The sequence below is a fragment of the Anaerotruncus sp. genome (genome assembly GCF_057433415.1).
This window is the reverse complement of the sequence record NZ_DBMDHH010000001.1, coordinates 1-183,976: the sequence shown is the minus strand read 5'-3', so window position 1 is coordinate 183,976 and position 183,976 is coordinate 1. Positions and strand designations below refer to the sequence as shown.

The window sequence follows — 183,976 nt, the reverse complement described above, 5'->3', positions numbered from 1 at the left end:
TAGCCCTGTCCCGCAGTCGCGGTAATCGTGATCTGAGTCCCATCGTCAACCATATCGCCCGACGAGACGTTCCCGCCGTTTGTCTTGGCAACGCTGATCGTACCGCCTGTCGGGGCGGCGTCGTAGGTCACCTTATACTGGGTGACAGACGGAGATACCGCCTTAAACTTAGCAGAAATTTGAACAGCCGCACCATTCACAGTGTAGGTCGCCGGACTGCTGGTAAAAGTCTGGTTTCCTGCATCACTGTTTACGGTAATTTCTTCCAACTCATAATCATCGGCAGGCGTCGCGGTAATCGTGAGAGATGTTGAGTCAGGAACCGTCCCAGTGCCAGTAATCGTCTGGTCACCACCATAGGTCACCGTTAACGTGCCATTTGACGGCTGACCAACCGTAACCGTCTGATCGCCTTCGGCGGCCAGCGCGTAGACGGGCATCAGGCCCACTACGACCAGCACCGCGAGGCAGATGCTCAGTAGCTTCTTCATGTAGGGTACCTCCTTGAAAAAATCAGTTTCTCTGTCGTGCGGCGGGTCGCCGCCCTTCTCTGTCCGTGTTCCAATGATACCCGATTTTCCTGTGGCAAAAATGTTATTCTTATGACCGAATTGTGAACAATCCCAAAACGGCAGACAACATCTGGCAACATCGGAACCACCTAATATTACAAACCATCCCGGCCCCCAAAAAGGGACACCGCCCGCAGAAAATTTTTTGCCCGTCCGTTTCCTCGCGGGCCGGCCGTTTTCCATCTCCGCCGCGCCGGCGGGGCGGGTCAGCCGAGGGATTTGAGCGCCGCCTTCATCTCGCGGACGTACCGCTCCACATGGGGCACGCAGTCCGCGCCGTATTTCGCGGCGAGCTTCACGATCGCGCTGCCGACGATCGCGCCGTCGGCATGCTTCGCCATTTCGGCGGCCTGCTCCGGGGTCGAGATGCCGAAGCCCACCGCGCAGGGGACGTCGGACGCCCGCTTCGCCTCGGCGACCATGCCGCCGATATCGGTGGTGATCCGGCTGCGCACCCCCGTCACCCCCATCGAGGAGACGCAGTAGAGAAAGCCCTCCGCCTCCGCCGCGATCATGCGGATGCGCTCTCTGGAGGTGGGCGCGATGAGCGACACGAGGTCCACGCCGTACCGCCTGCAGCAGGGGGCGAGCTCCCCCTTCTCTTCAAAGGGCATGTCGGGGACGATCAGCGCGTCGACGCCCGTCTCCCCACAGGCTTTGAGGAACCGTTCGGCCCCGTAGGTGAAGACAGGGTTCAGATAGGTCATGAAGGCGAGCGGGACGTCCGTCTCCCGGCGGATCTGCCGCACAAGCTCGAAGATGCGGTCGGTGGTCGCGCCCGCCGCGAGCGCGCGCTCGTCGGCCTGCTGGATGACCGGGCCCTCCGCCACCGGATCGGAAAAGGGAATCCCCAGTTCGATGAGGTCGGCCCCGGCCGCCGCCATCGCGGGCACCAGCCGCGCGGTGACCTCGAGCGACGGGTCGCCCGCCGTTACGAACGGAATGAACGCCTTGCCGTGGGAGAACGCCTCCCGAATCCGCTTACTCATAGAGCGCTACCCCCCTGTACCGGGCGATGGCGGCGACATCCTTGTCGCCCCTGCCCGAAAGATTGACGACCACGATTTGGTCCTTCCCCATCCGCGGCGCGAGCTTCCTGGCGTAGGCCACCGCGTGGGCGCTTTCGATCGCCGGAATGATCCCCTCGGTGCGGGAGAGGTATTCAAACGCGTCCACCGCCTCGTCGTCGGTGATCGAGACGTATTCCGCCCGCTTTGTATCGTGCAGCCAGGCGTGCTCGGGGCCGATGCCCGGGTAGTCGAGCCCCGCCGAGATCGAGTAGACCGGCGCGATCTGCCCGTACTCGTCCTGGCAGAAATAGCTCTTCATGCCGTGGAAGATCCCCGGCGTGCCCACCGCGATCGTCGCGGCGGTCTCGCCCGTCTCCACCCCGCGCCCGGCCGCCTCGCAGCCGATCAGCCGCACCTGGGGGTCGCCGATAAAGTCGTAAAAGAGCCCCATCGCGTTGCTGCCGCCGCCCACGCAGGCGAGCAGCGCGTCGGGCAGGCGGCCCTCCTTCTCGAGCAGCTGCGCCCGGACCTCCCGGCCGATCACGCTCTGAAAATCCCGCACGATCGTCGGGAAGGGATGCGGCCCCATCACCGAGCCGAGCACGTAATGGGTGTCCGACACCCGCGCCGTCCACTCGCGCAGCGTCTCGTTGACCGCGTCCTTGAGGGTGCGGGTGCCCGTTTTGACGGGGTGCACCTTCGCGCCGAGCAGCTCCATCCGGTAGACGTTGAGCGCCTGGCGGACGGTGTCCTCCTCGCCCATGTAGATTTCACATTCCATCCCCATCAGCGCCGCCGCGGTCGCCGTGGCGACCCCGTGCTGTCCCGCGCCCGTCTCGGCGATCACGCGGGTCTTGCCCATCCGCTTGGCGAGCAGCACCTGCCCGAGGACGTTGTTGAGCTTGTGGGAGCCGGTGTGGTTGAGGTCCTCCCGCTTGAGGTAGACCTTCGCGCCCCCCAGGTCTTTCGTCATCTTTTCCGCGTAATAGAGCAGCGACGGCCGCCCCGCGTAATCCTTGAGCAGGCCCTCCAGCTCGGATACGAAGCCCGGGTCGTCCTTCCAGCGGGCGTAGGCCTCCTCCAGCTCGATCACAGCGTTCATCAGCGTCTCGGGGATATACTGTCCCCCGTGGACGCCGAACCGTCCCTTTGACATCTCTATCGACTCCCTTCGGCAAAATTGCGTCAAAAAAGGCTTCTGTCCCAAAACAGGGACAAAAGCCTTTGCTTCTGCGGTACCACCCAGATTGGCGGCCGAAACCGCCCACTCGTTCTGCGCGCAGGCACGCGCACCCCCCTGGTAACGGACGGGATCCCCGTCGGCGCCTACTCCCTCCCGGTTTCGGGCCGCCCTCGCGAGTCCATTCAAAATCGCCTGTGCTGCCGAACTCCCACCCGCGTCGGCTCTCTGGACACACCCGGCGGTCCCTACTACTCTCGCTCATCGGTTTCTGGATTTTTCCATAGTATAGCACCGGCGCTTTTCCGTGTCAACCGCCGAAGGCAAATTTCACCCGGCCCCGCGCCCCGCGCGCAGGCTCGCCGCGACGAACTCCCGGAAGAGCGGGTGCGCCCGGTTGGGGCGGGATTTGAACTCGGGGTGGTACTGCACCCCGACAAAAAAGGGGTGGCCGGGCAGTTCGACCGCCTCGACGAGCCGCCCGTCGGGCGAAAGGCCCGACAGCCGGACCCCGGCCGATACAAGCCGCTCCCGGTAGTCGTTGTTGACCTCGTAGCGGTGGCGGTGGCGTTCGCGGATCTCCCGCGCACCGTACGCCTCTTCCAGCAGGCTGCCCGGCGCGACGGCGCAGGGATAGGCGCCCAGCCGCATGGTGCCGCCCTTGGGCACGACGCCCCGCTGGTCGGGCATGAGGTCGATCACGCAGTGCTCCGCCCCGGGGGAGAATTCGCGGGAGTCGGCCCCCGCGAGGCCCGCCAGCGAGCGCGCCGCCTCGATCACGGCGACCTGCATCCCGAGGCAGATGCCGAAATAGGGGATCCGGGCCTCCCGCGCACGGCGCACCGCGCGGATCATCCCCTCGACGCCGCGGCCGCCGAAGCCGCCCGGCACGATGATCCCCCCGCAGCCCGCGAGGCGCTCGGCGACGTTGCGGTCGGTGAGCGTCTCGGAGTCGACCCAGCGGATGACGACGCGCGCGCCGCACTCGTACCCGCCGTGGCGCAGCGCCTCGGCGACCGAAAGGTAGGCGTCGTGCAGCTCGACGTATTTGCCGACGAGCGCGATCTCCACCGGCTCGGTCGCGCGCGCGATCCGCCCGCACATGGCGGTCCACTCGCCGAGGCCGTCCCCATGCGCCTCGAGCCCGAGCCTGCGGCAGACAATGTCGTCGAGCCCCGCCCCGCGCAGCATAAGCGGCGCCTCGTAGAGGACGGGAAGGGTGCGGTTTTCGACGACGCAGTCGGGCTCGACGTTGCAGAAGAGGGCGATCTTCTGCCGCAGGCCCTCCTCGAGCGGCTCGTCGCAGCGCGCCACGATGATGTCGGGCATGATGCCCATGCCCTGCAGCTCGCGCACCGAATGCTGGGTGGGCTTGGATTTGTGCTCCCCCGAGCTCTTGAGGTAGGGGACGAGCGTCACATGCAGGAAGAGGCACCGCCCCCGCGGGAGCTCGCGGGAGATCTGGCGGATCGCCTCGAGGAAGGGCTGGCTTTCGATGTCGCCGATCGTGCCGCCGATCTCGGTGATGACCACGTCAGCCTCCGTCTCGCGGCCGACCGAATAGATGAACGACTTGATCTCGTTGGTGACGTGGGGGATCACCTGCACCGTCTCGCCGAGGTATTCCCCCGCGCGCTCCTTGTTGAGCACATTCCAGTAGACCCGCCCCGAGGTAAGGTTGGAAAACCGGTTGAGGTCCTCGTCGATGAACCGCTCGTAATGGCCGAGGTCGAGGTCGGTTTCCGCCCCGTCCTCGGTCACGAAGACCTCCCCGTGCTGGTAGGGGCTCATCGTGCCCGGGTCGACGTTGATGTAGGGGTCGAGCTTCTGCGCCGCCACGGTGAGCCCGCGCGCCTTGAGCAGCCGCCCGAGCGCCGCCGCCGTAATGCCCTTGCCGAGCCCCGAAACGACGCCCCCCGTCACAAAGATATAGCTGGTCTCCTGTTTGCCCATCGGTTTTTCCGCCTTCCCTTCCCGTTCGGTCATTCTAGCTTTCCCGCGCGCGGCGGGGATATGTCTATTCGTCGCAGGCGCCGAGGATCCTCCGCGCGACCTCCCGCCGCGTGGCGCGCAGGTCCATCGCCTGTTTCTCGATGTAGTGGTGCGCCTGCGGCTCGGTCATCCCCAGCACCCGCATGAGCGCCCCCTTTGCGCGGCTGACCAGCCGCAGCTCCTCGAGCTTTTCGTTGAGGCGGACATTCTCCCGCTGGAGGCCGAGCATCCGGCGGCGGGAGGCGAGCACCAGCCGCAGCGACTGGAAGAGCATCGGCCGGGAAAACGGCTTTTCCACGACGAAGACGCCGAAGTCCTCCACCTCGGCGGAAACCGCGTCCGCCTGCGGGGCGTTCACGAGCAGCGCGACGCCCGCGTCGCTTTCGCGCGCGGTTTCGAGCGCCAGGGCGCTCCCGAACTCGTCGGGCAGCGGCGTGTTGACGAGCACCAGCTCAAAGCCGCCCTCCGCGAGCAGCCTGCGCGCCTCGCCGCCGCTTCCGGCGGCGCGCACGGCCGAAAAGCCGCATTCGCGCATGAGCCCCTCGAGCGCGGCGCGGCCCCGCTCCCCTGAAACCAAGAGCATCCGCTCCTCCAAACCCGACACCCCCTTCCGTCAAAACGGCCCGCCCCTTCAGGTGCGCCCGAAATACCGCTCAAGCTCGAAGCCGAATTTGTCCTCGGCCGCTTCCCATTCCTCAAACTCCCGCCGCTTGTGGGCGAGGAAGTTTTCGACGATCCGCCCGGGCAGCACCCGGCGGATGAAGCCGCTCTCCGACGCGAGTGCGAGCGCCTCGCCGAGCGAGGCGGGCAGGCGCTCGTATCCCGCGAGCGCCGCTGTGTCCGCGCCGTAGAGGTCGAAGTCGGCGGGCGGGCAGAGCTCCAGACCCTCCCGCACCCCCTCGAGCCCCGCCTCCATCAGCAGCGTGAAGGCGAGGTAGGGATTGCAGGCCGGGTCGGGGGAGCGCAGCTCGATGCGGCTCGACTCCCCCTCCGCCGCGGGCACCCGCACGAGCTGGGAGCGGTTCTGCCCCGACCAGCTCACCACGCCCGGCGCCTCGAACGCGCCGAACCGCCGGTAGGAGTTGGCCAGCGGGTTGAGGAAGGCGGTGATCTCCCGCGCGCGGCGCAGAATGCCCGCCGTAAAGCCGAGCGCCTCCGGTTCCGGGCGGACGCCGAAGCGGTCGAAGAGGTTGCGCCCCTCCCGGCAGAGGGAGAGGTTCACATGCAGGCCGCTGCCGCTCGCCCCCTCGAGGGGCTTGGGCAGGAAGGAGGCGTAGAGGCCGTTCTTCGCCGCCACCGCCTTGACGACCATGCGCAGAGCCATCAGGTTGTCGGCCGCCTCCAGCGGGCCCGCGCAGTGGAAGTCCACCTCGTTCTGACCGGGGCCCTGCTCGTGGTGGGACCGCTCGGGCGAAAGCCCCATCTCCTCGAGCGTCAGGCAGATCTCCCGGCGCACGTTCTCCCCCCGGTCGCAGGGCGCGAGGTCGCAGTAGCCCGCGCGGTCGTGCGGGGTGCGGGTGGGGTAGCCCTCCTCGTCGGTCGTGAAGAGATAAAATTCACACTCGGGCCCGAATTTGCAGGTGAAGCCCTCCCGCCCCGCCCGCGCGGCGGCCTCGGCGAGCAGCCCGCGCCCGTCCCCCTCGAACGGCCTGCCGTCCGGGTAGCGGATGCCGCAGAAAAAGCGCACCACCCGTCCCTGCGCCGGCCGCCAGGGCAGCACCGACAGGGTGCCCGGGTCGGGCACCAGGAAGAGGTCGCTCTCCGTCACGTCCAGAAAGCCGCGCACCGCGGACGCGTCGAACGAGACGCCCTGTCCGAAGGCGCGCCTCAGTTGGGAGGGCATGATGGCGATGTTCTTCTGCGCGCCAAAAATATCGCAGAAGACCAGCCGGACGAATTTCACGCCGTTTTCCTCCACGAACCGGAGGACCTCCGATACGGTGGTATCCATTTGACAGTCTCCTTCCGGCCCCCGCGTTCACGGGGGGATTGGTCTATGGGCATGACAGCACGGATCAGACGCTCGTATAAAGCCGCCGGTAGAGATTTTCGCCGTCCGGCGTGAGCACCCAGAACCGTTCGGCGAGCAGCTCCCGCCGGTCCTCGCCGAACGCCGCGCAGAACTCGTCCAGGTACCCGCCGATCTCCGTAAGGTCGGCGGCGGAGGCCTCCGCCGCGCGGATGCGTTCCGGCAGGCCTTCCGGCCTTTCCGGGCAGCGCAGGAACATCTTCCCGCCGTGCATGCCGGTGCCGCAGAAATAGCCGGTGAGCGGCGTCCCGGCGGGCCTGCGCAGGCCGAGCACGACGATCACGCCGCCCGCCTGGTACTCCCCGAGAAAGCTGCCCGCCGTGCCGCCCACGACAAGGACCGGCAGCTTTCCGCGGTAGGCCTTCATGTGGATGCCCGCGCGGTATCCCACGTCCCCGTGGATATAGATTTTCCCGCCGCGCATAGCATAGCCCGCGCCGTCGCCGCAGGAGCCGTGGATGATGATCGCCCCGTCGTTCATCGTGTCGCCCGCCGCGTCCTGCGCGTTGCCCTCCGTCACGATCGTGCCGCCGTCGAGATAGGCGCCCAGCGCGTTGCCCGGGATTCCGCCGACCAGCAGTGTCTTGTCCGCGAGCCCGCTGCCGATATACCGCTGCCCGAGGCAGCCGTCGATCTCAATCTCCGCGTCGGGGCAGGCGCGGATCTGCTCATTGAGCTCCCGGAAATGCATGTTTCCCGCCGTGATCCTCATGTGGATCCCTCCTATTCCCCGGCGTGCCGGATGCCGAGGATCTCAAGCTCCCTGTCGGTCATGCCGATCCCGCGCAGCATCAGCCGGTTGCCGCGCAGCGCCTCGATCGAGTTGATGCCCATGCCGCCCATCATCTCCTCAATCTCGTGCTTCCAGGCGGTGACAAGGTTTACCAGCCGCCGCGCCCCGGCCTCCGGGTCGAGGCGGCGCACCAGCTCGGGGCGCTGGGTTGCAATGCCCCAGTTGCAGCGGCCCTGGTGACAGGAGCGGCAGAGGCGGCAGCCGAGCGCGAGCAGCGCGGCGGTCGCGATATAGACCGCGTCGGCGCCGAGCGCGACGGCCTTGACGATGTCGGCGGAGGACCGGATCGAGCCGCCCGCGACGACCGACACGTTCCCGCGGATACCCTCCTCTCGCAGCCGCTGGTCGACGGCGGCCAGCGCGAGCTCGATGGGGATGCCCACGTTGTCGCGGATGCGGGCGGGCGCCGCGCCGGTGCCGCCCCGGAACCCGTCGACCGCGATGACGTCCGCGCCCGAGCGCGCGACGCCCGAGGCGATCGCCGCGACGTTGTGGACCGCCGCGATCTTGACGATGACCGGCTTTTGATAGCCGGTCGCCTCCTTGAGTGAATAGACGAGCTGGCGCAGGTCCTCGATCGAATAGATGTCGTGGTGGGGCGCCGGGGAGATCGCGTCCGACCCCTCGGGGATCATGCGGGTGCGGGAGACGTCGCCCACGATCTTCCGCCCGGGCAGGTGCCCGCCGATACCCGGCTTGGCCCCCTGCCCCATCTTGATCTCGATCGCCGCGCCCGCGTTCAGATAGTCCTTATGCACCCCGAACCGTCCCGAGGCCACCTGCACGATGGTGTTTTTGCCGTACCGGTAGAAGTCCTCGTGCAGGCCGCCCTCGCCAGTGTTATAATAGGTGCCCAGTTCCTCCGCCGCGCGCGCGAGCGCCGCGTGGGCGTTATAGGAGATCGAGCCGTAGCTCATCGCGGAAAACATAACCGGCACCTCCAGCTCCAACTGGGGGGCGAGGTTGTTTTTGATCCGCCCCTTTTCGTCCCGCTCGATCCTCTGGGGCTTCGCGCCCAGGAAGGTGCGCGTCTCCATCGGCTCGCGCAGCGGGTCGATCGGCGGGTTCGTCACCTGCGAGGCGTTGATCAGCATCCGATCCCAGTAGACGGGATATTTCCCGGGGTTTCCCATCGAGGAGAGCAGTACCCCGCCGCTGCCCGCCTGCCGGCAGACCTCCGAAATGGCCGGGGCGGTCCAATTCTCGTCGCGCCTGAAGGTGTTGCCGCTTTCCACGATCTTGAGCGCCCGCGCCGGGCAGAGGCAGACGCAGCGCTGGCAGTCGACGCATTTCGTCTCGTCGGCCAGCATCACGCCCCGCTCGGGGTCGTAAGTGTGCACCCCGTTGGCGCACTGCCGCTCGCAGACGCGGCAGACGGTGCAGCGGCCGCCGTCGCGGACCACCTCGTATTCCGGATAGAAGAAGCCAAATGCCTCCATCACCGTACGCCTCCCTTCAGGGTCACGACGACCGGTTCGCCGCCGCGCGGCGCCCAAAGCTTGTCGAGCGCGGGCTCGACCGCGCGGATGGCGCATTCCTCGCTGGCAACATAGGTCGTGTCGCCCTTTTCGCCGATGACCATCGACCGCAGCTTGAGGCGGTCGTTGAGCGCCATCATGCCGCCCGTAAAGCCGAGCAGGATGGAAAACGGGCCGGTGATCAGCAGGGAGGAAAAAGCGTTGCGCAGGTAGGTCATGCGCTCCCGCTTTTCGGCGGGAAGACCGTCGATCGTCGACCAGAAGGGCGCGGCGATCACGTTCGCCGCCTCCTCGAGTGAGAGGCCCTGACGGCGGACGAGGTAGTCGATCACATATGTGATGACCTCGGTGTCGGTCAGCAGATTGCACCGGTAGCCGAACATTTCAATATGGCGGCGGTTGGCGTCGTAGGAGCTGATCTCGCCGTTGTGGACGACCGAGTAGTCGAGCAGCGCGAACGGGTGCGCGCCGCCCCACCAGCCGGGCGTGTTGGTCGGGTAGCGGCCGTGCGCCGTCCAGCAGTAGCCGGCATACTCCTCCAAACGGTAAAAGGCCCCCACGTCCTCGGGGTAGCCGACCGCCTTGAAGACGCCCATGTTCTTGCCGCTCGAAAAGATGTACGCCCCGTCGACCGTGCTGTTGACCCGCACGACGCAGCGCGCGGTGAACTCCCGCTCGTCGAGCTGGCTGGCCGCGAGCCTCGTCGGCAGCGGCGCGGCGAAATACCGCCAGATGAGCGGCTCGTCGGTGATCCGGGGCGTCCTGCGCACCGGGATCTTCGAGAGGTTCACGATGTCGAAATGCCGCTCGAGGAACGCTTCGCACTCCTGCCGGGCGGCGGTGGACTCGTAGAACACGTGGAACGCATAGAGGTCCTTGTACTCGGGGTAGATGCCGTACCCGGCGAAGCCGCCGCCCAGCCCGTTGGAGCGGTCGTGCATCACCGAGATCGACTCGACGATCTTTTCCCCGCCGATCCGCCTGCCGTCCCGACGGAAGATCCCCGAGATCGCGCAACCGGACGGAATCCGGACGTCTCCCTCTCGTTTTCTCTCTTTCTGCATCGCTTCCACCACTTCTTTCAAAAATGAAAGAAGACGCCCACCAGAGGACGCGCCGCAGAGCGGGCGCGTCCTTGACGAACGCCTTTGTTCCTATTGATTATACCGGGAAATATGCAGGTGTGTCAAGAGAATCCTGCATATTTGTCATGCAAATCCTGCGATTTTGGCAGATTCACCGAAACTCACAAATGATTCGGCAGGTTAAACGGATAAATCGCACCAACTTTACAAAACCCCATTGACATCGAGATTTCCGCCGCCTATAATAACGACATGCACAGCAAAGGCGCTGCGGGTTCCAGCCCGCGGCGCCTCTTTTTTATTTCTTTTTTGCGCCAGCGAAATGAAAGGAGCATCTGTCATGACTGCAAACTGCGCGAACAAACTCCCCGACATCTTCGGCAGCATGGTGTTCGATGACCGCGCGATGCGGCAGCGCCTGCCCAAGGAGACCTACAGGGCCCTCCGGAACACGATCGAGAACGGCAAGAAGCTCGACGTCAACATCGCCAACGTCGTGGCCAACGCCATGAAGGACTGGGCCGTCGAGCGCGGATGCACCCATTTCACCCACTGGTTCCAGCCGATGACCGGCGTCACCGCCGAAAAGCACGACAGCTTCATCTCCGCCTCCTCCGACGGCAGCGTGATCATGGAATTTTCCGGCAAGGAGCTCGTCAAGGGGGAGCCGGACGCGTCGAGCTTTCCCTCCGGCGGCCTGCGCGCGACCTTCGAGGCGCGCGGCTACACCGCCTGGGACCCCACCTCCTACGCCTTCATCAAGGACCGCACCCTCTGCATCCCCACCGTCTTCTACTCCTATTCGGGCGAGGCGCTCGACAAGAAGACCCCCCTGCTCCGCTCAATGGAGGCGCTTAACCGGCAGGCGCTGCGCATTTTGCGCCTCTTCGGGAACGAAGGGGTCCGGCGGGTGGTCACCACCGTCGGCCCCGAGCAGGAGTATTTCCTCGTCGACAAGGCCCTCTACCGGCAGCGGCGGGATCTGGTGTTCTGCGGGCGCACCCTCTACGGCGCGAAGCCCCCCAAGGGACAGGAGCTGGAGGACCATTATTTCGGCGCGATCAAGCCACGCGTCTCCGCCTATATGAAGGAGCTGGACGAGGAGCTGTGGAAGCTGGGCATCCTCGCCAAGACCGAGCACAACGAGGTCGCGCCCTCCCAGCACGAGTTGGCGTCCATCTACACCTCCACCAACGCGGCGACCGACCACAACCAGCTCGTCATGGAGCTGATGAAGAACGTCGCCGACCGTCACGGGCTGGTCTGCCTGCTGCATGAAAAGCCCTTCGCGGGCGTCAACGGCAGCGGCAAGCACGACAACTGGTCCCTCTCCACCGACGCGGGGCAGAACCTGCTCGAGCCGGGCGATTCCCCGCAGGAGAACGCGCAGTTCCTGCTCTTCCTCGCCGCCGTCATCCAGGCGGTCGACGACTACCAGGATTTGATGCGCGTGTCCGTCGCGAGCGCGGGCAACGACCACCGCCTCGGCGCAAACGAGGCCCCGCCCGCCATCGTGTCGATCTACCTGGGCGACGTGCTGACCGGGATCCTCGACTCGATCGAGAGCGGAACACCCTACGACCCACAGAGCGCCGGGGAGCTGCGCGTGGGCGTGCACGTCCTCCCGCGCTTCCCCAAGGACGCCACCGACCGCAACCGCACCTCCCCCTTCGCCTTCACCGGCAACAAGTTCGAGTTCCGCATGCTCGGCTCCTCCTTCTCGATTTCGGGGCCGAACATCGTCCTCAACACGATCGTGGCCGAATCGCTGGGCCGGTTCGCCGACACGCTGGAAAATGCGGACGACTTTGACGGCGCGCTGCACGACCTCATCAGGCGGGTCATCCGCGAGCACCGCCGCATCATCTTCAACGGCAACAGCTACAGCGACGAGTGGAAGCGGGAGGCCGAAAAGCGCGGCCTGCTCAACCTGCGCACCACCCCCGAGGCGCTCCCCTGTTTTGTGAGCCCGAAGAACATCGCGCTCTTCACCAGGCATCAGATCTTTACCGAGACGGAGATGCGTTCCCGCTACGAAATCCTGCTGGAAAGCTACGCCAAGACCCTCGCGATCGAGGCGCAGACGATGCTGGAGATGTCGCGCAAGGAGATCCTCCCGGCGGTCAACGCCTACGTGAAGGACCTCACCGCCGCCGCCCTGGCCAAGCAGTCGTTCGACCGCGAGCTGGGCTGCGTCATGGAGCGCGAGCTGCTCGGCAGGCTCTCGGAGCTGGAGGGAGGCGTCTACCGCAGGACCGAGCTTCTGGAAGAGCAGCTCCGGCGGCTCGGGGAGCTCCCCTCCGCCAAGGAGCAGGCCGATTTCTGCGCGGGCGCCCTCTTCGCCGCCATGCAGGAGCTGCGCGCCGCCGCAGACGAGCTCGAATCGCTCACCGGCAAGGCATACTGGCCCTTCCCGACCTATGGGGAACTGCTCTTCAATATTTGACCACTTCTATTTCCTTCTTTTTTCTCTGTCCCTTTCTTTTCTCTTTTCGCAGATTGGCGTGCATTCCGGGCCGACGGGCGGCTGCCCTCCGGGATGCGCGCCGCCTTTTTTGCCGATATCCCCCTTCCGCGCCTGCATAACCCGCATAAAAGGAGCGGCCGCCCAAACGGGCGGCCGCCTGACGTTTTTTTGTTCCGCGCTTGACGAAGCGTGGCGCGGGGTACCTTTCAAAGTCCCCGGAAACGGCGCTTAGGGCGAGGCCCCCCTAAGCGATCGTCTCTCCGGCGATCTTCTCATAAAATCCCACCAGCGCGCTGTGGTCGTCTCCGCCGCGGCCGTCGGCGCGCAGCGTCTGCATCATCTCCATGACCGCGGCGGTCAGCGGCAGCGGCGCGCCGACGGCGTGTCCCGTCTCGAGCGCGTTGCCGAGGTCCTTGACGTGCAGGTCGATGCGGAAGCCCGGGGCGAAATTGCGTTCAAGCATCATCGGCGTCTTGGCGTTCAGCACCGCCGAGCCCGCGAGCCCGCCCTTCACCGCGTCGAATACCCGCGCGGGGTCCACCCCCGCGCGGCGGGCGAGCATCATCGCTTCGGAAACCGCCGCGATATTCGCCGCGACGATCACCTGGTTGGCGAGCTTGGTCGTGTTGCCCGCGCCGATCTCACCGCACCAGACGGCGCTCGCGCCCATGCAGAGCAGCACCGGCCTGACCGCGTCGAAAACCGCCCGTTCGCCGCCCGTCATGATCGACAGCGTCCCGTCGACCGCCTTGGGCTCGCCGCCGCTCACCGGCGCGTCGAGCATTTTGACCCCCTTTTCCGCACAGGCCGCCGAAATCTCCTGCGAAGCGCCCGGCGCGATCGAGCTCATGTCCACGAGGACCGTCCCCGGCGCCGCCCCCTCGAGCACGCCCCCCTCCCCGCAGACCGCCTCGCGGACGTTTGGGGAGTTGGGCAGCATGGTGATCACCAGCTCGTTTCCGGCGGCGGCCTCCCGCGGCGTATCCGCCGCGCGCGCGCCCGCCGCGGCGAGCTCTGCCACATGCTCGGGATGGTGGTCGCAGACGGTGAGCGCGTGCCCCGCCCGCAGGAGGTTCTTTGCCATCGGCCTGCCCATGATGCCGAGGCCGATAAATCCGATCTTCATAACAGCGCCTCCTTAAAAGCCGATCCGGCTGAGAAAACGCATGAGGTTGTCGACGGTGAGCGCCATATCGCTTTTGCTGCGCGTCCTGGCGACCGAAAAGTCGACCGCCACGCGGTTGGTGCTGAAGACCGCCGACACCCCCTCCTCATAGGCGTTTTCGATGTTGTCGCCGATGTCCCCGACGAGCGCCACGAGCGGCACGCCGTGCTTTTTGCAGCGGCGGGCCACGCCGATGACCACCTTGCCGCGCAGGCTCTGGGTGTCGATCTTGCCCTCGCCGCTCAGCACAAGGTCCGCGTCGGACACGAGCCGGTCGAAGCCGACGGTGTCGAGCACCGTTTCGATGCCCATCTGCAGCCGGGAGCCGAGGAAGGCGACCATGCCGCCCCCCATGCCGCCCGCCGCGCCCGCGCCCGGCAGGTCCGCCACGCCGCGGCCGAGCTCCCGCTTGACCGTTTCGGCGATCGCCCGGAGCTGCCCGTCGAGGTATTCGACCATCGCGGGGTCCGCGCCCTTCTGCGGGCCGAAGATGTGGGCCGCGCCGTTTTTGCCGCAGAGGGGATTGTCGATGTCGCACATCGTGATGACCTCGATCCCCCGGAGCGCGGGCAGCAGCCCCGACATGTCGATCTTCGCGACGCGCGCGAGGTTTTCGCCCACCGGGACGAATTCCTCCCCCGCCTCGTCGAGAAAGCGCACGCCGAGCGCCGCGGCCGCGCCCGCCCCGAAATCGTTGGTGGCGCTGCCGCCCAGCCCGACGATCATCTTTTTGCAGCCGCGCCCCGCGGCGTGGGCCATGAGCTGGCCGACGCCGTAGGTGGTGGTCTTTTCGGCGTGCCGGTTCTCCCCCACGAGCGGCAGGCCCGCGCAGGCCGCCATCTCGATGACGGCGGTGGAGCCGCCGTCCAGCAGGCCGTAATACCCCTCCATCTCCTCCATGTAGGGCCCCCTCACGGGGACCGTGACCCGCTCGCCGCCGACGGCGGCCAGAAACGCGTCCACGCTTCCCTCCCCGCCGTCCGCGACGGGGATCGGGACGACCTCCGCGTCCGGATAGTAGGCGCGGACCGCCTTTTCCATAATGCCGCAGATCTCCGAGGAACTCATCGTCCCCTTGAAGGAGTCGGGCATCAGGATCACTTTTTTCATGCATATCCCCCTTTGGAGAAAAGCCGGACAGATCCTGTCCGGCTTTCCATCCTTGAAATGTTTGCCCCCGCCCGCGTCAAATGAGGATGAGGGAGAGAATCCAGATGAAGATCATAGCCGCGACGCCCATCAGCAGCGTCAGCATGGTCTGCGTTTTGTAGCCGTCCTGCGCCTTGAGCTCGCCGAAGTTGGTGACGACCCAGAAGTAGGAGTCGTTCGCGTGGGATACGGTCATCGCGCCCGCGCCGATCGCCATGACGGTCAGGGCGGCGGCCACCGGGGAGGTCAGCCCCAGCGCGGCCATCATGCTGCCCGACTCGGAGATCGCGCCCATGATGCCGGCGGTCGTGGTGATCGCGACCGTCGAGGAGCCCTGCGCCGACTTGAGGATGGCGGCGATGAGGAAGGGGAAGAAGATGCCGACGCTCGACAGGAACGCCGCGTTCTCCGACATGTAGTCGACGAAGCCCGCGGTGGAGATGATCTTGCCGAGCACGCCGCCCGCGGCGGTGATGAAGAGGATCGGGCCGACCGTCTTGAGGGTCTCGTCGGTCAGATCGCGGAATTCGCCCATCTTGCCGGTGGTGACCAGCGTCGCGATGCTGCACAGCAGGCCGACCGCCAGCGCGATGATCGGCGCGCCGAGGAAGGCGCAGACGCTCGCGAGCCCGCCCTGCCAACCGAGGATCGAGGAGATCGAGCTCAGCGCCATCAGGATGATCGGCAGAACGATCGGGGCGAAGGAGGCCAGAGTGCTCGGCAGCTTGCCGTACTCCCTGACGAGCTCCTCATAGCTCTTGACGACCTCATTGTCGTCGGGGTTGTCCTCGGAGGGGGATTTGACCCGCTTGCCGATATATTTGGCGAAGAAATACGCCACGACCAGGCAGGGGATCGAGACGAGCGCGCCCATGCCGATGACGAGCAGCAGGTTGTTCCCGATGCCGAGGGTGCCGGCCGCCGCGATCGGGCCGGGTGTCGGCGGAATGAAGACGTGCGAGATGTAAAGGCCGCCCGACAGCGCCACCGTCATCGCGACGGAGGAGCACATCGTCTTTTTGACCATCGCCTTGCGGATGGGGTTGAGGATGACGAACCCGCTGTCGCAGAAGACGGGGATCGAGACGATCCAGCCCATCAGCATGATGGCGATTTCGGGGTGCTTCTTGCCCACGATCTTGACGACCGCGTCGGCAAGGCGGATGGCGCCGCCGGTCTTCTCGAGGAAGAAGCCGATCATCGCGCCGAGGATGATGACGATGCCGATGCTGGAGAAGGTGCCGGAGAAGCCCGCGCCGATCGTGCCGGGGATATCGGCCAGCGGGATGCCGACGATGATCGCCAGCAGCAGCGCCACGCCCATGATGGCGAGGAAGGGGTGCAGTTTCAGCTTGGAAATTGCGAGGATCATCACGACGATCGCGATGACAAATGTGATGAGAAGCGGTACTCCTGTCATAGTCTCTACCTCCATTCAAACATGCCTATGTGATGCGGCTTTCGCCGCCGCCTGCCCCGATTGTCCGCTCTCTTTCTTTAACGAGCCGCCCATCCGGGGCCATCCCGTGAGGCCCGGAGGAGCGGCTTTTACACGATTGGGTGTTTTCCACATTTTGTCCCGCCGATTTTTCCCTTTTTCTGTCATAATTATACTATGCCATTTGTTTGCCGTCTATGTTTTCAGAGACAGATTCTATCAATAGAATCTGTCCCTGAAAACAGAATTATAGAAAGCGCCCCTCCTTTGTTCACATTCTATACAAAATTCAGCTCGTCCCGGTTTTCGTTGTAGAACTGCACCGCCAGATAGAAGAGAGACGAATCCGACAGGCTGCGCGGGTCGTAGCCCGTCTGCTCACAGAGCTTGCGCAGCTTGTACTGAAGGGTGTTCTTGTGGATGAAGAGCTGGGCGGCCGCGTCGGAGAGCGATCCGTCCGCCTCGAAATAGACCTCCAGCAGGTGCACCCAGGAGTCGATCTCCTCGGGGGTGAAGCCGCGGAAGATGCGGCGGATAAATTCCGCCTTGGAGGTCTGGGGAATCTCATCCATGAAGAGCTCGAGGTTGATGTCGTCGTAGAACCGGATCGTGCTCCCGCGGGAGGCGCGGCAGGCCCTGAGCGCCTTGTGGGCGCGCAGGTAGGACTGGTGCAGGAGGCTGCCGTCCCGGCTGTCCGCGCCCACGATCACGCGGATGCTGAACTGCCGCCACACCTGCGCCTGGATCTGCTGCGCGAAGAACCGCAGCTTCGCGTCCTCGCAGTCGGGCATGAGGCAGATCATCTGGGAGGCCGTCTTGGCGAAGACGCCGTTCTTCTCCTCCCCGACCATCCGGCGGACCGTCTTGTTCACCCGGTCGATGATCCGCTGGCCCTCGGGGCTGTCGCTGTAGTCCCGCAGGTTTTCGATCTCCGCCACGAGTACCCGGCGGGGCAGCGTGATGTCGATGCCCAGCCGCGCGCCCCGCTGGATGAACGCCTGTCCCTGGCTGATCGCGTCGCCGTAGAGCCATTCGTCGATGAAGCGGGTGCGGATGCGGTCGTCGATCTTCTTCTGCTCCTTGTCGAAATTCTCGATCAGCAGAATCTCCGTCATCTTTTTGATGATCTGCCCGTATTTGACCACCTCGTCCCGCTCGCCGGTGATCCCCACGACCCCCGCGATCTCCCCGTCGAGCAGGATGGGCAGGTTGATCCCCTTCCGGGTCCCCTCGTATTCGTCGTCGCTCTGGATGATCAGCTCGTCGAGATGCTCCCCGATCACCCGCGCGGCGCCCTCGTGGTAGGTATCCATCCGCTCGGGGTCGGTGCTCGCGATGATCGTGCCGTCCGCGTCCATCATGTTGACGTGCTGGCCGATGATGCCGCTGATCTCGTTGACGATCTGCATGGCGTTCCGCTTGGAAATATCCATATGGCAGCCCTCCCTTCCGGTTCCCATTATACCACATGCAAAGCGCGTGTGGTATCATCGCGCATCTGGGCGGAAGCGTCAGAGGCGCCGCGCAAAGCGCATACCGCCGCCCCCTCCGCACATATAATGGTGGGACGGGGAGGGGTTGCCATGCGGCGCGGAAAAATCGTTCTTGCGGGGATTCTGCTGGCGGCGGCCGCGGGGGCGGCGCTGTTTGCCGCGCGTCCCGCCGCGGCGCCCGCTTCGGAGGCGCTGCCCGCCTCCTCCTATATCAAATGGGTCGATTTCAACGTACCCTCGGCCGCGCTCGACGGGAGCTACCGGGCGGCGGTGACGGCGCACGGGGAGGGGCTTTCCGCGCCGATGCCCGACCTGCTCGCCTGCCTCGCGGCGGGCTACTGGGGCAACTGGAAGTCCTACCGCGCCGCCGACCTCGACCGGCTGATGGACCGGCTTCGCGCCGGGGAGACGCTCGACGGCATCGGCGGGGAATATAAGGACTATCCCTATTATAAAGAGGCCTACGGCGCGGTGCTGGACGGCATGGTCGGGGATTACGCCATCGCGCTGCCCGATGGGGACGGAGAGCCGCGCTGGCAGGTCAAATACGGGCTCAAGGCCTACTGCCCGGTGGCGGAGGGCTTCGGCTTTTCCCACTGCGACGATTTCGGCAACGCCCGTTCCTTCGGCTACCGGCGCAGGCATCTCGGCAACGACCTGATGGGCAACGTCGGCAGCCCTATCGTGGCGGTCGAGTCGGGGGTGGTCGAGGAGCTCGGCTGGAACCAGTACGGAGGCTGGCGGATCGGCATCCGCTCCTTTGATGGCAGGCGCTACTATTATTACGCCCACCTCCGCAAGGGGGGCCCCTACCAGCCGGGGCTCGAAAAGGGGAGCGTCGTGCAGGCGGGCGACGTCATCGGCTATCTCGGCATGACGGGCTACTCCAACACCGAGGACGTCAACGGGATGAAGGTGCCCCACCTGCATTTCGGCATGCAGCTCATCTTCGACGAATCGCAGAAGACCGGCAACGGGGAGATCTGGATCGACGTCTACCAGCTCGTCAATTTCCTTGAGCGCAACCGCAGCACCGTCGACCGGGGCGCCGGCGGATGTTACAGCCGCCGGTATGAATACCTGGACTTTTCCGCCGCGCAGTATCTTACAGACTCGCGCGGAGCATCCTAAAAGAGCGGGGCCGCGCCCCGCTCTTTTCTGTTCCGTTGGAGACCGGCGCGCAGCCGCAAAAATGGCTCTTCCCTTTTCTATACTTGTCTGGTATAATATAAGGCGACCAAGGAGGCGGTAGTTATGATGAACGCATTGCATCCCGTCCTGTCGGCCGCTATCGGCACGGGGTTTACATTTTTGATGACGGCGCTGGGCGCGGCGGTCGTCTTCTTCTTCCGCGGGGAGATCAAGGCGTCCTTCCAGCAGGTCTTTCTGGGGTTCGCGGCGGGCGTCATGATCGCGGCGTCCGTCTGGTCGCTGCTCATCCCCGCCATCGACATGGCGGAGGAGCAGGGGATGATCGGCTGGATCCCCGCGGCGGGCGGCTTTGTGCTCGGCGGGCTCTTCCTCATGCTGCTCGACCGCCTGCTCCCCCACCTGCATCCGGGCAGCGACAGCCCCGAGGGCATGCCCTCCTCCCTGCGGCGCACGACGATGCTCGTCTACGCCGTCACGCTGCACAACATCCCCGAGGGGATGGCGGTCGGGCTCTCCTTCGCGCTGGCCGCCCAGGGCGGCGCGGCGAACACCTTCGCGGCGGCCGTCGCGCTCGCCATTGGCATCGGGCTTCAGAACTTCCCCGAGGGCGCCGCAATCTCCCTCCCCCTCAAGAAGGAGGGGCTCTCCAACACCCGCTCCTTTATTTACGGCGCGCTTTCGGGCATCGTGGAACCGATCGGCGGCATCCTCACCGTGCTGATCGCCGGGTCGGTCTCCCCCGTCATGCCCTGGCTGCTCGCCTTCGCGGCGGGCGCGATGATCTATGTGGTCGTCGAGGAGCTGATCCCCGAGGCGCACCTCGGCGAACACTCCCATGTGGGCACCATCGGCGTCATGTTCGGCTTCCTCGTCATGATGATCCTCGACGTGGCGCTGGGATAACAGAAAAATTGGGACATCAGCAACAGAAACAGGAGTGAAAACATGCTGGAACTGCAAAATATCACCGTGGATGTGGACGACAGCCGCGGCATCCTCCGGGACGTGAGCCTCAAAATCGACGACGGAAAATTCGTCGTGATCACCGGGCCGAACGGCGGCGGAAAATCCACCCTCGCCCGCGTCGTCGCGGGAATCACCCGGCCTGCGGCGGGGCGCATCCTCCTCGACGGGGAGGACGTCACCGGCCTCGGCATCACCGAGCGCGCCAGGCGCGGCGTCGGCTTCGCCTTCCAGCAGCCGGTGCGCTTCAAGGGGCTGACGGTGCGGGACCTCGTCGAGCTGGCCGCCGGGGGTTCCCTGAGCGAGCAGCAGCTCTGCGGCTACCTCAGCGACGTGGGGCTCTGCGCAATGGACTACATCGACCGCGAGGTGAACGCGAGCCTGTCGGGCGGCGAGATCAAGCGGATCGAGATCGCGTCGGTCATGGCGCGCAAAACGCGGCTCACCATCTTCGACGAGCCGGAGGCGGGCATCGACCTGTGGAGCTTCCAGAACCTCATCGGCGTCTTCCAGAAGCTGCGCCGGGAGACGAGCGGCTCGCTCGTCGTCATCTCCCACCAGGAGCGGATCCTGGAGATCGCGGACGAGCTGGTCGTGCTCGCGAGCGGCGTCGTCACGGCGCACGGCCCGCGGGAGGAGATCCTCCCCGGCCTGCTCAAGGGCGACGGGAGCCGCTGCGCCTTCTGCCCGCAGGAAGGGGGAATCTGCCATGAATAAGATCACCGAAATGCTGCTCGAGATGGTGTCCGAGCTCTCCGGCGTGCCGAAGAACGCCGCCTACAACATCCGCGAGGACGGCGGCTGCGCCGGGCGCGCCTCGACCGACAACGTGCGCATCACCTCCAAGACCGACGAACCGGGCATCGACATCAGGGTGCTGCCCGGCACGAAGGGCGAAACCGTCTACATTCCCGCCTGCGTCACCCACACGGGGGTGCGCGACCTCGTCTACAACGACTTCTACATCGGCGACGGCGCGGACGTCACGATCGTGGCGGGCTGCGGCGTGCACAACGAGGGGGAGGAGGAGTCCCAGCACAACGGCGTCCACCGCTTCTTCATCGGCAGGGACGCGCGGGTCCTCTACCTCGAAAAGCACGTCGGCGTCGGCGAGGGGACGGGCAGGCGGATCATCAACCCGCAGACCTGGGTCCGCATCGACGAGGGCGGCTACATGAAGATGGACACCACCCAGATCAAGGGGGTCGACTCGACCAAACGGATCACCCGCGCCGAGCTCATGAAGGACGCCCGGCTGGTCATCCGCGAAAAGCTCATGACCCACGGGGAGCAGACCGCCGAGACCGATTTCTCCGTCGACCTCACGGGGGAGGACTCCGGCTGCGACCTCGTCTCCCGGTCGGTCGCGCGCGGCAGCTCCCACCAGGTGTTCCGCTCGGTCATCAACGGCAATACCCGCTGCACCGGGCATTCCGCCTGCGACGCGATCATCATGGACGAGGGGTCGGTCAGCGCGATCCCCGAACTGACCGCGGCCAGCGTCGACGCCGCCCTCATCCATGAGGCGGCCATCGGCAAGATCGCGGGCGAGCAGCTCACCAAGCTGATGACGCTGGGCCTCACCGAGCAGGAGGCCGAACAGAAGATCATTGAGGGATTCTTAAAATAAACGAAAAACGGGCGGGCCGCGTGAGCGGCCCGCCCGTTTTTATTTGCTATGCCTTCCCGAAGCGGGAACGCGCGAGCCCCGCCAGCCAGAAACAGGCGAAAACCGCGATGTTCGCGACGACGACCGACGCGCCCGCCGGGGTGGAGAAGGCGAACGACCCCACGATCCCCGCGAAGAAGCAGACGACCGACACGGCCGCGGAGGTGACGACGACCCCCTTGAAGCTGCGGCAGACCCGCATCGAGGTGAGCGCCGGGAAGATGATGAGGGAGGAGATGAGCATCGCGCCCATGATGCGCATGCCCACGACGATGGTGATCGCCGTCAAAAAGGCGATGAGCATGTTGTAGAGCTTCGCGTTGGTGCCGGTGGCCTGCGCGAACGCCTCGTCGAAGGTGACGGCGAAGATCTTGTTGTAAAAGCAGACGAAGAGCAGCAGCACGACGGCGGACAGCGCGACGGAGAGCACGACGTCCCCCCCGCTCATCGCGAGGATGCTGCCGAACATATAACCGTAGACGTCGGTGTTCATGCCGGTGGTCAGCGAAGTGACGATGACGCCGATCGCGAGCGCGCTCGACGCGATGAGCGCGATGGCGGCGTCCCCCTTGATCTTGCTGCTTTCGCTGATGCGCAGCAGCAGAAACGCGGCGATCACGACGACGGGCACCGATACGGCCAGCGGCGCGACGTTCATCGCCATCGCGACCGACAGCGCGCCGAACCCGACGTGGGAGAGGCCGTCGCCGATCATCGAATACCGCTTGAGCACGAGGGAGACCCCGAGCAGGGCGGCGCAGAGGGCGACGAGGATGCCCACGACGAGCGCGCGGCTGATAAAGGAATAGGAGAAGAGCTCGCGGAACAGCTCACCCATGCACGTCACCTCCCAGCAGCCTGCGGCAGACGTCGCTTTCCAGATATTTTTCCGACGGCCCGTAGAAGAGCACGCCGGTGTCCATATGCAGGATCTTGCCCGCGTAATGCACCGAGCAGTTGATGTCGTGGCTGACCATGACGATCGTCACGCCCTCCCGGTTGAGCTGCCGGATCAGCGCGTAGAGCTCGCTGGTGACGACCGGGTCGAGCCCCGTCACCGGCTCGTCGAGCAGCAGCAGCTTTTCGGTGGCGCAGAGGGCGCGCGCGAGCAGCACCCGCTGCTGCTGCCCCCCCGACAGGTCGCGGTAGGATTTTTTGACCAGCCCGCCGATGCCCAGCTTTTCGATGTTGGCCGACGCGATCCTCCGTTCGGCGGGCGAATAGAAGGGCCGCATCCCACGGCGGTTGAGGCAGCCCGAGAGCACGACCTCCCACACCGACGCGGGAAAGTCCCGCTGGACGATCGTCTGCTGGGGCAGGTAGCCGATCATATTCTGTTTGAGCCCGTCGCCGAAGGCGATCTCCCCGGCGCGCGGCTTCAGGAGCCCGAGCAGCCCCTTGAGCAGCGTCGACTTGCCCGAGCCGTTTTCTCCGACGATGCAGACGTAGTCGCCGTCCTCAATGTCGAAGCTGACGTCTTCCACGGCCAGCTGGTTCTCGTAGCCCATCGTCACGTTTTTACAGGATATCAGCGCCATCAGTTCAGCCCCTCCCGCAGGTTTTCAACGTTCTGCTCCATCAGCGAGAGGTAGGTCGCGCCGTTTTGCAACTCCTCCCTGGAGACATTGTGGCAGGAGTGGAGCAGCAGCGGCTTCGCGCCCGTCTCCTCCGCGATCGAGCGCGCGACCTTCGGGTCGGTCAGCTCCTCGTAGTAGATGACGGGGACGCCGTCCGTCTCGATCGCGCGGATGATCTGCGCCACCGCGCCCGCGCTCGGCTCGGTCTCGCCCGAGCAGGAGTCGAACGCCGAGATGCAGGTGAGCCCGTACCGCTCGGCGAAATAGTGCAGCGCGAACCGGCCGCCGAAGACGATCTCCCGGCGCTTTCCCGTCTCCACGACCTCGGAGAACCGTTCGTCGAGCGCGTCGAGCCGTTCCTTATATTCCGCCGCGGCCGTCTGGTACTCCCCGGCGTTCCCCGGGTCGGCCGCGCAGAGCGCCGCCGCGATGTCGTCCACCATGATCTTAGCGTTCTGCGGGTCGGTCCAGATGTGCGGGTCGTACCCGCCGTGGTCGTGGCCGTCCCCGTCATCGTCCTTTTCGAGCGTCACATGCGCCGACAGGTCCACCGCCCGCACGCCCTCCCCGGCGCCGGCGAGGATCTTCTCCGCCCACGGCTCCATATATTCGCCCGTATAGAGGAAGAGGTCGGCCTTCCCGATCATGATGATGTCCGCGGGGGTCGGCTCGTAGGAGTGGCTCTCCACCCCCGGCGGCAGCAGCAGCGTCACGTCGGCGTGCTCCCCCGCGATCTGCCGCGCAAAGTCGTACTGGGGAAAGAGGGTCGCCACAACCTTCACCCGGCCGTCCTCCCCGCCGTCTCCGGCCGGGGCCGCGCAGCCCGCCAGCAGGAGGACCGAGAGGAGGGCGGCGGCTATTCTTTGGATCTTTTTCATTTGGGTTCTCCCTGGTTCTTCGCGGCGCAGTCGGCGCAGAGGCCGTAGAGCACCGTCTTGGTGTTGTCGATCGTAAACTGGTGGTGCTCCAGCACATGCTTCGACACCTCGCCGAGATAGTCGCACTCGACGTGGATGAGCCTGCCGCAGCCGGTGCACTTTAAATGAAAGTGCTCATGGCAGTCCTCCCGTCCGGTGAACTGGTAGCAGGCGCCCGCGCCCTCCCCGAGGTAGTAGCGGCGCACCGCGCCCTGCTCGACCAGCCGGTCGAGGGTCCGGTAGACGGTCGTCCGTCCGACGGGGAGCTGCTGGGCGCGCAGATGGGCGGCCACATCCTCCGCGGACAGGTGCCTGTCGCGGTTCTCGGTCAGAAACTGCAGAATCCGCTCCCGCTGGCGCGTCTTGTATCCGTCCGGCATCCCTTCGCCCCCCTGTAATTTGAAAATGAATTCCGATTTCATATTTTACCCCACCCCGCCGCGCTTGTCAAGGAAGACCCGCCCACAATGGAATATTGCACCAAATTTACAGCTCCCATACGCCGCAAAGCGGCTGTTTTCGGGCGTTTCGTCAATATCTGGAAAAGGTGGGAAAACACTCCTTTCCTGTTTAGTTTGGGCAAAAAAATCTCACATTTTTCAATGCTTTCTGTTTGTATTTTACAGTTCATTGTCAAATTAAACAATCAATCGGTGCATTTATCGTCCAAAATGTCATATCTGTGAAGATATTTCATGAAACTGCAAAGAAAATTTGATGGTTTTCGAAGTTACCCCCGTCTATAATGAAAACGGTGGCGTGAGCGTATCGGGAGAATACGTCCATACCGCCGGAAGAAAGAACACAAATGTTTAGGAGGAATTGAATGATGAAAAAAATTCTCGCTCTCGTGTTCGCATCACTCATGATTCTGTCTCTGGCCGCGTGCGGCAGCAAGCCCGCCGCCGAGCCCGCTCCGGTTGAGCCCGCCGCTCCGGCCGAGTCCACTGCTCCCGCCGAAGACGCCGCTCCGTCCGAGGAAGCTCCCGCTGCGGATGCTGCCCCCGCGACCCTGAACGGCGACGGCATCACCGTCGGCGCTTGCATCTACAAATTCGACGATACCTTCATGACCGGCGTCCGCAACAACATGACCGCGCAGGCTGAGTCCCTGGGCGCGACCATCGAGATCGTGGACTCCCAGAACAAGCAGCCGACCCAGAACGAGCAGGTCGACACCTACATCACCAAGGGCGTCAATGCTCTGGCTGTCAACCCGGTCGACCTGACCGCCGCCGGCCCGATCATCGACAAGGCTTCCGCCGCTGGCATCCCGATCGTTCTGCTCAACCGTCAGCCTTCCGAAGAGGACATGGCGAAGTATGACAAGACCTGGTACGTCGGCGCCCGCGCCGAGGAGTCCGGCACGATGTCCGGCCAGATCATTCTCGACTACTTCAAGGCCAATGCAGGCGCCGACAAGAACGGCGACGGCGTGATCCAGTACGTCATGCTCCAGGGCGAGCCCGGACATCAGGACGCGGTTCTCCGCTCCGAGTACTGCATCAAGGCCATCGAGGACGACGGCACCTTCAAGACCGAGGCGCTCGGCCAGGATACCGCCATGTGGGATAAGGTCAAGGCGACCGACCTCATGAAGAGCTTCATCGCTTCCCAGGGTCTTGACAAGATCGAGGCTGTCTTCGCGAACAACGACGACATGGCGCTCGGCGCGATCGAAGCCCTGAAGGCTGAAGGCTACAACACTGGCGACGCTTCCAAGTACATCCCGGTCGTCGGCGTTGACGCGACCGCTCCGGCTCTGGAGTCCATGAGCAAGGGCGAGCTGCTCGGCACCGTCCTGAACGACGCTGAGAACCAGGGCATCGCGACCGTCAACGTGGCCGTCGCGGCTGCGCAGGGTCTCGAGATCACCAAGGATACCGTTGGCTACGACGTCACCGATGGCAAGTACATCTGGGTCCCGTATGTCAAGGTCACTGCCGACAACTATCAGGACTTCATGTAATCTGAATCACTCAGATGCATTTAGTTTGATAAACGGGCATTCCTAGGCACCTTTAGGCGGGGAACGCGAAAGCAAGCGCTTTCCGCGTTCCCCGCCGAATTTTATGTCCGCGGACCGGTCGCCGGGCTGCCGTGCGCTGTTTCCCGCAGCACGGCAAACGCGGGCATCTTATTTCAGGAAAGAAGGAGGACGACTGTATGGGCGAATACGTGCTGGAAATGAACAAGATCACCAAGGTTTTTCCCGGCGTCACCGCCTTGGACGGCGTTACACTAAAAGTCCGTCCGGGCACCGTGCACGCTCTGATGGGTGAGAACGGCGCCGGCAAATCCACCCTGATGAAATGTCTTTTCGGCATCTATCACGAAGATGGCGGCGAGATCATTCTCGACGGGAAAAAGGAAGTCATCAACACTTCCAAGCAGGCGCTTGATCTGGGCGTTTCCATGATCCACCAGGAGCTCCACCCGATCCGGTTCCGGCCGGTCATGGAGAACATCTGGCTGGGCAGGTTCCCCATGAGGGGCATCGCCGTGGACCGCAAGAAAATGATCCAGATGACCAAGGACCTGTTCAAAAAGGTCGATCTGGACATCGACCCCGAAATCCGCGCCGGCGAGCTCTCCGCATCCACCCTGCAGCTGGTGGAGATCGCAAGGGCCGTCAGCTACAACTCGAAGATCATTATCATGGATGAGCCGACTTCGTCGCTGACCGATAATGAGACCGAGCACCTCTTCAAGATCATCAACCAGCTCCGCGACGAAGGACGTTCCATCATCTACATTTCGCACAAGATGGAAGAGATCCTGCGCATCGCGGACGAGGTCACCATCATGCGCGATGGACAGTATGTCGGCACCTGGCCCGCCGCCGAGCTGACCACCGACCTGATCATCAGCCGCATGGTCGGCCGCGACATGACCAACCGCTTCCCGCCCAAGGACTACGAGCCCTTCCCGCGCGAGACGGTGCTCCGTGTCAAGGACCTCTGCTCCCCACTTCCCAAATCATTCCAGGACGTCAGCTTCCACCTGCACCGCGGCGAGATTCTCGGCATCGGCGGACTGGTCGGCGCGCAGCGCACCGAGCTGGTCGAAGCGATCTTTGGTTTGCGGGAGATCGCTTCCGGCATCATCGAGAAGAACGGCAAGGCCTTCCACGTCAAGAACGTGCGTGACGCCAAAGCCGCCAAAATCGCCCTGCTGACCGAGGAACGGCGCGCGACCGGCGTGTTCGGTTCCCTTTCGGTGCTCGACAACACCGTTATTGCAAGCCAGCAGAAATACGCCAGACACGGCGTGCTTCAGGAGAAGAAACGCTACCAGGCCGCGTCGGAAGCCGACAAGCAGCTCAACGTCAAGACCCCGACCCTTGAGACCGCCATGCAGAACCTTTCGGGCGGCAACCAGCAGAAGGTGCTGATCGCCCGCTGGCTGCTCACCGACCCCGACATCCTGATTCTTGACGAGCCGACGCGCGGCATCGACGTCGGCGCCAAATATGAGATCTACACCATTATGCTCGACCTCGTCAAGGCGGGCAAGAGCATCATCATGATCTCCTCCGAGATGCCCGAGCTGCTCGGCATGGCCGACCGCGTCATGGTCATGTGCGAGGGCAGGGTTACCGGCTTCCTCGAGAAGGACCAGTTCGACCAGGTCGAGGTTATGCGCCTGGCAACCCAGTTTATGAAATGATTTAGGAAAGTGAGGTACTAGGAATGCAAGGAAAGATCGTCCCCCGCGCGAAATTCTCCCTTGGCTTCATCATTGGCGGCGGCGTTTTGATCGTCCTCGGTTTGCTCCTGCAATTCGCCGTTGACCTGTCCAAGGTGATTTTTGACCTGCCGGTCATCATGATCGGCCTCGGCATCATCGTCGCCATCTACGGCGGCATCCAGTATTCCCGGCGCGCCACCCTCGGCGACGTCACGTTCTCCAAAAAAGCGGCGAAAGCCTTCCTGACCAACTACGCGATCATCCTCGCGCTGCTCGTGCTCGTTGTGATCATCTGCATCAAGGAGCGCCGGTTCATGCAGGTCCGCGTTATCCTCGATATCCTGTCGATCTCCTCCACGAGGCTGATCATCGCGCTGGGTATCTGCTTCACCCTGCTGATCGCGGGCACCGACCTGTCCGCCGGCCGTATGGTCGGCCTGGCGGCGGTCATCTCCTGCTCGATGCTCCAGACGGCTACATATGCCAACCGCTTCTACCCCGACCTGCCGCAGGTCCCGATCATCCTGCCGATCCTGCTCGCGATCATCGCCTGCATGTTCTTCGGCACCCTGAACGGTTTCCTCGTCGCGAAATACGACATGCACCCGTTCATCGCAACGCTGGCCGTCCAGGTTATCGTCTACGGCGCGACTTCCCTCTACTTCGATCTGCCTCCCAACAACTCGCAGCCTCTGGGCGGCATCCGCTCCGACTTCTCCGCCCTCGGTCTCACCAAGCTCGGTGAAATCAGGAACGCGGCCGGACAGGTCGTCTTCCCCGGCATCTCGATCCTCGTCCCGATCGCCCTCGTCGTACTGGTGATCATCTGGTTCGTGCTCAACAAGACGGTCTTCGGCAAGAACGTCTACGCCATCGGCGGCAACCGTGAAGCGGCGGTCGTTTCGGGCGTCAACGTCTTCAAGACCATCATGGGCATCTTCATCCTCGCCTCCGCCCTCTACGGCGTCGGCGGCGTTCTGGAGGCCGCCCGTACCGCGGGCGCCACCAACAACTACGGCAACGGCTACGAGCTCGACGCAATCGCCGCCTGCGTCGTCGGCGGCGTCTCGCTGAACGGCGGTATCGGTAAGGTCGGCGGCATCGTCTCCGGTGTTCTGATCTTCTCGGTCATCCAGTACGGCCTGCAGTTTATCAACATCTCCCCGATGTGGCAGCAGGTCATCAAGGGCATCATCATCGCCGTCGCGGTCGCGATCGACATGGGCAAATATCGCAAGAAATAATCCTAACCGTTTGGTTTCCCAAAAAAAGGGCCGGCTTTTCAAGTCGGCCCTTTCTTTTTTTGGAAGAAAATGATATAATGCTAGTGATTATCAGGGGAACAATACTGTGTATCCTGCACAGAACCCCTTCCGGCGCGCACGACGCGCCCTGTTTTCCCACTGCAGCGGGGGCCGGCGCGAAGGGCCGCCCGCCTGAAAAGCCCTCCCGCCGGGGAGGTTTTGCGGCCGCGGGCGGGGACCCGCCGGCCGGAAGGAGGATTCCATGTCCCTGTACCGCGTTATGCTTGTCGACGACGAGGAGGAGATCCGCGACGGGATCCGGCGCAAGATCGACTGGAAGGGCAACGGGTTCGAGCTGGTCGCCTCGGCCGAAAACGGCCAGGAGGCGCTCGAGCTGGCCGAGCAGCTCCACCCCGACGTCGTGATGACCGACATCAAGATGCCCTTCATGGACGGGCTCACCCTCGGGAAGCGGCTGTGCGAGCTGATGCCCGACACCAAGCTCGTGATTTTCTCCGGCTTCGACGACTTCGAGTACGCCCAGAAGGCGATCCAGATGGGCGCCGCCGAGTACATCCTAAAACCGATCAACGCCGCCGAACTGACGGCGGTTTTGCAGCGCCTGAAAAGCCAGCTCGACGCGGAGTTCGCCGAAAAGCGAAACATCGCGCTGCTGCGCCAGCGCTACCAGAGCAGCCTGCCGCTGCTGCGCGAGCAGTTCTACGCCCGCCTGCTCGACGGGCGGATTACCGAGCGCCGCGCCGGCGAACAGGCGGAGCAGTACGGCATCGATCTGTCGGGGCGGTACTGGGCGGTCGTGCTCACCCATTTCGACAGCGACACGCCGGAGGACGCGCCCATCCGCCAGAGCGAGCTGCTTCCCCTCTCGGTGCGGCAGATCATCGACGAGAACCTCGGGCGGCGGTGCTGCTTCAAGAGCACCCTCTACAACGACTCGGTCGCGGTCATCGCCAGCTTCGACGAGCGCGGACAGGTGCTCGCCCTCATCGACGGCATGAACCAGGTCTGCAAGCTGGCCAAGCGGTTCCTGCGCCTGACGCTGACCGCGGGGGTCGGGAGCCTGTGCGAGTCGCTCGCCGACCTGCATTTTTCGGCCGAGGGCGCGCGCAGCGCGCTCGACTACCGGGTGCTGATGGGCTCGGGGCGCGCGATCTACATCGACGACGTCGAGCCCGACCCCACCGCGCAGCTCCCCTTCGACGAGCAGGACAAGCGTGACCTGCTCGCTGCCATCAAGCTGGGGACCCCGGAGAATATCCGTCACGCCGTCGACCGCTGCGTCGGGCGGTTCAAGGAGGCGCGCCTGCCGATCGGGCAGTACCAGCTCTGCCTCATGGAGATGATGGCCGAGCTGCTCAAGGTCATCCGCACCTACCAGCTCGACGCCTCCAAGGTGTTCGGGCGGGATTTCGACAACGGCTTCGCCCTCACGAGCTTCGATTCCCTCGACGAGCTGGGCCGCCGCCTGACCGAGATGTGCCTGACGATCTCCACAATGATCCGCCGGGAGCGCACCAACTCCTCCAAGGAGATCGCCGAGAGCGCCAAGCAGTTCATATCGGAAAACTACCAGAGCCCCGACATCTCGGTCGAGATGCTCTGCGACCATTTGCACGTCTCCCCCGCCTACTTCTCCACCCTCTTTAAAAAGGAGACGGGCATGAGCTTTGTGGCCTACCTCACGCAGGTGCGCATGGACGAGGCGGTCAAGCTCCTTTCGACCACCGAGGACAAGACCTACGAGATCTCGCTGAAGGTCGGCTACACCGAGCCGAACTATTTCAGCTACGTCTTTAAAAAGCAGTTCGGCATGTCGCCGACCAAATACCGCAGCAGCCAGGGGGCCGCACATGATTGACGCCATTCGGGAGTGGTTCCGGCGCGTCACCAAGTCCTACCAGAAGCGCAGCATCCAGTACATGATCTCGATCTCCTTTACGATCGTGGCGATGGTGGGGATGATCTTCCTGGGGCTGACCCTCTACCTGCGCTTCGCCACCTCGACCGAGCAGATGGTCAAGGAGGACAACCGGCGCGTCATCGAGCAGGTCAATATGAACCTCGACACCTACCTGCGCAATATGATGCGCGTCTCGGACGCGATGTATTACCGCGTCATCAAGAACGTCGACCTCGCGGACGAGACGATCGACGCGCAGATGAACCTGCTCTATGAGACCAACCGCGACCTGCTCGTCAGCATCGTGGTGGTGGACGACGAGGGCGGGCTCGTGGCCGCGTCCCCGCTCTCGATCCTGAAAAAGACGGTCCAGCCCAACGGGCAGGACTGGTTCGTGCGCGCGATGGGCAAGATTGAAAACCTGCATTTCTCCGCCCCGCACGTGCAGAACCTCTTCGAGGACCCCGATTACCGCTACCGGTGGGTGGTCTCCCTCTCCCGCGCCGTCGAGCTGACCAGCAGCGGAAACGTCCGCCACGGCGTGCTGCTCGTCGACATGAACTTTTCGGGCATCGAGCAGCTCTTCAAAAACGTCCGCCTCGGCGGCAGCGGCTACGTCTACCTCATCGACAGCGAGGGGGAGATCATCTACCACCCCCGTCAGCAGCTGCTCTACTCCAACCTGCTCGAGGAAAACAACCACGCCGCCGTCCACTACGAGGACGGCAACCACGTGGAAACCTTCAACGGCCGGGAACGGGTGGTCACCGTCAAGACGGTCGGCTACACCGGCTGGAAGATCGTCGGCGTGACCCCGATGGCCGACATCACCGCCGACTACTACCACATCCGCACCTTCGCGGTCTTCATCATCTTCTTTACGATGTTTCTGATGGTGTTCGCGAACCTCTTCGTCTCGTCGCGCATCGCCAACCCGATCAAGGCGCTGGAAAACTCGGTCAAAGAGCTGGAAAAGAACAACCTCGACGTCAACATCGCCGTCGGCGGCTCCTACGAGATCCAGCACCTCGGCAAGACGATCCGCCGGATGGTGGGCCAGATGCGCCAGCTGATGGAGGACATCGTCGTCGAGCAGGAGGCCAAGCGCAAGAGCGAGTTCGACGCGCTCCAGAGCCAGATCAACCCCCACTTCCTCTACAATACCCTCGATTCGATCGTCTGGATGATCGAGAACGAGCGGTACGAGGAGGCGGTCACGATGGTCACCGCGCTCGCGCGGCTCTTCCGCATCAGCCTGTCCAAGGGCAAAACGGTCATCCCGGTGAACGACGAGCTCGAGCACGCGCGCAACTACCTGACCATCCAGAAGATGCGCTACAAGAACAAATTCGCCGTCTCGATCGACGCCGCGCCCGAGACGCTGCGCCTCGAGACGATCAAGCTGATCGTCCAGCCGCTGTTGGAAAACGCCATCTACCACGGCATGGAGTTCATGGACGGGGACGGCGAGATCCGGGTCCGCTCCTACGTCGGGGAGGACGGCGACCTCTACATCGACGTCGAGGACAACGGCAGCGGCATCCCCGAGGAGGTCTGCGGGACCCTTCTGACTGACGAGACGCGGGTGCGCTCCAAGGGGTCCGGCATCGGGCTGCGCAACGTCAACCAGCGCATCCAGCTGCGCTATGGGGAGGGCTACGGCCTGACCATCCTCAGCGAGCCGGACGTGGGCACCACCGTGCGCATCCACCTGCCCCGCCACAGCTACGACGAGGCTGTGAAAGGAGGGGATGTGAAATGACGCAGCGAAAGATTCTCGTGTTTGTGCTGCTCCTGTCCGCGTTCGCGATCTCCTTCGCGATCCTCACCTTCGACGTGCTCGGGGAGGAGAAGGTCCCCGAGGTCTACGACGTCTCCCTCATCGTGCGGGGCAAGACGGGCGAGCAGTGGGAGAGCATCAAGCAGGGGGCCGACCAGGCCGCCAGCGAGATGAACGTCGACCTGAGCTTCATCACCCTGTCGGAGGAGAACAACCTCCCCGAGCAGATCTCCCTGATCCAGCGCGAATACGACAGCGGCGTGGACGCGATCGTCCTCGCCGCCGCCGACAGCAACGGCCTGGTCAGCACGGTCGAGCAGGTCTCCGAGAACATTCCGGTGGTCTGCATCGAATCGACCGTCAACAGCGCCGCGGTCAAGTCCTATATCTCGGCGGACAACTACGCCATGGGTGTCCAGCTCGGCCAGGAGATCGTGCGCAGCGGCAACGCCCGCAAGCGGCTGGCCGTCGTGGAATCGAGCGCGCAGTGCAGCAACGTGCAGCAGCGGCGCGCCGGGCTCATGAGCGTGCTCGGCGAGATCGGCGGCGAGGTAATCAGCTGGACGCTCCCCGACGAATCGTCGGAGGCCGCCCGGACGCTGGCCCAGGAGCTGCGGCCCAAGTCGGTCGACGTGGTGGTCACCCTCGACGTCACCGCGCTCGAGGCGGCCGCGCAGGCGGTCATCGACGAGCAGGCCGATTACCTCACCCTCTTCGGCATCGGCTCGACTGGCAAGGTCGCTTCCTATATCGAGCAGGACATTGTCAACGCCACGATCGTGCAGAACGATTTCGGCATCGGATACCTGGGGGTCAAGGCGGCCGTCGATTCCCTCAAGAAGCGGCCGGTCGCGCCGGCCACCGTCGTCGAGCACCGCATGATCAACTGGAAAAACATGTACGACCCGGAAAACCAGCGGCTGCTCTTCCCGTTTATCCGCTGAACCGGCGCCCCGGCGGGGACCCGCAAGAAGGAGGTTTTCGCATGAACACGCTCTGGAAAAGGACGGCGCTCCTGTTGTCCGCCGCGCTCTGCCTGACGCTTTTTTCCGGCGGATGCAGCGATTCGGACGACAGCCAGAACCCCGACCTGCGGCAGATCAAGATCGGCATGACCGTCTACCGGCAGGACGACACCTTTATCTCCACCCTCAGCGGGTATTTCCTCGAGACCGCAAAGGCCCGCGAGTCCCGGGACAAGGTCAAGATCTCCGTCAATGTGATGGACGGCAAGGGCAACCAGGGCATCCAGAACGACCAGGTGGACAAGTTCCTCTCGCAGGGCTACGACGTCATCTGCGTCAACGAGGTCGACCGCACGGCCGCCTCCGTCATTATCGACAAGGCCAAGTCCGCGAACATCCCCATCGTCTTTTTCAACCGCGAGCCGGTCGAGGAGGACATGCAGCGGTGGGACCGCGCCTACTATGTCGGCGCCATCGCCAGCGAATCGGGGGTCCTGCAGGGACGGATCGTCTCCAACCTCTTCAACCAGAACCCCGAGCTGGTCGACCGCAACGGGGACGGCAAGATCCAATACGTCATGCTTGAGGGGGAGCCCGGCCACCAGGACGCCGCCATCCGCACCGAATATTCGATCAAGACGGTGACGGGCGCGGGCATCAGCGTGGAGAAGCTCGCCAACGACACCGCCAACTGGCAGCGCGCGCAGGCCTCCGCCAAGATGGGGCAGTGGCTGAAGGACGAGGAGATCGGCCCCCGTATCGAGGTGGTCTTCAGCAACAACGACGATATGGCGCTCGGCGCGATCGACGCCTACCGCGCGGCGGGCATCGAGGACCTGCCGGTGATCGTCGGCATCGACGCAACGCCCCCCGCCCGCGAAGCGATCAAGGAGGGGACGCTGACCGGAACCGTGCTCAACGACGCCAAGGGACAGGCCGAGGCGATCTTCGAGCTCGCCTACGCGCTTTCCACCGGGCGGGACGTCAAGGAGGCGGTCCCCCGGCTGGAGGGGCAGTATGTCTGGCTTCCCCACCGCACGATCACGATCGGGAACGTCATGCAGGAGTTCGACGACTGAGTGCAAAAAAGGGCTTGCCTTTCCCCGGACGATGTGCTATAATATCACTTGTCTCGGGAGCATAGCTCAGCTGGTTAGAGTGCCTGCATCACACGCAGGAAGTCCAGGGTTCGAGTCCCCGTGTTCCCACCAGATCAAACCGGCCGGTCTTCTGACCGGCCGGTTTTGTTTTGCCGAAAATTTGCCGCACCGGTGAAAAAAGCCTTGCGCGAGGGTTCCGCGCAAGGCTTTTTTCATGCGCCGCGCCGGCGGCAGAGGAGGGCGTACAGCCCGGTCCCGGCCAGCGCGGGAAGCACGAAGAGGCAGAAGAGGGCGAGCGCGCTCCGGATACCGAACCGCGCCTGGAAGAAGGAGAACATGCCCGGGACGCAGACGGCGGCGATCCCCCCAAGGCCGCTGTAGATCGCGACCGCCCCTCCCATCAGCCTCGGCGTCATCCCGTCCATGTTCATCAGGGCGGTCACCGAGACCGTCCCCCAGCCGTTGAAGCAGAACCCCAGCAGCAAGATGCCGCCGTAGATTCCCGCGTGGGACGGAAAGAGCGCGGTCCCCGCGGCGCCCGCCAGCACCAGAAGCTCCAGCGCAAGCAGCGGGATGTGGACGGCGCGCAGCCGCGTGAAGAGGGGACCGCACAGCAGGCATCCGGCCAGCCCCGCCACGGAGATCATGCCGGTCGCCGTCCCGGCGGCCTGCAGGGAGAACCCGCGCGCCTCGGCGAGAAAGGAGGGCAGATAGGAGGAGTAGCCCGTGTACAGGATCGTCAGTCCGCCCATCGCGGCGGCCATGCACCACACCTTCGGGAGGCGCGCCGCCTGCGCAAGGCTGGCGGGCGCCCTGGACGGCGCGCCGGCCGCGGGCGGCGCGTGGGCGGCGTCGAACAGAATGAAGATGCCCATCCAAGCCGCGGACACGAGCGACCAGAAGAGCAGCGTCCCGCGCCAGGAGTGGAAAAAGCGGTAGAGGGGCACGGTGACCGCGTAGGCGGCCGCGATGCTCAGCGCGTTTACGGCGGCGTTGATCGTATTGATCAGCCCGCGCCGGGCGGGCGGGAACCGCTCCGTGACCAGGACGCCCTGCGCCCCGCTGCCCAGCCCGTAACCGATCCCGCTGAACGCGCGCCCCACGAGGACGAGCGGGTAGCTTCTGCAAAAGAAGGCGAAAAGGCCGTCGAGCGCGAGGCAGCCGATCGCGATCGCCATCGCGCGGCTGGCGCCCAGCCGGTCGATGACCCTGCTCCCGACGAAGAGGGAGATCCCCATTAGGACGGTGACAATAAAGAGCAGCTGCCCGCCCTGCCGGTACCCGATGCGCATATCGTCCATGATGACGGTCATCAGGGGGGACGGCGTGAGCCAGAGCTGGTTTCGCAAAAAGCTGGCGCCCGCGAGGAGCAGCAGCAGGCGGGCCTCCCTCCCCGTGAGGAGCCCGGCGCGGAGCTTATCCAATGGCGTTTCCCCCTTCTCACAAAATGGAGGCGGGCGGTCTCCCGCCCGCCTCCATCTCCTGCGGCGGTAGATTAAAGCAGAGCCTTCATTGCCTGGTAGAGCCCGTCGGCGTCCATGCCGTTGCGGGCGTAGAGGAACTCCGGCGTCGCGATCGGGACGAACTCGTCCGGGCATCCGCGGATGGCCAGCTTGCAGGTGATTCCCGCCTCGGCGATCGTGGAGCCGACCAGCTGTCCCAGTCCCCCGTTGATGTTGTGGTCCTGCGCGGCGACCACGCGCCCCGTCTTCGCGGCGGCGATGACCGCGTCGCGGTCGAGGGGCTTGACGGTGTGCATATCCACCACCCGGATCTCCCTGCCGAGCTCCTCACGGATCCGTTTCGCCGCTTCCATGGCGAAGTGGACCATGATACCGGTGCAGACGAACGCCCCGTCGTTCCCCTCGCGGGGGATCAGAGCCTTGCCGATCTCATATTTGACGTCCTCCGCGTACAGGGAGGTGGTGGCCTCGCGGCCCAGCCGGATATAGACCGGCGCGTTCAGCTCCATGGCCGCCTCAAGCACCTTTACCATCTGCGCCGGGTCGCCCGGTTCGATGACGGTCATGTTGTTGCAGGCCACCATCAGCGCCGAATCCTCCAGGCCGCAGTGGGTGCAGCCGGAAGCACCGTTGGAATACCCGGCGCCGTTGCCGATGATGATGACCGGCAGCTTGGTGTAGCAGATGTCGGTGCGGACCTGCTCGTAGCAGCGCATCGAGGCGAAGGGCGCGAAGGCGAAGGTCAGCGGCTTGAAGCCCTCGTGGGCAAGCCCGGCGGCGGTGCTCATCAGGCACTGCTCCGCGATTCCCACATTGTAGCAGCGGTCGGGGAACGCCTCCTTGAACGCCTGAATGCGGGAGGAGGTGTCCACATCCGCCGTCATGACGAGCATGTTGTCGTACTTTTTGCCCAGCTCCGCCAGGCATTTTCCGACGGCGTCCCGCAGGCTGGTCATTACTTCCATATTCAGCGTCATTCCGCTCATACGGCCGCACCCCATTTCTCTTGATAAGCGGCGGTCAGCTCCGCCTTCGCCTTTTCCCAGTCCTCCGTATTGACGCCGCCCGCGTGCCAGGAGGCGTTGTTCTCCATAAAGCTCACGCCGTGTCCCTTGGCGGTCTTGCCGATGACGATGGTCGGCGTGTCGCTGGACACGTCGGGGAGGCGGTCGATCGTGTCGATGATCGCGTCCATGTCGTGGCCGTCGATCTCCACCACATTCCAGCCGAACGCCCGCCATTTGCCGGCAAAGGGCTCGAGCGCCATGTATTCCTCGGTGGGGCCGTCAAAGGAGAAGCCGTTGCGGTCGGCGAACACGACCAGGTTCCCCAGCTGGTACTGGTGGGCGAACATCGCGCCCTCCCAGATGGAGCCCTCCCCGCACTCGCCGTCCCCGATGACGCAGTAGACCCTGCTCTGGGAGCCCTTGCGCCTGAGGGCCGCCGCCATGCCCGCGGCCACGGGCATCCCATGCCCGAGCGAGCCGGTGGAAACGTCGACATAGGGGTTCGCCAGGTTGCAGGAGTGCATGCCGAACCGCCCGAAGTCGGTGGCGTATTCCTTATAGATGTCCTGGACGTCGTAGCAGCCGATGGCCGCCTGGCTGAAGGATGTGACGGCCGCCGCGTGCCCCTTGGAGAGGACGAAACGGTCCCGCCCGTCCCAGTGGGGGTTCTCCACGTCGTAGCGGATGGCATACTGCCAGAGCGCGGTCATCATATCGCAGACCGACAGGTCGCCGCCAATGTGGATCATCGTCTGGTGGCACAGGTCCAGCAGACGCAGCTTGGTGTCCAGAGAGGCCTTTTCCAGCCTCCGGACCAGTGATTTCTCAGCCATAAAAGATTTTACCTCCTAACATGATCCGGCCGCTTCAGGCCGGTTTTCCGCTTTGTCCTGGCCGGTCCACCGGCGCAGGACGGCGGCCTGCCGTTCGTCCGGATGAAAGGCCGCGCAGTAGAGGGTCCCCTCCTGCCGGTAATAGAGCCGGCAGGCGCTCCGGGAGGGAAGGACCGTGAGGCGGTAGGAAGCCGAGGGCTTCCCATACGCCGCGCAGCGCTCATCCGGCGCGGCCAGATAAAGCATTTCACCGCGCAGGACCCGCTCGTAAATCCGCGACTTTTTGCCGCAGAGCCGCTCAAAGGTGAGCGACTCCGCGGGGTAGCCGCTCCCGCCCCGCTCGGCCACCGTATAGCGGAAGAGACGGAAATAGCAGTGGTGGCTGAGCAGGAACGCGGCGGCCAGAAAGACCGCCAGCAGCGCCTGCGCCGCAAAGAGGGCCGCCTCCGGAAGGCCGGTTTTCAGGAGAAAGCCGCGCAGCCCGAACGCCAGGACGAGCGGGAAAAAGGTGACAAACAGGTCGGTGTTCTTGGAGCGTTCAAAGCGCTGCACGTCGGATTGATACATTGGAAATCCTCCTTTTCCTCCGGCCGGACGGGGTCACTTCCCGGCGGCGGCTTTGCGTTCGGCCTCCCAGACCGGGCGCTGTTCGTTGAGGGTGGCGACCAGCTTGTCGAAGTTCGCGTAGTCCAGTTTGTACCAGATCAGCGAGACAAGGGCGATGATGCAGAAGATGGTCGGCAGGATCCACTTCATCAGGTCGAGCGCGAGAATAACGTTGGAGGGCTGGTCCGCCGCGTTCGGCACATAGCCCACCAGGTCCAGGATCCACACGGTCCCCGCGGTGCCAATCGTGATGCCCACCTTGTTCCAGAAGGAGGAGAGGGTGTTGAGGAAACCGTCCATCCGCTCTCCCTTGGTGATGAGCTCGGAATATTCGATCGTATCCGGGACCATGCCGTAGATGAGCGACATGTTGGCGCCCGCGAAGTACTGCACGACAATTCCGAGGAAATACATCACCCCGATGTTGACCGTGTTGCGGAACAGGAAGAACTGCAGGGTGAAGAAGACCGCCTGCGCGACGTAGGTGATGCCGATGGCCTTGCCCTTGTTCCGGAGCTTGTTGCTCCAGAACTGGGAGGTGAAGCAGCCGAGCATCGAGGGCACCAGCGTGATCAGGGAGTAGGTGGCCAGCGGGTTGGTGTCGCCCACCACGTACTTGAACCAGTAGGTGTTGATCGCGCCCACGCCGTAGAGGGAGAAGCCCTGCGCGAGGAACATGATGCAGACCATCATGAAGGGGACGTTTTTAAAGGAGAGCCGCAGCTGCTTGAAGATGGACATCTTGACGCCCGTGTTGGAGGGCGGGATGACCTCCTTCTGCACCTTCGCGCCGAAGATCTGCATGGGGATGCAGAAGACGGCAAAGATGACGGCCAGGTAGAAGTAGCCCATGCCGGGGTTTTTGCTGGAGAGGACGGGCTCCGCGCGCACGACCAGCTGGGTCATCGCCGTGGAGCCTATGTAGGCAAAGAGCAGCCGGTAGGAGGCCAGCGACCCGCGCTCCGCCGGGTCCTGCGTGACGACCGCGTTGAGGGAGCCGTAGGTCAGGTTGACCATCGTGTAGAAGAGCACCACCAGCGCGTAAAGGGCGCAGACGTAGACCATCTTGGTCGGGAGCGCCCAATCGGGGTGCGGCCAGAAGAGCAGCGCCGTCGTGATGAAGAGCGGCGCGGTGCCGAAAAAGATCCACGGCCGGTAGCGGCCCCAGCGGGTGCGGGTGCGGTCGGCCAGATAGCCGACGATGGGGTCGTTGATCGCGTCCCAGAAACGGCACACCAGGAACATGATGGACACATAGCTCGCGGGGATCAGGAAGGTGTCCGTCAGATAGATCGCCAAAAAGGAGCTGATGTAGGACCAGCTGAAGTTGTTGGCCGTGTCGATCGAGCCGAACGCGCATTTTTTCCAGACTGGGAGCTTGACGTAATATTGTTTGTTGTCCATACTTCGCCTCTTTCCTCCTTAACACACACTTGTCACTAGTCGAACTTGATCAGGGATTTGATGGTCCGCCCGTCCATCTGGGCCTCGAACGCCTGCTCGAAATCCTCCGCCTCGAAGACGCATCCGTCCACCAGGATGGGGTCCAGCTCCAGCACGTTGGCCAGCGCCACGCTGCGCGGGAAGGCGTAGGGGGACTGGAACACGCCGCCCACAATCTGGATCTCCTTGAAGAACGCCTGGAAGAGGTTCAGCTTGTAGTCGTAGTCGCTGCGGTAGAGCGCGGCGAAGAATTCCAGGGTGCCGCCCTTGCCCACCAGCTCCTCGATGCCGTCGCACGCACGCCAGCTTCCGGACGCCTCGATGACCACGTCGAATCCGCGTCCGTCGGTGATCTTCAGCGCCTCCTCCTTGCGGTCCTGGCCCACCGGGTCGATCACATATTCCGCGCCCAGCATTTTGGCCATCTCTCGCTTCATGGCGATCGGCTCGATCACCGTCAGCTTGGTGGCGCCGGAGCGTTTGGCCAGCTGGGTCATCAGCATCCCCATGGTGCCGCCGCCCGAGATCGCCACGGTCGAGCCCACCTTGATGCGCGCCAGGTCGATGCCGTGCAGGCAGACCGAGATTGGCTCGATGAGGGCGCCGCGCTTGAGGTCGCAGCCGCCGACCAGCTTGTGGACCGCCTGCTCCCGCACGACGAGATAATCGGACATGGCGGCGGAGGAGCCGGTCATATTCTCGCAGAACTGCTCCTGCCCGTTGCGGCAGTAATAGCAGCTCCCGCAGTGCTCGTTGTAGTAATAGGTCACCTGGTCGCCCACCTTGAGCCCCTTGGCGGTCGCGGCCGGCCCGAGCTCGGTGATGACGCCGGAGGCCTCGTGCCCGATGGGCGTTCCGTTTTCCTTATCGAACAGGAAGTCCAGTTCAGCGCGTTTGAAATGCAGGTCGGAACCGCAGACGCCGCAGTAGGCCACTTTGATTTTAACGTCGTCCGGCCGGGTGATCTGGGGCTCGGGAATGTCGAGCATCTTCAGGGTTCCGTTTCCGAAATAACGAATACTGCGCATAATGCACTCCTCTTTTCTACAATTGATGTGGTGGATGGCTTTTCTAAATCATATTATAATATCAACAAAAAATAGGCGCATTGTGTTTTCCATTTTGGTCGAATTTGTTGTGCAATTTTATGCGGGCGGGCGGTCCGCCGGGGGAAGCCGGTATCTGATTTGGAAAAAGGTTCAATTTTTTTACTTCAAATGGACAGTATCCTTTTGCAGGGTGGCCCGCGGCACGGTCAATATTTTGCGGCGGTCAGAAGACCGGCGGGAAAAAGTCCGCATATTCTACCACTTTCGGGGAATCGCCCAAAAAGGGGAAAAAACATTTGCTTTCGCGCGGAAAGTAGGATATATATTTAATATAACCTTCTGCGCGGGCGCGTGAAAAAGGTTGTTTTTTTGCATCCACAACGGAGAGGGGGCGGCGGAGATCCATACCGTGCTGATGATTTCGACCCAGTATTCCCAAATCCAGTACCTCAGAGGGATCCTCCAGAAATATCCCGACAAGTTCCAGCTCGGCGGGACCGCCGACAACAGCGTCCTCGGCATGAGCTTGATTGAATCGACCCAGCCCGACCTGGTCATCATGCCCGCCTACATGAACTTCTGGAACGCGGAGGACCTCATCAACTACCTGCTCCCCCGCGGCATCTGCCCGACCTTCCTGCTTCTGAACGACGAGCCCGGGCTCTCCCTCGGCGCGCCCGTGAACTCCCGGGTGGCGGCCGTCTTCCCGACCGAGCTCCCGCCGGAGGAGGACCTTTTGCAGGCGCTCTGCGCCGCCGCCGAGCAGCACGGACGGAAGAAGCGGGAGCCGCCGGCGCGCGAGCAGCACGACCAGGCGGTGCAGCACAGCCTGGAGGTCATGGAGCTGCTGATGGGCCTGATCCCGCTGCGCACCGGCGAGGCGCAGGTGGAGTTCGGCCGCCTGCGCGTGGGGCGCAGCGACTGCTGGCAGCTTCTGGGAAGCCCGAAGCCGCGCAACGACGAGCCCTTCAATTTTTTCAGCCAGATCGACAGCCTGGAGGCGGTGCTCCACGATCTCTTCGCCGTTCTGGAGCCGGTCGGCAAATGCGAGCTGTGCGTCTACCGGGAGAGCAACCTCTGCATCCTGTTGGCGGAGGGGCAGGACGAACCCGACTGGGAACGGCTGATCGGAAAGATCAATCTCGCCCTCGCCCCCTACAGCATCCCGCCGCTCGCCTTCGAGATCTCCGACGTGCCGCTCCCCATAGAGCGCTGGCACAGCCAGTGCAAGGACCTATTGCAGCTCCGGCACAAACGGTTCTTCTTCTCCCCGCCCTTCTTGCAGCCCAAAACCGTCCGGGCCTACCAGTCCACGGCCACCCAGGGACAGGTCCGCGACCTGCTGAGCGTTCTCTCCCTCGCGCTGCAAAACCTCGCGCGGCCCCAGCTGGTCTCCTCGCTGGGCTCGCTGGAGGCGCTGGTCTGCCACGACATGTCCACCGACCTCTATTCTTTCGTCACCACGCAGCTGTCAGTCCAGTACAGCCGCCTGCGCTACAACTTCGGGCTGACCGGCTCCGACGACGAGTTCGCCCTGCGCATCCGGCAGTTCTCCAGCGCCCACGAGGCGTTCGAGGCGTTCCGGGAGCTGTTTTTAAAGCTCTACGACCAGCTCTGCAACGAAAACCGGAGCTCCAACCAGCTGATCATCGAGGTCACCAGCTTCATCAACCAAAACCTCGGCGAGGAGATCAGCCTCGAGCGCGCGGCCGGGCACGTCCACATCAACGCCACCTACCTCAGCCGGCTCTTCAAGCGGGAGACCGGCAGCTCGTTCAGCGCCTATGTGAACGAGCGGCGGATCCAGCGGGCGATGCAGCTGCTGGAAACCCCCTACAAGATCATCGATATCGCCGGGATGGTGGGGTTCGACAACGCGAAATACTTCAGCCAGGTATTCAAAAAGCAGGTCGGCAAGACCCCGCAGCAATACCGGACGGAATTACGAAAGGCGGGAGGCATATGAAATCACTTCGGATGCGCCGAAACCGGGAGCTCTATTTCCTGGGCCTGCCCGACCCTCCCGAGCCGGGGCCGGACGAGGTGCTGGTGCGGATGAAATACGCCTCCATCTGCGGATATGACATGATGATGCTGAACGGCAAGGCGGCCTACCCCAAAAACGGCGTTTTGGGGCACGAGGGCTCGGGGATCATCGAGGCGGTCGGCAAGCGGGTCTCCCCGGCGGAGCTCAAGCCCGGGGACCGGGTGGCGATCAATCCGTATACCTTCTGCGGGCAGTGCGACGCCTGCCGCAGCAACCAGCCGAATTTCTGCATCAATCCGGGCGGCCGCACCGACCTGATGACGGAATACATCTCGATCGACGCGAAGCAGGCCTTCCTGCTGCCCGCGGAGGTCTCCCTGCCGGCCGGCAGCCTGATCGAGCCGCTGATGATGGCCATGCACGCCATCTCGAAAGCGCGCCTCGACTGGGGGAAAAACCTCATCATCCTCGGCGGCGGCGCCATGGGGCAGATCATCCTGAAGCTGGCGCGGCAGTATCCCCTGGGGAAGATCGTGGTCGTCGAGCCGGTGGCGGCCAAGCGGGAGATGGCCAAACGGTTCGGCGCGGACGTGGTCCTCGACCCGAGCGGGTGCAACCTGGTGACCGAGGCGCTGCTGCTGAACGGCGGCATGGGGTACGACGCGGTCATCGAGGCCTCTGGCAGCCGCGGCTCCGCCCAGACGGCGCTCAACATCGTCGCCCGGGGCGGTTCGGTCGTCTATTTCGGGCTCTACGGCATGGATTTCAACCTCGAGGTCAACCTCTTCAACCTCTACTGGAAGGACGCGACCATCTCCTGCGTCTGCGTCCCCAGCGGCTACTTCCCCTCCGCCATCGCCATGGCCGGCAGGCTCAGGCTGGAGGAGGTCGTGACCGGGCTGTTCCCCTTTTCACAGGGAATCCAGGCCTTCGCCGAGAAGGCAAGCGGCATCCACGCCAAGGTGATGCTGCAATTCGATGAGGAAGGATGAGTCAAGGATGCTGCACCTCTCCCCTTTTTGGTTCTGTACCAACAGCGTGCCCGGCGACGATCTCATACCGGCGCTGGACGCCGCCAGGGAATTCGGGTTTTCCGACGTGGAGCTCTCCGCCATCGACGGCATCAGCGAGCAGATCGTCGCGGAACGGGTCTGCGACGAGTATGTCGCGTGGGTGCGCGCCCGGCTGGAGGAGCGCGGGCTCCGCTGCGTCGCCGTCTCGGGGCACTGCGACCTGACGAACGACCGCCAGTTCGCCCGGTTTTTGAAGAAGCTGGAGTTCGCCGGGAAGATCGGCGCGACGCGGATCAACACCCGGTGCGGCCCCGTGTGCCGGACCGTCAAGTTCCGCAAAAACCTCTCCCGGGCGGTCGAGGCCGCCGCGCCCTACCGGCTGCGGATCAACCTGGAATCCTACGGGGACATCGTAGGCACCGCCCGGGAATGCGGCCCCATCTTTCGGGAGATCGGCCATCCGTCCGTCCGCTGCAACTACGACCCCGGAAACAACTACCGCTTTGCGCGGGGGGAAATCTCCATCGCAGACGACATCTGCGAAAGCCTCGAGGTCCTCGACTGCCTGCACCTCAAGGACGCCCTGCTGCGGGACGGCTATATCTACAACCCGCCCATCGGCCAGGGGGAGGTGGGGTACGCCGCGGTTTTTTCCGCGCTGGAAAAGAGCCGCCCCTCCATCCCCTGCGGGCTGGAGGTGCCGCAGAGCTTCCGGGTCCGCGCGTCGGATTTCGCGATCGAGCAGTTGACGCCCGCGCCGGAAGAGGTGCGGCGGGCAATCCGCGAGTCGCTGGATTTCATCGCCCAAAACTGCGCGGTCTGACACGGCCGCCCGCGGGCGGCCCGAGAGCGCCGAAGCAGCAAAAAGCCTTACGCAGAAAACCTGCGTAAGGCTTTTTTCATGCGGAAAACCGCGCGAAAGATCACGCGCCGCGGGAATCGTCCAGCCGCTCGCGGCTCAGGAACACGGTTTCGGTCCGCTGTTTATGCAGGCGGACATACTGCTCCACCTGATCGTACTGCCGCTCCTCCAGCAGCCGGATGATCTCCTCGTGTTCCCGGGTGGATTCCTGCATGCGGTTTGGGTCCACGGCGAAGACCGACCGGGTGATGCTCCACTTCCGCCAGAGGTCCTGGATCATATTGTACAGCTCGGTGTAGGGGGTCGCTTCGTAGATGCTCATGTGGAACTTGACGTTGAGCTCCGAATATTTCGGGTAGTTCCCGGCGTCAACCGCCTTTTTCATCTGGCCGTTGAGGCTGCGCAGCTTTTTTAAAAGCGCCGGCGTCACATAATCGATGCTCAGGCGCGTAGCGTAGCCCTCCAGCACGCTTTTGATGCGGATAATCTCCAGCAGCCGGTCGATGCTGAACGCGCACACCGTCGCGCCCTGGTTCGCGCTGATCTTGACATACCCCTCGCTCTCGAGGCGGCGCAGGGCCTCCCGGACCGGGATGTCGCTGACGTTGTTCTGCCGCGCGATCTGGCTGATGACCAGCCGGTCGTCCTGCCGGTAAACGCCCTTGGCGATATCCGTCATCAGAAGATCGTAGATGATGTCGACTTTGCTTTTATATTTTTCCATGAAGGCTTCTCCTACCGCTGTAATGGGGTCCTGTTCTCCACCGCTATTATAGCAGAATTTGCCAAGCTAGTTCAATAGCCTTATTCCCGCGCTCTTACTGATAATTCCTGAGAAGAGCGAGGAACTCCTCGTCGGTGAGGGCGCGCTCCTTTTGGATCCCCAGCGCCTTGACGTCGCCGAGCAGGGCCCGTTTCCGGTCGTCATCCAGCGTGACGCCCAGCAGCTCCAGCTTCTTTCCGATCGAGAGCATGCCGCTCTTTTTCCCGAGGATGAGCCGCGGCTGTTTCCCGAGGAAGGCGGGGTTGAGGGCGAACATCGCGAGCGGCGCGCTGAAAAGCGTATCGGCGCCGATCCCCGACTCGCGCGCGAAGATGTCCTTTCCCACGATGGGCTTGTTGCGCATGACGGGGATCCCGCTCTTCTCCGCCACATAGTCCGAAAGCCCCTGCAGCTTCGAAAGATCGATGCCCAGGTCCTTTCCCAAAAGGATCTGGATGACGCAGACGATCTCCTCCAGGGAGCAGTTCCCGGTGCGCTCGCCCAGCCCGTTGACGCAGCAGTGGACGGTGTCCGCCCCGCACAGCACGGCCTGCAGGGTGCTGGCCACCGCAAGGCCGAAATCGTTGTGGGTATGGATCTCGATGGGAAGGCCGCCGGTCCTCTCCCTGATGTAGCGCATCATGGTGGCGACGGCGCCGGGCAGCGCGCAGCCCATGGTATCCACAAGCCCGATGGCGTCGGGCCGCGCGTCCCCCCGCAGCGAATCCAGCAGCAGGTCGAGGTCGTCCTCGTCGGCGCGGGTGGTGTCGTAAGGGAAATAGATCACCTTGAGGCCCAGCTCCCTGGCCTTGCGGATGGAGGCCACGCTGCTGTCGATGACGCGCCGGATATCCCATTTGAACTGCAGTTCCAGCTTCGGCCGGCCGATCGGCACCTCGAGCACGATGCCGTCCACGCCGCATTCCTTACAGAGGATCAGGTCGGATTCGAGCGCCCGCACGAATCCAAAGATTTCGGCCTTGAGGCCCCGGCGCTTGATCTCGGCGATGGCGAGCTTATCTTCGTCCGAAACGGCGGGCATCCCGGCCTCGATGCGTTGAACGCCGGCTTCGTCCAGCAGTTGGGCGATCCGCACCTTTTCCTCTTTGCGCAGCACGACCCCGGGGGTCTGCTCCCCGTCGCGCAGGGTGGCGTCGTGAATTTTCAGGTTGTCGGATATGTGATGTCCCGCCACCGTCTCCGGATCGAAATTGTAGCCGCTGACCCAATAGTTCTCGTTTTTCCATAAGCGCGTGTCCATATTTACATCATCCCTTTCCTTTTTCTCGAGCATGGACAGGAGGACCGCCAAGCCACCCCTCCCGCGGTTCCCCCGCAGGCGGCCAACGGTTTTCTGTCGTTGATTATTATATATGATATATGATATTTGGTTTATGTGCAACTAAGATTTTGCCTAAATCTTACTCCGTATTCTTGTGAATATCCGATAAACAACCGGGGTTTATCGGCCTTTTCTCACGGAATTCCCGATCATTTTATTCGGAAATCTCTAATTTCCACAAAGATAAAGTCGGATTTTTAGTCAATCGAATCATTGACATAATCATATATAATATATAACATAGAAGCAACGTGAAAATCCCCGGCGAGCAGGCGCCGCGGCGGCGGACGCCGCCCAAACGCTGCGGACCAGGTACCAAAAAAGCGGGAAGGAAGGCAATGCGAAGTGGTGGATTTACGAATAGAAAACGGAACCCTGGTGATCCCCGAGGCGGGTCTGGTGGAGGCGGCCGTGGCGATCGACAACGGTAAAGTCGTGGGGATCGGCGCCCCCGGCTGCCTCCCGGAGGCAAAACGGACCATCGACGCGTCCGGGAAATACGTGATGCCCGGCGTCATCGACCCGCATGTCCATCTGGGGACGAACCCGGAGCAGTTCTCCAGGCTGGCCGTGAGCGAAACGGGGGCCGCCGTGATCGGCGGCGTCACGACGGTCGGCTGCTACCTGCGGGACCAGGGCAGCTATTTAAAGTCGTACAGGGACTATCTGGAGACCATCGACAACGGGATCTACTCCAATATGTGCTTCCACATTCAAATCAGCACCGAAGAGCACCTGAGCGAGCTGCCCGCCTACGCCGCGGAAATCGGGTCCACGACCTTCAAGTTCTACATGTGCGGGAATCCCGGCATTGTCGAAAGCGCCGACGACGGCTTCATTTACGCCGGGTTCCGGAAGGTGGCCGCCCTGGGGAAACGGGCGATGGCGTCCGTCCACGCGGAAAACGAGCGCATCATCGACCGATGGACGCGGGAAGCGATGGCGGTCAAGCAGGACGGGAACCTCCAGGACTGGCAGGACACCCGCCCCGCGATCGCCGAGGAGGAGGCCGTCATCCGCGCCGCGCGCCTCGCGCAGGAGGCCGGGGCGAGGCTGTATGTGGTCCACATCACCTCGCAGGCGGCGATCGAACGGATGCGCCTGCTGAAAAAGGAAAACAAAAACCTGTACGCGGAGGTCACCTCGGCGCATCTGGGGCTGAACACGCAGGACCCCATCGGGATGCTGGCGAAGATGATCCCGCCAATCCGCGAAAAAAAGGATTCGGACGCCCTGTGGAGAGGGGTCCGCGAGGACGTCGTCGACACCTTCGGGACGGACAACGTGACGCGGACCATCGCGGACAAGCGCCTCGACCAGGGGATGTGGGGAAGCCGGACGGGCTACGCGGTCCTCGGCACCCACCTGCCCGTGCTGATCAGCGAGGGATACCACAAGCGCGGCGTGCCGCTGCTCGATATCGTCCGGAAGGCCACGATGTCGCCCGCCAAAATTTTCGGGCTCTATCCGCGCAAGGGGACCATCCGAGTCGGCTCGGACGCCGACATCGTCATCCTGGATTTGGACAAGGAGCAGCAGGTCGATCCCGCGAGGCTCGGGTCCAGCAGCGATTTTTCCATCTTCCAGGGGAAGACTCTCAAGGGATGGCCCGTGATGACCATCGTCAACGGCAGGGTCGCGGCGGAGGACGGCCGCCTGGCGGAGCAAAAAGGAAACGGCAGCTATCTGTTCCGGCATCTGTGATTTGGCTTGGAGGCGCGGTCAATGCAATTAACAAAGAACATTTTTGTGGAAACCAAAATTGGGGGCTGCAACGTGGGCTACGTCCTCACCGGCGGCGGGATCATTCTGATCGACTCGCCGCAGCGCCCCACGGTTGCCTGCGAATGGGCAAGGGAAATCGCGTCCAAGGGGGAGCCAAAATATTTGATCAACACGGAATGCCACCGGGACCACTTCACGGGCAACTGTTTTTTCAAGGTCCCGGTGATCGGGCAGGAGAAAACCCGCGAAGAAATCCTGTCCGTCCCCAAAGAAGATATCCTGAGCCGTGTGGCCGTCATCGACCCGGAGGGGTACCGCCTCGTCGCCGAACGGGAGCCCAATCCGCCGACCATCACCTTTTCCGACCGGCTGACGCTCCATTCCGGGAGCCATACCATCCGGCTGATCCACCACCCGGGCCACACGATGGGACAGACGAGCGTCCTGATTCCGGAGGAGCGCGTGCTCTTTACGGGCGACAATGTGTTTTATAAGACGCAGTCCTTCCTCCATTCGGGGGACATCTACCTCTGGCTGGAGTCGCTGTCGGAGATCGAAAAGCTCGATGTGGATTATATCGTCCCCGGGCACGGGGAGGTGTGCGGCAAATCGTATCTGCGGGAGCAGCGCGCGTTTATCCTGGAGTGGATCGACCGGGTGAAGGAGGCCGTCGAACGGGGCTGGACCAAGGAGGAGGCGATCCGGGGGATCTCCTTTGCCGACCGGTATCCCATGTCCCCGGGGACGGAGGACCTGATGCAGAGGGTGCAGAAAAACAACGTTTCCTACCTATACGACCTGTTAAAGCCGGAACGGGGAAACTCCCCGTCCGTCCCATCATTTTGAATCTCGCGGAGGTGAAAACAAAGTGAAAGAACTGGTGGTCAGCAAAAACGTATTTGTCACCGACGATTTTTCACAGGCAATGAAAGTGGGGGATCTCCTCTACCTTTCGGGTATCACGGCGCGCAATGAAAAGGGAGAGATCCTCGAGAAAGACTTTGAGGCGCAGACGGTCCGGATCTTCAAAAACATCGAAAGCATCCTGAAGGAAGCCGGGGCGGTTCTGGACGACGTCATCAAATTCACCGTGTACCTGAAGGACATCAACAACTTGGGCAAATTCCGGGAGCTCCGGAACCAATTCTTTTCGGCGCCCCGTCCCCCCAGCACGGCGGTCGAGGTGACCGGGCTGGTTTCGGGCGCGATCGTGGAAGTGGAAGTGATCGTGGATTGCGGAAAGCGGTAATGGATTCGCCGCGCACGCGCGCGGTCTGCCGGAGGGAGGAAGCGTATGGCGGATGACATCAGGCTGACTTTGGCCTGCGGCGACTATGACCGCACAAGGCCGCTGTGGGACGGTTCCGTGCATCCGGAAGGGATTACGCTGGACTGCGTCGTGCGGGAGCCGAACGAAATCTTCCGCCGGATGCTGAAGGACGAGGAATTCGACGTCTCGGAGATGTCGCTTTCCAACTACATCATGGAATGCGGCAAAAGCCCCCGCCGGTTCGTGGCCATCCCGGTTTTCCTCTCCCGCGCGTTCCGGCACTCGAACATCTATATTCATAAACCGTCGGGGATCCGGGAGGCCCGGGACCTTCGGGGGAAGCGGATCGGCGTTTCCGAATACCACACCACCCTGGCGCTCTGGCTCCGGGGGATCCTGTGGGAGGAATACCAGGTCTCTCCGGAGGAGGTCGAATGGTTCACCGGCGGCGTCGAGGGTCCCGGCCCCGACGACAGAATGGGGGATTTCGCGCCGCCCCCGGGAGTCAAAATCCACAGGATTCCCCCCGGCAAATGCCTGAGCGGCATGCTGGAGGACGGCGAGATCGACGTCCTGCTGAACCCCCGCAAGCCCGGCTGTTTCGACGGCCGGAAAATCACGCGGCTGTGGGAGAACTACCGGGAGATGGAAACGGATTACTATGCCCGGACCAAAATCTTTCCGATCATGCACGTCGTCGTCATCCGAAGGGACGTTGCCCTGAAGTACCCCTGGGCGGCCCGGAGCCTCTGCAACGCCTTCGCCCGGGCGAAGAAAATCGCGCTGGGGAAATTGACCGGGATGGGTACCCTGCCGGTGACCCTGCCCTGGGCATTTTCCGAGGCGGAAAAGGCCATGGAGCTGATGGGAAGGGACTATTGGCCGTACGGGGTGGAGGCAAACCGGCATGTGCTCGAGACGATGCTGCGGTACGCCAAGGAGCAGGGCCTGTGCCTGCCCCGGATCACGGTGGACAACCTCTTCCCCGCAACGATCGCCGAATGACGCCCGGCGCTCGGATCAAGCGCAAATCAAATCATCCCGCTTTTGAAAGGAGTTATCATCCATGTTGAAAACTGTATGTTCTGTTCTGACGGCCCTCGTTCTGATCCTGTCGCTGGCCGCGTGCGGCGCCGCCCCCGGCGGGCAGCCGGCCGCGCCCGCGCCCGGTGACGCGCCGGCCGCCCCGGCCGACACGGAAGCCCCCGCGCAGTCCGTCCCGGACGGCGCGGTCACGCTGAAATTCGGGCACGTGCTCGCGCCCGGAACCCCGCAGCACCAGGGCATCGCGAAGTTCGAGGAGCTGGTCGAGGAGCGGACCAACGGCGCCGTCCAGATCGAGATCTACCCCTCGTCCCAGCTGGGCGACGAGCGCGAGCTCATCGAGGGGATGCAGATGGGCACCGTGGACGGCTACCTCGGTTCCACCGCCACCATGACCGCCTGGATTCCCGACTTCATGGTGTTCGACATCCCGTTCCTGTTTGACGGCTATGAGCATGAGTACAAGGTCATGGACGGCCAGCTGGGCGATAAGCTGAAGGAGGAGTGCCTCCCGCTGGGGGTCCGCGTACTGACCATCTCCGACGCGGGCTTCTCCAACATCATCAACAACGGGCATCCCATCGAAAAACCCGAGGACGCGAAGGGAATGAACATCCGCGTGATGGAGAGCCCGGGACTCATCGCCTATATGAACGCCCTGGGCGCCAACCCCGTCCCGATGGCCATGAGCGAGGTCTTTACGGCCCTGCAGAACGGCACGCTTGACGGCGGCACCTGGCCGGTCGTCGTCGCCTACTTCAACAAGTTCTACACGGCGACCGACTACATGACGCTGATCGATCCCATCCCGACCTCCATCATGACGGCCATGAGCGAAAGCGCCTGGAACAGCGTCCCGGAAGAATACCACGACATCCTGACGCAGGCCAGCATCGAGGCCACCGCCTACCAGCGGCAGGTTCTTGCCGAGAGCATCGACAGCCTGACCGCCGTGATGGAAGAGGAAGGGGTCACCATCATCCGTCCCGACCGCGACGTCTGGAGGGACGCCCTGCAGCAGAAGTGCCTGGACGCCATGGTGCCCAAGTATGTCCCGCAGGAGCTGATCGACATGGTGAACGCGGACAAATAAAGCGCGGACGCGGGTCCGCAGAAAAGGCCGGGCCGGGGCGGCGTTCCGGAGGATGGCGCCCCGGCCCCGGGCGCGGCGAACTGATCACACTCTGGGAGGTTCCTTATGCAAGTGGAAAACGAGTCCGGGGGAACCGGAATCATCCGATTGATCGACAAATGTCTGGACCTGTTTGAAATGACGGTGTCCGCCCTCGCCCTTTTGGGCATGACCGTTTCGGTCCTGCTGGCCATTGTCCTGCGCTATGTGCTGAAGGTCCCCAACATCGCGGGCGAGGAGATCTCACGCTATCTTCTGGTGACCATCGTCTTCATCGGCATCAGCATGTGTGTGCGCACGCGGAGCCATATGGGCGTCACCATCTTCGTGGACATGCTGCCCGCGTGCCTGCGCCGGGTTGTCATGGTCATCGCGGACATCATCACGACCGTGACGCTCGGTTTCATCAGCGTCTTAAGCTGGCTCTATGTCGCCAGCAGCCTGGCCCGCCCGCAGTTCAGCGTGACGACCGGGATGCCCATGGCCGTCATCTATACGGTCATGGCGCTCGGCCTGACGCTTTCCGCGCTGCGGTCGGCCATGCTCTTCTGGAGCGACTATCTCACGACCACCCATCCGCTGGGTGTCCAGAAAGGCGGCGATGACCAATGATGGTCGCACTCATATTCGGGGTATTCGTCCTGGTCCTGCTCATCGGCTGCCCGATTGCCATCGCCCTGCTGCTCGGGGGCATCGTGCCGATTATGGCCCTGACCGACATCCCCCTCGGGATCGTCGTCCAGCGCCTCTTTTCGTCCGCCAACAGCTATTCGATGATGGCCGTCCCCTTCTTTATCCTGGCCGGCAACCTGATGGACACCGGCGGCGTTTCCAAACGGCTGGTCAATCTGGCGCGCTCCCTGGTGGGCTGGCTGCCCGGCGGTCTGGCCGTGGTCTCCTTTCTCGCCTGCGCGTTCTTCGGGGCCATCTCCGGCTCCGCCCCCGCGACGGTGGCGGCCATCGGGTCGATCATGATCCCCTCGATGAAGGAGGACGGGTACCCGATGCCCTTTATCCTGGCCACCATTGCCAGCGGCGGCTGGCTGGGGGTCATCGTACCGCCCAGCATCCCCATGGTGCTCTACTGCATCTCGGTCGGCAGCGTGGCGATCACCGACGTCTTCCTCGGCGGCTTTATCCCGGGCTTCCTGCTTGCGGGCGGCATGTCGGTGTACGCCGTCCTCTGGGGGAGGAAGCACATGCGGCACGCCACCAGGAAGTTCTCCATTCATGAGGTCGGCCGCTCCTTTGTCGACGCGCTGTGGGCGTTGGGAATGCCCATCATCATCCTGGGCGGCATCTACCTGGGGATCTTTACCCCGACCGAGGCGGCCGTCGTCGCCGTGGCCTACGGACTGCTCGTGAGCACCCTCATCTACCACCAGCTCTCCCTCAAGGGTCTTATGCAGATCATCCGCCGCACGGTCATCACCACCAACATCTGCATGTTCATCGTCCTGTCTTCCACCGTGTTTGCGGCCATCATGACGCGTGAGCAGATTCCCGTCATCGTGGGCAACGCGATCATGAGCGTGGCCTCCAACCGGCTCATGTTCTACCTGCTGGTCACGCTGCTCCTGCTGTTCGTCGGCACCTTCATGGAGACCATCCCGGCCATCATGATCCTGGCGCCCATCCTGACGCCCATGCTCGGCGCCTATGGCATCAACCCGGTCTCCTTCGGCGTCATCATGGTCATCACCCTCGGCATCGGCATGCTCACCCCGCCCGTCGGCATCAACCTGTATACGGCCGTCAGCCTGTGCGGGGAAAAGGTGGAGCGGGTCATCAACCGGCACCTGTTCGCCTATATCGGCTGTGCGCTCGTCGTCCTGGCGCTGCTGATCGGATTCGAGGGCATCATCATGTTCCTGCCGAACCTGCTCAGGTAGACGGCCGCGGGACTTCCGGGACGTCCGCCCCGCAATATAAAAAACGCGCTGCAATCGGATCGATTGCAGCGCGTTTTTTGTATCCTATTTGCCCTTCTTTTCCGCCTCTTTTGCGAGGGAGGCCTCCGCCAGCAGGTACGCCCCCAGCGCGGAAAGCGGCGCGCCGCCCTCCGGCTCATAGCTCCGCACGCTCCGCCAGCAGCCCTCCCGTTCCATCAGGTCGGCAAACGCCTCACGGAAGGGGCTCTTCCCCGCCACGATCACCCGGGCGTCCGGTCCGCAGGCGATCGCTGTGGAATGCCGGAGCGCGTACAGGTCGTTTTGCAGCGCCGCCCCAAGGATGAAGTTTGCGATCAGCGTATGGTCCTTCACCGCGAACTGGTTCAGGATCCGCCCGGAAAAGCAGGCGCGGCTGAGTCCGACCTCCCGCGCGGCCCGGTAGCCGCGCAGGACCATCTCCCGGCGGTAGGTGTCCGCCTCCACAAAGGTGCGCTTCACCGAATCCGCGATGATCGTATCGTGCATGATCGAGGCGAGCAGCTCCCCGGTGATGGTGGTCAGGCAGCCGGCGATCCTCCCGTCCGCCCCGACGGAGACAAATTTGGTGTGGGAACCCGGAAGGACGAGGACCGCCTCCCCCCGCACCCCAAGCCGGTCGATGAGGGCGCAGGCCTCCACCTCCTCCCCGCGCATGATATCCATCGCCTCAAAGGTTTCGAGAGAAACCCCGGAGACGCGGTTTTTGACGCCGGGGATAAAATGGATCGGCAGCGGGCAGACGTCCGGAACAAGGACGGGCGCCAGCGACGCGGACAGCTCCTCCAGCCCGGCGGGGGCCGTCACATGCGGGACTTCCACCAGCCCGACGTCGGCGGTGATCATCCCGCTCGCCATGACGCGCTCCACCTGTTCCCACGAGGCGGCGTTCCGGCGCAGGAGCTCCTCCAGGCATCCCCGGACCGCCTCCTTCAGCCGTCCGTTGTGTCCGTCGGCCGCCGTGCAGCGGACCCCCACGCCGCTTTTTTCCATGTCCACGACATGGCGGTCCAGATCCCACAGGACCGCCCTCGTATTGCTGGTTCCGGAATCGATCGTCAGAATATAGCGTTCCATCGCGTCACCCCCCGTCCGAGGCGTTCGCGCCGGAGACCGCGCGGCACAGCCCGCGGGCGGCGTCGGTCAGCAGCCGGTACTGCCCCGAGCGGATCGCGGGCAGCGAGACCAGCGTCCCGCCGACCCCGAGGCAGCAGGCGCCCGCCTGCAAAAAGGCCGCCGCGTTCTGGGCGTCTATGCCGCCGACGGCGGAAAAGCGGATATGTCCCAGCGGCCCGCGCAGCGCCTTGAGATAATTGACGCCGAGCAGCGCCGCAGGGAACAGCTTGACGATGTCCGCACCGCAGCGGTGCGCCTCCACCGCCTCGGTGGGAGTGAATGCTCCCGGGATCGAGACCTTTCCCAACTCCTTGGTACGGCGGACGACCTGCGGGTTGGTGTCGGGCGAGATCATATATTCGGCGCCCGCCTCTACCGCGAGGTCCACCTCCTCCGGCGTGAGGACGGTCCCCGCCCCCAGCAAAAGTTCCCCGCCCATCCGTTCCTTCAGCAGACGGATGGACTCCAGCGTCCGCGCGGCGCCGTCCGCCCGCGTGTGATCGAAGGTGATCTCCAGCGCGCGGATTCCGCCCGCCGCGAGCGCGCGCGCAGTGTCGACGATTTCCTCCGGGCCGACGCCGCGCACAATGGCGACCAGCCGTCCGGACAGAAGCTCCCACAAGACCTTTTCCATTGTTTCCTCCTAATCCTGCTCCTGCTTGGAGCGCAGCAGATCCAGATAGTTATACAGGGTATAGCGTGAGATCCCCAGGTACTCGCAGACGCGCTCGCTCGATTTCGTAATCAGAAACGCGCCCTTGCTGTCCAGGTACTCCAGAAATTTCAGCTTATCCGCCCGGTCCATATGCTCCGGCGTCTTGTCGATCGGCAGCTGCGCCTCCTGGATCAGGCACTCGAGCAGGCTCTTCACGTCGGTGGTAAAGAATTCCCGCACCTCGACCGCGGGATCGCCCGTCCCATTATAGTTGTGCAGGAACTTTTCAAACGCGAGCGATTCGGTGATATCCATATTGATACAGAGGGACCCGATGATCTTGCCGTCGTCGTCGCGCAGGAACTGCGTGGAGGAGCGCAGGATCTTCCCGGTATCGGTCCGGGTGACGTAATTGTACCGGTTCCCGTTTTTGGCGTTCCCGCTCAGGACCTCCAACCCCAGATTGTTTCCGCAGTCGCCAATCTTGCGGCCGGTGATGTGGCCGTTGCGGATGTCGACGATTGTGTGGTTATAGTCCTTTGTCAGGTCGTGCAGCACAATTTCGCAGTTGCTCCCATACTGGGCCTCCAGCATCGACAGCAGGTCCCGCCAGAAGGATAGCTCCTCGCTGATCAGTCGCAAATCAGTCTCCCCTTTAACTAAATATTACCGCTCAAACATCCGATTGTTATGGAATATTATAGCAAGCCAAAAACAAAATGTAAAGGCTTTCTTACAAATATTCAAAACAAAAAGTTTTTCTCCAATGACAGAAAATAGATAGTTTCCATAAAATAAGTAATTTGTTTTTAATTTTTTTGAATATTATATTGACATATTTGCCCACAGGAACTATAATGGCCCCAAAGAATAAAGATAATTTGTCTGGTGTAAAAGACAAATTGTTTGCAATTTAAGGAGGCCCAACCATGACCAATGTAGAAAAAAGGCTTTCGGAAAACCACATCACGCTGCCCGACTGCCCCGTGCCGGTCGCAAGCTACATTCCGGCCCAGACCGCGGGAAATTTCGTCTTCGCGTCCGGGCAGGCGGCCACCGTCGACGGAAAACTGCTCTATGCCGGGAAGGTCGGCACGGAGATTTCGCTTGAGGACGCCTACCAGTCGGCGCGCATCGCGGCGATCCGCTGCATCAGCGAGCTGCGCTCGGTCGCCGACCTCGACCGGCTGCGCATCGTCCGCGTGACCGGATTCGTCAACGCGGGCCCCGATTTTACCCTACAGCCCCGCGTGGTCAACGGCGCCTCCGAGCTCTTTGAGCTGGCGTTCGGCGAAAGGGGCCGTCATTCCCGCATCGCCATCGGCGCCGGTTCCCTGCCCGACGGGGCGTCGGTCGAGGTCGACGTCGTCGCCTATCTCGAACCGTAAGGGGCCGCCATGTCCCGCTGTACAGACAGTGTGCGGGATGCCATCCACCGCACGGTTTCAAAAAACCGGGTGGCCGAGCTGGCCGGCCGTCTGATCCGGGAGCGCAGTGATCTTTCCGGCGATATGGAGTACGGCGCCGGACAGCTCCTGATGCGGATCGCGGCGGAGATGGGGCTCGAAGCGGAGGAGCAGCCGGTCGAGGGCAGGCGCTCCAACATCCTCATCCGCATGCGGGGCGCCCCCGGCGGCAAGACCCTGCTCTACAGCGGGCACATCGACGTGGTCCCGCCCGGCGCGGAGGAGCTTTGGGACTCCCCGCCCTTTGAGCCGCAGGTCCGCGGGGACCGGCTCTACGGGCGCGGCGCCTGCGACATGAAGGGCAGCATCGCGGCGATGCTCCACGCGCTGGAAGTTCTGCGGCAGTGCGCGGTGCCCCTGCGCGGGGAGGTCCTGCTGGCGCTCGACGTGGACGAGGAGACCAGCAACAAGGGGATGCGCCGCCTGCTGGCGTCGGGCGTCCGGGCGGACGCCTGCATCGTCGGAGAGCCCACGGATTTGGAAATCAACCTGGGGCACAAGGGCGTGATGGGGCTGTGGCTGACCTTCTCAGGACGGCGGGCGCACGCCTCCCGCCCCGAAATGGGTATCAACCCGATCGTATATGCGGCGGAAATGGTTGAAAAGATCCGCGCGTTCCAGTCCGGGACGCTCGACAAAAGGCAGTCCCGCCTGCTCGGGCACTCCACCATGACGGTGACCATGCTCCAGGCGGGAAGAGAGCTCAACTCCATCCCCGACCGGTGCGACATGCGTGTCGACAGGCGCTACCTGCCCGGGGAGACGGCGGAACAGATTCTTGCGGAGACGCAGCGGCTGATCGACGAGGTCTCGTCCGTGGAAGAGGGATGCCGCTGCACCCTGCAGATGACCACCAATTGCCCGCCCGGCGAGATCGAGGCGGAGCACCCGCTGGTCAAGGCCATGATGTCCGCCGTTTCCCCCGGCGAACCTGAGCGGGCGGCGCTGAAGCCCTTTCTGGCGAGCTGCGAGATGGCGATGCTCATGGAGGGTCTGGGGATCCCCGCACTGATCTTCGGGCCGGGCAGTATCCGGCAGGCACACATCACAAACGAGTACGTGGAGCTGGACCAGTTGGCGCGGGGCGCCGAAATCTTCGCCCGGATGGCCATGGAGTATCTGGGCACCGCACAGGAGGATCGTCATGGGTAATTATTCGCTCGTCTGCAGAAGCTGCGGGGAGAGGTGCGAAGGCGACGCCTACCGCTGCCCCTCCTGCGGCGGCATCCTGAACACGGAATATCCGTTCGACCGGCGGGACGCGCTTTGCTCCGCCCTGCGAAACGCCCGGCAGTACTGGGATTACGAGCCCTTCTTCCCCATTGGCCGGGAGTGTGAAAAGGTGACGATGGGCGAGGGCTTCACCCCCCTCGTCCCGGCCCCCGGGATCGCCCGGGCGTTCGGCATCCGGCAGATGTCCATCAAGAACGAGGGGCTGAACCCGACCGGAACCTTCAAGGACCGCTGCATGAGCATCTCCATCAGCAAGGCAAAAGCGCTCGGCGCTTCCGCCGTTGTGATCGGCTCGGCAGGCAACGCGGGCGCCGCCGCCGCGGCCTACGCGGCCCGGGCGGGCATCCCCTGCTATGTCATGGTGCCGGCGTCCACCCCGCCCGAACGGGTCGCGCAGATCCAGCTCTACGGGGCGCGCGTCATCCTCGTGCGCGGCTCGGTGACCGACTGCATCGACCTGATCGCCAGGGTATACCGGGAGCGCGGCTGGCACAACGTGACGACGGCGAGCGCCTACAACCCCTTCCAGGCCGATTCGGAGAAGGCGATCGCCTACGAGATGGCGAAGGCCTCCGGCTGGGAGGTCCCCGATTGGCTCTTCGTCCCGATCGGCGGCGGCGGAATCCTGTCGGGCATCTACAGGGGCTACCTCGATCTCTTCCGGCTGGGACTCGTCAAAAAGCTCCCCCGGATGGTCGGCACACAGGAGGAGGGCTGCTGCGCGGTTGTCAACGCCTTCCGCGCGGGCAGAAAGCCCACGCAGATCGAACGGGTGGAGAACCCCGCCGGCATCGCCGTCGCAATCGCCGACGCCTACCCGCTCGACGGGGAGACCGCCCTGCAGGCGATCTACGACTCCGGCGGCTGCAGCGAATCGGTCTCATCGGCGGAAATTCTGGAGGCCCAGCGGCTTTTGGGGCGCACCGAGGGAATCTTTGCCGAGGCCGCCAGCTCGACGACGCTGGCGGCGGCAAAAAAGCTGCGGGAAAAGGGCGTCGTACAGGCGGGCGATTCGGTCGCCTGCGTCGTCACGGGCAGCGGGCTCAAGGACCTGCAGCTCGCCGCGAGGCACATGCCCCGCCCCGCCGAGGTGGAGATCGACCCGGCGCAGCTGAACCGGGTCGTCGACGGGATGGAAGCAGCCGTTTGACAGGAAGGGAGAACGGAGCATGAAGGTTACACGCAGCATTTCCCTCGCAGCCTCGGGGGACAACGGCCTCGGGCTGACCCACCCGCTCGACTGCAACGCATGGCTGATCGATTCGGGGGAGGGGCTCATCCTGGTGGACGCCGGGGTGAATCTCGACAACCTCCGGATCGAGGAGGAGATCGCCGCGGACGGATACCGGCTTTCCGACATCCGCTATCTGGTCGTCACGCACGCGCACGCCGACCACGCCGCCGGGGTCCCCCACTTTCTCCGGAGGACGGGCGCGCGGCTCGTGGCGGACGCGCACGAGGCGGGCGTCCTCGGGGACCAGTCCCTGCTCGACCGCACGATGGCGGAATACATAGAGGCCGGGCTCTACCCGGAGGGCTTCTCCTTCCCCGGCGCGCCCGCCGGGCAAATCGTCAGGGACGGCGAACGCCTCCGGCTGGGGCGGCTGGAGCTTACCTGCCTGGTCCTGCCCGGGCACACGGGCGGCGGACTCTGCCTCTACGGCAGGGTGGACGGAAAACAGGTCCTGTTCGCCGGGGACGTCCTCTTTTTCGGCGGCAGGATCAACCTGCTCAGCACCTTTGATTCCGACCTGCTGCGCTACCGGGAGAGCATCCTGCGGCTGGAAGGGCTTCCGGTCGACGCGCTCTTCCCCGGGCACTTGCAGCCGGTCCTGAACCGCGCGGACCGTGTGGTCCGGAAAGCCGCCGACGGCTTCCGTTCGTTCAGCATCCCGCCGACGCTTTTGTAACGACAGGGAGGACCGCTATGGAATGGATTAACACGCGCGCCGGGCAGATGCAGAAAAGCCCGATCCGAAAGCTCTTCGACCGTGCGTCCGGGATGCGGGACGTGATCCACCTCGAGATGGGGGAGCCCGACCTGCCGACCCCCGCGGGCGCCGTCGAGGCGGCCGACCGGGCCGCGCGGGACGGCAAAACCCACTACACCGCGAATAACGGCATCCCGAGCCTGCGCCGGGCAATCGCCGCTTCCCCGTTTGCCAACGGGCTCTCCTATGATCCCGAAACGGAGGTCATCGTGACGGTCGGCGCGATCAACGCGCTCGCGCTCGCCCTGATGTGCATCATCGAACCGGGGGAGGGCATCCTCGTCCAGGACCCCGTCTGGCTGGACTACTTTGAGCTGGCAAAATTTGTGGGCGGGGAGGTCCGCCACATCCGCACCGTCCCCGAGGAGGGCTTCCGGGTCAGCGCCGAGCGCGTCCGGCAGGCCCTGACCCCCAACAGCAGGGTCCTGATGCTGAACACGCCCGGCAATCCCACCGGCGTGGTGCTCAGCCGCCCGGAGCTGGAGGAGATCGCCCGGGTGGCGGTCGAACACGACCTGCTGGTCGTCTGCGACGAAGTCTATCGGACGCTTATCTACGACGGCGTCCCCTCCGCCTCCATCGCGGAGTGTCCCGGCATGAAGGAACGCACGCTGGTCGTCAACAGCGTTTCCAAGGCGTTCGCCATGACCGGCTGGCGGGTAGGCTTCGCAATGGGCCCCGCAAAGCTGATCGCCAAGATGACCCAGCTGCAGGAGTACCTGAACGCCTGCGTCGCCACCCCCTGCCAGTACGCCGCGCAGTGGGCGGTCGAGCATTTTGAGGCGGCGGACGCCATGCGTGAAATCTACGACGCCCGCCGGAAGGTTATGGTCGCGGGGCTCCATTCCATCCCCGGGATCCGCTGCGCAATGCCCGCGGGGGCCTTCTACGCCTTTGCGGACGTGCGCGCGTTCGGAATGGAGACCCAGATTCTCTGCGAACGGATTTTGGAGGAGGCCCGTGTCGTATGCACGCCCGGCAGCTGCTTCGGCAGCTGCGGAGAGGGCTTCATCCGTTTCAGCTACGCAAATTCGATTGAAAACATCGAGGAGGCAATCCGCCGGCTGCGCACGTTCGCGGCCCGACTGCCTCACGCGGATTTCTGAGAAGGGAAGGTGGATTCCATGCAAAAGACCGCACTGGTCACCGGTTCCAGCCACGGCATCGGGCGCGCGACCGCCATCCGCCTCGCCGAGGCGGGATATGACGTCGGCGTCACCTACCACAGCCGCGAAGAGGGCGCGCGCGAAGTCGCCGCCGTCATCGAGGGGCTCGGAAGGCGCGCCGTGACGATCCAAGCGGACGTCTCCGACCTTGAAAGCATCCGGCGGATGTACGACGCCTTTCTGGATGCCTTCGGGCGGATCGACCTGCTCGTCAACAACGCGGGCGTGGGGCTCACCGCCCCCTTCCTCAAGACGACGCCCGAGTTGTTTGAAACGGTGATCAACACCGATCTGCGGGGGAACTTCTTCGGCGCGCAGCGCGCGGCGAAGGAGATGATCTCACGCGGCATCAGGGGCGTGATCATCAACATCTCCTCCAACCACGCCGTCGGCTGCTGGCCCGACTGTTCCGTCTACGCGGCGGCCAAGGCAGGGCTTTCCAAGTTCACGAAAAACTGCGCCATGGAGCTTGCCCCCTACGGCATCCGGGTCGTCACCGTACAGCCCGGCTACACCGATATCGGCTGGGACAAACAGAATCCCATCTGGTCCGCGGAGCCGCGCATCCCGCTCAAGCGGTTTGCCGACCCGTCGGAAATCGCGGACGGCATCGTCTTCCTCGCCTCCGACAAGGCCGCCTATATCACCGGCGCGACCATCGATATCGACGGCGGCGCGCTGCTGGCGTGCGTGCCGGAGAACATGTTCGTTTAGCGGTGGCGGTGAAGATCGTCCCCGCCCGCTATAAGCAGGCCCCCTGCCTGCGGCTGGAAAACGAGGCGCTGCGCCTGCTGGTGCTCCCCGGACGGGGCGGGAACATCGCTTCCCTCTTTGATAAGCGCGCGGACCGGGAGCTGCTCTACCAGCGCCCCGGAGACGTCCTCCGCCCGGTCCCCCGCGGGCTGCGCTTTGAAGGCGCGGAGTGCGCCGGGATCGACGACATGTTCCCCAACGCCGCCGCGGCGGCCGTTGAAACGGTGGACGGGCGGCGGGTCCGCCTGCCGGACCACGGGGAGGTCTGGTACCGGACTTTGAGCGCGCGGCGGATGGAGGACGGCGTAAGCCTGCAATACCGCAGCCGCCGGTTCCCCTGCTTCTTTGAAAAGCGTATCCGCCTCAGCGGGCCGGCGGTCCGGATGGACTACCGCGTCCGGCATACCGGAGGGCCGGGGTTCCCCTTTCTCTGGGCCGCCCATCCGCTCTTCCGGGCGGAACCGGGCATGGAGGTTCTTCTGCCCGGCGGGGAGGCAAAAGCGGATATCGCCTGCGCCGAGGGGTTTGTCCCCTCCCGCGTCCGGGAGGCCCCGCTCCGAAATCTTCCGCTGGAGGGCGGAGGAATTCTCGACCTCACCCGGATGCCTCCCGCGGGAATGGGCTGCAAATATGTCCTTTCCCGGCCGGTATCCAAAGGCTGGTGCGCCCTTTGGGCGCCGAAATCCCGCTACGCGGTCGAGATCACCTTCCCGCCCGACCGGCTCCCCTTTCTGGGAATCTGGATGGACGCGCGGGCCGGCGGTCCGGAGGAATGGCAGATCGCGCCCGAGCCCTCCACCCAGAAATCCATCCACCTGGCCGAGCGCAGCGCGGCGGACACCGGCTGGGTGGGAAGCGGGCGGCAGTCCGCCTGGTGGATCGCCTTCCGCGCGGGGCCCGCGCATGGGGCGGAGCCCGGCGGCGGGATCCGGTTTTATTGAAGTATGACAGACAGAATGGAGGGATGAGGAATGAAGGAAGAGGCCCAAAAATCCCCGGCCAAAAACGTCGTGGAGTTCCGGGAGATTTGCAAGTATTTCCCGGGCGTCCGTGCGCTTGACCGGATTTCATTCCGTGCGGAAAGCGGGCAGGTCTACGCGTTCGTCGGAGAGAACGGCGCCGGAAAATCCACGCTCTTAAAAATCCTCAACGGGGACTACACCATGACCTCCGGGAAGGTGCTGCTCAACGGACGGGAGCAGCATTTCACCTGCCCGAAGGACGCGATCGAGGCGGGCATCAGCGTCATCTATCAGGAGCGCCAGGTCATCCTCGATATGACGGTCGCGGAAAACGTCTTTTTGGGGAGCTGGGCGCGCGGAAAGGACCGTTTGATCGATTATAACCGGATGCTCGCGGAGACCCGGAAGGTCATCGAGGAATTCGGCGTCAGCATCGACCCGGCGGCCCGTGTGCGCACCCTCTCCACCGCCCATCAGCAGATGGTCGAAATCATGAAGGCCTACATCCGCAACGCGAAGGTCATCGCGTTCGACGAGCCCACCGCCAGCCTGACCGACAACGAGATCGGCGTGCTCTTCCGCATCATCCGGAAGCTGCGCGCGCAGGGAAAGATCGTATTCTACGTCTCCCACCGGATGAAGGAGCTGGAACAGATCGTCGACAGGGTGATCGTCTTCAAGGACGGGCAGCTGGTCGCGGAGGTCGGCCGGCAGGAATGCACCAACCAGGACCTTATCCGCATGATGGTCGGCCGCGATCTCGGGGACCTGTTCCAGTCTCTCGAGCGCAGCGACTCCATCGGTGAAACCATTCTCGAGGTGCGGGACCTCTGCAACTACTATGTGAAAAACGTCTCCTTCGAGCTGCATCGGGGCGAAATCCTGGGCTTTTCCGGGCTGGTCGGCGCGGGGCGCACCGAGCTCATGCGCTCGATCTACGGTGCCGACCCGACCCTCTCCGGGACCGTCCTGCTGGGCGGGAAGAAGATCGAAAACCGTTCGCCCGCGCAGGCCATCGCGAACGGGATCGCCCTCTGCCCCGAGGACCGCAAGGAGCAGGGGATCATCCCCACCCTTTCGGTCGGCATGAACATCTCCATCAGCGTGCTGAAGCGGCTGCGCAACGCCTGTCTGCTGATCGACGCCAAACGGGAGACGCAGCTGATCGAGGGCGGAATCCGCCAGTTTAAGATCCGGACGCCGAACGCGCAGAAAAAAATTCTCGAGCTCTCCGGCGGCAACCAGCAGAAGGCGGTCGTCGCCCGCGCGCACGAGACCAACCCCGACGTCATCATTCTGGACGAACCCACCAAGGGGATCGACGTGGGGGCCAAATCGGAATTCTACAAGATGATCTGCGAATATGCCCGGATGGGCAAGGGGGTCATCCTGATTTCGTCTGAGCTTCCCGAGATCATCGGGCTGAGCGACCGGATCATCGTCATGCGGGAGGGCCGCGTCACCGGCGAGGTCTCCCGGAAGGACGCCACGGAGGAACTCATTTTGCAGTACGCCATGCTGGGAGGGGACTAAGCGATGGATAAGAGAAAATCGTTTTTGAAAAACAGCGGATTCGTGGAAAAAATCGGCCTGATGGTGGCCCTGTTCGTCATTGTCGTGGTCTTTACCGTGATCAACAAGAACTATTTCAGCACCCAGAACCTACTGAACATTCTCACCTCCGCGTCCCTGACCGGCCTCGTGGCAATCGGCGAGACCTATCTGATCATCGCGGGACTGATCGACCTTTCGCCCGGCTCGATCGCCGCCTTTTCCTCGGTTGTCGCGGGGCTTCTGTTGACAATGGGCGTGCCGAGCATGCTGATCCTCCCGCTGGTCGTTCTGATCGGCCTGCTGATCGGCTTTTTAAACGGGATGGGCGTCAACAAGCTCAAGCTGGAACCGTTCATCGTCACCCTTTCCGCCATGTCGATCTTCCGGGGGCTGGGCTACATCCTCTGCGGCGGAAAACCGGTCTTCATCTCAGACAAATCCTTTACCGACATCGGCTCCAGGCAGGTCCTCGGCATCTTCAATCTGCCGGTGCTGGTACTGATCCTCGCCTTCCTCGTCTCCGCGATCGTCCTGAGCAAAACCTTCTTCGGCCGCAGCGTCTATGTGCTGGGCGGAAACAAATACGCCGCCCGGCTGGCGGGCTTAAATCCCGAAAAGATCTCCACCATCCTCTTTATGATCAGCGCGGGGCTCTCCGCGCTCGGCGGCGGACTGCTCGCCGCGCGCATGCAGTCCAGCCAGCCCTCCTCCTGCAGCGGGCTCGAGTTCGACGCGATCACCGCGTCGGTCCTCGGCGGCGTGGCGATGTCCGGCGGCGTGGGGTCGGTCGGCGGGATGATCCTCGGCGTGCTGATCCTCCAGTGCTTCAACACCGGGCTCATCATGGCGCAGGTCCAGGTCTACTGGCAGACCGTGGCGCGCGGCCTGCTCCTGCTGATCGCGCTTGCCTTCGACTTCTACCGCCGAAACAAGCACCAGAAGAAGATGCTGATGCAGAGCATCGAGGCCGGGCGTTCCGGCGCAAACTAAGTCGTCAGCGCGGCTCTGCCGCGTGGTCATTATCGGTATGAATGAGAGGAGAACTAGTATGAAAAGAACATTGGCCATTCTGCTCGCACTGACAATGGCGGTCACCCTCCTGGCCTCCTGCGCACAGTCCGCCCCCGCGGAGCCCGCGCCCGCTTCCGCATCGGCGGCCGAACCGGCGGCCGCCCCCGAAACGCATCCCGATGCCGCAGAGCCGGCACCCGCCGAAAAGAAGGACGTCGTCATCGCCGGAATCTACAAGTTTGCCGACGCGACCTGGTTTATCAATGAGGGCGTGGCGGCCGGCGAAAAGGTGAAGGAGCTCGGCGCCAAGGACTGGATGTACCTCGACGCCAAGGACGACGGCAACCTCTTCCTCCAGATGGTCGACACCGTCATCGCACAGAAGGTGGACGGCGTCATCTGCTGCCCGCCCGACCAGACGCTTTCGCAGGTCGCGGTGGAGAAGCTCGAAAAGGCCGGCATCCCCGTTTTGGCCGCCGATGACGCGCTGATCGACGACGCGGGCAACAAAATCGCGCCTTGGGTTGGAATCGACGCCTATATGATCGGCCAGGAGAGCGCGAAGTGGCTGGTCAACTACATGCAGGAAAACAACCTGGTCGACGATCCCGAGTGCGGCATCATGATCATGACCACTGACACCGTCACCAGCTGCATCCCCCGTTCGGAGGGCCAGCTCGACATCATCGCCGAAATGCTCCCCGATTTCCCTGCGGACCACATCTTCAAGACCGACTATAAGATGGACCTGAACGTCGCGTTCCAGTCCGCCAACGGCGTGATCGTCGCCAATCCGCAGATCAAAAAGTGGATGGTCCTCACCACCGGGGACGAGGGGACCGTCGGCGCGACCCGCGCGATCGAGCAGGCCGGCCTCGCGGACGGCTCCTGCACCGTCGGGCTCGGCGGCTATCTGGCCCCCGCGGAGTTCGAAAAGGGCTCCTGCTTCAAGGCCGCCGCGTATTTCTCCGCCCTCGAGGTCGGGCGGATCAGCGCGGAGCACATCATGATGATGGTCAACGGCGAGGAGCCCCCCAAGGAGACCGCCGTCAGCTGCATCATGGTCACCAAGGACAACTACAAGGAAGCCATGCCGGAATACCTCCAGTAAGGAGGCCCCGTCAGGGGAGACCTCCTCCACATGACGCAAAAGCGGCCCCGCAAAACTGCGGGGCCGCTTTTTCTTTCGCTTCCGCCGCTCCCGGCGGCAATTTGAACGGTTCGGTTGGGCGCGCCATAGACTGATATGGGAGAATTCCCAATCCATTTTTACGGAGAGATGCCACATGACAATATACCCAAACTCCAGCGCCCCCAACAACTCCGCCCGGTGCTGTCCGGTCCCTCCCCCGCCGCCCTGCTGTCCTCCGCCATGCAGACCCGGACCCACCGGGCCTGCCGGTCCACAGGGACCCGTCGGCCCACAGGGACCCGTCGGCCCGCAGGGCGCGACCGGCGGCACCGGCCCCCAGGGACCGACAGGACCCGCCGGAACCGCCGACAACGGGCTTGCCGCCTACGGCGGTCTCTACAACGCCACCACCCAGCTCCTGTTCTTTACGCAGGCGGACACCTATCTCCCGGTTTCCCTAAACACCCCGATGCCCGCCCGGAATGTCGCTTACCCCGCCGCGAACTCCCTGATGGTGGCCGAGCCGGGGGACTACGAAATCAACTACAACGTCCTGTTGAACGCCAATAAGGCGGTGGACGCCGCGATCGGCGTGCGCAGGAACGGCGCCATCATCCAGCAGACCCGCGGCTCGCAGACCCTATCCGCCGACGGCAGCACCGGACTGACCTTTGACGCGAGGCTCTCCTGCTCGACGATCGTGACGCTGGCCGCCAACGACGTCCTGGACCTGGCGATCGCGATCCTGCGGACGCTTCCCGCCAATCTGGACGCAATCATCAACGGCAACGCGAACGCGACCCTGACGGTCAAAAAGCTGGACCCGATCGCATAAACACGCGGCAGAGGGCCCGCCGGAATTTCCGGCGGGCCCTCTGCCCTTTTGTATCATAATGAGCGGTTACGCGTTGCAGGCGGCGCACAGCCGCTCCCACCTGCGGTCGACCTCCTTCTGGCAGGTCTCGATCATCCACTCGTTTCCCGGTGCGAACATGTGCTTGAACCGGCCCTGCCGCTTGAGGTACTCTTCGACCGGAAGCTTGTTCTTGGGCTGGTAGTTGAGCACCCACCGGCCCTCGATGACCTCAAACAGCGGCCAGACGCAGGTCTCCACCGCCAGCCTGGTGATCTCCATCAGTTCCTCGGAGGGGTAGCGCCAGCCGCGCGGGCAGGGGGCCATGACGTTCAGGAAGGCCGGCCCGGGCGTGTAAATCGCGCGCTCCGCCTTTTCGCTGATGTCCCGGAAGTTTCCGAGGAAGGTCGTCTGGGCGACATAGGGGATGTGGTGCTCCGCGACGATGCGGGTCAAATCCTTTTTCTCCTGCGTTTTCCCGGGGACGACCCGGCCCGCCGGGGAGGTCGTCGCGTCCGCGAAGTGCGGCGTGGAGGAGGACCGCTGGATTCCCGTGTTCATGTAGGCCTCGTTGTCATAGCAGACATAGACCATGTCGTGCCCGCGTTCCAGCGCGCCGGACAGCGACTGGAAGCCGATGTCGTAGGTTCCCCCATCCCCGCCGAACGCAATAAATTTGCAGCTTTCCTTCACCTTGCCCTGCTTTTTGAGGGAGGCGTACGCCGTCTCCACGCCTGAAATGGTCGCGCCCGCGTTTTCAAACGCGCTGTGGATAAAGCTGTCCTTCCAGGCCGTATACGGATATAAAAACGTGGACACCTCGAGACAGCCGGTCGCGCAGCAGACGACCGCCCGGTCCTCCGGTTTGACGGCGCGCAGCACCGTCCTGACCGCGATGGGGGACCCGCATCCCGCGCACATCCGGTGCCCGCCCGAGAGCCGCTCGGGTTTCGCCAGTTCTTCCTTTAAGCTGTATGACATGTTTTCTCCTCCTTATCCCCGCACATCCAGCCAGCGGCAGGGCTCCGCCGCCGCTCCGGACCGGAGCGTCTCCTCGAGCTCTCCAAACACCCGCTCCATGCTGTCCACCGTCACATCCCGCCCGCCGAGGCCGTAGGTATAGCTGACGAGCAGGGGACGCGGCGCGGCGCCGTACAGGGCCGCGCAGACCTCCGCGAACAGCGGGCCGCCCGCCGCGGAGAAGCCCGCGCACTTGTCCATTACCGCGACGGCGCCGCAGTTTTGGAGCGCCGCCGCGAGTTCCTCCGCCGGGAAGGGCCGGAAGGCGCGGATTTTCACGAGCCCGACCCGCTTCCCCGCCGCGCGGAGGCGTTCGACCGCGGCCTTCGCGGTCCCGGCCGACGAACCGATCAGCACCAGCGCACATTCCGCGTCCTCCATCCGATAGGTCTCGATGAGGCCGTACCCACGCCCGGTCATCCGCTCAAACTCGCGCGCGACATCCAGGATGACCCGTTTGGCGTTGATCATCCCCTGCGCCTGGTGGCGCTTGTGCTCCATATAGTAGGCGGGGACGTCATATGGACCGACCGACATCGGTTCCGGCCCGAGCAGGCTGTGCTCCGGACGGTACTGGCCGACAAACGCCCGGACCGCGTCGGTTTCAACCAGCTCGATATTCTCGATCGCGTGGCTGGTGATGAAGCCGTCCTGGCAGACCATGACTGGAAGCTGCACGTCCGGATGCTCGGCGATCCGCATCGCCTGAAGCATGTTGTCGTACGCCTCCTGGTTGGTCTCCGCGTAGAGCTGGAGCCAGCCGCTGTCCCGGGCGCCCATCGAATCGCTGTGGTCGTTGTTGATGTTGATCGGCCCCGAAAGCGCCCGGTTGACGCACGCGAGGGTGATCGGCAGGCGGGAGGACGCCGCCACATACAGCAGCTCCCACATCAGCGCAAGCCCGCAGGAGGAGGTCGCCGTCACCGCGCGCGCGCCCGCGGCCTCCGCGCCGATGCAGGCGGAGAGGGCGCTGTGCTCCGATTCGACCGGGATAAAAGCGGTGTCGACCTCCCCGTTGGCGACATACTGGGAAAAATACTGGGGGATTTCGGTGGAGGGCGTAATGGGGAACGCCCCCATGACGTCCGGGTTTATCTGCTTGAGCGCGTATGCCACCGCCTCGTTCCCCGAGAGCCGTTCACGGATTCCCATCGCCGTTCACCTCCTGATGCGTTTCCTTTTCAAAGCTGATCGCCTGGAAGGGGCAGACCTTGAAGCAGATTCCGCAGCCCTTGCAGTAGAAATAGTCGAAATCCTCCCGTTTACCGTCCTTTACCGGAATAGCCATGTCTGGACAAGTTGGGGTGCAAAGAAGGCACTGCCTGCACCGATCCGCGTGGAAGACCGGGCGCATGACCCTCCAGTCCCCCGTCTTCACCGCCGAAGCGGTTCCGCCCTCATAGACCGCGCCGCCCGGTGTAATCTCCTGCCAGCGGATATCCTCCCGGATTTCCGCCGCTCGTTTGCTATTCACCCGATGAGCACCTCCTGCATCGCTTTGACAAGCGCCCGCATATTTCCCTCGATCATCTGGGGCTTGGTGGCGAACTTGTGCGCGAAGGACTGGCGCATGTCCTTCACGAAGTTTTCTTCCGGGATGACGCCGCTCACCTTCACCACCGCGCCGAGCATCGGCGTGTTCGGGAAGTTCTTTCCAAGCGTCTCCTCCGAGATCCGTCCCGCGTCCACCGTACAGATTTTTCCCTGGTAGCCGTGCAGGCTCCCACGCAGTTCCTCCGGCTTTTTGTCCGAATTGACGATCACCGCGCCCTCTTCGCTGAGCCCCTTCGTCACGTCGACCGCGTAGAGCAGCGTCTCGTCCACCACCACAACGTAGTCGGGTTCATAGATGTTGCTGTGCACCGTGCAGCGCTCCCGGCTGATCCGGTTGTAGGCGGTGATGGGCGCGCCCATCCGCTCGGGCCCGTATTCCGGGAATCCCTGCACATACCTGCCGGTGTTGAAGGCTGCGTCCGCAAGCAGCAGCGACGCCGTCTTTGCGCCCTGGCCGCCGCGGCCGTGCCATCTGATCTCCACAATCTCTTTCATCTTAACCTCCCGTCCGGTACAGGCGCGCGAAGACGGGGACGGATAAAAACTCTTCCATTGTCAGCCCGCATTCCCCGAGGTCGCGCGGATTGTCCTGTCCTTTCTTGTAATCAGCATGATAGTCGGAGCCGCCCGAGACAAACAGCCCCTCCGGCATCCGCGACCGCACCTCCGCCCAGATCGCTTCCGGCGGGCGGCGGTCCTTGCAGGTCGTCTTATCGTAGGTATAGCGCACCTCCATGCCGTCGAGCCCAGCCCCGGCCAGCCGCTCGATCAGCCGCCACCGCCCGATCCGCTCCCCCTGGAAGCGGACCTGCTCGTCAATCAGATAGGGATGCGCGAGGATCGCCGTCCCGCCCGCGCGGTGGATCGCCTCGATGATCCGCAGCGCGCCGGGCTTCTCCCGCTCGACATTGAGGGCGGGGTCCTCCCGGACCAGGAGCTTCGCCTCGCTCCAGGCGGAGACGTACCCCTTTGCCGCCATGTAGTCAAAAATCGCTTTCTTTTGCAGCTCCGCGACGGGGATCTCCCGCCCGCCCGCGGCGAGCAGCTCCGCGAGGTCGATCCGGTAGCCCCGTTCGTTCAGCCTGCGGATGAGCTCGAGGTAGGAGCCCGACTTGCTCTCCGCGATGCGGGCGACCTCCCGGGCCATATCCGGCCCCTCCCAGTCGCAGCCGAGGCCGACGATGTGGACGTCCTGAATCTCCGTTTCGCAGGAAAACTCGATGCCGCGCAGCAGGCAGACGCCCCGCTCCCCGGCATAGGCGTGGATTTCCCGGACGCTCCCGTCGGGGAGGGATACCTCCGCCGGCGGCAGGACGTCGTGGTCGGTGATTGCGAGGACCCTGAGCCCGCGCGCCGCCGCGCGGTCGATCGACTCCCGGGGAGTGTCGTTCCCGTCCGACCGGGTCGTGTGGCTGTGCAGGTCGCATTCGTAAGCTGCCCGGCCGGCCGGGCCTACCGTGACAGGTTTCACAGCTCGACGTCCTCCCCGGCGAACAGCCGAATGAACTTCTCCATCAGCAGGGAGGCCGCGTTCTCGACCGCCTCGTCGAAGGCGACCGGGGCGACGTCCGGGTTCTCAAGCTGTCTGCGGGACTCCCCGAGATAGACCTGCTTGAGCGCGGTGGAAAGATTGATCTTCGCGCCGCCGAGGGCGATCAGCCGGCGGAAATCCGCCGCGGGCAGCCCCGTGCCGCCATGGATGACGATGGGGACCGGCTGCGCGGCGAGCCGCTCCACCAGCCCGAAATTGAGCGCCGGCACGCCGGTATACAGCCCGTGCGCCGTCCCGATGGAGGGCGCGATGGCATCCACGCCCGCCCCTTCGATGAAGGCGAGCGTGTCCTCATAGGACGCGGCGCTGGCGGTCTTGCTCGAGACCTCCTCCTCCACGCCCAAGATGACGCCCACCTCCCCCTCGACCGCAACGCCGCGCGGGTGCGCGTACGCGGCCATTTCACGGGTCTTCCGGATGTTCTCCTCCAGCGGCAGCGCGGAATAGTCCATCATGACCGCGTCCCATCCGGCATCGGCGCAGGCGCGCGCCAGTTCTTCGTCCCTGCAGTGGTCCAAATGCAGCGCGACGGGGACGGACGCCGCCGAACGCAGCCCGTCGATCATCCGGAACATTTCGGAGACCCCATAGCGCCGCACCGTACCGACGGAGGGCTGCAGGATTACCGGGCGCCCCGCCCGTTCGGCCGCGTGGATGACCGCGCGCGCGGTGTTGTAGTTGAGGATGTTGATGGATGCACAGGCGGTCGAGGACTCCCTCGCCCGCCTCAAAACGCGGACAAACAGATTGCCGTTCATAACAGCCTCGCTTTCCGGCAGGCGGAACGCGGCTGTTTCCCGCTCTCCCTGCGGCATACCGCGGCCGAATGCCTGATTATTTGGTTTCGTATTCAAAATGGAGTTTGATCTTATCCCCCCGGAAGAGCACCTTGCTGTATTCAAAGATGCGCCCAGCCGGGGACTTGTTGACGTCCTCAAGCATCAGGAGAGGAAACCTTCGGTCGATCTCCAGCAGCTCCGCCTCCTCCTCGGTGGCCAGCACCGATTCGAGCGATTCGGAAACCGCGGCGGCCTTCAGTCCGAACTGTTTTTCCACGATCACGCAGAGCTGCTCGGTCTCCAGGTACTCCTCCGTGAGGGAGGGGCACATGGCCTTCGGCAGGTAGGAGAGATGCAGGCTGAGCGGGCAGCCCTCGACCAGGCGCACCCGTTCGATGAAGACGACCTCGTCCCCACGGGTGATCCCCAGCTTTCCGGCAATGTGCGCGTTCGCCCTGACCGTTTCGAAGCGGACGAGGCGGGTCGAGGTCTGATAGCCCATCCGTTCCAGCTGCTCGCGCACGCCCATGTAGGCCAGCGATTTCGTGGAGATTTTGGGCTCGGCGACAAACGTGCCCTTCCCCTGCACGCGGTAGAGCATCCCTTCGTTCACCAGCTGGGTAATGACGGCGCGCACCGTCATCCGGCTGATGCTGTACATCCGGCTGAGTTCAATCTCAGACGGGATGGCATGATTCACTTCCCATTCCTTGTTGAGGATCGCGGTGCGCAGGATGTCCTCCAATTGCGCGTACAGCGGCTTCGGGCTGTTTTTGTCCAGTACCATACTTTCCCTCCGGTTTCCGACGCTTTATCAGCAGTTGGAAATTTTTATGTATCCTCCTTCATTATATTACGTGTCTGGACAATGTCAAGCAAGCGGACAGGGTCGTGCCAAACGCCTGTAGACAGGCATTTGGCGTGCAAGCGGGATAGACAGGAACCGTCCCCGGCGCGGCAGCCTCCCTCTCCGCCCTTACTTGAACGTTCCTGTATATACAAATATAGTAGCGTCTGCGGGCCCACTTGTCAAGAGATTTATATGCACAAAATCATACTTGCACAATATATGATCGTATTGGTATAATCATGTCAGGTTGATTTAACAACGGAGGTGCGTTATGAAAGAATTGTATACCATTGGCGAAACCGCGGCCTTGATGGGCATTACAACGCGCACCCTGCGCTACTACAATTCCATGGGGCTGATCTCCCCCTCCTACACCGACCCGGACACCGGGTACCGCTACTATTCCTTCAAGCAGTTCCACTACATCGACCGCATCAAGTACCTGCAGAGCTTCGGCCTGTCGCTCGAGAGCATCAAGGAGGTCATCCTCTCGGGAAGCGTGGAAACGCTGCTCTCCCACCTCAACGAGCAGCGGGAAAAACAGCGGCGCGCCATCGAGGAATCGGAAAAAATCCTGCGGGACATCGAGTGGTATATCGAATACTTCACCTACGGGGCCTCCGGCAGACCGCCCGAGGAGTTTTACCGCGTCCATCTGGAGGAGCGGTATATCCTCAATACCCCCTGTTTCGCGGGGGAGCCCGTCGACGAAAAGGCGGTGCGGCTGGCCGCCCTGAAGAGCCGGAAGCAGGAGGAACGCCTCGCCTACCGCCGCCAATACGGCTTCCTGATGGATTTCGACGCCATGCTCGAGGGCCGCTTTCTGGAGGCTGGCTACTTCGTCTACCTCCGGGAGAAGCCCGCCGTCCTCTCCCCGGGCATCCGCAGCCTGCCCGCCGGGGAGTACCTCTGCTTTCGCTCGCGGATTTTCCTCGACGACATCGACACCCACCGCATCCGGGACTACATTCGGGAGCCGCCCCCGCACACGCTCGTCATCGCCAACGAGTATGAGGACAACCTTAAGGAGTACGAGCGGGCGGAGTACGAAATCCAGATCCTCCTCTGAAAAAACGGGAACCAAAGGTTCCGCGGCCCGCCGGACGGCCGGCCTGACAGGATTGTTGACGTTTGAGACAGCCCTGCCAGGCCGACCGTTTTGTGTTTCCCACACGCGGGTTGTATTGGCTTGTTTGATCAATAATTGGCTAAATCTACAGAATATTTTGTTCGATTCTCCAACAAAACGTGAATAGACCTTTACGTAGCGTCAAGGTCTACAATGAGGTCGTCAAGCGGGCAACTGTTAAAATCCCCTGTACCGTCGGGCCTGGTCGCGACAGGCCCCGGACGGCACGGAACCATTCACCGGACACCGGCGATACCAATTTTTGAGGTGAGTTATGATGAACCAAATGAAAGACGATACCGGGCTTCTTTACGCGGGAGACGAGCTGGACGGGGACGTCCTGCATGCGGACGCGCCCCCGATTTTCCTCGCCAGCGCCTACGCCATGGGCGACCTGCACGAGCTCGTCGAAACGGTGGACGCGGACGGCTACGTCTACAACCGGATCGCAAACCCCGACCGCAACGCGCTGGGCAAGGCGATCTCCTACCTGGAGAACGGGCAGAAGACCTTCGTCTGTTCCTCCGGCATGGCGGCTATCAACCTTGCCCTGCACACCTGCACCAAACAGGGGGATCACATCCTGGCCAACAGCTCGCTCTACGGCGAGACGATCGACCTGATGGACAACATCCTCCCCCGGTACGGGATTGAGACAAGCTATGCCGATTTTACCAACCCGGACGAAATCCGCAAGGCGATCCGGCCCAATACAAAGGTCCTCTACACCGAAGTGATCTCCAATCCGCTCACCACGCTGGTGGACCTGGACGAGGTCGCGGCTGTCGCGCACGGCGCGCGCGCCGTCCTGATGGTGGACAGCACCTTTACCACCCCGTTCGTCATCAAGCCGCTGGAGCACGGCGCGGACCTTGTCATGCACAGCCTCACCAAGTATTTCGGCGGCCACAGCGATCTGACGGCGGGCTCCATCACCTACAACGATCCCGAGATCGGCGCGGAGCTGCGCAACCAGTATATCCTGACCGGCTGCTGCGCGGACCCGGTGTCCTCGTGGCTCTGCCTGCGCAGCGTCCGCACGATGGGCCTGCGCGTCAGAAAGCAGATCGAAAACGCCGAACTGCTCTCCCGGGCGCTGCTTAAAAATCCGCACGTACGGCGCGTCAACCATCCGAGCCTCGACACCCACCCGCAGCGGGAGCTGGCCAAGCGGATGTTCCCCCACGGCTGCGGGGCGATGCTGAGTTTTTCGGTGGCGGACGACCGGGAGAAGATCAACGAATTCCTGCACCGTCTCCAGTTCGTCAAATACCTGACCACGCTGGGCGGCCTGCGCACCAGCATGTCCCATCCGGTTTCCTCCTCCCACTACGGCGTGCCCGAGGAAATCCGCCTCAAGATGGGAATCCACGAGGGGCTGCTGCGCGTCTCGGTGGGAACGGAGGACATTGACGACCTGATTTCCGAATTCAATTCCGCATTGGACGTATTCACCTGACAGATCAGATGAGGAGGAAAGATAATGGATTTCCTGGTTAACGGCATACAGGCGGTCGCCAATTTCCTGTGGGGGACCCCGATGACGATCGCCCTGCTGGGCATCGGTATCTACATGACGATCAAGTTCAAATTCAAATACCAGTTCTCCCTCAAGTTCATGTTCCAGAATTCCATCGGCAAGCTCTTCAAGAAGGGGGAAAAAGGCGAGGGGACCATCTCCAGCTTCGCGGCCGGATGTACGGCGCTCGCCAGCACGGTCGGGGTCGGGAACATCGCCGGCGTCGCGACGGCGGTCACGATGGGCGGCCCCGGCGCCATCGTCTGGATGTGGGTCGCCGGACTGGTGGGCATGTCCACCAAGGCGGCCGAGATTATCCTCGGGCAGCGATACCGCGTCCGGTATAAATCCTCCAACGAGTTCATGTGCGAGCGCGCGTTCGTCGTGCGCGACGCCATGGGCTGGAAGGTCGGCGGCTTCCTGGTCGGCCTGTGGTGCGTCATCTCCGGGCCCTGGTCCAACCTGACCCAGAGCGAGGCGTTCACCAACTCGATCCACGAGGCGTTCGGCATCGACAAGCGCTTCATCCTCGCCTTCCTCGGCATCACGGTGTTCATCACTGTCGCCGGCGGCCTCAAGCGGATCTCCGCCGTTGCGGAAAAGGCCGTCCCCTTCATGGCGATCCTCTATATCGTCGCCTGCGTCGGCATCCTGGTCATTTTCCATGACCGGATCCCCGCGGCCTTCGGCTCGATCTTCTCCCACGCCTTTACCCCGATCGCCGGCATCGGCGGCTTTGCGGGCGCCACCGTCCGCGACGCGGTCCGCTACGGCCTCGCGCGCGGGATGTATTCCAACGACGCCGGCACCGGGCTCGGCATCGTCCTGCACGCCCCGGCCAGGACCGACCATCCGGTCCGCCAGAGCGCGTGGGCATGGGGCGAAATCTTCGTGGACACCATCGTCATCTGCACGATGACCGCGCTCACCCTGATCATCACCAACTCCTACATCGACTACGGCGACATCACCAGCGGCCAGCTCTCCACGATCTCCTTCCGCATGGCTTACGGCGAGTGGGGCGCCTACCTGATGGCGATCATCCTGGGCTTCTTCGTCTGGACGACGATCATCGCGCTCTTCTATTCCTGCGAAAAGTCGCTGAACTTCTGTCTGGGCAAGCGGCGGCTGACGCCCGTGCTCAAATACGCCCACATCTGCTACTACGTCCTGCCGCTGGTCTTCCTCTCCACGCTGGACGTCGCCGCGATCTGGGCCCTGCAGGACCTCATCAGCGCCGTCTTCATCCTGCTGACGGTCACGCTGATCATCGGAAACCGCAAGGAGATCATGCGCCTCTTCCACGACTTCTTTGACAATTACCTGCCCGCGCTCAAGCGCGGCGAAAACCCCGAGCCGGTGATCTACGGCGAGGTGGTCGACGACGAGGCCTCCGCGAAGGCCTAAACGAACCAAAGGACGGGAGCGGCCGGGGAGCCCCGGGTTCCCCGCCGCTTCCGCCATTGAAAGGCAGGGGTCGCATGTTTGATCTGAAACTTGAAAACGGCATCATCGTCACGATGGAGCCCGGCTGCCGGCCGTTCGTCGGCTCCATCGGCGTGACGGACGGACGGTTTGCCGCGGTATGCGAGGGCGCGCTCCCCGGCGAGGCGCGGGAGCGCGTCGACGCGGCGGGCAAAATCATCTTCCCCGGCATGGTCAACGGCCACGTCCACGGCGACATGACCGTCCTGCGTGGGCTTGGGGACGGCCTCACACTGCTGGAGCAGAACGAAATTTACGAGCCGCGCCGCTACTTCCTGGAGGACCTCACGAAGGAGGACCTCTTCTGGTCGCGCCAGCTGACCTATATCGAGGCGATCATGTCCGGCACCACCTTCCTCCTCGAGCACGAGTACACCTCCCTCGGGAAGGACTCGATACGGGCGATGGCCGAAACGGGAATCCGGGGCGGCGTCTCCGACGACATCCAGGACCGTCTCGCCGCCGGCGGGGCAAAAGCCCTGCGGGAGGACTATGCGGCGTTCTTTTCGGAGTGCCGGGAACAGGGCATCCTGCCCGTCGTCAGCAGCCTTTCGGAGGAATTTTTCGACGAGGAGCAACTGCGCCTGATCGAGGAATTCGCGCGCGACAGCGGGGTGCTCATTACCCAGCATTTCGCCGAGACCGACTGGCGATCCCGCCACATCGCCGAGCATTTCCGCACAACCCCCGTGCGCTACCTCCAGGAGCGCGGGCTTCTCGATATCGCCCCCATCATCGGCTCCCATGCGGTGCAGGTGGACCGGGAGGAGGTTGGGATGCTCGGCAGGGCCGATTTCCGCGTCGTCAACACCCCGCTCTGCGAGATGAAGATCGCTGACGGGGTCGCGCCGATCCCCGATTACCTCGCCGCGGGCGTCCCGGTCGGGCTCGGCACCGACGGCGGGCTGTGGAACAACAGCAACGACCTCTTCCGCGAGATCAAGGGGATCCTGCTCCTGCACGCGATCACGGGCGGCGTCCGCGCGGTCAGCGCACGGCAGGCGCTCGAGATGGCCACCATCCAGGGGGCGCGGGTCTTTGGGCTGGAAAAGGAGCTCGGGAGCATTGCAGTCGGCAAGCGCGCCGATTTCATCACGATCGATACCGACGCGCCCCACCTCTGCCCGCTGCGCCTCGGCCACTACGACAACGTCCTCTCCACCCTCGCCTACAGCGTGACGGGGCAGGACGTGCGCGACAGCTATATCGGCGGGCGCGCGGTCATGCGCGACCGCAGCCTCTGCCGCGTGGACCGGAAACGGATCATGGAGGCCGCGCGGGAGGCCGGGGAACGGGTACTCGCGCGGTACGGCCCGCGGGAGCTCCTCCGGCCGGAGGACTGAACCGCGGGGCCGTCCACAAACCAGAGGATGTTTTGCTCGCGCAAACACATCCCAGCTTTAGGAGGAACACCATGGAATTCAATTGGAACACGCCGGTCAGGCTCACCTTTGGCCCCGGGAAAATCAGGGAGGCCGGAGAAGTTGTAAAGCAGTATGGGAAAAAGGCGATGATCGTCACGACTGGGCCCTTCTTCCGGGAAAACGGCCTGCTCGCGCGGCTGGAAAAAATCCTTTCGGACAGCGGTGTCGCGTCGGTGGCGTTCACCGATATCAGCCCCAACCCGCTCTCGGTCGATGTCGACCGGGCCGCGGCGCTTGCCATGGACAGCGGCGTCGACGTCCTGATCGGCCTCGGCGGCGGCAGCGCGATCGACGCCGCCAAGGGGATCGCAATTGCGGCGGGGCACCGGGGAAAGATCTGGGACTTCGCCCCTACCCCGAGCGGCGGACGGCAGGCGATCACGGGCGCGACCTTACCGGTCGTTGCAGTTACCACCACGTCGGGCACCGGCAGCCACGTGACCCAGTATGTGGTCATCACCAACCCCGAAACAAAGGAAAAACCCGGCTTCGGCTGCGACTACACCTGGGCCAGGCACGCGATTATCGACCCCGAGCTCATGCTCAGCCTGCCTCCGAGGATTACGGCGAGCACCGGCTTCGACGTCTTCTGCCACGCGCTTGAGGCCTACACCAGCCGCATGTCCACCCCCATCTCCGACCTCTACGCCGAGCGGGCGATCTCGATAGTCGGCAGATACCTGCGCGAGGCGGTCATACAGGACGGCAGCCTCGAGGCCCGCTCGCAGATGGCGCTGGCGGACACGCTGGCGGGCATCGCCATCTCGATGGGCGGCGTGACCAACTGCCATGCCGTCGCCCATGCCGCTGGCGGCATCGACAACGTCGTGCACGGCGAATTCCTGGCGGCGCTCGCGCCGGTCGTCTACGAGTACGACATGCGCTCCAATCCGGACAAATACAAGGTGGTCGGGAAGCTGCTGAACCCCGCGGCTAAGACGGAGGGCCGCTCCGACGAGGAACTGCTGGCCGGCTCGATCGATGAGATCAGGGCGCTGCTCCGGGATATCGGGCTCGACAAGACGCTGCGCGAGGTCGGGGTGGGCCCGGACGTGCGCGCGATCGCCGAGGCGACGGTCGCCTATATGGGCGTGGGGCTGGATAACGACTATCAGACCCTGGACGCCGCCGACATCACCCGCCTGCTTGAAAAAGCCTACTGATTGCTGGAGGGATTCGGAATGGTTGATCTTGCGCACATCTCCAAAAAGGAACTCGGCAAGCTGTTCGACCACAGCGTGCTCCCCAAAAACGCCTGCGAACGGGAGATCCGGGAGGGCTGCCGCACCGCGCGCGCCTACAACTGCGCGGCGTTCTATTCCGCGACCAGCTACTGGACCCCTGTCGTCCGGGAGGAGCTGGCGGGGAGCGACCTTTTGATCGGAACGGGAATCGACTTTCCGTTCGGGGCCTCCCCCCTGCCCGTAAAGATCGCCCAGATGGAGGAGGCGCTCCGGGCGGGCTGCAACACCCTCGACCTGATCATCAACGTCGGGGCGGTCCGCGACGGCCGCTACGACGTGACGAAGGCGGAGCTGGACGCGTTCAAGCGCATCGCCGGGAAGGACGCGCTGACCAAGGTCATCCTGGAAGTGTGCTTCCTGACGGATGAGGAGATCACGCGGGTATGCGGGCTCATCGCCGAGGCGGGACTGGACTACGCGAAAACCTCCACCGGACAGTACGAGGGCCCCAGCATGGACCAGTTCCTTGTCATGAAAAAGGCGCTCACGGGCACCGGGGTCAGGCTGAAGGTGGCCGGCGTCAAATTCCCGCGTCCCCAGAACGCCTACGCCTTCATCAAGGCCGGGGCGGAACTCATCGGGACGCGGGCGTCCGGCCAGATCATCGACGCGTACGACCAGATGAAGGAAATCGGCCTCCTCTGACGGGCCGGGAAAGGAGAAGCTCTGTTTGGAACATTATATCGCGGCAATCGACGTGGGCACCACCGGCGCGAAAGCGATGATCATCGGGACGGACGGCTCGGTGGCGGGGCAGGGGTACCGGGAATACGGCGCCGCCTATCCCCGCCCCGGATGGGTGGAGCAGGATTCGGAGGAGATCGTCGAAAAGACCTTTGAGGCCTGCCGGCGCGCCGTGGAAGCGGCGGCCGTCGACCCCTCCCAGCTCGCCTGCGCCAGTTTTTCCTGCCAGCGGTCGACGTTCGGCTTCCTGGACGATGAAATGCAGATGATTGACCGCCGTCTCTACGGCTGGCAGGACCAGCGCGCGGCGGAGACGATCGACGAAACGGCCGGACGGATCGATCCCGGCGAACTCTACCGCATCAGCGGGATGCCCGTCTCGCCTCCCTTCGCCATCCATAAGCTCGTCTGGATTTTGAAAAACGACCCGGATACATACCGCCGCGCGAGGTGGATCGTACACCTCGGGGACTATGTGTCCTACCGGTTCGGCGCCGGGGAGCTGCGCGCCGAGCTGACGGCCGCCTGCACGCTGGGGCTGGTGGATTTCGCCGCGCGCGGCTGGTCCGACCGCATCCTGACGGCGACCGGTATCGACCGTGCAAAGCTGCCGCCCCTCGTGGAATCCGGCGCGCGAATCGGCTCGGTCTCAGCCGCGGCCGCCGCCCGCTCCGGGCTTCCGGAGGGGCTGCCGCTGATCGCCGGTTCGGGCGACCAGCAGTGCGCCGCCATCGGCGCGGGCGTTGTGAGCGACGGCATGGCCTCCCTTACTCTCGGCACCTCCGGTTTTCTCGTGGCGGGCGCGCAGTCCCTCGACCTCAGCAAGACCGCCGGCCTGATGGCCCCGCTCTCCCCCGCCTTCGGCATCTGCGAGCTGGAGGCCAACCAGCTCGGGGCGGCGAGCGCCTATCGGTGGGCGCGCGACGTCCTCGCGGAGACGGAATGCGCCCGCGCGGAAGATACCGGCACGGACGCCTACCGGCTGATGGATATCCGCGCCGAACAAAGCCCGCCCGGTTCAAACGGGGTCGTCTTCCTTCCCCACCTGACCGGAAGCGGGTATCCCAACTGGGACCCCGACGCCAGAGGGGTCTTCGCGGGGCTGACCTTCTCGAGCACCAAAAACGACCTGCTCCGCGCCGTCATGGAGGGGATCACCCTCGAGGCGAAGGACATGTACGAGACAATGCGGGAATCCGGCGTCTCCATCCGTTCTCTCGCCATCACGGGGGGCGCCACGAAATCCCGCCTCTGGCGGCAGATCATCGCCGACATGTTCGCCACGGAAGTCAAGGTGCTTGCCGTCGCGGACGCGACGCTGGTCGGCGCGGCGATCATCGGCGCGGTGGGCGCGGGCCTCTTCGCCGACGTGCGGGAGGGTGCGCGCGAAATGGTGCACATCTCGCATACCGTGCTGCCGATCCCGGAAAACGCCGAGACCTACCGCCGACTCCACCGCGTCTACCGGGAGGTGTACGCCTCCCTGCGCGGCGGCGCTTTCCGGCAGCTCTCCTCCCTGTGACGGCGGGCGCTTCCGCCCGCCCCAGGCACCAGGTACCCGGCCGCATAACCACGCGGTAAAAATAAATATAAAGGAGCAATTTTATGAGCGCGGTTGAAAAACTGGACAACATTGAAGCCATCTGTTTTTTCCCGAAGGACTTTGACGGTTCCCGCCGATTCTTTGAGGACAAGTGGGGATTCCAGCCGAAGCGGATCCAGCCGACAGTGGAAAACCCCAACTTTATCGAGTATTCCTTCCGCGGCGCGACGATCGCAATCTGGGCGCGGGACGCCGTCGCCGAGATCATGGGCGAGCAGAACCTCATGGATGAGGCGCACAACTTCATGACCGCGATCAAGGTCCCGCGGGTGGAGGACGTGGACGAAATCTACGAGGATTTCACCTCCAAGGGAGTGGTCTGCATCAGCAAGCCCGAGACCTTCGGATTTGGTTCGCGCGCCGCCTACTTCCTCGACTATGAACGCAATATCTGGGAGATCTTCGCCTGGGTGGAGGGAGGGGACGGGCCCGCGCTCGTCAATCCATAAGGCAACCCATATCAAAAGAGGCCGCTGAACAGGTTCAGCGGCCTCTTTTTGGTATGTGCGCCTATTTCCGCAGGGAAAAATGTCCGCCGGGGCAGAGCGAAACGCAGAGCCCGCAGCCGGAGCACCGCTCCCGGACGACCCGGACGCGGTCTCCCTCCCGGACGACCGCGCCGTCGAGGCAGGCGGTGACGCAGGGACAGCCGCCCTCCCCGCAGCTTTGCCCGCAGGGGGAATCCAGCGAGGCATGCAGACGGCGGGTGAGGATCTCCTCAAAGGGGGAGAGGGAGTCCAGCGCGATCCCGCGCAGCTCCTCGACCGAGCCATACCGGTGCACCCGCATCCACGCCTCCAGATCCTCCACCGTCCGGGTAATCCGCCCGTATCCTCCCAGCAGGACCGCTGAGCCCAGCTGGACCACCGAAGCTCCCAGCATGAGGAATTCCAGCGCGCTGAGCGCGTCCTCCACCCCGCCCATCGATGCGATCTGGCAGTCCGCCAGCTGGCTGAGCATGGCGGTCGCCGCCAGCGAAACCGGACGGATATGCGGGCCGGAATACCCGCCGATCGTGGGCGTCCGGGAGCGGCCGCGCTCGACGTCCACCCCGATGAGCCCGGAGAGGGTTTCGATCGCGCTGACAGCCTTCGCCCCGGCGCGCTCCACCGCCTGGACGAACTCCCGGGAGGACGCCGCGTGGTGGGGCAGCCGCACCATCACGGGGACGGAGACCTTTTGGGTGACCTGCCGGATCATCTCGTAGATCTCATCCGGATGGATCGCGAGGTTCTCCATCTTGGTCCCGATGGGGGTGAAGCAACAGAGCTCCAGCGCGTCCGCGCCGAAGCGCTCCACCGCCGTGGCGGTGTAGGCCAGCTCGGAGGGGGTGCCGCCGCGGATGTTGCAGATCAGAAAGCTGTCCCCCTTCCGGACCTGCGAAAGCTCCCGCTCCAGCTGCTCGAAGGACAGCGTGCTGTAGAGCGTCGTATTGAGTAGCCGCCCCTCCTGCCGGTAGATGCGCGGCCGGAGAAGCTGGCTCTTTTCCAGTGTGATGGTTTCGGTGACGACGGCCGCCGCCCCCGCGTCGATCGCCTTTTGGATCGACGCGGCGTCCCGCGACCAGGGACCGGCCGCCACGATGACCGGGTTTTTCAGGGGCAGGCCCATAAAATCCACCGCTGTGCACATACCGCTTCCCCTCCCCTCACTCGAACTGCTCATAGATATTCTTCTTATTGCCGCAGGATTTGCGGATCTTCAGCTTGGATTTCAGCACGATCTCCTGCGTTTCGATGTCGTAAAGCTCGCTGTTCTCGATAAGGTCGATCAGCCGCCGGGCCGCCACCGTCCCCAGCCGCTCATACGGATGCTCCACCGTGGTGAGCGCCGGGCAGACGACCGTGGCCATCTCGGAGTCCGTGAAGCCGGCGACCGCCAGCTGGCGGGGAACCGCGAGCTTCTCCTCCTGCGCCGCCTTCATGATGCCGACCGCGATGCCGTCATCGGCGGCAAAAAACGCCTGCGGCAGGGCTTCCCCCTCCGCGAGCATCTCCTTTAAAACGATGTACCCGCCCCGGACGCTGTCCTCCGTCTCCAAAATGGGACAGCCGCCCGCGTCCAGGCCGCCCGCCGCGAGCGCTTGCAAAAAGCCCGCCGTGATCTGCGGCTTTTCCGGATAGTCCGCCTCGGTCTGCACCAGCGCGATACGGGTGTATTTCATGTCGATCAGGTGGGCGGTGAGCTTGGCGGCGGCGTCCTGGAAGTTGATGCTGCAGTTGTTCTCGCTCTCCGCGTCCGCGCACTTCCCGACCAGGACGACGGGAATCCCCGCCTGCCGGAGCGGCCCGAGCTCCGGCGGGGCTTCGGAGCCGCGCACCAGGATCACGCCGTCCGGCCGGGAGGCCGCGACCGCGCGGATGCTTCCGTTCTCCCCGCCCCGAAAGCCGCTCGTCTCGCAGATCGTCAGCTGGTAGCCGTTGGCCTGCAGGACCTGGCGGATGCCGGCAAGAATGCCGTAATACCGCGGCAGGACCGGGACGATCAGGACGACGGCGCCGGTTTTTTTCCTGGGCGGCTTGGCGGCCAGCTTGGGCGAATAGTTGCAGGACTCCAAAATCCCCAAAACGCGCTCCCTCGTCTCGGGCGCGACGGTCTCGGGATGGTTGATGACGCGGGAAATGGTGGCGATGGAAAGCCCCGCCTGCCGTGCGATCTCCCGGATATTCAAAAGCCTCACCTGCCGTTTCTGGGACGCATCCTGTCTTTTTTTCCATCTTAGCACAGCAATCCCTTTTCATCAAGTATTCCGCGTGAAGTTTCCGAATAATCAGTGAAACACATCCCGGTAACATCGTTATGTTACATCAGTTCCAGCGCAAGCGACCCCATCCACTCGTTCAGCCGGCGGGTGGTAATTTTAAAAAATTTGCTCCGTTTCAAGCGTTTTACACAACAAATCCCGGTTTATTTCTGTCGATGTAACGATTGACAGCCTTTTGGCAATGTGGTATTTTGTAAATGTAACAAGTGCATTTGTTACATTCCATTTTCATCAGCGGGTCTGCGCGCGAATTCCCGCGGAGGGCACTGGAAAGCTGATTTCTGTGTGTGTCACGAGTTTCTCGTGAGTAAGGAGGAAACAGAATGTTTAAGAAAATTCCAAAAGGCTACGGGCTCAACGAATGTCCCCCCCTGCGGGAAGCGATCGCCCTTGGATTTACGCATCTGCCGGTGCTGCTGCTGAACACGGTCCCGATCCCGCTGCTGATCGGCGGCGGAATCGGCCTGCCGGCCTCGGAGATCACCATTTTGATCGCCGCCTGCCTGTTTGTCGCGGGCATCGCCAGCATCCTCCAATCGATCGGCGCGGGTCCCGTCGGCGCGCGGCTGCCGGTCTTTCTGGGCAACAGCTTCGTCTTCGTGGCGCCGGGCATCGCCATCGCCGCCCAGCACGGGCTCGACACCTTCACGGGCGCCTGCCTGGTCGGCAGCGTCGTCTGCCTGATCGTGTGGGGCGGGCTCTACAAGCAAATTGCAAAGCTGGTAAAGCCCTACATCTCCGGCACGATCGTGGCGATCCTCGGCATCAGCCTGTGCGGCGTGGCGATCGGCTACTGCGCGGGCGGCACCGGGAGCGCCGACTACGGCTCCCTGAGCAACTACCTGCTGGCCGGCGGCACCATCCTGCTGACCCTCTTCCTCCAGCGGTTTACGAAGGGGCTCCTGCAAAAATGCGCCGCGCTCGTCTCGATGGTCGTCATGACGGCGGTCTACGGCTTTATGGGGAAGCTGGATTTTTCCGAAATGATCCAGTCCGCGTGGCTCCGGGTGCCGCAGCCGCTGCACTTCGGCATCCGCTTTGAGCTGGGCACCATCGTGACGGTCAGCTTCCTCTGCCTTGTGGCCCTGCTCGAGCTGCTCGGCGACCAGACCACCGCGGCCAACCTCGCCGAAAACCGGCTGCCCACCGGAAAGGAACAGCACGGCGGCATCCTCGCGCAGGGGATCAGCAGCGTGTTCGGCTCGCTCTTCAATCTCTGCCCGACCATTTCGATCAGCGCCAACCTCGGCCTCTGCGGCCTCACCGGCGTCACCAGCCGCTTTGTGATCGCGATCACCGGCGTGCTGGTCATGCTCTGCGGCATCTGCCCGAAAATCTGCGCCGTCTTCACCCTTGTCCCCAACGCGGTGCTCGGCGGCGTGGCGCTGATGACCTTCGGCGTCATCATCCTCTCGGGCATCAACATCCTCAAGAACTGCGAAATGGGCAACCGCGAAACCACAATCGTGGGAATTTCGCTGGCGGTCGGCATCGGGTTCAGCGCGGTGGCGGACAGCCTCGCGGCCTTCCCCTTCTGGGTCACCTCGATGCTCAGCGGCCTGCCGGGCACCGCCATCACCGCCATCCTGCTCAGCGTCCTGATCCCCGCCGAAAAGAAGGCGAAAGACACCGTATCAGAATAGGGGGCTCCTCATGAAAACCATCCTTTACCAAAACGCCGACTGGATTTTGACGATGGACGGCGACCGCCGCCGCTACCGCCACGGCGACCTGCTGATCAGCGGGAATGAGATCGTGGACGTCGGCGAGCGCCTCGCCGAAAAGCACCGCGCGACCACCCCCATCGACGAGGTGGTCGACGCCTCCGGGCGCGTCATCCTCCCGGGGTTCGTCAACGTCCACCACCACACCTGGCAGTCCCTCATCCGCAACATCAACGTTGCAAACGGGCTGGTGCTCGAGCCGTGGCTCCAGGTGATGTTTGAAATCTTCAAGGACCTGACTCCGGAGGTCGCCCGGGCGGGCGTCTACGCCGGGCTCGGCGACGCGCTCAAAACCGGCTGCACCACCTCCAACGACCTCTTCTATCCCCACCCGGTGGAGGGGCTGGTGGAGGCGACGATCCTGGCGGCGGAGGAGATCGGCATCCGGTTCCATCCCAACCGCGGCTTTGAATCGCTGGCAAGCAACATCGTCCCGCCCGAAATCATCAGCGCGCCGGAGGAGATCATCGCGGACACCGAGCGCCTCGTGAAGCGTTACCACGACCCGTCGCGGTTTTCCATGTGCCGGGTGGGCGTCGCGCCCAGCATGCCGCAGTACGGCACCCTCGAAAGCCTGCGCGCCGCGCTCGACCTCGCGGAAAAATACGACCTGCTCGTGCACGGGCACCTGGCGGAAAGCCGCTATGAGACCGAATTCACCCTCGAAAAATTCGGCTGCCGCCCCTTTGAATGGTTCCGGCGGCACGACCTGCTGGGCGAGCGCTTCTACTACGCGCACTGCGTCCACATCAACGAGGAGGAGGTGCGGCAGATGGCGAAGACGAACACCGGCATCGCGCACTGCCCCATCTCCAACATGTTCCTGAATTCCGGTGTGAGCCCCATCCCGGCCTACCTCAAGGCGGGCGTCAGCCGCATCGGCCTCGGCGTGGACGGCGCGGCCAGCAGCAACTCCTCCAACATGATGGAGGAGATCCGCAGCGCCTATCTCGTCAACCGGCTTACCTGGGGCCGGGACGCCGTCGGCCCGGAGGACATTCTCTACCTCGCCACGGCCGGCGGGGCCAAAACGCTCGGCCGCGACGACATCGGTTTCCTCGCGCCCCATATGGCGGCCGACCTGGTCGTCATGGACTGGAACCAGCTGCAATATGCCGGCGGCTGCAACGACCCCGCGGCCTGCATCGTCATCAGCGGCGACCCCCGCATGGTGAAGGACGTCGTGGTCAACGGGGAAACCGTCGTCAGGGACGGGAAGCTGACCCGTATCGACGAGGCCGAGACGTGCGGGCTCGTCAACCGCGTCGGCAGGGAGCTGCTGACGAAGGCGTCCGTCCGGGAACCCCGGCTGAAGGCCGACCTGGTTTGACCTCCTCTCATTCACGATATCGCACCGCAAAGAAGCACACCCTCCGCACATTCCAAAGAATGTGCGGAGGGTGTGTCTCTCTATTCCGCGGGGTTCGCCCCGGCGCGCAAAAAAAGGACGCAGACGCGTCCTTTTTTATTGTCCTGTTTCACGTCCCTAATCCTCCGCGTAGGCGAGCAGAGTCTCCGCCGTGCGGGAGTCGATCGCGAGGACGTCGACCAGCCCCGCGCGCAGGCTGCCGATGAGCGGGGGCACCTTGTCGTCGCTGGCGATGCAGGCGCAGGAGTGGCGGGCGCTGCGCAGCGCCTCGAGCCCGATGCTGATCGTCCGCTCGTCGAGGGAGGGGTCCACGATCTCCCCCCGCTCGTTGATGAAGCGGCAGCAGATGCAGCCCACCGAACCGCTCCGGTGAAGCTGCTGAAGCTCCTCCGTGGAAATGTATCCGGTGCGCCACAGGCAGTTCTCCTCGCTGAGCACGCCGATGTTCGGGAACGCCACGTCCACGCCGTTGACCTGGTTGATGATGTGGCTGATCTTGGAGTCGTGCAGCAGGAGATCCACAATGATGGAGTTCTCCACCACCACCGGACAGGGCAGCGTGTTGAGCGATTTGACCCCCAGCTTTTGGGAAAAGTGCCGCACGATCTCATTGGCGAAGTTGTTGCTGTCGGCGTTGTCGAGATTCCCGGCGATCTGAAGGATGACCGAGGCGGGCATCGAAACCTCCTGGAGGTGTTCCGCCAGCTTCAGCAGCGTATAGCCCCATGCGATCCCGATTTTGTCCCCGTCCCGCAGGAAGCCCTGGAAAAAGGGCGCGGCCTGCCGCACGGTATCGGCCAGCGCCCGTTTGTCGTCCGCGTAGGGCGATTCGGTCACCAGCACATGCTCGAGCCCGAACCGCGCCCGGATACGCTCCTCCAGCTCGTGCACGTCGCCGCAGGGCGGCGGGCTGATCTGGATATTCACGATCCCGTCCTCGCGCGCCTTGGCGAGCAGGCGGGACACCTTCGGGCGCGACAGCCCCATTTCGGCCGAAATCTCGGCCTGGTTCAGGTTGTCCAGATAGTAGAGCCGCGCGACGGTATAGAGCAGCTGCCCATCTCTGTTCATCATCTTCCCCCCACGGTTGATTCCCATTATTTTGCTTCCTTCTCTTTCTCTAGAATAGAAAAAAATGATTGCTTTGTCAATAGATTTGGACTAAATTTCAAATTTAGTTTTTACTTTTCGAGAATAGTTTCAATTATTTTGTGTTTTATTCGTTTTTCCGGAAATAATCGTGTCCGGTTTTTTTGATCCTCGCCCATATCTGTAATTTCGCAAGCAACAAATTGAACAAATTTTCACTATTTAAGGATAAAACCAATAAATACGCATTCTTATTCTGGTTTTCTTGACAAAATTGATCTAAATTTCAATTATTTGCTTGAAAAACGCTCGGAAATGCCATATAGTAGGAACTGCAACAAGCAATCACCTGCAGAGTGAACGCAATTTCAAATTTCCACACAGGAGGTCAGCAGACCATGCAAAAGGAGCTCTTGTTCCACGGGCCCGCCTCAGAGGTCATCACGCCGTTCACAGCCGACGGGCGGATTGACTTTGCGCTGCTCGAAGAGGAGATCGAATACCTGATCACAAACGGCATCACCGGCGTATTTGTCAACGGCCTCGCGAGCGAGGCGCTCATGTTCCCCACCGAGCAGCGCGTGGAAGCGGTGCGCAGGGCCGTCAAGGCCGCGGACGGCCGGATTCCCGTGCTCGGCAACCTGATCTACAACAGCGTCGACATGGCCGTGGACTGCATGAAGCGGTATGAGGAATGCGGGTGCGGCGCGATCATCATTACGCCGCCCCTCGTCTACAAATACACCGAGGAGGGTCTCTACCGCTACTTCGCGGGGATCGCGGGCCAGACCAAGCTGCCCGTCTATCTCTACAACGCCCCCGAGACGGGCAACAAGCTCTCCCCCGAGCTCATCGGGAGGCTCTTTTCCGAGGTCCCCAACCTGTGGGGCTACAAGGACAGCACGCAGGACATCATCCACCAGCAGACGATGCTGCGCCTCATCGGCAGGGACCGCCACTTTGAACTGATGGCCGGCAGCGACGCGCAAATCCTCACGACGAGCCTGCTGGGCGGCGTGGGCGTCTTCTCCCTGCTGACCTGCATCTTCCCCAAGCTCATCGTCGGCATCTGCGGGGCGATCGACAGGGGCGACTGGGAGACCGCGAGGGCCATGCAGGAAAAGATCCTGCGCGTGCGCCAGGCGATGAAGATCGGGCCCTTTATGGCGGCCTACAAATTCGTCGGCGAACTTGTCGGCGCGCCGCTCGGCCGGATGAAAGCCCCGTTGAGCGAGGTAAGCGAGTCCGACAAACAAAAAATCGTAACCATCCTGAAGGAACAGGAGATGCTTTAACCAAAACAAGGCCAAGGAGGACCGGATATGAACAGAAAACAGTTAGCCAAAATGATGGACCACACGATTCTCAAGGCGACCGCCACCCCCGCGCAGGTCGAGCAGATCTGCCGGGAGGCGCTCGAGATCGGCGCGGCGTCGGTCTGCATCAACCCCTGCAACATCGAACAGGCCAGGCGCCTGTTGGACGGCAGCGGCGTCAGGGTCTGCACCGTCATCGGCTTCCCGCTCGGCGCGAACACCCCCGAGGTGAAGGCGTTCGAGACGCAGGACGCCATCCGGCGCGGTGCCGAGGAGGTGGACATGGTCATCAACGTGGGAGCCCTGCTCGCGGGCGACGACGAGACTGTCTACCGCGACATCAAGGCCGTTGTGGACGCCGCAGCGGGCACCCTCACAAAGGTCATCATCGAGACCTGCTACCTCTCCGACGATCAGAAGAAGACCGCCTGCGAGCTTGCGATGCGCGCGGGAGCGGACTTTGTCAAGACCTCCACCGGCTTCGGCACCGGCGGCGCGACCCCTCACGACGTCGCCCTCATGCGCGGCGTGGTCGGCTCCAAGCTGCAGGTCAAGGCCTCCGGCGGGATCCGCACCTACGAGGACGCGGCGGCCGTGGTGGAAGCGGGCGCCGACCGGCTGGGCGTCTCGGCCAGCCTGACCATTCTGCAGGGGATTCCGGAATAATCCCTGCTTTCTGTGGGAGAGAAGAAGATGTTTGATACCGTGATATCCGGCGGCGTGATCATCTCCGCCCACGACCGCTACAAGCCCCTTTCGGGCAGCGTCGGCATAACGGACGGCCGCATCGCCTATGCGGGGTCCCATCCGCTCACGGCGGCGGACGGGCGCGCCTTTGTGGACGCGCGCGGAAAGATCGTGATGCCCGGGCTCGTGAACGGGCACTGCCACGGCGATATGGGCTTTGCCAAGGGCGGCGCGGACAACACCACGCTGGGCGAGCAGATGGAGCGGTTTGCGGAACACAACTGGTATTACGACCGCGTCACCGACGATGACCGCTACCACGCCCGCCTGCTGACCTATGCCGAGGCGCTGCTCAGCGGCACCACGATGCTGGTGGAGAACATGTACTGGAGCCTCGGGCCCCTCTCGCAGGAGGCGTTTGCGAAGATCGGCCTGCGCGGCGCGCCGGCGGAGGATGTGCGATACGACTTTTACCGTTCGGACGGGTTTTTGACCGACGGGATGCTCGAGGCCTTCCAATCCCGCTGCCGGGAGTACGGCCTCATCCCCCTGCTCGGCACGCTGCCGGAGGAGGAATTCACCCGGGAGCGCCTGCGCCGGGTACGGGAGATCGTCGAAAAGAGCGGCTGCCATTTCACGAGCCACCTCGCGGAGACCCCCTGGCGCCACGCGGCCGCGGTGGAGCGGATGGGCGAAAGCCCCGTCAGGGCGCTCGACCGCTGCGGCCTGCTGACGGAAAAATACATCGGCTCCCACGCGGTCTACCTCGACGGGGAGGAGATCGCGCTGATGGCAAAGCGGGGCGCCAAGGTGGTGAACACCCCCATCTGCGAGATGAAGATCGCCGACGGACTCGCCCCTATCCCCGCGCTTCTGAAGGCGGGGGTAACCGTGGCGCTCGGCACCGACGGCGCCATGTGGAGCAACTCCAACGACCTCTTCCGCGAGATGAAATGCCTGCTGCTCGTCCACAGCCTGCACGGCGGGGTACGCACCCTCACGGCGCACGACGCGCTCGACATGGCCACCGTGAACGGCGCGAAGCTCTTCGGCCTCGAAAACGAGCTCGGCACCATCGAGCAGGGCAAGCTGGCCGACCTCATCCTCGTGGACGCCTCCCGCCCGCACATGACGCCGCTGCGGACGGGGCGCGCCGAAAACGTGAGTTCCAACGTCGTCTACTGCGCCACCGGCGTGGATGTGACCGACGTGTTCGTCGGCGGCCGCCGCCTGGTGCAGGACCGCCGCATCCCCGGACTCGACCTCGGGGAGATTCAGCGGCGGGTCGCCGCCGTCTCCGAAAAAGCCCTCGGGGCGGACTGAACCCCCCGCCCCCATGACAACAGGAACCTTATCAAACGCCTACAAGGAGGAAATTATGAAAAAGCTCATCTCTACCGTTTTAAGCCTCTGCCTCATCCTGACGCTGCTGGCGGCCTGCGGCGGCAAGCCCGCCGGCGAAGCAGCCCCGGCGGATTCCGCCGCTCCCGCGGCGGACGGCGGGGACGCCGTGCGCGTCGTACTCATCGGCAACCAGAAGTTCGGCGACAACGGCCCCATGGACGACATGGCCGCCGCGGGCGAACGCGCCGCCGCCGAGCTGGGCGTGGAGTTCAAAAAGATCGAATCCTCCCCCGCCTCCTTTGAGGAGGACATCCGCAGCATGTCGCAGGAGGGCTACGACCTCGTGATCACCACCTTCGGCTACATGTCCGACGCGACCAAGCTGGTGGCGCAGGAGTTCCCCGACACCAAGTACGCCGCCATCTTCCAGGAGATCAACACCCCCGAGGAGCCGGTCGCCAACCTGTGGGACGCCGTCTTCCGCGGCCAGACCACCTTCTATGTCGACGGCTACATCGCGGGGCTGGCCACCAAGACCAACCGCGTGGGCTTCATCGTCGGCGGCGAGGAGCCCGGCCCGAACGCCGAGGGCAACGGCTTCATGCGCGGCGTGCGCGACGCCAACCCCGACGCGGTGGTGGAATTTGCCTATGCCAGCTATGAGGACAGCGCCAAGGCCAAGGAGGTCGCGCTCGCCATGATCGACAAGGGCTGCGACGTCATCCAGGGCGACTGCGCCGCCCCCGACGCGGGCATCATCGAGGCGGTGAACGAGACCGGCAAGGACGTCTTCGTCATGAGCTGCATCATGGACTACACCGACGCAAGCAAAAACTTCGTCGGCACGATCAAGATGAACTACGGCACCGCCGTCTACGACGCGATTCAGGCGGTCGTCGACGGGAACTTCCCCGGCGGGCAGCAGGGCATCCGCGACATCACCAACGACGGCTACTACCTCTACTGGGAGGCATACGACTCCTTCCCCGAGCGCACCGACAACGCGGAATACGCCGCGGCTTTCAAGGACGCCATCGCCAAGGGCAAGGAGATCGAGGCGAAGATCAAGGCGGGCGAGCTCGTGGTCGAGTTCGACCCCATCGCGCCCGACTGGAACCGCATCGCGGCTGAATAGGCATCCCCCGGCGGGCCCTGCGCCGCGTTCGAGCGCGGCGCAGGGCCGCTTTCAAAAAAACGGGGCGGCCCCGCCGTCCGCATCAAATTTTCCGGGAGGTAAACTGTTATGGCAAATCAGGCTAGCAAGGCAACCGCGCCGACCGTCGACGGAAAGGTCTACCACCTGCGTCTCGCCAAGGGGGACGTCCCCCCTTACGTCGTCCTGCCCGGCGACCAGGCCGCGACCGAACACATCTCCGCCGTCTGGCAGGATACGAAGGAGATCGCTTACAACCGCGAATACCGCACCGTGACGGGCGTTTATGAGGGCTTCGACATGGCGATGACCTCCACCGGCATCGGCTGCCAGCCGGCGGAAATCTGCCTCAACGAGCTCAAGAAGGTGGGCGTGCACACCTGCGTCAAGGTAGGCTGCGCCGAAGCGATCCGCACCGACCTCGACCTCGGCGACATCATCATCCCCGCCGCCTGCATGCGGAAGGGCGGCGCCGTGACCCACTACGTGAAGCCCGAGTTCCCCGCCTTCGCCGACCCCCGCGTCGTAAAGGCCCTCATCGAGGCCTGCCGCCGGCTCGGCTACCGCTACACGATGGGCGTGGTCTGCTCGATCAGCTCCTACTACGTCGGCCAGGGCCGTCCGCTCGACGGGGACGAGGAGAGCTTCTTCCCGCCCGAGGCTGCGAACGTCGTCGACCGTCTGCGCAACGCAAAGGTCGTGGCGATCGACAACGAGACGGCCGGCGAGCTGGTCATGGGCTACCTGCACAAGATGCGCATGGGCGCGGTACTGGCTGTGAACGCGAACCGCGTCACCGGAGCCTGGGGCGACAACGGCGGCGAGGAGAAGGCCTGCCGCATCGCGAGCGAGGCGATCCGCATCCTGCGGGAGACGGACACCGAAAAAACCATCCGCACGCTCTACGCCTGAGGCGGAACCGAGAAACAGGAAAGGGGACCGACTATGAAAAAACTCGATCAGATACTCGACCCGAAGACGGAGGACGGGAGATCCTACTACCTGCACCTGCGGGAGGGCGACATGCCCGGCTATGTGATCATTCCCGGTTCTCCCGAGCGCACCGCAAAGATCGCCGCCAACTGGGAAAACGTGCGGGATGTGGCCCACAGCCGCCACTACATCTCCAAACGCGGCGTCTACCAGGGCATGGAGCAGGGCACCACCTCCACCGGCATCGGCGCGCTCAGCGCGGAGATCTGCTTAAACGAACTGAAAAAATCCGGCGTGCACACCGTTCTGCGCGTGGGCACCACCGGCTGCATCGACCCCAATTTTGAAAACGGCGACCTGCTCATCCCGGTGGCCTGCATCGCCCGGGACGGCTCCTCCGAGTGCTACATCGACCCCGAATTCCCCTCCTTCGCCGATCCCGTCATGGTCATGGCGCTGGCGGAGGCGTGCGAGCGGCTCGGCTTCCGCTACGGGCTCGCGCTCGAATACACCGCGGGCTCCTTCTACCTCGGGCAGGGCCGCCCGCTCGGCGACGAGCCGGACAGTTACTGGCCCTCCTGGGCGAAGGACATCATGCCCGACATCGAGCAGCAGGGCGTCAAGGTGCTCGAGATGGACACGGCCGGCCAGTTTATCATCGGCTATCTGCACGGCATGCGCATCGCGGCGGTCCTTTCGGTGGTCGCGGCGCGCAAGAACAACAATTTTGCCTACAACAACGGCGAGGAAAAAGCCTGCCTGGCTGCATCCGAGGCACTCAAAATCCTGAAGGAGTGGGATGAGCGGGGCGAGTTCGGGAGGTAAGGTCCATGCCCTCTGCAATCGAGCTTCTCCACATCACCAAGCGCTACCCCGGCGTCATCGCCAACGACGACGTCTCCATCCGCATCGGGCAGGGCGAGATCCACGGCCTGATCGGGGAGAACGGCGCAGGCAAATCCACCATCATGAGCATCCTCTACGGCATGGTGAAGCCGGACGAGGGGACCATCAAAATTTTCGGGCAGGAGTGTGAAATCTCCTCCCCGATGGACGCCATCCGCCGCGGCATCGGCATGGTGCACCAGCACTTCATGCTGATGCCCGACGAGACGGTGCTGCGCAACATCATCCTCGGGCGCACCCCGCGCAGGGGGCTTTCGATCGACGAGACGCGCGCCGCCCGGGAGATCACCGAAATTATGGACCGCTACAGCCTCAAGGTGGACCTCGGCGCGAAGATCAGCCAGATCTCGGTGGGCGAAAAGCAGCGGGTCGAAATCCTCAAGGCGCTCTACCGGCAGGTGAAAATCCTCATCCTCGACGAGCCCACCGCAGTGCTGACCCCCGCCGAGACGGACGGGCTTTTGAACATTATGCGCAGGCTCCGGGAGCAGGGCTGCACGATCGTCTTCATCACCCACAAGCTTAAGGAGGTCCTGGCCGTCACCGACCGGGTCACGATCATGCGCAAGGGGGTCGTCACCGGCGCGGGCGAGACCTCCGAAATGAACGTGCGCAGGCTCTCCGAACTGATCGTCGGGCGCGAGGTCGCCACCGAGGTCCCGATGAAGCCCTTTTCGCCCGGTGAAAAGGTGCTCGAGCTCCGGGAGGTGCGCACCGCGCCCCGGCCCGGGCGAATGCCGCTGCACGACGTGTTTCTTTCGGTGCGGCGCGGCGAGATCGTCGGCGTGGCGGGGGTCGAGGGCAACGGCCAGTCCGACCTCGCGGAGGCGATCGCGGGCATGATCCCCCTTGAGGCGGGCAGCGTCCGCCTCTGCGGCCGCGAGATCGGCCGGGACTCCATCCGCCGCAGGCGGCAGAAGGGGATCGGGCACGTGCCGGAGGACCGCCTCAAAACGGGCGTCTCCAAGAGCTGCACGATCAGCGAAAACCTCATCCTCAACCGCTATTACACCCCGCCCTACTCAAAGCGCGGCGTCTTTTCCCACGCGAAGATCTCCCGCTTTTCCGAGGAGCTCTGCAAAAGCTTCCTCGTCAAGACCCCCGACGCGACCTATCCGCTCTCCACCCTGTCGGGCGGCAACATGCAGAAGGTCGTCTTCGCGCGGGAGTTCGAATCGTCGCCCGAGCTGCTGATCGCGGCGCAGCCCACGCGGGGCGTGGACATCGGCGCGATCGAATACATCCACGGCAAGCTGGGCGAGCTGCGCGACGAGGGCAGGGGCATCCTGCTCATCTCCGCCGAACTCGACGAGATTCTCGCCCTCTCCGACCGGATCGTCGTCATGTACGAGGGGGAGCTTGTGGGGCAGTTCCTGCGCGGCGAGGCGGACGAATATGAGATCGGCGAATACATGCTGGGCGCGAAACGCCGGGAGGTGCGCGATGAAGAATAGTCTTTGGGCCAAGCGCATACGCGGCGCGGGCAAAGCGGTCGGCCGCCAGGTGGCGATGATGCTGGTCGCAATCGTGATCGTCATGATCTTCCTCGCCGTCTCCGGCTACGACCCCGCCGCCGTGCTCCAGGGGCTGGGGCGCGCCTTCACCCGCGACCTGGCCGGCACCATCCGCTGGGCCACCCCCCTCATCCTGGCGGGGGTCGCGGTCTGCATCCCCTTCAAGGCCGAGGTCTTCAACCTCGGCGTGGACGGGCAGATCTACCTGGGGGCGATCGCCTCCACCTGGATCGCGCTGGCCCTGCCGGAGACGACCGGCAGGCTGGGGCTTTTGCCCGTCTTTCTCGCCGGGGCGGCGGCGGGCGCGCTCTTCGCGCTCATCCCGGCGCTCATGAAGGTCTATTTCGGCACCGACATGGTCGTCACCACTCTGCTGCTCAACTTCGTCGGCCAGCTGCTGACCGAGTTCATGGCAGCCGAAGTGATGCGCGACCCGGAAAAGATCACCCAGATGAACGCGAGCCGTACCCTCCCCGAGGCTCTCTGGATGCCCAAGCTGGGGGCGTTCGGAGCCTCCTCGGCGAGCGTCGGCATCTACCTGGCGGTCATCGTCGCGCTCATCGCCGCCTTCCTCTTCTTCAAAACCACGCTGGGGTATGAGATCAAGCTCGTGGGCACCAACCAGCAGTTCGCCCGCTACGGCGGTATGAAGCCCAACGGCATCATACTGAAGGTCATGGCACTCAGCGGCGCGGTGGCCGGCGTCATCGGGGCCATGGAGGTCACGGCGGTGCAGCATAAGCTGATCGCCGCCTTCAACCCCGACATCGGGTTCGACGGCATCGTGGTCGCGCTGCTCGCCAACAACAACCCCCTCGGCGTCATCCTGTCGGGCTTCTTCTTCGGCGCGCTCAAGAACGGCGGCAGCATCATGCAGCGGGTCACCAGCGTGCCCCAGATCGTCACCGAGATCATCATGGCCATCATCATCCTCACAATCAGCGCGGACGTCGGCTTCAAATTCATCCGCAGAAGGAAGGAGCGAAAGACCCATGGAAATGCTGTTTAACGCGAGCGTGTGGGCCGCCGCCGTGCGGGTGGCCACTCCCCTTCTGCTGGCGGCGTTCGGCTGCCTGCTCTGCGACAAGGCGGGCATCACCAACCTCGCCATCGACGGCTTCATCACCGTGGGCTGCTTCATCTGCGTGGCCGTGGTGGACCAGTGCGGCGGCAACGTCTGGCTCGGGATGCTGGGCGCCGTCGCCGGCACCGCCCTCTACAGCGCGATCTTCGGACTGGCGGTCGTGCGCTTTCGGGCCAACCACATCATCGCGAGCATCGCGATGAACCTGTTGAGCGGCGGGCTCACCACCTTTTTGATGGCGGCCGTCTTCAATACCCAGGGGCTCTACCGCCTCTCGAACATCCAGAAGCTCCCCCTCTTCCACCTCGATTTCCTCGATGGCATCCCCCTCGTCAACGCGTTCCTCAATAACCAGAGCTACGTCGTCCTGCTCACGATCGCGCTCATCTTCGTCATGCGCTTTCTGCTGCGGCGGACGGAATACGGCCTCAAGGTGACCGCCCTCGGGCAGTCGGAGGGCGCGGCGAAATCCGCCGGCATCTCCCCCGCGCGCATCCGCTGGAGCGTGGTGCTCCTGTCGGGGGCGTTCTGCGGGCTCGCGGGGGCCTACCTCTCCACCACCATCCTCTCGGAGTTCTCGGAGGGCATGGTGGCGGGGCGCGGCTTCACCGCCTATACCGCCGTCGTCTTCGGCGGCTCCAACCCCATCGGCGTGGCGCTCGTCACCCTGCTCTTCGGCTTCGCGGACGCCATCGGCATCCGGGTGGAGCTGCTCGGCACAGGCATCCCCTCGTCGATCATCTCGATGCTGCCCTACGTGCTGGCCCTCGTGGTCCTCACGATCAGCTCCGTCTCCACCAAGCTCCGGCAGGACGGCCGGTTCCATCTGCGCCCCCTCTCGGTTGGGAGCCACAATCTATCATAAAGGAAGGATTTTATGTCCAGGGTTACTTTGATCGTCCTTGACAGCGTGGGCGTGGGCGCCCTGCCCGACGCCGCCGCGTTCGGCGACGAGGGGGTCTTCACCCTCGGCCACGTCAAGGAGTATGCGGAAAAAAACATGGGCGGCTTTCGCGTCCCCAACCTGCGCGCCCTCGGCCTCTATAACATCGACGGCCTCGGGCTTGAGGGGGTGGACGCCCCCCGCGCGAACTACGGCAAGTGCCGGGAGTTCGCCCCCGCCAAGGACACCACCACCGGCCACTTCGAGATGAGCGGCCTGCTCGTGGAAAAGCCGAACAAGATTTTTCTGGACGGCTTCCCCAGGCGGATCACCGACGAATTGGAAAAGCGCATCGGCGTGGGGGTGATCGGCAACTACCTCGCCTCCGGCACCGAGATCATCCAGGTGCTCGGCGAGGAGCATATGCGCACCGGCCGCCCGATCATCTACACCTCGGCGGACAGCCTTATGCAGATCGCCATGCACGAGCAGATTATCCCCCTCGAACGGCAGTACGAGATCTGCCGCATCGCCCGCGAGCTGCTGATGGGGGACGACACCGTTTCCCGCATCATCTGCCGCCCCTTTGTCGGCTCCCCCGAGACCGGCTTCACCCGCACCGAAAACCGCAAGGACTTTTCGATCGACCCGCCGGGCAAAACCGTCCTCGAGTACCTGAAGGACGCCGGGCGCGACGTCATCGCGGTCGGCAAGATCGAGGACATCTTCAATAACGTGGGCATCACCGAGGTCGACCACACCCGCAACAACCGAGAGGGGATCGCGTCGACCCTTAAATACCTCGAACGCGATTTCGACGGGCTGCTCTTCGTGAACCTCGTGGACTTCGACATGCTCTACGGCCACCGCAACAACGCCCGGGGCTATGCCGAGGCGCTCGAATATTTCGATGAAAAGCTCCCCGAAATCCTCGCGCTCCTGAAGGAGGACGACATCCTCCTCATCACCGCCGACCACGGCTGCGACCCCACCACCAAGGGGACCGACCACACCCGCGAATACATCCCCCTGCTCGTGTACGGCCCGCGGCTCAAAAGCGGCGTGAACCTGCACGTGCGCGGCACCTTCGCGGACATCGCCGCGACGGTCGCCGACCGCTTTGACATCCACGATTTCCCGGCCGGGACCTCCTTCCTGCCAGAAGTCACCCCTTAATATCCAGCGAAAGGAGTTTTCACCATGCCCTTTTTGCATTTCAGCACCACCAAGGCGCTTACCCCGCCGCAGAAGGCCGCCCTTTCCGCCGGAATCGCGGACTGCGTGCGGCTCCTGCCCGGCAAGCCCGCCGACCGCGCCATGATCCGCATCGACGCGGGCTGCGAAATCTACCGGGGCGGCGAGCTCGCCGAGTGCGCCTTTCTGGAGACGGTCTTCCAGAAGCCCCTGCCCATCGAAGCGCAGAGGGCGTACATCGAGGCGCTCTACGCCCTGATGAAGGAGCAGCTCGGCTTGGAAATCCCACAGGTCTACTTCGCGATGGTCGATCTCGACACCTGGGGCTCGCGGGGCACCCTCCACTGAACGGACGCGAAAAAGCGGCACGCCTTCGGCGTGCCGCTTTTTTCCTGCGCCGAAACCGGGGATTCCGTCAATTTGATACAAGACAAATTCCGCGCCGGGTGTTATGATAGGGGACAGACCGAAACCGGGAGGGATCGCCATGGCGGAGGAACGCCGCGTCTGTTACGACAGCGACCTGAAGATCGAGGCCTACCAGTTCCAGGGCCTGATGCAGAAATTTCCCAACCACTTCCACGACCACTACGTGGTGGGGTTTATCGAGAGCGGCAAGCGCCACCTCTCCTGCAAAAACCGCGACTACATCCTCGTGTCGGGGGATATGCTGCTTTTAAACCCGCGCGAAAACCATGAGTGCGAGCAGGTGGACGAGCGGGCGCTCGATTTCCGCTGCCTCAACATCCCCGAGGCGGTGATGGAATCGGTCATGGAGGAGATCACCGGCAGCCGCCGGCTGCCCGAATTTTCCGAGCCGGTCGCGCCCCAGGCGGAGGAGGCCCTGCTCCTGCGGGAGGTCCACGAGATGATCATGGAGGGCAGCGCCGACTTTGCCAAGGAGGAGGCATTCCTCTTCCTGATCGAGCGGGTGGTGGGCCGCTACGCCCAGCCGACCGCAGGCCGTCCCGAGGCGGAAAACGCGGGCGTCCAGCGGGTGCGCGCCTTCGTGGACGCGCACTACGCCGAGCCGGTCTCCCTCGATGAGCTGGCAAAGGCGGCGGACATGAATAAATTCGTCCTGCTCCGGGCGTTCACGCGGGAGCGGGGTATCACCCCCTACCAGTACCTGCTGACGGTGCGCATCAACAAGGCGAAGGAACTGCTCGAACGGGGCGCGCAGCCGATCGAAGCCGCCATGTCCAGCGGCTTCACCGACCAGAGCCACTTCACCAACGCCTTCAAGCGCTTCATCGGCCTGACGCCCGGTCAGTACCGGGAGATTTTCCGTGAGAAATGAGGGAACCATCTTGCCAAAGCAAACCGTCCAGGGCCACCTCGCGGCGGCCCTGACCATCCTGATCTGGGGTACCACCTTTATCTCGACCAAGGTACTGCTCCGCGACTTCGCCCCCGTTGAAATCCTCTTCTTTCGCTTCTGCATCGGCTTTCTCGCCCTGCTTGTGATCTGTCCCCGCCGCCTGCGCTCCACCGGCTGGAAGCAGGAACGGTATTTCCTCTTTGCGGGGCTGACGGGCGTCACCCTCTATTTCCTGCTGGAAAACATCGCGCTGACCTACTCCCTCGCCTCCAACGTCGGCGTCATCATTTCGGTCGCGCCCTTCTTCACCGCGTTGCTCGCCCACTTCTTCCTGAACGGCGAGCCGCTGCGGAGCGGCTTTTTCATCGGCTTTGCCGTCGCGCTCGCGGGCATCGCGCTCATCAGCTTTAATGGGGCCGCCGTCCTGCGCCTCAACCCCCTCGGCGATCTGCTCGCCCTGCTCGCGGCCCTCGTGTGGGCGGTCTACGCGGTCCTCACCCGCCGCATCGCCGCGTTCGGCTATCCCACCGTCCAGGCCACCCGCCGCGTCTTCTTCTACGGGCTGCTCTTCATGCTCCCCGCCCTGCTGTTCACCGATTTCCACTGGGGCTTCGCGCGCTTTGCGAATCCCACGCTCCTTTTCAACATCCTCTACCTCGGGCTGGGAGCCTCCGCCCTCTGCTTCGTCACCTGGAACTTCGCGGTCCGGCGGCTCGGCGCGGTCAAGACGAGCGTCTACATCTACTGCGTGCCGGTCATCACCGTCGCGACCTCGGTGATCGTCCTGCGGGAACGGATCACCCCCCTTGCGGCCGGGGGCGTCCTGCTGACGCTGGCGGGGCTGGTCCTCTCGGAACGGAATCCAGGGAAAGGAGATGTGCCGGTATGTTCAAAAGCGGACAAAAGTGCGTCCTGGTGATCGACGGGGCCCTGCCCGCGGGAGTGGCCGCGAATACGGCGGCCATCCTCGGGATCACGCTGGGCAAACGCTTCCCCGAGATCGTCGGACCGGACGTGGCCGACGCGGCCGGCCGGGTCCACACCGGCATCACCGGCTCCCCCATCCCCATCCTGAAGGGGGACCGCGCGCTGCTCCACGACCTGCGCGAGCGGCTTTGCACGGAGGAATTTTCCGGCCTGTTGACCGTCGATTTCTCCGATGTGGCGCAGCGGTGCCGCGTCTACGACGAATACATCAGCGGGGCCGCCGCGGCCTCCCCGGAGAAGTTCACCTACTACGGCCTGGCGATCTGCGGAGACGCCAAAAAGGTCAGCCGCCTCACCGGCAGCCTGCCGCTGCTGCGGTAACGAATAAAAACGCCCCCGTACCCGGCGCGCCGGGTACGGGGGCGTTGTGCATTTGATCCTTAAAAGTCGGGGGTCGTCGGCGGGGATTTGCGCAAAGGCGCGGCCTGCTGGAACCCGTAGGCGATCTCGATGAGGGTGGGCTCGCTCCACGGGCGGCCGATGATCTCCATGCCGACGGGCACGCCGATGGGGGCGTTCTCGTCCGGCGTGCTGTAGCCGGCGGGCACCGCGATCGACGGGAACCCGGTCACCGAACAGAGCACGCCGTTGCGCTGCTGCTGGCTGCCGCCCGTCTTGCAGACGAGCTGCTGCTGGTGCGGGTAGACCATCGCGTCAAGCTCGTAGTCGGCCATCAGCTTCATGACCTTGGTCTGGGTCTGCGCGCGCAGGATCAGCCGCTGGTTGTATTCCGGCGTGCCGGTCGAAAGCTGCATCGCCTTCTCCAGGTTCTCCTTGATGCCGGGATGGAACTTGCCCGACGCCATGACCTCCTCCACCGAATGGACGGGGGCGCGCGGAGGCAGGGCGTTCAGGTAGATGTTGAGGTGGTCCTTGAGGTCGTAGAGATGGACGCTGACGCTCGAGGTGAGCCAGCCGGAGTCGATCTCCTCGGTGATGGGGACGACCTCGGCGCCCTGCTCGCGCAGGACCTCGATCGCCGCGCGCACGACGCGGTTGACCTCCTCGTGCACGTCCTTCTTGCCGAAGAAGCTCTCGAGCACGCCGATCCGCTTGCCGCGGATGCCGTCCTTCTTGAGGTATTCGGCGTAGCTGCCCTGCTGGAGCTTATCGACGCACCAGGCGGTCTCGTCGTCCTTCCTGTCGTAGCCCGCGATCACGTCGAGCACGGCCACGGCGTCCTCCACCGTGCGGCAGATGGGGCCGGCGGTGTCCTGCGTGAAGGAATAGGGCACGACCCCGCTGCGGCTCACCAGCCCGATGGTGGGGCGGATGCCCACGAGGGAGCAGGCGGAGGAGGGGGAGCGGATCGAGTTGATCGTATCGGTGCCGATGCCGAGGATGCCGAAGTCGGAGGCGATCGCCGCGCCCGTGCCGCCCGACGAACCGCCCGGCGTGCGGGTCAGGTCGTAGGGGTTGAGGGTCTGGCCGAGGATCGAGCTGATCGTCTCGCCCCAGATGGCAAACTCGTGCAGGTTGGATTTTGCGAGGATGATCGCGCCCGCTTCCCGCAGGCGCCTGGTGATGAAGGCGTCCTCGTCGGGCGTAAAGCCGCGCAGGCTCTCCGAGCCCGCGGTGGTCGGCATATCCGCCGTGTCGACGTTGTCCTTGAGGATGACCGGGATGCCGTGCAGCGGGCCGGTCAGCCCCTTCTCCTTAAGCGCCGCGTCGAGGCGGTCGGCCTCCTCGAGCGCCTTGGGATTGACGAGGATGATCGCGTTGAGGCAGGGCCCCTTCTGGTCATACGCGTCGATCCGCCCCAGGTAGTACTCCACGAGCTCGCGGCAGGTCACTTCCCCCGCCAGCATCGCGCGGTGCACCTCGGCGACCGTGGTTTCCTTAAAATTAAAAGGCATAACTGCAGGTTCCCCCTTTCAGGTCAGAGGCGTCAAACAGGCAGGAAGAGGACGCCCAGGATGAAGATCAGCCCGCTCATCAGCATGATGGCGGTGGTGTAGCCCATGATGTCCTTCGCCTTCAGGCCGGTGACGCCGAGCAGCGCGATCGCCCAGAACGGCTGGAACATGTTGGTCCAGGTGTTGCCGTAGCCGACCGCCAGCGCGGTCTTGATGATATCGGCGTTCATCATCATCGCCGACTGGACCGCGATCGGGCCCTGAACCGCCCACTGGCCGCCGCCGGAGGGGACGAACAGGTTGACGATCGAGGCGCTGATGAAGGTCCACAGCGGGAAGGTGAAGGGCGTGCTGATCGAGACGAGCCCGGTCGCGAGGATGTCGACGAGGCCGGAGTACTTGATCATGCCCATGATGCCGGCGTAGAGCGGGAACTGGAAGACGATGCCGCTGACGCCGCCGATGCCGTTTTTGACGGCGCGGATGTAGTTTGCGATGTTGCCGTGCATGATGATGCCGGCGAAGAGGAAGATGGCGTTGACCATGTTGATATCGAGGTCAAAGCCCTTGGTCGCGAAGTGGTAGACGATATACACCACGCCCATCAGCGCAAGCGCGTAGGCCAGGATGCGGCTGTGGTTGAGGCGGTCGCCCACGGAGGGGTTCTCGGGCATCTCGTCGACCGATTCGCTCTCCAGCTCGATCATTTCGATCGCGGTCTTTTCGAGCGGGCTCACGTGCTCCTCCTTGGGATGCAGCATGCCGGCGAAGATCGGCGGCAGCACGAGCAACGCGATCGTAATGATGATGTTCATCGGGTTGAACATGTACTGGGAAATCGGGATGACGCCGATCTGGTCCTCGAGGAAGTGGCCCGGCGTCGCGATGAGCAGGCCGATGGAGGAGGAGAGCATCCCCTGCCAGGTCATCTGGCCGACATACGCACCCGCCGCAATCAGGCCGTACTCAAACGGGATCTTTTTGATGCGCAGCTCCTTGGCCAGCTCCTTGGCCAGCAGCGCGCCCACGATGAGGCTGAGGCCCCAGTGCAGGAAGGAGGCCAGGACGGATACGAAGGTGACCAGCCAGGCGGCCTGCTTGCCGCTCTTGGCGATCCCGGCCAGCTTGCGGATGCCCTTCTTCGCGATGGGCGCTTCCGCGACCGCGGAGCCGGTGATGATGATCAGGCACATCTGCATTGCAAAGGCCAGCAGCTCCCACAGACCCTTGTACCAGTTCTGAACCATCTGCATCGGAGTCTGCCGCGCGACCACAATGCCCAGGACAAACGCGATGAGGGTCAGCACGACCGCGAAAATACTCGGGTCGGGCATGTACTTCATCGACCATCTTGTCAGGGAGGCACCTACCCTTGCGATGACATTGCCTTCGTCCCTGCGGACCGGTTTCGACTCACTCGCCATGAAAACATCGCCTCTTTCTCTCTGTTTATTTATCCATCGGGGCGCGTCGTTACGCCCCGTTAGGACCACACACAGACAAGCAATTTCCAGTTTTCGACAATTTATATAATTTTTGATCACAATATTAACCTATTTTGTACAATCATCATACCACATCCGCTCCTCTTTGTACAGCGCGCCAGGAACGACAAAAAAATGGGCATCGTGGAAAAATTTCCACGACACCGTTGTCGTTTACGTAAATAATTATAATTTCGATCTTCCTCCTTGTCAATTCGCGCCATCCACCCCTTCGCAATTTTGGGGAGTCCTCCAAAAATTTTCCCAGAAAAAGTCGGGATTTTGCCTGTTTTTTCAACTCGCAGTTTGTGGAGCTTCCACTATGCAAATCCGCCCATTCGCGGTATAATGGTCTCGGACCGTTGTAAAAAATACCAATTCCCAAAAGGGGCGTGACAGATGCTTTCCGATAAGAAACTCTTCCTCTTCGACATCGACGGGACGGTCGCCATCGACGAAACGCTGATCGACGGAAGCCGCGAGCTCTTCTCCCACATCGATTCGATCGGCGGCAAGTCGATTTTCATCACCAACAATTCCACCAAGGGCGTCCGCGACTACATGGAAAAATTCCGGCGCATGGGGGTCGAGACCGACGAAAGCAATTTCATCACCGCCTCCTACGCGGCGGCCATCCATCTGCGCGCCCACTACCCGGGGAAAAAGGTCTTCCTGCTCGGCACCCGCTCCTTCGCCGGGGAGCTGCGCGCGGCGGGCGTCGACGTGACCGAGACGCTCGAGCCAGGCATCGCCTGCGCCGTCGTCGGCTTTGACAACGAGCTCACCTACCGCAAGGTGGAGCTCCTCTGCGAGCTGCTCCTCACCCGCCCGGTCGACTACCTGGCCACCAACCCCGACCTCTGCTGCCCCGTGGGGTTCGGCGCGGTGCCCGACTGCGGCGCGATCTGCGAAATGATCGGCTGCGCGGTGGGCCGCGAGCCCCTCTTCATCGGCAAGCCCAACCGCGTGATGGTCGACCTCTGCCTGGGGGCCGCCGGCTTCTCCCCCGACGAAACGCTCGTGGTCGGGGACCGGCTCTACACCGACATCGCCTGCGGCGTCAACGCCGGCGTGGACACCGCCGTCGTCTTTACCGGCGAGGCGAAGCCGGAGGACATCCCCGCCTCCCGCTGGCAGCCGACCTGGCAGTTCCCCGATGTGCGCGCGCTGCTGAACGCGCTGCGCGAATAGACCGGAAAAACCATACGGGAACGGAGGAACCGACATGGACTATATCCAGAATAACAAGGCCGCCTGGGAGGAGGCGTTCGAGCACCGGAAGCCCGGCTGGGGCGAGAACAACCACGAACGGCTGCTCGGCGAACATCTTCCCTTCTTCTGCGCGGACGTGGCAAGGGAGCTGGAGGCCGTCGACTGGAGCGGCAGGGCGGTCGCCCAGTTCTGCTGCAACAACGGGCGCGAGCTGCTCTCCCTCCTGCGCCTCGGCGCGGCGAGCGGGACCGGCTTCGACATCGCGGAAAACATCCTCGCTCAGGCGGCCGAAACCGCAAAAAAGGCGGGCGTCGGCAACTGCCGGTTCGTCGCCTGCAACATCCTCGACATCCCGGAAACCTTCCACGGCGGCTTTGACTTCGTCTTCTTCACCATCGGGGCGATCACCTGGTTTCGGGACCTGGGACCGCTCTTCCAAAAGGCGGCGGACTGCCTGAAGCCGGGCGGCCGGTTTCTGCTCCACGATTTCCACCCCTTCATGAACATGCTGCCCATGCCCGGCGAGCCCGCCTTCGACCCGGAGCGCCCCGACCGGGTCGCCTACTCCTATTTCCGCCGGGAGCCCTGGCTCGAAAACGAGGGGATGGGTTACCTGTCGGAGCGGTACGCCTCCAAAACCTTCACCAGCTTTTCGCACACGATGGCCGACATCGTCGGCGCGGTCAGCGCGGCGGGGATGCGCGTCGAAAAGCTGCGGGAGTTCGATTACGACGTCGGGCTGACCGACGCCTACGACGGGAGGGGGCTGCCCCTCTCCTTCCTGCTCACCACCGAAAAGGACCGCGCGAAGTGAGTTTTCCGCGGTGAAAAAGCCCCGCCCCGGTACCCGGGGCGGGGCTTTTTGTCACCTCACCAGTTTGTCGAGCAGCGCGGCGATCTCCTCGATCTTTTCCTCCGCCGCGCCGTTTTCGCACGCGTCCCGCACGCACCCCTCAAGATGCGCGCGAAGCACCTCCCGGTTGGCGCGCCCCAGAATCGACTCGGCCGCCATGATCTGGTTGGACACGTCGATGCAGTAGCGGTCCTCCTCCACCATCTTGAGGATGCCGTCGATCTGCCCGCGCGCCGTGCGCAGCAGGCGGGCGACCTGTTCCCTGTCCGCCCGCATGTCAGCTCAGCGAGACGACGTCGTAGCCCGCGTCGGTGACGGCGGCCTTCAGCTGCTCGTCGGACACCCGGCCCTCCGTCTCAATGGAGGCGGTCTTCGCCTCGAGGTCGACCTTCGCCGTCACGCCGTCGAGCGCGTTCAGCGCCTTTTCCACCCGCGCGGAGCAGTGTCCGCAGCTCATGCCTTCGATCACCATCGTTTTTTTCATGGAAATGATTTCCTCCTTTGGGTTAATTTTTTCTTGCTGATTACTATTTGTATTGGAAGCCGCGGCCCTCCGCGGCTGGAACAGCTTGAGGCGCAGGGCGTTCGAGACGACGCACACCGAGCTTAAACTCATGGCCGCCGCGCCGAACATCGGATTGAGCTTCCAGCCGAGCACCGAGAAGAAGACGCCCGCCGCCAGCGGGATGCCGATCGAGTTATAGAAGAACGCCCAGAAGAGGTTCTGCTTGATGTTGCGGATGACCGCGCGCGACAGGTCGATGGCCGTCACCGCGTCGAGCAGGTCGCTCTTCATGAGCACCACGTCGGCCGATTCGATCGCCACGTCGGTGCCCGCGCCGATCGCGATGCCCACGTCCGCGCGGGTGAGGGCGGGCGCGTCGTTGATGCCGTCGCCCACCATCGCGACCTTGCGGCCCTGCTCCTGCAGCTTGGCGACCTCCCGCTCCTTGTCCTGCGGGAGCACCTCCGCCACCACCCGGCCGATGCCGAGCTGCTTCTGAATGGCGGCCGCGGTGCGCTTGTTGTCGCCGGTGAGCATCACCACGTCGACGCCCATCTGTCCGAACGCCTCGATCGCCGCGCGGCTGGTCGGCTTGACCGTGTCGGCCACCGCGACCACGCCGAGCGCTTTGCCCTCGCCGGCAAAGTAGAGGGGGGTCTTGCCCTCCCCTGACAAGGTCTCACCCTTTTCAGCGAAATCACCGAGCTCGATGCGGTTTTCCTCCATCATCCTGCGGTTGCCCGCGAGATAGCGGACGCCGCCCACCTCGGCCGCGACGCCCTGCCCCGCGACCGCTTCAAACCCCGTCACGGCGCGCAGAGAGAGGTTCCGCCGCGCGGCCTCCTCGACGATCGCGGTGGAGAGCGGGTGCTCCGACGGCTTTTCCACCGAGGCGGCGATCGTCAGCAGCTCCGTCTCGGAGAGGCCGTCCGCCGTCCGGATATCGGTGACGCGCGGTTTGCCCTCGGTGATCGTGCCCGTCTTGTCGAGCACGACGGTGTCGATCGTGTGGGCGGTCTCGAGCGCCTCGGCGGATTTGATGAGGATGCCGTTTTCCGCGCCCTTGCCGGTGCCGACCATGATCGCCACCGGGGTGGCGAGGCCGAGCGCGCAGGGGCAGGAGATGACGAGCACCGCGATGCCGATCGAGAGCGCGAACTCCACCGTATGCCCGAGCAGCAGCCAGGTCACGGCGGCGATCACGGCGATGCAGATGACCACCGGCACGAACACGCCGCTCACCTTGTCGGCGAGCTTGGCGATGGGGGCCTTGGAGTTGGCCGCGTCCTCGACGAGCGCGACGATCTGCGCGAGGGTGGTGTCCGCGCCCACCTTGGTGGCGCGGAATTTAAAGTAACCGGAGCGGTTGATCGTCGCCGCGATCACCCGGTCGCCCGGTCCCTTGTCCACCGGGATGCTCTCCCCGGTGATCGCCGATTCGTCGACCGCCGCGCTGCCCTCGGTGATCTCCCCGTCGACCGGGATGCTCGCGCCCGGCTTGACAATCAGCAGGTCGCCCACCGCGACCTCCTCAACCGGGATTTCCGCTTCGACGCCCTCCCGCTCGACGAGCGCCGTCTTGGGCGCGAGGTCCATCAGCTTGGTGATCGCCTCGCTCGTCTTGCCCTTCGAGCGGGTTTCGAGGAACTTGCCGAGCGTGATGAGCGCCAATATCATGCCCGCCGACTCGAAGTAGAGATCCATCGAATACTGCTCCACCAGGGCGGTGTCGCCGTGCCCGAGCCCCCAGCCGATCATGTAGATCGCCACCACGCCGTAGATCATCGCCGCCGCCGAGCCGATCGCGATCAGCGAATCCATGTTGGGCGCGCCCTTGAAGAGGGTCTTGAAGCCCACCTGGTAGTATTTGCGGTTGACGTAGGCGATCGGAAGCGTCAGCAGCAGCTGGGTGAACGCGAAGACGAGCGCGTTTTCCGTCCCGTGCAGGAAATGGGGCAGCGGCAGGCCCATCATATGCCCCATCGAGATGTAGAAAAGCGGGATCAGGAAAACGAAGGAGACGATCAGCCGCCGCTTCATGTTGGCGATCTCGGCCGCCATCGGATCGGCGGCTGGCGCCGCCTTCGCCTGCGGGCGGGACGAAGCCGCGCCCGCGTGCACCGAGGCTCCGTAGCCGGCTTCCTCGACCGCATGGATGACGGCGGCGTCGCTCGAGGCCGTCTCGTCGTAGTCGACCGCCATATTGTTGGAGAGCAGGTTGACCGTCACCGACCGGACGCCCGGGACCTTCGCCACGCTCTTTTCCACGTGCGCCGAGCAGGCGGAACAGGTCATGCCCGTCACATCGAATTTTTGCTTCATGGCTTTCATCCTTTCGATACCCCCCGGGGGTGGGGGTGGGTCTGCTATTATTCTATACCGATTTTATCCACTTGTCAAGGGGTTTGCGCGCTTTACATCGGTAACGCAATGATGTATAATAAACTCTGCCTTATCTAAGATTCCCGGAACCATCCGGATTTATAGGGGGAAACACCATGCTCATCGACTTTCACACCCACATCTTCCCCGACGCGCTCGCCGCAAAGACGCTGCCGCGCCTCTCGCACATCGCCTATGACAGCCCCTACTACACCGACGGCACCGAGCGCGGCGCGCTCGACGCCATGTCCGCTTGGGGCGTGGACCGCGCCGTCGTGCTGCATATCGCCACCAAACCCGGCCAGCAGAAGACCGTCAACCGCTTCGCCGCCGAGGTGCAGGCGCGCAACCCGAACATGCTCTGCTTCGGCACCGTGCATCCGAAGGACCCCGGCGCGGCCGACGAGATCGCCGAAATCAAGGCCGCCGGCCTCTGCGGCGTCAAGCTGCACCCCGCCTATCAGGCGTGCTATTTCGGGGACGAGGCGTATTTTCCAATCTACGCCGCCATCGAAAAAGCGGGACTGCCGCTCCTGCTGCACGCGGGGCGCGACCCCGTCAGCAGAGAGAATTTCGCGCCCGCCGACCAGATCGCGGCGGTCGCGCGCGCCTTCCCGCGCCTCACCCTCGTCGCCGCGCACATGGGCGCGCTTGGCCAGACGGAACCCGCCGAGCGCTATCTCTGCGATCTGCCCAACGTCTATTTCGACACGGCCATGAGCTCCGTCTACCTCGAGCCGGGCGAGTACCTCCGCCTCATCCGCAAGAAGGGCGCCGACCACGTGCTCTTCGGCACCGACTGCCCCTGGAACACCGTCAAAAACGAGCTCGGTATGCTCGAGCGCCTCGGCCTTACCGGGGAGGAACTCGAGGACATCAAGTGGCGGAACGCTTCGAGGTTACTGCCAGGGGGAATCTTTTGAAAAAGATTCCCCCTGGACCCCTTTGAAAACTTTCAGCAGGCCCGCCTCCCCGCGCCGCCGTCCGCTCGGCCCATGCGGCAGGGCTGAAAAGCAGTCCCCCTGGACCCCTTTGAAAACTTTTAACAGGCCCGCCTCCCTGCGCCGCCGTCCGCTCGGCCCATGCGGCAGAGCTGAAAAACGGTCCCCCGAGCCCTCAAAACCTTTGGCGGGTCCGCCGCGCGGTTTGCCGCAAGCATATCCAGCCCCCGGCCCGCCCTGCGGACGGGGGCTTCGTCTTTTTGCACGGAAAATCCGGCACGTCGCGCGAATTTACAATATTCCATTGTCTTTTGTGCATAATTTGATTATAATATGATTCTGCAATGGTATTTTTATCCGGGTTTATCCGGGCTTCGGAGGATTTTATGCAGCAGCTCACCCAGCAGTTATTTGAGTTCCTGTCAGGCGCGGGCCGCGAGCTTGCCCTCTTCCTCGTGTCGATGGTGCCGCTCATCGAGCTGCGCGGCTCCATTCCGCTCGGCGCGCTCTTTGGGATGGACTGGCCGACCGTCTTTGTCATCTCGGTCGTCGGCAACCTGCTGCCCGTCCCGTTTATCGTGCTTTTCGGCAGGCCGCTCTTCCGCTGGCTCAAGTCCACGCGCCTGCTTTCCGGGCTTTCCACCCGCATCGAAAACCGGCTCATGGCAAAGTCGGACAAGGTCACCCGCTACGAGTCCATCGGGCTCTGCCTCTTCGTGGCCGTGCCCCTGCCGGGCACCGGGGCGTGGTCGGGCGCGGCGATCGCCGCGCTGCTCGGGATGCGTATGCGCCCCGCGCTGCTCTCGATCACGCTGGGCGTGCTGATCGCCGGGGTCATCATGACGGTGGGGTCCTACGGGCTGCTCGGCTTTTTGAATCTCTTCTGACGGCTCGCCAAATGAACGGAAAGGGGACAGCGGTGTGGACAAGTATAAAAAGCTGCTCTCCAACACGCTGATCTTTGCAGTCGGCACCTTCAGCTCGAAGGTGCTTGTTTTTCTGCTCGTTCCCTTCTATACCCGCGTGCTTGCTCCGGGAGAACTCGGCGACGCCAACCTGCTCGCGCAGACCGCCAACCTGATCATCCCGCTCGCGTCGATCGGCATGTCCAACGCCATCATCCGATTCGGCATCGACCGCGCCACCGACAAGCGGGACGTTTTTACCGGCGCGCTCACCGCCATTTTTTCCGGGTATGTGCTCCTGCTCGCCTTCTATCCGCTCCTCTCCCGCGTCGAGATGCTCGAGGGCGGCGCGCCGCTCGTCTACCTCTATGTGCTCACCTCCTGCATGCGCTCCCTCTGCGCCCAGTTCGTGCGCGCCAAGCAGTTCATCAAGCTCTATGCCTTCGACGGGGTGCTCAGCACCATTTTGGTCATCACCTTCAACATCATCTTTCTGGTGGTGTTCCACCTCGGCCTCACAGGGTACCTGCTCGCCACCATCGCCGCCGATTTCCTCTCCTCCGTCTTCCTTTTCACCATCGCGGGCCTGCGCCGGTATATCCGTTTCCGGGGTTGCGACTGGTCGGTGCTCGGCTCGATGCTGCGCTATGCCGTCCCCCTCATCCCCGCGAATATCTTCTGGTGGGTCACCAACGCCTCCGACACCTATTTCATCAAATACTACATCGGTTCGGACGCAAACGGCCTGCTCACCATCGCCTACAAGGTCCCCACGATCATCAACCTGCTCTCCGGCATCTTCACAGACGCCTGGCAGATGTCCGCCTTCACCGAGGACGGCCCCGGGCGCACCCGCTTTTTCAGCAACGTTTTCGCCGCCTATCAGGCGTTTATCTTCTCCGCCGCCTCGGGCCTGCTGCTCTTCAGCAAGTTCGTCATCCACATTCTTGCGCACGGCGAATACCTGGAGTCGTGGAAGTATACCCCCTTCCTGCTGCTGGCCACCTCCTTCTCCTGTTTCGTCACTTTCCTGGGCAGCATCTACATGACCGAGAAGAAGAGCGTCGCCACCCTCGTCACCACCGCGCTCGGCGCGGGCGCGAACGTCATCCTCAACGCCCTGCTCATCCCCCGCTTCGGCATCAACGGCGGCACCTTCGCCACCTTCGCCAGCTACCTCATCGTCTTTGCCGTGCGCATCGTCGACACCCGCCGCTTCATCAAGCTCCACTGGAGCCCCTTCAAGCTGCTGCTCAACCTCGCCATCCTTCTCGGCCAGACGTGGGTGCTCCTCAGCCTTGAGACCGGCTGGATCCTGCCCGAGGCCCTCCTCTGCGCCCTCCTGCTCGCCCTCAATTTCCGCCAGATGCTCGCCAACGCGCAGAAAATTCTGAAGAAGCGGTAGCCAAAGGGAACTTTTGAAAAAGTTCCCTTTGGAAACCCTCAAAACGTTTGGTTCAGGCGGCCTGCGGCAGCTTTCCGCACACGCCGCCCGTGCCGGAGGGAACCCGCATGCCGGTTTCGCGGCCCAACCCGATCTCCGTCTTCTCATCAGCTCTCTTTGGAATCTCTCAAGACGTTTCGTTCGTGTTTTGACCCCGCCACGGCCCCGTCTCACGGGCCGCGAATGCGGGGAGGACGCGCGGCCGGCCTGATCAAAGTCTTTGGGCGCTTTCTTCAGAAAGCGCAAAAACGAACGCCCGGCTTGACGCCGGGCGTTTGGCTTTTCCGTCCTCCCGCGAAAGCGCAAAAAAGGATCCCCCGGCTGACGCCGGGAGATCCTTTTTTTCCGTCCTTCTCAGGCAGCCGCCGAGCTTTTGCCGGCCAGCTTCTGGAAGTCGATAAATTTGACGAGGAGGGCGACGACGACGGAGGTGGTGATCATCTCGCCGATCATGATGGGGCCGTTGACGGTGAGGGAATAGATCCACACGGGGGTACCCTCGGGGGCGTAGCTTCCCCAGACGATGATGCCGGAGAGGAAGCTGCAAAAGAAGCGGCAGAAGACAACGACGATCGAGCCGACCGCCGCGCCGAGGGGCTTCTTTTGAAAGCGGCGGGCGACGGGGCCCGCGAGGCCGAGGACGCCGAAGGCGACCACATAGTCGAGCAGGATGAGGGCGACGAACATGCCGAAGGACTGGACCGGCGGCGGATAGAAGCCCTCGAGCATCTGGAGCAGCGAATAGGCGAAGGAGGTGAAGAGCGCCCACCGGGTATCGTACATGAGCGAAATGATGATAATCGGGGCCATGCTCGCGGCGGTGATCGAGCCGCCGTTCGGGAAGTGGTAGAACTTGATCATCGAAAGCAGCAGCGCGAGCGCCAGCATCAGGGCGCTGTGGGTCAGTTTGCGGGTGGTTGGCTTCATGGTGGTTTCCCCTTTCCACTTGTTTTTTCCAAACAAAAACGCCACAGATAATCCCTGCGGCGTAAAAGGAGAAACGCTCTTCCTACGCTGGCATTACCCAGATCAGGTTTTCGGGTCAGCGCGGCAATACGCGCTATCTCAGCCGGCTTGACGCCAGCCCCCCGTTACGTGGCTTATTCTGTTTGCGGTATTTATTATACACCATCCGGACGGATTTGTAAAGCCCGAGGAAAACAAAACAGACGGGGACGGGCGTACGCCCGTCCCCGTCCGCTCTAATCAGCCTCTTTGTAAAATTACTTGGAGAGCTTCTTGGTGACCATGGTGCCGGCAGCCGCCAGGGAGGCGATCGCAGCCATGACAGCGACATTGATCATGTCGTTGGCACCGGTGGTCGGGTTGTTCTTGTCGGTGTTCTCTTCCTTGTCGGAGCTGGAGGAGTTGTCGTTGTCGACCTCGGTCACGACGGTGCCATCCTTGATGAGCTCGTTGGTGACGAGGAAGTTGTCCAGCTTGTTGGTGCGGAAGGAGAGGGTGTTCTCATCCGCGTCGAAGGTCGCGTTGATGCGGTAGAGCTTGCCATCCGCATAGCGGTAGGTGTACATCTTGTCGAAGTCGTCGACAATGTCGTCAACGTCGAGAGAGAGCTTACCGGTGCCGGAGAAGGTCGGCTTGGCGCCGAAGGTGAAGAATTTGAAATCCTGATCCGGGAACTTCGAGAGAACTTCCTTGATACCCGCGTTGGAGTGGGTCAGGTTCTTGGTGGACTCATCGCTCACGTTGACGGTGAACTCCCAGCCGTTGCCCGCGAGGGTGACGTTCTTGTAGTCGTTGATCTTCGCGATCTTGTTGAACTGGGAAGCGGTGATGACCGGGTTGCTGTTGTCGATTTCGACAGTGTCGCCCTTGTCGAGGCTGTCGATGTAGTCGCCGCCCATTTCTTCATAGCCGTACTGGAATTTGACTTCCTGGCTGAAGACCGGCAGGGTGGTGGACTTCGGGGTCAGCTTGACGTTGTACTTGATATCGACAGGCTTGGTGGTCATGGTGTCGCGGGACTCAACGTACAGGTAGTACTGGCCCTTGTGCTCCTCGATCTCGAAGCGGCTCATACCCTTGGTGGAAACCTTGGAGTAGCGGAACTTGAAATCCTTGATGTTTTCGTCGGTGATCTTGACAGACTTGCCACCAACGATCATGGAAACCGGGAACTTGTACTCGGTGCCGGGCTCGAGGATATCGTCGCCCAGGACAACGCCGTCTTCGTCGGCGCCGATCGCAATGCCGGTCGCATCCTTGAAGTCAACGTCGGTCACGACATCGGAAGAAGTCGCATCAGAGGAAGTCTCGGAAGAGGAAGCCTCGGAAGAGGACGCTTCGGAAGAAGAAGCCTCAGAGGAGCTTTCCTCGGTAGAGGACTCGGACGAGGATTCTTCGGAAGACGAAGAGCTCGTGGGATCCTCCAGGGTGGTGATGTCATCAGCCAGAGCGGTCACGCCGATCGACAGAGTCGTAGCGGCTGCAAGCATCATAGCAAGCACTTTTTTCATGGTATTGGGTTCCTCCTGAAAAATAGTTTCGATCCTCCGGCTCAGCACATCCGAGCCGCTTGGAACGAGACTGAGTATATCCGAGAATCAAGCACTTTTCAAGAGGTTTTTGTTACCAAATTGTAATAATTATCGTGCATATTGCACATCAAACCGCATATAATAATTTTATTTTTTGATTTTTTCAGCAATTTCTAGATATTAGTTATGCAAAATGGAAACGCAAATGCAGGATTTCTGTCAATCCCATGCAACCGTCGCGCATATCCGCCGCGAAAATGGAGATGCGGCAAAATTTGCCGCGTGCAAACGCGCAAAAGCCAATGCGCAATGCCGTTTGGTTCCCGAAAACCGAAAACGCAAATGCCTTTGCCCTCGCGCGGATGAAAAACCGCCGCCGGCCGGAATCGGCCGACGGCGATGCTACAGTCTTTCTTCTATACGCGTACGCGCGCGAATCCTTATCTGCGTTTTCTCGTAAGCGCGAACGCCGTCGCGGAAGCCGCCGCGAGCATGACCGAAACGCCGACGGCGTCGTGGGAGCCGGTCGGCGCGGGCGCGGGTCCCGGCTTGGGCGCGGGGGGAGGGGTCTCCTCCGTCTTCTCGATCGGGGGGGCCTCTTCGATCCCGCCCCAGTCGAGCTCGAGGTCGCGGTCGGAGATCACATAGGTGCCGAGCGAACGCACGCGGATTTTCCATCCGTCGATACCCGCCTCGGTGTCGTCCCCGTCCGCGTAGGTCATCCGGTCGGTCAGATCCTCGAGGTAGCCGTCGCTGTCGACCAGGTAGATGTGCACGTCGCGCGGGCGCACGTCGCGGTAGCGGGAGCCGTACCAGTCGTAGCAGTCGTTCCACGGATTGTAGAGGGTCAGCGTCGCGCGGGAGGTCGAGTCGATCGACGGGCTCCCCACAAAGGTGCGGAAAAAGAGCTCCGCGTTGACCGGGTCGCCGTACTCCTCGTAGATGTCGCGGTCGATCTTCGTGGACAGCTTCGCGTAAAATTTGCGCGAATCGTCGTCCGCCTCAAACTCGAGGCAGGCCACGTCGTCGTCCGCGCCCCACGAGATCGTGTTGCGCTCGTTGGAGACCGGGTTGAAAACGACGTTCTGTCCCGCCTCGATGTCGGCGTAGTCGCCGTCCTCCACGGGGTTGTCCACCCACAGCTCAAACCGCGTGTTCGCGATGTCGCCGCTCTCCCAACGGTCGCCGTCGTCCGCGTGGCGCGCCTTGAAATAGACGTCGAAGGTGACCTTGCGCTCCTCCGTCCTGGTCGTTTCCTTGAGCTTGATCTCAATATAATTTTTCCGTCCGCTGCCGTCGAGGTTCTTGGTCACCAGCTTGACGGAATCGAGCAGGCTGCCGTTTTTGTCGCGGTCAAGGCGGAAATTGAACTCGCCGCTGTCGGCCAGCTCGTCCGCCGAAACCGTCCCCGCGCCACCGTGAAATTCGGTGCCGTCGCCGATTTCGATGTAGATTTTTTTGCCCGCGGGCACAAAGTCGGCCGACACCTTGTCGCCAAAGGCGAAATTGTAGTCGCCCACGACCGAATCGCCGTCCGCGTCATAGGCCTCCCCGGTGAGATGGGTATCCGTCGTGATGCTGTACGCCAGCGCGCACACGCCCGCGAAGCTCCCCGCGAGCACCGCCGCCATCAGCACTGCCAACATCTTTTTCATCGTCCAGTCCTCCCTCGCTGTCACGGATTCCGGGGCCTGTTTTTCTGTCGCCCCTCCGTGCCACCAGTGTACCACACGATAACCGTCTTTGCAAGATTTCGTGCAGAAGAACGGGAAAGCGAACCGCCCGGCACAAAGCCGGGCGTCCGTTTTGCGCTTTCTGAAGAAAGCGCCCAAAGACTTTGATCAGGCGAGCCGCCGCCCGCCCCGCATCCGCGGCCCGTGAGACAGGGTTATGGAGGGGCCGGTGTGAAACACGGGCGGCGTGTGCGGAAAGCCGCCGCGCCCCGCCTGCGCCAAACGTTTTGAAGGATTCCAAAGAGAACTTTTGAAAAAGTTCCCTTTGGTCACAGTTCCATCTTTGCCTTTATCATACACAGTTTCCGTGTATGCAACAACAGACAGATTCTGTGTATGTATAATAAAGGCGGGGGTGATGCGATGCGGTTGAGATTATATGATATCCGCGATGAGCACCATAAGCTGCAAAAAGAGCTTGCGGAGTATCTGCATTGTACACAGCCAAATTATTCGCGGTATGAAATCGGCGAGATTGAGCCTCCCCTGTCCGTAATGGAAGCGCTTGCCTCCTATTATGGGACAAGCGTGGATTATTTGATGGGCCTTACAGACAGGCGCACCCCATATCCCCGCAGCAAATAAAGGAAGGCATGACGGCACGTCATCCCTTCCTTTTTATTTTTTGCTTCTCTTCCGGCACGGGCGGCGCATCCGGCAGCCTGCCGCGCTCCGTCTGCATCAAAAGCTTTGAGGGGGTTCCTGGGGGAACTTTCTCGAAAGTTCCCCCAGGCCGGTGTTCGGGATGGCCTTCCGGTTCGCGTTCACGCTGATCTCGGGCGCTTCGGGCGGCGGGTCGGGGACCACCGAAACGTCCAGCGCCACGTCGGAGATGATATAACAGCCGAGGGTCCGGGTGCGGGTGCGCCAGCCGTTGATCTCGTTGCCGTCCTCGTCACAGTCGAGATAGGTGAAGATGCCGGTGATGTCGCTGAGGGTTCCGTCCGCCTCCAACTGGTAGATATGGCACCCGGCGGGGTCGGGCTGGTGGTCCTCGTCCTCCCACGGATTATAGAGGATCAGCGTGGCGCGGGAGGTGGAGTCGGCCGCGAGCGCGCCGGTGAAGTCTCGGAAATAGAGGTCCGCGTCGGCCGGGTCGCCGTAAAGCCCGTAAATATCGGGATCGATCCGGGTGGAGAGCTTCGCGTAAAACTTGTCCGCGTCGTTGCTCGCGGAAAAGCTCACCGAGGCGATCCCCTCCCACTCGGCGGTGTTTTTGTCATTCGAGACGGGGCGGTAAACGACCCCCTCCCCCGCTTCCAAATCGGCGTCGCCTCCCGACGCCTCCTCGCTCGCGATCCACAGGGTGAGGCGCAGCAGCGCATAGTCGCCCGTGCCGTAGCGGTCTCCGTCCTTGCGCGCGGAAAAGGTGAGGTCGGCCACCGCCTTCTGCTCCTCGACCGCCTCGCTCTCCGCGATCTCGATCCGCAGCCAGGAGCTGCGCGGGCCGTTCCCCAGCGATTTCTCGCCGTACTGTTTGATCTTCAGCAGGCTGCCGCCCGGGCCGCTCTTGTCCGCCTTGAGGCGGAACAGCCCGCTGTCCGCGAGCTCGTCGGCCGTCGCGGCCGCGCCCATCGCCTCCGCGGAAACGTCCCACAGCGCGGTCGTATCCGCCGAGCCGCTTTCGCCCAGGCAGAGGTAGACCGTCTGGCCGGGGGCCACTTCGAAGGTGTAATTGCCCGCGTCGCAACTGGCGGGCCCGCTCGACGCGACCGCGACCCCATCTCCGTCGACAAGCTCCGCCTCGCCGCCGCGATTGAGTTGTACCGCGACCGAACCGTTGCCGGACGACGCGGCGCCGGCGGACGCGGTCCCGGCGGCCAGCGCAGCCAGCAGGGCCAGCAGCAGGCAGAGCAGACGTTTCATGTTGGGCTTCCTTTCCGAAAAATGCTTTCTCAGGCTTCTTTTCCTTATTATATCCCGGACGGGTGGAAAAAGTCAACGGATTTTGTAACCAAATTGTAATCTTTTTCGCAAAATCTGTAACCAATCCGTAACTTTACTTCCATTTTTTAGGATATATTTTCCTGATTTATGAACTTCATGTAAACAAAAACAGGATGCGGCCGAATGGCCGCATCCTGTCCGATCCGCCTTGTTCGTCAGGAGAGCTTGATGTCGAGATAGGATTTTACGAGCGAGACGCACTTGTCCCAGCCGAGCACCGCGCTGTTGATGCACAGATCGTAATTGTCGGCGTTCTTCCAGTCGTTCCCGGTGAAGCAGCGGTAATAATCGCTGCGGCCCTTGTCGGTGCGCTGGATGAAGCGCCGCGCCTCCTCCGCGTCAAAATCGGGGTGGAGCTCGATCGTCTTTTCGATGCAGTAGTCGATCGGCGCGTGCACATAGATGCGCAGGACATTGTCCAGGTCGCGCAGGATGAAGTCCGCGCAGCGCCCGACGATGACGCAGCTCTCCTTCTGCGCGAGGTCGCGGATGACCTTGGCCTGATAGTTCAGGAGGTTCTGCACGGAGGTGAAATCGGGACTCTCCGGCGGGAGCACCTCCCCGGTATAGAGCGGCTTCCCGGGCTTGATCAGCGGTTTCTTTTTGATCTTCTCATCCACCTGCGCAAAGAGCTCGGCGCTGATGCCGCTTTCGACCGACGCGCGGACGAGCAGCTCCTTGTCATGGTAGCCGATGCCCAACTCCCTGGCGAGCATCCTGCCGATCGTCTTGCCTCCGCTGCCGTACTGCCTGGCGATCGTGATGACGTAGTTTTTCAACTTCTCCCTCCGTCCCTCACAAAATTTGGTCGGTTTCCCCGCCTATAGTATAGTCGATTCGCCCGCCGAAATCAAGACGGACCCCCGGCCTCAGAAGTACCGCGCCGCCACCTCTCCGCCGAACCAGAGCGCGGTTTCAATCCGCGCGTTCTCCGCGCTGTCGCTCGCGTGGATGAGGTTCTGGCAGCTGCGGTTTTCACGGTTGCACTTCTCGTAGGAGTCGCACCCCAAATCGCCCCGGATGGTGCCTTTGTCCGCGTTGGCGGGGTTGGTCGCGCCGACAATCCTGCGGATGTCGGCCACGAGGTCGGGGCTTTCGCCGCGTACGACCATCGGCAGCACGTATTTGTCGTTGAAATAGTCGAGCATCTTGCGTTTGAAGTCGGGCCCCAGCTCGGCAAAGACCTGCGCATAGTGCTTGGAGAGCAGCTCCTCGCCCGCCTTGGTGCAGCCGAGCCGCTCGATTTCCACCCCGCCGCTCCGCAGGTAGTCCATGATCTCCTCCACAAGCCCGCGCTCCAGCGCGTCGGGCTTGAGCATGATAAAACTGTAATGCATCTGTCCGGCACTCCTTACTATCGTTATTTTTTTAACGCATATAGCATAGCACCTTTTCCCCCGTTTGGCAACTCCCGGACGCAAAAAAACCGCGCGGCGCCATAGGGCGCCGCGCGGCAGAAAAACGATTTGATTACTCGACAGTCGCGTACATGAAGTAGAAGTAGCCGAGCGGGGAATGCCAGAAGCCCTTGACCTTCGGGTTGAGCAGGTAGAACTCGCTGTAGAACGCGACCGGGATCGCGCCCGCCTCGTCCATGATGATCTGCTCCGCCTGGTGCATCGAATCGAACCGGACGTTCGCGTCACCGGTGGTGCGGGCGGTCTCCATCAGCTTGTCATACTCGGGATTGCTGTATTTGCCGTCGTTGTTGCCGTTGGTGGTGGTGAACAGGTCGAGCATGCTCGACGGATCGTTGTAGTCGAAGACCCAGCCGTTGCGGGCGATATCGTAGTTGCCCTGGCGGCGGTCGGCGGTGACGACCGCCCAGTCGGCGACCTGAACGTTCAGCTTGACGCCCAGCTCGGCCCACATCTGCTGGAGCGCCTCGGCGACCGGCTTGTGATAGCCCTGCTGGTTGGTGAAGTACTCGATCTCGCGCAGGCCCTCGCCGTTCGGATAACCGGCCTCCACCATGAGCTGCTTGGCCTTTTCAAGGTTGCCCTCATAGTCGTTCGGGTCGATGAAGAGCGGGCTGTTGTCGATGAAGGGGGTCTTGCCGTCCGCGTCGAGCAGGCCGGGGCCGACAAACGCGGTCGCCGGGGTGTAGGTGCCCTGCATGACGGTGTTGGCGATATAGTTGCGGTCGATCGCGAGGCTCAGCGCCTGGCGGAGCTTCGCGTTGTCAAACGGCTCGCGCTTGGTGTTGAGGCTGATATAGTAGGTGCCCATGAGGTCGTCGAGGTGGAAGTCCTCGGTCTCGCGCAGGGCGGGGATCTCCTGGGAGGGCAGGTCCTTGGCGCAGACGATCTCGCCGCTCTGGTAGGCGGTGAGCACCGCGTTCGGGTCCTCGATGAGCAGGAACTTGATCGTATCGCTGCCGAGCGCGTCATAGTTCCAGTAGTTCTCGTTCTTCGCGTACTTGATGTACTCGCCGGGGGTCCATTCGATCATCTTGTACGGGCCGTTGCTGATATAGCTGGAGACCTGGGTGGCCCACGCCTCGCCGTTGGCCTCGACCATATCCTTGCGGACGGGAACGTAGGTCGGGAAGGCGAGCAGCTGGGTGAAATAGCCGCAGGGAGCGGCCAGCGTGACGGTGAGGGTCTTGTCGTCGACCGCCTTGACCTGCAGCGCGTCGAAATCGCCGGCGGCGGCAGCGTCGTAGCCCGCGATGACGTTGAAGAACTCACCGTAGGGGGCGGCGGTGTCGGGGGAGACGGCGCGTTTCCACGACCACTCGAAGTCGGCCGCGGTCAGCGGCTGGCCGTCGCTCCATTTGAGGCCGTCGCGCAGGTGGAAGGTCCAGTTGAGGCCGTCGTCGGAGACCTCGTAGGTCTCGGCCTGTCCGGGGACGACCGAGCCGCCCTGGTCGAGCGTCATAAGGCCCTCGAACGCGTGGATGATCAGGCTCGCGCCGTCAACCGCGCTGTTGAGCGCCGGGTCGATCGTCTCGGGGTCGGGTCCGATGCAGACCGCCAGCTCGCTGCCGGCAGGCTGGTTGTCCGTCGACGGGGTGGTGGCATCCGTTCCGGACGGATTCTCCGTCTTGGGTCCGCAGCCGCTGAACGCCAGTGAGAAAATCATCACGACTGCCAAGGCTAGTGCCAGTTTCTTCATGCTTTTTTTCCTCCTCTTCATTTTGCATACCGTGGGCATGCGTACGGAGCCCTCAAGCCGGCGGCGCTGCGGCCGCCCGCGCGGTCTTCCGCGGCGTCCTTCCCGGACGCGCGGCGGTAACAAAAGGAATGATCGCTCGTAAAACGAGCGATCAAAAACAGCGGATATCCGCTGTTTTTGTCCAGGATTCTGTTTCCGCCGGGAGTGCGCGCGGCCCTTCGGCCGGCATGAGATCGCCTTTTATTATACACGCATCCGGCCGGTCATGCAAGGCATGTCTCCGGTTTGTAACCTATTTTTGCCGTTTTTTCCTCTATTTTACCTGCTCCAGGTTGTGGCAGGCCGCGTAATGGCCGGGGGAAACCTCGCGGAAGGCGGGCTCCTCCTGCGCGCACCGTTCGGTCGCGTAGGGGCAGCGGGTGCGGAACCGGCAGCCGCTGGGCGGGTTCACCGGGCTGGGCACGTCCCCCTCGAGCACGATGCGCTGGCGGGTGCGGCTCAGCCTGGGGTCGGCGACGGGGATCGCCGAGATGAGCGAGCGGGTGTAGGGGTGCACGCTGTGGAAGGTCAGCTCGCTGCTGTCCGCCAGCTCGACCAGCTTGCCCAGGTACATGACGCCGATGCGGTTGGAGATGTGCTTGACGACCGACAGGTCGTGCGCGATGAACAGGTAGGTCAGCCCCATCTGCTCCTGGAGCTCCTCGAACATGTTGACGACCTGCGCCTGGATCGAAACGTCGAGCGCGGAAATCGGCTCGTCGCAGACGATGAACTCGGGGTCGACCGCGAGCGCGCGGGCGATGCCGACGCGCTGCCGCTGCCCGCCCGAAAACTCATGCGGATAGCGGTTGGCGTGCTCCGAGTTGAGCCCGACCCGCCGCAGCATCTCGATGATCCGGTCGTGCCGCTCCTGCTTGCTTTTGCAGAGCTTGTGGATGTCGATCGCCTCGCCGATGATGTCCCCGACCGTCATGCGCGGGTCGAGGCTCGCGTAGGGGTCCTGGAAGACGATCTGCATCCTGCGCCGGTAGGGCATCATGTTCACAGCCGTCTTCGGCCCGCAGACCGCCCTGCCGGCGGCGTCCTTTTTGGGCTCGCCGTTTTCATCCGTCAGCGGAACGTCGCCGCTGTCAAAGATCGGCTTTCCGTCGTAGACGATGCGCCCGCTCGTCGGCTCATAGAGCCGCAGCAGGGTGCGCCCGGTGGTCGTCTTGCCGCAGCCCGACTCGCCCACCAGGCCGAGCGTCTCCCCCTTTTCGATGTAGAAGGAGACGTCGTCGACCGCCTTGACCACGCGGTTTTCAAAGAGCTTGCCGCCCGCGACGGGGAAATACTGCTTCAAATGCTCCACCTGGATCAGCTTGCTCATTGTTTCTCCCCTCCCGCCGCTTTTTCAAACTCCCGCTTCTGGATCAGCCAGCAGGCGCTGTAATGGGTGTCGCTCAGGTCGGTGTAGGGGGGCATCTCCCGCAGGCAGATCTTCATGCAGGCGCCGCAGCGGGGCGCGAAGGGGCAGCCCTTCGGCGGGTTGAGCATGTCCACCGGCGTGCCCTCGATGGGCACCAGCTTTTCGTGCGTCTCGCTGGTCAGCTTGGGGATGCTGCGCAGAAGCCCCTTGGTATACTCATGGCTCGTCTCGTAGAAGATCTCGTCCACCGTTCCGTACTCGACGATCTTCCCGGCGTACATGACGGCGATCTTCTCGCACATGCTCGAAACGATGCCCAAATCGTGCGTAATCATGATGATGCTCATGCCGAGCTTCTCCCGCAGCTCGATCATGAGCTCGAGGATCTGCGCCTGGATGGTCACGTCGAGCGCGGTGGTCGGCTCGTCGGCGATGAGCAGCTTGGGCTCGCAGGCGAGCGCGATCGCGATCATGACGCGCTGGCGCATGCCGCCCGAAAGCTCGTGCGGGTACTGCTTGAGGCGCTTTTCCGGCTCGTTGATGCCCACCAGAGTCAGCAGCTCCGTGGCGCGCGCACGCGCCTCGGCTTTGCTCTTTTTGGTGTGCAGGCGGATGACCTCGCAGATCTGGTTGCCGATCGTATAGACCGGGTTGAGGCTCGTCATCGGGTCCTGGAAGATGATCGACACCTCGTTGCCGCGGATCCTGCGCATCTCCTTTTCCGACATCTGGTCGATACGGTGGCCGTTGAACTCGATCGATCCGCCGATGAGGCGTCCCGGATGCGCGGTCAGCCCCATCACCGAATAGGAGGTGACCGACTTGCCCGAGCCCGATTCGCCCACGATGCCCAGCACGTCCCCCTCCTTCATCGAGAAGGAGACGCCGCCCAGGGCCTTGACCTCGCCCGCGGGGGTGAAGAAGGAGAGGCGTTCATCTTTGATATCCAACAGGTTTCCCATAAAAATCCTCTCCTTTCTATTCTTTCATCTTGGGGTCGAAGGCGTCCCGCAGGCCGTCCCCGAGGAGGTTGAAGCTGAGGATGATGATGCTGATGAGCAGCGCCGGCGCGAGCAGCCGGTAGGGGTAGGACTGCAGGCCGTTGAGCGCGTCGTTGGCGAGCGAGCCGAGCGACGGCATCGGCACCGCGACGCCGATGCCGAGGAAGCTCAGAAAGCTCTCGGTAAAGATCGCCGACGGGATCTGAAGGGTGGTGGTGACGATGAGGGTGCCGATGCAGTTGGTGAGCAGGTGCTTGCGGATGATGCGGCCGCTGCTCGCGCCGAGCGCGCGGGCGGCGGTGACGTATTCCTGCTCCTTGAGCTGTAAAATCTGGCTGCGCACGATGCGCGCCATGCCGACCCAGTAGAGCAGCGCGAAGACGATGAAGATGCTCGTCAGGTTGACGCCCACCGCCGCGATCCAGCCGAAGCCCGGCTGCTCGGCGAGGTTTTGCAGCGGATATTTCAGCGTGACCGCCAGCAGGATGATGATCAGGATGTCCGGCACCGTGTAAATGATGTCGACGATGCGCATCATGATGATGTCCACCCATCCGCCGAAGAAGCCGGCGACCGACCCGTAGATCGAGCCGATCAGCAGGATGAGGCCGGAGGCGATGAGGCCGACCAGCAGGGAGATGCGGCTGCCCATCATCACGCGCACGGCGAAGTCGCGCCCGAGGTGGTCGGTGCCGAGGATGTGCGGGAAGACGCTCTCCCCTGCGGCGATCTGCTCGAGCTCGCCGTCCGAATACTGCATGGGCGCGAGGTTTTCCGCGCCGCGGATCTGGTGCTCATAGCTGTAGGGATAGAAGCTCGGGACGATAAAGGAGAAGATCATGACGATCAGGATGACCACGAAGCTGACGATCGCCACCCGGTTTTTGAGCAGGCGCTGGAAGCCGTCCTTCCAGAACCCGACGCTCGCCCGCATCGTGACCAGGCTCTCCTTCTCCGCCTCGTCGGCCGGGAGGAAGTCGTCCACGTTCAGCTGGAAGGTGGGGAATTTCTTATTCTGTTCCGACATCAATCTTCCCCCCTCACTTCAGCTTGATCCGCGGATCGATCAGTTTATAGGCGATGTCGACGATCACGTTCATCGAGACGATGAGCACGGCCAGGAAGATGGTCGTCCCCATGATCAGCGGGTAGTCGCGCCCCGTGATCGAGCCGACGAACTCGCTGCCCAGCCCGGGGATGGTGAAGATCTTCTCCACCACGAAGCTGCCCGTCAGCGTATAGGCGAGCAGCGGGCCGAGGTAGGTGACCACCGGGAGGACCGCGTTGCGCAGCGCGTGCTTGAAGATGCACTTGAACTGCCCGAGGCCCTTGGCGCGCGCGGTGCGCATATAGTCCTGCCCGAGCACGTCGAGCATCGACGAGCGCATGAGCCGCGCGATATACGCCGTCGGGTAGAAGGCGAGCGCCGTCACCGGCATGATATAGTGGAGCACGCTGTTGAGCCCCACCGTCGGCAGCCATCCGAGCTTGAGCCCGAACAGCATGAGCAGCAGGGTGCAGATGACGAAGCTGGGCACCGCGATGCCGCAGGTGGCGATGAAAATGACCACGTTGTCCGCCCACTTGCCGCGGTTGAACGCCGCGATGCTTCCCAGCGGGATGCCCACGCAGACGGCCGTCAGGATCGAAAGCCCGCCCAGGCGCGCCGACACGGGGAATTTGGTGGCGATGATCTGCGCCACCGTGCGCCCGCGCTGCTTGACGCTGAGTCCGAGGTCGCCCTTGACCAGGCCGAGCATATAGTTCTTATACTGGACCGAGAGGGGCTTGTCCAGCCCGTACTTCTCCTCCATCGCGGCCTGCGCCTGCGGGCTGACCGCCTTTTCCGCCAGGAACGGCCCGCCGGGCACCAGATTCATCAGGAAAAAGGTAATGGTCGATACCAGATAGATGGTCAGCACCGCCATCGCCACCCTCTTCAGGATGTATTTTCCCACAGTATCACTTCCTTCATTTGTTTGCGTCGAAATCCGGGCCGTTTCGACGGCCCAGCCCCGCCGCCGCGGGGCCGCAAGAGTGCGGCTCCGCCTGTTTCTGGAGCAAAAACAGGCGTTTCCAGCCAAAAAACACCGGCCTGTCGCACTTCGTCGCCATAAATATTAATTTTACCGATTTTCGCGGATTTTGTCAACGGCGCACAGCCGGATATTCCCTTTTTCTGCCGAGAAATGTTTGCCTGTATCCGAAATGAGACCCGCGCGGAGGCCCGCGCCGGCCAATCCCGGAATCGGCGGCGCGAAAGAGCCCCGGTTTCCTTTCCGGAAACCGGGGCTCTTTTCGTTCAGCCCTGCCTTCGCAGATGCGCGCCCGTCATCAGGCCCTTTTCATACCGGTCGATCTTCTCGTCGAGCCGATCAAGCGACCGCTGCATTTCGGCCATCCGGGCCGCGAGCTGGCAGCGCTGCTCCTTGAGCAGCTCCTTGCGGGCGTCGATCGTCCGGTCCCCCTGCTGGAAGAGGTTCACATACTCGATCAGCGCCTCGATCTGGACCCCCGCCGCCCGCATGCACTTCATCAGCTCGACCCAGCCGCAGGACGCCTCGTCGTAATCCCGGATGCCGCTTTTGCTGCGGGGCACCGGCGGGACCAGCCCGATGCGCTCGTAGTAGCGCAGGGTGTCGGCGCTGATCTCATATTTCCTGCTGACCTCCGCAATCGTCATGGCCGTTCTCCTCCCATCATTTCCCGAACATGTCGGCCGCCTGCTTCATATTTTCGACGGCGGGGACCCCGAACGGGCAGCGCTTTTCGCACGCCCCGCACGCGACGCACTCCCCCGCCTTATGGGAGAGCGCGGCGTAATGCTCCCGCACCGTCTCGGGCACGCCGCCCTGCGCCTTCGCGAGGTTGAGGAATTTGGTCACCGTCGCCACGTCGATCCCCTTCGGGCAGGGCGCGCAGTGTCCGCAGTACATGCAGTGGCCCTCCCAGCGGATCCGCGGGAAGGAGGCGAACGCCGCGGCGTAGTCCCGCTCCCCGTCGGAGGCGGTCTCGTAGGCGAGGGAGGCGCGCAGGTCGTCCAAGCTGCGCGCGCCGACCATGACCGAAGCCACCGCCGGGCGCGTGGCGGCGTAGTGCAGGCACTGGACGGGGGTGAGCGCCTTGCCCGCCGGGGAGAGCTCCCCGTTGAGCAGGTCGCCGCCGCCGAACGCCTTCATGACGGTGATCCCCACCCCCATGCGCTGGCAGGTCTCGTAGAGCCGCTCCCGCGTGGGGTCCATGTTGGTGAGGCCGCCGCTGTAATTGTCCGGAGCCCACAGCTGTTCCACGTCCTCGTTCGGCGGCTGAAGGTCGTAACAGGGGTTGACGCTGAACATCAGCACCTCGACCAGCCCGCTCTCCACCGCCGCGAGCGCGGCCTCGGGGTTGTGGCTGCTGACGCCGATGTGCCGGATTCTGCCCGCACGACGGAGCTCCCGCGCGTAGGCCATCACCGGCCCCTCCGCGATCTCCCGCCACAGCGCGGGGGAATCGACATAGTGGATCATGCCGACATCCACGTAATCCGTGCCGAGGTTGGCGAGCATCGTTTCAAACGCGGCGCGGACCTCATCGATCCTGCGGGTCGCGCGGTACTGCCCGTCCTCCCAGACGGCGCACAGGTGCGCCTGGAGGACGAACGCCCCCCGGCGGTCCCGGATCGCCCTGCCCGTCCGGCGCTGGACGTCGGGGTTGGGGGTGTAGAGGTCCATGCAGTTGACCCCGTTTTCAAAGGCCAGCTGGAAGAGCTCTTCGGCAAAGGCGTCGTCCCGGAGGACGAAGCCCTCGCAGCCCAGTCCGATCTCGCTGACCCGCAGGCCGGTTTTTCCAAGTTCACGGTAGTTCATCGCTGTTCCCCATTTCTCCTGTCGTTTGTGAGCCCATTGTAACACTTGGAGCGCACTCCAAGTCAACCCCCAATTTTGCGTATTTCCGCCAAATCGATCCGTTCACAATTTGTTTACTTGACCTGGAGCGCACTCCATGGTGTAGGGTTTAAACGAACCGGATTCCCTGTGCAAAAAACGGGGCCCGGAGCGCGCGCCGCGCGACGTTCCATGCCTTCCGGGCATTTTACACCATCAAAAATAAGCATTTGCTATTCTTTGCGCGGGAAATTATACTTTTTCCAGAAGGCCGGACCCAAAAGGAGGTATCCCGATGAACCTGAAAAAACGACTGACGGCGGCAGCCGGCGTCTTCCTCTCCCTCTGCGTGGCCGCGGGGTGCGGCGCCGGGGCGGCCGGCGCGCCCGGCGCGGCCGCTTCCGGGTCCCCGCCCTCCAGCGCCGCGGCGGAACCCGCCGTCCCCGAACCGGCGCCCGCCCCCGAACCGGAGCCTGACAACAGCTGGACGCTCGACGCGCCGGAAAATCACGGGATGGACCCCGCCGTGCTTACGCGGCTGCACGAGGCGCTGGCGGGCTCGTCGGTCTACGCCATGGTCACGGCGAAGGACGGGGTCCTCATCGACGAGTATTACGGCGAGGGGTACGACGAAACGAGCGTGTTCCCGCTGCACTCCTGCTCCAAATCCTTCACCGGCGCGCTCGTCGGCATCGCCATCGACGAGGGGCTGTTCGGCGGGGTGGACGATCCGCTGTCCGACTACCTCCCGCAGGCGGTGGAGCCGGAGGACGCCCGCAAGCGTCAGATCACCCTGCGCCACCTGCTGACCCACACCTCCGGGCTGGAGTGGTACGAGTGGGGCGGCGGCCAGAGCAACTGGGCGGAGTTCCAGTCGGCCCCCGACTGGGTGGCCTATATCCTCGGGCGGCGGCTCACGGCCGAGCCGGGCGCGGCCTTCAACTACAGCACCGGAAACACCCACCTGCTCTCCGCGGCCCTTCAGCAGGCCGCCGGCAAAAGCCTGCTGGAATACGGGCGGGAGAAGCTCTTTGAGCCGCTCGGGATGGACAGCGTCGTCTGGCGGGCCGACCCGCAGGGCGTCACCGACGGCGGCAACGGCATCTCCATGACCGCCCGGGATGCGGCCCGGTTCGGACAGCTCTACCTCGAGGGCGGCGTCTGGAACGGCCGCCGCCTCATCCCCGCGGACTGGCTCGCCCAGTCCACGGCCGCGCAGAACAACGGCGCGGGGGACGGCACCGGCGGCTACGGCTACCAATGGTGGGTGCGTTCCTTTGGCGAAGGGGGCTACGACACCTACTACGCCTTCGGCGCATGGGGGCAGTACGTCTTCGTGGTGCCCGAGCTCGACCTGGTGACGGTCATCGCCAGCCACTACCCGCAGAACAGCTACGCGCCGCGCCCCTTCTTTACCGACTACGTCCTCGCGGCGTACGACGGGCGGCGGCCTGAATAAAAAACAACGAAACCGGCAATGAGGAAGGAAAGAGGGAACCAGACATGATCTACAAAGACTTTCAGGATTTGAAGCTCTCCGCGCTCGGGCTGGGCGCCATGCGCCTGCCCGTCGTCGACGGGGACGACGCGCGGATCGACGAGGCCGCGGCGGAAAAAATGGTCGATTACGCGATCAAGCGGGGAATCAACTATTTCGACACCGCGTGGGGCTATCACAGCGGGCGGTCCGAGCTCGTCATGGGGAAGCTGCTTTCCCGCTACCCGCGGGACCGCTTTTTCCTCGCGGACAAATTCCCCGGCTACGACCTCTCCAATATGGGCAGGGTGGAGGAGATCTTCGAGGAGCAGCTGAAAAAATGCCGGGTGGATCACTTCGATTTCTACCTCTTCCACAACGTCTGCGAGATGAATATCGACGCCTATCTGGATGAGCGGCACGGCATCTTCGACTATCTGGTCAGGCAGAAGGAGGCCGGGCGCATCCGGCACCTGGGCTTTTCCGCCCATGGGAGTTACGGGGTGATCGAGCGGTTCCTCAAGGCCTACGGCGACCGGATGGAGTTCTGCCAAATCCAGCTCAACTACCTCGACTGGACCTTCCAGGACGCGAAGGCGAAGATCGCCCTGCTCGACGGATACGGCATCCCCGTCTGGGTGATGGAGCCCCTGCGCGGCGGGCGGCTCGCCTCCCTCTCCCCGGAAGACGCCGCGAAGCTGAAGACGCTCCGCCCGGGGGAGGGCGTCCCGGCCTGGGCGTTCCGGTTTTTACAGTCGCTCCCGAGCGTCACGGTCGTGCTCTCCGGCATGTCCAGCTTCGCGCAGCTCGAGGAAAACCTCGGCACCTTCGAGGCGGAAAAGCCCCTCGACGCCCGCGAGATGGAGACCCTGCTCGCGGTCGCGGACGGCATGGTCCGGAAGATCGCGCTGCCCTGCACCGCCTGCCGCTACTGCACCTCCCACTGCCCACAGGGGCTGGATATCCCCTCGCTGCTGGCGCTTTACAACGAGCACTGCTTCACGGAGGGCGGGTTCCTCGCGCCGATGGCCCTGTCCGCGCTGCCCGAGGACAAACGCCCGCCCGCCTGCCTCGGCTGCCGCAGCTGCGAGGCGGTCTGCCCCCAGCAGATCAGGATTTCAGAGGCCATGGCGGATTTCACGGCGAAGCTGAACGCGTGACCGTCCGCGCCCCCGCGTCCCGGCGGGATGATTCTCCGGCGCTGGCGGCCCTCCGGGGCGGGCCGCGGATCGGATCTTCTGACGGAAAACAGGGGGCGCCTCGTTGAGGCGCCCCCTGTTTTCCGTTGTCATTCCGGGCGGCGGCCGGCCTGCACGCCCGCGGAAAAATCCTCCAGGATCCGGTCCAGCGGGTCCCCCCGGACCATCTGCGCCGCCGCGCCGTTCAGGAGCTTCAGCAGGTTGAAGGGAATCCGTGAATCGGTGTCGCTGTATATCCGGTCCTCCCCGATCAGCGCGAGCTGCTCGGCAAACAGGGGGTCGCCGCTCTGCGCGCCCTGAAGCGGGCTCAGGCTGTTCTGTTCCGCCGCGTAGCTCTCGATGTGCTCCGGCTGCATCAGGAAATCCAGAAACCGCAGTGCCTCCTCCCGGTGCGGGCCCTCGTTGTTGACCCCCACGAGGACCGACGCGCGCACGCAGGTCAGCGGGCCCTCGTCTCCGACCGGAAGGCCGGCGTACCGGTATTGAAAGCCGGGCTCCCCGGCCAGAAAGGCGGACAGGCTCCAGCTCGGCGCCACGGCGAAGGCCACCCCGCCGCCCGCGAACTGTTCCCCGAGCACCTTGCGGTAGGACCGCGCGTCCGTCTCGCCGGACATCTGCTCCCGGTCGATCAGGCCGTTTTCCACCAGGGCGTACACGTCGCGGATTCCCCCGGCGTAGACCTCCTCCGCGGTCAGCCCTTCCGACACGGTCCGCGCGCCCTCGATAAAGGGCGCGGCCGAGCGCCCCGACATCAAAAAGGAGATGCTCGCGGCGTTGCCCTGATAGTTGACCATCGGCGTGTAGCCATGGTCGCGGACGATCTCCATGTCCCGCACCCACTCGTCAAAGGTGCGGGGCATCTCCCCGATCCCGCAGGCGCGCAGCACGTCCATATTGCCGAGCATCCCCACGACGCTCAGGCACATGGGCACCGCCGAAATTTTTCCGTCCACCGTGATAAGCTGTTGGATGATCGGGCTGTAGCGCTGTACAAAGTCCTCCCCCGAAAGGTCGGCGATCAGCGTGCCGTACCAGCCCCTGGTTTCGTAAGTGGTCAGCGCCTGGTCGCTGATCATGAACAGGTCGTCGGCGTACCCGTTCTCGAGGCGGTTGGTCAGGATGTCGACAAAATCGTCCCCCAGCCCCTCGTAGACGATCACCACATCTTCATTTTGCTCCATGTAGCGGTTGAGGATGCCGTCGATCTCCTCCACCTTGTCCGCGCCCACCTTGAAGCCCAGAAAGCGCAGGTTGACCGTTTCCCCGGCCCCGTCCACCACCTGGACCCCCTTCTCCCGGCACCCTGCCGGGAGAAGGGCGAGCAGGACGGCCATGAGGGCGCAGACGGCCCTACGGCGCAGCTTCATCGCGTTTCTCCCCCCTTCACCGCCCGCCCGATGGTCTGGAGCAGGTTCTGGATATCGATCGGCTTGGCGATATGGCCGTCCATACCGGTCTCCAGCGCGCGGGAAACGTCCTCGGAAAAGGCGTCCGCGGTCATGGCGAGGATCGGCAGGGAGGAATCGGCCCGCCCGAGCGACCGGATCGCGCGCGCCGCGTCATAGCCGTTCATGCGCGGCATCTGGATGTCCATGAGCACCAGATCGTACCGGCCCTCCCCGCCCGAAACGAACCGGTCCACGGCTTCCTCCCCGTCCGCCGCCCGGTCCACCTCGGCGCCGAAGTGGCTCAAAAGCTCCACCGCGATCTCCGCGTTCAGTTCGTTGTCCTCCGCCAGCAGGATGCGAAGGCCGTCGAGCGGGCGGTCCTCCGTACGGTCCGCGGCGGGATTGGTCCCGCCGCCCAGCGCCGCCGCGACCTTCGACGCAAGCAGGGGCTTGCCGAGGCAGCCCGTTCCCTCCGTCGTCCCGGCGGACGGCAGGCTGAACCCGCTCAGGCAGAGGACGGCGCCGCACCGGCGCGCGGCTTTTTCCGGCCTGCTTCCGAGCCGGTCGTCCACGATCACCAGATCCGGTCCCGAGCCGTCCGGCATTTCCAGCGTCTCCGGTACGGACCCGGCGCAGGATACCCGGTATCCCGCCGCCGAAAGCGTGTGCCGCGCGGCCTCCAGCGTCTCGGGGTCGGCGTCGGCCACCAGGACGGCCTTGCCCGCCGGTTGCCCGCCGTCCCCGTCCGGCAGCGCCGCGGGCAGGGAAAGCCGCACGCGGAAGGCGCTGCCCCGCCCGCGGGCGCTCTCCACCGTGATCTCCCCGCCCATCAGGCGGACCAGCTGCGCGCTGATCGCCATGCCGAGCCCCGTGCCCCGGCTGAGGGAATTTTTCTCCTGCGTGAACGGCTCGAACACCATCGCCTGGTACTCGGGGCTCATGCCGACGCCGTTGTCCTCCACCTCGATCCGCACCAGCATGTTGTCCGCGCGCTGCGGATCCCGCCCGCCAAAGAGCCGCAGGCGGATGCGGCCCCCCTCGGGCGTGTATTTCACCGCGTTGGACAGGATGTTGACGAGGATCTGGCTCAGACGCATCCCGTCCCCGACCAGGCATTCCGGGCCGTCCCAGAAGGCGCAGGCGTCGAACGCGTGCCCGCGACCGCGCATCAGCGGCAGGACGAGATCGACCGCCTCCTCGACCACCGCGCCGATCGGGAAGGGGGCGTGTTCGAGCGTCATCTTGCTGCTCTCGATCTTCGACATGTCCAGCACGTCGTTGATGATCCCGAGCAGGTATTTGGACGAGACGCCGATCTTGTCGAGGCAGGCGGCGATCCGGTCCCGGTCGCCGGTGTTCAGCTTCATGATCTCGGTCATGCCGACGATGGCATTCATCGGCGTGCGGATTTCATGGGACATGTTGGAGAGGAAGCTGCTCTTGGCCTCGCTGGCGAGCTTTGCCGCCTCCACCTCCGAGCGCAGCTTCCACCGGCGGCGGCTCATCCAGAGCAGGAGCGCCGCGCCCAGCAGCACCGTGACGCCCAGCAGGACGATGGCCGCGATGGCGATCATGCCGTTTTCCTGCAGCGCGTCCGACGGGATGATCGAAACGATGAACCAGTCGGCCCGCTCTTCGAGCGGGACAAAGCAGAAATAACAGTTCTCGTCGCGAAAATCCAGCTGCACCGTGCAGGCCTCGCCCCGGGCCAGGACGGCGCGGATCTCTTCGATCACCGCCGGGTCGTTGCTGCGGTAGGCCTCGAGCATGGTGAACAGCCCGGAGTAAAGCCCCTGCCCGAATTTGTTGTGGGGCAGCATGATGAAGGTCCCCTCGCCGCCGGAGATCATATAGCAGTAGCCCTGCTGGCTGTGGAACTCCATGAAGTCGTCCATGTACAGGTCGTCGAGCACGCACTCGGCGTAAAACCGGCAGGGGACGCCCGCCACCGTGCCGGAGACGGCAACCGCGGTCTGCCAGCGGCCGCTCTTCCCGAGGTACCCCGCGGAAAACGCGCCGTCCTCCGGGCAGAGCTCCTCCAGCCGCGCGGCGTCCCCGGCGGTCAGGCCGTAGTCCTCCGTCAGCGGCGCGCCCTCCTCCGTCACGACGTGGAGGCGGAAGATCGGGTGGCCGTCCAGCTGGCGGGAGGCCATCTCCCCCACCTCGCCGGGGCCCGCGCCACTCGAGGCGACGCTCCGTGAAAAGGCGGCCAGCGACGAACGGATATCCTCCAGCCGCAGCTCCATTACCTCGGCGGATTTCAGCGTCATCTCCCACGCGAGGGTCTTGCTCTCGTTCACGATGCGCGTATAGAGGTGGAAGGTGAACGCGCCGACCCCCAGCAGGATGAGGAGCAAAATCAGGGCCGCCCCGGCAATCGACCGCCCGCCGCCGGGTTCCCGGCCGGATCCTTTCTTCATCTCGCGTCCCTCCTGACCGTGGGGCCCGGACGGGCCCCGTGTGTAATGCTTTTCCCGCGGCGCGGAATCACTGCCGCGTCGCGAAGGCGCGGAACCGTTCCGCCTCGCTTTCCAGAAAGACCTGCCAGCCGGCGGCGATGCGCTCGAAATCCCGCGCGCGCAAATCCGCCTCCGCCTGTGCGATCGTCCCGGAAAACGCATTGTCAAGCCGGTTTTCCCCGAGCCGCCTCAGCGTGGCCGGATAGCCGCAGGCCAGCAGCTCGTTGAGCTTGCGGTAGCACTGGCGCACCGCCGCGGACGGGCAGGCGCCGGTGATGAAGGCGAGGTATGCCTCAAAGACAAGGTAGCTCTTTTTTTCCTCCCGGATCCGCGCGAACCGTTCCGCCAGCCGGTCCAGCGTCTCCCCGGACGCCGCCTCCAGCGTAAAGAGGGACACCTTCCGGACGGTCAGCGCCAGAAACTCCAGACTCTCCGCGTAGAGCCCCAGCGCCTCGCGGACCTCCGGTTTGGAAAAGTCGATCCGCCGGGGGTCCATGAGGACCCGCGTCCCCTTCCCCTGGAAGGAAGCGGCGACGCCGAGCCCGGCCAGCAGGTCCAGCGTGCGCCGGATCGTGGAGACCGCGACGCCGAACCGCTCCGCCATCCGCGGGAGGGAGGGGAGAAAGCTCCCGACCGGGTAGCGTTCCTCCAGGATCTCCCGGATGATGCGGGAGGCGATCGAATAGCGCAGCTGGGGACGCTGCCGGTAGATGTTCCACTCGAACGGGACCGGGCGGACGTCCTCCAGCGTGTACTCCGCGCGCGCCGTTTCGAGGAAGGCGAACAGCTCGTCGATGTCCTGCTTCCAGCCGGCCAGACAGGCGCGCTTCGCACGGTCGGCGTCCCCGCCGGCCCTCAGCTCCCGCAGGCAGTCCTCCGCCGCGCCGTGGGCGTCCAGCAGGGGAAAGCACAGGTACCGGATCATCTCCCAGCAGAGGTTCATGACCAGATGGTTGCCCAGCGAGGAGAGGACGGTCAGGGAAAACCCCGCCGCGGCCGGCGGCGCCCCCGTCCTCTCCCGGTTCCAGGTCCGGAGCCCCGCCTCCCAGAGCGGGTCGTACAGGAGCCCGCCGGTCCGGACGATATCGAGGATCCCCTCCCGGCGCGGCACGAAATATCGCGCGGCGTTTTCTCGGAACCGGGCGGGTCCCGCCCGGTAGACCACCCGGGCGGCCTTTTTCGCCTCCACCCGGATGAGGCCGTCCGCCTCCAGCCGGGCCAGCGCGCTGCGGACGGTCGGGACCGCCACATGGAACTCGGAAGCGATCCGCGGAATCGCGGGCAGGGAATCCCCGAAGGCGCAGCGGCCGAAGCAGATTCTGGCCGCATAGTAATCATATATCAGCTTATACCGTTCGTATGTCCCCTCCACGGGCGCGCCTTCCTCCCTTTCTCACGCCCGCGGCGGACCGCCGCCCGCATCCTCCAGCGCGCGGCGCAGCGTGCTCTGCAGGATGGCGGTGTCGATCGGTTTCGCCACATGGGCGGTCATTCCGGCCGCGAGAGCCGCCTGCACATCCTCCGAAAAGGCGTTCGCCGTCATGGCGATGATGGGGACCGTCCGGGCGTCGGGGCGGTCCAGCCCCCGGATCGCCCGGGCGGCCTCGTAGCCGTTCATCTCGGGCATCTGGATGTCCATCAGGACGGCGTCGTAGGTGCCCGGCGCCCGCTCCCGGAACTCCCGCACCGCCTTGGCGCCGTTGGTCCGGACCACCGTTTCCGCCCCGTAGATCTCCAGCAGGCCGCAGAGAATCTCGGCGTTGATCTCGTTGTCCTCCGCCACCAGGATGCGGCGGCCGGCGAAAGGCGCCTCCTCCGAGAGGGCCGCGGACTGCGGCCCGGCCGCCTTCCCGGCGGGGAGCCCCGAGGCCCCGCCGGCCTCGCACTCGAGCTCCACCGTGAAGGCGGAACCCTCGCCGGGCCGGCTCTCCACCGAGATCGTGCCGCCCATCAGGTCGACCAGCCCCTTGGCGATGCTCAGCCCCAGGCCGGTCCCCTCGACGCGCGTCGCCTCCCTGCTGCGGGAAAAGGGGTCGAACATCGAGGCGAGGAACTCCTCCGACATCCCGATCCCCGTGTCGCGCACGACGAAGCGGTAGCGGACGCGGCCCGCGCTTTCCGCGGACAGTTCCTCCGCGAAAAACTCCACCCTTCCCCCCTCGGGGGTGAACTTGACCGCGTTGCTCAGCAGGTTGAGCAAAATCTGGCTGACGCGCAGGGCGTCCCCGATGAACCGCTCCTGACGGACCCGGCCGGCTCGCGCGCAGAAGGAGAGCCCCGCCGCGCGGGCCTGCGGCTCGATGATGGTCGAGAGCTGCTCCAGCAGGCCGGGGACGGACATCTCCATCCGGTTGAGCGTGATCTTGCCGCGCTCGATCTTGCTCATGTCCAGAATGTCGTTGATCAGGCTGAGCAGGTGCCGGGAGGAGACGGAGATCTTCCGCAGGCAGTCGGCGACCCGCGCGGGGTCGTCGATGTAGGCGCTGGCGAGCGCGGTCATCCCCATGATCGCGTTCATCGGCGTGCGGATGTCGTGGCTCATGGAGGAGAGGAAGTCGCTCTTGGCGCGGCTGGCCTCCTCCGCCAGCTCCAGCGCCTGCTCCAGGGCCTTTTTGGACCGGCGTTCCTCCGCCAGCATATCGGTCACGTCGGCGCGCACCATGCACACCGTCTTGTGCTCTCCATCCCCCCACAGGACGGTGATCTGCTTATAGCGCAGACCCTCCTCCGAACGGTGCGGGAAGACGAAGTCATAGCCCGCGGGCTGCTCCTCGAGATGCCGGAGCATCGTCTCCAGCCGGAGCTGGCGCTCCAGCTCCTCCGTCCCTCCCTCTGGGTTATAGCGCCTGGCGATCAGTTTGATGGAGGCGTTGTAGTCCTCCACGACGAAGGGGGGCAGGTTTTCCAGCACCGTCTGGCGGGTGTGCATCGTCATGCGCCTGGTGACCACCTGGATGAGGCCCAGCAGCTCGAAGGTGTAGGCCACGACGTTCAGCAGCCCCTGCTGCTCCCGCACCGAATCGGTGATGTCCGCCCGCGCAAGGCAGACCCGCCCCAGCCGCAGGTCGATGGCCGAAACGGTGAGCTTTTTGGTGAGGACCTCCCCCCGCTCCCCGAGGATGGCGTAGTGGAAGGAATAGGAGTCCTCCCTTTGCAGGCGCTCCATGATGTAGTCCGGGTCCAGCAGGGTCTTCACCTGCTCGCGGTCCCTGGGCACCACCTGTTTTTGGAGCATGTAGGCGATCCGGTCGGAATGCCGGCCCTCCTGCGCCGGGATGTCGCCCGCGTCCATCTCCCCGTTGAGGACGCGGTAGCGGTCCTCGGGGACGTCCACGTCGACCACGAGGTCGCTGCCTGCCACCGACAGGCGGCGCAGGATGCGTTCGGAGATGGTCTGCTCGGTGATGTCGGTGACGGTCAGGATGCCGGTGACGTCCCCCGTGTCGGGGGTCTCCACCAGATTTACCTTGAAGCGCACGTAGCGCCCGCGCTTCTCCTTCGGGAGCCGGACGAAGAAGTCCCGGATGATTTCCGTGTCGCCCCGGTCGAAAGCCGCCTGGGAGGGCCCGTTCAGGTAGGCCTCCCTGAAAATCCGCCGGCCCTCCTCGTCGACGACCAGGTTCGAAAGCCCCATGAAAAAGGTCTCCCGCTCGGTGCCGAAGGTGCTCAGCAGGCCGGAGTCGGTGTGGTCGATGATCTCGAGGATCTGATCCCGCGTGACGTTGCAGTGGCCCACGACCAGAGCGTTGGGCCCGGGCGTGCGGTAGTGCTGGAGGATCCGGTCGTTGAACTGCTTCCGGAGCTCCTCCCGTTCCTCCCGCTCCCGGGTCATGTCGTGGTAGCCCGCGTAGATCCGGAGCTCCCCGTCCTCGCTCTGGAGCATCGAAAGGCTGTTTTTCACCCAGATGTAGCCGCCGTCGCCCTTCTTCAGCCGGTAGATCAGCTCACAGCTGCTCTCACCGCCGCCGATGAACTCCGCCATCCGCGCGGCGACCGCCTCCCGGTCGTCCGGGTGCACCCCGGCCATGGCGTCCCGCCTGTAGAGCTCCCACGCCGCCTCCTGCGTCATCCCCGTCATGGCGGCGAACCCGTCCGACAAAAACTCGGGGATCATGCCGCCGTCCGGCTTGTAGCGGACCACGGCGACGCCCCCCGGAAGGTGCTTGACCACCGTCTGGAAATACTGCTCCAGGCGCGCCTTTTCCTTCTGGGTCCGGACCTCCTCGGTCACGTCGTGGACGTACTTCACATAGGCCGGGATGCCGTTCCAGTCGCTCTCCATGAAGCGGGTGGTGTAAAACCGCCCGCTCCCGTCCACCGCCATCTCGTGCGCCTTTCCGTCGGGCGCGTGGCTGTGAAGCGTGCAGAACACGCAGGGTGCGTCCCTCCCGTGCAGCGCGGCGTAGCATTTCTGCCCGACGCGGCCGCCGCTCTTCGCGAACAGCTCCCGCGATTCGTTGATGTAGAGCAGGTCGTAATTCTTCCGGTCGATGACGTAAATGCCGTCCGCCGTCTCGTTCGCGATGCTCTGGAAGAGCTGCGCCTCCGCCGACATGCCGGTGAAGACCCCGTAAAACCGGGTGGATTCCGACAGCGGTCCCATCCGGCGGCCGTTGAGGTGCAGCCAGACGAGGGTCCCGTTCTTATGGCGCATCCGGCAGGAGATGTCGAGTACCTTCCCGCTTTCCAGCGCGGCCCGCGCCGCGGCGAGGACCCGGGGCCTGTCCGCCTCATATACGGCGTCGAAGGCGTCCCGCCGGACGATCTCCCCGTATTCCTCCCGCGTGTAGCCCGTGAGGGCGGGCACGCCCGCGGAGAAATAGGTGGGGACGAACCGCCCCTCCTCCACCCGGTAGCCGGCGATCCCGCCCGGGATCGAGTTGACCAGGTGGTCGAGCTCCAGCTGGGTCTCCTTGAGCGCGGTGATGTTGTGGAACACGCACTGGAGCAGGGGGCGGCCGCGCTCCTCCCCCACCTGCTTCGCCTGGGCGTGCACCCAGACGATGTGCCCGTCCCGGTGCAGCTTGCGGAATTCAAAGTCCGCCACCGTCCGGTCGCGCAGGGCCTCCCTGGCCTTCGCGGCCACCATCGCGGCGTCCTCCGGATAGGTCATCTCAATCGCGTCCCGTTTGATCAGTTCCCGGTACTCCTCCACGGTGTACCCGGTCAATTCCGGTACGCCGTCGGAGAAATAGACCGTCTCAAAGATGTCCGACACCCGGTAGATGGCAACCCCGCCCGGGATGGCGTTGACGATGTCCTGCATCTTCTCGTTGGCAGCCTTCAGCTCTTCCTCCAAATGCACGCGCTCGCTGACGTCGGTGTAGATGCCGTAGAAGATTTTGGCGCCGTCCTCATGGGTTTTGATCGTGCCGTCGAGGTTGATCCAGCGGTATTCCCCCCGCCGGTCGTTCCACAGCCGGTAGGAGTGCCGCACGCTGCCGCCGCCATGGTACGCGGCGGCGATCTTTTCCCGCAAAAGCCCGACGTCCTCCGGATGCACGCCCAGGTAGTCGGTCTTCTCCCGGACCGACCGGATGTGCTCGTCGGAATAGCCCACGACCTCATAGAAGGCGGGGTTGTGGAAGAGCGGCACGATTTCGGGCCACTCGATCCGGTAGACGCACAGCCCGCAGGGGACGCTGGTAAAGGTCTCCTTCAGCCCCTCCTGCAGCCGGTCGGCGCGCTCCGACTCCGCCCGCTGCTCGGTGACGTCCCTGACGTACTCGATATGCGCGGGCCGGTCCCCCCAGTCGACGAGCTTCCCGCTGAGCTGGTAGACGCGCCCGTTGAGGGGGTGGCGGTACTCGCGGACGAGGACGTCGTCCCGGCTCATTCTACCCGCGTGGCAGAAGGGGCAGGCGGACTGGTAGCCCGCGATGTGGTAGCAGCAGGCCTCGCCGCCGTCCGGCGGTAGGAGCGTCTCCCGCGCCCGCCGGTTGGCGTAGAGCACCCGCCGGCTCTCGACGTCGCTGACAAAGATGGCGACCGGGTCGTTGTCCAGGATGGCCTGGAGCTGCCGGACCTCCGGCGCAGAGAGAGGGCTTTCCCACGTCATGTCGGTTCTCCTTTCAGGGCTTCCAAAAACAGCCCCGCCCGCTCGAATTCCTTTCGCACAGCCCGGTACAATTCGGGGTAGTCGTTTCGCTCCTCCCGCAGGCGCAGCGGCTCCACGACGGCGCACGCCGCCTTGTAAAGCGGGTCGAGCCCCAGGTTCCCGGCGACCCCCTTGAGCGAATGGGCGGCTTCGAACGCGCCGCCCAGGTCGCCGGATTCCAGCGCGTCGCCCAGCCGATTCACGCTGCCGTCCCGGGGCAGCATGCCGAGCACGCGCAGGTACATGGCCTCGTTCCCCAAAAAGCGCCGCATCGTGCCGTCGTAATCCGCGCCGTAGGCCTCGAAGGCCGCACGAAAATTCCCCATCTCCTAACCCTCCTGTTTCCGGAAAATAAAGTCGTAGAGCGTCTGGTAGAGCCGGTCCGGGTCGATCGGCTTGGCCAGGTGGGCGTCCATCCCGGCGGCCTTGCTCTTTTCGATGTCGTCGTCGAAGGCGTTCGCCGTCATGGCGATGATCGGAATGGCCGCCGCGTCGGCGTTGCTCAGGTGGCGGATGGTCCCGGCGGCCGTCAGGCCGTCCATCAGCGGCATCCGGATGTCCATCAGGATCGCGTCGTAATACCCTTTTGGGGATTTGCTGAACAGCTCCATCGCCCGCAGCCCGTTTTCCGCCGTCTCCACCGCGAAGCCCTTGCTCTCCAGCAGCATGACCGCCACCTCGGTGTTGAGGGCGTTGTCCTCCGCCAGCAGCACCCGCCTGCCGGTGAAGTCGTAATCGGCGCCGTCCGGCTGCTGCGCCCGCTCCTCCTTCTCCCCGAGCGCCCTGGAGAAGGCGGAGACCAGGGAGGATTTGAACATCGGCTTGCTCATCAGCAGGTTGACGCCCGCCAGCTTCGCCTCATGCTCGATCGATATCCAGTCGTAGGCGGTCATGATGATGATCGTGACCTCCGTCCCCACGATGGCGCGGATCTGCCGGGCCGTCTCGATCCCGTCCATCTCGGGCATCTTCCAGTCGATCAGGATCATGTCGTAATACTTCCCGCCGCCCCACAGCTCCCGGACCCGGTCGACCGCCTTGCGGCCGCTGTCGACCCATTCGGCCATGACGCCCATCTCGTGGAGGGTGACGACGGCGCTCTCGCAGACCGCCACGTCGTCGTCCACCACCAGCGTCTTGAGGTGGGAGAAGTTGTGGTGCTTCTTCAGGTTATGGCGGAGCTTCTCCTCCTCGGTGATGCCCAGCTTCACGTCGACGGTGAACTCGGTGCCGATCCCCTTGATCGAACGCGCCGTGATCTTCCCGCCCATCAGATCCACGATGTTCTTGGAGATCGCAAGGCCCAGCCCGGTGCCGCCGAAGAGGGCGGTGGTGCCGGTGGACTCCTGCGAAAAGGGCTCGTAGATGTGGGGGAGGAACTCCTCGCTCATGCCCACGCCCGTGTCGTTGACGATGAAGCGGAGCTCGGCGTCGTTTTGGGTCCGACGGCGCTGGGCGGCGGAGAAGGTGACCTTCCCGCCCTCGCCGGTGAACTTGATCGCGTTGGAAAGGATGTTGAGGAGCACCTGCTGGAGCTTCATCGCGTCCCCGATATAGTAGTCGTCGAGCACGGGGTCCACGATGCACTCGTAGTCCACCCCCTTGGAGGCCGCCTGCGCGTGGCAGATGGTGCTGATGCCGCCCAAAAAGTCCTCGGTGGGAATTTTTTCGCTCTTCATCAGCATCTTGCCGCTCTCGATCCGGCTCATGTCCAGGATGTCGTTGATGAGGGAGAGCAGGAAACGGGAGGAGATCCCGATTTTGGAGATGCAGTCGGCCACCTGGTCGTCGTCCCCGATCGAATTGGCCGCGATGGTGCTCATGCCGATGATCGCGTTCATGGGGGTGCGGATCTCGTGGCTCATGCGGGAGAGGAAGTCGCTTTTGGCGGCGTTGGCCTGCTCCGCGGCCACGAGCGCCGCGGCCAGCTCCTCCTTCTGCTTCTGCTCCCGCCGCACCACGTCGGTCACGTCCGCCCGCGTCATGCACACCCGGCCGAGCTCCCGGCTGATGTAGAAGACCTGGAAGCGCTTGACCCGCCGTTCCCCGGCCTCCCGGAGCTCCAGCACGAAGGTGTAGGCGTCCTGTCCGGCAAGCCGCCGCCGGATGTAGCCGAAATCGAGCTTCTGTAAAAACTCCGCCCGTTCCGCCTCGTCCATGCAGCGCTCGGCGGATTTTTGGGCCTCCTCCCGGAAATCCCCCTGCGCCGGGATGGAGAGCGGACGCTTGCCGCCGCAGGCGGCCACGCGGTACCCGCCGCCGTTCAGGTCGATGTCGGCGATGACGTCGTAGTCCAGTTCGGCGATCCGGTTGAGCAGCTGCTCCTGCAGCCGCTGCTCGGTGACGTCCGCCGTATAGAAAAACATGATGACGTCGCCGGTGGCGGGGTTCAGGCAGGTCCGCAGGTTCGTGCTGCCCCAGAAAAGGCTCCCGTCGTTGCGCCTGCGCAGGAAGCTCAGGCGGTAGTCCACCTTCCCCGCCGCGTAGTCCTCCAATACCTTGCCGCGCGCGAGCATCCGGCGGATCTCCACCCCGTAGGCGGCGTCCACGGCGGACCCGGAGAGGTTCTGGATCGTCTTCACGTAGGTGTCCCCCACATGCGCGACGGCCACGTCCAGGGTGGCCTGGTAGCTCTCCAGACGGTCCCGGGAGACGTTGATGGTCCCCTGGATGCTGCCCTCCCGCGAGGCGAGCTCGGAGAAATAGGCAAGCTCCTCCTCGTAGAGCTCCCGGACCCGGTCGCGAAGGCGCCGCTCGTCGGTGACGTCCACGAAGACGCAGTAGAAATACTGCTCCTCGCCCCGCTCCCGGAAGAGCTGCGCCTTGATGGAGACCCACTTGACGGCGCCGCCCCTGCAGATGACCCGGTGCTCCAGCTGGATGGTATCCCCCCGCAGAAGCTGCTCCTCCAGCAGGGCGGCCGACGGGGCGAAATCGTCCGGGTGGATCACCGCGGACATCCGGTTCCCCATGGCCGCGAATTCCTCGCGGGTGTAGCCGATGAACTCAAACAGGCCGTCGTTGGCCTCGATCACCGTGAAATCCGCGTCGGACCGGCAGCGGAAGACCGCGCCCGGGATGTTGTTGTAAAGGCGCAGGACCTCCTCCTGCGCCTCCCTCTGCGCGGTGATGTCGACGCAGACCGACGCGATCGCGGGGCGTCCGTCCTCCGCGACCGTCCTGCGCCCCGCGTCGTGGACCCATATGTAGGAGCCGTCCTTCTTTTTCATCCGGTACTCGACGACGTATTCTCCCTTTTCCGCGAGCTGGGCCTCCACCTGCTCGTCCACCATCCCGCGGTCGTCCGGGTGCATGCAGTTGGCGACCAGCCCGCCGATATCGGCCACGAAGTCCGCCTCGCTCTCATAGCCGAGGTAACGGAGCATCTGGCGGTTGATGAAGTAGAAGGGGAAGCCCTCCTCGATGTACCCGCCCATCATGCCGCCCAGCAGCGAATCGTTGAGCAGCTCCTGCCGCTGCCTGGCGATCTGCTCCACCACCAGGGTCTGGGGGTAGTGCTCCTTCCCCCGCTGGCTGCCGCCCGGCTCCGCGAAATGCAGGCTGCGCACCAGCCAGGTCTCGCCGTCCTCCCGCACGAGGGTGCAGAAGATGCGAAGCCGCCAGGTGTACTGCGTATTCTTCAGGGTCATCTCCGCGGACAGGCAGCAGACATGCTCCGCCGCCATCTGCTCGTGGAGCGCCTCCAGCACGCAGGCGAAGGGCTCCCGGAGCTCCCCCACGTCCGCCCGCAGGTAGGCGGACATCTCCTCTTTCCCGCGGGCCAGCTCGTCTTCTCCCGTGCCCACGAAATCCACCGCGTCGGACAAAAACCCGATCGCCGCCTCCGCGTCCCGCCGTTCGAACCAGTCGCGGCAGAACGCCTCCACGGCCCCCATGGCCGTCCCCCGATAACCCATATCCCTTACCCTTTCCATAGACAGCATTTCCCCTTGCCCTCCGCCTTCGCGCGGTAGAGCGCCCGGTCCGCCCGGGCGATCAGCTCCGTCACCGGCTCCTCCGAGACGCTGAAAACGATCCCCCCGGTGCAGGCGGCCGCGGCCCCCTTTGGGGCGCAGATCTCCCGGGCGGCCCGGCAGATCTCCCCGCCCTTCTTCAGCGCCGCCTCCTCGGAGCGCACCTGTCTCATGACCACCACGAATTCGTCCCCGCCGTAGCGGGAGAGAATGTCGTTTTCGCGGGTGTGCGCGCGCAGGAGCGCGCTGAATTCCTCAATGAGCCGGTCGCCCTCCACATGCCCGAAGGTGTCGTTGGTCTTCTTCAGGTCGTCCAGGTCGAAGAGGCAGACCGCCAGCGGCAGGTCCTCCGCCCGCAGCGCGCCCGCGGCGGCGGTGAAGCCCCGCCGGTTCAGAAGGCCCGTCTGGTAGTCCCGGCAGGCCTCCTCCTGCAGGGAGTCCTTCCACTCCTGGAAGGCGGTGGTCCCCATCGCCCGCAGCACCTGCCTGCGCAGGCTCTTGGCGGTGTGGGGCTTGTCCACGTACTCCTCCGCGCCCAGCTCCAGCGCCTTTTCCTCCAGCAGCGCGTCCGGCGGGCCGGTGACGATGACGGGCGTGCTCCACACGGCCCGGCTGCGCTTCACGGCCTCCAGCGCCGAGAAGTCGTCCGACCCCGGCAGCGTGGCGCTGAGGAGCACGGCGGCGAGCTTGTCCCGGTTCGCCGCGATGCAGTCGAGCGCGGCGCGCCCGGTCCCGGCCTCCATGACCTGGAAGAGATCCTCAAAGGTCTCCCGCACCAGATCCCGGTAGGCCGCGTCCTCATCGGCGGCCAGGAAGACCGGCCGCCGGCGTTTGGCGCCCGGCTCCTGCTCCGCGACGGCCCCCTCTTCCCGAAGCAGCTTTTCAAACTCTTCGCTGGGCACCGGGCGCACAAAGTAGTAGCCCTGCACATAGTCGCAGTCGATCTCCCGCAGGCGTTCGAGCTGCTCCCGCGTCTCCACGCCCTCGGCAACCACATGCAGTTCCATCCAGCGCGCCAGATCCATGATGAAGCGCAGGATCCCCTGGTCGACGGGCTTTGCCGTCTCGCTCTGGATAAAGCGCATGTCCAACTTCAGCACGTCGATCGGCAGACGGTTGAGCATGTTGAGGGAGGAGTACCCGCTCCCGAAGTCGTCCATTTCGATCACAAAGCCCAGCTCCCGCAGGCGGGCCGCCGTTTCAATGATCTGGTTGGGGTCCTCGGTGTAGGCGCTCTCCGTGATCTCCAGATGGAGCCGCGCGGGCGCCAGCCTGTATTTCCGCACCGTTCCCAGCAGGATCTCCGCGATATCCGCCTGATAGATGTCCGCCCGGGACACGTTGACGGAGACCGGGATGGACGGCAGGCCGGCGTCGTCCCACTTGCGCAGGAAGGAACAACTCCTGTCCCAGACGAAGCGGTCCAGCTTGGTGATGAACCCGTTGCGCTCGAAGAGGGGGATGAACTCCGCGGGGGACTGGAGGCCCCACTCGGGGTGCGCCCAGCGCACCAGCGCCTCCGCGCCCGCCAGGCGGCTGTCCCTGATCCGGTATTTGGGCTGGAGATAGACCTGGAACTGCCCCTGCGCCAGGGCGGACTCCATATTGTCGATGATGGCCTGCTCCCGCAGCAGCTTGCCCCGCAGCTGGTCGTCGTAGGCGGCGAAGTACTTGCCGTACTGGCCCTTGATGCTGCGTGCGGCCAGCAGCGCCCGGTCGCACATCTGCTCGACCGGGACGCCGCAGTCCTCGACCGTGTAGATCCCCCACTTCATCACAATGCTCCGGGCGTTCGCGAGGGCGTTTACCTCCCCGCTCACCCGGACGAACATCTCATCGCTGTAGTCCGTCCGGCGCTCCAGCAGGCAGGCGAACTGGTCCGCGTTGAGCCTCCCGCAGATCCCCGCGTCGCCGATGACCGTGCGGTAGAGCGCCGCGATGTCGTGCAGCAGGCGGTCCCCCGCCGGAATGCCGAAAATGTCGTTGATGAGCTTGAAGTTGTCGATGTCGGAGCAGACGATGTCATACTCCTTCTCCGGGTTCTGCCGGAGGGTCTCCCGGACCCGCTGGTAAAAATATTCCTTGCTGCACAGGCCGGTCAGCCGGTCGTACTGGAACTGGTTGATCATGGCGGCGGTCTCCCGCAGGCTGATGATGCTGGCGGCGCGGTGCAGGATAATCTGCGCCTTATAGGGCTTGGCCACAAAATCCGTGGCGCCATGGGACAGCGCCGCCACCTCGTCGGCCTCGCTGTCGCTCTGCGTGGTGACGATGACCGGGATGGACGCGTAATCGGGGTGGGCCTTGACGATCGAGAGGAAGGTGTAGCCGTCCATGACGGGCATGACGATATCCAGCAGGATCAGGGCGATCCTCTCCCCGTACAGCTCCAGAAGGCCGAGCGCCTCCCGCCCGTCCCCCGCCTCGAGGACCCGGTACTCCGAAGACAGGATCCCGCTGAGCGTCGCCCGGTTGATCTCGCTGTCTTCCACTACCAAAACCGTTTTTTGTGCAGCCATATCTTTGCCCCTTGCTCCAACACGGACCCGGCCGTGGGCATACGCCCGCGGCTTCTCCGTTTACTCTGTTCACATGATGTTTACATTCTATCACGGCGGAGGCGGCTTGTACAATCTTTTTCGGCGTAATATGACCGAACAGGCGAATATTCCGTCAGACGAACCCTTCTTGTCCCAGCTCTGTAAAAGACTGGATCGTGATTGGAGGAAAAGAAAGCCCCGTCCCTCTCCTTTGGAGAGGGACGGGGCTTTGCGCGCGGCCGCGTCCGGATATGCAAGCGGACGCCCGCGCCGATTCGGAGCTATGGACACGCATGGGCTTCCCGCGAAGCTTTCATCCGCACCTCCACCGAGAAGCATCCCTCTTCCCGGCCCGCCGTGGCCGCGCCCCCATACCGTTTCGCGATCTCCCGGATGATCGGCAGGCCGAAGCCGTGGGCGCGTTTATCCGCTTTGCTGGTGCCCTTGTCCGCCGCATCCTCACAGGCGCTGTTGCGGCAGAGCACCTCCATTTCGCCGTCCGCCCAGGAGATGCCCAGGGAGATCCAGCGTTCGGCCGCGGCCGAACGCTGACAGCCCTCCATGGCGTTGTCCAGCAGGTTCATCAGCAACGAGGTGAGATCGCCGTCGTCAAACGGGAGCTTCTCCGGCAGCCGGGCGAGGTCGAGTTCAACGAAAATATCCATCTGCGCCGCCCGGGCGAGCTGGACCGCGAGGACGGCATCGATGAGGCTGTGGCCGGTGTAGTCCTGCGGCGCCGTGCCGCCCAGCTTCGGGGCGATCTCGTCGAGGTAGTCGGACAGCTCCCCGAGCGCGCCGACGTCCAGATAGTAACGGATGAGCGTCAGCCGGCTGCGGCTCTCATGGAGCTGTTCCCGGGTGCGGCGCACATACTCTTCCGACAGACGGGCCTGTTCGGCGCGCGCCGCGAGCTGGACCTCCGCCACCCTTTCCCGCATGTGCAGGGCGTCGCGCTCCCGGTAGACGCGCACCGTGTCAAAGCAGAGCACGCCGCAGATCACCAGAATCAGGACGCCGCCCGCCTGCTCGATGAACCACCCCAGCAGGATGGGCTCGTACAGGGGCAGGAGCCGGTCCATGATCAGCGCGCAGGCGAAGACGCAGCTCCCCGCGAGCAGCGCCCTCGAATAGCGCAGGCTCCGGCGCAGGGCCCACCAGCAGGAGGCAAGCATACAGAGGGCTGTCGCCCACTTGTAGGCCGACAGCACGCCCGACCAGGCCATCAGCGTCCCGGCGCTTTCGGCCGGGAAGACGCGCACCAGCAGGATCCCGGCGCAGACCGCCGCGCCGGCCGCGCAGACGGGATAATATGCGCGGCGGGGCAGCGCCATGATGCGGGCCTGCAGCCAGGCCAGCGTCGGGAAGAGGCCGTAGGTCCCGAGCCGCTCAAGCACCGGCCACACGCCTCCCTGCCAGCCGAGCGCCTGGGCGATGGGCCATGCGGTGCTCAGGCAGAAGCACAGGCAGAGCAGCGCCAGCGCGCCGTATGGGATGGAGAAGTGGTAGCCGGACCGGACCAGCAGGCAGAGCAGGCCGATGAGCGCCGCGACGGCGCACGCGGCGCAGTGGATGATTACCCGCAAAAAGCTCGCCCGGCTTACTTCCGACGGACTGCCGAAGGCGGGCGGATAGACCATGCCGCTGTACACGCCGTCCCGGTCCTCCACCTCGACGACGATTTCGATCCGCTCCCCGGCGGTGAAGGTGACCATGGGGCTTCCGGGCGCGGGCGCGTCCGCGTCCCCCATGCCCACGCTCTGCATGAGCCGTCCGTTGATCCACAGCCGCCAGCGGGAAAAAATCTCGGTCAGTTCCAGCGCGTAGTCGCGCTCGGTCCCGTCGGTGAGCAGTACGGTGCGGTAGGTGGCCCGCCCGTGGGCGGGCGCCGCCGGATCGCCGAGATCGAAGCCCCCATACTGCCCGATGTAGAGATAGGCGTCCGGTTCGGCCCCGGCGATCTCCTCCGGCGAAAGCAGGCGACCGCCATAGAAGGCCCATCCGTCCGCCAGATAGAAGAAGGGGGAGTCCTCATACCAGTCCCCGTCCAGCCGGACGACGCCCATCTTGGCGGCGGGGCGGGGATAGGTGTATTTGTTGTCAAACCGCCAGCAGAGCCAAAAATAAAGGACGCTCGACAGGAGCACGGCCGCCAGCAGGAGCGCAAACCGGGCGTTTTTCCGTTTACCCTCCACGTCGGTCGCCCCCCTTCCTCCGGCGCAGATACAGGAAGGCCCCGCCCGCGAGCGCGGCGCACAGCGCCGCGGCCAAACCGGCCGGCGCCGCGCCGGCCTTGGAGGGCGCGGCGGCTTCGACCGCGGGCGATGCGCCGTCCGCGGAGAGGACGCCCGCGGGGACGTCGGGCGAATCAGAGGCCGCGCGGCCCTCCGCCTGTCCGGGACGCTCCGATATCAGGTACGCCCCGGCCGTCTCCAGCTCAAAACGCAGCCTGCCGTCTTCCCAGCCGTCGGCGGGCCTCTCCCGGCCGTCCGGACCGGTGCAGAAAAACGCCGCGTTTTCATCTGCCGGGGCATAGTCCACTGTGACCCGGAAGGCAAGGCCCTCAAATCCGGCAAGCGCCTCCTCCCCCGACCAGAACCGGACGAGGAACCGGTCCTCCCCCGGCTTCTCCAACTGAGCGTAAAACACGGCGTCCGCCGGAAGGGCGTCCAACAGCGCGGCGGGCAGCGTCACCCTCAGACCCTGCCCGATCAGGGTGATCCCCTCCGGGTTGGCCGTCCTCTGCGCCGCCAGCTCGGAAGGCGTCAGGGAAACGTCCGCCCCTGCGGGCCGCCGCGGCGCCGCTTCGGCGCCCGGTTCGGGCGGAGACGACTGCACCAGCGTCGTTGAACGGGAACCGGCCGGCTCCGAAGACGGCCGCTCCCGCGCGCCGTCCGGGCCGCCGCTCCCGCCGCCGGACGGCGGCGGGACGACGCCGATCGGCGGCAGGCCGCCCTGCTCGCCCCGGCCGTCGTCGTCCCTGTCGCCGCCGCCGAGCTGGGTGGGGTCCCCGGAGGCGTAGGGGAACTCCAGCGCGTTCGAGATTCCCTCGAACGCGCCGCCCTCCACCACCAGGCGTAAATAGTAGCGGTGATCGATTTCCAGCCCGCCCAGGTCCGCCGAAGCCATCGTTCCCGCTTCGTCGCCGGGCAAAAGCTCAAAATGGGGGAGCGCAGCGGCGTCCCGCCAGGTTTCGTCCCCGTCGGCCGAATATTGGACGGCGATCCGCTCCGCGCCCGCGATCGGGGTCAAAAAGGCGAGGTGCAGGTCCCCGGCGGACGTCAGGTAGGCGTTCTCAATCCAAGGGGCGTCGGGCGGAACCACATGGAGGGGAACGGTGTAGGGGGGAATCTCCACGGGGAACCAATCCGGGACGCCGACCGGCCGGCAGGCGAGCTCATGGGCGCCCGCCGTGGAACAGTCCACCGGAATCCCCTCCGTAAGCACCGAAACGCGGACCCTGAGGGTGGACGTCCGGCCTTTCAGGTCATAGAGAAAATACTCGCTGGTGCGGGAAACGCCCGGCTCCAGGCTGAGGTCGAGCGAGGCCTGCTCCCAGGGGGTCCCCTCCACGACGCTGTAGCCGATCTGTTCGATCCGCCCGGGCGGGACGGCGTGGCGGCCGACGGTCTCGGCCCCCTCCGGGAACGGCTCCGCCCGGCAGGCGTCCAGCAGGAGATCGCCGCCGCACACGACCGATTCGCCATCGGCCACGGCCGAGCAGCAATAGAGCTCGAGCGGGCCGTCCGCGCGGATGGCGACGGCCCCCTCGCCTCGCGCCGCGGCCGAGAAATAATAGAGGTCCTGGAGTTCTTCGTCCTTGAGCCAAACCGCCACCGCGTCCGGGCCCTCGGCGGAGAGCTCCATCCAGTCCGCGATCCAGCTCGCGCCCGATTCGACGCAGAGCGCCGCCGCGCCCTCCCCCGAGGCCGCGATCTCCACCTCCTCGCCCGAAAAGCTTCCGGACACCGTGATGAGGGGCCGGCCGCCGCTGCCCTCGAAGCGCACCGGGCCGCTCACCTCCATCGAGCTCCCGCCGGGGATCTCGATGACGTGCCCGCCCATCTCCACCAGGGTGGGCTTCCGGGGCTTCAGGATGCTGAAGGAATCTCCGCCGCGCTCCCACACGACGTCCGCCGTGAGGACGATGTGCGCGGCTCCCCGCTCATTGACCAGCTCCCGCAGCTCCGCCGCGCTCCCGCAGCCGAACGCGCCGTCCGGCAGGGGGGCGGAAAATTCCGGCTCCCGCTCCGCCGGGGGGACGGGGGCCTCGCCGGAAAGCCCGTCATCCGCGGGCGGTTCCGTCGGCGCTTCCCCGGACGGTCCCACGGGTTCCTCCGCCGGTTCCTCCACGGGCGGCTCCGTGTCTTCCGCGGGGTCCGCGGGCGGCTCCTCTTCTCCCGCGGGTCCCTCCCCGGGCGGTTTCGCGGGCGCTTCCCCGGACGGTTCCCCGGCGGTGTCCTCCTCCGCGCCGCCGGGCGGAAGAGGCGCGGAGGATTCGGCCTCCACAACGGCCGGAACGGCAGAAAAAGGCGCTTTTTCCCCATCCGCGGCGGACGCCGCAAACGGGGAAAAAGCGCCCCAGCAAAACAGCAGGAGCAGCCAGAGGGCCACCTTTCTTGCCGAACCGTTCATTCACGGCCTCCTTGCTTTTCATCCGGAAAAACCAGCCGGTACCCCCCGTTTGACCGCTCAATGACGATGGAGGGGCATTCTCCCGCGTTTTTCCGCAGCTTGATCCGCAGCGAGGAGATATTGACGAAGACGGTGCGCAGCGCGTCGTTGGGAGCCTGCCCCCAGATTTCGGAATAGAGTTCCTCGGCGGACATCGTCCTGCCGCGGTTGCGCAGCAGCGTGGACAAAAGCAGAAATTCCTTGGGCTTGAGCAGCAGGTCGTGCCCGCCGAGAAAAGCCCGCTGCATCCGGGCGTTCAGCACCAGGCGGCCGGCGTGGGTCTCGACCTCCGCCTGTAAAAGCCAGTGGACGCGGCGGAGCTGGGCCTCGATGCGGGCGATCAGCTCCTCGATCTTATAGGGCTTGATGATGTAGTCGTCGCCGCCCGCCTGCAGCCCCCGCACGATCTGGTCGCTGTCCCCGAGGCTGGTCAGCAGAAGAATCGGCGCGTCGCTGTGGCGGAGCTGACGGCAGAGGTCAAGCCCCGACCCGTCCGGCAGCAGGATGTCGACCACGGCCAGGTCCGGAGGGGCGTCCTCGATCCGCTTGCGCGCCTCGGAGAGCGTCCGGACGGCCGTGACCCGGTATCCGCGCTTCTCCAGCGCCATCCGGTTGTAGTTCAGGATCTTGGTCATGTCCTCGACCAGCAGGATGTGCGGCGGCTCCACGGCATCACTTCCTTCTCTCCGAATCGCACCCGTTTTCTTTATTATAGTGAGTGGATCGACAGATTGCAAGCGAGCAAAAAGGCGGAACCGGCCGTTTCTTTGGACGGATGCAATCCGCCGGGAGTTATGCTATACTGAAAAAAAGACGGGCCGGACGGGCCCCGAGAGGGCTGGAGGGAGCGCCATGGAAAACCGTTTGCGGGAGCACGCTCTGTCAATACTTCCCATTCTGCGCGGCAACGGCCTCGACGCGGGACCGCTGCGGGCCGCGCTGGACGACTGCGCCGAATTTCGGCTGGCGGTCCCGTTCATCGGCGCGATGAACAGCGGGAAAAGCTCCCTGCTCAACGCCCTGGCGGGCCTTCCGCTGCTGCCGGTGGGGATCACCGCCACGACGGCGGTCCCCACCGGGCTCGTTTTCGGAGAAAACGGGGCCTTCGCGCAGCGCGGCGGCGCGCTGCTGCCGATCGGCCTTGGGGACCTGCGCGCGGGAATCGACCTTGCCGGCGTGACCATGCTGCGCGCCTCCTGCGCGCTGCCGTTTTTCGCGGAGCTCCCGAGCCTCTGCCTGATCGACACGCCCGGCCTCGGCGCGGGCACCCTGGAATCGGAGCGCGCCCTGCGCGAGTCCCTGCCCGACCCCTGCGCCTGCCTGCTGGTCTTCGCCGCCGACGACCCGGTCGTCCGGGAGAGCGAGGCGGCCTTCCTGCGGGAGCTTTCCCTGCGCGGCGCGCCCTTCCACCCGGTCCTGACCAAGTGCGACAAGCTGCTGCCCGCCGAACGGGAGCAGGCGGCCGCGTACCTGCGCGAGAGCCTCGCCGACCTGACGGGCACGGTCCCGGAAACGGTCGCCTGCGTGAGCGCGCGGGGCGACGTGGAGCCGGTGCGCGAACTGCTGCGCGGTTTGCAGTCCCGGGCGGCGCGGCTGGCGGAAAACAGGCTGAGACAAGCGCTCCTGCTGGCCGCGAACCAGCTGCGCGAATATCTCCGCATGCGCCGGGACGCGGCGGGGCTCACGGTCCCGGAGTCCGCCCGCCAGATCGAGCTGCTGGAGGAGCGCAGCCGGCTTTTGGCCGGCCCCCTGGAGGAGCAGGCGCGGAAGCTGGAGCAGCAGGCAGGCGGCTGGGAGCGGTCGCTGGCCGCGCGTCTCGCCGGGACGGTGGAACGCGCGGCGCCTTCGATGGAGGCGATGCTGCTCTGCGAACAGAATCCCGCGTCCTATGTGGACGACACCCTGCGCGCGGCCGCGCTCGACAGCCTGCGCCGGGAACTGGAGCCCGCGCTCAGGGGCTACCAGAAAAGCGTGAACGCCCTGCTCCGCCTGCAGGGGGTCGTCTCCGGACCGGACGCGGCCGCGCGGTGCGCCGTGTCCCCGTCCTGGGGGGGCCTCGCCGGGTTCCCCGACTCGGACGGCCTGTTCGCGGAAATCCTCGCGCTGCTGCGCGGGGTTCCCCGGGGGCGGCGGCGGGAGTCACTGCGGGTGATGCTGCCGGTGCGCGTGCTGCCGAAGCTCTCCGAGCGGGCGCTGGCGTTTACCGTGCGGGAGGGCAGGGCGGCGCTCGAAGCAGTGCGGCAGGCCGCCGGGGAGGCTGTCCGCGAGCAGTCGCTCCTGCGGCGCGCCGCGCTGGAGGAGCTCGAGCGCCGGGGAGAGCCGAACGCGGCGGAACAGACCCGGCTGCTGCGGGAGATCCGCGCGCAGGCGCAGGCGGCGGACGCCGCCCTGTCCGCCTGCGGCCGGGAGGATGAGGAGGACGCGTATGGAACCGATCTTTGAAAAGACCGAGGAGCAGCGCAGGCGGGCAGAGGCCTTCGCCGCGCGCGTCGCGTCCCTCTGCGCCGCTCTGGAGCCCTACTCCGGGGAGGTCGACACCGGCGGGCCGGAGCTGCTGCTGCGCAGCTTCCGACGCCGGACGGAGGACTTCTTCCGTGAGAACCGGCGGTTCACGCTGGCGGTGGCCGGCCGGGTGAAGGCGGGGAAATCCACCTTCCTCAACACGCTGCTCTTCGGCGGGCGCGAGGTCCTGCCCAAGGGCCTCACGCCGAAGACCGCTGTACTCACCCGGATGGAATACGCCGAGGAGGCCGCCCTGACCGCGCGGTTTCTCACCCGGGCGGAGTGGGAGGAGCTCTGCCGCCTGGCGGGCTCGGGGATGGACACCCCCCAGGTCCAGGCCGCGCAGGAGACGGCCGCCCGCGCCAGCCGCTTCGGCACCCCGCTGGAGGAATGCTTCGCGGAGGGAACCCGCAGGATCCCGCTCGGGGGGACCGACGGGCTGGAACCGCTTCTTAACGACTATGTCGGCGAGGGCGGGCGCTTCGCCCCAGCCGTGAACAGCCTGACGCTCGGGCTGCCGCTCGACAGTCTGCGCGACCTGGCCGTGGTGGACACCCCCGGGCTCAACGACCCGGTCCTCTCCCGCACCGAACAGACCCGGCGGTGCCTGGAAACCTGCGACGCGATCTTCTTTCTCTCCCGGTGCGGGAGCTTCCTGGACCGCAGCGACCTGGACCTGCTGACCGCCCAGCTCCCCCAGAAGGGAGCGGCGGAGCTCGTTCTGGCGGCTACGCAGTTCGACAGCGCGCTCATCGACATGCTCCCCGGGTACCCCGATTTGGAAAGCGCGGCGCGCGAACTGCGCCGCGCCCTGCAGGAGCACGCGGCCCGCAGCGTCGGCGCGGCGATGAAGAAGCTGCGGCGCGCCGGCTGCCCGGAGCCGGTGACGGCGGCGCTCGAGCGGTGCCGCCGCCCGATCTTCCTCTCCTCGCTGGCGGAGGACCTCGCGCACAGGCCCGCACGGGAGCGCGGCGAACAGGAGCGCCTGCTGCTCCGGCTGCTGGAGGAGCCCGAGCGGGAGGAACTGGTGCGGATCGGCAATTTTGAAGAGGCCCGCGCGGCGTTTTTCCGGGTGGCTGCCGAAAAGGACGACCTGCTCCGCCGCCGGGCGGGGCAGCTCACCGCCGCGGCCCGCAGCGAGCTTGGGATGCTGCTCGAACGCCTGCGGGCGGACGTGCTTGAAAAGCGGAAACGCCTGCTGGAGGAGGAGGCCGCCATCGGGGAGCGTCAGCGGGAGCTGAGCGCGCACCTTGTCCGGGTGCGGGCCGACGTGGACGAGGCCTTCGCGGAATACCTGGCTCCTCTGGAGCAGGCGCAGCTCGACGTGTTCTGCGAGCTCGACCGCCTGGGCGAGGACTGGGCGCAGCTGGAATCGCGGGAGGGCGTGGAAAGCGTCCCGCGGGTGCGCACCGAATCGGCCGCGCAGCCGCTACGCCCCTGGACCTGGGGCCGCCGCCGCACCATCTACACCAGCGAGCAGAGAACTTACGCTTTCCTGGACCCCGCCGACGCCCGGCGCAACCTGGAGCAGCTTTGGCTGCTCTCCTCCCAGCTGCAGGCGGCCGCGTTCCTGCTGTTCACGGACACCTCCCGCCTGCAGAACCGGCTGATGGAGGCCGCGGCCAAGAACTTCCCGCTCCAGAGTCCGGCCCGCCAGCCCGAACGGCTGCGGTCGGTCCTGCGGTCCGCCCTCTCCCGGCTGCCCGTCAAGGAGCGTCCGCAGCCGGTCCGGCTGCTCCCGGAATTTTCCCTCCCAAAGGAGGCCGCCGTGCGGGACGCCCCGGGCCGGGCCGCGCTGCGGGAAGCGGCGCAAAACGCGGCGCGAAAGATCGTCGGGGAACGCCGGAGGGCGGCCGGGCAGGCGGCGTGCCGCCTGCGGGAACAGGCCGCCGAGGCGGCGGGCGCTTTTTCGGCCGCCCTGTGCGGGTCGCTCCTGCGGGAGCGGGATGCGCTCGGTGCGCAGAGCGCCGCGCTGGAACGGGAGTGCGGACGGCTCCAGACCCTGGCGGAATTGCTGAGGTACTACCAGTGAGTTCCCCACCAGTCAATTTTTGTTGAATTTCGTCTTTTTTTCGCGTGACATGCTATAATAGGTACAATATCATTCGCACCGGCTGCCCGGATTATCGGGCGCCGGTGCTTTCCTTTTTTCCGGGGGCAAATCCTCCGGAAAATCCGTGACTTTACAGAAAGGGAGGGATCGTATGGATGCGTGCAGCAATGCGAAATCCGCTTTCCGCCTGACGCGGGTGCTCGACCAATGGTTCCAGCGGGCGGCCGAGGTGGGCGCCTATCTCGAGTATGAGATCGAGGGCGTGGTGAAGGACAACAACGGCGGCGAGGAACGGATTGCCGAGCTTCTGGATGTGATCCTGCCTCCGGTCGCGGAAAACTGCCTGCGTCTGGCGCCCGCGGACCGCTGGATCAGCCTGCATGTCAGCATCCAGCCGCAGGTCCTGCTGCTGGAATGCTCCTCGGCCGGAAAGTATTACCTGGAATCCGGGAAGACGCCGGAAGGCGTCTCCTCGGTGGAACTGACTCAATGCGAGGACAGCTTCCAGCTGCGGATGAAGCTGGAATGTTAGGCCCGCTGCCCGCGGGGCAAGGCGGACGCCTAGGAGAACACAGATTGATAGGAGGGGTAGATCCTTATGATCGACTACGAAAAGGCGGAAGAACTGATCGGAACCGAAAAATATCCGGAGGCTATCGCACTGCTGGCTGCGGAACCGATCTCCATATTGGACGACGGGAATTTCGAGCGGATGGAACGCTGCTTATCCTCCCTGCCGGAGCAGGCGCTCCAGCAGTCGCCCGAGGGGTGCTTTCTCGCCCTCTCGGCGGACCTCCGTCTGGGAAGGGCGAATTCGGCCCGCCAGTGGTTCAACCAGCTCGCCGTCCTGCGCGATCAGTGTCCGGAGGGGTCCCCGGCGCGCGCGGCGCTGGTGCGGTATGTCTGTCTCGCGGGGATCATGCTGCCGCAGACGGACAACGCCCAGATCCTGCTGCTTTTGTCCATCCTGCACAACGAGACGATCAGCTACCGGCTGCCGCCCATCCACCTGAGCGCCACCGGGCGCAGGCCCAGCGTGCTGCGCGGGTCGAAGGACCTCTCCGATTGGGGCAGGAACTACCGCGCGGTGGCCAACATCGTGACTCCCCTGGAGGAGTCGGTGCTGCCGGACGGCGGGGCGGGCGCGGTTTCCGCGGCGGTGGCCGAGCTGCTCTATGAGCGGGGCAGCCTGGACGCCGCGAGCATCGAGGTCGCCGGCGCCCTCTCCAGCCCCAACGTGGAGATCGTTTTCGCCGGATACGCACAGCTCGCGCGGATCGCGCGGCTGGACGGCGTTTCGAGCGGCCGGCCGGAGGAGGTCCTGCAAAAGCTGGGAGGCCTGCTGGAGGAACGGAAGGCCGCCCACCTGCTTCCGAACTACCGCGCGCTTTGCATACGTTTCGAGATCCACCACGGCCGGCTGGACGCAGTGAAAAAATGGATGGCCGAAAGCCAGGTCGACGCATTGAAGGACTGCTGCCTCAGCAACGCCTATGAGCTGATGTCCCGCGCCAAGGCGCTCATCGCCCTCGGACGCTGTCGGGAGGCGGTGACGCTGCTGGAGAGCCTGATGCTTGTCTTGCGGTCGGACATCCGGCCGCTCGACACCATCGAATGCCTCGTGGACAGCGCCATCGCCTGCGAGCTGCTGGGGAGCCGCAGCCTGGCGCTGGACAAGCTGGAGGAGGCGCTCCTGCTGGCCGCGCCCTTCCGGTACGTCCGGGTCGTCGCGGACGGCGGGCAGGCCGCGGCCCGGCTTCTGGGGCAGTTGGTGAAGGAAAACCGCCGGACGGGCAGCCTGCCCGCCTCCTACCTGCAGAACGTGCTGGAGACCGCGAAGAACTATGCGCTGCTCTTCCCCCTGCTCTACGACCAGGACCACGCGGCCCCGAGGGCGGCGGCCGGCTACATGCCCGACGTCACCCCCACCGAGCTGCAGGTGTTGCAGATGCTCGCCGCCGGCAAATCCAACAACCAGATCCGCGAGCAGCTCGGCGTCAAGCTCCAGACGGTGAAGTTCCACGTCTCCAACCTCCTTGAAAAGCTCGGCGCGAAAAACCGCATCGAGGCGGTCAATATCGCCAAGGAGCTCAAAATCCTGTAAATTTTTCTTCCGAAACAATACTTTAGTCCAGTTTACGAAAAGAAAAAGTGTGTTACTTTAAACTCATGAAAGCGAGCTGCGGGCGGGAAGGGGGCGAACGGGATGCGGGGCATATCCGAATTGCGGCAGAAGCAGCGGCGGGAGGCCGCCGCGCGCCTGACCTCCCCCGCACACATCCTCCAGAACCGCTTTGAGGAGCATCAGAGCATCGAGGGTTATTTCGAGGACCGGACGGTGCCGGACTTTCTGGGCTGCGACCGGCTGTGGAAGTGGGACACCCTCTACGGCACCGTCCAGATGGGCTACGACCCCAAGCGGGGCCAGAGCTTCCTCTTCGCGAACATCAAAACCTCGATCTTCGACACGGCCGCGAGCCAGGAGCAACGCAAGATGAACGACCGCCAGCGGATGAGCCAGCTCAAGACCGGCAACCAGAACCGGGCGTTTTCCGCCCGGCGGCGGGCCAACAGCTCGGTGCTCCTCTACAAGGCGGAGAACAAGCCCTGGAGCGAGCAGTCGATCCGCCCCTACTTACAGCGGCAGAGCCTGGAGGCCCTCCAGAAGACGATGCCCTTTTTGAACGCCGCGCAGGAGCGGACGGAGCGCAGAGGCCTGCTGGCAAGGGACCGGGCGCTCTCCGCGGCGGAGCGGGATGTCCGGGGGCCGGAACGCGCGGGGGTGCGGGCCGAGCGGCGGGAGCTCTCCCGGGAGCTCGACTTCCTCGGTTCGATCGTCCGGCGCAAGCAGGCGCAGTCGCGCGGGTTCTTCCGCAAGCTCAACATCGCCTTCGACCTGCAAAAGCAGAAGATGTTTGAATACTACCGCGGCCGGATCGCCGCACGCCGCCTCGAGGCGGAAAACCTGACGCCCGAGACCCCGGAGAAGGATGAGAAGAAATGACCTTTGAGACAGCCGACCGCGAACCGCTGCAGGCCGTCCTCGCGCTGGGAAAACGCTGCGACGGGGGCGAAATTCTCCGCGCCCCGCAGGGCTTTGCGGAGGACGGGGCGTTCGGCCGTGTGTGCGCCGCCTTCGGACTGGACGCGCGCGAGACCGCCGCGTTCGCCTGGTGCCTCTACCGCGCCGCCTGCCTGCGGCCCTTCCCGGAGCCCCGGGAGCTGGCCGCGCTGTGCGCTGCGGAGGGCGGCGCGCCCGCGCCGCTGCCGTTGCTCTTCTCCCCGGAGGCGGGCGGCCTTCTGCGGACAGCCTGCGAATGCGCGTTCGGCCAGGAGCCGCGGCTTCCCGCCTGGGTGCGGCCGATCGCGCCGCCCGTCGGCGAAAGCTACCACGGCGGCGCGCTCCCGGCGGCGCTGGACGCCTTTCTGGAGCGCTGCTCCGCCGGGGAGGACCTCGTCCCGGCGATGGCCTGCCTGACGGGCGGGCCCGGAACGGGGAAAAAATATCTTCTGAACGAATGCTGTTTCCGCCGGGGCTGCGGGCTGCTCGCGGCCGACTGCGCGGCGATTGGCACGGAGGACCTCCCGGAACTGGCGGGGCTGGCGCTGCTCTTCGACGCGCTCGTCTGCCTCGACCGGTACGAGGACGCCCACGCGCCGCTGGCCGAGGGGCTGTTCCGGTGGTTTTCGCTGGTCCTGTGCAGCGCGCGGACGCCGGTTTCGGCGCCGGAGGGCTGCCGGGCGTTTTTTGAGCGGGAGGTCCCGCCGCCCGCCGCCCCCGAACGCCTGCGGGCGATGCGGGAGCTTTTCCCCGGACAGCCGGAGGCGGAGCTCTCCCGCGCCGCGTCCCTCTGCCGCGCCCCGGTGGGCGCGCTCGTGAAGGCCGCAGCCCGGCTGCGGGCCGAGACGGCCGCGGGCGGGCCCGGGGACCTGCGGGAGGCCCTGCGCCGTGAAAACGGGCAGGCGCTCAACCAGAGCGCCCAGCGGATCCAAAACCGCAAGCGGATGGAGGACCTCGTGCTCCCGCCGGAACAGAAGCGCCAGCTCGAAAGCCTCTGCGCGTTCGCCCGGGGACGGGAGACCGTCTGGAAGCGCTGGGGGTTCGCGCGCACGATCCCCGGCGGTCAGGGGCTGACCGCCCTCTTCTACGGCGCGAGCGGCACCGGCAAGACGCTGGCCGCCTCGGTGGTCGCGGACGAACTGGGACTGCCGCTCTACCGGGTGGACCTCTCCCAGCTCATCAGCAAGTACATCGGGGAAACCCAGAAAAATATCGGCAGAATCTTCGACGCGGCGGAAAACGCCGACTGCATCCTCTTTTTCGACGAGGCGGACGCCCTCTTCTCCCGGCGGACCGAGGCGGCCGACGCCCAGGACCGCTACGCCAACGCGGAAATCGCCTATCTTTTGCAGCGCACCGAGCAGTATGACGGCATCATCCTGCTGGCAACCAACCTGCTGCAGAACTTCGACGAGGCGTTCCGGCGGCGGATCGGCTTCATGATCCGCTTCCCCACGCCCGACGAGGCGATGCGGGAGGCGCTCTGGCGGGGGATCTTCCCGGAGGAGGCCCCGCTCTACGATATCGACTATCCGCTCCTGGCCAGGGAGCTGGAGCTGACCGGCGCGGGAATCCGCGCCTGCGCCCTCAACGCCGCTCGCATGGCGGCGGCAGAAAACGGAGAAATCAACCTGGAGCGGCTCTGCCGGGCCGCCCGCGAGGAATACCAAAAGCTTGGAAAAACCTTCCCGGCACGGTTCGGGCAGAGGTTCCCCACAGGAAAGGAGCTGGACGGATGAACTTTTGGAAACGGACTTTCGCGACGCTGGCGGCCTTTGCCATCCTGCTGGGGGCCGTCCCGGAGCTGCCCGCGCCGCTGGCGGCGCCCGTCTTTGCGGCGGACGAGGATACGGAGGCCGTGGGCCCAAATGACAAAACCGCCTTTCTGGTGACCCTCTCGGACGGAAAGACCGAAGAAACCTGGTCCCTCAACGATGTCCGCCGCGGCTGGCGCCAAGAGAACGGTTCGGCGGCAACTTACACCAAGGCGGTACAACAGAAAAATATCGAGGCAAGCGGAAGCGAGCTGAAGGGGCTCGAAATTGAGGGTAAGACGGCGCGCTCCATTTCCGCGGAAATCGACGGAGCCGGCAAGACCATCACGCTGGCGGACGGCACCGAGCTGTCGCCCGAGACGGGTCGGTATTCGGCCGGTCTCTTCCCTTACGTCGAAGGCGGCAGCCTCAAAAACATCACGGTCCTGCTAGAGGGCGGGGTTTTTTATATCCAGCCCGCTTCCCCCAGCATCGGCCAGGCGGTCTACCACGCGGGCATCCTCGTGGGGGAGATATACGGCGGCAACATCAAAAACTGCGCCGTCGTCAGCAGGGTGAAGACCGGAAGCCTGGAAATCCGTAACGTTTCGATGGGCCTGGGCTCCTACAGCGTCGGCGGTCTCGCCGGGTGGGCCCACGGCGGCACGTCCATCGACGGATGCTATTCCGACGCCGACGTCTACGCCGGTCTGGGAAGCGGCAACATCTCCGGCACCTACAAGTATGTGGGCGGCCTGGTGGGCCTGATGGGCGACAGCAGCACCGCCGTGAGCAACTGCGCCTACTACGGACAAAAAGTCTATGTCTACGACTTCGACCCAGAGAGGTGCCCCAGCATCTCGAGGCGTTCCGCCTCGGCGGGCGCCCTGGCCGGCGGCACAGAGGGCGGCGCGGGGCTCCAGAACAGCTACGCCCACAAGGGCGCCGTGCGGATTTACGACATCCAGGAGGGGAACGGCGGCACCGATATTCGGAATACGATAAATGACCTGGGGAACCGTACAAATCCCCTCTCGGGATTTCCCGCCGTCATCGGCGGCGGCGCGGCAGGCACCGTGGCGGGCAACACCGCCGCCGGCTTCAGCAGCGTTTACAGCCAATTCACCTGCCATGTCAACTCAAACGGCCTCAGTTATGACGGCAAGACCGGCACGACGGCCACCGCCTCGAGGCTCGGCGCCTCGTGGATCGACGTGAACACCAGCATCCCCAACCTGAAATGGCTGGTCGGAAGCGGCGCGCCCGAGGTCAAGGTGACGGGCAGCCCCTGGCCGCCCACCGTAGCCATCACCCCCTACCCCGTGGCGGGCAACGACTGGCGGTTCGACGCGTCGGTCCCGGTCATGGGCACAATGCCCACCGCCAACCCGCCCGCAGGCATCACCATCGATTCCTCGGCGGGCATGGCCGGGGTCGTGGTCGTGCCGCACGGCGTGGCGGGCAAGGACGACTTTTACGCCGGGCTGACCTACGACTTTGTCGCCCGGCTGTCGGGCGTCACGTCCACGGACGGGTTCCGCGTGAACTGGAGCGCCGGGCCGGAGCCCGCCGCAACGGCCGACGGCGCGCTCGCGATCCCGGCGGAATCCGCCGGGAAAGCGGTCACCGTCACCGCCGCCGCGGTCAGCACCGCGAGCGGTTCCACGGTCGGTACCGGCAGCTATTCCTTTACGCCGAAGGCCGGCGACCTGAAGGTCACCAGCACCGCCGAAGAGGTGGAGCCCGGCGGGAGCGTCGGGGTCGGCGCGGAAGTCACCTCCGGGCTGCCGGAGGGATGGGACGTCGTCTTTTCGGTCGAGGGAAAGCCCGGCACTGAAGTGACAAAGGAGGGCGGCGGATACCTGCTGAACGCCGCGCCGGACGAAACGGGGACGGGCGGAAAGCTCACCGTCACCGCCACGGCTGAAAATGCCGGCTTCCCCGGCGTGCGGCTGACCGCCTCCAAAGAGATCACGCTGAAAGAAAAGGCCCCCGGCCCGGAATATGCCGACGAACTGCAGCTGGCTCCCGCCGAAGGCGGCTCCGGCGGCAGCAGAGAGCTCCTCCCCGGGCAAAAGGTAAAGCTTTCGGTGACGGCCCCCACGGTACCGGAGGGCGCGGTCCCCGGCGCGCTTTCCACCACGGCCTGGTCGGGCGGCGGCCTTGACGGCGCCACGGGCGCGAGCGTGGAATATACCGCGCCCGCGGACGGCGTCAGCGGCACGGTTACGATCACGGCCACTCTGAAGGTCGGCGCCGGCACGGAGGACGCACCCGGAGAGGTCGACTATACCGCGGTCTTTTCCATCACCGCGAAGACGCCGGACACGCCGGACACGCCCACCGCCGGCAGGGTAACCGTGACGGTCCCGTCGCCGGACCGGCTCGACGGAAGCGGCAAGCACGTCGAGGCGGGGGATCCCGGCGGGCCGGTCCGCAACCACTATACGCTGACCTTCAACGCGCACACGGTGTCCGACAGGGACAACAAAACCGTCATGGACGTGCTTGCGTTCTATAAGTACCAGTTCGTCAAGGCGAATGCGAACGTGAATGAGAGCGGCTTTGCCGAGAGCGAAAAGGACGACAACGTCACCGACCTTTCGGGCAGCGCGGAGACCGGGATCGGCTTCTCTCTGAAGGACCCCGCGGCGGATAACGCCGTCTATCTTAAGCTCTATATCGATGGGGACAACGCCAGCCGCACAAGGGGCGGGGTAGTCGTCTACAAGGTCCCGCTCGCGTCCTGGAGCACCGCGCTCCCGCCGGAGCCCGGCTGGACCGCCGACGAGGGCAAGCCGGTCGGCAGCTATACGGCCTCGGTGAACCCGTACAAACCGGACCACACGCCGGAAGGGGCGGAAAGTCCGACCGCGATGGACCTTTCCAGGCTGGAGTATCTGGATTCGAGGGATTCCACCAGCCATACCGGCTTCACGGAAAAGGACCTCGTCTCCGGGAAAGACATCGAGATCACCAACGTGCGGCTCTCCAGGGTCCCCTTCGACGCCCTCTATGAGGAGTATTTCCTCCCGTCCGGTTCGGGCAGCGGCAATTCGGGCGGCAGAACCAACCCGCCGGTCTTTTCGACCGGCAAGGACGGGATCATCGACGAATCGATCGGCATCGTCATCACGGTGCCGGGGGAGCCGGACGCCGTCATCCGCTACACCACCTCAGTCGTGGACGAGGGCGAGAACTTCACGGACCCGACCAGGGACACCGGCACCGTCTACGCCGGGCCGATCCCCTTCCCCACGGACAAGACGACCTTCGGCATCAAGGCGATCGCGACCGCGGGGGATAAGCTGCCCAGCACGGTGTCGTATATCCGCTACAACTCCACGACCAACATCGGCAGGCCCGACCCGCCGGAGCTCAGGCTGAACGGGCTGGCCTTCGACCCGGCCATGACCTATCCCTCCGGAAGCAAGATCCATTTCACCCACCCCTTCCTGGGGAAGGGCGCCGTCCGCTTCACCATCGACGGAAGCACCCCCACCGAGGCGAACGCCAAGGAGTACAACGAGCAGGAGCCGCTCGACCTGCCCGGCGACTACGCGGTGGTGACCATCCGGGCGTATTTCAAGCGAACGGACGTGCCCGATAAGGTGAGCGACACCGTCAGCTTCCCCGTGCGCGTGCGCCAGGCACTGGGCGGTCCGGCCGCGAGCGTCAATCCCAACACGTCGGTGACCAACGGGCAAAGCCTGTTGCTCACCCTTTCGGACAAGACGCTCGAACAGCTCGACAGCAACTATGGGACCTCCGGCGCCTTTTTGCAGCGGGTGACCTATCACGCCGCCGACGGGCTTCATGACAGCGGCGGCCGGCTGCTGACCGATCTTGTCATGCAGGATTCCGGTTCCGAAAACGACGCCTCCATCTCGCTGGACCGCGCCAGCGACGCCCCGCAGGACGGGGCCGAGTACATCAACTGCATCCTGACCCTCGACAATTTCGCCATGCCCACCCTGCAGTATGTCATGGGGGACGAGGATCCGATCGCGGCGGGCACCGCCTATTCCTACGGACTGCGGACGGTCACCAGCACCACCGACGACACGGGCGCCACGGCCTACACGGTCAGCTATCGCAATCCCCAGACGATCACACTCGAGGGGGAACCCAAGCAATCCGTCACCGTGAAGGCGGCGGTGCTCACCAAGAGCGAAACCTATGACAACAGCGCGGTTTCCACCTTCCTCTACCGGCTGCTAGACCGGACGGCGGCGCCCGAGGCGTCGCCGAAGCCTCCGGACGACGAGGCGCTCGAGCTGCGGCCGGACGAGACGATCAAGCTGTCCAGCAAGACCGCCGGCGCAAGCATCTACTACACCGACGACGACACTCCGCCCGCCCTGAAGGCGGACGGCACTCCGGACGGCACCACCAGGCTCTACGACCCGAAGACCGGCATCCCCATGAACAAGGACGCCCTCACCTTCTACATCATCCGGGCGTTCGCGGTCACCCCGGGCTACGACCAGAGCGAGGTCGCGGTCTTCCGCTACCAGCTTCCCGCGCGGGTGCAGGCGGTGCTGGCCAGCCCGGACGACGGCGATGAAATCGTGAAGGGCACCAAGGTCACCCTCACCTGCACCACCAGGGACGCGACCATCTATTACACCACCAACGACAGCACGCCCGAGCCCTACAAGAGCCCCGTCTACTCCTCCCCCATCCAGATCGACGAGGACACGGTCATCCGGGCCATCGCCGAGAAGAACGGGATGCAGAGCGCCGAGGCGGTCTACGACTACGAGGTGGCGGGCACCCTGAAGAAGCCCTCCTCCTCGCTCGACAGCGGCTCGGTGGTCTACAAGGGCACCCGCATCAGGCTTTCCGGCAAGGAGACGATCGCCTACACGGTGGACGGCAGCGATCCCAAGGCCATCCTGAAGGAGGACGACAAGAAGGACTCCTCCGGCGGCGGCACCACCATCACCGTGACCACGGGCGAAAAGGAGAAGGACGACCAGGTGCTCTACGGCGAGAACGTGGTGATCGACGCCGACTTCGGGGAATCGGTGACCGTAACCGCCTTCTGCTACGGCGGCGGCAAGACCCCCAGCGAGACGTCGACCTTTACCTACACCATCTGTGAAAAGGAGGACTACCTGACGGCGGTTCCCCCGGCGGGCAGCGTCCTGCGGCCGGACGACTCGGTGACCCTCACCACCTCGCTCACCGACGGCATGATCTTCTACACGGTCGGCGGCGACGCGCCCGACGTGCGTTCCTCCGGAAGCAGCTACCGCCACTCGGCGCGGGGCGACGCCGTCGAGGGCAGCACCGTGCCGGTGGAGGGAGAGCCCGGCAGCACCTTCACCATCCGGGCCACGGCGGTGCAGGACGGCGGCGACGGCGGCACCACGGTCGTCTTCTCCTACCAGATCGCCGAGCGCACCCCCGCGCCCACCGCGTCGATCCCCTCCGGGGCGGTCACGCTCGACGGCGCGGCGGTGGTCCTCACCGTCAAGGAGGGCGACATCTTCTACACGACCGACGGCGCCGACCCCACCACCTCCAGCACCCTTTACACAGGCCCCATCTCCGTCACCGGCTCGATGGTACTCAAGGCCGTCGCCGTCGCGGAGGGCAAGGAGCCCAGCGAGATCGTCCAGTACGTCTACACCCACGCCGGCCAGACGGCCGCGCCGGTGATGAGCGTGCCGGGCGGCGAGATCGAGCAGGGCACCAAGGTGGAGCTGAAAACCGAGACGCTCGGTGCGGTCATCTACTACACGACCGACGGCACCGAGCCCACCGAGCAGAGCATGACCTACACCGCCCCGGTGACCATCATGCGGCCGGTGACCCTCAAGGCGAAGGCGGCGCTGCCCGGACTCCACGACAGCGTGGTGAACGCCGCCACCTACACCGTCTTCGAACCGGAAAAGCCGGAAACCGAAAACGAAGCCGATAAGCTGCTGCGTCTGGAGACCGATCGGCTGGCAAGCCGCCGGACCTATTCGGACGAGACCGCCGGGCCGAGCTTCTCCGACGTCGTGCTCGTGGATACCCAGTTCAACGCCGTGCTCTCCGCACCGGACGGGAGCGTCCCCGGGGACGCCCGGCTGGTGATCCGCAGGGTGGAGCCCTCGAGGAAGGAGCGGCAGGCGGTGCAGACCCAGTTCGGCTACGCCATCGTCTCCGCCTTTGAGGTGACGCTCGAACGCGGCGGCGAGGAGATCGGGCTCTCCGGCGAGGCCGAGCTCGGGCTTCCGGTCCCCGCGGACTACCAGAACGGCGTGGTCATGATCTGCCGGCTGGCCGAGGACGGGTCGGTGGAGGCCTGCGACACCCGGCGTTCCGGCGGGATCGCCTACGCCATGCGCGACCATCTTTCCAAATACGCGATCATCGTCCCGGAAGCGGCCGCCGCCATGAGCGGGGGCGCGCGCTCCGGTCTCCCATGGGCGCTCGGCGGCCTGGCCGCATCCGCGGCCGCGGCCGGGATCGTCCTGGCGGCGCTCCGCCGGAGAAGGAAAAAACAGCGGAGCGAGGATTTACCGGAGGCCTGACGGCCGCGGGGTCCGCTTCCAAATCTATAGAGAAAGCAGGTCGATCGGATGCAAAACCGCAGGTATTTTCCGTTTGAACGGAACTCCTTTTATCCCGGCAAGCTGCTCACCGCCCGCGACTTCGAGGCGGAGCAGCGGTACATGAACGACAAGCGGCGCCTCATGAACCGGCTCTTCGGCGGCAGCGGCATCGTGGCCGGCCTGGGGGTCATCATGGCGGACGACGCCTCGGTGATCCTGCAGGCGGGCTGCGCGCTCGACGCCAGCGGCCGCGAGATCGTGGTGCCGGAGACCCGGGTCATCAAGCTCCCCACTGTGGAGGGCTACGACCGGCTCACCTCCAACTGCGCCTACCTCGGCATCTCCTACGGGGAGACGCCGGAGGAGGAGGTCTACTCGGTGATGAGCGACGAGAACGGCGCGCCGCGCTTCAACAAGCTGGCGGAGGGCTACAAGCTCACGCTGACGGACGAGTCGATGGCCGCCAGGGTGCCGCGGGAGCTGGACGAATTTGTCAACCGCGTGGTTATTTACGCCGCCGAGGACGTGGAGGCCGCGCTGCTGGTTCCCGCCTGCCTGCCCAGGGAGAGCGCGCTGCGGGTGCGCTTCACCATCACCCGCCAGACGCCCGGCACCGGGGAATACGCCTTCTCCTGCCGGCTCGGGGCCCCGGGCTTCCAGACCGGGAGCGGGGCGGCGCTGGACATTTCGGCGGACAAGGTGAAGCTCTCCCACGGAGAACAGCGGTCCTTCGACTATCTGCTGCGCCCGGAGCCCTACCTGTGGGGCGGCGGCGCGGTGACGCTGGCCGTGGAGAACTTCGCGATCCGCCGCGGCGACGAGGAGTTCACCCTCAACCGCCGGATGGAAGCGGTGGTCAAGCCGGTGGACCAGACGCTCGACGCCTTTTACCTCTCGGCCTGCTACGGCAGGCCGATGGATAAGCAGCTCACCGAAACGTTCGACGAGCGGCTCTGGATCGCGAAGCTGCTGCTCCTGCGGCGCGGAAGCTCGATCATCGTCGACCGGGTGCTGCCGCCGCCCTTTGGCCAGTACAGCTACAACGCCCAGCAGCTCATGCTGCTGCGGGAGCTGGAGGAATACTACCCCGCGCCGCGCGGGGAGGCGGAAGCCCCGCCCGCCGGCCGGACGGCGGAAGCCCCGGCCGTATCGGCCCCCGAGCCCGGCGGGCTGCGCAGCACCGCCTGCGGCGTCTTCAACCTCTCGCTGGGGCTGGGCGCGGACCAGAAGGGTCCCGCCTTTTCGGAGGAGATCATGCACGGGCTCGGCAAGGGCCCGGTCTACGTGGACGTCGGGGTCGAGTACATCGACGCGGCCTCCGAGCCGGACGGCAGCGGCGAGATCCTGCTGGGGAACGTCTCCCTCTTCAAATCGGACGCGCCCGCGGGCGGCGAGGAGCGGATCTACAACCTCTCCACCGCCGTCAAGGTGCTTCCGGAGCGCGGCACCTTCGTCGTGGCGGTCAACCTCGAGAAGCCGACCGGGCTCATCAGCCTGCGGATCCGCTGGTTCGCCTTCCGGCTCGGGGAGCTCTCCAAGCAGCTCAAGCCGCAGGACAGGGGCGAACGGATGCTGATGCTCAATCCCGATACGATTGTGCTGGCGCCGAAGGCCGCCGCCCACCTCTCCCCCGTCTTCGTGAACATGCCCAGCGAGGCCTGCACCTTCCGGGTGATGGATCCCGAGGGCGGCACGGTGGACCAGAACGGCCTCTACACCGCTCCCGCCAGGGAGGGCGCCTATGAGGTCCGGGTGGAGGCGGTCAGCGATCCGACCATCTATACCCACGCGTTCATGATCGTCACACAGAAGAAAAAGGAAGAATAGCGGCTTTGCCGCCGTGTTGAAAGGGGGCCAGGCGGACCGTGTCGGAATTACTCAGCATGCGGCTGGAGCCGGTGCGCACCGTCCTCAAAAACGAGGTGAACGAGATCGCCGTCTGCGTCGATTTGGGACGGCGGACGGGCGTGTTCTACACCATGATCTCGATCACCGAGCCGCGCGTCCGGCTGGGGGTGGCCGCGCTGCTGGCGCAGGGCCTCTTCTCCCAGACGAGCGACTACCTCGGCTCCTATTCCCAGGGGGACCGGCTGAACCTCGTGTTCCTCTACCGGGACGAGAACCTGCTCGAGCGGCAGGGGCCGTTCTACGCCACGAGCTTCGCCCACCGCAAACGGATCGCGCAAAACCTCGTGGTCGCGCTGGCGGAGTCGCAGGTGACCGGGTCCGTCGGGCTGCTGCTGCTCTCGCAGCGCAACCTCAACATCGCCCCCGATCTGACGGTTTACCTCAACTACTTCCTCGACTTCCAGAAGTGGGACCCGGACACGGAGGACAGCCAGTTCTACCGGTATGCCGCGCAGGCGGTCTTCCAGATCCTCTCCCAGGAATATGAGCTGCGGTCGGAGGGACAGTTCGACAGCTACCCCAGCGAGCTGCAGGCCTTCTACAAGAAGGCCGAGACCAAGGGCTTCCTCTCCCACAGCGCGATCCTCGCGGCGCTCAAGGCCATGCCCGACCGGCCCATCGAACTTCGGGTGGGCGTGCGCAGGCTGGCGGGGCGCGCCGGGGATCTGCTGGAATGGGTCAAAAGACGCAGCATGGCCATTTTCGTGGCGGCCCTGGTCCTCGCGACCGTCATCTATGCGGGCTACCAGATCACCCTGCGGCTCTCCTACCGGAGCGCAGCGGAAAAAAACACCGCCTACGCGGGACTTTCCAACATCGGGGACGTCGCGCTCGGCGATGAGACAATTTAAACGAGGGGAGGCTGGCCAATGACCAGGATCTTGCGGGCAATTGTGGTTCTGGCGGCGGCTGCGGCGGCCGTCCTGACGGCCGTGGCCACCGCCGCGGACTACGCCGTCCCGATCGACCGGGTCGCCGGGCTCGCGGCCGCGCCCGAGGGGCGCACCTGCCTCGCCCTGTACGAGGGGGATGCCATCAAAATCCGGCTGGTGGACGCGGAAGGCGTCATGCGCGCGAGCGCGTCGCTGCCCCGCGTGCGGGACGGGCACCTCTATGCGGTGGCCGATATGGACGTCGACGCGGAGGGCGTCCTCTACCTGCTCTGCGACCTCTCCGACCCGGAGAGCGGCGAATACCAGGGGCAGGAGCTCTCCCTCTACGACCCGTCCGCCCTCTTCCGCAAGCGGCTGGCCCGCCACCAGTTCGATCCGCAGCTCCCCATCCGCTACCGCTGGCTGAACGTCCAGAGCTCGCTGGTCCTGATGGCGGTCGACCAGTCGGGAAACGCGCTCATCCGGGAGGCCTACGACCCGGCCTCCCTCTACGGCCGGCAGCCGCCCGCCCCGATGGGAACCCGGAACTATCCGCTCGACGCGGAGGAGGGCATCTGGGAGGCGGTGATCGCCGGGAGCGACGTGGCCTACGCCACCAAGTCGGGCAAGGTCTTCCTGACCGCCGAGGGCGGCGGAGACCCGGTCGAGGTCTACCCGAACCGGGTTCTCACCGAGCTGATGTATCCGCTCTTTCTGGCGCCCCAGGGCGCGGATGAAATCTACATCGGGGAGCAGGAGAGCGGCGACCTTCTCTCGCTCGGCCTGCGCGACGGCGGAACGACCCTCCTCAAGAGCGGCACCGAGCCCTTCTCGGGGGTCAGCGGCTATACGCCGGGAAGCCTGCGCGCGGTGTCGATGACCGACCCGCAGAACTTTTCCGCGCTCGCCCCCAATGCCGACGGCTTCGCGCTGATCACCTCCCAAGACGGGGAGGTCACGGCGGCCGAGAGCCTGCGTCCCTCCCTGGGAGGCCTGGCGCTGAAGGTTCTCTGGACCTTCCTGCGGTATCTGGCGCTCCTGCTGGCCGCGATGCTGCTGGTCTACGGCTTCATCCACCTGCTGGGCCGGGGACGCACGATCCTCGCCAAGCTGATCCTCTCCTCCATCCCGCTGCTGGCGGTGGCACTGGTGGTATTCGGCGTCTTTTCCTACCGCGCCTATTCGGCCGCCATCACGCAGAGCTTTCAGAAGCAGGTAGAGGACGAGGGCAACCTGCTGACCGCCCTCTTCGGCACCGAGAGCTTCGACGAGATCGAATATCCCTACGACTACACGGGCGAGGCCTACGGATACCTGCGCCAGCAGATGTCCACCCGGCCGGTCCATACCGCCACCGCCTACTATGAGCACCAGCAGCTCTATATCGGCGTGGACTTTGAAAACCCCTGCTTCTATCCCTTCGACGTCCGGCTGGACGCCGGCGCACGGGAGCTCTACCTGCAGGCGGCCTATACCGGCCGGGCGCAGTCCGGCGTCCTGGACGACGAAAACGGGCGGCGTCTCGTCAGTGTCACGCCGGTGGGCGGCACCTCCGGGACCGCGGTCTACCTGCTCGAGGCGGGCATCCTGACGTCGAACCTGGACGCATACACCGCGAGCTATCTGCGCACCTACGTGGTGGTTTCGCTCCTCTTCCTGGCGGCGATCGGCGCGCTGCTCACCTTCCTGTTCCGGCGTGTGCTCACCCCCATCCGGCAGATCCGCGCGGGGCTCGAGGCGTTCGCCCAGGGGGACCGGACGGTCCGGCTGGAAACAGCCGTCACCGACGAGTTCTCCGGCATCGTGCGGGTGTTCAACAAGATGGCGGGCGACATCGACGCCCAGCTCTACAGCCTGCGGCGGCAGAGCGAGACCTACTTCCGGTTCATCCCCCAGCGGATGCTCCAGCTGCTCGGCAAGGACAATCTCGGCGAGGTGGAGCTTGGAAGCGGCAGCGGCCGGGAGTGCCCCGTGCTCTGCGCCGACCTGGAGTTTTCCGCCGACGGCCTTTCGCCCGAGCGGGAGCAGGAGCTCACCAACCGCTTCTTCAACCTCCTCAACCGGGCCGCCGACCGCTGCGGCGCGACGCTCATGACCGACAGCGTCAACCTGCACCGGCTGCGGGTGATTTGCCCGGGTGGGGCCGCCGACGCGGTGGAGATCGCGCTGGCGGTGCTCACCGAGGTGGAAAACCTCAACGCCGGGCTGCCGATCAAAAACCGGCTGCGCCCGCTGCTCTTCATCCACAGCACCCGCGTCTACTATGGAATCTGCGGCGACGAGAACCGGCTGGTGCCCGCGCTGCTCTCCGGCGATCTGGACGACCTATCCGGCGGGGCGGCAAAGCTGCGGCAGTTCGGCTGCCGGCTGCTGGTGACCTGCGCGGCCTTTGAGGAGCTTCCGGCGGACCACCGTTACGTCAGCCGGTTCATCGGCTACCCGGAGGGGAAGCGGCGGCAGAACTACGGGCTCTACGACTTTTACGACGCGGCGGCCCCGGAGGTCACCCGCCTGCTCACCGAGACCCGCCCCACCTTCGACAAGGCGATGGCCCTCTACCTCGAAGGGCGCTTCCCGGAGGCGAAAAACCTTTTCGCGCTGGTGCTGCGGGAAAACCAATACGACGACGCGGCGCGCTACTATGTGTTCCGCTGTGAACAGGAGCTCTAGCTCCCTACGGGAGGAAAGCCATGCCCGGATTTTTGGATTCCATGCTCGGCCGGCTCCCGTCCGCTGTGACGGGGCCGTCCCGGAACGCCCTTTCACGCGCCCGGGCGGGGCGGATCCTCGCGGGGCCGCCCATCGCCTCATCCGCCCCCTGAACGAAAGCATCCGCCGCGGGCTGCGGGACAGCCTCAAAAAGCGGCGCTGATGGCCCGAAAAGCCGATAAAAGGAGGAGTCGTTGATGCTGAAGCTGCTGCTGAGCGCGTTCCGCCGGATCGTGACGGCGGTCACCAATCCGTTCCGGATGCTGATCGTCCGCATCCAGCGGATGTTCAACATCAACGTCATCACCGCCAAGCTCGTCCGCCCGCTGACCAAGAAGGTCAAGGCGCTCATCACCCTGCGTCCCCAGACGCGTGAGGACTACTTCGTCATCGGGCGCTGGTGGATCTACAAAAAACTCTTCCTGACCCTTCTGCTGGCGCTCTGCGCGGGGGTATTCATCTATTTCACCATGTTCGCGCCCAAGCTCCCCGCCGCGATGGCGACCGCCGCCTCGGTGGAAACGGACGTCTATTTCAACTACGACGACATGAAGCTGCGGGAGTTCACGGGCGTTGCGAACATCCGGGCGGCCGACGGCTCCGTCGTCTACACGGGCGACGTCGACAAGGGCGTCTGCACCGGGAACGGCACCCTCCGGGACCGCAAGGGCCGTCTGGAGTACCGGGGCGGGTTCGAGCAGAACCAGTTCTCCGGCCAGGGGATCTACTACTACCCGGACGGCAAAAAAAAATATGAGGGCCAGTGGGCCAAGAACCTCTACCAGGGCGAGGGCGTCCTCTACGCCGAGGACGGCGTCACCCAGCTCTACGCGGGCCAGTTCGCAAACGGCCTGTACGAGGGCGAGGGCAAGGCCTGGTCCGCCTCCGGGGTGCTGCTCTACGAGGGCGGCTTCTCGGGAGGGCGGTACCACGGGCAGGGGGTCAGTTATTACCCGGACGGCACCGCCAAATACAAGGGCGAATTTTTAAAGGGGCTCCCGCAGGGCAAGGGCGAGCTCTACAGCGAGACCGGCAAGCGGCTCTACACCGGCGACGTCTACCAGGGAAAAATCAATTACCGCGCGCTCACCGATTACAATTTCGCGGAGATCAAGGCGGCCTTTGCCGAAACGCCGCGCGTCTTTTACACCGACACCGACAGCGCCTTCCTCTTCGAGCAGGCGGGCGTGGTCGTTACCACCGACTGCCGGGTGCGGGTGGACACCTGGGTGCGCCCCGCCGAACAGCGGGACGGCGGCGCCTACTACTACATGCCCGGCCAGTATGGGGAGGCCTCCTCCGGCGAGCTTTACGAATCCGACGGGGCCTCCCCGCCGGACGACTCCTCCGGATGGTGGGCCGCCCCGGACGCGTCCTCCCAGGCGGAGGAGGAGCCTCCCGCCCTCGAAAGCCTGCTTCCCCCGGAGGGGGGCGAACAGCTCGCCGCTTTGCCCGCGGCGCCGGAGGCGGCGCGGCTGACGGCCCTTCAGGTGTTCCCCGCCGGCCCGCCGGCGGCGCAGGTCCTCCCCTCCCCCGTCGGCTCCCCGCTCGCGCGGCAGATGAGCTGGTATGTGGCGGAGGATAACGAGGGGACCTACGCGCCCCCATCCACGGACGGTTCCTCCGCCTCCTCCGACGGCGCCTCCTCCGGCGGCGCGTCTTCCGAAAGCGCGCCGGGGAGCGGTTCCCCCGGGCCGGAACTCCATGAGGACGCGGGTACCGCCGCCTCCTCCGCTCCGGAGCCCCAGGCCAGCCCCTATCCCGATTTCGTGGAGAAGGCCCAGACGCTCTACTTCGAGATCGACACCGACGTGTGGCAGGCCGAGGACACGCTGGACGCCGAAAAGGTGCGGGTGCGCAAAGTCACCGTCTATACCGGCGACATCCCCGCGCCGCCGGAGGGCGCGGTCGAATATGAGGACGACTCCCCGGTGGGACTGGAGGACTGCGTGGCCATCGACCTGCTGCGGCAGAAGCTGCCCACCTCCTTCCCGCAGATCCGCTTCGAGGCGGACCGGCAGAACCGGCTGTTCGTGCGGCTGTGGAACCTCGATTTCGCAAGCAGGATCGACCGCAGGGCCTATCTCAGCGGCGATCTGACCTACCGCTACGCCTACCAGGACCCCGACGACGAAACGCCGCTCTACTTCTCGGTGGAGCGCTGAAAGGAGGGATGAAACGTGGCAGGATTCTCTATTATCTCCGACGTGAGCGCCGGGCTGCTGAAGGCCCTGCGCAAAGGCCTCTGCCCCGAGCCGGTGCAGTCGCCCGAATCGATCCAGCTGGCGAGCCCGGCGGACAAAAACGCGGATTTCCAGCTCGGGCTTTTCCTCTACGACCTCAGGGAGATGGGCGAATACCGCTCCAGCGCCCAGATGGTCCGGCCGGGCAACCGGCGGGAGTTCCCCCCCAGACCGCTGACCCTCTGCTACCTGCTCTTCCTCAACGGAAAGGCGCAGATCGCGGCGGGCGCAGAGGCCGAGCAACGCATCCTGGGGCGCGCGCTCCAGGCGCTGGCGGACGATCCGGCCGTGGGGCTCGCAAGGCTTCATTCCTTCGAAGGCGAGGCGGACGAGGACGCGGCGATCACCTTTTTGAACCTCAGCTTCGACGACAAGAGCAAGATCTGGTCGTCGCTCTCGGTCCCCTACCAGCTCGGGGTCTACTTCTCGGTGTCCCCGGTGCTGCTCTCCTCCACCCGCAGCGAGAGCTTTGTCCGCGTGCGGGAGTCGGAGGTCACGCTCTCGCAGCGTGAAGCTTCGGCCGGAAGGGGGGGAACCCCATGATCCGCCTGACCGTATCATTCGTTCTCCGGCTGCTCGACGACTTCACCGGCTCCGCCTCCGACGGCGGCCACCTGTTTTGGGTGGACGGCCGCGCGGCGCGACCGCAGCGCAAGCCCGGAGGATACTACGTCTTCCTCGAGCCCCGCGCCCCCTGCGAGGTCGTGATCGAAAGCGCCCGCTACAGCCCCCGGACGCTGCGGGTGGACCCCGAGTCGCTGGACGCGGAAGACCCGGTGCTCCCGGTGCGCCTGCTGCGCCGGGGGGACCTCCGGTTCCCCGACTGCGGCCGGTTCGAGGGGACCGCGCCGCCCGGCGTCACGGTGTACGCCTTCGCCCCGGAGGACCCCGCCCTCACCTTCCAAAGCGAAAAGGACGGGGTGCTCACGCTCGGCAGCTACACCGCGAAACCCCTGTGGGGCCTGCGTTTCTCGGTGGGGCAGGGAAACGCGCGCGAGGTGTTCGTCATGGAGGAGAAGCTTCCGGACGGCGGCTACCGCATCCGGCCGGGACTCCGCCGCCGGCATCGGCCGGGCGAACCGGTGGAGCGCGCAAGCGCCTGCCTGAGCGCGGCGGACGGCAGGTTCGCGGTCTGCACCGAGCGCGGCCAAACGGTCCGGGAAGCCCAATATTACGACGAGGAGGCGAAGAAATGGGTGTGCTTGTCTGTGCCGGCGCCCAGATGACCTGCTCCTTCGGGACGGCGCCCTCCGCGCTGGTGGTGCCGCCCGTCAACAAGGTGCTCGCAGGCGCGCCGGCCGCCAACATCATGGATTTCAAACCCAATGCAAACGTCCCGCCCTTCGCCATGTGCAACAGCGTGGCGAATCCGGCCACCAAGCGTCCGCCGCCGGTGCTCTTCACCCCGGCGCCCTGCGTGCCGGTCCCGGCGGGCCCTTGGAAACCCGGCTGTCCCAAGGTGCTCATCGGCGGAATGCCCGCCGTGGACAACACCTGTATGCTCAACTGCGCCTGGGGCGGCGTCATCACAGTGGTAAATCCCGGTCAGACGACCGTCATGGATTAGCGCTACAACATTTTACAGAAAAGGAGGATTGGCCTGAACGCGCTTCGGGCCAGAAAGAACAATGGCTGAGTATTTATCTCCCGGCGTCTACGTGGAAGAATTCGAATCCGGCATGCGGGCGATGGAGGGCGTGAGCACCAGCACGGCGGGCTTCCTCGGACTGGCCGAGCGCGGCCTGGTGAAGGGAACGCCCGAGTACCTCACGAGCTTCGCCGAGTATGTCCGCAAGTTCGGCGGCTATCTGCCTGAGAACGCCTATGGGAAAAACCGCTTCCTGCCCTACGCGGTGGAACAGTTTTTTGCAAACGGCGGCTCCCGCTGCTATGTGATGCGGGTGGCCCCGGAGGACGCCAAGGCGGCGGCCGCCGCCATGAGCTCGGTGGTCATGACCGCGAAGAGCCCCGGCAAGTGGGGCAACGGCATCCGGGTGACCGTGTCGGCCGCCTCCAAGGCGAAGACCCAGGTGCTGGAGATCACCGAGGACGTGGTCACCGCCAGCAAGGCCTACCGGGTCAAGAACGCGGCCGGCTTCGTCCCCGGCGACGTGGTGGCCTTCCAGGACAGGGGGGAAACCGCCGGTTACAACCGCGTGACCAAGATCGATGGGAATTCCCTCTACTTCGAGAACGACTTCGAGCAGGAGGTCGTCGACAAGAACCTGATCCCGCAGAAGCTGCTGGCCACCTGCGAGGCGGACATCGAGGTCCTCTGCGGGGACGCGGTGGAGCTGTTTGAAAACGTCTCCCTCAATCCCCAGAGTCCAGACTCGATCGAAAACAAGCTTTCCAAGAGCGCGCTGGTGGACGTGAAGATCAATCCGATCGAGGAGATCTGCCCGCCCATGCTGGCGCTCGCCGGCAACGCCTCCGCGCAGAAGGCGGTCTTCGCCCTCGCGGGCGGCAGCGACGGGGACGTCCTCAACGTACCGGACGCGGCCTTCATCGGCGGCGGCGACGCGCCGGGCACCCGCACGGGGCTCGCGGCCTTCGAGGAGATCTCCAACGTGAGCATCATGGCGATCCCCGGCATCACCTCGGCGGCGGTGCAGCTCGCGCTCGTCGCCCACTGCCAGAACCTCGCCAGCCGGTTCGCGGTGCTCGACATGCCCTGTGACATGGTGAAGCCCCAGGAGCTCCTCAAGCACCGGGCGATCATCGACAGCGACTACGCCGCCATGTACCATCCCTGGCTCCAGGTCTACGACATGGCCGCCAAAAAGGCCGCCTACATCCCGCCCTCCGGCGCGGTCTGCGGCATCTACGCCCGCAGCGACAACACCCGCGGCGTCCACAAGGCTCCGGCCAACGAGGTCGTCAACAACGCCATGGGTCTGAGCTGCCTCTACAACAAGGGCGAGCAGGACCTCTTAAATCCGGCGGGCGTCAACCTCATCCGCGCGCTGCCCGGCCAGGGCATTCGCGTCTGGGGCGGCCGCACCTGCTCCTCCAACAGTCTGTGGAAATACGTCAACGTCCGGCGGCTCTTCATCTTCCTCGAGGAGACGATCAAGGCCCAGACCAACTGGGCGGTCTTCGAGCCCAACGACGAAGTGCTCTGGCTGCGTGTGCAGCGGACGATCGCCTCCTTCCTGCGCGACATGTACCGTTCGGGCGCGCTGGTGGGCGCCACCGAGGACGAGGCCTTCTTCGTCAACATCGGCCACGACACCATGACCCAGTCGGACATCCTCAACGGCCGCCTCATCTGCGTCATCGGCGTCGCGCCCAGCCGCCCGGCTGAGTTCGTCATCTTCCGCATTACCCAGAACATGCGTGAATGACCCTTCTCCGGCAGGTCCCACATTTGAAACGAAAGGATGGATAGACAGTGGCGATCAATATGTACCCCTTCAAAAAATATAACTACCGGCTGGAGATCGACAGCATCGACGTGGCGGCTTTTTCGGAGGTCAGCGGCTTCGACGCCAGCGTGGACGTCATCGAGTACCGGGAGGGCACCGAGCCCATCAACTCCCCGCGCAAGATGCCGGGCCTCACCAAGTACGGCAACGTTACCCTCAAATGGGGCATGAGCGAGAGCATGAGCTTCTACGAGTGGGTGAGCGGAATCTCCAACGGCACCAAGTCCGCGGCCGAGGACCGGGTGCAGGACGTGACCATCTATCTGCAGGACGACCAGCATAACGACATCGCCAGCTGGACGCTGGTGAACGCGTGGCCCTGCAAGTACACCGCCCCCGATTTCAACGCCTCCTCCAGCGAGATCGCGTTTGAGAGCGTCGAGCTCGCGTTCGAGGAGATGCGCAGGAACCAGTAATCCGCGTGTGTAACGGCCGGGCGGCGCCCTGCGCGCCGCCCGACGAGGAAAGGAGACCGCTATGGACCAGGAATTCCAGACCGAGTTCGAATTCGACCTGCCCAAGGGCTACCTGGACGCGCAGGGGGCGCTCCACCGGCACGGGACCATGCGCCTGGCCACCGCGGCGGACGAGATCCTGCCGCTCCGGGACCCGCGCGTCGTGCAGAACCCCGGCTACCTCACCATCATCCTGCTTTCGCGGGTGGTCACCTCGCTCGGGACCGTCCCCAAGGTGGACCCCCGGGTCATCGAGAAGCTCTATTCGCCCGACCTCGCGTTTTTGCAGAACATGTACCAGCAGGTGAACGCCATCGAGCCGATGATGAACAGCTGCGTCTGCCCCGAGTGCGGGCACAAATTCGAGCAGCCGGTAAATTTTACGGAGGCGGAATAGCGGTCTACCCGGAAACGGAGCTCTACAAGGAGGCCTCCTTTCTGGCCTACTACTACCACTGGGACTACCGGACCGTTATGACGCTGGATCACCGGACCCGCCGGCGCTTCTGCGCCGAGATTTCCGCCATCCACAAGGAGCTGAACAACGCTCCCAAAAACATTTTCGAGGTGTGAGCCATGGCAGCAGCCGATCTCATGATCAACCTGCACCCGGAGCCGATTCCGGTCTACAAATTCAAGGTCTATCTCCAGCTGACCTGCCTGGGGTTCTCCAAGATCACCAACATCGAGGAGTCGGTGGAGACCGAGCCGCTGCAGGAGGGCGGGGTGAACGACCGCGTCTACAGCCTCACCCGGCCGGTCAGCACCGAAAAGACGCTTGTGATGGAGCGCGGCGTGGCCAACCGGGGGTTCCTGACGGCGGCGCTCTCCAGCCAGCTGGAGGTGGGCAACCGCATTCACACCGACATCCTGATCATCGCCTACGACCGCGACGGGACGATCGCAAAGATGTTCGAGGTCCACGGCGCGGTGGTCAAAAAGCTGGCCTTCTCCCCGCTCGACTCGATGAGCAACGAGGTGATGATCGAGACTTTCGAGCTGGCCTACGAGACGCTCAAGTGCCTTGACAAGACGGAGGACGTGCTCGGGAACCTCCAGGGCCTCGCGGGAGTGAATACCTTCGTCTGAGCCAGGCGCGTGAGAAAGGCGGTGAAACGGGATGCTCCTGACGGTCGATACCAGCCTCGGCGACGCGATCCTCGCCCGTTACGGCGGATTTGTCTACAGCATCTCCGACGGAGCGCAGATGCTGCTCCTGCAGCATCCGGACGCCCCCTCCCCTCCCCCGCCCGCCCTCCGGATCACCGAGACCGTCTGGAATATCCAGAACTGCCTCGAGCAGAACAACCTCTTCACCCTGAATCTGAACCTCTCCTTTTTGCAGCGGCTCGTCGCGGCCGCCGCGGCGCCCGCCGCGATGCTCGCGGTCCGGTCCCGGATGCTCACCGAACGGGCGCTCTGGACGCGCGCGCCTTCGGACGGGGAGAGCCGGGTCCTGCAGACGGCCGCTTCGCGGCCGCTGGAGGCCGCGGAGGCGGGGGAAGCGCGCGGCGCGCGCCCCCTGCCGGCGGAAAAGGTCCACGCGGGCATTCTGCCGCCGGCTCTCCCCACACCCGGCCAAGCGGTCGCGCGGATTTTGGCCCTGCGCGGACATACGGCGCTTCTCCCGGCGTCCCCCGGACGCGCGTCCGCGCCTCTCCCGGCCAAAACGGACGGAAAGCCGGGCGGGGAAGCGGCGCCGGGCGGCCGGGAGCGTGAAACCCTCCGGTTCCTGGAGCGCCGGTCGCTCGCGGAGCGCCAGGTCTCCGCCATCCGGCAGAGATTCACGGTCTTCAATCAGGAAAAGCGCGGTCTGGCGGGTTCCCCGCCGGTTCGTCAACATAGATTCCCCCCGGCGGCGCGGGTCCGTCCGGCGCCCCTTTACGATTCCGAAGCGCCGGGGAGGCGGCAGGACGGGACGAACCTGCCGGCGCCGCCGGCGGTCCCGGGATCTCCTCTTCAGCCATTCCGGCAGACGCCTGCGGCTCCCGCCGCCGTGCCGCCCCCGCGGGCGGAACCCCCGACCGGGCGCGGACTGCCCGGGACGCCCCCCGCGTCCCCCCTCCCGGCGGCGCTGCCGCCGGCTGCGGAGCGGCGGGAAGCGCGGGCCGCGCGCCCGGCGGAACTCCCCGCGCCGACGCCCGCCCGCCTGCTATGGCCGCGGGCCGCGTCGGAACCCCCGCAGGC

148 protein-coding genes, 1 tRNA gene, 2 pseudogenes and 1 riboswitch are annotated in these 183,976 nt (G+C 64.5%); of the genes and pseudogenes, 86 read left to right on the top strand and 65 right to left on the bottom strand.

Annotated features, from left to right (window positions below; all coding sequences use genetic code 11):
- The 9 genes from ACZO3G_RS00755 to ACZO3G_RS00715 form a co-directional block, all read right to left on the bottom strand.
- The coding region (locus ACZO3G_RS00755; RefSeq protein ID WP_486846673.1) for an InlB B-repeat-containing protein at positions 1-491 on the bottom strand (491 nt) is incomplete at its 3' end.
- Between the two features lie 287 nt (positions 492-778).
- A complete protein-coding gene (gene trpA / locus ACZO3G_RS00750; RefSeq protein ID WP_276871555.1) occupies positions 779-1,561 on the bottom strand; it encodes a tryptophan synthase subunit alpha in 783 nt (260 codons plus the stop codon).
- Positions 1,554-2,738, bottom strand: coding sequence for a tryptophan synthase subunit beta (gene trpB / locus ACZO3G_RS00745; RefSeq protein WP_276871557.1), 1,185 nt, complete (start codon positions 2,736-2,738; stop codon positions 1,554-1,556). The genes trpA and trpB overlap by 8 nt, the downstream gene beginning before the upstream one ends.
- A gap of 354 nt (positions 2,739-3,092) precedes the next feature.
- Entirely contained in the window at positions 3,093-4,748 is a 1,656-nt protein-coding gene (pyrG, locus tag ACZO3G_RS00740) for a CTP synthase (RefSeq protein WP_172439266.1), read from the bottom strand.
- Between the two features lie 31 nt (positions 4,749-4,779).
- Positions 4,780-5,337, bottom strand: a complete 558-nt coding sequence (locus ACZO3G_RS00735) for an ANTAR domain-containing response regulator (protein ID WP_276871560.1) — start codon at positions 5,335-5,337, stop codon at positions 4,780-4,782.
- Between the two features lie 48 nt (positions 5,338-5,385).
- Positions 5,386-6,705, bottom strand: coding sequence for a glutamine synthetase family protein (locus tag ACZO3G_RS00730; protein WP_276871563.1), 1,320 nt, complete (start codon positions 6,703-6,705; stop codon positions 5,386-5,388).
- A gap of 64 nt (positions 6,706-6,769) precedes the next feature.
- On the bottom strand, positions 6,770-7,495 hold the full coding sequence (locus ACZO3G_RS00725) for a GltB/FmdC/FwdC-like GXGXG domain-containing protein (RefSeq protein ID WP_101552070.1): 726 nt from the start codon (positions 7,493-7,495) through the stop codon (positions 6,770-6,772).
- Positions 7,496-7,506: 11 nt separating this feature from the next.
- Positions 7,507-9,015, bottom strand: a complete 1,509-nt coding sequence (locus tag ACZO3G_RS00720) for a glutamate synthase-related protein (RefSeq protein ID WP_101552072.1) — start codon at positions 9,013-9,015, stop codon at positions 7,507-7,509.
- Positions 9,015-10,118 (bottom strand): class II glutamine amidotransferase, encoded by a 1,104-nt coding sequence (locus ACZO3G_RS00715; protein WP_101552074.1) that lies wholly within the window; start codon positions 10,116-10,118, stop codon positions 9,015-9,017. The genes ACZO3G_RS00720 and ACZO3G_RS00715 overlap by 1 nt, the downstream gene beginning before the upstream one ends.
- Before the next feature lie 361 nt (positions 10,119-10,479).
- On the opposite strand from ACZO3G_RS00715, the gene ACZO3G_RS00710 reads away from it, so the two are divergent.
- A complete protein-coding gene (locus tag ACZO3G_RS00710; protein WP_277138444.1) occupies positions 10,480-12,585 on the top strand; it encodes a glutamine synthetase III family protein in 2,106 nt (701 codons plus the stop codon).
- Positions 12,586-12,850: 265 nt separating this feature from the next.
- On the opposite strand, the gene garR is transcribed toward ACZO3G_RS00710, so the two are convergent.
- From garR to ACZO3G_RS00690, 4 genes are all read right to left on the bottom strand, one after another.
- Complete coding sequence (gene garR / locus ACZO3G_RS00705; protein ID WP_276871569.1) at positions 12,851-13,732, bottom strand: 2-hydroxy-3-oxopropionate reductase; 882 nt, start codon at positions 13,730-13,732, stop codon at positions 12,851-12,853.
- Positions 13,733-13,744: 12 nt separating this feature from the next.
- Positions 13,745-14,881: a glycerate kinase family protein gene (locus ACZO3G_RS00700; protein WP_276871571.1), complete on the bottom strand. Its 1,137-nt coding sequence runs from the start codon at positions 14,879-14,881 to the stop codon at positions 13,745-13,747.
- 76 nt (positions 14,882-14,957) lie between these two features.
- The gene (locus tag ACZO3G_RS00695) at positions 14,958-16,340 is read right to left on the bottom strand and encodes a GntP family permease (RefSeq protein ID WP_101552082.1); all 1,383 of its coding nucleotides are present in this window, start codon (positions 16,338-16,340) and stop codon (positions 14,958-14,960) included.
- A 296-nt stretch (positions 16,341-16,636) separates the two neighbouring features.
- Complete coding sequence (locus ACZO3G_RS00690; protein WP_158595539.1) at positions 16,637-17,791, bottom strand: CdaR family transcriptional regulator; 1,155 nt, start codon at positions 17,789-17,791, stop codon at positions 16,637-16,639.
- 150 nt (positions 17,792-17,941) lie between these two features.
- Here ACZO3G_RS00690 and ACZO3G_RS00685 point away from each other — a divergent pair, with 150 nt between their 5' ends.
- From ACZO3G_RS00685 to ACZO3G_RS00670, 4 genes are all read left to right on the top strand, one after another.
- Positions 17,942-18,982 (top strand): M23 family metallopeptidase, encoded by a 1,041-nt coding sequence (locus ACZO3G_RS00685; protein WP_276871574.1) that lies wholly within the window; start codon positions 17,942-17,944, stop codon positions 18,980-18,982.
- 126 nt (positions 18,983-19,108) lie between these two features.
- Positions 19,109-19,906, top strand: a complete 798-nt coding sequence (locus tag ACZO3G_RS00680; protein WP_486846675.1) for a ZIP family metal transporter — start codon at positions 19,109-19,111, stop codon at positions 19,904-19,906.
- 42 nt (positions 19,907-19,948) lie between these two features.
- The gene (locus ACZO3G_RS00675) at positions 19,949-20,683 is read left to right on the top strand and encodes an ABC transporter ATP-binding protein (protein WP_276871578.1); all 735 of its coding nucleotides are present in this window, start codon (positions 19,949-19,951) and stop codon (positions 20,681-20,683) included.
- Positions 20,676-21,596 carry a SufB/SufD family protein gene (locus tag ACZO3G_RS00670; RefSeq protein WP_276871580.1) on the top strand — a complete coding sequence of 307 codons (921 nt, stop codon included), beginning with the start codon at positions 20,676-20,678 and terminating at the stop codon, positions 21,594-21,596. The genes ACZO3G_RS00675 and ACZO3G_RS00670 overlap by 8 nt, the downstream gene beginning before the upstream one ends.
- A 46-nt stretch (positions 21,597-21,642) precedes the next feature.
- Here ACZO3G_RS00670 and ACZO3G_RS00665 read toward each other — a convergent pair whose 3' ends face one another.
- The 4 genes from ACZO3G_RS00665 to ACZO3G_RS00650 are packed head-to-tail and all read right to left on the bottom strand — an operon-like array spanning position 21,643 to position 24,509.
- Entirely contained in the window at positions 21,643-22,473 is an 831-nt protein-coding gene (locus tag ACZO3G_RS00665; protein WP_276871582.1) for a metal ABC transporter permease, read from the bottom strand.
- On the bottom strand, positions 22,466-23,173 hold the full coding sequence (locus ACZO3G_RS00660; RefSeq protein ID WP_276871584.1) for a metal ABC transporter ATP-binding protein: 708 nt from the start codon (positions 23,171-23,173) through the stop codon (positions 22,466-22,468). The genes ACZO3G_RS00665 and ACZO3G_RS00660 overlap by 8 nt, the downstream gene beginning before the upstream one ends.
- Positions 23,173-24,090, bottom strand: a complete 918-nt coding sequence (locus ACZO3G_RS00655) for a metal ABC transporter substrate-binding protein (protein ID WP_276871586.1) — start codon at positions 24,088-24,090, stop codon at positions 23,173-23,175. Before ACZO3G_RS00655 ends, ACZO3G_RS00660 begins: the two co-directional genes overlap by 1 nt.
- Positions 24,087-24,509 (bottom strand): Fur family transcriptional regulator, encoded by a 423-nt coding sequence (locus tag ACZO3G_RS00650; RefSeq protein ID WP_101552099.1) that lies wholly within the window; start codon positions 24,507-24,509, stop codon positions 24,087-24,089. The genes ACZO3G_RS00655 and ACZO3G_RS00650 overlap by 4 nt, the downstream gene beginning before the upstream one ends.
- Positions 24,510-25,162: 653 nt before the next feature.
- On the opposite strand from ACZO3G_RS00650, the pseudogene ACZO3G_RS00645 reads away from it, so the two are divergent.
- The 8 genes and pseudogenes from ACZO3G_RS00645 to ACZO3G_RS00610 all read left to right on the top strand — a co-directional run.
- Positions 25,163-26,098, top strand: a pseudogene (locus ACZO3G_RS00645) (galactose ABC transporter substrate-binding protein); the annotation flags it as partial.
- 197 nt (positions 26,099-26,295) lie between these two features.
- Positions 26,296-27,798 (top strand): sugar ABC transporter ATP-binding protein, encoded by a 1,503-nt coding sequence (locus tag ACZO3G_RS00640; protein ID WP_101552103.1) that lies wholly within the window; start codon positions 26,296-26,298, stop codon positions 27,796-27,798.
- A 23-nt stretch (positions 27,799-27,821) separates the two neighbouring features.
- A complete protein-coding gene (gene mglC / locus ACZO3G_RS00635; protein ID WP_276871589.1) occupies positions 27,822-29,063 on the top strand; it encodes a galactose/methyl galactoside ABC transporter permease MglC in 1,242 nt (413 codons plus the stop codon).
- Positions 29,064-29,325: 262 nt separating this feature from the next.
- Entirely contained in the window at positions 29,326-30,942 is a 1,617-nt protein-coding gene (locus tag ACZO3G_RS00630; RefSeq protein WP_101552107.1) for a response regulator transcription factor, read from the top strand.
- The gene (locus ACZO3G_RS00625; RefSeq protein ID WP_276871592.1) at positions 30,935-32,746 is read left to right on the top strand and encodes a cache domain-containing protein; all 1,812 of its coding nucleotides are present in this window, start codon (positions 30,935-30,937) and stop codon (positions 32,744-32,746) included. Before ACZO3G_RS00630 ends, ACZO3G_RS00625 begins: the two co-directional genes overlap by 8 nt.
- On the top strand, positions 32,743-33,708 hold the full coding sequence (locus ACZO3G_RS00620; RefSeq protein WP_101552111.1) for a substrate-binding domain-containing protein: 966 nt from the start codon (positions 32,743-32,745) through the stop codon (positions 33,706-33,708). Before ACZO3G_RS00625 ends, ACZO3G_RS00620 begins: the two co-directional genes overlap by 4 nt.
- Positions 33,709-33,749: 41 nt before the next feature.
- Positions 33,750-34,808, top strand: coding sequence for a galactose ABC transporter substrate-binding protein (locus ACZO3G_RS00615; RefSeq protein ID WP_101552113.1), 1,059 nt, complete (start codon positions 33,750-33,752; stop codon positions 34,806-34,808).
- 55 nt (positions 34,809-34,863) lie between these two features.
- Positions 34,864-34,940: transfer RNA gene (locus ACZO3G_RS00610), tRNA-Val, on the top strand.
- Between the two features lie 101 nt (positions 34,941-35,041).
- Here ACZO3G_RS00610 and ACZO3G_RS00605 read toward each other — a convergent pair.
- From ACZO3G_RS00605 to ACZO3G_RS00580, 6 genes are all read right to left on the bottom strand, one after another.
- Positions 35,042-36,253 carry an MFS transporter gene (locus tag ACZO3G_RS00605; protein ID WP_277138443.1) on the bottom strand — a complete coding sequence of 404 codons (1,212 nt, stop codon included), beginning with the start codon at positions 36,251-36,253 and terminating at the stop codon, positions 35,042-35,044.
- A 71-nt stretch (positions 36,254-36,324) separates the two neighbouring features.
- The gene (locus tag ACZO3G_RS00600; protein ID WP_158595541.1) at positions 36,325-37,278 is read right to left on the bottom strand and encodes a transketolase family protein; all 954 of its coding nucleotides are present in this window, start codon (positions 37,276-37,278) and stop codon (positions 36,325-36,327) included.
- A complete protein-coding gene (locus ACZO3G_RS00595) occupies positions 37,275-38,132 on the bottom strand; it encodes a transketolase (RefSeq protein ID WP_101552120.1) in 858 nt (285 codons plus the stop codon). The genes ACZO3G_RS00600 and ACZO3G_RS00595 overlap by 4 nt, the downstream gene beginning before the upstream one ends.
- Before the next feature lie 15 nt (positions 38,133-38,147).
- A complete protein-coding gene (locus tag ACZO3G_RS00590) occupies positions 38,148-38,699 on the bottom strand; it encodes a hypothetical protein (protein WP_101552123.1) in 552 nt (183 codons plus the stop codon).
- 33 nt (positions 38,700-38,732) lie between these two features.
- A complete protein-coding gene (locus tag ACZO3G_RS00585) occupies positions 38,733-40,142 on the bottom strand; it encodes an MFS transporter (RefSeq protein ID WP_101552125.1) in 1,410 nt (469 codons plus the stop codon).
- Between the two features lie 35 nt (positions 40,143-40,177).
- On the bottom strand, positions 40,178-41,209 hold the full coding sequence (locus tag ACZO3G_RS00580; RefSeq protein WP_277138442.1) for an alcohol dehydrogenase catalytic domain-containing protein: 1,032 nt from the start codon (positions 41,207-41,209) through the stop codon (positions 40,178-40,180).
- A 436-nt stretch (positions 41,210-41,645) separates the two neighbouring features.
- Here ACZO3G_RS00580 and ACZO3G_RS00575 point away from each other — a divergent pair, with 436 nt between their 5' ends.
- The 3 genes from ACZO3G_RS00575 to ACZO3G_RS00565 are packed head-to-tail and all read left to right on the top strand — an operon-like array spanning position 41,646 to position 45,053.
- Positions 41,646-43,196 carry a helix-turn-helix domain-containing protein gene (locus ACZO3G_RS00575; protein ID WP_242970899.1) on the top strand — a complete coding sequence of 517 codons (1,551 nt, stop codon included), beginning with the start codon at positions 41,646-41,648 and terminating at the stop codon, positions 43,194-43,196.
- Positions 43,193-44,209, top strand: coding sequence for a zinc-dependent alcohol dehydrogenase (locus tag ACZO3G_RS00570; RefSeq protein ID WP_276870913.1), 1,017 nt, complete (start codon positions 43,193-43,195; stop codon positions 44,207-44,209). The genes ACZO3G_RS00575 and ACZO3G_RS00570 overlap by 4 nt, the downstream gene beginning before the upstream one ends.
- Before the next feature lie 7 nt (positions 44,210-44,216).
- A complete protein-coding gene (locus ACZO3G_RS00565; protein WP_276870916.1) occupies positions 44,217-45,053 on the top strand; it encodes a sugar phosphate isomerase/epimerase family protein in 837 nt (278 codons plus the stop codon).
- A gap of 100 nt (positions 45,054-45,153) precedes the next feature.
- Here the strand turns inward: ACZO3G_RS00565 and ACZO3G_RS00560 are convergent, their stop codons facing one another.
- On the bottom strand, positions 45,154-45,816 hold the full coding sequence (locus tag ACZO3G_RS00560) for a GntR family transcriptional regulator (protein ID WP_101552136.1): 663 nt from the start codon (positions 45,814-45,816) through the stop codon (positions 45,154-45,156).
- A 94-nt stretch (positions 45,817-45,910) separates the two neighbouring features.
- The gene (locus ACZO3G_RS00555) at positions 45,911-47,116 is read right to left on the bottom strand and encodes a LeuA family protein (RefSeq protein ID WP_101553270.1); all 1,206 of its coding nucleotides are present in this window, start codon (positions 47,114-47,116) and stop codon (positions 45,911-45,913) included.
- A gap of 426 nt (positions 47,117-47,542) precedes the next feature.
- On the opposite strand from ACZO3G_RS00555, the gene ACZO3G_RS00550 reads away from it, so the two are divergent.
- The 7 genes from ACZO3G_RS00550 to ACZO3G_RS00520 all read left to right on the top strand — a co-directional run bounded on the left by ACZO3G_RS00550 (position 47,543) and on the right by ACZO3G_RS00520 (position 54,260).
- Complete coding sequence (locus ACZO3G_RS00550; RefSeq protein ID WP_276870920.1) at positions 47,543-48,901, top strand: dihydroorotase; 1,359 nt, start codon at positions 47,543-47,545, stop codon at positions 48,899-48,901.
- Between the two features lie 21 nt (positions 48,902-48,922).
- Positions 48,923-49,768: an MBL fold metallo-hydrolase gene (locus tag ACZO3G_RS00545; protein WP_276870922.1), complete on the top strand. Its 846-nt coding sequence runs from the start codon at positions 48,923-48,925 to the stop codon at positions 49,766-49,768.
- A 22-nt stretch (positions 49,769-49,790) separates the two neighbouring features.
- Positions 49,791-50,171, top strand: coding sequence for a RidA family protein (locus tag ACZO3G_RS00540; RefSeq protein WP_276870928.1), 381 nt, complete (start codon positions 49,791-49,793; stop codon positions 50,169-50,171).
- A 45-nt stretch (positions 50,172-50,216) separates the two neighbouring features.
- On the top strand, positions 50,217-51,197 hold the full coding sequence (locus tag ACZO3G_RS00535; protein WP_276870931.1) for a type 2 periplasmic-binding domain-containing protein: 981 nt from the start codon (positions 50,217-50,219) through the stop codon (positions 51,195-51,197).
- A 61-nt stretch (positions 51,198-51,258) separates the two neighbouring features.
- A complete protein-coding gene (locus ACZO3G_RS00530; RefSeq protein WP_276870935.1) occupies positions 51,259-52,329 on the top strand; it encodes a TRAP transporter substrate-binding protein in 1,071 nt (356 codons plus the stop codon).
- Between the two features lie 105 nt (positions 52,330-52,434).
- Positions 52,435-52,980 (top strand): TRAP transporter small permease, encoded by a 546-nt coding sequence (locus ACZO3G_RS00525; RefSeq protein WP_101552147.1) that lies wholly within the window; start codon positions 52,435-52,437, stop codon positions 52,978-52,980.
- Positions 52,977-54,260, top strand: a complete 1,284-nt coding sequence (locus ACZO3G_RS00520; RefSeq protein ID WP_101552149.1) for a TRAP transporter large permease — start codon at positions 52,977-52,979, stop codon at positions 54,258-54,260. Before ACZO3G_RS00525 ends, ACZO3G_RS00520 begins: the two co-directional genes overlap by 4 nt.
- Before the next feature lie 84 nt (positions 54,261-54,344).
- On the opposite strand, the gene ACZO3G_RS00515 is transcribed toward ACZO3G_RS00520, so the two are convergent.
- The 3 genes from ACZO3G_RS00515 to ACZO3G_RS00505 are packed head-to-tail and all read right to left on the bottom strand — an operon-like array spanning position 54,345 to position 56,709.
- On the bottom strand, positions 54,345-55,373 hold the full coding sequence (locus ACZO3G_RS00515; RefSeq protein WP_101552151.1) for a 2-dehydro-3-deoxygalactonokinase: 1,029 nt from the start codon (positions 55,371-55,373) through the stop codon (positions 54,345-54,347).
- Positions 55,374-55,377: 4 nt separating this feature from the next.
- Entirely contained in the window at positions 55,378-56,046 is a 669-nt protein-coding gene (locus tag ACZO3G_RS00510; protein WP_276870941.1) for a bifunctional 4-hydroxy-2-oxoglutarate aldolase/2-dehydro-3-deoxy-phosphogluconate aldolase, read from the bottom strand.
- 9 nt (positions 56,047-56,055) lie between these two features.
- A complete protein-coding gene (locus ACZO3G_RS00505) occupies positions 56,056-56,709 on the bottom strand; it encodes a helix-turn-helix transcriptional regulator (protein ID WP_101552155.1) in 654 nt (217 codons plus the stop codon).
- A 287-nt stretch (positions 56,710-56,996) separates the two neighbouring features.
- On the opposite strand from ACZO3G_RS00505, the gene ACZO3G_RS00500 reads away from it, so the two are divergent.
- The 11 genes from ACZO3G_RS00500 to ACZO3G_RS00450 all read left to right on the top strand — a co-directional run bounded on the left by ACZO3G_RS00500 (position 56,997) and on the right by ACZO3G_RS00450 (position 68,170).
- Positions 56,997-57,455 (top strand): RidA family protein, encoded by a 459-nt coding sequence (locus ACZO3G_RS00500; protein ID WP_101552157.1) that lies wholly within the window; start codon positions 56,997-56,999, stop codon positions 57,453-57,455.
- 9 nt (positions 57,456-57,464) lie between these two features.
- Complete coding sequence (locus ACZO3G_RS00495; protein ID WP_276870947.1) at positions 57,465-58,685, top strand: M20 family metallopeptidase; 1,221 nt, start codon at positions 57,465-57,467, stop codon at positions 58,683-58,685.
- On the top strand, positions 58,678-59,916 hold the full coding sequence (gene thrC / locus ACZO3G_RS00490; protein WP_276870950.1) for a threonine synthase: 1,239 nt from the start codon (positions 58,678-58,680) through the stop codon (positions 59,914-59,916). The genes ACZO3G_RS00495 and thrC overlap by 8 nt, the downstream gene beginning before the upstream one ends.
- Before the next feature lie 19 nt (positions 59,917-59,935).
- Positions 59,936-60,676 carry an MBL fold metallo-hydrolase gene (locus ACZO3G_RS00485; RefSeq protein ID WP_276870953.1) on the top strand — a complete coding sequence of 247 codons (741 nt, stop codon included), beginning with the start codon at positions 59,936-59,938 and terminating at the stop codon, positions 60,674-60,676.
- Between the two features lie 17 nt (positions 60,677-60,693).
- Entirely contained in the window at positions 60,694-61,863 is a 1,170-nt protein-coding gene (locus ACZO3G_RS00480) for a pyridoxal phosphate-dependent aminotransferase (RefSeq protein WP_101552165.1), read from the top strand.
- Between the two features lie 18 nt (positions 61,864-61,881).
- Complete coding sequence (locus ACZO3G_RS00475) at positions 61,882-62,637, top strand: SDR family NAD(P)-dependent oxidoreductase (RefSeq protein ID WP_276870959.1); 756 nt, start codon at positions 61,882-61,884, stop codon at positions 62,635-62,637.
- Positions 62,610-63,617: an aldose epimerase family protein gene (locus tag ACZO3G_RS00470; protein ID WP_276870967.1), complete on the top strand. Its 1,008-nt coding sequence runs from the start codon at positions 62,610-62,612 to the stop codon at positions 63,615-63,617. The genes ACZO3G_RS00475 and ACZO3G_RS00470 overlap by 28 nt, the downstream gene beginning before the upstream one ends.
- A gap of 30 nt (positions 63,618-63,647) precedes the next feature.
- The gene (locus ACZO3G_RS00465) at positions 63,648-65,171 is read left to right on the top strand and encodes a sugar ABC transporter ATP-binding protein (protein ID WP_276870970.1); all 1,524 of its coding nucleotides are present in this window, start codon (positions 63,648-63,650) and stop codon (positions 65,169-65,171) included.
- A gap of 3 nt (positions 65,172-65,174) precedes the next feature.
- Positions 65,175-66,182 carry an ABC transporter permease gene (locus tag ACZO3G_RS00460; RefSeq protein WP_121586051.1) on the top strand — a complete coding sequence of 336 codons (1,008 nt, stop codon included), beginning with the start codon at positions 65,175-65,177 and terminating at the stop codon, positions 66,180-66,182.
- Between the two features lie 58 nt (positions 66,183-66,240).
- Complete coding sequence (locus tag ACZO3G_RS00455) at positions 66,241-67,314, top strand: substrate-binding domain-containing protein (RefSeq protein ID WP_276870974.1); 1,074 nt, start codon at positions 66,241-66,243, stop codon at positions 67,312-67,314.
- 175 nt (positions 67,315-67,489) lie between these two features.
- Entirely contained in the window at positions 67,490-68,170 is a 681-nt protein-coding gene (locus ACZO3G_RS00450; protein WP_276870977.1) for a hypothetical protein, read from the top strand.
- A 66-nt stretch (positions 68,171-68,236) separates the two neighbouring features.
- Here ACZO3G_RS00450 and ACZO3G_RS00445 read toward each other — a convergent pair whose 3' ends face one another.
- The 7 genes from ACZO3G_RS00445 to ACZO3G_RS00415 all read right to left on the bottom strand — a co-directional run bounded on the left by ACZO3G_RS00445 (position 68,237) and on the right by ACZO3G_RS00415 (position 73,880).
- Positions 68,237-69,169, bottom strand: coding sequence for a thiamine pyrophosphate-dependent enzyme (locus ACZO3G_RS00445; RefSeq protein ID WP_276870980.1), 933 nt, complete (start codon positions 69,167-69,169; stop codon positions 68,237-68,239).
- A gap of 12 nt (positions 69,170-69,181) precedes the next feature.
- The gene (gene porA, locus ACZO3G_RS00440) at positions 69,182-70,360 is read right to left on the bottom strand and encodes a pyruvate ferredoxin oxidoreductase (RefSeq protein WP_276870983.1); all 1,179 of its coding nucleotides are present in this window, start codon (positions 70,358-70,360) and stop codon (positions 69,182-69,184) included.
- Positions 70,347-70,682 (bottom strand): 4Fe-4S dicluster domain-containing protein, encoded by a 336-nt coding sequence (locus ACZO3G_RS00435; protein ID WP_276870985.1) that lies wholly within the window; start codon positions 70,680-70,682, stop codon positions 70,347-70,349. Before ACZO3G_RS00435 ends, porA begins: the two co-directional genes overlap by 14 nt.
- A complete protein-coding gene (locus ACZO3G_RS00430; protein ID WP_101552183.1) occupies positions 70,679-71,257 on the bottom strand; it encodes a 2-oxoacid:acceptor oxidoreductase subunit gamma family protein in 579 nt (192 codons plus the stop codon). The genes ACZO3G_RS00435 and ACZO3G_RS00430 overlap by 4 nt, the downstream gene beginning before the upstream one ends.
- A gap of 1 nt (position 71,258) precedes the next feature.
- Positions 71,259-72,233, bottom strand: a complete 975-nt coding sequence (locus ACZO3G_RS00425) for a PHP domain-containing protein (protein WP_276870989.1) — start codon at positions 72,231-72,233, stop codon at positions 71,259-71,261.
- Positions 72,230-73,072, bottom strand: a complete 843-nt coding sequence (locus ACZO3G_RS00420) for a class II fructose-bisphosphate aldolase (RefSeq protein WP_276870991.1) — start codon at positions 73,070-73,072, stop codon at positions 72,230-72,232. Before ACZO3G_RS00420 ends, ACZO3G_RS00425 begins: the two co-directional genes overlap by 4 nt.
- A 76-nt stretch (positions 73,073-73,148) precedes the next feature.
- Complete coding sequence (locus ACZO3G_RS00415; protein WP_101552190.1) at positions 73,149-73,880, bottom strand: GntR family transcriptional regulator; 732 nt, start codon at positions 73,878-73,880, stop codon at positions 73,149-73,151.
- Positions 73,881-74,214: 334 nt separating this feature from the next.
- Here ACZO3G_RS00415 and ACZO3G_RS00410 point away from each other — a divergent pair, with 334 nt between their 5' ends.
- The 8 genes from ACZO3G_RS00410 (at position 74,215) to ACZO3G_RS00375 (ending at position 83,480) form a co-directional block, all read left to right on the top strand.
- Positions 74,215-75,012 carry a MerR family transcriptional regulator gene (locus ACZO3G_RS00410; RefSeq protein WP_101552193.1) on the top strand — a complete coding sequence of 266 codons (798 nt, stop codon included), beginning with the start codon at positions 74,215-74,217 and terminating at the stop codon, positions 75,010-75,012.
- A 337-nt stretch (positions 75,013-75,349) separates the two neighbouring features.
- Positions 75,350-76,531 (top strand): trans-sulfuration enzyme family protein, encoded by a 1,182-nt coding sequence (locus tag ACZO3G_RS00405; RefSeq protein ID WP_121586124.1) that lies wholly within the window; start codon positions 75,350-75,352, stop codon positions 76,529-76,531.
- 24 nt (positions 76,532-76,555) lie between these two features.
- On the top strand, positions 76,556-77,998 hold the full coding sequence (locus tag ACZO3G_RS00400; protein WP_101552195.1) for an alanine/glycine:cation symporter family protein: 1,443 nt from the start codon (positions 76,556-76,558) through the stop codon (positions 77,996-77,998).
- Between the two features lie 74 nt (positions 77,999-78,072).
- Positions 78,073-79,419: an amidohydrolase family protein gene (locus ACZO3G_RS00395; RefSeq protein ID WP_276870996.1), complete on the top strand. Its 1,347-nt coding sequence runs from the start codon at positions 78,073-78,075 to the stop codon at positions 79,417-79,419.
- Between the two features lie 71 nt (positions 79,420-79,490).
- Positions 79,491-80,663 carry an iron-containing alcohol dehydrogenase gene (locus ACZO3G_RS00390; protein WP_276870998.1) on the top strand — a complete coding sequence of 391 codons (1,173 nt, stop codon included), beginning with the start codon at positions 79,491-79,493 and terminating at the stop codon, positions 80,661-80,663.
- Positions 80,664-80,681: 18 nt separating this feature from the next.
- Positions 80,682-81,389, top strand: a complete 708-nt coding sequence (gene deoC / locus ACZO3G_RS00385) for a deoxyribose-phosphate aldolase (protein WP_101552201.1) — start codon at positions 80,682-80,684, stop codon at positions 81,387-81,389.
- A 25-nt stretch (positions 81,390-81,414) separates the two neighbouring features.
- A complete protein-coding gene (locus ACZO3G_RS00380; RefSeq protein ID WP_276871001.1) occupies positions 81,415-82,950 on the top strand; it encodes an FGGY-family carbohydrate kinase in 1,536 nt (511 codons plus the stop codon).
- An 83-nt stretch (positions 82,951-83,033) separates the two neighbouring features.
- Complete coding sequence (locus ACZO3G_RS00375) at positions 83,034-83,480, top strand: VOC family protein (protein ID WP_101552205.1); 447 nt, start codon at positions 83,034-83,036, stop codon at positions 83,478-83,480.
- 61 nt (positions 83,481-83,541) lie between these two features.
- Here ACZO3G_RS00375 and ACZO3G_RS00370 read toward each other — a convergent pair whose 3' ends face one another.
- Positions 83,542-84,663 (bottom strand): 4Fe-4S binding protein, encoded by a 1,122-nt coding sequence (locus ACZO3G_RS00370; RefSeq protein WP_276871005.1) that lies wholly within the window; start codon positions 84,661-84,663, stop codon positions 83,542-83,544.
- Positions 84,664-84,679: 16 nt separating this feature from the next.
- On the bottom strand, positions 84,680-85,702 hold the full coding sequence (locus ACZO3G_RS00365) for a LacI family DNA-binding transcriptional regulator (RefSeq protein ID WP_276871008.1): 1,023 nt from the start codon (positions 85,700-85,702) through the stop codon (positions 84,680-84,682).
- Between the two features lie 416 nt (positions 85,703-86,118).
- Between ACZO3G_RS00365 and ACZO3G_RS00360 the strand changes: the two genes are divergently transcribed.
- Positions 86,119-87,438 carry a uracil-xanthine permease family protein gene (locus ACZO3G_RS00360; protein WP_101552211.1) on the top strand — a complete coding sequence of 440 codons (1,320 nt, stop codon included), beginning with the start codon at positions 86,119-86,121 and terminating at the stop codon, positions 87,436-87,438.
- Positions 87,439-87,448: 10 nt separating this feature from the next.
- Positions 87,449-88,849, top strand: coding sequence for an amidohydrolase family protein (locus ACZO3G_RS00355; RefSeq protein WP_277138440.1), 1,401 nt, complete (start codon positions 87,449-87,451; stop codon positions 88,847-88,849).
- Between the two features lie 156 nt (positions 88,850-89,005).
- Here ACZO3G_RS00355 and ACZO3G_RS00350 read toward each other — a convergent pair whose 3' ends face one another.
- Positions 89,006-89,986: a sugar-binding transcriptional regulator gene (locus ACZO3G_RS00350; protein ID WP_277138439.1), complete on the bottom strand. Its 981-nt coding sequence runs from the start codon at positions 89,984-89,986 to the stop codon at positions 89,006-89,008.
- 389 nt (positions 89,987-90,375) lie between these two features.
- On the opposite strand from ACZO3G_RS00350, the gene ACZO3G_RS00345 reads away from it, so the two are divergent.
- The 14 genes from ACZO3G_RS00345 (at position 90,376) to ACZO3G_RS00280 (ending at position 103,620) form a co-directional block, all read left to right on the top strand.
- Entirely contained in the window at positions 90,376-91,272 is an 897-nt protein-coding gene (locus tag ACZO3G_RS00345; protein WP_101552217.1) for a dihydrodipicolinate synthase family protein, read from the top strand.
- Between the two features lie 27 nt (positions 91,273-91,299).
- Entirely contained in the window at positions 91,300-91,959 is a 660-nt protein-coding gene (deoC, locus tag ACZO3G_RS00340; RefSeq protein ID WP_276872535.1) for a deoxyribose-phosphate aldolase, read from the top strand.
- 27 nt (positions 91,960-91,986) lie between these two features.
- On the top strand, positions 91,987-93,303 hold the full coding sequence (locus ACZO3G_RS00335; protein WP_276872534.1) for an amidohydrolase family protein: 1,317 nt from the start codon (positions 91,987-91,989) through the stop codon (positions 93,301-93,303).
- Between the two features lie 55 nt (positions 93,304-93,358).
- Positions 93,359-94,459, top strand: coding sequence for a BMP family ABC transporter substrate-binding protein (locus ACZO3G_RS00330; protein ID WP_242970868.1), 1,101 nt, complete (start codon positions 93,359-93,361; stop codon positions 94,457-94,459).
- 108 nt (positions 94,460-94,567) lie between these two features.
- Positions 94,568-95,389 (top strand): nucleoside phosphorylase, encoded by an 822-nt coding sequence (locus ACZO3G_RS00325; protein ID WP_276872533.1) that lies wholly within the window; start codon positions 94,568-94,570, stop codon positions 95,387-95,389.
- Positions 95,390-95,422: 33 nt separating this feature from the next.
- Complete coding sequence (locus ACZO3G_RS00320) at positions 95,423-96,235, top strand: nucleoside phosphorylase (RefSeq protein ID WP_101552227.1); 813 nt, start codon at positions 95,423-95,425, stop codon at positions 96,233-96,235.
- Positions 96,236-96,240: 5 nt separating this feature from the next.
- Positions 96,241-97,770 carry an ABC transporter ATP-binding protein gene (locus ACZO3G_RS00315; protein WP_101552229.1) on the top strand — a complete coding sequence of 510 codons (1,530 nt, stop codon included), beginning with the start codon at positions 96,241-96,243 and terminating at the stop codon, positions 97,768-97,770.
- Entirely contained in the window at positions 97,760-98,839 is a 1,080-nt protein-coding gene (locus ACZO3G_RS00310) for an ABC transporter permease (RefSeq protein ID WP_158595549.1), read from the top strand. Before ACZO3G_RS00315 ends, ACZO3G_RS00310 begins: the two co-directional genes overlap by 11 nt.
- A complete protein-coding gene (locus ACZO3G_RS00305; protein WP_121586074.1) occupies positions 98,823-99,779 on the top strand; it encodes an ABC transporter permease in 957 nt (318 codons plus the stop codon). Before ACZO3G_RS00310 ends, ACZO3G_RS00305 begins: the two co-directional genes overlap by 17 nt.
- A gap of 12 nt (positions 99,780-99,791) precedes the next feature.
- Positions 99,792-100,973, top strand: coding sequence for a phosphopentomutase (locus ACZO3G_RS00300; RefSeq protein ID WP_276872532.1), 1,182 nt, complete (start codon positions 99,792-99,794; stop codon positions 100,971-100,973).
- A 24-nt stretch (positions 100,974-100,997) separates the two neighbouring features.
- On the top strand, positions 100,998-101,339 hold the full coding sequence (locus tag ACZO3G_RS00295; protein WP_121586076.1) for a phenylpyruvate tautomerase MIF-related protein: 342 nt from the start codon (positions 100,998-101,000) through the stop codon (positions 101,337-101,339).
- Positions 101,340-101,478: 139 nt separating this feature from the next.
- A complete protein-coding gene (locus tag ACZO3G_RS00290; RefSeq protein WP_276872531.1) occupies positions 101,479-102,291 on the top strand; it encodes an AraC family transcriptional regulator in 813 nt (270 codons plus the stop codon).
- A 7-nt stretch (positions 102,292-102,298) separates the two neighbouring features.
- Positions 102,299-103,231, top strand: a complete 933-nt coding sequence (locus tag ACZO3G_RS00285) for a DMT family transporter (protein WP_276872537.1) — start codon at positions 102,299-102,301, stop codon at positions 103,229-103,231.
- On the top strand, positions 103,198-103,620 hold the full coding sequence (locus tag ACZO3G_RS00280) for a DUF2000 domain-containing protein (RefSeq protein ID WP_276872530.1): 423 nt from the start codon (positions 103,198-103,200) through the stop codon (positions 103,618-103,620). Before ACZO3G_RS00285 ends, ACZO3G_RS00280 begins: the two co-directional genes overlap by 34 nt.
- 59 nt (positions 103,621-103,679) lie before the next feature.
- Here ACZO3G_RS00280 and ACZO3G_RS00275 read toward each other — a convergent pair whose 3' ends face one another.
- Positions 103,680-105,155: an amidase family protein gene (locus tag ACZO3G_RS00275; RefSeq protein ID WP_276872529.1), complete on the bottom strand. Its 1,476-nt coding sequence runs from the start codon at positions 105,153-105,155 to the stop codon at positions 103,680-103,682.
- A gap of 32 nt (positions 105,156-105,187) precedes the next feature.
- Complete coding sequence (locus tag ACZO3G_RS00270; protein ID WP_101552245.1) at positions 105,188-106,579, bottom strand: short-chain fatty acid transporter; 1,392 nt, start codon at positions 106,577-106,579, stop codon at positions 105,188-105,190.
- A gap of 459 nt (positions 106,580-107,038) precedes the next feature.
- Between ACZO3G_RS00270 and ACZO3G_RS00265 the strand changes: the two genes are divergently transcribed.
- Positions 107,039-107,830: an HAD-IIA family hydrolase gene (locus tag ACZO3G_RS00265; RefSeq protein ID WP_276872528.1), complete on the top strand. Its 792-nt coding sequence runs from the start codon at positions 107,039-107,041 to the stop codon at positions 107,828-107,830.
- Between the two features lie 34 nt (positions 107,831-107,864).
- Positions 107,865-108,665 (top strand): class I SAM-dependent methyltransferase, encoded by an 801-nt coding sequence (locus ACZO3G_RS00260; protein ID WP_277138437.1) that lies wholly within the window; start codon positions 107,865-107,867, stop codon positions 108,663-108,665.
- Between the two features lie 51 nt (positions 108,666-108,716).
- Here ACZO3G_RS00260 and ACZO3G_RS00255 read toward each other — a convergent pair whose 3' ends face one another.
- Positions 108,717-108,980 carry a metal-sensing transcriptional repressor gene (locus ACZO3G_RS00255; protein WP_101552251.1) on the bottom strand — a complete coding sequence of 88 codons (264 nt, stop codon included), beginning with the start codon at positions 108,978-108,980 and terminating at the stop codon, positions 108,717-108,719.
- Position 108,981: 1 nt separating this feature from the next.
- Positions 108,982-111,531, bottom strand: a complete 2,550-nt coding sequence (locus ACZO3G_RS00250) for a heavy metal translocating P-type ATPase (RefSeq protein WP_276874126.1) — start codon at positions 111,529-111,531, stop codon at positions 108,982-108,984.
- Between the two features lie 176 nt (positions 111,532-111,707).
- On the opposite strand from ACZO3G_RS00250, the gene ACZO3G_RS00245 reads away from it, so the two are divergent.
- The 3 genes from ACZO3G_RS00245 (at position 111,708) to ACZO3G_RS00235 (ending at position 114,842) form a co-directional block, all read left to right on the top strand.
- A complete protein-coding gene (locus ACZO3G_RS00245; RefSeq protein WP_276874117.1) occupies positions 111,708-112,514 on the top strand; it encodes an amidohydrolase family protein in 807 nt (268 codons plus the stop codon).
- Positions 112,515-112,918: 404 nt separating this feature from the next.
- Positions 112,919-113,419, top strand: a complete 501-nt coding sequence (locus tag ACZO3G_RS00240) for a COG2426 family protein (protein ID WP_101552257.1) — start codon at positions 112,919-112,921, stop codon at positions 113,417-113,419.
- Positions 113,420-113,453: 34 nt separating this feature from the next.
- On the top strand, positions 113,454-114,842 hold the full coding sequence (locus ACZO3G_RS00235; RefSeq protein ID WP_276874113.1) for a lipopolysaccharide biosynthesis protein: 1,389 nt from the start codon (positions 113,454-113,456) through the stop codon (positions 114,840-114,842).
- Between the two features lie 393 nt (positions 114,843-115,235).
- On the opposite strand, the gene thiT is transcribed toward ACZO3G_RS00235, so the two are convergent.
- The 3 genes from thiT to ACZO3G_RS00220 form a co-directional block, all read right to left on the bottom strand.
- Positions 115,236-115,808 (bottom strand): energy-coupled thiamine transporter ThiT, encoded by a 573-nt coding sequence (thiT, locus tag ACZO3G_RS00230; RefSeq protein WP_101552262.1) that lies wholly within the window; start codon positions 115,806-115,808, stop codon positions 115,236-115,238.
- A gap of 62 nt (positions 115,809-115,870) precedes the next feature.
- Positions 115,871-115,982, bottom strand: a riboswitch (TPP riboswitch).
- Between the two features lie 122 nt (positions 115,983-116,104).
- On the bottom strand, positions 116,105-117,340 hold the full coding sequence (locus tag ACZO3G_RS00225) for a hypothetical protein (protein WP_277138436.1): 1,236 nt from the start codon (positions 117,338-117,340) through the stop codon (positions 116,105-116,107).
- A gap of 479 nt (positions 117,341-117,819) precedes the next feature.
- On the bottom strand, positions 117,820-119,034 hold the full coding sequence (locus ACZO3G_RS00220) for a hypothetical protein (protein ID WP_276872840.1): 1,215 nt from the start codon (positions 119,032-119,034) through the stop codon (positions 117,820-117,822).
- A gap of 414 nt (positions 119,035-119,448) precedes the next feature.
- Between ACZO3G_RS00220 and ACZO3G_RS00215 the strand changes: the two genes are divergently transcribed.
- Positions 119,449-119,697 (top strand): helix-turn-helix domain-containing protein, encoded by a 249-nt coding sequence (locus ACZO3G_RS00215; RefSeq protein WP_353960866.1) that lies wholly within the window; start codon positions 119,449-119,451, stop codon positions 119,695-119,697.
- Positions 119,698-119,793: 96 nt separating this feature from the next.
- Here the strand turns inward: ACZO3G_RS00215 and ACZO3G_RS00210 are convergent, their stop codons facing one another.
- The 10 genes from ACZO3G_RS00210 to ACZO3G_RS00165 form a co-directional block, all read right to left on the bottom strand.
- The gene (locus tag ACZO3G_RS00210) at positions 119,794-120,978 is read right to left on the bottom strand and encodes a hypothetical protein (RefSeq protein WP_276872835.1); all 1,185 of its coding nucleotides are present in this window, start codon (positions 120,976-120,978) and stop codon (positions 119,794-119,796) included.
- Positions 120,979-121,214: 236 nt separating this feature from the next.
- Positions 121,215-121,838: a cytidylate kinase-like family protein gene (locus ACZO3G_RS00205; RefSeq protein ID WP_101552275.1), complete on the bottom strand. Its 624-nt coding sequence runs from the start codon at positions 121,836-121,838 to the stop codon at positions 121,215-121,217.
- A 90-nt stretch (positions 121,839-121,928) separates the two neighbouring features.
- On the bottom strand, positions 121,929-122,396 hold the full coding sequence (locus tag ACZO3G_RS00200; protein ID WP_276872828.1) for a nucleoside-diphosphate kinase: 468 nt from the start codon (positions 122,394-122,396) through the stop codon (positions 121,929-121,931).
- Positions 122,397-122,529: 133 nt separating this feature from the next.
- The gene (locus ACZO3G_RS00195; protein ID WP_101552278.1) at positions 122,530-124,176 is read right to left on the bottom strand and encodes a peptide ABC transporter substrate-binding protein; all 1,647 of its coding nucleotides are present in this window, start codon (positions 124,174-124,176) and stop codon (positions 122,530-122,532) included.
- 313 nt (positions 124,177-124,489) lie between these two features.
- Positions 124,490-125,545 carry an ABC transporter ATP-binding protein gene (locus tag ACZO3G_RS00190; RefSeq protein ID WP_101552281.1) on the bottom strand — a complete coding sequence of 352 codons (1,056 nt, stop codon included), beginning with the start codon at positions 125,543-125,545 and terminating at the stop codon, positions 124,490-124,492.
- Positions 125,542-126,546 (bottom strand): ABC transporter ATP-binding protein, encoded by a 1,005-nt coding sequence (locus ACZO3G_RS00185; protein ID WP_101552283.1) that lies wholly within the window; start codon positions 126,544-126,546, stop codon positions 125,542-125,544. Before ACZO3G_RS00185 ends, ACZO3G_RS00190 begins: the two co-directional genes overlap by 4 nt.
- 16 nt (positions 126,547-126,562) lie before the next feature.
- Complete coding sequence (locus ACZO3G_RS00180) at positions 126,563-127,612, bottom strand: ABC transporter permease (protein WP_101552285.1); 1,050 nt, start codon at positions 127,610-127,612, stop codon at positions 126,563-126,565.
- A 13-nt stretch (positions 127,613-127,625) separates the two neighbouring features.
- Complete coding sequence (locus ACZO3G_RS00175; protein ID WP_101552288.1) at positions 127,626-128,543, bottom strand: ABC transporter permease; 918 nt, start codon at positions 128,541-128,543, stop codon at positions 127,626-127,628.
- Positions 128,544-128,887: 344 nt separating this feature from the next.
- A complete protein-coding gene (locus ACZO3G_RS00170; protein WP_276872821.1) occupies positions 128,888-129,268 on the bottom strand; it encodes a MerR family transcriptional regulator in 381 nt (126 codons plus the stop codon).
- Between the two features lie 16 nt (positions 129,269-129,284).
- Positions 129,285-130,433: an aldo/keto reductase gene (locus ACZO3G_RS00165; RefSeq protein WP_276872819.1), complete on the bottom strand. Its 1,149-nt coding sequence runs from the start codon at positions 130,431-130,433 to the stop codon at positions 129,285-129,287.
- A 313-nt stretch (positions 130,434-130,746) separates the two neighbouring features.
- On the opposite strand from ACZO3G_RS00165, the gene ACZO3G_RS00160 reads away from it, so the two are divergent.
- A complete protein-coding gene (locus tag ACZO3G_RS00160) occupies positions 130,747-131,910 on the top strand; it encodes a serine hydrolase domain-containing protein (protein WP_288234083.1) in 1,164 nt (387 codons plus the stop codon).
- Between the two features lie 44 nt (positions 131,911-131,954).
- Positions 131,955-133,088 carry an aldo/keto reductase gene (locus ACZO3G_RS00155; protein ID WP_276872442.1) on the top strand — a complete coding sequence of 378 codons (1,134 nt, stop codon included), beginning with the start codon at positions 131,955-131,957 and terminating at the stop codon, positions 133,086-133,088.
- Between the two features lie 128 nt (positions 133,089-133,216).
- Here the strand turns inward: ACZO3G_RS00155 and ACZO3G_RS00150 are convergent, their stop codons facing one another.
- The 10 genes from ACZO3G_RS00150 to ACZO3G_RS00105 all read right to left on the bottom strand — a co-directional run bounded on the left by ACZO3G_RS00150 (position 133,217) and on the right by ACZO3G_RS00105 (position 154,924).
- Entirely contained in the window at positions 133,217-134,494 is a 1,278-nt protein-coding gene (locus ACZO3G_RS00150) for an ABC transporter substrate-binding protein (protein ID WP_276872443.1), read from the bottom strand.
- Complete coding sequence (locus ACZO3G_RS00145; protein WP_276872444.1) at positions 134,491-136,935, bottom strand: hybrid sensor histidine kinase/response regulator; 2,445 nt, start codon at positions 136,933-136,935, stop codon at positions 134,491-134,493. Before ACZO3G_RS00145 ends, ACZO3G_RS00150 begins: the two co-directional genes overlap by 4 nt.
- A 67-nt stretch (positions 136,936-137,002) precedes the next feature.
- A complete protein-coding gene (locus tag ACZO3G_RS00140; RefSeq protein WP_256152514.1) occupies positions 137,003-138,346 on the bottom strand; it encodes a GntR family transcriptional regulator in 1,344 nt (447 codons plus the stop codon).
- 21 nt (positions 138,347-138,367) lie between these two features.
- Positions 138,368-143,032 (bottom strand): PAS domain-containing protein, encoded by a 4,665-nt coding sequence (locus ACZO3G_RS00135; protein ID WP_276872445.1) that lies wholly within the window; start codon positions 143,030-143,032, stop codon positions 138,368-138,370.
- Positions 143,029-143,397, bottom strand: a complete 369-nt coding sequence (locus ACZO3G_RS00130) for an Hpt domain-containing protein (protein WP_101552305.1) — start codon at positions 143,395-143,397, stop codon at positions 143,029-143,031. Before ACZO3G_RS00130 ends, ACZO3G_RS00135 begins: the two co-directional genes overlap by 4 nt.
- Positions 143,398-143,400: 3 nt before the next feature.
- Positions 143,401-147,006: a response regulator gene (locus ACZO3G_RS00125; protein ID WP_242970869.1), complete on the bottom strand. Its 3,606-nt coding sequence runs from the start codon at positions 147,004-147,006 to the stop codon at positions 143,401-143,403.
- On the bottom strand, positions 146,994-149,564 hold the full coding sequence (locus ACZO3G_RS00120; protein ID WP_276872446.1) for an EAL domain-containing protein: 2,571 nt from the start codon (positions 149,562-149,564) through the stop codon (positions 146,994-146,996). The genes ACZO3G_RS00125 and ACZO3G_RS00120 overlap by 13 nt, the downstream gene beginning before the upstream one ends.
- 302 nt (positions 149,565-149,866) lie before the next feature.
- Positions 149,867-151,777, bottom strand: coding sequence for a sensor histidine kinase (locus tag ACZO3G_RS00115; RefSeq protein WP_276872447.1), 1,911 nt, complete (start codon positions 151,775-151,777; stop codon positions 149,867-149,869).
- Entirely contained in the window at positions 151,767-154,217 is a 2,451-nt protein-coding gene (locus tag ACZO3G_RS00110; protein WP_288283871.1) for a hypothetical protein, read from the bottom strand. The genes ACZO3G_RS00115 and ACZO3G_RS00110 overlap by 11 nt, the downstream gene beginning before the upstream one ends.
- Positions 154,214-154,924, bottom strand: a complete 711-nt coding sequence (locus tag ACZO3G_RS00105) for a response regulator transcription factor (protein WP_101552313.1) — start codon at positions 154,922-154,924, stop codon at positions 154,214-154,216. The genes ACZO3G_RS00110 and ACZO3G_RS00105 overlap by 4 nt, the downstream gene beginning before the upstream one ends.
- 184 nt (positions 154,925-155,108) lie before the next feature.
- Here ACZO3G_RS00105 and ACZO3G_RS00100 point away from each other — a divergent pair, with 184 nt between their 5' ends.
- The 20 genes and pseudogenes from ACZO3G_RS00100 to ACZO3G_RS00005 form a co-directional block, all read left to right on the top strand.
- The gene (locus tag ACZO3G_RS00100) at positions 155,109-156,698 is read left to right on the top strand and encodes a dynamin family protein (protein WP_288234405.1); all 1,590 of its coding nucleotides are present in this window, start codon (positions 155,109-155,111) and stop codon (positions 156,696-156,698) included.
- Entirely contained in the window at positions 156,682-158,790 is a 2,109-nt protein-coding gene (locus tag ACZO3G_RS00095) for a dynamin family protein (protein ID WP_276872780.1), read from the top strand. Before ACZO3G_RS00100 ends, ACZO3G_RS00095 begins: the two co-directional genes overlap by 17 nt.
- Before the next feature lie 172 nt (positions 158,791-158,962).
- Entirely contained in the window at positions 158,963-159,343 is a 381-nt protein-coding gene (locus tag ACZO3G_RS00090) for a hypothetical protein (protein ID WP_276872778.1), read from the top strand.
- 66 nt (positions 159,344-159,409) lie between these two features.
- On the top strand, positions 159,410-160,915 hold the full coding sequence (locus ACZO3G_RS00085; protein ID WP_276872776.1) for a LuxR C-terminal-related transcriptional regulator: 1,506 nt from the start codon (positions 159,410-159,412) through the stop codon (positions 160,913-160,915).
- A gap of 102 nt (positions 160,916-161,017) precedes the next feature.
- Positions 161,018-161,815, top strand: coding sequence for a hypothetical protein (locus ACZO3G_RS00080; RefSeq protein ID WP_101552324.1), 798 nt, complete (start codon positions 161,018-161,020; stop codon positions 161,813-161,815).
- Positions 161,812-163,611 (top strand): ATP-binding protein, encoded by a 1,800-nt coding sequence (locus ACZO3G_RS00075; RefSeq protein ID WP_276872773.1) that lies wholly within the window; start codon positions 161,812-161,814, stop codon positions 163,609-163,611. Before ACZO3G_RS00080 ends, ACZO3G_RS00075 begins: the two co-directional genes overlap by 4 nt.
- Entirely contained in the window at positions 163,608-170,153 is a 6,546-nt protein-coding gene (locus tag ACZO3G_RS00070) for a chitobiase/beta-hexosaminidase C-terminal domain-containing protein (protein WP_277138597.1), read from the top strand. Before ACZO3G_RS00075 ends, ACZO3G_RS00070 begins: the two co-directional genes overlap by 4 nt.
- A 48-nt stretch (positions 170,154-170,201) precedes the next feature.
- The gene (locus ACZO3G_RS00065; RefSeq protein ID WP_277138598.1) at positions 170,202-172,001 is read left to right on the top strand and encodes a hypothetical protein; all 1,800 of its coding nucleotides are present in this window, start codon (positions 170,202-170,204) and stop codon (positions 171,999-172,001) included.
- 38 nt (positions 172,002-172,039) lie between these two features.
- Positions 172,040-172,933, top strand: coding sequence for a hypothetical protein (locus ACZO3G_RS00060; protein ID WP_277138599.1), 894 nt, complete (start codon positions 172,040-172,042; stop codon positions 172,931-172,933).
- 18 nt (positions 172,934-172,951) lie between these two features.
- Positions 172,952-175,624 carry a HAMP domain-containing protein gene (locus ACZO3G_RS00055; protein WP_276873300.1) on the top strand — a complete coding sequence of 891 codons (2,673 nt, stop codon included), beginning with the start codon at positions 172,952-172,954 and terminating at the stop codon, positions 175,622-175,624.
- 236 nt (positions 175,625-175,860) lie between these two features.
- Positions 175,861-177,828 carry a hypothetical protein gene (locus ACZO3G_RS00050; protein WP_276873302.1) on the top strand — a complete coding sequence of 656 codons (1,968 nt, stop codon included), beginning with the start codon at positions 175,861-175,863 and terminating at the stop codon, positions 177,826-177,828.
- Between the two features lie 15 nt (positions 177,829-177,843).
- Positions 177,844-178,449, top strand: a complete 606-nt coding sequence (locus ACZO3G_RS00045) for a Pvc16 family protein (RefSeq protein ID WP_101552341.1) — start codon at positions 177,844-177,846, stop codon at positions 178,447-178,449.
- Positions 178,446-179,132, top strand: a complete 687-nt coding sequence (locus ACZO3G_RS00040) for a hypothetical protein (protein ID WP_101552343.1) — start codon at positions 178,446-178,448, stop codon at positions 179,130-179,132. Before ACZO3G_RS00045 ends, ACZO3G_RS00040 begins: the two co-directional genes overlap by 4 nt.
- Positions 179,099-179,473, top strand: a complete 375-nt coding sequence (locus ACZO3G_RS00035; protein WP_101552344.1) for a DUF4280 domain-containing protein — start codon at positions 179,099-179,101, stop codon at positions 179,471-179,473. Before ACZO3G_RS00040 ends, ACZO3G_RS00035 begins: the two co-directional genes overlap by 34 nt.
- Positions 179,474-179,534: 61 nt before the next feature.
- Positions 179,535-181,253: a phage tail sheath family protein gene (locus ACZO3G_RS00030; protein WP_276873310.1), complete on the top strand. Its 1,719-nt coding sequence runs from the start codon at positions 179,535-179,537 to the stop codon at positions 181,251-181,253.
- A 47-nt stretch (positions 181,254-181,300) separates the two neighbouring features.
- The gene (locus ACZO3G_RS00025; RefSeq protein ID WP_242970871.1) at positions 181,301-181,750 is read left to right on the top strand and encodes a phage tail protein; all 450 of its coding nucleotides are present in this window, start codon (positions 181,301-181,303) and stop codon (positions 181,748-181,750) included.
- A gap of 61 nt (positions 181,751-181,811) precedes the next feature.
- Positions 181,812-182,186: a hypothetical protein gene (locus tag ACZO3G_RS00020; protein ID WP_101552348.1), complete on the top strand. Its 375-nt coding sequence runs from the start codon at positions 181,812-181,814 to the stop codon at positions 182,184-182,186.
- Entirely contained in the window at positions 182,138-182,362 is a 225-nt protein-coding gene (locus ACZO3G_RS00015; RefSeq protein ID WP_288234397.1) for a DUF6760 family protein, read from the top strand. The genes ACZO3G_RS00020 and ACZO3G_RS00015 overlap by 49 nt, the downstream gene beginning before the upstream one ends.
- 3 nt (positions 182,363-182,365) lie before the next feature.
- Positions 182,366-182,878, top strand: a complete 513-nt coding sequence (locus ACZO3G_RS00010) for a phage tail protein (protein WP_276873314.1) — start codon at positions 182,366-182,368, stop codon at positions 182,876-182,878.
- A gap of 31 nt (positions 182,879-182,909) precedes the next feature.
- Positions 182,910-183,976, top strand: a pseudogene (locus tag ACZO3G_RS00005) (hypothetical protein); the annotation flags it as partial.

Coding starts and splice junctions, on each gene's coding strand:
- trpA (WP_276871555.1), bottom strand. CDS start 1,561: ATGAGTAAGCGGATTCGGGAGGCGTTCTCCCACGGCAAGGCGTTCATT.
- trpB (WP_276871557.1), bottom strand. CDS start 2,738: ATGTCAAAGGGACGGTTCGGCGTCCACGGGGGACAGTATATCCCCGAG.
- pyrG (WP_172439266.1), bottom strand. CDS start 4,748: ATGACCGAACGGGAAGGGAAGGCGGAAAAACCGATGGGCAAACAGGAG.
- ACZO3G_RS00735 (WP_276871560.1), bottom strand. CDS start 5,337: ATGCTCTTGGTTTCAGGGGAGCGGGGCCGCGCCGCGCTCGAGGGGCTC.
- ACZO3G_RS00730 (WP_276871563.1), bottom strand. CDS start 6,705: ATGGATACCACCGTATCGGAGGTCCTCCGGTTCGTGGAGGAAAACGGC.
- ACZO3G_RS00725 (WP_101552070.1), bottom strand. CDS start 7,495: ATGAGGATCACGGCGGGAAACATGCATTTCCGGGAGCTCAATGAGCAG.
- ACZO3G_RS00720 (WP_101552072.1), bottom strand. CDS start 9,015: ATGGAGGCATTTGGCTTCTTCTATCCGGAATACGAGGTGGTCCGCGAC.
- ACZO3G_RS00715 (WP_101552074.1), bottom strand. CDS start 10,118: ATGCAGAAAGAGAGAAAACGAGAGGGAGACGTCCGGATTCCGTCCGGT.
- ACZO3G_RS00710 (WP_277138444.1), top strand. CDS start 10,480: ATGACTGCAAACTGCGCGAACAAACTCCCCGACATCTTCGGCAGCATG.
- garR (WP_276871569.1), bottom strand. CDS start 13,732: ATGAAGATCGGATTTATCGGCCTCGGCATCATGGGCAGGCCGATGGCA.
- ACZO3G_RS00700 (WP_276871571.1), bottom strand. CDS start 14,881: ATGAAAAAAGTGATCCTGATGCCCGACTCCTTCAAGGGGACGATGAGT.
- ACZO3G_RS00695 (WP_101552082.1), bottom strand. CDS start 16,340: ATGACAGGAGTACCGCTTCTCATCACATTTGTCATCGCGATCGTCGTG.
- ACZO3G_RS00690 (WP_158595539.1), bottom strand. CDS start 17,791: ATGGATATTTCCAAGCGGAACGCCATGCAGATCGTCAACGAGATCAGC.
- ACZO3G_RS00685 (WP_276871574.1), top strand. CDS start 17,942: ATGCGGCGCGGAAAAATCGTTCTTGCGGGGATTCTGCTGGCGGCGGCC.
- ACZO3G_RS00680 (WP_486846675.1), top strand. CDS start 19,109: ATGAACGCATTGCATCCCGTCCTGTCGGCCGCTATCGGCACGGGGTTT.
- ACZO3G_RS00675 (WP_276871578.1), top strand. CDS start 19,949: ATGCTGGAACTGCAAAATATCACCGTGGATGTGGACGACAGCCGCGGC.
- ACZO3G_RS00670 (WP_276871580.1), top strand. CDS start 20,676: ATGAATAAGATCACCGAAATGCTGCTCGAGATGGTGTCCGAGCTCTCC.
- ACZO3G_RS00665 (WP_276871582.1), bottom strand. CDS start 22,473: ATGGGTGAGCTGTTCCGCGAGCTCTTCTCCTATTCCTTTATCAGCCGC.
- ACZO3G_RS00660 (WP_276871584.1), bottom strand. CDS start 23,173: ATGGCGCTGATATCCTGTAAAAACGTGACGATGGGCTACGAGAACCAG.
- ACZO3G_RS00655 (WP_276871586.1), bottom strand. CDS start 24,090: ATGAAAAAGATCCAAAGAATAGCCGCCGCCCTCCTCTCGGTCCTCCTG.
- ACZO3G_RS00650 (WP_101552099.1), bottom strand. CDS start 24,509: ATGCCGGACGGATACAAGACGCGCCAGCGGGAGCGGATTCTGCAGTTT.
- ACZO3G_RS00640 (WP_101552103.1), top strand. CDS start 26,296: ATGGGCGAATACGTGCTGGAAATGAACAAGATCACCAAGGTTTTTCCC.
- mglC (WP_276871589.1), top strand. CDS start 27,822: ATGCAAGGAAAGATCGTCCCCCGCGCGAAATTCTCCCTTGGCTTCATC.
- ACZO3G_RS00630 (WP_101552107.1), top strand. CDS start 29,326: ATGTCCCTGTACCGCGTTATGCTTGTCGACGACGAGGAGGAGATCCGC.
- ACZO3G_RS00625 (WP_276871592.1), top strand. CDS start 30,935: ATGATTGACGCCATTCGGGAGTGGTTCCGGCGCGTCACCAAGTCCTAC.
- ACZO3G_RS00620 (WP_101552111.1), top strand. CDS start 32,743: ATGACGCAGCGAAAGATTCTCGTGTTTGTGCTGCTCCTGTCCGCGTTC.
- ACZO3G_RS00615 (WP_101552113.1), top strand. CDS start 33,750: ATGAACACGCTCTGGAAAAGGACGGCGCTCCTGTTGTCCGCCGCGCTC.
- ACZO3G_RS00600 (WP_158595541.1), bottom strand. CDS start 37,278: ATGAGCGGAATGACGCTGAATATGGAAGTAATGACCAGCCTGCGGGAC.
- ACZO3G_RS00595 (WP_101552120.1), bottom strand. CDS start 38,132: ATGGCTGAGAAATCACTGGTCCGGAGGCTGGAAAAGGCCTCTCTGGAC.
- ACZO3G_RS00590 (WP_101552123.1), bottom strand. CDS start 38,699: ATGTATCAATCCGACGTGCAGCGCTTTGAACGCTCCAAGAACACCGAC.
- ACZO3G_RS00585 (WP_101552125.1), bottom strand. CDS start 40,142: ATGGACAACAAACAATATTACGTCAAGCTCCCAGTCTGGAAAAAATGC.
- ACZO3G_RS00580 (WP_277138442.1), bottom strand. CDS start 41,209: ATGCGCAGTATTCGTTATTTCGGAAACGGAACCCTGAAGATGCTCGAC.
- ACZO3G_RS00575 (WP_242970899.1), top strand. CDS start 41,646: ATGATTTCGACCCAGTATTCCCAAATCCAGTACCTCAGAGGGATCCTC.
- ACZO3G_RS00570 (WP_276870913.1), top strand. CDS start 43,193: ATGAAATCACTTCGGATGCGCCGAAACCGGGAGCTCTATTTCCTGGGC.
- ACZO3G_RS00565 (WP_276870916.1), top strand. CDS start 44,217: ATGCTGCACCTCTCCCCTTTTTGGTTCTGTACCAACAGCGTGCCCGGC.
- ACZO3G_RS00560 (WP_101552136.1), bottom strand. CDS start 45,816: ATGGAAAAATATAAAAGCAAAGTCGACATCATCTACGATCTTCTGATG.
- ACZO3G_RS00555 (WP_101553270.1), bottom strand. CDS start 47,116: ATGGACACGCGCTTATGGAAAAACGAGAACTATTGGGTCAGCGGCTAC.
- ACZO3G_RS00545 (WP_276870922.1), top strand. CDS start 48,923: ATGCAATTAACAAAGAACATTTTTGTGGAAACCAAAATTGGGGGCTGC.
- ACZO3G_RS00535 (WP_276870931.1), top strand. CDS start 50,217: ATGGCGGATGACATCAGGCTGACTTTGGCCTGCGGCGACTATGACCGC.
- ACZO3G_RS00530 (WP_276870935.1), top strand. CDS start 51,259: ATGTTGAAAACTGTATGTTCTGTTCTGACGGCCCTCGTTCTGATCCTG.
- ACZO3G_RS00525 (WP_101552147.1), top strand. CDS start 52,435: ATGCAAGTGGAAAACGAGTCCGGGGGAACCGGAATCATCCGATTGATC.
- ACZO3G_RS00520 (WP_101552149.1), top strand. CDS start 52,977: ATGATGGTCGCACTCATATTCGGGGTATTCGTCCTGGTCCTGCTCATC.
- ACZO3G_RS00515 (WP_101552151.1), bottom strand. CDS start 55,373: ATGGAACGCTATATTCTGACGATCGATTCCGGAACCAGCAATACGAGG.
- ACZO3G_RS00510 (WP_276870941.1), bottom strand. CDS start 56,046: ATGGAAAAGGTCTTGTGGGAGCTTCTGTCCGGACGGCTGGTCGCCATT.
- ACZO3G_RS00500 (WP_101552157.1), top strand. CDS start 56,997: ATGACCAATGTAGAAAAAAGGCTTTCGGAAAACCACATCACGCTGCCC.
- ACZO3G_RS00495 (WP_276870947.1), top strand. CDS start 57,465: ATGTCCCGCTGTACAGACAGTGTGCGGGATGCCATCCACCGCACGGTT.
- thrC (WP_276870950.1), top strand. CDS start 58,678: ATGGGTAATTATTCGCTCGTCTGCAGAAGCTGCGGGGAGAGGTGCGAA.
- ACZO3G_RS00485 (WP_276870953.1), top strand. CDS start 59,936: ATGAAGGTTACACGCAGCATTTCCCTCGCAGCCTCGGGGGACAACGGC.
- ACZO3G_RS00480 (WP_101552165.1), top strand. CDS start 60,694: ATGGAATGGATTAACACGCGCGCCGGGCAGATGCAGAAAAGCCCGATC.
- ACZO3G_RS00475 (WP_276870959.1), top strand. CDS start 61,882: ATGCAAAAGACCGCACTGGTCACCGGTTCCAGCCACGGCATCGGGCGC.
- ACZO3G_RS00465 (WP_276870970.1), top strand. CDS start 63,648: ATGAAGGAAGAGGCCCAAAAATCCCCGGCCAAAAACGTCGTGGAGTTC.
- ACZO3G_RS00460 (WP_121586051.1), top strand. CDS start 65,175: ATGGATAAGAGAAAATCGTTTTTGAAAAACAGCGGATTCGTGGAAAAA.
- ACZO3G_RS00455 (WP_276870974.1), top strand. CDS start 66,241: ATGAAAAGAACATTGGCCATTCTGCTCGCACTGACAATGGCGGTCACC.
- ACZO3G_RS00450 (WP_276870977.1), top strand. CDS start 67,490: ATGACAATATACCCAAACTCCAGCGCCCCCAACAACTCCGCCCGGTGC.
- ACZO3G_RS00445 (WP_276870980.1), bottom strand. CDS start 69,169: ATGTCATACAGCTTAAAGGAAGAACTGGCGAAACCCGAGCGGCTCTCG.
- porA (WP_276870983.1), bottom strand. CDS start 70,360: ATGGGAATCCGTGAACGGCTCTCGGGGAACGAGGCGGTGGCATACGCG.
- ACZO3G_RS00430 (WP_101552183.1), bottom strand. CDS start 71,257: ATGAAAGAGATTGTGGAGATCAGATGGCACGGCCGCGGCGGCCAGGGC.
- ACZO3G_RS00420 (WP_276870991.1), bottom strand. CDS start 73,072: ATGAACGGCAATCTGTTTGTCCGCGTTTTGAGGCGGGCGAGGGAGTCC.
- ACZO3G_RS00415 (WP_101552190.1), bottom strand. CDS start 73,880: ATGGTACTGGACAAAAACAGCCCGAAGCCGCTGTACGCGCAATTGGAG.
- ACZO3G_RS00410 (WP_101552193.1), top strand. CDS start 74,215: ATGAAAGAATTGTATACCATTGGCGAAACCGCGGCCTTGATGGGCATT.
- ACZO3G_RS00405 (WP_121586124.1), top strand. CDS start 75,350: ATGAACCAAATGAAAGACGATACCGGGCTTCTTTACGCGGGAGACGAG.
- ACZO3G_RS00400 (WP_101552195.1), top strand. CDS start 76,556: ATGGATTTCCTGGTTAACGGCATACAGGCGGTCGCCAATTTCCTGTGG.
- ACZO3G_RS00395 (WP_276870996.1), top strand. CDS start 78,073: ATGTTTGATCTGAAACTTGAAAACGGCATCATCGTCACGATGGAGCCC.
- ACZO3G_RS00390 (WP_276870998.1), top strand. CDS start 79,491: ATGGAATTCAATTGGAACACGCCGGTCAGGCTCACCTTTGGCCCCGGG.
- deoC (WP_101552201.1), top strand. CDS start 80,682: ATGGTTGATCTTGCGCACATCTCCAAAAAGGAACTCGGCAAGCTGTTC.
- ACZO3G_RS00375 (WP_101552205.1), top strand. CDS start 83,034: ATGAGCGCGGTTGAAAAACTGGACAACATTGAAGCCATCTGTTTTTTC.
- ACZO3G_RS00370 (WP_276871005.1), bottom strand. CDS start 84,663: ATGTGCACAGCGGTGGATTTTATGGGCCTGCCCCTGAAAAACCCGGTC.
- ACZO3G_RS00360 (WP_101552211.1), top strand. CDS start 86,119: ATGTTTAAGAAAATTCCAAAAGGCTACGGGCTCAACGAATGTCCCCCC.
- ACZO3G_RS00355 (WP_277138440.1), top strand. CDS start 87,449: ATGAAAACCATCCTTTACCAAAACGCCGACTGGATTTTGACGATGGAC.
- ACZO3G_RS00350 (WP_277138439.1), bottom strand. CDS start 89,986: ATGGGAATCAACCGTGGGGGGAAGATGATGAACAGAGATGGGCAGCTG.
- ACZO3G_RS00345 (WP_101552217.1), top strand. CDS start 90,376: ATGCAAAAGGAGCTCTTGTTCCACGGGCCCGCCTCAGAGGTCATCACG.
- deoC (WP_276872535.1), top strand. CDS start 91,300: ATGAACAGAAAACAGTTAGCCAAAATGATGGACCACACGATTCTCAAG.
- ACZO3G_RS00335 (WP_276872534.1), top strand. CDS start 91,987: ATGTTTGATACCGTGATATCCGGCGGCGTGATCATCTCCGCCCACGAC.
- ACZO3G_RS00330 (WP_242970868.1), top strand. CDS start 93,359: ATGAAAAAGCTCATCTCTACCGTTTTAAGCCTCTGCCTCATCCTGACG.
- ACZO3G_RS00325 (WP_276872533.1), top strand. CDS start 94,568: ATGGCAAATCAGGCTAGCAAGGCAACCGCGCCGACCGTCGACGGAAAG.
- ACZO3G_RS00320 (WP_101552227.1), top strand. CDS start 95,423: ATGAAAAAACTCGATCAGATACTCGACCCGAAGACGGAGGACGGGAGA.
- ACZO3G_RS00315 (WP_101552229.1), top strand. CDS start 96,241: ATGCCCTCTGCAATCGAGCTTCTCCACATCACCAAGCGCTACCCCGGC.
- ACZO3G_RS00310 (WP_158595549.1), top strand. CDS start 97,760: ATGAAGAATAGTCTTTGGGCCAAGCGCATACGCGGCGCGGGCAAAGCG.
- ACZO3G_RS00305 (WP_121586074.1), top strand. CDS start 98,823: ATGGAAATGCTGTTTAACGCGAGCGTGTGGGCCGCCGCCGTGCGGGTG.
- ACZO3G_RS00300 (WP_276872532.1), top strand. CDS start 99,792: ATGTCCAGGGTTACTTTGATCGTCCTTGACAGCGTGGGCGTGGGCGCC.
- ACZO3G_RS00295 (WP_121586076.1), top strand. CDS start 100,998: ATGCCCTTTTTGCATTTCAGCACCACCAAGGCGCTTACCCCGCCGCAG.
- ACZO3G_RS00290 (WP_276872531.1), top strand. CDS start 101,479: ATGGCGGAGGAACGCCGCGTCTGTTACGACAGCGACCTGAAGATCGAG.
- ACZO3G_RS00280 (WP_276872530.1), top strand. CDS start 103,198: ATGTTCAAAAGCGGACAAAAGTGCGTCCTGGTGATCGACGGGGCCCTG.
- ACZO3G_RS00275 (WP_276872529.1), bottom strand. CDS start 105,155: ATGCCTTTTAATTTTAAGGAAACCACGGTCGCCGAGGTGCACCGCGCG.
- ACZO3G_RS00270 (WP_101552245.1), bottom strand. CDS start 106,579: ATGGCGAGTGAGTCGAAACCGGTCCGCAGGGACGAAGGCAATGTCATC.
- ACZO3G_RS00265 (WP_276872528.1), top strand. CDS start 107,039: ATGCTTTCCGATAAGAAACTCTTCCTCTTCGACATCGACGGGACGGTC.
- ACZO3G_RS00260 (WP_277138437.1), top strand. CDS start 107,865: ATGGACTATATCCAGAATAACAAGGCCGCCTGGGAGGAGGCGTTCGAG.
- ACZO3G_RS00255 (WP_101552251.1), bottom strand. CDS start 108,980: ATGCGGGCGGACAGGGAACAGGTCGCCCGCCTGCTGCGCACGGCGCGC.
- ACZO3G_RS00250 (WP_276874126.1), bottom strand. CDS start 111,531: ATGAAGCAAAAATTCGATGTGACGGGCATGACCTGTTCCGCCTGCTCG.
- ACZO3G_RS00245 (WP_276874117.1), top strand. CDS start 111,708: ATGCTCATCGACTTTCACACCCACATCTTCCCCGACGCGCTCGCCGCA.
- ACZO3G_RS00240 (WP_101552257.1), top strand. CDS start 112,919: ATGCAGCAGCTCACCCAGCAGTTATTTGAGTTCCTGTCAGGCGCGGGC.
- thiT (WP_101552262.1), bottom strand. CDS start 115,808: ATGAAGCCAACCACCCGCAAACTGACCCACAGCGCCCTGATGCTGGCG.
- ACZO3G_RS00225 (WP_277138436.1), bottom strand. CDS start 117,340: ATGATGCTTGCAGCCGCTACGACTCTGTCGATCGGCGTGACCGCTCTG.
- ACZO3G_RS00220 (WP_276872840.1), bottom strand. CDS start 119,034: ATGAAAAAGATGTTGGCAGTGCTGATGGCGGCGGTGCTCGCGGGGAGC.
- ACZO3G_RS00215 (WP_353960866.1), top strand. CDS start 119,449: ATGTATAATAAAGGCGGGGGTGATGCGATGCGGTTGAGATTATATGAT.
- ACZO3G_RS00210 (WP_276872835.1), bottom strand. CDS start 120,978: ATGAAACGTCTGCTCTGCCTGCTGCTGGCCCTGCTGGCTGCGCTGGCC.
- ACZO3G_RS00200 (WP_276872828.1), bottom strand. CDS start 122,396: ATGCATTACAGTTTTATCATGCTCAAGCCCGACGCGCTGGAGCGCGGG.
- ACZO3G_RS00195 (WP_101552278.1), bottom strand. CDS start 124,176: ATGAAGAAACTGGCACTAGCCTTGGCAGTCGTGATGATTTTCTCACTG.
- ACZO3G_RS00190 (WP_101552281.1), bottom strand. CDS start 125,545: ATGAGCAAGCTGATCCAGGTGGAGCATTTGAAGCAGTATTTCCCCGTC.
- ACZO3G_RS00185 (WP_101552283.1), bottom strand. CDS start 126,546: ATGGGAAACCTGTTGGATATCAAAGATGAACGCCTCTCCTTCTTCACC.
- ACZO3G_RS00180 (WP_101552285.1), bottom strand. CDS start 127,612: ATGTCGGAACAGAATAAGAAATTCCCCACCTTCCAGCTGAACGTGGAC.
- ACZO3G_RS00170 (WP_276872821.1), bottom strand. CDS start 129,268: ATGACGATTGCGGAGGTCAGCAGGAAATATGAGATCAGCGCCGACACC.
- ACZO3G_RS00165 (WP_276872819.1), bottom strand. CDS start 130,433: ATGAACTACCGTGAACTTGGAAAAACCGGCCTGCGGGTCAGCGAGATC.
- ACZO3G_RS00160 (WP_288234083.1), top strand. CDS start 130,747: ATGAACCTGAAAAAACGACTGACGGCGGCAGCCGGCGTCTTCCTCTCC.
- ACZO3G_RS00155 (WP_276872442.1), top strand. CDS start 131,955: ATGATCTACAAAGACTTTCAGGATTTGAAGCTCTCCGCGCTCGGGCTG.
- ACZO3G_RS00150 (WP_276872443.1), bottom strand. CDS start 134,494: ATGAAGCTGCGCCGTAGGGCCGTCTGCGCCCTCATGGCCGTCCTGCTC.
- ACZO3G_RS00145 (WP_276872444.1), bottom strand. CDS start 136,935: ATGAAGAAAGGATCCGGCCGGGAACCCGGCGGCGGGCGGTCGATTGCC.
- ACZO3G_RS00135 (WP_276872445.1), bottom strand. CDS start 143,032: ATGACGTGGGAAAGCCCTCTCTCTGCGCCGGAGGTCCGGCAGCTCCAG.
- ACZO3G_RS00130 (WP_101552305.1), bottom strand. CDS start 143,397: ATGGGGAATTTTCGTGCGGCCTTCGAGGCCTACGGCGCGGATTACGAC.
- ACZO3G_RS00125 (WP_242970869.1), bottom strand. CDS start 147,006: ATGGAAAGGGTAAGGGATATGGGTTATCGGGGGACGGCCATGGGGGCC.
- ACZO3G_RS00120 (WP_276872446.1), bottom strand. CDS start 149,564: ATGGCTGCACAAAAAACGGTTTTGGTAGTGGAAGACAGCGAGATCAAC.
- ACZO3G_RS00110 (WP_288283871.1), bottom strand. CDS start 154,217: ATGAACGGTTCGGCAAGAAAGGTGGCCCTCTGGCTGCTCCTGCTGTTT.
- ACZO3G_RS00100 (WP_288234405.1), top strand. CDS start 155,109: ATGGAAAACCGTTTGCGGGAGCACGCTCTGTCAATACTTCCCATTCTG.
- ACZO3G_RS00095 (WP_276872780.1), top strand. CDS start 156,682: ATGGAACCGATCTTTGAAAAGACCGAGGAGCAGCGCAGGCGGGCAGAG.
- ACZO3G_RS00090 (WP_276872778.1), top strand. CDS start 158,963: ATGGATGCGTGCAGCAATGCGAAATCCGCTTTCCGCCTGACGCGGGTG.
- ACZO3G_RS00085 (WP_276872776.1), top strand. CDS start 159,410: ATGATCGACTACGAAAAGGCGGAAGAACTGATCGGAACCGAAAAATAT.
- ACZO3G_RS00080 (WP_101552324.1), top strand. CDS start 161,018: ATGCGGGGCATATCCGAATTGCGGCAGAAGCAGCGGCGGGAGGCCGCC.
- ACZO3G_RS00075 (WP_276872773.1), top strand. CDS start 161,812: ATGACCTTTGAGACAGCCGACCGCGAACCGCTGCAGGCCGTCCTCGCG.
- ACZO3G_RS00070 (WP_277138597.1), top strand. CDS start 163,608: ATGAACTTTTGGAAACGGACTTTCGCGACGCTGGCGGCCTTTGCCATC.
- ACZO3G_RS00065 (WP_277138598.1), top strand. CDS start 170,202: ATGCAAAACCGCAGGTATTTTCCGTTTGAACGGAACTCCTTTTATCCC.
- ACZO3G_RS00055 (WP_276873300.1), top strand. CDS start 172,952: ATGACCAGGATCTTGCGGGCAATTGTGGTTCTGGCGGCGGCTGCGGCG.
- ACZO3G_RS00050 (WP_276873302.1), top strand. CDS start 175,861: ATGCTGAAGCTGCTGCTGAGCGCGTTCCGCCGGATCGTGACGGCGGTC.
- ACZO3G_RS00040 (WP_101552343.1), top strand. CDS start 178,446: ATGATCCGCCTGACCGTATCATTCGTTCTCCGGCTGCTCGACGACTTC.
- ACZO3G_RS00035 (WP_101552344.1), top strand. CDS start 179,099: ATGGGTGTGCTTGTCTGTGCCGGCGCCCAGATGACCTGCTCCTTCGGG.
- ACZO3G_RS00030 (WP_276873310.1), top strand. CDS start 179,535: ATGGCTGAGTATTTATCTCCCGGCGTCTACGTGGAAGAATTCGAATCC.
- ACZO3G_RS00020 (WP_101552348.1), top strand. CDS start 181,812: ATGGACCAGGAATTCCAGACCGAGTTCGAATTCGACCTGCCCAAGGGC.
- ACZO3G_RS00010 (WP_276873314.1), top strand. CDS start 182,366: ATGGCAGCAGCCGATCTCATGATCAACCTGCACCCGGAGCCGATTCCG.